Annotated in this window: 217 protein-coding genes, 2 tRNA genes and 1 pseudogene (2 of these 220 running past the window's edge); 102 read left to right on the top strand and 118 right to left on the bottom strand. The window is 43.9% G+C overall.

Annotated features, from left to right (window positions below; genetic code table 11):
• Positions 1-1,868, top strand: the 3' portion of a protein-coding gene (locus AC3WJC_RS17985) for a S9 family peptidase (protein WP_492400500.1). The gene continues 307 nt to the left of window position 1, outside the view; only the last 1,868 of its 2,175 coding nucleotides appear in the window; its start codon lies off the left edge, out of view; it ends in the stop codon at positions 1,866-1,868.
• An 83-nt stretch (positions 1,869-1,951) separates the two neighbouring features.
• On the opposite strand, the gene AC3WJC_RS17980 is transcribed toward AC3WJC_RS17985, so the two are convergent.
• Together AC3WJC_RS17980 and mutY are read right to left on the bottom strand one after the other, a co-directional pair.
• Positions 1,952-2,380 carry a single-stranded DNA-binding protein gene (locus AC3WJC_RS17980; protein WP_492400499.1) on the bottom strand — a complete coding sequence of 143 codons (429 nt, stop codon included), beginning with the start codon at positions 2,378-2,380 and terminating at the stop codon, positions 1,952-1,954.
• A gap of 24 nt (positions 2,381-2,404) precedes the next feature.
• Positions 2,405-3,451 carry an A/G-specific adenine glycosylase gene (gene mutY, locus AC3WJC_RS17975; RefSeq protein ID WP_492400498.1) on the bottom strand — a complete coding sequence of 349 codons (1,047 nt, stop codon included), beginning with the start codon at positions 3,449-3,451 and terminating at the stop codon, positions 2,405-2,407.
• Between the two features lie 164 nt (positions 3,452-3,615).
• Here mutY and AC3WJC_RS17970 point away from each other — a divergent pair, with 164 nt between their 5' ends.
• From AC3WJC_RS17970 to AC3WJC_RS17945, 6 genes are all read left to right on the top strand, one after another.
• Positions 3,616-3,918 carry an HU family DNA-binding protein gene (locus AC3WJC_RS17970; RefSeq protein WP_194101927.1) on the top strand — a complete coding sequence of 101 codons (303 nt, stop codon included), beginning with the start codon at positions 3,616-3,618 and terminating at the stop codon, positions 3,916-3,918.
• A 19-nt stretch (positions 3,919-3,937) separates the two neighbouring features.
• Positions 3,938-4,789 (top strand): tetratricopeptide repeat protein, encoded by an 852-nt coding sequence (locus AC3WJC_RS17965; protein ID WP_492400497.1) that lies wholly within the window; start codon positions 3,938-3,940, stop codon positions 4,787-4,789.
• A 229-nt stretch (positions 4,790-5,018) separates the two neighbouring features.
• A complete protein-coding gene (locus AC3WJC_RS17960; RefSeq protein ID WP_492400496.1) occupies positions 5,019-6,569 on the top strand; it encodes an Rne/Rng family ribonuclease in 1,551 nt (516 codons plus the stop codon).
• Between the two features lie 160 nt (positions 6,570-6,729).
• Entirely contained in the window at positions 6,730-8,172 is a 1,443-nt protein-coding gene (radA, locus tag AC3WJC_RS17955) for a DNA repair protein RadA (protein ID WP_492400495.1), read from the top strand.
• 72 nt (positions 8,173-8,244) lie between these two features.
• Positions 8,245-8,724, top strand: coding sequence for a nuclear transport factor 2 family protein (locus tag AC3WJC_RS17950; protein ID WP_492400494.1), 480 nt, complete (start codon positions 8,245-8,247; stop codon positions 8,722-8,724).
• 31 nt (positions 8,725-8,755) lie between these two features.
• Entirely contained in the window at positions 8,756-9,211 is a 456-nt protein-coding gene (locus AC3WJC_RS17945; RefSeq protein ID WP_492400493.1) for a DUF4920 domain-containing protein, read from the top strand.
• A 22-nt stretch (positions 9,212-9,233) separates the two neighbouring features.
• Here the strand turns inward: AC3WJC_RS17945 and AC3WJC_RS17940 are convergent, their stop codons facing one another.
• Both AC3WJC_RS17940 and lpdA read right to left on the bottom strand, forming a co-directional pair.
• Positions 9,234-9,671, bottom strand: coding sequence for a sterol desaturase family protein (locus AC3WJC_RS17940; RefSeq protein WP_492400492.1), 438 nt, complete (start codon positions 9,669-9,671; stop codon positions 9,234-9,236).
• Between the two features lie 280 nt (positions 9,672-9,951).
• Positions 9,952-11,355 carry a dihydrolipoyl dehydrogenase gene (lpdA, locus tag AC3WJC_RS17935; RefSeq protein ID WP_492400491.1) on the bottom strand — a complete coding sequence of 468 codons (1,404 nt, stop codon included), beginning with the start codon at positions 11,353-11,355 and terminating at the stop codon, positions 9,952-9,954.
• 221 nt (positions 11,356-11,576) lie between these two features.
• On the opposite strand from lpdA, the gene AC3WJC_RS17930 reads away from it, so the two are divergent.
• From AC3WJC_RS17930 to AC3WJC_RS17920, 3 genes are read left to right on the top strand one after another with little or no spacing between them, the layout of a single operon-like run.
• Positions 11,577-13,451, top strand: coding sequence for a CocE/NonD family hydrolase (locus AC3WJC_RS17930; protein WP_492400490.1), 1,875 nt, complete (start codon positions 11,577-11,579; stop codon positions 13,449-13,451).
• Positions 13,452-13,462: 11 nt separating this feature from the next.
• On the top strand, positions 13,463-14,035 hold the full coding sequence (locus tag AC3WJC_RS17925) for a hypothetical protein (RefSeq protein ID WP_492400489.1): 573 nt from the start codon (positions 13,463-13,465) through the stop codon (positions 14,033-14,035).
• Entirely contained in the window at positions 14,035-15,696 is a 1,662-nt protein-coding gene (locus AC3WJC_RS17920; RefSeq protein WP_492400488.1) for a M1 family metallopeptidase, read from the top strand. Before AC3WJC_RS17925 ends, AC3WJC_RS17920 begins: the two co-directional genes overlap by 1 nt.
• Before the next feature lie 22 nt (positions 15,697-15,718).
• Here AC3WJC_RS17920 and trmD read toward each other — a convergent pair whose 3' ends face one another.
• From trmD to AC3WJC_RS17895, 5 genes are all read right to left on the bottom strand, one after another.
• On the bottom strand, positions 15,719-16,396 hold the full coding sequence (gene trmD / locus AC3WJC_RS17915; RefSeq protein WP_492400487.1) for a tRNA (guanosine(37)-N1)-methyltransferase TrmD: 678 nt from the start codon (positions 16,394-16,396) through the stop codon (positions 15,719-15,721).
• Positions 16,397-16,519: 123 nt separating this feature from the next.
• Complete coding sequence (locus AC3WJC_RS17910; protein ID WP_492400486.1) at positions 16,520-16,720, bottom strand: helix-turn-helix transcriptional regulator; 201 nt, start codon at positions 16,718-16,720, stop codon at positions 16,520-16,522.
• A gap of 4 nt (positions 16,721-16,724) precedes the next feature.
• Positions 16,725-17,159 carry a hypothetical protein gene (locus tag AC3WJC_RS17905; RefSeq protein WP_492400485.1) on the bottom strand — a complete coding sequence of 145 codons (435 nt, stop codon included), beginning with the start codon at positions 17,157-17,159 and terminating at the stop codon, positions 16,725-16,727.
• Positions 17,160-17,225: 66 nt separating this feature from the next.
• On the bottom strand, positions 17,226-17,750 hold the full coding sequence (gene rimM, locus AC3WJC_RS17900; RefSeq protein ID WP_492400484.1) for a ribosome maturation factor RimM: 525 nt from the start codon (positions 17,748-17,750) through the stop codon (positions 17,226-17,228).
• A 78-nt stretch (positions 17,751-17,828) separates the two neighbouring features.
• Positions 17,829-18,365, bottom strand: a complete 537-nt coding sequence (locus AC3WJC_RS17895) for a 30S ribosomal protein S16 (RefSeq protein WP_492400483.1) — start codon at positions 18,363-18,365, stop codon at positions 17,829-17,831.
• 149 nt (positions 18,366-18,514) lie between these two features.
• Here AC3WJC_RS17895 and AC3WJC_RS17890 point away from each other — a divergent pair, with 149 nt between their 5' ends.
• Complete coding sequence (locus AC3WJC_RS17890; protein ID WP_492400482.1) at positions 18,515-19,045, top strand: 5' nucleotidase, NT5C type; 531 nt, start codon at positions 18,515-18,517, stop codon at positions 19,043-19,045.
• 61 nt (positions 19,046-19,106) lie between these two features.
• Here AC3WJC_RS17890 and pfkA read toward each other — a convergent pair whose 3' ends face one another.
• Genes pfkA through AC3WJC_RS17870 form a run of 4 tightly spaced genes read right to left on the bottom strand, consistent with a single transcriptional unit; the run spans position 19,107 to position 23,036 of the window.
• Positions 19,107-20,087 carry a 6-phosphofructokinase gene (gene pfkA / locus AC3WJC_RS17885; RefSeq protein WP_492400481.1) on the bottom strand — a complete coding sequence of 327 codons (981 nt, stop codon included), beginning with the start codon at positions 20,085-20,087 and terminating at the stop codon, positions 19,107-19,109.
• A complete protein-coding gene (locus tag AC3WJC_RS17880; protein ID WP_492400480.1) occupies positions 20,084-21,796 on the bottom strand; it encodes a protein-disulfide reductase DsbD family protein in 1,713 nt (570 codons plus the stop codon). The genes pfkA and AC3WJC_RS17880 overlap by 4 nt, the downstream gene beginning before the upstream one ends.
• 17 nt (positions 21,797-21,813) lie before the next feature.
• Positions 21,814-22,263 (bottom strand): protein-disulfide reductase DsbD domain-containing protein, encoded by a 450-nt coding sequence (locus tag AC3WJC_RS17875; RefSeq protein WP_492400479.1) that lies wholly within the window; start codon positions 22,261-22,263, stop codon positions 21,814-21,816.
• Positions 22,260-23,036 carry a biotin--[acetyl-CoA-carboxylase] ligase gene (locus tag AC3WJC_RS17870; RefSeq protein WP_492400478.1) on the bottom strand — a complete coding sequence of 259 codons (777 nt, stop codon included), beginning with the start codon at positions 23,034-23,036 and terminating at the stop codon, positions 22,260-22,262. Before AC3WJC_RS17870 ends, AC3WJC_RS17875 begins: the two co-directional genes overlap by 4 nt.
• A gap of 47 nt (positions 23,037-23,083) precedes the next feature.
• Between AC3WJC_RS17870 and rsfS the strand changes: the two genes are divergently transcribed.
• From rsfS to AC3WJC_RS17855, 3 genes are all read left to right on the top strand, one after another.
• On the top strand, positions 23,084-23,458 hold the full coding sequence (rsfS, locus tag AC3WJC_RS17865) for a ribosome silencing factor (protein ID WP_492400477.1): 375 nt from the start codon (positions 23,084-23,086) through the stop codon (positions 23,456-23,458).
• Between the two features lie 71 nt (positions 23,459-23,529).
• On the top strand, positions 23,530-25,650 hold the full coding sequence (ftsH, locus tag AC3WJC_RS17860; RefSeq protein WP_492400476.1) for an ATP-dependent zinc metalloprotease FtsH: 2,121 nt from the start codon (positions 23,530-23,532) through the stop codon (positions 25,648-25,650).
• 59 nt (positions 25,651-25,709) lie between these two features.
• Positions 25,710-26,348 carry a LutC/YkgG family protein gene (locus tag AC3WJC_RS17855; protein WP_492400475.1) on the top strand — a complete coding sequence of 213 codons (639 nt, stop codon included), beginning with the start codon at positions 25,710-25,712 and terminating at the stop codon, positions 26,346-26,348.
• Between the two features lie 4 nt (positions 26,349-26,352).
• On the opposite strand, the gene AC3WJC_RS17850 is transcribed toward AC3WJC_RS17855, so the two are convergent.
• Genes AC3WJC_RS17850 through AC3WJC_RS17840 form a run of 3 tightly spaced genes read right to left on the bottom strand, consistent with a single transcriptional unit; the run spans position 26,353 to position 29,514 of the window.
• Positions 26,353-27,012: a gluconate 2-dehydrogenase subunit 3 family protein gene (locus AC3WJC_RS17850; RefSeq protein ID WP_492400474.1), complete on the bottom strand. Its 660-nt coding sequence runs from the start codon at positions 27,010-27,012 to the stop codon at positions 26,353-26,355.
• A gap of 11 nt (positions 27,013-27,023) precedes the next feature.
• The gene (locus AC3WJC_RS17845; RefSeq protein ID WP_492400473.1) at positions 27,024-28,757 is read right to left on the bottom strand and encodes a GMC family oxidoreductase; all 1,734 of its coding nucleotides are present in this window, start codon (positions 28,755-28,757) and stop codon (positions 27,024-27,026) included.
• Between the two features lie 46 nt (positions 28,758-28,803).
• The gene (locus AC3WJC_RS17840; protein ID WP_492400472.1) at positions 28,804-29,514 is read right to left on the bottom strand and encodes a 3-keto-disaccharide hydrolase; all 711 of its coding nucleotides are present in this window, start codon (positions 29,512-29,514) and stop codon (positions 28,804-28,806) included.
• Between the two features lie 211 nt (positions 29,515-29,725).
• Between AC3WJC_RS17840 and AC3WJC_RS17835 the strand changes: the two genes are divergently transcribed.
• From AC3WJC_RS17835 to AC3WJC_RS17825, 3 genes are all read left to right on the top strand, one after another.
• Positions 29,726-30,943 (top strand): DEAD/DEAH box helicase, encoded by a 1,218-nt coding sequence (locus tag AC3WJC_RS17835; protein WP_492400471.1) that lies wholly within the window; start codon positions 29,726-29,728, stop codon positions 30,941-30,943.
• Complete coding sequence (locus tag AC3WJC_RS17830) at positions 30,940-31,920, top strand: glycoside hydrolase family 43 protein (protein ID WP_492400470.1); 981 nt, start codon at positions 30,940-30,942, stop codon at positions 31,918-31,920. Before AC3WJC_RS17835 ends, AC3WJC_RS17830 begins: the two co-directional genes overlap by 4 nt.
• 386 nt (positions 31,921-32,306) lie before the next feature.
• Positions 32,307-32,816: a molybdopterin-binding protein gene (locus AC3WJC_RS17825; protein ID WP_492400469.1), complete on the top strand. Its 510-nt coding sequence runs from the start codon at positions 32,307-32,309 to the stop codon at positions 32,814-32,816.
• Positions 32,817-32,820: 4 nt separating this feature from the next.
• Here the strand turns inward: AC3WJC_RS17825 and AC3WJC_RS17820 are convergent, their stop codons facing one another.
• From AC3WJC_RS17820 to mutL, 10 genes are all read right to left on the bottom strand, one after another.
• Positions 32,821-33,441 (bottom strand): ATP-binding cassette domain-containing protein, encoded by a 621-nt coding sequence (locus AC3WJC_RS17820; protein WP_492400848.1) that lies wholly within the window; start codon positions 33,439-33,441, stop codon positions 32,821-32,823.
• Positions 33,441-34,109: a molybdate ABC transporter permease subunit gene (gene modB, locus AC3WJC_RS17815; RefSeq protein WP_492400468.1), complete on the bottom strand. Its 669-nt coding sequence runs from the start codon at positions 34,107-34,109 to the stop codon at positions 33,441-33,443. The genes AC3WJC_RS17820 and modB overlap by 1 nt, the downstream gene beginning before the upstream one ends.
• Positions 34,109-34,861, bottom strand: a complete 753-nt coding sequence (modA, locus tag AC3WJC_RS17810) for a molybdate ABC transporter substrate-binding protein (protein ID WP_492400467.1) — start codon at positions 34,859-34,861, stop codon at positions 34,109-34,111. Before modA ends, modB begins: the two co-directional genes overlap by 1 nt.
• Before the next feature lie 108 nt (positions 34,862-34,969).
• Positions 34,970-36,280 (bottom strand): ammonium transporter, encoded by a 1,311-nt coding sequence (locus AC3WJC_RS17805; protein WP_492400466.1) that lies wholly within the window; start codon positions 36,278-36,280, stop codon positions 34,970-34,972.
• Positions 36,281-36,756: 476 nt separating this feature from the next.
• Positions 36,757-37,638, bottom strand: a complete 882-nt coding sequence (locus AC3WJC_RS17800) for a nuclear transport factor 2 family protein (RefSeq protein WP_492400465.1) — start codon at positions 37,636-37,638, stop codon at positions 36,757-36,759.
• Between the two features lie 79 nt (positions 37,639-37,717).
• Positions 37,718-39,178 (bottom strand): cysteine--tRNA ligase, encoded by a 1,461-nt coding sequence (gene cysS / locus AC3WJC_RS17795; protein ID WP_492400464.1) that lies wholly within the window; start codon positions 39,176-39,178, stop codon positions 37,718-37,720.
• An 82-nt stretch (positions 39,179-39,260) separates the two neighbouring features.
• Positions 39,261-40,367 (bottom strand): endonuclease/exonuclease/phosphatase family protein, encoded by a 1,107-nt coding sequence (locus tag AC3WJC_RS17790; RefSeq protein ID WP_492400463.1) that lies wholly within the window; start codon positions 40,365-40,367, stop codon positions 39,261-39,263.
• Positions 40,357-41,211, bottom strand: a complete 855-nt coding sequence (locus AC3WJC_RS17785; RefSeq protein ID WP_492400462.1) for a rhomboid family intramembrane serine protease — start codon at positions 41,209-41,211, stop codon at positions 40,357-40,359. Before AC3WJC_RS17785 ends, AC3WJC_RS17790 begins: the two co-directional genes overlap by 11 nt.
• Before the next feature lie 25 nt (positions 41,212-41,236).
• Positions 41,237-41,950 carry a rhomboid family intramembrane serine protease gene (locus tag AC3WJC_RS17780; RefSeq protein ID WP_492400461.1) on the bottom strand — a complete coding sequence of 238 codons (714 nt, stop codon included), beginning with the start codon at positions 41,948-41,950 and terminating at the stop codon, positions 41,237-41,239.
• 29 nt (positions 41,951-41,979) lie between these two features.
• Positions 41,980-43,872: a DNA mismatch repair endonuclease MutL gene (mutL, locus tag AC3WJC_RS17775; RefSeq protein ID WP_492400460.1), complete on the bottom strand. Its 1,893-nt coding sequence runs from the start codon at positions 43,870-43,872 to the stop codon at positions 41,980-41,982.
• A 128-nt stretch (positions 43,873-44,000) separates the two neighbouring features.
• Between mutL and AC3WJC_RS17770 the strand changes: the two genes are divergently transcribed.
• The gene (locus AC3WJC_RS17770; protein WP_492400459.1) at positions 44,001-45,818 is read left to right on the top strand and encodes a serine hydrolase domain-containing protein; all 1,818 of its coding nucleotides are present in this window, start codon (positions 44,001-44,003) and stop codon (positions 45,816-45,818) included.
• A gap of 72 nt (positions 45,819-45,890) precedes the next feature.
• Positions 45,891-46,283 carry a hypothetical protein gene (locus AC3WJC_RS17765; protein WP_492400458.1) on the top strand — a complete coding sequence of 131 codons (393 nt, stop codon included), beginning with the start codon at positions 45,891-45,893 and terminating at the stop codon, positions 46,281-46,283.
• A gap of 14 nt (positions 46,284-46,297) precedes the next feature.
• Here AC3WJC_RS17765 and AC3WJC_RS17760 read toward each other — a convergent pair whose 3' ends face one another.
• The 6 genes from AC3WJC_RS17760 to AC3WJC_RS17735 all read right to left on the bottom strand — a co-directional run bounded on the left by AC3WJC_RS17760 (position 46,298) and on the right by AC3WJC_RS17735 (position 51,135).
• Positions 46,298-47,032 (bottom strand): DUF4197 domain-containing protein, encoded by a 735-nt coding sequence (locus tag AC3WJC_RS17760; protein ID WP_492400457.1) that lies wholly within the window; start codon positions 47,030-47,032, stop codon positions 46,298-46,300.
• A gap of 30 nt (positions 47,033-47,062) precedes the next feature.
• Positions 47,063-48,073, bottom strand: a complete 1,011-nt coding sequence (locus tag AC3WJC_RS17755; protein ID WP_492400456.1) for an inorganic phosphate transporter — start codon at positions 48,071-48,073, stop codon at positions 47,063-47,065.
• A 23-nt stretch (positions 48,074-48,096) separates the two neighbouring features.
• The gene (locus tag AC3WJC_RS17750) at positions 48,097-48,747 is read right to left on the bottom strand and encodes a DUF47 domain-containing protein (RefSeq protein ID WP_492400455.1); all 651 of its coding nucleotides are present in this window, start codon (positions 48,745-48,747) and stop codon (positions 48,097-48,099) included.
• A 48-nt stretch (positions 48,748-48,795) separates the two neighbouring features.
• Positions 48,796-49,860 (bottom strand): sensor histidine kinase, encoded by a 1,065-nt coding sequence (locus AC3WJC_RS17745; RefSeq protein ID WP_492400454.1) that lies wholly within the window; start codon positions 49,858-49,860, stop codon positions 48,796-48,798.
• A gap of 37 nt (positions 49,861-49,897) precedes the next feature.
• Positions 49,898-50,446 (bottom strand): YceI family protein, encoded by a 549-nt coding sequence (locus tag AC3WJC_RS17740; RefSeq protein ID WP_492400453.1) that lies wholly within the window; start codon positions 50,444-50,446, stop codon positions 49,898-49,900.
• Between the two features lie 68 nt (positions 50,447-50,514).
• The gene (locus AC3WJC_RS17735) at positions 50,515-51,135 is read right to left on the bottom strand and encodes a LysE family translocator (protein ID WP_492400452.1); all 621 of its coding nucleotides are present in this window, start codon (positions 51,133-51,135) and stop codon (positions 50,515-50,517) included.
• Between the two features lie 113 nt (positions 51,136-51,248).
• Between AC3WJC_RS17735 and AC3WJC_RS17730 the strand changes: the two genes are divergently transcribed.
• Positions 51,249-52,001: a hypothetical protein gene (locus AC3WJC_RS17730; protein WP_492400451.1), complete on the top strand. Its 753-nt coding sequence runs from the start codon at positions 51,249-51,251 to the stop codon at positions 51,999-52,001.
• 2 nt (positions 52,002-52,003) lie between these two features.
• Here the strand turns inward: AC3WJC_RS17730 and AC3WJC_RS17725 are convergent, their stop codons facing one another.
• Complete coding sequence (locus AC3WJC_RS17725; RefSeq protein ID WP_492400450.1) at positions 52,004-52,966, bottom strand: isopenicillin N synthase family dioxygenase; 963 nt, start codon at positions 52,964-52,966, stop codon at positions 52,004-52,006.
• Between the two features lie 167 nt (positions 52,967-53,133).
• Here AC3WJC_RS17725 and AC3WJC_RS17720 point away from each other — a divergent pair, with 167 nt between their 5' ends.
• Positions 53,134-54,813 carry a DUF6600 domain-containing protein gene (locus AC3WJC_RS17720; RefSeq protein WP_492400449.1) on the top strand — a complete coding sequence of 560 codons (1,680 nt, stop codon included), beginning with the start codon at positions 53,134-53,136 and terminating at the stop codon, positions 54,811-54,813.
• A 78-nt stretch (positions 54,814-54,891) separates the two neighbouring features.
• A complete protein-coding gene (locus AC3WJC_RS17715; protein ID WP_492400448.1) occupies positions 54,892-55,344 on the top strand; it encodes a thioredoxin family protein in 453 nt (150 codons plus the stop codon).
• A 239-nt stretch (positions 55,345-55,583) separates the two neighbouring features.
• Here AC3WJC_RS17715 and AC3WJC_RS17710 read toward each other — a convergent pair whose 3' ends face one another.
• The 10 genes from AC3WJC_RS17710 to AC3WJC_RS17665 all read right to left on the bottom strand — a co-directional run bounded on the left by AC3WJC_RS17710 (position 55,584) and on the right by AC3WJC_RS17665 (position 64,405).
• A complete protein-coding gene (locus AC3WJC_RS17710; RefSeq protein WP_492400447.1) occupies positions 55,584-56,093 on the bottom strand; it encodes a phosphoribosyltransferase family protein in 510 nt (169 codons plus the stop codon).
• Positions 56,094-56,134: 41 nt separating this feature from the next.
• Positions 56,135-56,527, bottom strand: coding sequence for a hypothetical protein (locus tag AC3WJC_RS17705; protein ID WP_492400446.1), 393 nt, complete (start codon positions 56,525-56,527; stop codon positions 56,135-56,137).
• A gap of 56 nt (positions 56,528-56,583) precedes the next feature.
• A complete protein-coding gene (gene rlmD, locus AC3WJC_RS17700; RefSeq protein WP_492400445.1) occupies positions 56,584-58,005 on the bottom strand; it encodes a 23S rRNA (uracil(1939)-C(5))-methyltransferase RlmD in 1,422 nt (473 codons plus the stop codon).
• Positions 58,006-58,036: 31 nt separating this feature from the next.
• Positions 58,037-58,489, bottom strand: coding sequence for a hypothetical protein (locus AC3WJC_RS17695; protein WP_492400444.1), 453 nt, complete (start codon positions 58,487-58,489; stop codon positions 58,037-58,039).
• Between the two features lie 28 nt (positions 58,490-58,517).
• A complete protein-coding gene (locus tag AC3WJC_RS17690) occupies positions 58,518-58,937 on the bottom strand; it encodes a hypothetical protein (protein WP_492400443.1) in 420 nt (139 codons plus the stop codon).
• 13 nt (positions 58,938-58,950) lie between these two features.
• On the bottom strand, positions 58,951-59,685 hold the full coding sequence (locus tag AC3WJC_RS17685) for a ferritin-like domain-containing protein (RefSeq protein WP_492400442.1): 735 nt from the start codon (positions 59,683-59,685) through the stop codon (positions 58,951-58,953).
• A gap of 93 nt (positions 59,686-59,778) precedes the next feature.
• Complete coding sequence (gene creD, locus AC3WJC_RS17680) at positions 59,779-61,122, bottom strand: cell envelope integrity protein CreD (protein ID WP_492400441.1); 1,344 nt, start codon at positions 61,120-61,122, stop codon at positions 59,779-59,781.
• A gap of 51 nt (positions 61,123-61,173) precedes the next feature.
• On the bottom strand, positions 61,174-61,485 hold the full coding sequence (locus AC3WJC_RS17675; RefSeq protein WP_194101890.1) for a winged helix-turn-helix domain-containing protein: 312 nt from the start codon (positions 61,483-61,485) through the stop codon (positions 61,174-61,176).
• Positions 61,475-62,107, bottom strand: coding sequence for a hypothetical protein (locus tag AC3WJC_RS17670; RefSeq protein WP_492400440.1), 633 nt, complete (start codon positions 62,105-62,107; stop codon positions 61,475-61,477). The genes AC3WJC_RS17675 and AC3WJC_RS17670 overlap by 11 nt, the downstream gene beginning before the upstream one ends.
• Before the next feature lie 99 nt (positions 62,108-62,206).
• Positions 62,207-64,405 (bottom strand): bifunctional alpha,alpha-trehalose-phosphate synthase (UDP-forming)/trehalose-phosphatase, encoded by a 2,199-nt coding sequence (locus AC3WJC_RS17665; RefSeq protein WP_492400439.1) that lies wholly within the window; start codon positions 64,403-64,405, stop codon positions 62,207-62,209.
• Between the two features lie 114 nt (positions 64,406-64,519).
• Between AC3WJC_RS17665 and AC3WJC_RS17660 the strand changes: the two genes are divergently transcribed.
• Positions 64,520-65,623, top strand: coding sequence for a mechanosensitive ion channel family protein (locus AC3WJC_RS17660; RefSeq protein ID WP_492400438.1), 1,104 nt, complete (start codon positions 64,520-64,522; stop codon positions 65,621-65,623).
• Here the strand turns inward: AC3WJC_RS17660 and AC3WJC_RS17655 are convergent.
• The 3 genes from AC3WJC_RS17655 to AC3WJC_RS17645 form a co-directional block, all read right to left on the bottom strand.
• A complete protein-coding gene (locus AC3WJC_RS17655) occupies positions 65,609-66,097 on the bottom strand; it encodes an SRPBCC family protein (RefSeq protein ID WP_492400437.1) in 489 nt (162 codons plus the stop codon). The genes AC3WJC_RS17660 and AC3WJC_RS17655 overlap by 15 nt on opposite strands.
• A gap of 2 nt (positions 66,098-66,099) precedes the next feature.
• The gene (locus AC3WJC_RS17650) at positions 66,100-68,166 is read right to left on the bottom strand and encodes a TonB-dependent receptor (protein ID WP_492400436.1); all 2,067 of its coding nucleotides are present in this window, start codon (positions 68,164-68,166) and stop codon (positions 66,100-66,102) included.
• 70 nt (positions 68,167-68,236) lie between these two features.
• Positions 68,237-69,556 (bottom strand): PQQ-dependent sugar dehydrogenase, encoded by a 1,320-nt coding sequence (locus AC3WJC_RS17645; RefSeq protein ID WP_492400435.1) that lies wholly within the window; start codon positions 69,554-69,556, stop codon positions 68,237-68,239.
• 194 nt (positions 69,557-69,750) lie between these two features.
• On the opposite strand from AC3WJC_RS17645, the gene AC3WJC_RS17640 reads away from it, so the two are divergent.
• From AC3WJC_RS17640 to AC3WJC_RS17620, 5 genes are all read left to right on the top strand, one after another.
• Positions 69,751-71,637, top strand: a complete 1,887-nt coding sequence (locus AC3WJC_RS17640; protein ID WP_492400434.1) for a gliding motility-associated C-terminal domain-containing protein — start codon at positions 69,751-69,753, stop codon at positions 71,635-71,637.
• A 35-nt stretch (positions 71,638-71,672) separates the two neighbouring features.
• Entirely contained in the window at positions 71,673-72,008 is a 336-nt protein-coding gene (locus AC3WJC_RS17635; RefSeq protein WP_492400433.1) for a tRNA-binding protein, read from the top strand.
• A 7-nt stretch (positions 72,009-72,015) separates the two neighbouring features.
• Positions 72,016-72,390: an SdpI family protein gene (locus AC3WJC_RS17630; RefSeq protein WP_492400432.1), complete on the top strand. Its 375-nt coding sequence runs from the start codon at positions 72,016-72,018 to the stop codon at positions 72,388-72,390.
• Positions 72,390-72,863, top strand: a complete 474-nt coding sequence (locus AC3WJC_RS17625; protein WP_492400431.1) for a nucleoside deaminase — start codon at positions 72,390-72,392, stop codon at positions 72,861-72,863. Before AC3WJC_RS17630 ends, AC3WJC_RS17625 begins: the two co-directional genes overlap by 1 nt.
• Before the next feature lie 235 nt (positions 72,864-73,098).
• A complete protein-coding gene (locus AC3WJC_RS17620) occupies positions 73,099-73,710 on the top strand; it encodes a superoxide dismutase (protein ID WP_492400430.1) in 612 nt (203 codons plus the stop codon).
• Positions 73,711-73,764: 54 nt separating this feature from the next.
• Here the strand turns inward: AC3WJC_RS17620 and AC3WJC_RS17615 are convergent, their stop codons facing one another.
• Complete coding sequence (locus AC3WJC_RS17615) at positions 73,765-74,454, bottom strand: LytR/AlgR family response regulator transcription factor (protein ID WP_492400429.1); 690 nt, start codon at positions 74,452-74,454, stop codon at positions 73,765-73,767.
• Between the two features lie 9 nt (positions 74,455-74,463).
• Complete coding sequence (locus AC3WJC_RS17610; RefSeq protein ID WP_492400428.1) at positions 74,464-75,933, bottom strand: sensor histidine kinase; 1,470 nt, start codon at positions 75,931-75,933, stop codon at positions 74,464-74,466.
• A 173-nt stretch (positions 75,934-76,106) separates the two neighbouring features.
• Between AC3WJC_RS17610 and AC3WJC_RS17605 the strand changes: the two genes are divergently transcribed.
• On the top strand, positions 76,107-77,111 hold the full coding sequence (locus tag AC3WJC_RS17605) for a quinone oxidoreductase family protein (protein ID WP_492400427.1): 1,005 nt from the start codon (positions 76,107-76,109) through the stop codon (positions 77,109-77,111).
• A complete protein-coding gene (locus AC3WJC_RS17600; RefSeq protein WP_492400426.1) occupies positions 77,111-78,121 on the top strand; it encodes a 2Fe-2S iron-sulfur cluster-binding protein in 1,011 nt (336 codons plus the stop codon). Before AC3WJC_RS17605 ends, AC3WJC_RS17600 begins: the two co-directional genes overlap by 1 nt.
• A gap of 102 nt (positions 78,122-78,223) precedes the next feature.
• On the opposite strand, the gene AC3WJC_RS17595 is transcribed toward AC3WJC_RS17600, so the two are convergent.
• The 4 genes from AC3WJC_RS17595 to AC3WJC_RS17580 form a co-directional block, all read right to left on the bottom strand.
• The gene (locus AC3WJC_RS17595; RefSeq protein ID WP_492400425.1) at positions 78,224-79,159 is read right to left on the bottom strand and encodes a hydrogen peroxide-inducible genes activator; all 936 of its coding nucleotides are present in this window, start codon (positions 79,157-79,159) and stop codon (positions 78,224-78,226) included.
• Between the two features lie 128 nt (positions 79,160-79,287).
• Positions 79,288-81,123, bottom strand: coding sequence for a glutamine--fructose-6-phosphate transaminase (isomerizing) (gene glmS, locus AC3WJC_RS17590; RefSeq protein WP_492400424.1), 1,836 nt, complete (start codon positions 81,121-81,123; stop codon positions 79,288-79,290).
• 118 nt (positions 81,124-81,241) lie between these two features.
• Positions 81,242-82,609 (bottom strand): DUF4270 family protein, encoded by a 1,368-nt coding sequence (locus AC3WJC_RS17585; RefSeq protein ID WP_492400423.1) that lies wholly within the window; start codon positions 82,607-82,609, stop codon positions 81,242-81,244.
• Positions 82,610-82,635: 26 nt separating this feature from the next.
• The gene (locus AC3WJC_RS17580) at positions 82,636-83,460 is read right to left on the bottom strand and encodes a glycogen/starch synthase (RefSeq protein ID WP_492400422.1); all 825 of its coding nucleotides are present in this window, start codon (positions 83,458-83,460) and stop codon (positions 82,636-82,638) included.
• Between the two features lie 160 nt (positions 83,461-83,620).
• On the opposite strand from AC3WJC_RS17580, the gene panC reads away from it, so the two are divergent.
• The 6 genes from panC to AC3WJC_RS17550 all read left to right on the top strand — a co-directional run bounded on the left by panC (position 83,621) and on the right by AC3WJC_RS17550 (position 90,836).
• On the top strand, positions 83,621-84,457 hold the full coding sequence (gene panC, locus AC3WJC_RS17575; protein ID WP_492400421.1) for a pantoate--beta-alanine ligase: 837 nt from the start codon (positions 83,621-83,623) through the stop codon (positions 84,455-84,457).
• Between the two features lie 87 nt (positions 84,458-84,544).
• Positions 84,545-84,895 (top strand): aspartate 1-decarboxylase, encoded by a 351-nt coding sequence (panD, locus tag AC3WJC_RS17570; RefSeq protein ID WP_492400420.1) that lies wholly within the window; start codon positions 84,545-84,547, stop codon positions 84,893-84,895.
• Positions 84,896-84,919: 24 nt separating this feature from the next.
• Positions 84,920-85,927 carry an energy transducer TonB gene (locus AC3WJC_RS17565; protein WP_492400419.1) on the top strand — a complete coding sequence of 336 codons (1,008 nt, stop codon included), beginning with the start codon at positions 84,920-84,922 and terminating at the stop codon, positions 85,925-85,927.
• Positions 85,928-86,002: 75 nt separating this feature from the next.
• Positions 86,003-86,980, top strand: coding sequence for a TonB family protein (locus tag AC3WJC_RS17560; protein WP_492400418.1), 978 nt, complete (start codon positions 86,003-86,005; stop codon positions 86,978-86,980).
• A 330-nt stretch (positions 86,981-87,310) separates the two neighbouring features.
• The gene (gene carB / locus AC3WJC_RS17555; RefSeq protein WP_492400417.1) at positions 87,311-90,127 is read left to right on the top strand and encodes a carbamoyl-phosphate synthase large subunit; all 2,817 of its coding nucleotides are present in this window, start codon (positions 87,311-87,313) and stop codon (positions 90,125-90,127) included.
• 40 nt (positions 90,128-90,167) lie between these two features.
• Positions 90,168-90,836: a hypothetical protein gene (locus AC3WJC_RS17550; protein WP_492400416.1), complete on the top strand. Its 669-nt coding sequence runs from the start codon at positions 90,168-90,170 to the stop codon at positions 90,834-90,836.
• A gap of 131 nt (positions 90,837-90,967) precedes the next feature.
• Here the strand turns inward: AC3WJC_RS17550 and AC3WJC_RS17545 are convergent, their stop codons facing one another.
• The 5 genes from AC3WJC_RS17545 to AC3WJC_RS17525 form a co-directional block, all read right to left on the bottom strand.
• On the bottom strand, positions 90,968-91,915 hold the full coding sequence (locus tag AC3WJC_RS17545; RefSeq protein ID WP_492400415.1) for an FKBP-type peptidyl-prolyl cis-trans isomerase: 948 nt from the start codon (positions 91,913-91,915) through the stop codon (positions 90,968-90,970).
• A 5-nt stretch (positions 91,916-91,920) separates the two neighbouring features.
• Positions 91,921-92,424, bottom strand: a complete 504-nt coding sequence (locus AC3WJC_RS17540; protein WP_492400414.1) for an FKBP-type peptidyl-prolyl cis-trans isomerase — start codon at positions 92,422-92,424, stop codon at positions 91,921-91,923.
• 101 nt (positions 92,425-92,525) lie between these two features.
• Positions 92,526-92,978 carry a MarR family winged helix-turn-helix transcriptional regulator gene (locus AC3WJC_RS17535; protein WP_492400413.1) on the bottom strand — a complete coding sequence of 151 codons (453 nt, stop codon included), beginning with the start codon at positions 92,976-92,978 and terminating at the stop codon, positions 92,526-92,528.
• 37 nt (positions 92,979-93,015) lie between these two features.
• Positions 93,016-93,597 (bottom strand): non-canonical purine NTP diphosphatase, encoded by a 582-nt coding sequence (locus tag AC3WJC_RS17530; RefSeq protein ID WP_492400412.1) that lies wholly within the window; start codon positions 93,595-93,597, stop codon positions 93,016-93,018.
• A 5-nt stretch (positions 93,598-93,602) separates the two neighbouring features.
• Complete coding sequence (locus AC3WJC_RS17525; RefSeq protein WP_492400411.1) at positions 93,603-94,157, bottom strand: hypothetical protein; 555 nt, start codon at positions 94,155-94,157, stop codon at positions 93,603-93,605.
• Between the two features lie 167 nt (positions 94,158-94,324).
• Between AC3WJC_RS17525 and AC3WJC_RS17520 the strand changes: the two genes are divergently transcribed.
• The gene (locus tag AC3WJC_RS17520; protein ID WP_492400410.1) at positions 94,325-95,695 is read left to right on the top strand and encodes a peptidylprolyl isomerase; all 1,371 of its coding nucleotides are present in this window, start codon (positions 94,325-94,327) and stop codon (positions 95,693-95,695) included.
• 8 nt (positions 95,696-95,703) lie between these two features.
• Positions 95,704-96,666 carry an AAA family ATPase gene (locus AC3WJC_RS17515; RefSeq protein WP_492400409.1) on the top strand — a complete coding sequence of 321 codons (963 nt, stop codon included), beginning with the start codon at positions 95,704-95,706 and terminating at the stop codon, positions 96,664-96,666.
• Positions 96,667-96,788: 122 nt separating this feature from the next.
• Here the strand turns inward: AC3WJC_RS17515 and AC3WJC_RS17510 are convergent, their stop codons facing one another.
• Positions 96,789-97,898, bottom strand: coding sequence for a DUF6515 family protein (locus AC3WJC_RS17510; protein ID WP_492400408.1), 1,110 nt, complete (start codon positions 97,896-97,898; stop codon positions 96,789-96,791).
• Between the two features lie 196 nt (positions 97,899-98,094).
• Between AC3WJC_RS17510 and AC3WJC_RS17505 the strand changes: the two genes are divergently transcribed.
• Complete coding sequence (locus AC3WJC_RS17505; protein WP_492400407.1) at positions 98,095-98,292, top strand: hypothetical protein; 198 nt, start codon at positions 98,095-98,097, stop codon at positions 98,290-98,292.
• A 1-nt stretch (position 98,293) separates the two neighbouring features.
• On the opposite strand, the gene AC3WJC_RS17500 is transcribed toward AC3WJC_RS17505, so the two are convergent.
• The 7 genes from AC3WJC_RS17500 to aspS form a co-directional block, all read right to left on the bottom strand.
• A complete protein-coding gene (locus AC3WJC_RS17500; protein ID WP_492400406.1) occupies positions 98,294-98,863 on the bottom strand; it encodes a thiamine pyrophosphokinase in 570 nt (189 codons plus the stop codon).
• A 51-nt stretch (positions 98,864-98,914) separates the two neighbouring features.
• The gene (locus AC3WJC_RS17495) at positions 98,915-99,229 is read right to left on the bottom strand and encodes a low molecular weight protein tyrosine phosphatase family protein (protein WP_492400405.1); all 315 of its coding nucleotides are present in this window, start codon (positions 99,227-99,229) and stop codon (positions 98,915-98,917) included.
• A 9-nt stretch (positions 99,230-99,238) separates the two neighbouring features.
• On the bottom strand, positions 99,239-99,595 hold the full coding sequence (locus AC3WJC_RS17490) for a hypothetical protein (protein WP_492400404.1): 357 nt from the start codon (positions 99,593-99,595) through the stop codon (positions 99,239-99,241).
• A gap of 338 nt (positions 99,596-99,933) precedes the next feature.
• Positions 99,934-100,614: a hypothetical protein gene (locus AC3WJC_RS17485; RefSeq protein ID WP_492400403.1), complete on the bottom strand. Its 681-nt coding sequence runs from the start codon at positions 100,612-100,614 to the stop codon at positions 99,934-99,936.
• A 3-nt stretch (positions 100,615-100,617) separates the two neighbouring features.
• Positions 100,618-101,925, bottom strand: coding sequence for an amidohydrolase (locus tag AC3WJC_RS17480; RefSeq protein ID WP_492400402.1), 1,308 nt, complete (start codon positions 101,923-101,925; stop codon positions 100,618-100,620).
• A gap of 38 nt (positions 101,926-101,963) precedes the next feature.
• Entirely contained in the window at positions 101,964-102,455 is a 492-nt protein-coding gene (locus tag AC3WJC_RS17475; protein WP_492400401.1) for an FKBP-type peptidyl-prolyl cis-trans isomerase, read from the bottom strand.
• A 54-nt stretch (positions 102,456-102,509) separates the two neighbouring features.
• Positions 102,510-104,255, bottom strand: coding sequence for an aspartate--tRNA ligase (gene aspS / locus AC3WJC_RS17470; RefSeq protein WP_492400400.1), 1,746 nt, complete (start codon positions 104,253-104,255; stop codon positions 102,510-102,512).
• Between the two features lie 257 nt (positions 104,256-104,512).
• On the opposite strand from aspS, the gene AC3WJC_RS17465 reads away from it, so the two are divergent.
• Positions 104,513-107,407, top strand: a complete 2,895-nt coding sequence (locus AC3WJC_RS17465; protein WP_492400399.1) for a DEAD/DEAH box helicase — start codon at positions 104,513-104,515, stop codon at positions 107,405-107,407.
• Here the strand turns inward: AC3WJC_RS17465 and AC3WJC_RS17460 are convergent, their stop codons facing one another.
• Positions 107,408-108,049, bottom strand: a complete 642-nt coding sequence (locus tag AC3WJC_RS17460; RefSeq protein ID WP_492400398.1) for a phosphatase PAP2 family protein — start codon at positions 108,047-108,049, stop codon at positions 107,408-107,410.
• 370 nt (positions 108,050-108,419) lie between these two features.
• Here AC3WJC_RS17460 and AC3WJC_RS17455 point away from each other — a divergent pair, with 370 nt between their 5' ends.
• A complete protein-coding gene (locus tag AC3WJC_RS17455) occupies positions 108,420-109,790 on the top strand; it encodes a cytochrome ubiquinol oxidase subunit I (RefSeq protein ID WP_492400397.1) in 1,371 nt (456 codons plus the stop codon).
• A gap of 12 nt (positions 109,791-109,802) precedes the next feature.
• Positions 109,803-110,837, top strand: a complete 1,035-nt coding sequence (cydB, locus tag AC3WJC_RS17450) for a cytochrome d ubiquinol oxidase subunit II (protein ID WP_492400396.1) — start codon at positions 109,803-109,805, stop codon at positions 110,835-110,837.
• Positions 110,838-110,879: 42 nt separating this feature from the next.
• Here cydB and AC3WJC_RS17445 read toward each other — a convergent pair whose 3' ends face one another.
• Together AC3WJC_RS17445 and AC3WJC_RS17440 are read right to left on the bottom strand one after the other, a co-directional pair.
• Positions 110,880-111,647, bottom strand: coding sequence for a hypothetical protein (locus AC3WJC_RS17445; RefSeq protein ID WP_492400395.1), 768 nt, complete (start codon positions 111,645-111,647; stop codon positions 110,880-110,882).
• Between the two features lie 3 nt (positions 111,648-111,650).
• Positions 111,651-113,756 carry a hypothetical protein gene (locus tag AC3WJC_RS17440; RefSeq protein WP_492400394.1) on the bottom strand — a complete coding sequence of 702 codons (2,106 nt, stop codon included), beginning with the start codon at positions 113,754-113,756 and terminating at the stop codon, positions 111,651-111,653.
• A 550-nt stretch (positions 113,757-114,306) separates the two neighbouring features.
• Here AC3WJC_RS17440 and AC3WJC_RS17435 point away from each other — a divergent pair.
• The 4 genes from AC3WJC_RS17435 to AC3WJC_RS17420 are packed head-to-tail and all read left to right on the top strand — an operon-like array spanning position 114,307 to position 117,913.
• Positions 114,307-115,035 (top strand): copper homeostasis protein CutC, encoded by a 729-nt coding sequence (locus AC3WJC_RS17435; RefSeq protein ID WP_492400393.1) that lies wholly within the window; start codon positions 114,307-114,309, stop codon positions 115,033-115,035.
• 21 nt (positions 115,036-115,056) lie between these two features.
• Positions 115,057-115,407, top strand: a complete 351-nt coding sequence (locus AC3WJC_RS17430) for a carboxymuconolactone decarboxylase family protein (protein WP_492400392.1) — start codon at positions 115,057-115,059, stop codon at positions 115,405-115,407.
• Between the two features lie 8 nt (positions 115,408-115,415).
• Positions 115,416-116,627 carry an ABC transporter permease gene (locus tag AC3WJC_RS17425; RefSeq protein ID WP_492400391.1) on the top strand — a complete coding sequence of 404 codons (1,212 nt, stop codon included), beginning with the start codon at positions 115,416-115,418 and terminating at the stop codon, positions 116,625-116,627.
• A gap of 47 nt (positions 116,628-116,674) precedes the next feature.
• Positions 116,675-117,913, top strand: coding sequence for a PP2C family protein-serine/threonine phosphatase (locus AC3WJC_RS17420; RefSeq protein WP_492400390.1), 1,239 nt, complete (start codon positions 116,675-116,677; stop codon positions 117,911-117,913).
• Between the two features lie 9 nt (positions 117,914-117,922).
• Here AC3WJC_RS17420 and AC3WJC_RS17415 read toward each other — a convergent pair whose 3' ends face one another.
• The 5 genes from AC3WJC_RS17415 to AC3WJC_RS17395 form a co-directional block, all read right to left on the bottom strand.
• A complete protein-coding gene (locus AC3WJC_RS17415; RefSeq protein ID WP_492400389.1) occupies positions 117,923-119,461 on the bottom strand; it encodes a YifB family Mg chelatase-like AAA ATPase in 1,539 nt (512 codons plus the stop codon).
• A 78-nt stretch (positions 119,462-119,539) separates the two neighbouring features.
• A complete protein-coding gene (locus AC3WJC_RS17410) occupies positions 119,540-121,120 on the bottom strand; it encodes a M1 family metallopeptidase (RefSeq protein WP_492400388.1) in 1,581 nt (526 codons plus the stop codon).
• 60 nt (positions 121,121-121,180) lie between these two features.
• On the bottom strand, positions 121,181-122,548 hold the full coding sequence (locus tag AC3WJC_RS17405; RefSeq protein WP_492400387.1) for a DNA recombination protein RmuC: 1,368 nt from the start codon (positions 122,546-122,548) through the stop codon (positions 121,181-121,183).
• A 486-nt stretch (positions 122,549-123,034) separates the two neighbouring features.
• Entirely contained in the window at positions 123,035-124,231 is a 1,197-nt protein-coding gene (locus AC3WJC_RS17400; protein WP_492400386.1) for a GAF domain-containing sensor histidine kinase, read from the bottom strand.
• A 157-nt stretch (positions 124,232-124,388) separates the two neighbouring features.
• Positions 124,389-124,976, bottom strand: coding sequence for a dihydrofolate reductase family protein (locus AC3WJC_RS17395; RefSeq protein ID WP_492400385.1), 588 nt, complete (start codon positions 124,974-124,976; stop codon positions 124,389-124,391).
• A 423-nt stretch (positions 124,977-125,399) separates the two neighbouring features.
• Between AC3WJC_RS17395 and AC3WJC_RS17390 the strand changes: the two genes are divergently transcribed.
• Entirely contained in the window at positions 125,400-126,635 is a 1,236-nt protein-coding gene (locus AC3WJC_RS17390; RefSeq protein ID WP_492400384.1) for a tyrosine-type recombinase/integrase, read from the top strand.
• Between the two features lie 99 nt (positions 126,636-126,734).
• Here the strand turns inward: AC3WJC_RS17390 and AC3WJC_RS17385 are convergent, their stop codons facing one another.
• Together AC3WJC_RS17385 and AC3WJC_RS17380 are read right to left on the bottom strand one after the other, a co-directional pair.
• Complete coding sequence (locus AC3WJC_RS17385; protein WP_492400383.1) at positions 126,735-128,297, bottom strand: hypothetical protein; 1,563 nt, start codon at positions 128,295-128,297, stop codon at positions 126,735-126,737.
• Positions 128,263-128,415: a hypothetical protein gene (locus AC3WJC_RS17380; protein WP_492400382.1), complete on the bottom strand. Its 153-nt coding sequence runs from the start codon at positions 128,413-128,415 to the stop codon at positions 128,263-128,265. The genes AC3WJC_RS17385 and AC3WJC_RS17380 overlap by 35 nt, the downstream gene beginning before the upstream one ends.
• Before the next feature lie 273 nt (positions 128,416-128,688).
• Between AC3WJC_RS17380 and AC3WJC_RS17375 the strand changes: the two genes are divergently transcribed.
• Entirely contained in the window at positions 128,689-130,104 is a 1,416-nt protein-coding gene (locus AC3WJC_RS17375; protein ID WP_492400381.1) for a Fic family protein, read from the top strand.
• Positions 130,105-130,622: 518 nt separating this feature from the next.
• Here AC3WJC_RS17375 and AC3WJC_RS17370 read toward each other — a convergent pair.
• Positions 130,623-131,444: a DUF4249 domain-containing protein gene (locus tag AC3WJC_RS17370; protein ID WP_492400380.1), complete on the bottom strand. Its 822-nt coding sequence runs from the start codon at positions 131,442-131,444 to the stop codon at positions 130,623-130,625.
• 27 nt (positions 131,445-131,471) lie between these two features.
• Positions 131,472-133,847: a TonB-dependent receptor gene (locus tag AC3WJC_RS17365; protein WP_492400379.1), complete on the bottom strand. Its 2,376-nt coding sequence runs from the start codon at positions 133,845-133,847 to the stop codon at positions 131,472-131,474.
• A gap of 252 nt (positions 133,848-134,099) precedes the next feature.
• Here AC3WJC_RS17365 and AC3WJC_RS17360 point away from each other — a divergent pair, with 252 nt between their 5' ends.
• From AC3WJC_RS17360 to AC3WJC_RS17350, 3 genes are all read left to right on the top strand, one after another.
• Positions 134,100-134,732 (top strand): class I SAM-dependent methyltransferase, encoded by a 633-nt coding sequence (locus AC3WJC_RS17360; protein WP_492400378.1) that lies wholly within the window; start codon positions 134,100-134,102, stop codon positions 134,730-134,732.
• Between the two features lie 554 nt (positions 134,733-135,286).
• On the top strand, positions 135,287-135,943 hold the full coding sequence (locus AC3WJC_RS17355) for a sensor histidine kinase (RefSeq protein ID WP_492400377.1): 657 nt from the start codon (positions 135,287-135,289) through the stop codon (positions 135,941-135,943).
• A gap of 1 nt (position 135,944) precedes the next feature.
• The gene (locus AC3WJC_RS17350; protein ID WP_492400376.1) at positions 135,945-136,667 is read left to right on the top strand and encodes a LytR/AlgR family response regulator transcription factor; all 723 of its coding nucleotides are present in this window, start codon (positions 135,945-135,947) and stop codon (positions 136,665-136,667) included.
• A 611-nt stretch (positions 136,668-137,278) separates the two neighbouring features.
• On the opposite strand, the gene AC3WJC_RS17345 is transcribed toward AC3WJC_RS17350, so the two are convergent.
• The 5 genes from AC3WJC_RS17345 to AC3WJC_RS17325 form a co-directional block, all read right to left on the bottom strand.
• Positions 137,279-138,994 carry a YWFCY domain-containing protein gene (locus tag AC3WJC_RS17345; RefSeq protein WP_492400375.1) on the bottom strand — a complete coding sequence of 572 codons (1,716 nt, stop codon included), beginning with the start codon at positions 138,992-138,994 and terminating at the stop codon, positions 137,279-137,281.
• Between the two features lie 10 nt (positions 138,995-139,004).
• Complete coding sequence (locus AC3WJC_RS17340; RefSeq protein ID WP_492400374.1) at positions 139,005-140,228, bottom strand: relaxase/mobilization nuclease domain-containing protein; 1,224 nt, start codon at positions 140,226-140,228, stop codon at positions 139,005-139,007.
• Positions 140,195-140,599: a plasmid mobilization protein gene (locus AC3WJC_RS17335; RefSeq protein ID WP_492400373.1), complete on the bottom strand. Its 405-nt coding sequence runs from the start codon at positions 140,597-140,599 to the stop codon at positions 140,195-140,197. The genes AC3WJC_RS17340 and AC3WJC_RS17335 overlap by 34 nt, the downstream gene beginning before the upstream one ends.
• A 189-nt stretch (positions 140,600-140,788) precedes the next feature.
• Positions 140,789-141,052 carry a hypothetical protein gene (locus tag AC3WJC_RS17330; protein ID WP_492400372.1) on the bottom strand — a complete coding sequence of 88 codons (264 nt, stop codon included), beginning with the start codon at positions 141,050-141,052 and terminating at the stop codon, positions 140,789-140,791.
• Positions 141,053-141,226: 174 nt separating this feature from the next.
• A complete protein-coding gene (locus AC3WJC_RS17325) occupies positions 141,227-141,832 on the bottom strand; it encodes an AAA family ATPase (RefSeq protein ID WP_492400371.1) in 606 nt (201 codons plus the stop codon).
• A gap of 248 nt (positions 141,833-142,080) precedes the next feature.
• Between AC3WJC_RS17325 and AC3WJC_RS17320 the strand changes: the two genes are divergently transcribed.
• Together AC3WJC_RS17320 and AC3WJC_RS17315 are read left to right on the top strand one after the other, a co-directional pair.
• A complete protein-coding gene (locus tag AC3WJC_RS17320; protein ID WP_492400370.1) occupies positions 142,081-144,408 on the top strand; it encodes a TonB-dependent siderophore receptor in 2,328 nt (775 codons plus the stop codon).
• A gap of 39 nt (positions 144,409-144,447) precedes the next feature.
• Entirely contained in the window at positions 144,448-145,683 is a 1,236-nt protein-coding gene (locus AC3WJC_RS17315; protein WP_492400369.1) for a PepSY-associated TM helix domain-containing protein, read from the top strand.
• A 102-nt stretch (positions 145,684-145,785) separates the two neighbouring features.
• Here the strand turns inward: AC3WJC_RS17315 and AC3WJC_RS17310 are convergent, their stop codons facing one another.
• Positions 145,786-146,109, bottom strand: a complete 324-nt coding sequence (locus AC3WJC_RS17310; protein WP_492400368.1) for a helix-turn-helix domain-containing protein — start codon at positions 146,107-146,109, stop codon at positions 145,786-145,788.
• A gap of 125 nt (positions 146,110-146,234) precedes the next feature.
• Here AC3WJC_RS17310 and AC3WJC_RS17305 point away from each other — a divergent pair, with 125 nt between their 5' ends.
• Positions 146,235-146,666, top strand: a complete 432-nt coding sequence (locus tag AC3WJC_RS17305) for a hypothetical protein (protein ID WP_492400367.1) — start codon at positions 146,235-146,237, stop codon at positions 146,664-146,666.
• A gap of 90 nt (positions 146,667-146,756) precedes the next feature.
• Here the strand turns inward: AC3WJC_RS17305 and AC3WJC_RS17300 are convergent.
• Both AC3WJC_RS17300 and AC3WJC_RS17295 read right to left on the bottom strand, forming a co-directional pair.
• Positions 146,757-146,830 (bottom strand) — tRNA-Ala (locus AC3WJC_RS17300).
• An 86-nt stretch (positions 146,831-146,916) separates the two neighbouring features.
• Complete coding sequence (locus tag AC3WJC_RS17295; protein WP_492400366.1) at positions 146,917-148,209, bottom strand: PAS domain S-box protein; 1,293 nt, start codon at positions 148,207-148,209, stop codon at positions 146,917-146,919.
• Between the two features lie 728 nt (positions 148,210-148,937).
• Here AC3WJC_RS17295 and AC3WJC_RS17290 point away from each other — a divergent pair.
• On the top strand, positions 148,938-149,459 hold the full coding sequence (locus AC3WJC_RS17290) for a DinB family protein (RefSeq protein ID WP_492400365.1): 522 nt from the start codon (positions 148,938-148,940) through the stop codon (positions 149,457-149,459).
• Between the two features lie 71 nt (positions 149,460-149,530).
• Here the strand turns inward: AC3WJC_RS17290 and AC3WJC_RS17285 are convergent, their stop codons facing one another.
• Complete coding sequence (locus tag AC3WJC_RS17285; RefSeq protein ID WP_492400364.1) at positions 149,531-151,057, bottom strand: Do family serine endopeptidase; 1,527 nt, start codon at positions 151,055-151,057, stop codon at positions 149,531-149,533.
• 188 nt (positions 151,058-151,245) lie between these two features.
• Here AC3WJC_RS17285 and dapF point away from each other — a divergent pair, with 188 nt between their 5' ends.
• From dapF to AC3WJC_RS17240, 9 genes are all read left to right on the top strand, one after another.
• Positions 151,246-152,037, top strand: a complete 792-nt coding sequence (gene dapF / locus AC3WJC_RS17280) for a diaminopimelate epimerase (protein WP_492400363.1) — start codon at positions 151,246-151,248, stop codon at positions 152,035-152,037.
• Positions 152,038-152,086: 49 nt separating this feature from the next.
• Positions 152,087-153,154, top strand: coding sequence for a tetratricopeptide repeat protein (locus AC3WJC_RS17275; RefSeq protein WP_492400362.1), 1,068 nt, complete (start codon positions 152,087-152,089; stop codon positions 153,152-153,154).
• Positions 153,155-153,159: 5 nt separating this feature from the next.
• The gene (locus AC3WJC_RS17270) at positions 153,160-153,690 is read left to right on the top strand and encodes a metalloprotease family protein (protein ID WP_492400361.1); all 531 of its coding nucleotides are present in this window, start codon (positions 153,160-153,162) and stop codon (positions 153,688-153,690) included.
• Between the two features lie 224 nt (positions 153,691-153,914).
• Entirely contained in the window at positions 153,915-154,394 is a 480-nt protein-coding gene (locus tag AC3WJC_RS17265; protein WP_492400360.1) for a hypothetical protein, read from the top strand.
• A 24-nt stretch (positions 154,395-154,418) separates the two neighbouring features.
• The gene (locus tag AC3WJC_RS17260; protein ID WP_492400359.1) at positions 154,419-155,345 is read left to right on the top strand and encodes a bestrophin family protein; all 927 of its coding nucleotides are present in this window, start codon (positions 154,419-154,421) and stop codon (positions 155,343-155,345) included.
• A 222-nt stretch (positions 155,346-155,567) separates the two neighbouring features.
• Positions 155,568-156,107: an SRPBCC family protein gene (locus AC3WJC_RS17255; protein WP_492400358.1), complete on the top strand. Its 540-nt coding sequence runs from the start codon at positions 155,568-155,570 to the stop codon at positions 156,105-156,107.
• A gap of 21 nt (positions 156,108-156,128) precedes the next feature.
• Positions 156,129-156,587 (top strand): VOC family protein, encoded by a 459-nt coding sequence (locus AC3WJC_RS17250; RefSeq protein ID WP_492400357.1) that lies wholly within the window; start codon positions 156,129-156,131, stop codon positions 156,585-156,587.
• Between the two features lie 10 nt (positions 156,588-156,597).
• Positions 156,598-157,044, top strand: coding sequence for an SRPBCC family protein (locus AC3WJC_RS17245; RefSeq protein ID WP_492400356.1), 447 nt, complete (start codon positions 156,598-156,600; stop codon positions 157,042-157,044).
• Between the two features lie 248 nt (positions 157,045-157,292).
• Complete coding sequence (locus AC3WJC_RS17240; protein ID WP_492400355.1) at positions 157,293-157,685, top strand: c-type cytochrome; 393 nt, start codon at positions 157,293-157,295, stop codon at positions 157,683-157,685.
• A gap of 60 nt (positions 157,686-157,745) precedes the next feature.
• Here the strand turns inward: AC3WJC_RS17240 and rbp are convergent, their stop codons facing one another.
• Positions 157,746-158,147 (bottom strand): RNA-binding regulator, encoded by a 402-nt coding sequence (rbp, locus tag AC3WJC_RS17235; protein ID WP_492400354.1) that lies wholly within the window; start codon positions 158,145-158,147, stop codon positions 157,746-157,748.
• Between the two features lie 193 nt (positions 158,148-158,340).
• Positions 158,341-160,497 carry a transglycosylase domain-containing protein gene (locus tag AC3WJC_RS17230; protein WP_492400353.1) on the bottom strand — a complete coding sequence of 719 codons (2,157 nt, stop codon included), beginning with the start codon at positions 160,495-160,497 and terminating at the stop codon, positions 158,341-158,343.
• A 122-nt stretch (positions 160,498-160,619) separates the two neighbouring features.
• On the opposite strand from AC3WJC_RS17230, the gene AC3WJC_RS17225 reads away from it, so the two are divergent.
• From AC3WJC_RS17225 to AC3WJC_RS17215, 3 genes are all read left to right on the top strand, one after another.
• The gene (locus AC3WJC_RS17225; protein ID WP_492400352.1) at positions 160,620-161,711 is read left to right on the top strand and encodes an Mrp/NBP35 family ATP-binding protein; all 1,092 of its coding nucleotides are present in this window, start codon (positions 160,620-160,622) and stop codon (positions 161,709-161,711) included.
• A gap of 24 nt (positions 161,712-161,735) precedes the next feature.
• On the top strand, positions 161,736-162,017 hold the full coding sequence (locus AC3WJC_RS17220; protein ID WP_492400351.1) for a NifU family protein: 282 nt from the start codon (positions 161,736-161,738) through the stop codon (positions 162,015-162,017).
• Positions 162,018-162,117: 100 nt separating this feature from the next.
• Positions 162,118-162,750, top strand: coding sequence for a peptidase associated/transthyretin-like domain-containing protein (locus AC3WJC_RS17215; RefSeq protein ID WP_492400350.1), 633 nt, complete (start codon positions 162,118-162,120; stop codon positions 162,748-162,750).
• A 69-nt stretch (positions 162,751-162,819) separates the two neighbouring features.
• On the opposite strand, the pseudogene AC3WJC_RS17210 reads toward AC3WJC_RS17215, so the two are convergent.
• The 4 genes and pseudogenes from AC3WJC_RS17210 to AC3WJC_RS17195 form a co-directional block, all read right to left on the bottom strand.
• A pseudogene (locus tag AC3WJC_RS17210) lies at positions 162,820-163,180 on the bottom strand (putative polyvalent protein kinase domain-containing protein); the annotation flags it as partial.
• Positions 163,181-163,192: 12 nt separating this feature from the next.
• A complete protein-coding gene (locus AC3WJC_RS17205) occupies positions 163,193-163,438 on the bottom strand; it encodes a hypothetical protein (protein ID WP_492400349.1) in 246 nt (81 codons plus the stop codon).
• Between the two features lie 72 nt (positions 163,439-163,510).
• Positions 163,511-164,083: a peptide deformylase gene (gene def, locus AC3WJC_RS17200; protein ID WP_492400348.1), complete on the bottom strand. Its 573-nt coding sequence runs from the start codon at positions 164,081-164,083 to the stop codon at positions 163,511-163,513.
• A gap of 23 nt (positions 164,084-164,106) precedes the next feature.
• A complete protein-coding gene (locus AC3WJC_RS17195; RefSeq protein ID WP_492400347.1) occupies positions 164,107-165,333 on the bottom strand; it encodes a M16 family metallopeptidase in 1,227 nt (408 codons plus the stop codon).
• Between the two features lie 204 nt (positions 165,334-165,537).
• On the opposite strand from AC3WJC_RS17195, the gene hpt reads away from it, so the two are divergent.
• On the top strand, positions 165,538-166,074 hold the full coding sequence (gene hpt / locus AC3WJC_RS17190; protein ID WP_492400346.1) for a hypoxanthine phosphoribosyltransferase: 537 nt from the start codon (positions 165,538-165,540) through the stop codon (positions 166,072-166,074).
• 175 nt (positions 166,075-166,249) lie between these two features.
• Here the strand turns inward: hpt and trhO are convergent, their stop codons facing one another.
• The 3 genes from trhO to AC3WJC_RS17175 all read right to left on the bottom strand — a co-directional run bounded on the left by trhO (position 166,250) and on the right by AC3WJC_RS17175 (position 170,191).
• Positions 166,250-167,212, bottom strand: a complete 963-nt coding sequence (gene trhO / locus AC3WJC_RS17185) for an oxygen-dependent tRNA uridine(34) hydroxylase TrhO (RefSeq protein WP_492400345.1) — start codon at positions 167,210-167,212, stop codon at positions 166,250-166,252.
• Between the two features lie 97 nt (positions 167,213-167,309).
• Positions 167,310-167,654 (bottom strand): hypothetical protein, encoded by a 345-nt coding sequence (locus tag AC3WJC_RS17180; protein WP_492400344.1) that lies wholly within the window; start codon positions 167,652-167,654, stop codon positions 167,310-167,312.
• Positions 167,655-167,701: 47 nt separating this feature from the next.
• On the bottom strand, positions 167,702-170,191 hold the full coding sequence (locus tag AC3WJC_RS17175) for a DUF5686 and carboxypeptidase regulatory-like domain-containing protein (protein ID WP_492400343.1): 2,490 nt from the start codon (positions 170,189-170,191) through the stop codon (positions 167,702-167,704).
• Between the two features lie 132 nt (positions 170,192-170,323).
• Between AC3WJC_RS17175 and kbl the strand changes: the two genes are divergently transcribed.
• From kbl to AC3WJC_RS17145, 6 genes are read left to right on the top strand one after another with little or no spacing between them, the layout of a single operon-like run.
• Positions 170,324-171,514 (top strand): glycine C-acetyltransferase, encoded by a 1,191-nt coding sequence (gene kbl / locus AC3WJC_RS17170; protein ID WP_492400342.1) that lies wholly within the window; start codon positions 170,324-170,326, stop codon positions 171,512-171,514.
• A gap of 45 nt (positions 171,515-171,559) precedes the next feature.
• Positions 171,560-171,838: a DUF6364 family protein gene (locus AC3WJC_RS17165; protein ID WP_492400341.1), complete on the top strand. Its 279-nt coding sequence runs from the start codon at positions 171,560-171,562 to the stop codon at positions 171,836-171,838.
• Complete coding sequence (locus tag AC3WJC_RS17160; protein WP_492400340.1) at positions 171,828-172,244, top strand: type II toxin-antitoxin system VapC family toxin; 417 nt, start codon at positions 171,828-171,830, stop codon at positions 172,242-172,244. Before AC3WJC_RS17165 ends, AC3WJC_RS17160 begins: the two co-directional genes overlap by 11 nt.
• 2 nt (positions 172,245-172,246) lie before the next feature.
• A complete protein-coding gene (gene pheS / locus AC3WJC_RS17155; RefSeq protein ID WP_492400339.1) occupies positions 172,247-173,281 on the top strand; it encodes a phenylalanine--tRNA ligase subunit alpha in 1,035 nt (344 codons plus the stop codon).
• The gene (locus tag AC3WJC_RS17150) at positions 173,282-173,689 is read left to right on the top strand and encodes a Rieske (2Fe-2S) protein (RefSeq protein WP_492400338.1); all 408 of its coding nucleotides are present in this window, start codon (positions 173,282-173,284) and stop codon (positions 173,687-173,689) included.
• Positions 173,689-174,270: a TetR/AcrR family transcriptional regulator gene (locus tag AC3WJC_RS17145; RefSeq protein WP_492400337.1), complete on the top strand. Its 582-nt coding sequence runs from the start codon at positions 173,689-173,691 to the stop codon at positions 174,268-174,270. Before AC3WJC_RS17150 ends, AC3WJC_RS17145 begins: the two co-directional genes overlap by 1 nt.
• Positions 174,271-174,285: 15 nt before the next feature.
• On the opposite strand, the gene AC3WJC_RS17140 is transcribed toward AC3WJC_RS17145, so the two are convergent.
• Positions 174,286-176,073 (bottom strand): glycoside hydrolase family 15 protein, encoded by a 1,788-nt coding sequence (locus AC3WJC_RS17140; protein WP_492400336.1) that lies wholly within the window; start codon positions 176,071-176,073, stop codon positions 174,286-174,288.
• A 199-nt stretch (positions 176,074-176,272) separates the two neighbouring features.
• On the opposite strand from AC3WJC_RS17140, the gene AC3WJC_RS17135 reads away from it, so the two are divergent.
• Positions 176,273-177,010 carry a head GIN domain-containing protein gene (locus AC3WJC_RS17135; RefSeq protein WP_492400335.1) on the top strand — a complete coding sequence of 246 codons (738 nt, stop codon included), beginning with the start codon at positions 176,273-176,275 and terminating at the stop codon, positions 177,008-177,010.
• Between the two features lie 58 nt (positions 177,011-177,068).
• Here the strand turns inward: AC3WJC_RS17135 and AC3WJC_RS17130 are convergent, their stop codons facing one another.
• Genes AC3WJC_RS17130 through AC3WJC_RS17115 form a run of 4 tightly spaced genes read right to left on the bottom strand, consistent with a single transcriptional unit; the run spans position 177,069 to position 181,185 of the window.
• On the bottom strand, positions 177,069-177,668 hold the full coding sequence (locus AC3WJC_RS17130; RefSeq protein WP_492400334.1) for an HI_0983 family protein: 600 nt from the start codon (positions 177,666-177,668) through the stop codon (positions 177,069-177,071).
• Positions 177,669-177,703: 35 nt separating this feature from the next.
• Positions 177,704-178,420 carry a DUF2490 domain-containing protein gene (locus tag AC3WJC_RS17125; RefSeq protein WP_492400333.1) on the bottom strand — a complete coding sequence of 239 codons (717 nt, stop codon included), beginning with the start codon at positions 178,418-178,420 and terminating at the stop codon, positions 177,704-177,706.
• A gap of 18 nt (positions 178,421-178,438) precedes the next feature.
• Positions 178,439-179,461, bottom strand: coding sequence for a lipid A deacylase (locus AC3WJC_RS17120; RefSeq protein ID WP_492400332.1), 1,023 nt, complete (start codon positions 179,459-179,461; stop codon positions 178,439-178,441).
• Between the two features lie 11 nt (positions 179,462-179,472).
• Positions 179,473-181,185 carry an ArnT family glycosyltransferase gene (locus AC3WJC_RS17115; protein ID WP_492400331.1) on the bottom strand — a complete coding sequence of 571 codons (1,713 nt, stop codon included), beginning with the start codon at positions 181,183-181,185 and terminating at the stop codon, positions 179,473-179,475.
• A 113-nt stretch (positions 181,186-181,298) separates the two neighbouring features.
• Between AC3WJC_RS17115 and AC3WJC_RS17110 the strand changes: the two genes are divergently transcribed.
• From AC3WJC_RS17110 to AC3WJC_RS17085, 6 genes are all read left to right on the top strand, one after another.
• The gene (locus AC3WJC_RS17110; RefSeq protein WP_492400330.1) at positions 181,299-181,769 is read left to right on the top strand and encodes a DinB family protein; all 471 of its coding nucleotides are present in this window, start codon (positions 181,299-181,301) and stop codon (positions 181,767-181,769) included.
• Between the two features lie 96 nt (positions 181,770-181,865).
• On the top strand, positions 181,866-183,173 hold the full coding sequence (locus AC3WJC_RS17105) for a DASH family cryptochrome (RefSeq protein WP_492400329.1): 1,308 nt from the start codon (positions 181,866-181,868) through the stop codon (positions 183,171-183,173).
• 71 nt (positions 183,174-183,244) lie between these two features.
• Positions 183,245-184,777 carry a cryptochrome/photolyase family protein gene (locus AC3WJC_RS17100; RefSeq protein ID WP_492400328.1) on the top strand — a complete coding sequence of 511 codons (1,533 nt, stop codon included), beginning with the start codon at positions 183,245-183,247 and terminating at the stop codon, positions 184,775-184,777.
• A 138-nt stretch (positions 184,778-184,915) separates the two neighbouring features.
• Positions 184,916-187,720 (top strand): 2-oxoglutarate dehydrogenase E1 component, encoded by a 2,805-nt coding sequence (locus AC3WJC_RS17095; RefSeq protein ID WP_492400327.1) that lies wholly within the window; start codon positions 184,916-184,918, stop codon positions 187,718-187,720.
• Positions 187,721-187,873: 153 nt separating this feature from the next.
• On the top strand, positions 187,874-189,460 hold the full coding sequence (gene odhB, locus AC3WJC_RS17090) for a 2-oxoglutarate dehydrogenase complex dihydrolipoyllysine-residue succinyltransferase (RefSeq protein WP_492400326.1): 1,587 nt from the start codon (positions 187,874-187,876) through the stop codon (positions 189,458-189,460).
• Positions 189,461-189,622: 162 nt separating this feature from the next.
• Complete coding sequence (locus tag AC3WJC_RS17085) at positions 189,623-191,584, top strand: protein O-GlcNAcase (protein ID WP_492400325.1); 1,962 nt, start codon at positions 189,623-189,625, stop codon at positions 191,582-191,584.
• 28 nt (positions 191,585-191,612) lie between these two features.
• On the opposite strand, the gene AC3WJC_RS17080 is transcribed toward AC3WJC_RS17085, so the two are convergent.
• Complete coding sequence (locus AC3WJC_RS17080; RefSeq protein ID WP_492400324.1) at positions 191,613-192,398, bottom strand: hypothetical protein; 786 nt, start codon at positions 192,396-192,398, stop codon at positions 191,613-191,615.
• Between the two features lie 248 nt (positions 192,399-192,646).
• On the opposite strand from AC3WJC_RS17080, the gene AC3WJC_RS17075 reads away from it, so the two are divergent.
• From AC3WJC_RS17075 to AC3WJC_RS17065, 3 genes are all read left to right on the top strand, one after another.
• Positions 192,647-193,300, top strand: a complete 654-nt coding sequence (locus tag AC3WJC_RS17075; RefSeq protein WP_492400323.1) for a TetR family transcriptional regulator C-terminal domain-containing protein — start codon at positions 192,647-192,649, stop codon at positions 193,298-193,300.
• A gap of 43 nt (positions 193,301-193,343) precedes the next feature.
• Complete coding sequence (locus AC3WJC_RS17070; RefSeq protein ID WP_492400322.1) at positions 193,344-194,666, top strand: ABC1 kinase family protein; 1,323 nt, start codon at positions 193,344-193,346, stop codon at positions 194,664-194,666.
• Positions 194,667-194,737: 71 nt separating this feature from the next.
• Positions 194,738-195,610, top strand: coding sequence for a DMT family transporter (locus AC3WJC_RS17065; protein WP_492400321.1), 873 nt, complete (start codon positions 194,738-194,740; stop codon positions 195,608-195,610).
• On the opposite strand, the gene AC3WJC_RS17060 is transcribed toward AC3WJC_RS17065, so the two are convergent.
• Complete coding sequence (locus AC3WJC_RS17060; protein ID WP_492400320.1) at positions 195,593-195,892, bottom strand: DUF2752 domain-containing protein; 300 nt, start codon at positions 195,890-195,892, stop codon at positions 195,593-195,595. The two genes, AC3WJC_RS17065 and AC3WJC_RS17060, sit on opposite strands and share 18 nt — an antisense overlap.
• Positions 195,885-196,292 (bottom strand): DUF4199 domain-containing protein, encoded by a 408-nt coding sequence (locus AC3WJC_RS17055; protein ID WP_492400319.1) that lies wholly within the window; start codon positions 196,290-196,292, stop codon positions 195,885-195,887. The genes AC3WJC_RS17060 and AC3WJC_RS17055 overlap by 8 nt, the downstream gene beginning before the upstream one ends.
• 156 nt (positions 196,293-196,448) lie before the next feature.
• On the opposite strand from AC3WJC_RS17055, the gene mfd reads away from it, so the two are divergent.
• A complete protein-coding gene (gene mfd / locus AC3WJC_RS17050; protein ID WP_492400318.1) occupies positions 196,449-199,802 on the top strand; it encodes a transcription-repair coupling factor in 3,354 nt (1,117 codons plus the stop codon).
• Between the two features lie 202 nt (positions 199,803-200,004).
• Here mfd and AC3WJC_RS17045 read toward each other — a convergent pair whose 3' ends face one another.
• From AC3WJC_RS17045 to AC3WJC_RS17035, 3 genes are read right to left on the bottom strand one after another with little or no spacing between them, the layout of a single operon-like run.
• Positions 200,005-200,478, bottom strand: coding sequence for a gliding motility lipoprotein GldH (locus AC3WJC_RS17045; RefSeq protein ID WP_492400317.1), 474 nt, complete (start codon positions 200,476-200,478; stop codon positions 200,005-200,007).
• Positions 200,475-201,872 carry a PSP1 domain-containing protein gene (locus tag AC3WJC_RS17040; RefSeq protein ID WP_492400316.1) on the bottom strand — a complete coding sequence of 466 codons (1,398 nt, stop codon included), beginning with the start codon at positions 201,870-201,872 and terminating at the stop codon, positions 200,475-200,477. Before AC3WJC_RS17040 ends, AC3WJC_RS17045 begins: the two co-directional genes overlap by 4 nt.
• A 2-nt stretch (positions 201,873-201,874) precedes the next feature.
• Positions 201,875-203,023 (bottom strand): DNA polymerase III subunit, encoded by a 1,149-nt coding sequence (locus AC3WJC_RS17035; protein ID WP_492400315.1) that lies wholly within the window; start codon positions 203,021-203,023, stop codon positions 201,875-201,877.
• A 96-nt stretch (positions 203,024-203,119) separates the two neighbouring features.
• Between AC3WJC_RS17035 and ruvX the strand changes: the two genes are divergently transcribed.
• From ruvX to AC3WJC_RS16985, 10 genes are all read left to right on the top strand, one after another.
• Positions 203,120-203,530: a Holliday junction resolvase RuvX gene (gene ruvX, locus AC3WJC_RS17030; protein ID WP_492400314.1), complete on the top strand. Its 411-nt coding sequence runs from the start codon at positions 203,120-203,122 to the stop codon at positions 203,528-203,530.
• A 31-nt stretch (positions 203,531-203,561) separates the two neighbouring features.
• A complete protein-coding gene (locus AC3WJC_RS17025; RefSeq protein WP_492400313.1) occupies positions 203,562-203,999 on the top strand; it encodes a GxxExxY protein in 438 nt (145 codons plus the stop codon).
• Positions 204,000-204,009: 10 nt separating this feature from the next.
• Positions 204,010-204,651 (top strand): O-methyltransferase, encoded by a 642-nt coding sequence (locus AC3WJC_RS17020; RefSeq protein WP_492400312.1) that lies wholly within the window; start codon positions 204,010-204,012, stop codon positions 204,649-204,651.
• 2 nt (positions 204,652-204,653) lie between these two features.
• The gene (locus AC3WJC_RS17015; protein WP_492400311.1) at positions 204,654-205,184 is read left to right on the top strand and encodes a glycoside hydrolase family 73 protein; all 531 of its coding nucleotides are present in this window, start codon (positions 204,654-204,656) and stop codon (positions 205,182-205,184) included.
• A gap of 50 nt (positions 205,185-205,234) precedes the next feature.
• On the top strand, positions 205,235-206,068 hold the full coding sequence (locus tag AC3WJC_RS17010; protein WP_492400310.1) for a glucosaminidase domain-containing protein: 834 nt from the start codon (positions 205,235-205,237) through the stop codon (positions 206,066-206,068).
• A gap of 65 nt (positions 206,069-206,133) precedes the next feature.
• On the top strand, positions 206,134-206,877 hold the full coding sequence (locus tag AC3WJC_RS17005) for a peptidase associated/transthyretin-like domain-containing protein (RefSeq protein WP_492400309.1): 744 nt from the start codon (positions 206,134-206,136) through the stop codon (positions 206,875-206,877).
• A complete protein-coding gene (locus tag AC3WJC_RS17000) occupies positions 206,874-207,197 on the top strand; it encodes a hypothetical protein (RefSeq protein ID WP_492400308.1) in 324 nt (107 codons plus the stop codon). The genes AC3WJC_RS17005 and AC3WJC_RS17000 overlap by 4 nt, the downstream gene beginning before the upstream one ends.
• 57 nt (positions 207,198-207,254) lie before the next feature.
• Positions 207,255-208,280, top strand: coding sequence for a DUF3078 domain-containing protein (locus AC3WJC_RS16995; protein ID WP_492400307.1), 1,026 nt, complete (start codon positions 207,255-207,257; stop codon positions 208,278-208,280).
• A 77-nt stretch (positions 208,281-208,357) separates the two neighbouring features.
• A complete protein-coding gene (ffh, locus tag AC3WJC_RS16990) occupies positions 208,358-209,686 on the top strand; it encodes a signal recognition particle protein (RefSeq protein WP_492400306.1) in 1,329 nt (442 codons plus the stop codon).
• A gap of 84 nt (positions 209,687-209,770) precedes the next feature.
• A complete protein-coding gene (locus tag AC3WJC_RS16985) occupies positions 209,771-210,394 on the top strand; it encodes a hypothetical protein (protein ID WP_492400305.1) in 624 nt (207 codons plus the stop codon).
• A gap of 23 nt (positions 210,395-210,417) precedes the next feature.
• Here AC3WJC_RS16985 and thiL read toward each other — a convergent pair whose 3' ends face one another.
• Positions 210,418-211,458 (bottom strand): thiamine-phosphate kinase, encoded by a 1,041-nt coding sequence (gene thiL, locus AC3WJC_RS16980; protein WP_492400304.1) that lies wholly within the window; start codon positions 211,456-211,458, stop codon positions 210,418-210,420.
• An 11-nt stretch (positions 211,459-211,469) separates the two neighbouring features.
• Positions 211,470-212,462, bottom strand: a complete 993-nt coding sequence (gene nadA / locus AC3WJC_RS16975; protein ID WP_492400303.1) for a quinolinate synthase NadA — start codon at positions 212,460-212,462, stop codon at positions 211,470-211,472.
• Between the two features lie 410 nt (positions 212,463-212,872).
• Here nadA and nadB point away from each other — a divergent pair, with 410 nt between their 5' ends.
• Complete coding sequence (gene nadB, locus AC3WJC_RS16970) at positions 212,873-214,465, top strand: L-aspartate oxidase (protein ID WP_492400302.1); 1,593 nt, start codon at positions 212,873-212,875, stop codon at positions 214,463-214,465.
• Between the two features lie 11 nt (positions 214,466-214,476).
• Here nadB and AC3WJC_RS16965 read toward each other — a convergent pair.
• A tRNA-Gly gene (locus tag AC3WJC_RS16965) sits at positions 214,477-214,552 on the bottom strand.
• A 71-nt stretch (positions 214,553-214,623) separates the two neighbouring features.
• On the opposite strand from AC3WJC_RS16965, the gene AC3WJC_RS16960 reads away from it, so the two are divergent.
• A complete protein-coding gene (locus tag AC3WJC_RS16960) occupies positions 214,624-215,136 on the top strand; it encodes a gamma carbonic anhydrase family protein (protein WP_492400301.1) in 513 nt (170 codons plus the stop codon).
• Here the strand turns inward: AC3WJC_RS16960 and AC3WJC_RS16955 are convergent.
• The 4 genes from AC3WJC_RS16955 to AC3WJC_RS16940 form a co-directional block, all read right to left on the bottom strand.
• Positions 215,126-216,685 carry an Ig-like domain-containing domain gene (locus tag AC3WJC_RS16955; RefSeq protein ID WP_492400300.1) on the bottom strand — a complete coding sequence of 520 codons (1,560 nt, stop codon included), beginning with the start codon at positions 216,683-216,685 and terminating at the stop codon, positions 215,126-215,128. The two genes, AC3WJC_RS16960 and AC3WJC_RS16955, sit on opposite strands and share 11 nt — an antisense overlap.
• A 196-nt stretch (positions 216,686-216,881) precedes the next feature.
• Positions 216,882-218,744 carry a tRNA uridine-5-carboxymethylaminomethyl(34) synthesis enzyme MnmG gene (mnmG, locus tag AC3WJC_RS16950; protein WP_492400299.1) on the bottom strand — a complete coding sequence of 621 codons (1,863 nt, stop codon included), beginning with the start codon at positions 218,742-218,744 and terminating at the stop codon, positions 216,882-216,884.
• A 54-nt stretch (positions 218,745-218,798) separates the two neighbouring features.
• Positions 218,799-220,679, bottom strand: coding sequence for an ABC-F family ATP-binding cassette domain-containing protein (locus AC3WJC_RS16945; protein WP_492400298.1), 1,881 nt, complete (start codon positions 220,677-220,679; stop codon positions 218,799-218,801).
• Complete coding sequence (locus tag AC3WJC_RS16940) at positions 220,676-221,332, bottom strand: NAD(P)H-binding protein (RefSeq protein WP_492400297.1); 657 nt, start codon at positions 221,330-221,332, stop codon at positions 220,676-220,678. The genes AC3WJC_RS16945 and AC3WJC_RS16940 overlap by 4 nt, the downstream gene beginning before the upstream one ends.
• Before the next feature lie 85 nt (positions 221,333-221,417).
• On the opposite strand from AC3WJC_RS16940, the gene AC3WJC_RS16935 reads away from it, so the two are divergent.
• The 4 genes from AC3WJC_RS16935 to AC3WJC_RS16920 all read left to right on the top strand — a co-directional run bounded on the left by AC3WJC_RS16935 (position 221,418) and on the right by AC3WJC_RS16920 (position 224,618).
• On the top strand, positions 221,418-222,125 hold the full coding sequence (locus AC3WJC_RS16935) for a pirin family protein (RefSeq protein WP_492400296.1): 708 nt from the start codon (positions 221,418-221,420) through the stop codon (positions 222,123-222,125).
• Positions 222,126-222,230: 105 nt separating this feature from the next.
• Complete coding sequence (locus tag AC3WJC_RS16930) at positions 222,231-223,004, top strand: MlaE family ABC transporter permease (RefSeq protein WP_492400295.1); 774 nt, start codon at positions 222,231-222,233, stop codon at positions 223,002-223,004.
• Positions 223,005-223,008: 4 nt separating this feature from the next.
• A complete protein-coding gene (locus AC3WJC_RS16925; RefSeq protein WP_492400294.1) occupies positions 223,009-223,800 on the top strand; it encodes an ABC transporter ATP-binding protein in 792 nt (263 codons plus the stop codon).
• Positions 223,797-224,618, top strand: a complete 822-nt coding sequence (locus AC3WJC_RS16920) for an MlaD family protein (RefSeq protein WP_492400293.1) — start codon at positions 223,797-223,799, stop codon at positions 224,616-224,618. Before AC3WJC_RS16925 ends, AC3WJC_RS16920 begins: the two co-directional genes overlap by 4 nt.
• A gap of 3 nt (positions 224,619-224,621) precedes the next feature.
• Here the strand turns inward: AC3WJC_RS16920 and AC3WJC_RS16915 are convergent, their stop codons facing one another.
• The 5 genes from AC3WJC_RS16915 to AC3WJC_RS16895 form a co-directional block, all read right to left on the bottom strand.
• Complete coding sequence (locus AC3WJC_RS16915; protein WP_492400292.1) at positions 224,622-225,524, bottom strand: hypothetical protein; 903 nt, start codon at positions 225,522-225,524, stop codon at positions 224,622-224,624.
• Positions 225,525-225,603: 79 nt separating this feature from the next.
• On the bottom strand, positions 225,604-226,116 hold the full coding sequence (locus AC3WJC_RS16910; protein WP_492400291.1) for a glutathione peroxidase: 513 nt from the start codon (positions 226,114-226,116) through the stop codon (positions 225,604-225,606).
• 45 nt (positions 226,117-226,161) lie between these two features.
• Positions 226,162-226,587, bottom strand: coding sequence for an rRNA maturation RNase YbeY (gene ybeY / locus AC3WJC_RS16905; protein WP_492400290.1), 426 nt, complete (start codon positions 226,585-226,587; stop codon positions 226,162-226,164).
• A complete protein-coding gene (locus tag AC3WJC_RS16900) occupies positions 226,587-227,009 on the bottom strand; it encodes an ATP-binding protein (RefSeq protein WP_492400289.1) in 423 nt (140 codons plus the stop codon). Before AC3WJC_RS16900 ends, ybeY begins: the two co-directional genes overlap by 1 nt.
• A gap of 1 nt (position 227,010) precedes the next feature.
• Positions 227,011-230,322, bottom strand: coding sequence for a DUF4175 family protein (locus tag AC3WJC_RS16895; RefSeq protein ID WP_492400288.1), 3,312 nt, complete (start codon positions 230,320-230,322; stop codon positions 227,011-227,013).
• Positions 230,323-230,547: 225 nt separating this feature from the next.
• On the opposite strand from AC3WJC_RS16895, the gene AC3WJC_RS16890 reads away from it, so the two are divergent.
• Positions 230,548-230,686 carry the start of a response regulator transcription factor gene (locus AC3WJC_RS16890; protein ID WP_492400287.1) on the top strand. It continues 560 nt past the right edge of the window, so the window shows 139 of its 699 coding nt (coding positions 1-139); it begins with the start codon at positions 230,548-230,550; its stop codon lies off the right edge, out of view.

The raw sequence follows: 230,686 nt of genomic DNA, 5'->3' as shown, positions 1-230,686 counted from the left end.
ACGATACCCGCGGTGATTACTGGGTGTATGACGTTGCTGCCAAAAGCCTGAAACAATTGGGAAAAGGCAAACCGGAATCATCATTAATGTTTGCCAAACTATCGCCCGATGCAAGCAAGGTAGCTTATGTAAGCGGTCATAATGTTTATGTTGAGGATTTAGCAACCAACGATATTAAAGCCCTTACAACCGATGGTACCGACCGCCTGATCAACGGCACGTTCGACTGGGTTTATGAGGAAGAATTTGGCTGCCGCGATGGTTTCCGCTGGTCGCCTGATGGCAAGAGCATCGCCTACTGGCAGATAGATGCCCGCAAGATCAAGAACTACCTGATGCTGAACACTACCGACAGTATGGTCTACTCCTACGTTATACCGGTAGAGTACCCAACCGCCGGGCAGGACCCAAGCTCATGTAAAATTGGTGTGGTTGACATCGCTACCGCGCAAACCAAATGGCTTAATATCCCGGGTGATAATGTGCAGCATTACATTCCGCGCATGGAGTACACCAGCAACCCCGATGAAATTATTTTGCAGCAGCTTAACCGTGCGCAAAATGAGAGCAAGCTATACGTTGCCAAGGTATCAGGCAACACTACTAAAGTAATTTATACCGAGACGGATAAAGCCTGGATTGATGCCAAGGAAGAAGCTACAGGCTGGGACTGGCTGAACAAAGGCAAAGAATTTCTTTGGGCGAGCGAAAAGGATGGCTGGAATCACCTGTACCGCATAGGGTTAGATGGCAAGCAAAAGCTGATCACCAAGGGCAATTACGATGTAATGAGCGTATCGCTGATTGATGAACCGTCAGGCTATGTCTATTTCATTGCCTCGCCTGACAACCCTAACCAGGCCTATCTGTACCGCATTAAATTAAGCGGTGGCAAGGCCGAGCGTTTAACACCGGCCGATCAATCAGGTACTCATGGTTATACCATATCGCCAAACGGCACTATGGCTATGCATAATTTTTCAAATGCCAACACGCCATACCAAAGCGAAACCATCAGCCTGCCTGCTCATAAACACTTAACAGGCGATGCCATTAAACCGGTAACTGATGCTAAAAACCCGGTGGAGTTTTTCACGGTTAAAACATCTGAGGGGGTTGATATTAAAGGCTGGGTTAAAAAACCGGATAACTTTGATCCGGCTAAAAAATACCCTGTTGTGTTTTATGTATATGGCGAACCGGCTTCGCAAACAGCTAAAGATGTGTATGGTGCCGGCCGTAACGGTATGTACCCTGGTATGGCTGCCGACGGTTATGTATATATCTCCATGGATAACCGTGGCGCACCGGCTCCGCGTGGCCGCGAATGGCGCAAGGCTATCTATAAAAACATTGGTATGCTCAACATCCGCGATCAGGCGCTGGCGGCAAAAGAAATATTAAAATGGAATTACATCGACAGCAGCCGTGTAGCTGTTTGGGGATGGAGCGGCGGCGGTTCATCAACCTTAAACCTGATGTTCCAATATCCTGAGATCTACAAAACAGGCATTGCTATAGCGGCGGTTGGTTACCAACTTACCTATGACAACATTTACCAGGAGCGCTACATGGGCGTACCAACTGATGATGCCGGCCGCGAGCCGTTCATCAAAGGATCGCCGGTTACCAATGCTAAAAACCTGAAAGGCAACTTACTGTACATACATGGCACAGGTGATGACAATGTGCATTACAATAACGCTGAGTTACTGATAAACGAATTGATAAAGTATAACAAACAGTTCGAGCTGATGTCATACCCTAACCGTACGCATTCCATATCTGAAGGGCCGGGTACAAGCCTGCACCTGCGCACTTTGTTCACCAAATATTTAAAAGAGCATTGCCCGCCGGGAGGCAGGTAATAGCTCTCCCTGATTTTAACAATAAAGCCCGGCTGTGTTGAACAGCCGGGCTTTATATTTTTCGTTATTCGGTTTACAGGAGGTTAAAAAGGCAGATCGTCCGTTTCGTTAGCAGGATTGTAATCGCCCGCGCTGTCTGATTTTACAGTGCGGCCATTAGCATGGTTATCATTTTCAAAATCGCTTTTGCGGCCAAGCATGGTAAAATTCTCGGCTACAACTTCGGTAGTGTATTTTTTTATGCCCTCTTTATCTTCAAAAGACCGGGTACGCAGTTTACCCTCAATGTATACCAGCTTCCCTTTTTGCAGGTATTTAGCGGCCACATCGGCAAGGCTGCGCCACATTACAATGTTATGCCACTCGGTTTGTTCAATCTTTTTTCCGTCCTTGTTAAAAGTTTCGGAGGTGGCAAGAGGAAAGCTAACTACTGATACTCCTCCTTCCAAATAACGTATTTCAGGGTCTTTTCCTAAATGCCCTATAAGTATTACTTTGTTTATTCCAGACATGGTTTAAATTAACGCAAAATTCTTCTACAAATTAAAAATATTTTTTAAAAATATAAAAATGATTTTGGGCAAAGCCAAATCTGCTAAATTTTCTACTCCAGTGTAAAACCATTTTTGTTCTAATTTAACATCACAATTATGTAATTTAATTAACCTAACAAACAATTTTTGATGTGTAAGTATGTGTTTAGCGGTCGGGTAAATGTATTCAGCCTCAACGTTTTCGCCAAACGCGGTTTGTACTTCCTTTAAGTTAAGTACAGCCTCAACGGGCAGTAATTCAGCCGTTTCCAGCATAGGCAGATCATACATATTGGCCCAGATATCATTATCTCCGCGTTTATTCATTAATATCTGTTTACCGTCGGTAATTAAAAAATAATTAAAAAAGCGCTCCTTGCTTTTAACGCTTTTAAGCTTTACCGGCAGTGCTGTGGTAGCATTATGTTTAAAAGCGTAACAACCAAGCCGTACCGGGCATATACCGCAAGCCGGGTTTTTAGGCTTACATAATAGGGCTCCAAACTCCATCATGGCTTGGTTGTGCAGCCCGGCCTTTTTCTTATTAATTAAACTATCAGCCAGCTTCTGGAAAACCTTTTTGCCTTTGCCTGAATTGATGGGCTCATCAATACCAAAATAGCGTGCCAGCACACGGTACACGTTGCCATCAACAACGGCATGGGGTTGGTTGGCCGCGAATGATGAGATGGCCGCGGCAGTATATTCGCCTATACCTTTTAGCTTGATGAGGGTATCATAATCCGTAGGGAAAACGCCGTTATACTCCTGCTGTACCTGTAGCGCTGTTTTCAGCATGTTGCGCCCGCGCGAGTAATAGCCCAGGCCCTGCCATAGCCTTAACACCTCGTCCTCGGTAGCGGCGGCAAAGCTTTTAACATCCGGAAATCTTTCTAAAAAACGGTGGAAGTAAGGCATACCCTGCTCTACACGAGTTTGCTGCAAAATTATTTCAGAAAGCCATATAGTATAAGCATCGGTTGTATTGCGCCAGGGCAGGTCGCGTTTGTTATCCAGGTACCAGCTTAATAATTCATCGGCAAAATTCATACCTCAAAAGTAACCACTAATGGGGCTTAATGAGGCTTTTTCATCACTGTTTTGCAACGAACAAAAAAAATACACCATTTATTTTAGAGTTTGCCAATAAAGCGATACTTTTGCAACCCCAAAACAGTTAAGTATTTATAAAAAATTTTAAAGAAAAATAAGATATGACTAAGGCAGAAATCATAGCTGAAATCTCATCTAAGACAGGTATTGAGAAAGTTGATGTACAGGAAACTGTTGAGGCGTTTTTTAAAGTAGTAAAAGGCTCAATGGTTGCCGGCGAAAACGTTTATGTAAGAGGTTTCGGTAGTTTTGTTGTTAAAAAACGTGCTAAAAAAACAGCCCGTAATATTTCAAAAAATACTGCCATCATTATCCCGGAGCACTTTGTGCCAAGTTTTAAACCGGCCAAAACTTTTGTTGAAAAAGTAAAAACAGGTAACAAAACCAGCAAAGCAAGCAAATAATCAAATTAAAACTTAGCTTATGAAAAAGCCGCAAATAGTTGTAATTATAGCAGTACTCGCTGTTGTTGGCTATTTGTACGCGCAGCCCGTTAAGGGCTTGCAAAAGGCTGAAGAGGCAAACCATTCAGACACCAAGGTAGCGGGCCCCGGCCCGCAGGCAGCGGCTGCAACTGTTAGCGTTGAGCAGGTGTCTGAAACGGCGAAAGGTATTATTGGCGCATCGCTTGCAGCCCCGATCACTGATCTGGAAGGCAGGCTGAAAGCAGCAGGCGGCAATGAAAAAACCGCTGTTGAAAAGCAGTTGGCCACCAAGTGGGATGATGTAAATCAACCAGGCCCGGCTGCTTTTTATTTAAAAGCTGTTGCCGAAACTGAAAAAACAGCCGACGCGTGGATAGCGGCCGGCAATCATTTTAACGAAGCTTACAAGCTAACGCAGGATACGTTGGTACAACCAACTTATTTAACCAACGCGGTACAAAGTTTTGAGCAGGCCCGCCAGCTTGCACCTGATAACCTGGATGCAAAAACCGGTTTAGGTATAGCTTATGTTAACGGTGGCGCGCCAAGCCCGATGGCAGGCATCAGCCTATTGCTTGAGGTAGTTAAACAAGATCCAACTAATCGCAGCGCTAACTTGAACCTGGGAGTTTTCTCCATGAAATCAGGTCAGTTTGAAAAAGCGATTGAACGGTTTAAAACCGTTATTGCACAAAAGCCCGAAGTAGAACCTTATTTTTACCTGGCCGAGAGCTATAAACAGCTTGGCCGTAAAAAAGAAGCTATTGAGGCTTACAACAAGTGTAAAACAATGATGCCTGACCCGGCCTTTGGGCAGCGCATTGATGAGTACATAAAGGAATTAAATTAATTAATCATTTTTAAAAACATTGAATTATGCCAAGCGGTAAAAAACGTAAAAGACACAAAATGGCCACCCACAAACGCAAAAAACGTTTAAGAAAAAATAGGCATAAAAAGAAATAAGCTGTTTAACAGTTTATAAGCCCGCCATTGTGCGGGCTGTTTTTATGTGTTGTTTTTACCTTCTTATTAATCCCGCGGTTAAATTTTAGCCGCATTAAAAAATGGAGTAGCAATTGATAAAGGAATTAATTATCGATTCATCCCCCAGCGGAGCTACCATTGCATTATTACAGGATAAACAACTCGTAGAACTTCATAAAGAACAAACCACCAATAATTACACGGTGGGCGACATTTACCTTGGCAAAATTAAAAAGATTATGCCCGGGCTAAATGCTGCATTTGTTGATGTAGGCTACGAGAAGGATGCCTTTTTGCATTACCTTGATTTGGGGCCGCAGGTACAAAGCCTGCTTAAACTAACCAAGCAGGTACGTAGCGGGGGATATCAGTCTAAGCTGTTAGATCAGCTAAAGCTTGAGGCTGACATTAATAAAGGTGGTAAGATATCTGAGGTTTTAACAAAAGGGCAGTTGCTGCCGGTACAAATAGCTAAGGAGCCGATTTCAACAAAAGGCCCCAGGTTAAGTGCCGATTTATCAATTGCCGGGCGTTATGTAGTGCTTGTGCCTTTTTCGGAGGTGATATCCATCTCCAAAAAAATAAAAAGCAATACGGAGCGCCAGCGTTTGCGCAAAATTGTTGAAAGCATTAAACCCAAGCACTTTGGCGTAATTATACGCACCGTGTCTGAAGGTAAGGGTGTAACAGAAATGCAAAAGGACCTGCTTGATTTAATAACCAAGTGGGAAACGCTGATAACCAAACTTCCGTCGGTTGAGCCGTCCAAAAAAATACTGGGCGAGATTGACCGTACCTCAACTATTTTGAGGGATATACTTAGCGCTGATTTTCAGAGCATATACGTGAACGATAACAGCATGTACGAAGAAGTAAAATCGTACATACATGAAATATCTCCCGATCAGGAGGGCATCGTTCGCCTGCACAAACATCGCGACCCGATATTTGAGCATTATGGCATTGAAAAGCAAATTAAAGGGGCATTCGGCAAAACCGTAAATTTGGCCGGTGGCGCTTACCTGGTAATTGAGCATACCGAGGCGCTGCACGTTATTGACGTAAACAGCGGTAACCGTACGGCCAATAAAGAGAACCAGGAAGAGAACGCCTTACAGGTTAACAAAGAGGCCGCCCGCGAGATAGCAAGGCAACTGCGCCTGCGTGATATGGGTGGTATTGTGGTGATCGATTTTATTGACATGCACAAGCCGCTGAACCGCAAGGAGCTGTTTGACTATTTACGTGGGGAAATGGCACATGACAGGGCTAAGCACACCATATTGCCGCCAAGCAAGTTTGGTTTAGTGCAGATAACGCGCCAGCGCGTACGCCCCGAAATGAACATTGTTACCAGCGAGGTATGCCCTACCTGCCACGGCACAGGGGCGATACGCCCAACCATTTTGCTGCTTGATGATATTGAAAACAATTTCAATTACATCCTGATGGAGCAAAATGAGAAAGACATTACGCTTTGCGTGCATCCTTATATTGAAGCCTACATTAAAAAAGGCCTCTACACACGCCAGATGAAATGGTACTTTAAGTACAAGCAATGGATAAAGGTTAAAACCAATCCGGCGTATCAAATTACTGAGTTTCGCTTCTTTTCGTCAAAAGACGAGGAAATTAAATTATAACTGCGTTAGCAGGCAGCTTGTAAAATGCAGATGTTTGAAAAAGCATCTGCATTTTTTTGTTTCCATCCATAATGAAATGCCAAATATTTTAGCATTTCATCTGTCTATCTCAAAACAAATCCGCACATTTGCACATCTGTAATCTGCACATCTAAATCAAATGGCTAAAACCAAGATCGCTTACTTTTGCCAGAGCTGTGGCTACGAATCGCCTAAATGGCTGGGTAAATGTCCATCATGCGGGCAATGGAATACTTTTGCTGAGGAAATACTCGAGAAAGCCAATGCTTCGGTGCCCGACTGGAAGGCAAGCGCATCAACCAGCCTGCAACGCGCTAACAAGCCGGTACCGGTATCTGAGATAACTTTTAGCGAAGAGCACCGCCTGCTGACCCCTGATGCCGAATTTAACCGCGTATTGGGCGGCGGCATAGTAGCCGGCTCATTAGTACTGATCGGCGGGGAGCCGGGCATCGGTAAATCAACGCTGATGCTGCAGCTTGCGTTGAACATGCCTAACCTTAAAGTACTCTATGTATCGGGCGAAGAAAGCGACAGACAGATAAAAATGCGGGCGGAAAGATTGACAGCCCCCCATGATGATAAAAATAAATCCGAAATTGAAAATTCGAAATCCGAAATTAAGGGTGCCTATATATTAACCGAAACTTCTACCCAAAATATTTTTAAGCAAATAGAGCAGTTGCAACCCGAACTGGTGGTGATCGATTCGATACAGACGCTGCATTCGGCACATATTGAGTCGACACCGGGCAGTGTATCGCAGGTGCGTGAGTGTACGGCTGAATTATTGCGTTTCGCTAAGGAAACCTCAACCCCGGTTTTCCTGATCGGCCACATCACCAAGGATGGCATGATAGCAGGACCTAAGATATTGGAACACATGGTTGATACCGTATTGCAGTTTGAGGGTGACAGGCATCACGTTTACCGCATTTTAAGGGCTGTTAAAAATCGTTTTGGTTCAGCATCTGAGTTAGGTATATACGAGATGTTGGGCGAGGGCCTGCGTGAGGTATCCAACCCATCCGAAATATTACTTTCACAGCGCGATGAACCATTGAGCGGTGTAACCATATCGGCCACTTTAGAGGGCATGCGACCTATGCTGATCGAAACGCAGGCTCTAGTAAGCACATCGCCTTACGGTACACCGCAACGTACGGCTACCGGCTTTGATACCAAGCGTATGAATATGCTGCTTGCCGTGCTTGAGAAGCGCTGTGGCTTTAAGTTAGGAGCTAAAGACGTATTCCTGAATATTACAGGCGGCATCCGGGTGGAAGACCCGGCTATTGACCTTGGGCTGGCCGCCGCCATTATTTCCTCACATGAGGATATGCCTATTGGTACCAAGGTGTGTTTTGCGGGTGAGATAGGCCTCTCGGGTGAGATAAGGGCTGTTAACCGCGTAGAGCAGCGTATTGCCGAAGCGCAGAAATTAGGGTTCGAGCAAATTTTCATCTCAAAATACAACCTGCCAAAGGCCGGCGATAAAAAGCGTGTCGATTTTTCGCGTTATACAATTGATGTTAAAACTGTAGGTAATATAGAAGAGGTATTTTCATTATTATTCGGATAAATAATTGTCGCTGTTATAAAGTTGGCAAACAAAATTGCGTTCATCAATATTAAATGCTCATTTACATTAATCATGAAACGTATATTTTTAATCGCCTTTAGCCTGATAATTTTTGCCTGTACGTGCCCTGCTTCGGCACAAACGCCTAAAACACCGGCCGGCAAAACGTTGTACAATACCATCATCGGGTTAGATAAACAGGTATTTGATGCTTACAACAAATGCGATCTGGACAAATTTGAAGACCATTTTGCCAGTGACGTTGAGTTTTTTAATGACCGTACCGGCTACACCTCATCACGGCATGACCTGATGAAAACCATGCGCACCATGTGTGAGAATGGTGGTATGGAGCGTGTGCTGATCAGCGCCCAGGTTTATCCGTTGGATTTTTATGGCGCTGTTGAAACCGGCACAAGCAAGTTTTATAAAGTAACTGGCGGCAGGCGTAAGCTGGTATATACCGCACGCTTTGTACACGTTTGGAAACAGGATGACGATGACGGCTGGAAGATTGTAAGGGTAATTAGTTACGATCATAAATCCAAATAAAACCATACCCGCAGCACATTGTTATTTGAGTATGAAAGCATGGCGATTATCTCTCATAATACTATTTTTAGCAGTAACATCAGCAACATTTGCCCAGAAGGTAGCTTTGCCGCACGGCATGGTTTTCGGCAGTAAAGCGGATACGGCCAATGGCATTGATGCCGACAGGTTAAGGCAGTATATTGGCGAAAAAAAACGGATCACTACCGTTATAAAAGGCACCATAGAACAGGTAACCGAAGAAAAAGGCGGCTGGTTTATACTCAAAACTAAAGGCGAGCCAATCTACGCCCATTTTGAGGATTATAACGTAACCCTGCCCTCCCAAATAAAAGGCCGGGTGGTAATTATAACAGGTGTAGCCAAACGGGAGTTCACGGCCGACGATCATCAGCACTTTGCAGGCGATACGATAACCTATAAAACCAACTCAAAAATGAGCAAGGCCATTACTTTGGAAGTTAAAGGGTTAATGATCTATCAGTAGATAGCCGTAATTTACAGCCTCTCTATTTAAACCATTTCCGGCTGGCTACCAATAACCCAAACTCCTCTGAAGGATTTTTCTCTGTTGATTTATGATGGATCTTATGTGCCCTGCGTATGCCTGACAGGTAACGGTTACGGCTTTTAAAGGCTTTGAAACGGTTATGAATAAACCAGTCGTGAAATATAAAGTAGATGGTGCCGTATACGCTGATGCCGGTGCCTATCCAAAAGCGGTAATCTAAGGTGGTATGCCCCAGCCACATCAGCCATAGAGCTAAAACCGCGAAGCCTATACTAAATACATCATTCAGCTCAAACCAGCCATGCCGCTGCTGATGGTGCGTTTTATGGATAAACCACAGCGGCCCATGAAACAGGTATTTATGTATAAACCACGAGAAAGCCTCCATAAATGCTATGGTGGCTATGGTTATGGCTATGTTGATGAGGATTGGCATGTAAATGAGTTGGAGCAATATGCTCCTATTTTAAGTGTTCTGTTGGCAATTTTGTTTTTTTAAAATTCACCTCCTCTTGTCATTTCAATCGAGGTACGAGGAGAATCTTTCGCTTTGATCACCTCACTCCAGCCCTCTCCTAAAGGAGAGGGAGTTTTAAAGCCCTTGTACATAAACAAACAAATTATCCTGCATCGGAATAACATTATAAAGTAAGAAGCGGTTGCAATAAGCCCAATTAAACTTACTGCAACCGCTACGAATATCTGCCAATTAAAAATTAAATATGTATCGCCCGGTTACCGGTTGCGGCAAGGCAGGCTTCGCGCATGGCTTCGGTATAGGTTGGGTGCGCGTGGCTGGTGCGGGTAACGTCCTCGGCAGATGCACGGTACTCCATAGCTAATACGGCTTCGGCAATCATATCCGCGGCGCGTGGGCCTATCATGTGTACGCCTAATATCTCGTCGGTAGCGGCATCAGCCAATACTTTAACAAAACCATCCAGATCGCCGCTGGCACGTGCACGGCCGCTGGCCTTGAATGGGAATGACCCGGTTTTGTATTTGGTGCCTTTTTCTTTCAATTGCTCTTCGGTAAAGCCAACGCTGGCTACTTCCGGCCACGTGTAAACTACGCCCGGTATCAGGTTATAATTAATGTGTGGTTTTTGCCCTGCAATAATCTCAGCTACAAAAGTACCTTCATCTTCGGCCTTATGGGCCAGCATCGCGCCTTTAATCACGTCGCCAATCGCGTAAACACCTTTAACGCTGGTTTCCAGGTGCTCGTCAACGGTGATCTTGCGGCCACGCTCCTCAACAGTAAGACCAATGTTTTCCAGTCCTAAGCCGTCGGTATAAGCAATACGGCCTACGGCTACCAGGCAGTAATCACCTTTAAGCTCTTTCTTTTCGCCTTTAGGGCTGTCAAAAGTAACGGTAACCTCTTCACCTGCTACGGTAGCGCCGGTAACTTTGTGGCCCAAATAAAACTCCATACCCAGTTTGCTCAGCACTTTTTGCAGCTCTTTGCCCAGGCTTTTATCCATAGTCGGGATGATGCCATCCATAAACTCGATAACCGATACCTTGGCACCTAAGCGTGCATAAACCGAACCCAGCTCTAAGCCGATAACACCACCGCCAATAAGCACCAGATGCTTAGGTACTTCTTTAAGGGTTAAGGCCTCGGTAGAGGTAATGATGCGTTGTTTGTCTATCTTGATAAAAGGCAGTGCCGATGGTTTTGAACCGGTGGCGATTATCACATTTTTGGTGGTCAGCTCCTGCGTGCTTTTATCCTCTTTGGTAACTACAATGGTGTTTTTATTCTTGAATGAGCCCACACCCTGATGAACGTCGATCTTGTTTTTCTTCATCAGGTAAGCAATGCCGCTGGTATTGGCCGTCACCACTTCTTCTTTACGTTTTATCATTTGGCCAAAATCAATGCCCAGATTATCCAGGTTGATGCCGTGCGTTTTAAAGGTATGCGCGGCATTGTGGTAATGCTCAGATGAATCGAGCAGGGCTTTTGACGGGATGCAACCTACGTTTAAGCAGGTGCCGCCAAGCGTGCTGTATTTTTCAATGATAGCGGTTTTTAAACCCAGTTGGGCGCAACGTATAGCAGCCACATAGCCACCCGGCCCCGACCCTATTACGATAACATCATATTGCATAATTCTTGTGTTTTATTACGAGGCAAAGTTAAAACATTAAATGCTGGTATTGAAACTAAACCACCCCTAATGTACCCCTTTTATACCCCTGGTTGACAATAGGACAGCATACCACATAATTTGTTTGTTACAGTTTTGCCCCGTTAGCGCAGCATCTCTCCGCTTTGCTATATTATTACTATTTTAGATGCATTAACTGCACACTCAAATTTATCGACCAAGTGAAAAGAATCACCCTACTGTTTTTAATGGCGGTATCTGTTTGCCATGCTGCCTTCGCACAGCAAGACTATGTTAAGGAGCACTTTACCAAAAAGGATGTTTACATCACCATGCGCGATGGGGTGAAGCTCTTTACCTCTATCTATACGCCAAAGGATGCCACAAAGCAGAACAAGTACCCGATAATGATGCACCGCACCTGTTACAGCATTGGCCCGTACGGTGCTGATAAATATCCCGGACGGCTTGGCCCATCAGCAGAGATCATGAAAGAAGGGTACATTTTTGTTTACCAGGATGTGCGCGGCCGCTACAAAAGCGAAGGCACCTGGACCAATATGACCCCGGTTATCGACAATAAAAAAGGCAAGACCGACGTGGATGAAGGGTCTGACACGTATGACACCATCGACTGGCTGATCAAGAATGTTACCGGCAACAATGGCCGTGTGGGGCAATACGGTATATCGTACCCTGGGTTTTATACCGCGGCGGGCATCCTGTCAAACCACCCGGCGTTGAAAGCCTCGTCACCGGGCGCGCCTATATCTGATTTTTGGTTTGATGATTTTCATCATAACGGAGCCTTTATCGAGAGCTACTTTTTTACCTTCCCTGTATTTGGTGTGCCTAAGGGCAAGGCCGATACTACAGGCGCGTCATGGTTCGCCAATAAAATGATCAATCCCGGTACACGCGATGGCTACCAGTTTTTGCTTGATCTGGGTCCCCTTAAAAATGCCGAAAAATATTATAAAGACAACTTTTTTTGGCAGGAAACCATTGACCACCCCAACTATGATGAATTTTGGCAGAAACGTGGTTTGCTAAAACACTTCGACAATAAATCAAAAGCCGCGGTGATGACGGTTGGCGGCTGGTTTGATGCCGAGGATCTTTCGGGCCCGCTGAATATTTACAAAACCATCGAGAAAAAAAATCCATCAGCGTATAATACCATCGTGATGGGGCCTTTCGGGCACGGCCGCTGGTCGCAGGAAACAGGGCATACGTTGCATAGCAACGTATATTTTGGCGATAGCATAGCTACCTTTTATCAAAAGGAGATAGAGGCTAAATTTTTCAGGCACTTTTTAAAAGGCAAAGGCGATAAAGCTACCGGCCTGCCCGAAGCCTATATGTTTAATACCGGCAAAAAGGAATGGGCTACTTTTGATAAATGGCCTGCCGCCAATGCCGAGCACAAGAAATTCTATTTAGCCGCCGATGGCAAACTGGCCGACACGCAGCCGGCCACACCAGGCTCGGTAAGCTACATCAGCGACCCGATGAAGCCGGTGCCTTACACCGAGGATAACTCCAGCACCGCAGGCTTTACGCCATTTGGTTACATGAGCGAGGATCAGCGTTTTGCAGGCCGCAGGCCGGATGTATTGGTTTACCAAACCGATGTTTTAACGGATGATGTTACCCTGGGCGGCGAAATTATGGCTAACCTTAAAATTGCCACCACCGGTACTGATGCCGACTTTATTGTAAAGCTGATAGACGTTTACCCGCCCGATGAGGCTAACCATGCCTTTATGCCTAACAAGAGCATTATACTAAGCAATTACTGGCAAATGGTACGGTCGGAAGTGATGCCGGCACGTTTCCGCAAGAGCTTTGAAAAACCGGAAGCACTTGTTGCCGGGCAAAAAGCTGATGTGAACTTCCGTTTGCAGGACGTATTGCACACCTTTAAAAAAGGCCACCGTATTATGGTGCAGGTACAAAGCACCTGGTTCCCGATAGTGGCGCGTAACCCGCAAAAATTTGTGGAGAACCCTTACAAAGCCAACGAAAGCGATTACATAAAAGCTACCGAAACCGTATTTAACGATAGCTTTATTGATGTACAGATTATAAAATAACATCGTCAAAAATGGCTCAAAGCAAATCTATATCTGAAAAGTTACTCATCCGAAAGGAAAACAAAGAGCGTGTACAAATTACAAGGAAGGTGGCCAAAGGCACTTTAAAAATAACTAACGGATACATCCTTGATTTTTCTGACAATTTGGTTTTAATACACGAGTCGGATGATTTTAAAATAGATGGTTATGTAATTATTCCGGTTGAACAGATCAAGAAAGTTCGATTTAACAAGGGTGACAAATATTTTGACCTTATGTTAAAAAAGGAATCTATTGCTGATAGCGTAGGCACAAAATATAGTGTGGATCTTGAAGATTGGCCGTCAGCTTTTCAATCGCTGCAAAGCCACAGTAAAAGTGTGATTATACAATGTGAACATCCGGAAGTAGATACATTTAGTATTGGCCCGATTGAAAAAGTAAAGAGGAAACACATCCATATTAAAAACTTTGATGTTGAAGGCTATTTAGACAATGAACCAACCTCTATCGATTACGCATCTATAACCTATGTTGCTTTCGACATGGAATACATCAATATTTTCAGTAAATATTTACGAATAAGAGAAAAAAAGAAATAATGAAACTTAGATCAGGCATTGCCTTGTTATGCGCGTTTATAGGTTTGGGCTCGACAGCTCAGGCTCAGTTAATGCAGAAAAAGAACGATTTTACCCGTGCCGATACGTTGCGCGGTATGCTTACGCCGCTGCGTACCTGTTACGATATTAACTACTATCACCTGGATGTTAAGTTCAATATCGACCAGAAATTTATCAGCGGCAGCAACTTGTTTAAATTTACGGCTACTGATGATTTTACCAAATTACAGTTTGACCTGTACGATAACCTGAAGGTTGAAAAGGTAACTTATAAAGGTAAAGAGGTGCCGTTTACCCGGGAGTTTAACGCAGTGTTCGTTACCTTCCCGAAAGCCATCAAAAAAGGCAGTAAGGATGAGTTTACTGTTTATTATTCAGGCAATCCTACCATCGCCAAAAACGCCCCCTGGGATGGCGGCGTAGTATTTACGGCCGACTCATTAGGTAAACCCTGGGTAGCTACAGCCTGCCAGGGCGCGGGTGCCAGCATCTGGTGGCCAAACAAAGATCACCAGGCCGACGAGGTGGATAGTATGCTCATCAGCATCAGTGTACCAAAAGGTTTAAAGGATGTATCAAACGGTCGTTTACGTAAGGTAACTGAGTTAAAGGATGGCTATACCCGTTTCGACTGGATCGTTAAAAACGCGATCAATAATTATGATGTTGCCGCCAATATTGGCGATTATGCCAACTGGACCGACAGCTATGCTGGCGAAAAAGGCAAGCTCGACCTGAGCTTTTGGGTATTGAGCTATAACCTGGCCAAAGCTAAAGTTCACTTTGCTGAGGATGTAAAACCTATGTTAAAAGCTTTTGAACATTGGTTTGGCCCGTATCCGTTTTACGAGGATAGCTATAAACTGGTTGAAACCCCTCACCTGGGCATGGAGCACCAAAGCGCGGTGGCCTATGGTAACAAATACAAAAAGGGATATTTGGGTATGGATATGTCGGGCACCGGCTATGGCACCAAGTGGGATTACATTATTGTGCACGAGAGCGGGCACGAGTGGTTTGGCAATAACATTACCTCAAAAGATATTGCAGATATGTGGATACACGAGAGCTTTACCACTTATAGCGAAGGCATATATACCGAGAGCCGCTGGGGCAAGCAAGCCGGACAGGAGTATATACACGGGCTGCGTAACGGCATATCAAACGGGAGCCCTATTATAGGTCCTTATGATGTAAATAAGGAAGGATCGGGTGATATGTACCCTAAGGGTGCCAATATGCTGAACATGATACGTACCATTGTTAATGATGATGAAAAATGGCGCGGTATACTGCGTGGCTTGGGCAAAACCTTCTACCACAAAACGGTTACTTATGATGATGTGACCAAATACATCAGCGAGCAAGCCGGTATTGATCTATCTACAGTATTTGAGCAGTATTTGAAACATACCACCTTGCCTATATTGGAGCTGGTTAATATTCGCGGCAAAGTATATGCCCGTTGGATTGCGGAAACACCGCATTTTGCCATTCCGGTACGCATTCGCATAAAAGGCGGAGAATATAAAATGGTGAATGTTAACAGGGGCTTATCGCCGCTCGCGCTTGATGGCGCTACAAAAGATAATGTTGAGGTGGACACCTTTAACTACTATATAGGCGTATTGCAGGAATAATCAGTTTCCTGCAATAACGCTTTTACTCATTCAAAAGGTCGGGACGGCGGGTTTTGGTACGCTCCAAAGCCTGCTCAAACCGCCATTTCTCAATTTCGGGCGTGTTACCGCTCAATAAAATATCGGGTACCTTATGGCCGTTCCAGTCGGCCGGGCGGGTATAAACCGGGGCATCCAGCAGGTCGCCCTGAAAGGAGTCGGACAAGGCAGAGGTTTCGTCGCTCAACACACCCGGTATAAGCCTAACAACCGAATCAACCAATACCGCCGCGGGCAGCTCACCGCCTGATAGTACATAATCGCCAATGCTCATTTCGCGGGTAACATACAGATCGCGTACACGCTGGTCAATCCCCTTATAGTGCCCGCAGAGGATCATGATATTGCCTTTTACCGATAGCTGGTTGGCAATGTTTTGGTTAAGCGTTTCACCGTCAGGGGTCATAAATATCACCTCGTCATACTCGCGTTCAGCTTTTAGTTTTTCGATGCAGGCCGCGAAGGGCTCGATCATCATCACCATACCGCTGCCGCCGCCGTAGGGGTAGTCGTCAACACTTTTATGCTTGTTGGTGGCATAATCGCGCAGGTTGTGTACATGAATTTCGGCTATGCCCTTTTTTTGGGCACGCAACAAAATAGAATGTGCAAAAGGACTCTCGAGCAAACCCGGCAAAACGGTAAGAATATCAAAACGCATAGGGGCAAAGATAGTGATTAGTGGGCAGTGATTAGAGATTGGTGGTTGGTGATCGGTAGTTAGAGATCAGTATAAGTGGGTTTTTCAACTAATCTCTAACCACCATCCACTAATCTCCAAAACTTAATCCTCCTCTTCCAAAATAAAAACAGCCTCCACCGGTTTTTCAAACACTCGGGCAATCTTTAAGGCCAGCACGGTTGAGGGTACATATTTATTACTCTCAATGGTGTTTATAGTTTGGCGCGATACGCCGATCAGTTCGGCCAGTTCGCCCTGGGTCATGTTCTTAATGGCGCGTTCTACGCGCAGGTTATTCTTCATGCGCTTAATCGGTATTTTTTAGTGAACGGTTTAGCTGATAGATAGCCCATTTAAAGCGAACGATAAAGAACAGCAGCGGTGTAAATATAAAATGTGCCGCCACGCCCAGCATAACATGCCATCTGTCAATAAATACAATACACAAAGCCAGTATAGCATAGTTAAAGTAAATAGACCATTGCAACGAGTCGAGGCGGAGCTGCGCTATTTGCTCATCTTCTATGCGCTCTTTTGAAAAAGCTACAAGGAATAAGCCGCCAAGCCATAGCAGTACAGCAACGTCATGCAGTACCTCGTTGATTTGAAAGGTAGTATCGCCCTGCATTACATCTATACTATCTTTATAGTGGTAATTCAGCGCAGCAACTACAAAACCCATAATAAAAAGCAAAGCCCCGATCAGGCTCCACTTGTGCGGAAAAAGAAAACGTGATTTCATATAATGTAAAGTTTGATTTACCAAAAGTAAAACAAACTTTACAAATGTCAAATATTTGACATTTTTTTATTCCATATACACATCCAACAAACCATCCGGCAGTTCAATGTACAATTCACCGTCCTCGGTATTGATGCCTTTAATGGTAGCCTCGTTAAGTGGGAACAGCACCTCGCGGTTATTGTAACGTACGGTTGCGATGATCTGCTGCGGGTATTCCAGCACATCGGTTATTTCGCCCAACTCGCCGTGGTTGTCATCAATAGCGATGAAGCCTTTAACATCCATCAGGGTAAACTCTTCCTTTTTCTTTTTTGGCTTTAGCTTACCGGCCAGGTATACATCCTTTTTTACCAGGATCGATGCCTTTTCAATCGTGTCCACATCCTCCAGGTTAAGGTAACATACGTTTTGCATGGGATATTTTACGGAGGCCACAAAGTAAGGCACCTGCTTACCGGCTATCTCAACAAATAACGAGTTGAACTTAATCGCATCCAAATTATCAAAATCAACATAAAGTTGCATCTCGCCTTTTAGTCCGCGGGTTTTTGATATAGTACCTATCCTGAAGTTTTCCTGCTTGCTCATGGGGTAATTAATGTAAACAACAATGGCGATGACCGTTTAGGGTACATCGCCATCATTTAAAATTTTTGCGAAGAATAATTATTCAGCGTTTTCGCTTGTTTCTTCAGTAGCGGTTTCAGCAGCTTCTTCAGTTGCAGGAGCTTCTTCTTCAGCTACAGGAGCATTTTTAGCAGCGATAGCGGCAGCTCTGTCTTCTTTCTTTTTAGCTTCAGCAGCTAAAGCAGCTTTACGGGCATCATCCTTAGCCGAAGCCAGGTTTGATTTTTTACCTGTGATCTTGCCTTCTTTCTGGTCAACCCACTCAGCAAATTTAGCATCAGCTTGTTCCTGAGTTAAAGCGCCTTTAGTTACACCACCTTTTAAGTGTTTTTTGTACATAACACCTTTGTACGAAAGGATAGCACGGCAGGTATCAGTTGGCTGTGCGCCGTTATCAACCCATTCAAAAGTTTTATCAAAGTTGATGTCAATTGTAGCCGGGTTGGTGTTTGGGTTGTATGAACCTAAACGCTCAATAAAACGGCCATCGCGTGGTGCACGTGAGTCGGCTACCACAATGTAGTAAAAAGGCTTACCTTTTTTACCATGTCTTTGCAATCTGATCTTAGTTGCCATGTTTTAATATAAATTATGTATTCAACATTCCCCCGGAGTTTTCTTTCAGCGGGGACGCAAAGGTACTAAAAAATACAATTCGTAATAGCCTTATTTTCAAATTAAAATAAATGGCAAACAATACCGCCGCAACGTGTATTTTTAACACCATGGAGAGAAAACTACGACTTGCCATTGATATGGACGAGGTACTGGCCGACACCATTGGCAAATTTATAACCGTTTACGAACAGCGACATCAAACCATTGTAAAGCTGGAAGACCTGCCCGGCAGAGAATTTCGCGAGGTATTGCCTGAAGCCCTGCGCGACAGCCTGCGTGTTTATATTAACGAGCCGGGCTTTTTCAGGGACATCCCGGTGATGGAGGGCGCTTATGAGGTGGTTGAAAAACTGCACGAAAAGTATGACCTGTATATTGTATCGGCAGCTATGGAGTTCAAAAACTCGCTGGCTGATAAGCTGGAGTGGCTGAATGAACATTTCCCATTTATCTCATGGACCAACATTGTTTTTTGCGGGCATAAAATTGTGGACGTAGATATTTTGATAGACGACCGTATTAAGAACTTTGTAAACTTTGAAGGCCGCAAACTTTTGTTTACCTCGCCGCATAACCTGGCCATACATGATTATGAGCGGGTGAATAGTTGGAAAGAGGTGGCTGATCTGTTACTGTGATAAAACAATAAAGGCTTTTGCAGTTGATGCAAAAGCCCTTCTTGTTTTATGATTACTCGCTTTACAGCGAAAGTATCTCTACCAGCTTCACCATATTGGCATCCAGCTTGTTCGAATTCTTTTTGCATGCCTGATCAAACGGCGTAAAGGTTATTTCGCCATTGATGATGCCTGCCATTTCACCTTTGCGGCCGGCTTTTAAAGCTTCAACCGCGGCAAAACCAACCTGGCTTGCCAGCACCCTATCCATACAGGTAGGTTTGCCTCCACGTTGTATGTGGCCCAGTATAGATACGCGTGTATCAATCTGCGGAAATTTCTCTTTAACGATATTACCGATCTCGAAAGCGCCGCCCTCGCGGTCACCTTCAGCAACCATTACAATACGTGATGATTTATCCTTGCGGCCATGCTCAAGGCGATAAAGTAGTGAAGGCAGGTCTTCAGAGCTTTCCGGTATAAGCACAACTTCAGCACCAGACGCAACACCGGTACGCAGGGCAATTAATCCTGAATCGCGGCCCATTACCTCTACAATAAACAAACGGTCGTGCGATTCAGCCGTATCGCGAATCTTATCTACCGCGTTAATTACGGTATTAATGGCGGTATCATAGCCGATGGTATAATCAGTACCTATCAGGTCGTTATCAATAGTACCGGGCAAACCAATAACAGGGATGCCGTACTCGTCGCCCAGCAACCTGGCTCCAGTAAAAGTACCATCGCCACCAATAGCCACTAAGGCATCTACCTTATGTTTTTTAAGTTGATAATATGCCAGCTTACGGCCTTCGGGAGTTTTAAATTCCTCACTGCGGGCAGATTTTAGGATGGTACCGCCGCGTTGTATAATGTTTGAAACTGATTTGCGGTTCATGGGCTCATACTCGCCGTTTATCATGCCCTCATAGCCACGGCGAATACCGGTAACCTGAAAATCATAGTATAAAGCTGTACGCACAACCGCCCTGATGGCAGCGTTCATGCCCGGCGCGTCGCCGCCCGACGTAAATACGCCAATGTTTTTTATCTCACTCATTTTTTATTCTTGTAGGCAGCAATTCCGCTGTCCAAAAATTTAATGTAACTCTCAATGTTCCAATTAACCCCGGATGGTTGTATCGGCTGTCCGTTAGCATCATTCAACAAATTGCCATCGCTATCCAGCAATACATAAAATGGCTGCGAATTAGCATTAAAACGAGATGCCTGAAGGTCGCTCCATTTTGCGCCTAATGTAGTTATTTTTTTGCCACTGAAGTCAGATATATATACTTCGTTGGGCTTTAGCGTTGTTTTTTCGTCAACGTATAACTGCAGCAAAACATATTCATCACGCAGGCGCTTAAAAACTTCAGGATCTTCCCACACATCATTTTCCATTTCACGGCAGTTAACGCAGTTCCAGCCGGTAAAATCAATCATGATGGGCTTTTTTAACTGCTTTGAAACCAGCATGGCCTGCTCATAATCATACCAACTGTCAATGCCCCTAACACGTGCACGGGTAAATATGTCATTGTATTTTTTTTCGCCGACGGATACCGTTTGCGTATTGGGTGGCACGGCTGTACCTGCACTGGCCGAAAGGAAAAAGTCCTGCGTGGCAGGGGGCGGTAAAAACGCGCTGATTGATTTAAGCGGCGCACCCCATAAACCCGGTATCATGTAAACTACAAATGCGAATACAACAACGGCAAATAACGTTCGCGGCACAGACAAATAAGCAACATCGCTATCATGCGAAAATTTGATCTTACCGAGCAGATATAATCCCATCAGCAAGAAGATCGCAATCCATAATGAAAGGAACACCTCACGGTCAAACCAATCCCAATGATATGCCAGGTCAACGTTTGATAAAAACTTTAAAGCGAAGGCCAGTTCTAAAAAACCTAACACTACCTTAATGCTATTTAACCAACCGCCTGATTTTGGCAGGCTTTTTAATGATGATGGAAACAATGCAAATAAAGTAAAAGGCAAAGCAAGCGCTATTGAAAAACCAAGCATACCTATCGCCGGGCCTAAACGTGCACCTTTTGATGCAGCCTCAACCAATAATGTACCTATGATAGGGCCGGTACATGAAAACGATACTACAACCAGGGTAGCCGCCATAAAGAATATGCCGGTAAGGCCGCTCTTGTTTGAACTTTCATCAAGCTTATTGGCCAGCGAACTGGGTAAGGTAATTTCGAATGCACCCAAAAAGGAAATGCCAAACACAACCAAAAGCAGGAAAAAGAAAAAGTTAAATATACCGTTGGTGGAGAGCGCATTTAACGCATCGGCACCGAATATTAGGGTAACCAACATGCCCAGCAGCACATAAATTATAATGATGGACAGCCCGTAGATCATGGACTGCGTTATGCCTTTAGCCCTTGAGCCTGCTTTTTTTGTAAAAAAGCTAACCGTAAGCGGTAACATAGGATATATACAAGGCATGCTTACAGCAACCAGGCCTCCTAAAAAACCGGCAATAAATATCTGCCAAAGGGTTTGTTTTGCCTCTTTAGGTGCACTTACCGGTGCTTTAGCAACTTCCGCCTTTTTAACCGTATCTGTTTTTTGTTTAGCCTTAGCAGCGGCCAGGCTATCGGCGGCAGTAGGTATGTCCGTAAATTCCAGTCCATCTGTTGAGGCTGTATCCTGTGCTTTAACGTTCGCCGTAAATGCAAATGAAATGGAGCCAACAATCAGTATAAATAACAGGCGCTTGAGCGACGTTGTGAGCGTAATCATCGTTTTAAGGGGCACTATTATTTAACAGGTATGCTAAAAGCTACTTCTTCCGGTGGCAAGCACTTCATGTCATTACAGGTCATGTATTCCAGTTTGCCTTTAACGGTTGTGGCCTTGGCCGATTTTAGTTTTATTTTTTGCTGAAATATTACCGCCTTTTCAAAATAGGTAACATCCATGCTAAATACTTTTTCATACTTGGTGATGCCTTTTGGCTCGGTAGTTTTACCAACCGGCGTAAAATCCTTTGAGGCGGCAAAGGTGAACGATGTTTTATTAGGGCCGCCTTCTTTTACATTTTGCGAGTAGATGTGCCAGCCCTCTTCCATAGTGGCTTTAAAAAACACAACAGCTTCGGTTTTACTTACCCTTTTGGCGGCATAGCTCCATTTTACGGGGGTTTCTATCTGCGCGAAAGCGCTTGCTGATAGCATAATGGCGGCAAATAATACCAGTAATTTTTTCATGTAGTCGAGTTTAAAAATTCTATTTCCTTGAGGTCAAACGTTAATTCTTCAGTTTCATTTTGCAGTACCAGCAAACCGTTAGGTGTAACCCCGGTTATAGTGGCCTCAAAAATATAATTATTTGACTTGAATTGCCGCTTTTCGTTTAATCCGTACAGATATCCTATGTATTCGTTACGTAACTCCTGCACCTTACCGGCCTTCAATTCCAGGTAAGCAGCCTCAATTCCGCTGCAAAGGTCTGAAAGTAAAGCTTTCAAATCATAATCTGTATGTAAGATTTGTCTTACCGAAGATGCATTGGTAACATCCGGCGGGAAACTATCCTGATTAACGTTTAGCCCTATACCTACTATGGCGTGTTTAATGGCATTTGAAAATAAAATGTTTTCAATTAAAATCCCACCCACCTTATAATCGTCATAGTATATATCATTGGGCCACTTAATTTTTAATGGGTTGCCCAATATTGGTTTAAGTGCACGCTGTATGCCCACGCTAACAGCGCGATTAAGGTCAAATTGTTTATTGATGTCTAAAAAAACGGGATTGAGCAGTATGCTGGCAGTAATATTTTTACCGGGCTGCGCGTACCAGGTGTTTTGCCTTTGGCCGCGGCCGGCAAACTGTTCTTCTGCCATAATGACTGTACCCTCAGTCACTGGCGTGGAATTTGACAGTAAATTCTTTAGGAATGTATTGGTTGAGTCAACTTGTTTAAGAGTTACTAAATTTTGGCCAACAAATAATCCTGAAAATATGTTACTTTGCAATGTATAATATTCTGTATATTAAAATCGTTCAAAACTAATTCTTTTTAATGGTAAAAAATAAAGCGATAAATGAATCCGCTTACATTTCTGAATTAGCCATACACGGCATCCAGGAAAAAAAAGGGAATGATATAGTGAGGTTAGACCTTCGGAACATATTCAGTTCAGTTTCTGATTACTTTGTAATATGCCATGCCGATTCGTCAACACAGGTACGTGCGATAGCCGGAAGTATTGAAGATGAAATATTCAAAGCCACCGGCCAGGAACCATGGCGTAAAGAAGGCTTAGAATATAGCGAATGGATATTGCTTGATTACATTGACGTGGTTGTTCACATATTCAGAACCGATAAACGTGAGTACTATGGCGTTGAAGACCTTTGGGGCGATGCCGAAATTAAAAATTACAAGAGCGCTTAAATTATACAACCATATTAAACCTTTGCCTTTTATTTAAATATTGATTGTAAGTTTGAGCAGGTATAAAACACATGAAAGATAATAAATTGGATAATCCAAAACCTATAAGAAGACTATCGAACAAGAAGATAACGCCAAAGCCCCCTAAGTTTAACCTGATGTGGCTTTACGCGGTTGTTATTATTGCGCTGTTGGTTGTACCAACCATACTCGATAATTCACAAGGCAAGCGTATTGCCTATAAACGCTTTGAAACACAAATGCTTAAACAGCGTGATGTAGAGAAGATAGAAGTTTATAAAAGCGGCGAACTGGTATATGCCGACGTTTACATAAAATCGGGCAGCTTAACCAAGCCTCAGTATGATGATGTAAAAAAAGACAAGCGCTCTATTAGCCTTAGCTCAAACGGGCCGCAGTATACTTTTACTGATGCATCAACAGAGAGCTTAAAGCAATCTATCAATGCTGCTGAAAAGGACTTGCCTGATGAGCAAAAAACACCTATTGTATACGTTCAGCACGAAAACTGGATGTCGAACTCATTATTCCAGTTCATCATCATGGGTGTGCTGCTGGTAGCTATCTGGATGTTCATCATGCGCCGCATGAGTGGCGGCGCGGGCGGTGGCCCCGGCGGCCAGATCTTCAACATCGGTAAATCAAAAGCTACCTTATTTGATAAGGAAGCCCAGGTATCTGTTACCTTTAATGATGTTGCCGGTTTAGAAGAAGCCAAGCAAGAGGTTATGGAGATCGTAGATTTCCTTAAAAACCCTAAAAAATACACTAACCTGGGTGGTAAAATTCCTAAAGGCGCGTTGCTGGTAGGGTCACCGGGTACGGGTAAAACTTTATTGGCCAAAGCCGTTGCCGGTGAGGCGCAGGTGCCTTTCTTCTCGCTATCAGGTTCTGATTTTGTGGAGATGTTCGTTGGTGTGGGTGCATCCCGTGTGCGCGACCTCTTCCGCCAGGCTAAGGATAAAGCGCCATGTATCATATTTATTGATGAGATCGACGCTATCGGCCGTGCCCGTGGAAAAAACAATATTGTAGGCGGTAATGATGAGCGTGAAAATACGCTTAACCAATTACTGGTGGAGATGGATGGTTTCGGTACCGATTCAGGCATCATCATCCTGGCGGCAACTAACCGTCCGGATGTACTGGATTCGGCCTTACTTCGCCCGGGCCGTTTTGACAGGCAGGTGTCTATTGACAAACCCGACCTGGTTGGCCGTGAGCAGATATTTAAAGTGCACTTAAAACCTGTTAAACTGGCCGAGGGTGTCGATGCTAAAAAACTATCAGCCCAAACACCGGGTTTTGCCGGTGCTGAAATTGCCAACGTTTGTAACGAGGCCGCGTTAATAGCCGCCCGTAAAAACAAAGAGGCGGTTGATATGCAGGATTTTCAGGATGCTATTGACCGTGTAATCGGTGGTTTGGAGAAAAAGAACAAGATCATCTCTCCCGAAGAAAAACGCATTGTTGCTTACCATGAGGCAGGGCACGCTATCGCGGGCTGGTTTTTGGAGCATGCTGATCCGCTGGTTAAGGTATCTATCGTACCTCGTGGTGTGGCTGCATTGGGCTATGCCCAATATCTACCCAAAGAACAGTTTTTATACACTACCGAGCAATTGCTTGATGGTATGTGTATGACTTTGGGTGGCCGTGTTGCAGAAGATATTGTTTTCAATAAAATATCAACCGGCGCACAAAACGATTTGGAGCGCATTACCAAGCTGGCTTATGCCATGGTAACCATTTATGGTATGAACCCTAAAGTTGGTAACGTATCTTTTAATGATACACAGGGCGAGTATCAGTTTAACAAGCCATATTCCGAAAAAACATCGGAGCTGATTGATGATGAAGTACGTAGCCTGATTGGCCGCGTATACGATATGACCAAACAATTGCTTATTGATAAGCGCGATGGTTTAGAAAAACTGGCTAACAAGCTGCTGGAAAAAGAAATACTTTTCCAATCAGATTTAGAAGAGATACTGGGTAAACGCCCGTTTGATAACCGTACCACTTATGATGAGTTTGTAAATGGCGTGCAGGAATCAAACCAGGAGCCGGTTGCGCAAAACCTTGTTCATGAGGGCGTAAACGATCACTCAGGTACGTTTAACCGCAATCCGGAAGAAACAGATACCAGCGGTACCAATACCGGTAATTAATATTAATAACCCATAAAAGCCATCCGCGTTAAAAACGGATGGCTTTGTTGTTTATACTGATGAAAGACATTACAACCTCTAAAGAAAAACTGCTAAAAAAAATACGCAAGGCATTGCTTGAAAAGCGGGAAAATCCGTACCCTAACTTTGAGGATCAGCCGCTTTACCCGCCTGCTGATGAAATGCTTGAAGTAATGTTTGCCGAGCAATTTACCGCCGTTGCCGGTCAGTTTGTTTTTTGTGAGGACGAGATCCAATTTATTGAGAACCTGCTTACCCTTGCCGAAGAGCGTAAGTGGCACAAAATATATTGCTGGGAGCCGGCATTGCAGCAAATGCTACAGCAGTATGAATATCCGTATTTTGAAACCGATAAGGACTTTGACCAAGCTCAGGTAGGCTTTACTTTGTGTGAGGCACTTGTGGCGCGCAATGGCAGCGTTCTGCTTTCTAATGCCGGTGCAGCAGGGCGCAGGTTAAGCATATATCCGCCGGTACACATTGTGTTGGCATACACCTCCCAAATGGTGCTCGACCTGAAAGACGGCTTTAAGCAACTGAAGCAAAAATACGGCAATAACCTGCCCAGCATGGTAACAAACGTTACCGGCCCAAGCCGTACAGCGGATATTGAGAAAACACTGGTATTAGGCGCGCATGGCCCTAAAGAGCTATTTGTTTTTCTGCTGGATGGATAGCGGATTACGTATTGCTTGAAAATCCGTATTGCTTTAATACATCAGCCGGTACACCGGCCCATTGCGGGTTAGGGGCATTGCCGGCATAGCCGATATCCTTCATCCCCATTTGTGAGGTAAAAAACCCGGTAGCTACCAGATCGCGCATGCGGTTAAAAAAGGCCACACCCTGGCGCATGGCCGGTTTTGCCTTATTAGGGTAAGCGATCTGATCGATCAGTTCAATACGCTGTTCGGGCTTGCAATCTGCAAATACAGCATTAAAGCGGTTAAGGCACTGTACATCTAACCAGCGCAGGCCGCCACGTAACGGTACCTGATGTTCGGGCTGGTCTTTAACAATAAACTCTATAAAATCGGGCACTTTAGCATCAGAGGCGCTACCTGATACCTCATCCTTCGGGATAATAATATCAGATAAAACAGTGATGGCGGCCATTTCCTGCGTAGTAAAAAAGCGCTGCGATTGTAGCAGTTTGTCACGCTCTATCTCCCAGGCTTGCCTGCCGGGGTTGGTATCTGTAGCTTGCGGTTGAGCCTGTGGTTGTGCTGCCGCAGGTGTTTCAACGGCTTTTTTTTCGGGTTTAGGTTTACATGCATCAAGCAATAAAGTAGTTGATAATGTACCCAAACCAAGGGCTTTTAACGAGTCGCGCCTGTTCATATTCCCACCAATTAAACGTTTAACTTTTTACGTTGCGATAAAATGTACTCGGCTGTACGCATGCTTAAAGCAAGTATGGTCCAAGTAGCATTTTTATCGCCCTGCTGTACAAACGGGGCGGCATCTACCACGAACAAATTCTTACAATCATGCGCCTGGCACCATTTGTTCAAAGCCGATTTTTTAGGATCGTTGCCCATGCGGATAGTACCAACCTCATGGATAATCTTGCCGGGTGCTTCAAGCCCATAGCCGGTATCAGCTCCCTTAAACTCGGCACCTAGGGCACCCATGTTATGCATAATTTCCTTAAAGGTTTCCTGCATGTGTTTGGCCTGCTTGTACTCATCAGGTGCCCACTTATAATGGAAACGCAACACAGGGATGCCATACTTATCTACCACTTCGGGGTCTATCTCACAATAGTTGTCAGCACGGGCAATGGCAGTACCGCGCCCGGCCATATATACTTCGGTGCCAAAAAAGCGGCGATAGTCGTTTTTTAAACTTGCACCGTAGCCACCGGCTTCTTTCATTTTGCCATCGGGCCCGGGTACCAGCCCGTTCTTTAGATGCATGCCCGAGCCAAAGCCGTAAGATGGCATCCGCATGCCGCCGCCATACTCAATGTGGTACCCACGCGGAAAGCCGAGTTTTTTGCTATCAAGCCACCAGGGCGAATAGATGTGAATACTGCCCACACCATCCTCATTATAACGTTTACGATCCAGCAACTGCGGCAAAAAGCCCGATGCGCTTGATCCGGTTGAATCATGCAGGTATTTGCCGACTACATTACTCTCGTTAGCCAGTCCGTTAGGGTGTGCGGTTGATTTGGAATTTAACAGTAACCTTGCCGACTCGCAGGCGCTGGCACCCAGTATTACCAATTTGGCCTTTACCTGGTACTCCAGCATATCGTCTTTACTTACATAAGATACGCCGGTTGCCTGTCCGTTTTTATCCGTCAATACCTCACGTACCATGGCGTTTGATATGACCTGCAGGTTGCCGGTTTTTAGTGCCGGTATCACCAGGCACGATGAGGATGAAAAGTCAGCATATATTTTGCAGCTACGGCCACACTGCCCGCAATAAAAACAAGCGTTTCTATCCTTGTTGCCGGGCAATGCCTCTGTAAGAATAGAACCGCGGCTCGGAATCGTAGTAACACCGGCTTTTATAGCGGCCTTTTTAATAAAAAGCTCATTCAGCCTTGGCTTCGGCGGCGGGAGGAATATGCCGTCGGGTTCGCTTTCAATGTTTTCTTTAGTGCCGAATACCCCTATCAGGCGGTCAACCTTATCATAGTACGGCTTGATCTCGTTATAAGTAATAGGCCACTCTTCGGTTAAGCCATCAGTAGGCTTAAAGTCCTTTGGCCCCATACGTAATGATATACGGCCCCAGTGATTCGTGCGCCCGCCCAGCATCCGCGAACGGAACCATTGAAAGTCTGTGCCGTTTTTGGTAGTGTAGGGTTCGCCATCCAGCTCCCAGCCACCAAAGGCGGCATCAAAATCACCAAAGGGGCGGGTAGTGCCCGCGCCGCGGCGAGGCGATTCCCAACTGAACCTAAGCTGATCGGAGTTTTTAGCCGGATCATAAAAGGGGCCGGCTTCCAGCATTAACACCTTTAAACCGGCATGAGCCAATACATAACCGGCCATGCCGCCCCCTGCACCCGACCCCACAATAACGGCATCGTATACAACGGTCGATTTTTTTATCTGAAATTCACTCATGCCTGTCCTCCCGGCTAAAAAATAATTACCGTAGCTTCAAAAGCTATTATAGTTCTTTTATCTTGATATCGCGGTAGTAAACAGTATTACCATGATCCTGCAAGGCTATATGGCCTTTATGATAGGTGGCAAACGCCGGGTAATCCTTAAACTTACTGCCATCAACAAGCTTTTTCCATTCAGGGCCCCAAAGCTGTACGTTAACCGTTTTGCTGCCATTCATCCAGAATGTAAGTTTGCCATCCTTTTGGCGGATCTTGATCGTATTCCATTCACCGGCAGGTTTTGCCTTTTTTGATGGAGCGATAATATCATATAACGATCCGGCCAGGTGGTTTGGCTGTTTGTTATCTTCGGCCTTAATATCGTCAAGTACCTGCATTTCAATACCTGTTAAAAACGAGTAGCTGTATTTCGGGTCTTCATTTACATCGAATATAATACCGCTGTTGCCACCTTCGGCAATTTTCCATTGCAGGGTAAGCTCATAGTTCTCGTACTCTTTATCGGTAACCAGATCGCCGCGGCCTTCAGCGCCGGGGTTAAGGCTCAAAGCGCCATCGGTAACAGTCCACGCGTCGCCAACTTCCTGGCCTTTATTATAGGTGTGCCAGCCGGTAGTGGTTTTACCGTCAAATAAAGATACCCAGCCGTTTTTATCCTTTGCGGGAGTAGCGGCGGTGGTTGTTGGTGCAGTTTGGGCAAATACTGTGTTGCAAAATAAAAGAGCAGCAATGCCCGGCAATAATTTTTTCATAGTTAATTTAATAAGTTTTTTGTGTGCATGTAAGCGTAGGTGCGGTAAATATATTGCTTTTTTAAATAGATGCTTTACATTTTAAAAGCAGGCATGTAAAAAAACAGATACCTTTTTTAACAACGCTGATATATAAATTCAGGTATAATAAAGCCTTTACAGTATAAAAATTTATTTTGCTATCTTGCAACACTCACCTATAGAAACGACAGTGACATTTCAGGATTTTAATTTTAACAGTGATTTATTAGAAGGCGTTTTAAGCATGGGGTATACCAAGCCAACGCCCATACAGGAAATGGCCATTCCGGTTATTATGGAAGGTAACGACCTGATAGCCTGCGCCCAAACCGGTACCGGCAAAACAGCATCGTTTTTACTGCCTGTATTAAATTTTATTACCGAGGAGCATAAACATTATACTACAGCGCTGATACTGACCCCAACCCGCGAACTGGCACAGCAAATTGACCAGCAGGTTGAAGGGCTGGCCTACTTTACAGGGTTGAGTTCATTAGCCGTATTCGGCGGGGGCGATGGCATTGTGTATGAGCAGCAACGCCGTGGCATACAAAATAACGTAAACATCATCATTGCCACTCCCGGCAGGCTGATAGCGCACCTTACATCGGGCGTATTAAAACTGAACCATATACGTCACCTGATACTTGATGAGGCCGACCGTATGCTGGATATGGGTTTTCAGGATGATATTACGCGCATAATTGGCTATCTGCCTAAAAAAAGGCAAACGCTGCTGTTTTCAGCCACCATGCCGCCACGCATTCGTTCGCTGGCTAAAACGGTACTGAACAATCCGCAGCAAATAAATCTTGCCGTATCGCAACCCGCCGTGGGCATCGACCAGCAGGTGTATTACGTGGCCGACCAGCAAAAGAACGCGCTACTAAAAATGCTGCTTAAAGGCGGCAATTATACCAGCATCATCATCTTTTCGTCTACTAAGGATAAGGTGAAAGAAGTATACAAGGATTTGAACAGGAGTAATCTAAAGATCAGCGCCTTTCACTCAGACCTGGAGCAGGGCGAGCGAGAAAAGATATTGCTGGAATTTAAAAATAAAAGCCTTCCTATTATAATTGGTACCGACGCGCTATCGCGCGGTATTGACGTTGAGGGTATTGACCTGGTAATTAATTACGATGTGCCGCCTGATCCGGAGGATTACATTCACCGTATAGGCCGTACGGCACGCGCGGCAACAACAGGTACCGCTATTACCTTTGTCAACCAGCGCGACCTGCGTCGTTTTAAAAGTATTGAGGCACTGATAGAGCGTGTGATTGAGCAAAAGCCCCTACCGCCCGAACTTGGTGAAGCACCGGTTTTAAAGGAAGAAAAGAAACCTAACTTCAGGCGCAAAAATCAACGCTTTGGCAATAAAAAAAAACCAACAAATAACCAATGAAATTAAAAACTATGCTTTTGATGGGCATGCTTGCAGCATGTACCCACGCAGCAACAGCGCAGGAAAAAAAGGAAACATCAGGCAACCCTATTGTTGAGGGATGGTATGCCGACCCTGAAGCGGCCATATTTGGTAAAACGTTTTGGGTGTATCCAACCTACTCGGCGCCATATAATCAGCAGGTTAAGTTTGATGCTTTTTCATCAACGGATCTGGTGCATTGGACTAAGCACCCCAGCATTGTTGACACCTCGGCCTTAAAATGGGTAAAGCGTGCACTTTGGGCACCGGCCATAACCAAAAAAGACAATAAATACTATTTGTTTTTTGGTGCTAACGATATTCAGAACAATGATGAATACGGCGGTATCGGGGTTGCGGTAAGCGATAGCCCGGCAGGTCCTTTCAAAGATCATTTAGGCAAGCCGCTGATTGATAAGATCATCAATAAAGCACAGCCTATTGACCAGTTTGTGTTTAATGATAATGGTAAATATTACATTATCTACGGCGGCTGGGGCCAATGTAACATTGCCCAGTTAAATAAGGACTTTACAGGTTTAGTTCCGTTTGAAAATGGCGAAACTTATAAATTAATAACGCCTGAAGGTTATGTAGAAGGGCCGGTAATGTTTAAACGCAAGGGTAAATATTACTTTATGTGGAGTGAAGGCGGCTGGACAGGCCCAGATTACCGCGTAGCTTACGCCATTGGCGACTCGCCCGTAGGGCCATTTAAACGGATCAATACTATCCTTAAACAGGATGCCACTATTGCGACCGGCGCAGGCCATCACTCTATGGTTAATATACCCGGTACTGATGAATGGTATATTATTTATCACCGCCGCCCGCTTACCGAAACTGATGGTAACCACCGTGCAACTTGCATAGACCGAATTTACTTTGACGAGAAAGGGGAAATAAAACCCGTTAAAATAACTAACGAAGGTGTAACGGCACGTAAGATAAAATAAGTTGAGTTTGAAGGGGAGTAAAAAAACCCGCTCGGCCTCGCGCCTGGCGGGTAACCAATTAAATTAAACTATACTTTTTATTGAAAAAAAGCCAAATGTATAAGGCCGCGTAAAGCGGCTTTTTTTGTTCTGCACAAATCCTGATAACAGGCAGCAGGTTAGCTCGGCCACAAATCCATCACACGATATCGATTGCCAAAGCCTTGCAAAAGTAACTCAATTTGCGCAATATTATTGTAATAAAAACACTTTATACAGGCATTTTGGTAAAATATTTACCTCGTTAATTAAGCCAATATCATGTAAAACGTTTTACAAAAGCGGGCGTAAATGTTTAAAATCCACATAGATGATTAATGATTTAATTTTATAATAATTTAGATGGCATGAATAGTAGGAAGATCTTGTTTTGCTGCCTTTTTTTGCTGGTATCACTTACCGGTATCGCGCAGCAAACCAAAAGTTTTATGGTTTCCGGAGTGGTAGTTAAGCAACAAACAATCAATATTGACTCCCTGAAGCAATACAAGGTTTATAATATTGACAGTTTGAATGTAACCAGCCATGCCGGTACTTTTAAGCATAAGGATGAAAAGCTGAAGGGTGTATTACTTAAAGATGTGCTGAGTAATACCCGCTTTAAAGTAGCCAGCCCAAAGCTACTAAGTGAGCTTTACCTGGTTTGTGTAGCAAGCGATGGTTATAAGGTGTTATACTCCTGGAATGAGTTGTACAATACCACAGTTGGCGAAAGCGTGTACCTACTGATTGAAAAAAATGGCACCAATATCAATTCCATGCCTGAGAGCATCCAGATGCTATCGGCGAAGGACTATAAAACCGGCCGCCGCTATCTGCATAACCTGAGCAAAATTATCGTGGCGCAAGCACCCTGAAGTTTTATTCGCCGATACTGATCTCGTCACCCATAAAAGGTTCTAACTCCTGTGGATTATGGCTCACGATCAACGCGGTAATGCTTAATTCCTCAAAAAGCGAACTTAACGCATGGGTAAACCTGGCTTTGGTTTTATGATCAAGTGCGGAAAATGGCTCATCCATCAAAATCACTTCCGGCTTAATGGCCAGCGCACGGATTATTGCCAGGCGCTGCTGCTGCCCGCCGGATAGGTGCAATGGCTTGTGTGCTGCAAATGCCGTCATTTCGGCTATGGACAATAATTGATTAGTCCATTGCTTATCATTACCGGCGTATTGCAGGTGCTGTAAAACAGTCATGTTCGGGAACAAGGCATAGTCCTGAAAAACAAAGCCTGTAAGCCTTTTTTGGGGCGAAAGGTTTATTTTTTTGCCGGTATCGAGCCAGGTAGTGCCGCCTACGTTTACATGTCCCCTTTCGGGTGTTATCAGTCCGGCAATAATTTTTAATAGGGTTGTTTTCCCGGCACCGGATGGGCCTGCAATTTTTGTTGTTTTATGTAACGGAAATTTCCCGGCGAACTTTAATGTTTGCTGCCCGCTGTTAATATTCAGCTTTTTTTCAATGTCGATATCTATCATCACAACAGAATCTTAGCTTGTTTCCGATTATAAATAAAAACACCCAACAGCAATAAAAAGGTAATACCAAACAGCAGCAGTGAATAGTTTGCGGCCAGGCCATAATCCATCTGCTCAACAGCATCATACACCGCTACAGATGCTACGCGGGTAACGCCGGGTATATTGCCGCCAATCATCAGCACTACGCCAAATTCGCCCAAAGTATGGGCAAAGGTTAATACCGTAGCGGTTAACAGGGCTGGTTTTACATTGGGTAACAATACATGCCAAAAGGTTTGCCAGCCGGATTTACCCATAGTGTATGATGCCTGCGCCAGCGATAGCGGCAATTGCTGCAATGCCGATTTTACAGGTCCGGCCATAAAAGGTAAGCTGTAAATAACCGATGCCAGCACCAAACCCGGAAAAGAGAATACCAGTTTCACATCAAAAACATCGCTGAGCCACTTGCCTATACCGCATTGCGGACTAAAAGCCAGGAGAAGGTAAAAGCCCAATACGGATGGGGGAAGCACCAAAGGCATGGTAATCATCACCTCGACCAGCATTCGTGTAACTGTTCGCCGCCGATATAGCCACCAGGCCAGCGGCAAGCCAATCAGTAATAACAATAGTGTTGTTACAGCGGCCAGTTGTAATGATAACCATACAGGCGAAAGATCCATTATTGTGTTTTGTAACCGTATTGTTTAAAAATGCGTTTTGCCGCCGGGGTAAGCAAAAACCCGTAAAACTTTTTTGCACCTGATTGATTTTTGCCGCCTTTTAAAACCACCATAGCCTGTTTAATAGGCGCATAGGTTTGGCTGTCCATCGCTATCCAATATAGTTTTAATTTTGATTCAGGGTCTTTCACCAAAGCTTCGGTAGTAAAGCCCGCTGATACCACACCGGTGGTAATATAAGTGTTTACCTGTGCTATACTTTCGCCGTACACCAGCTTTGGCTTTAATGCAGTTAGCAAATGCTCATGCTTTAAAACCCCGGTAGCGGCTTTGCCATAGGGAGCGGTAGCGGGGTTAGCTATCGCGATTTTTTGGGTAGATGTATTACCGAGCAATGCCTTCCATGTTTTGGCAGTAACCGGTTTTTGGCTGCACAGTATCAGGCTGCCGTACGCGTAGATCTCCGGCTTGTTTAAAGCGAAGCCTTTGGTATATAACGTTTGGGCAAAGTCAACATCGGCAGAAAGGAAAATATCATAAGGCGCGCCATTCATGGCCTGGGTAGTTAGCTTGCCCGATGCGCCGCTGATTATGGTTATGCTGATGCCGGTTTGCTTTTTAAACGCCGCAGCAAGCGGCTTGATAACGCTTTGCAGGTTGGCGGCAGCGGCTACCTTAACATCCTGCGCCGGTGCGGATATGCCTGAACCAACAGCAAGGAGCATAAACCACCATTTTAATAATATCCTCATGTAGAGCAAATATAATAGCCCTGATGCAAAAAAGGCTGCACCTAAGGGTGCAGCCGCAAATAAATACAATGGTCAGTTAATATTTATAAAAAGTTCTTATGCTATATATTACAACTCCTCATCATGCTGACTAACGTCAAGGCCAACAAGTTCCTCTTCAGGTGTAACACGCAGTTTTGAGATCATGTCGGTAACTTTAAGCAGGATGAATGAGCCTACAAAGGCGAATATAGAAACGCCAACTAAAGCGATGAGGTGTGTGGTGAAAAGTTTGGTATCTCCATAAAACAAACCATTACCTGTAGTATTGGCGCTGTTAACATTTACATGGGCGAATACACCGGTTAAAAGCATACCTACCATACCGCCAACACCGTGGCAAGGGAATACATCCAGCGTATCATCAATGCTGGTTTTGCTGCGCCAGATCACTACCAGGTTACTAACCACAGCGGCAACTATACCAATAATCAGTGAGTGCGGAATGGTAACAAAACCTGCAGCAGGCGTAACAGCAACTAAACCTACAACCGCACCGATACAAGCACCTACTACTGAAGGTTTTTTACCGCGCAGCATGTCAAAGAAGATCCAGGCAATGGCGGCAGCGGCCGAAGCTGTTGTGGTAGTACCCAAAGCAGTAGCAGCAAGCGCGTTAGCACCTAAAGCAGAACCGGCGTTGAAGCCGAACCAGCCGAACCAAAGTAAGCCGGTACCTAATAACACATAGCTGATACGTGCAGGAGCGTGTGCTTTATCCGTACGTTGCTTTAAATAAATAGCCGAAGCTAATGCCGCCCAACCGGCAGACATGTGTACTACGGTACCACCGGCGAAGTCAAGTACGCCCAATTTAAAAAAGTAGCCATCCGGGTGCCAGGTAGCGTGAGCCAATGGCGCGTAGATGAATATCATGAACAAGCAAAGAAAGATCACATAAGAGTTAAAGCGGATACGCTCGGCAAAGGCCCCGGTAATAAGCGCCGGGGTAATTACCGCAAACTTTAGCTGGAACATGGCGAATAATACCAAAGGAATAGTAGGTGCCAGCGGCCAGGTATCGTTACCCAACATGCCTTTCATCATAAAAAAGGTAGATGGATCGCCCAGGAAACCACCAAACATATCCTTACCAAAAGCCAGGCTAAAGCCAAAAACCACCCAAAGGATAGTAATGATGCCCATACATACAAAGCTTTGCATCATGGTTGAAAGCACGTTTTTTTTGCTCACCATACCACCATAAAAGAAAGCCAGGCCAGGTGTCATGATCAGTACCAGCGCGGTACTTACTAACAGCCATGCGGTATCGCCGCTATCGATCTTGCTGTCGGCAATAGTGGTTACATCAACAGATGGATAGAGCAGCGCGAGCACCACAACTACCACCAGCAGTAAAAAAGGTAAGATTTTTTTCATTTGTGTTTTTTAGTTAGGGTTAATTAATCGGATTATAAAAAAAAAGGTCAATTCTTATTTTTATACAGAAAAATTCAACTTCAGGAACGTTACTATACATCTAAAAATCATTTTTGGACAATTAAGTTATATTGATACTTGTGTGTTTATCATTTATTATGATATTTTATCTAAAAATTAGAATAAAATATTGTTAACTATTGAATCAAGTTGATTTTGTAATGCAATATGAAAATAAAAAATGAAAAATGCAGGCATTATTAACAAATTTTTAAAAAAATTAGCATTATTATTCAATCATTGCGCTAAACAATAGATTTTAATTCGACGTTTTGAATATTAAAGCGACAATAATGAATTAAATAATGCAAGAAACTAAATCCGACCAATGTTCAAATTAAAATATGACGCAAAAGAAAAAGGGGATAAGCAATTTAATTTGCTTATCCCCTTTTAATGCCGTTTAGGCGAATGTATTAATTCTCTACTGCCGAGAATATTTCCAGTAAAATATTCCATTTATGGCTTTTATCCATCTCCCAAACACGTACGTAATTAAAGTTACTTACAATGTTACCCTTTTTTATACGTGCGGTACCATAGCTGTAAGCCAGGTCGCTGCTTGCGGAACGGCCGGCGTTAACGGTTGAAGCGGTAATGTAAACCGCCTGGTTTTGTACAAAACGCATCACTTGGTCCTGCCCGGTCATCGGCTCAAAGCCCGGGAAGTAATAACGGCCTTCCGGACTTAAAAACTCTTTGTAACTACCCGCGGTTGATTTTAAAAGAGCATCATTAAATTGCTTGTCAGTAGCTAAAATAATGTTTTTGCCTTTAAACGGATCTTTGCTTGCCGCTACTTTAACAGCCTCAGGATCTTTAATGTCATCTATGGTTTCTTTGGTTGGCTCAGGATGCTGAATACCCAGGTTAGTTAACAACTTGAGTTTGCCCTGGGCATCGGTACGCCAGATAGAAACATATTCGCCATATATTTTATCATCATCCTTTTTACTGTTTTGATAAATGTACGGGCCGGCTGTAAAGGCCAGATCGCCGCTTGCGGCTATGCGCGCGAATTTAGGCTGCCAGGTTAGCAGGCCCGGTTGTTTGGCAATAGAGCCGTAAAATTCACTTATTTTAACCGCGTTAGGTTTAAATACAACGCCTTCTACATCAGCAACGGCTAAAAAGCCGTCTTTAATGCCTTTACGGGCTATTAGTTTTTCAAAAGCGCTTTCAGCGGCTATAACAGTTTTTACTTCGGCAGGAGCGGCACTTGGCGCAGGTGTGGTTTGCGCATTTACAAGCCCGTTATAGGTTAACAATATACCAGCGGCTAATAATAGTTTTTTCATAAATATGTGTTTGGTGTATGTTGTTGTATTTAAAACGAATAATAGTTGATGTAATTATACCTGCCTGTAATTAAACGATTTAATTTTTAGTCCAGGTGGTACCCTCTTTGCCGTCTTTTAGCTGAAAGCCTATTTGTTGTAAGCCGTTGCGTATCTTGTCTGATGTGGCATAGTCCTTATTAACCTTGGCCTCGTTGCGCAGGTCAACAATAAAGTCCATTATCTTCGGCAGGTCATTATTTTCGGTTTGTTCATCTTTCAAACCTAAAACATCAAACACAAAGGTGTGCATCATGTTTTTAAGCAAGCCGAGATTTTTTTCATCGATCTGCAGTTTATTATCATGCACGGAGTTGATGATGCGCGATGCCTCAAACAATTCAGCAATTAATACAGGGCTGTTAAAATCATCATTCATGGCCTCATAGCAACGGTCAATCAATGGCTGTATTTCTACCCCTGCCACCGGACTGCTCTTTAATCCATCAAGCAAGCTAAGGGCGTTCATCAGGCGTTTAAAACCTTTTTCAGATGCTTCCATGGCTTCGTTGCCAAAGTCAAGCGTGCTGCGGTAATGTGCCTGCAGCATAAAAAAGCGCACCATCATCGGGCTGTACCCTTTGCTCAGGATATGGTTATTGCCGGAAAATAGCTCGTGTGGTAAAAAGCTGTTACCTAATGATTTTGACATTTTTTGCCCGTTTACCGTAAGCATATTGGTATGCACCCAGTAACGCGCGGGGTTTTTACCGCAGCAGGCCATGTTTTGGGCTATCTCATTGGTATGATGGGTAGGCACCAGGTCCAACCCGCCGCCGTGAATATCAAACTGATCGCCCAGGTACTTATGGCTCATGGCCGAGCACTCCAGGTGCCAGCCCGGAAAGCCCACACCCCAGGGCGATGGCCACTTCATCAAATGTTCAGGCTTGGCTTTTATCCAAAGGGCAAAATCAAGTTTGCCGTGCTTTTCATCCTGCCCGCCAAGGGTACGGGTGTTGTTCAGCATATCGTCCAGATTACGGCCGCTTAGTATGCCGTAATCCTGACTGTTATTATATTTCTCAACGTCAAAATATACTGATCCATCAACCTCATAAGCCAGGCCCTTATCCAAAATACCCTTTACCATCTCTATCTGCTCAATAATATGGCCGGTAGCTGTTGGCTCAATGCTTGGCGGCAGGGTATTAAAAGTTTTCATTACTTCCCTAAAGCCAACAGTGTATTGCTGCACCACTTCCATAGGTTCCAGCTTTTCAAGTTTGGCTTTTTTTGAGATCTTGTCTTCTCCCTCGTCGGCATCGCCCTCCAGGTGGCCGGCATCGGTAACATTACGCACATAGCGAACCTTGTAGCCTAAATGCTGCAGGTACCTGAAAATTAAATCGAAAGATATATAAGTACGGCAGTTGCCCATATGTACATCACTGTAAACGGTTGGGCCGCAAACATACATGCCCACATGGGGCGCGTTAAGCGGTTTAAATTCTTCTTTTTTACGTGTTAAAGTATTATAAACAAATAAGTTTTGTTTCATATAAGCGCAAACTTACAAAACCCCCTCTAATTGTATGCTTAACGCTGCCATATTTTATGCAAGTATGATGGTAGGGTGATGCTTAATTCAGCACCACATCGCTGTAGAGAGGATAATGATCTGATAATTTTTTTTCGATGATGTGGTAGCCGGCAATGTTAAATTGCGGACTGGCCAAAATGTAATCTATCTGGTAATTAGGGAAACTGCCGTTATAGGTGCGCCCCATACCTGAGCCTTTTTCGCGGAAAGCGTTTTTAAGCCCCTTTGCCATGCTGTTAACCGCGAAGGATGTTGGCGTATCATTAAAATCGCCCATGATAACATACGGGTGCGGGCAGGCGGATGCATGCTCCTTAACTTTAAATACCTGCTCGCTGCGTTTAATAAAGGCATTCTTCAGCTTTCCGCCAAGGCGGCGGCTGGCCGTCATGCTGGCTTTGCCTTTGGTAGATACCGTATCCAGGTAGCGGTAATCCTCCGGGCCAAAGTTTACCGATTGCAGGTGGACGTTGTATACCCTTATTTTTCGACCTTTAAAATCAAGGTCGGCATATACACACTGGTTATCGGTATTTAGGCTGGTAAAGGTGATGGAACCTGTGTTTAATATCGGGAACTTGCTAAATACCGCCATTCCGATATCCTCCTGCTCGCTGGAGTGGATCGGCTTAAAAAAGTAATGGCTGCTTTTCATTAGCCGGGTTAGCGAATCGGTAAGGGCGTACTTGCCGCGCTTACGGGTAAAAAATTCCTGAAAGGTTATAATGTCTGCCTGTTGTTCTGCCAGCAGCTTTAAAATATTATGCCGTGTGGCCGAGTCGTTCTCCTGCCCGTAGGGCTTAAAGTTGTGCACATTATAGGTAAGCAGCCTGATGCTGTTTGATGCGGGTTTGTTATCGCCCGAAAAGCGAAACCCAATATTGTTGAACAGCACATTATACCCCACGGCAATGGTAATAAATGAAAGCGCGACATAAGCGCTGCGGCGAAAAATCCAGTAAACGATAAAAAGCACGTTGGCCAGCAGGATAAATGGGTAAGCCAAGCCGAAAAAAGCGATGATCCAGCTTTTGGCCGGATTAACTACAGGGGCTAAGTAGCAGATGAGCAACGCGGCGCATAGCAGCAAATTTACCCATAACAGGATGCGGTCAAAAAAATTAAGTTTACCTTTTTTAGTGTTCATCCTTGCTTGCGCGAAACAGTACTTCCTTCTCCTGCCGGGTAAGGTTGTCATATCCCGTTTGTGAAATTTTATCTAATATACGGTCAATTTCGTCCTGCGCGGGATAAGTGGTACTGCTTTTTTCGGGATTTGTTGAAACCACCCGCATTTTGGGTCTCGGGTTAAAAATGTTTTTAACGCTACCCACCCAATCCTTGCCGCGTTGCAGGCGTTTAATGTAGATAAAGCCTAACAGCGCGCCGCCTAAGTGGGCAATACTGCCACCGGCGTTGGTGCCGGCCATACTCAAAAAATCAATCAGTACATAAAATATGGCCAGCCACTTTAATTTTACCTGGCCGAACAATAGTAATTGTATAGCATAATTAGGCAACAGTGTAGCTGTAGCTATTATGATGGCCATTACACCCGCCGAAGCGCCTACAACATGTGCATCAACATTTTTAAAGGCCGGTATGGTGTTAAAAGCGAGTACAAAAAACAAGGCACCTGCCAAGCCACCCATTATATACAGGCCGATGGTGCGCCTGGTGCCTAAAAACTCCTCAAATATCTGCCCCATCCAATACAGCCACAACATGTTAAACAGGATATGAAATATATCGGCATGGATAAACATGTAGGTAAAAGGTGTCCAGAAACGGGTTGCCAGTTGGTTTAAATCAGAAGGTAAACGTAAATACTCTTCGGTGAATATCTTTATGTAATCTGATTTGAGGAATAAGTGCTCAAACGTACCCGGAATATTTATTAATAAAAAAACGGCCACATTAATACCGATCAGCAAGAAGAGCTTGCTTTGCGTGTATTTGATTTTGTAAGTTATATTTTCCCAGAGTGTCATGGTTGATAACTCTTGTTTTTATCTGTTAATAGTAGCGGTCGTTACGGCGTAGTCCCCAAAGTTTTATTAGTCCGAAGCCGATCAACGCACCGCCAAGGTGTGCAAAGTGGGCAACCGAGTCACCCGAGAAACGCGCCACGCCTAAAAATATTTCTATTACAATATACACCGGAATAATGTATTTTGCTTTAACCGGAACCGGAATAAACATGATCATCAATTCGGCATTAGGATAAAGCAGTCCGAAGGCTATTAAAACCCCGAAAATAGCACCCGATGCACCAACCATTTGGCCGTTATAAATATCATACAGCTTTTGCGCGTTTTCGCCATACCGGTAAAAACTTTCCAAAACTTCAGGGTTGGCTATAGTAAAGCCTCCGGTGATGCTGTGTACCTCAATGGCCTGAACCAGCATTTGCAGGGCTACACCACCCAACCCACAAATAAAGTAATAGTTGAAAAAGCGCTTTGACCCCATATTGTATTCTATAACCGAACCAAATGAGAAAAGAGCAAACATGTTAAATATGATATGAGCCCAACCACCGTGAAAGAACATATAGGTAATTGGCTGCCATGGCTTAAATGATGGGGAGTCAAAATAATGAGCAGACACCAGATCATAAATATACTCTACCATTGATTTATTGAATACCAGGGAGGGTATAAAACAAATAACGTTTATGATAAGCAGGTTTTTTATAACCGGCGGCATGTTTGCGAAAGGTGATTGCATTTTTATTATCTTAATTATAAGGCGACAGTTTACTTTTCAAACCGCTCTAAAATTTCATTCATGGTAAAGGTGCTGATCACCGGTTTGCCGCTCAGGGCCACATTAGGCATCTGGCAGGCAAAAAGCTGGTCTATCAGCAGGTTCATCTCTTCAAGCGATAGTTTGGTGCCTGCTTTTATGGCCGCGTTACGGGCAAGCGAACGGGCAAGGTTATCGCGCTTATTTAACTTCAAAACCGCCTGGTTGTTTTTAAAACCTTCCAGCAGATGCTCTAAAAGCTCATGCTCGCTGGCGTTGTTTAAATCGGCGGGTATACCTTCAACAACCACGGTGTTTTTACCAAACTCTCGTATGTCAAACCCTAATGATTTAATATCGGGCAGTAACTCTCTTAATAACTCAAAATCGCTGCTGTTTAGTGTAACCGATTGCGGGAAAAGGCTTTGCTGGCTGGTGCCCGAGTGGCTGTCCAGTTGCTGCAAAAAACGCTCGTACAACACCCGCTCATGCGCGGCCTGCTGATTAATGAGCATAAAGCCCGATTTTATTTGCGATAGTATAAAGCGGTTATGCACCTGGAACAACTGCCGTTCGCTGGCCTTGTTCACCTCCTGCTCGTTAACGGAGATGAGCTGCTCGGTATGCAGATCGTGCTGTACGGCTTGCTCCCGCTTGCTGATCTGGTACAGCGTATCCCAGTTTTGCGGTATGGGTGCCTGGCGGTAATCATTTCTGCCGCTGTTGCTGCCGCCGCCACCGCCGTTATGGCGTAAAAACGGATGGTCTTCATGTACCGGTTGCTTCCTGTCGGTTGCAAAAGGGTTAAAGTCCGGGTTTACGGTTATGGTTGGTTGTACAATTTCGCCCAGGGGCTTTTCGGTTATCAGGTGGCCAATGCTGTTCTCCTGGTCAAAATCAATAGTCGGGGTAATGTTATACTTACCCAGCGCCCTTTTTACTGCCGAGCGGATAATGGCGTAAATAGCCTTTTCATCCTGGTACTTTATTTCGGTTTTCGTGGGATGTACGTTGATGTCGATCTTAGCCGGATCAATATCAATAAACAGCACATACAGCGGAAAGCTGTCTTCGGGCAGCAACTCCTCAAAAGCGGTCAGCACCGCGTGGTTAAGGTAAGCATCGCGGATAAAGCGGTTGTTCACAAAAAAAAACTGCTCGCCCCTTGTTCTACGGGCAAACTCGGGCTTGCCTACAAAGCCATGCAGTTTTATAATGGTGGTATCTTCCTCAACCGGTACCAGGCGTTGGTTGTAATTATTGCCTAATAAATGAATTACGCGTTGCTTTAGTCCGGATGCCGGCAGGTGATAAACCTCCTGCCCATCATGGTGCAGGGTTAAAAATACCTGCGGGTTAGCCAGCGCCACCCGCTGAAACTCATCAATAATATGGCGCATCTCCACCGAATTGCTTTTTAAAAAATTGCGGCGGGCAGGTGTATTATAAAAAAGGTTTTTAACAGAGATAGAGGTGCCTGTAGCGGCAGAGCAAGGTTCCTGGCTAATCACTTCCGAGCCTTCGATGGTGATGCAGGTACCCAGTTCGTCCTCATGGCGGCGGCTTTTTAACTCCACTTGGGCAATGGCCGCTATAGATGCCATGGCCTCGCCCCTGAAACCCATGGTGCGTATGGCGAACAGGTCATCGGCCTTGCGGATTTTGGAGGTGGCGTGGCGCTCAAAGCACATACGCGCGTCCGTCATGCTCATACCGCAGCCATTGTCGATCACCTGGATCAATGATTTTCCGGCATCCTTTAAAATAAGCTGTATTTTATCGGCCCCGGCATCAATAGCATTTTCTATCAGCTCCTTTACGGCCGATGCCGGGCGCTGCACCACCTCGCCTGCGGCAATCTGGTTAGCAACGGAATCAGGTAAAAGCTGTATGATATCGGGCATAAGAGCGAAAAAATTAAATTCAGGGTGCAAAATTAATCAATTGACGGCATAACTTTACGGTTTGTGGATTGTAATAAAACAGGTGCCTGTAAATATCAGGTAAACAAAAACACCGTTACTATTTATATATGAGAAAGAGCCAGTGGGGTGCCATGCCCCTGATGATGTTATTATTTACGTTGTTTAACTCAGCTTGCGCGCAAAACCCACCCGTAAGTGCCGTAACCTACCTGAGCGAAGAAAAGCAAACCGAACAAAATACGGTTTTGCTGAATAACGAAAGCCAACTGGTACCATTTAAAAATCTGGACAGTACTAAAATTGCCAGCGTAAATTTTTCAAACACCTACGCCACGCAGTTTGATAGCCTGCTGAATAAGTATGCAGAAGTAAAATCATTCAACGGAGCTGCTTACCTGGGCCAGAAAACGGTTAATGAACTGGCTCAAGACCTTAAATTCTACAACACGCTGATCATCCAGCTAACCGATATTGACCTGAACAATCCGCAGGTGGTTAATTTTATCAAGCTTAACCGCAAACTAAAAAAGGTGGTGATCGCCCTGTTTGGTAATGGTAACGCGCTCGCTAAACTGAATGACGAGCAAAACCCTGTTATATGGAACAGTAAGATAACGCCAATTTCGGCAGGTTATGTGGCTCAGGCTATCTTTGGCGGTGTGCCGCTATCGCAAAAGCTGCCGCAAACGTTTTCGCCAAAGTATGTGGCTAACAGTGGTTTCGCAACGCTTAAAACACGTTTGCAATATACCATCCCCGAGGCGGTGGGCATCAACTCATCAAATCTTAACGAGATAGATGCCATTGCGCAGGAAGCTATGCGCGAGAAAGCTACCCCGGGTTGTGTAGTATTGGTGGCAAAGGATGGTAAAGTGATTTTTAACAAAGCCTATGGCTACCATACCTACAGCGCCGATGAACCGGACAAGATAACCGACATATTCGACCTGGCATCGGTAACTAAAATTGCCGCCACTACCATGGAGGTGATGCGCCTTACCGAACAAGGCAAACTCAGCCTTGACTCTACTATGGGTAGTTATGTGCCTGCCGCGCGTGCCACTAACAAAAACAACATCCGCGTACGTGAGCTGATGCTGCACCAGGCGGGTTTAGTGCCATACATCCCTTTTCATGACCGTATAAAGCCGACCGACCATAGCGGCGATTCATCAGCGGTATACAATACCAAAGTGGCCGATGGTTATTTTGTACGCAAGGATTTTTATAAGGATTTTATGCTGCCTACCATGCTCAAAACAGGCTTACGTACCCGCGGTCAGTATGAGTATAGTGATCTGAGCATGTATTTTATGAAGGAGATAGTGGAATCAATAACCGCCGAGCCGCTGAATAAGTATGTACAAACCGAGTTTTATAACAAACTGGGTATGCAAACCGCGGGCTTTTTGCCGCGCAATCGGTTTAGTGTTGACCAGATTATACCAACGGAAGATGATACCTACTTCAGGCATACGCTATTAGAGGGCTACGTGCACGATCAGGGAGCGGCATTGGCCGGCGGGGTATCAGGCCATGCCGGTTTATTTGCTGATGCTAATGACCTGGCCATATTGTTCCAGATGATGCTGAACAAAGGCAGCTATGGCGGTGTGCAGTATTTTAAACCCGAAACGGTAGAGCAGTTTACGGCCAAACAGTCGGCGGTTAGTCGCCGGGGTTTGGGTTTTGACCGCTGGGACCCGATCCTGACCCGCCATTACCCGTCCGAACTGGCATCCGATCAAACCTTTGGCCATACCGGCTATACCGGTACCTGTGTATGGGTTGATCCGAAATATAACCTGGTATACATCTTCCTGTCAAATCGGGTACATCCAAAGGTTACCGACAAATTATCGAGCTTGCGCATTCGTCCGCGTATACAGGATGTGGTTTACAAAGCGATTGAAAAGGGACTGTAAATAATCTTATCCCGGTACGGTAAGATTAGCCATGCATCATGTATGTTTGCGGGCTAATCTTCACACCATTTAATGAATACCAAACTCATCATGACGGTTACCGCTATTTTTTTAGCGGCTATGGGCCTTGCGTTAAGTTTTGCTGCCGATGAAGTAATAAAAGCTTTAGGTGGTACACCTACAGCAATCCTGATGTTGTGCTTCCAGCTCTTAGGTGCTATGTATTACGCCTTCGCCCTGCTTAACTGGATGGCAAAGGGCGCTATTATTGGCGGCATATATAACCGCCCTATAGCTATAGGTAACTTTACACACTTTGTAATGGGCAGTATTGTACTAACCAGGGCCGCTTTAACAAACGATATGATGCCTGCGTCAATAGCGGTATTGGCAGGCCTTTATGTTGTAATGGCTGTGCTCTTCGCCTTTATTACATTTCGCCACCCGGGCGCGGCGAATAATTAACAGCTGTCTCCCAATTAACTTTTTGCTTTCCTGGTATCGGCATAACCAAATACCCGTTGCATCAGCGTAGTTGAACGTGCCGAAAGGTTTTGGCGTATGTTCAGCTCTTCTTTGGCTATTTCTACAAACAGGCCCTCAATAGCTTTATTGGTTACGTAATCGCTCAGGTCGGGGTTAAGTTTGGTAACCAGCGGCACTTTATTATAGGCTGTAACCGCGTCGCTATAATAACGGGTAGCGCCAACCTTGCTCAGGCTGCTTTGAATAACTGGCCTGAATTTTTCGGATAGCTGGTTAATGGTAGTACGTTTAAAGTATTGTGTGGCAGCATCCTTATTGCCAAGCAAAATATTGGTGGCATCCTGCAAGGTAAGCTGTTTGATAGAATTAATAAATATTGGCTTTGCTTCTTTCGCGGCATCCTCGGCAGCACGGTTTAACGAAAGTATTACATTATCACAAAGCGAATTAAGGCCGATGGAGCGCAAGGTCTTTTCAGCTTTTTTAGCCTCAGGCGGAAAAGCCAGCTTAATAAGCGCATTACCGAAAAAGCCGTTCTGTGCCGATAGCTCGTTTGAGCTTTTGGTAGTACCCTGCTCAAGTGCCTGCTTTAATGCCGACGCGATCTCGAACGCGGATGGATTGCCGATTGCTTGCCCGGTGGTTTGCGCAACCTGGTTAAGGGTATCGCAGCCGGAAAAAATGGACATGCCGATAAGTACCGGAATAATAAGTAATACCTTTTTCATACAGCTTAAACCTGCAACAAGGCAAATAGTTTAAGCGAACATGCGGATTAGTGAGTATACACCCGCGGCAAGCAGTGCCGAAATAGGGATAGTGATAACCCAGGCCCACATCAGGTTAATGGTTACACCCCAGCGTACGGCCGATACCCTTTTGGTTAAGCCTACACCTATAATTGAACCGGTAATGGTATGCGTGGTTGAAACAGGTATGCCTAAACGCTCGGTAATAGTAAGAGTGATGGCACCCGCGGTTTCCGCGGCTACACCTTCAACAGGGGTAACTTTGGTAATTTTGGTACCCATGGTCTTTACGATCTTCCAACCGCCGGACATGGTGCCTAATGAAATAGCACTGTAGCAGGCTAACGGGATCCAGTCGGGCATGGTTGTGCCGTCCATAATAACTTTTGATGACACCAGCGCTACGTAAATAATACCCATTACTTTTTGCGCGTCATTACCACCGTGGGCAAAGCTCAAAAATGCTGATGATATTAACTGCCCGGCTTTAAACCACCTTTCGGCAGCGGCAGGCCGCGCGTTTTTACAGATGTGCAGTATAATAATAGTAATGGTATAGGCTATAATTAAACCGATGAACGGCGCGAGTACAATGTATGAGGCGATCTCGATAATATAGCTTGACTTAACGGCACGAAAAGCATTATCGCCCATAAATATGGCATTGGTCATGCCGGCACCGGCAAAGCCGCCGATAAGTGTATGCGATGAGCTTGACGGGATACCGAACCACCATGTGATCAAATTCCAGGTGATGGCAGCTACAAGGCCGGCAAGTATCACATTAATGGTTACATAATCCTGAATAACAATTTTGGCAATGGTATTGGCAACCTTATGGTCCTTAATAATAAAAAAGGCTAAAAAGTTAAAGGCTGCAGCCCATATAACCGCCTGGAACGGGGTTAATACCTTGGTTGATACAATGGTAGCAATAGAGTTTGCGGCATCATGAAAACCATTTATAAAATCGAATATTATTGCCAGGCAAATTACAACTACAAGCAGGGTGGTAACCATGTATCGGGATATAAAAAATTTGCTTACGCGTTTTTAACTAAGATAGATTCCATTACGTTGGCAGCATCCTCGCACATATCGGTAGCGGTTTCAAGCGCCGCGTAAATCTCTTTGTATTTTATCAGGTTGATAGCGTCCTTTTCGTATAAAAACAAATCGGCAACGGCACGGTCAAACACATAATCAGCCTGGTTTTCAACGCTGTTAATGCGGATGCACGAGTCGGCAATGTTACGTACGTTTTTAAGGTCGCGCAGTTCTTTCACCGCCTTTTCAAGGTCAATGCTGGCCTGTAATATCAGTTCAGATAGTTTTTTGATCGGCTCGTTAATATTGTCAACATTATAAAGCAGCATACGGTTGGCCGCGCCCTGTATGTAATCGGCAACATCATCAATAGCGGTAGCTAAGGAGTGGATATCTTCACGGTCAAACGGGGTAATAAAGTTCTTGCCCAATTCCAGGTATATCTGGTGGGTAATTTCATCGCCTTTGTTTTCAAGCTTGTCAATTTGCTTAAACAACTCTTCGCGTGTAGCCGGGTTGGCAGAGTTTACGGCTTCAACCAAAACGGTGGCCATGGCAACTACATTGCTTGATGCTTGTTCAAATAAAGGGAAGAAAACTTTTTTATCCTTTGGGACAAAGTACTGGAAGATACTGTTTAATGACATTGCTGATTATGTATGCTGCAAAGTTAACTCGCGTATGTTAAGTTAATGTTAACTTTTTAACACGGGTATGCCGGCGATATTGAGGTGTTGCTTAGCCTTTTGCAGGGTAAAGCCGAAAGTAGAGCCTAAACCCTCGGTACTGCGTACGTTTATTGTTTGATCATGCGCCTCAATAATGTGTTTAACAATGGCCAGGCCCAGTCCTGAACCGCCAATTTGCCTTGAACGGCTGCTATCCGTACGGAAAAAGCGCTCAAACAGGCGGGGCAGGTATTTTTCTTCAATGCCGATGCCATCATCAGTAATTTCAACCAGCACCTGGTCATGCAGTTCAAACAGGCTGATGCCGGTGGTACCACCCTCCTTGCCGTATTTAAGTGAGTTATCGATCAGGTTGGTAAGCACCTGGGTTATCTTCTGCTTATCGGCATTAACCATGATGGATTCATCGTACTTCTCTTTAAAAACCAGTTTGATATGGTGTTTTTTAGCTTTAAGCTCGAGGTTTTCAAGTACTTCTTTAATCAGGTCGTTAATTTTGAATTTGCTGTAATTGATGGCGATCTGCCCGCTTTCAAGTTTTGATATTTCGTCCAGATCCTTGATCAGGAAGCTGAGTCGGTCAACATTACGGGCGGCTTTTTGCAAAAACTCACGGGCCATGTCCTTATCCTCAAAGTCATCATCCTCAATGGCATCAATATAGCCCTGTATGGCAAAAAGCGGTGTTTTAAATTCGTGCGATATGTTGGAAAGAAACTCCCGCCGGAATTTTTCCTGCGCGCGCAGCACTTCGATCTCACCCTTTTTCTGGTTGGCCCATTCTTTCACTTCCTGCTGTACATCGCTTATCGGGTCGGCAGATACATGTTCGCCCAGGGCATCGCGCAGGTCGCGGCCCAGTTTAAGGTTATGGATCTGCTTATAGATCAGTTTTATTTTTGAGTAGATGTACTTTTCTATCAAATAATAAAAAATAATATAGCTGATTATAAACGTGGCCGAAAAGGTTATCAGTACCGCATGCAGGTTATGCTGAAAGTAATAATTGGCGATGGATAAGGTTACCGCCACGGCAAAGGCGTTTATAAAAACCAGAACACGTAATTTCATGTGTTAAAGTTACGGGTTTTACCGGTGGGTGTGCTACTTATTTGGCGGTTTCTAAATCAATATTTATGGTTACCTCATCACTCAGTGTCATGCTGCTGCCGCCCACGTTAAAATCCTTACGGTTAATTTTAAAGCTGCCTTTGTATTGGGTTTTATCGGCTGTAGCTGTGTAGGTAAACGGTACATCAACCGGCTTGGTAGTGCCTTTTATGGTCAGGTTGAATTTGCCCAGGTAGCCGCTCCCTTTTTTTTGTATCGAGGTGGATTTGATATTGATGGTTGGATATTTAGCCGCGTCAAAAAATTTAGCGCCGCGCAGGTGCTCGTCGCGGGTGTCGTTATCAGAATTTACGGTATTTACATCCACCGTTGCCTCTATGCTGCCGCTTGCAGGTTGAGCCGGGTTAAAGCTGATGTTAGCCTTTACGCCGGTAAACTTGCCGGTGGTGTTGATGCCTAAATTTTTAACCTCATAAGTAAGGGCTGCGCGGGTAACTGTTGTTTGGGCTATAGCGGCACTGCTTGCTAAGGCTACTATAAAAAGTATAAGTAATTTTTTAAACGTGCGGGGTTGTAGGGCTTTCATGCTGTTTTGTTTGATGCTAATAACGGCTATTTATTGCTTTGGTATACAGGCGCTTTGTAAAATGATGTTTACTTACCAAAAATGATGTATAACTGCTTAATGATGTGGTAAGCCGCAAAGGCGAAAAAAAGCAAAGCGATGCCAATATTAATTACCCTTGTACTGAGCGCGAAGCGGGTTTGAATATATTGCGCGAACCTCGCGTATAAATACAGGCATATAAACGAGCCTAATGCCGAGCCGATACTGAAAATTACCAAAGCGAAGTTGCCATCCAATATCCAGCCCTGGGTAATAACATAGGTGCCAGTAACCATCCAGAAAGGTATTTGTACCGGGTTTAAAAAGCCCAGCATAATGCCGTATTTTACGCTGGCATGGTCGGAGTGTTTTGTTTTGGGCGGCTTGTTGCGGTTGATCCAGGTGTAGGTACCCAATGTGCTGAACAGTACTACCATCACCCAATCGATCACGGTATCCAGGTGCGCCTGCTGCGATAACCACTTGGCACAATGCATCACCACAAACGTAAAAAAGAACTCAATAACCGAAAATGCCGTAATAAACTGTATGGCATGCTTCATGCCGCGGTTAATGGTGATCTTTACTAAGGTGAGGTTGATGTTACCGGGCGGTAAGTAACCGATAAAGTTGGCTATCAGCCCGATAAAAAAGGTCAGGAATATCATTCGTCCCGTTGGTTTGCTTTAAAAATAACGGCGAAGATAGCAATCAACTGGTTAAACTTGCTGGTAATATTTATCTTTATAGTTACCGCTAACTCAATTAACCTACTACCTCTATGTTTGGTATTTTATTACTGTTGCTGCTATTTATTCCTTACATAGCTAAAGCACAAACTGATTCGGCTCTACTCTATCAGGCTTATCAACAGCAATCACAACTCTTGTTAAAACAGTTTTTTGAAAGGTGGAGTAATAGTGATGGCCTGTTAAATAAAGCTGTTACCAAACAGGAAAGCATCATTCGGCAGGTAATAAGTGCCTTTTACGCGAAGGATAACTTAATTAAAATGGATGAGTATGAATATTTTGACAGGTTATATAAAACGGCATCGTATCTTATACTTCCGGATACTATTGCCGTATATGAAATAAAATATGAAAACAGTATCAGATACGTAAGTAAAAAAGGGAAGCGAATTAATGTTATCAATAACTTCAGGCCTGTTATTCCATCAATCGGCAAAAAAATAATTTATTTGAATGCTGAAAAAAAGAAATTGATTGACGATTTTCTATTAAATAATTACCCATGTAAAGTAACCAGGGAATATATTAAATACGCCATAAACGAATGTGAAAAGCGGCATGAGTTTTTATCTCCTATGGTGACTTTGGTGCCGGGGTCGGCATGGGATTACAATTTAACGGCTGTAGCCTATCCCAACTTTATAAGTATTTATTTAGACAGTAAAAACACCACCGCCATTGTTGATTTTAAATCATTCAAAGGCGGTGGTGCAGAAGCTATCTTTAATAAAATAAATAATAAATGGGTATTTTCATCAGTGCATCCCACCTGGATGGAATAACATTATTTCTTCAACCCGATCTCCCGCAACCTCTCGTCCAGGTACTCGCCTGCGGTAATATCAGTATACAGCTTAGGGTGTTCCGCATCAATGCACGATTCAAGACTGGCTAGATCCATGTCTGATTTTGGGTGTAAAAAGAAGGGTACCGAAAAGCGTGAGGTCTTCATCAGCTCACGCGGCGGGTTAACTACACGATGCGTGGTTGATTTAAGTTTGTTATTGGTGAGCCTTTGCAGCATATCGCCTACGTTTACTACCAGGTCTTCACCATGTGCTTTTACCGGGTACCAGGCACCTTCGCGGGTAAGTACTTCCAGCCCGTCGGCACTGGCACCAATCAGCAAGGTGATCAGGTTAATATCTTCATGCGCGCCGGCGCGTACCGCATCATCAGGTATAGCATCCGGGTCAGCAATGGGGAAGTAGTGCAGCGTGCGTAGTATGCTGTTACCGTTATGTACCTTATCGTCAAAATAGTTTTCGGTCAGGTTAAGGTACACCGCAATGGCACGCAGCAGTTGCTTGCCAATAGCTTCCAGCTTTTTGTAGATCTCGAGGGTTACGGTATTGAATTCGGGCAGTTCTTCCACCTGTACATTGTCCGGGTAAATATCTTTTACAGGGTCGTTATCTTCAACGGTCTGGCCTATCTGCCAAAACTCCTTCAGGTCAGGCTTGGTAAATCCTTTGGCGGTTTCCTTTTGCTTGCCGGTATAGCCGCGCTGGCCTGCAAGCCCGGGTATTTCATACTTGGCCTTAACCTCATCGGGCATGGCAAACAGTGCTTTAACCTGTTGGTATAACTGCTCGATCAATTGCTTGCTAAGGCCATGGTTGGTAATGGTAACAAAGCCGGTTTCATTAAATGCCGTACCAATATCGTCCGAAAAATTTTGACGCTGGGCGGCATCGCCGTTTACATAATTATTCAGGTCAAGCCTTGGTATGTTTACTGTACTCATGTTTTTGCAGGTGATGTTTATTAATTACAGGATAAAGTTACAAAATTCCGCTTAGCCCGATTATTGCGCGGCTATGTTTATAATAAGTGTTAACCATTTAAACGTTTTGAGGTTTGCCTCGTCAATAACAGTACAAAGGCGGTTAGCCGTTTATCAATTATATAGTTATGAAGATGTTTAACAAAATATGGGGCTTGGGTATCATGGTTCTGTTTATAACATTCGCCTCACCAAATAAAAGCTACGCTCAGGGTTACGTTACCGACCAGGAGTTTTACGATGGCCTTGCACCTTACGGTACCTGGGTTGATGACTCCGACTATGGTAACGTTTGGGTGCCTGATGTTGAGGAGGGCTTTCAGCCTTACGCTACACGCGGCCACTGGGCCATGACATCATACGGCAACACCTGGGTGTCCGACTATGAGTGGGGCTGGGCACCTTTCCACTACGGCCGCTGGCGTTTTGATAACTACTATGGCTGGGTATGGATACCTGGTTACGAGTGGGCACCCGCATGGGTAGCCTGGCGCCAGGGTGGCGGTTATTATGGCTGGGCTCCGCTATCACCGGGCATCAATATTAATGTGTCGTTCGGAAATTACAATATTCCGGATAACTATTGGGTGTGCGCGCCTCAGGCTTATATTACCAGCCCGAATATATACGACTATTATGTGCCTTATAACCGCAGGGTAACTATAATTAACCGTACAACTTATATCAACAATACCTATGTGTATAACAACAGGCGGTATTACAGCGGGCCGAGAGCTAATGATGTAGAGCGTATTACAGGCAGGCCGGTAAGGATATATAACATTAATAATAGCCGCCGCCCTGAACGTACCGGCATACGCGATAATAGTGTAAACATCTATCGCCCCAATATTCGCAGGGCTGACAATGCAAGGCCTGCAAGGGTTATAGATGGTGCCGCTTACCAGCGCGAAAACCCTAATCAGCGTATTGCCGACAGGGCATCAGGTGTTAACCGTGGCAATGCCGACCGCCTGGCAAGGGCTGCTCGCACCGATAACCCAGACAACAAAGTTGTTAAAGTAAACGAGAACAGGCCCGAAAGCCGTGCCGCCCGTCGTAACGAACAGATACGTAACCGTGCTGATAATAACAACAATAATAGCGGCATTGATAATAACAGTAACCGTGGTGGCGTAAATCGCCGCGATCAGCAACTGGGTACTCGTGAAGGTAATGACGATAGCCGCCGTGCACAACGCCAGCCCCGCGATCAGCAAAGCCAGCAACAAGCCGCAGAGCAACGCAGGCAACAGGGGGATCAGGTTCGTCAGCAACGCGACCAGCAGCAACAGGTTGACCAAACCCGCCAGCAGGCCGATCAGCAACGAGACCGGGTAAGGCCACAGCGTAACCAGCAACGCGACCAGCAGCAGCAGGTTGATCAAACCCGCCAGCAAACCGACCAGGCGCGCCAGCAACAACGGGACCAAATGAGGCAACAGCGCGATCAGCAAAGTCAGCAACAGGCCGAGCAACGCCGTCAACAAGCTGACCAGGTTCGTCAGCAACAGCAGGAACAACAACGCCAGCAACGCGATCAAGCTCGCCAACAGCAACAAGAGCAGCAACGCCAGCAGCAGGAACAAGCCCGCCAGCAACAGCAGGAGCAACAACGCCAACAGCGGGACCAGGCTCGCCAGCAGCAACAAGAGCAGCAGCGCCAACAGCAGGATCAAGCCCGTCAGCAGCAGCAGGAGCAACAACGCCAACAGCGTGACCAGGCTCGCCAACAGCAACAGGAGCAACGCCAGCAACAAAGCGACCAGCAGCGAGGCAGCCGTGGTGGACGTCCAAGCCGTGATTAAGCGTTTATAACAAAATCGTTATCTTAATATTAGATGGTAAGGACAATTGCGTAAAGTAATTGTCCTTACTTTTATACCATGATTGCTACCTTAAAATATAAACTGCTGGTTTTGCTGATGCTAAGCACATTTGGCTTAGCCGCCAGCGCGCAAAACAAAAAAGCTGCCGATGATGGGGCAGGTATCAACTTTTTGGAGAACTCGTGGAGTGAAGCGCTTAAACAGGCCGCCAGGCAAAACAAATATATTTTTGTAGATGCTTACGCCGTATGGTGCGGGCCATGTAAAATGCTTAAACGTACCACTTTTAAAAACAAGGAAGTAGCCGACTTTTATAACAAGAACTTTATTAATGTGGCCATGGATATGGAAAAAGGCCAGGGTCCGGAGCTTGGTTCGCAATGGGCACTTGAGGGCTATCCAACGCTTATTATTTTTAATTCAAAAGGCAAAAGGGTGCAGCACACTGTTGGTTTTATACAGGCTGATGATCTGTTGAGGTTTGGGAAGCAAGCTTTAGCCGCCCGGTAAAATAAAAAAAGGCCGATAACACTCTCGCAGTATTTCGGCCTTACATCTACCTATGAAAAACAAACCCTCTGAGAAGGGTATTAATACCTATCCAAAAGAAGTGCCAAGTTCACTATAAGCCTGTTTCACTTATAATTAAACTTTTCTCTGCTGAAATTATTTGTTGCGTGCAATTATCACCACAGGTATGTGGTTTAATTTCCCCGATCGGGATTAAGGGATTATTAACTACGATTGAATTATACTAAATACACCGCGTCGGCCTCATTTGTTTCATTTAACCGCACATCAACATGTTCTTTTATAATGGTTGATAGCGCGATTCCCGAGAAATCGGTAGTTACCGGGAAGCTTTTATGGTTACGGTCAATTAAAATTACACTGCGTATTTTCTTTAAAGGCACATTTAAAAATACACCCAGGCCATAAGCAAGTGTTTTGCCGCTGTTAAGTACGTCGTCAACAATAATCACCACTTTGTCGCGGCACTCTTCTACCTCAAAATCAGTAGTCGCTTTAAGGGTTGAGCTTTGCTTATCAATATTGATGGTTAGCAGGCGGCTTTTAAAAGGGGCTTTATCATCCAAAATGGCCTTAATGCGCTCGGCTATAATATTACCACGTGGCAGTATGCCCGCGATCATGATCTCTTCTTCATCAAAATTATCTTCCAGTAGCTGGTAGGCAATTCTGTCAATTTTTTGCTGTATTTGCTGGCTGTTTAATATCAGCAATTCTTTATTGGGCATGGCAGCAGTGTTTAATTGAATTTTAAGGCTAAGATATACGTTTACTCCTTACCATACGGAAAGAATATAAAATTGGCACCCTCGGGCACAATAGCGAAAACGCACATAAAATCGTGCGGGTTTTTATAGCTGTCAATAAAGCGTTGTTTGAGTTCTTTTTTGATCACGCTTTTTTCAATAAATTCTTCAAGAGTCGACGCGTTGATGGTCCACTCTGAATTTAGTTCGTTACGGTCAAGTATCACCTCGCCCAGTTTAACATCATGCTGATGGGCGATAAATATAGGGTAAGCCGACAGGCCTTCAACCATTATTTCAACCGCTATTTCGCGTATGGATTCACTAAAGAATTTCAGGTCTACCTCAAGGCTTACCAGCGGACTTTGCTTTTTCTGCTCCTTGCCATCCTCGTTCAACAGGTCTTCAGGGTTCATATATTTGGGGAATTCTAAAATCTAAATACTAATTTCTAATCACTGACTACCAATCTCTAATCCCTCAACACCAGTAACACCACATTCTCTACATGCTGGGTATGCGGGAACATGTCGACAGGCTGAATTTTCGCCAGGTTGTACTTTTCTTTCAGCACTACCAGGTCGCGGGCTTGGGTGGCGGCATTGCAGCTTACATAAACAATTTTGGGGGCTTCAATCTCCATCAGGCGGGCTACCACGTCCGGGTGCATACCCGCGCGCGGCGGATCGGTTATAATAACTTCCGGCTTGCCATGCTCGGCCACAAACTCGGCAGATAGCACATTCTTCATATCGCCGGCGTAAAATTTGGTGTTGCTGATGTTGTTGATCTGTGAGTTGATCTTAGCATCCTCAATGGCCGATGGTACATACTCAACACCAACCACCTCGCGCACATGGCCCGCCACAAAATTGGCAATGGTTCCTGCGCCGGTATACAAGTCATACACCAGTTCGTCGCCTTTAAATCCGGCAAAATCACGGGTTATTTCGTATAGCTTTAACGCCTGTATGGAGTTGGTTTGGTAGAATGATTTAGGCCCGATACGGAATTTGATCACCCCGTTTGGCGATGGCATCTCCTCGTAAATATATTCAGGGCCTTTAAAGGCAACTACATCCTGGTCAAAAATGGTGTCGTTTTTTTTATGGTTAAGGATGTAGAGCAACGAGGTGATCTGCGGAAACTCAGCCTCAATAAAACCCATCAATTTTTGCACTTCCTCATCGGTAGCGTAAGCAAAAACTACCACCACCATTACCTCTCCGGTTGATGAGGTGCGTACGATCAGGTTGCGCAGCGCGCCGGTATGCTGTTTCAGGTCGTAAAAGCTGTAGCCGTGCTGTTTCACAAAATCGCGGATGCTGTTACGTAAGGCATTTGATGGCTCGGCCTGCAGGTAGCAATGGTCTACATCCAGTATCTTATCAAAGCGGCCGGGGATGTGAAAACCCAGCGCGTTCATATCCAGTTGCTCGTCTTCCCAGTTTTCGCCATCGTACAGCCAGCGTTTGTTCGAGAAGGTGAATTCCAGTTTGTTACGGTAATATTTATCGGCCGGTGAAGCCACAATGGGCATAATACCGCTTGCATCCAGCTTAGCTAAACGACTAATGGCATCGGCTACTGATTTTTGTTTGAAGGTTAGCTGGGCATCATAAGTCATGTGTTGCCATTTGCAACCGCCGCAGGTGCCAAAGTGCTCGCAAAAAGCCTGAACGCGATGTTCAGATGCTTTTTTTAGCTCCGTAATACGGCCCTCGCCAAAGTTTTTTTTGCTTTTAAAAACGGTTACGTCGGCCACATCGCCGGGGATGGCCTTATCCACAAACAACACAAAATCATCGGCTTTGCCAACGCCCTTGCCTTCTTCGGCAATATCAATTATAGCTACGTTCTCAAAGAACTTACTTTTTTTTGGACCTCTGCTCATCAGCCTGCAAAGTTAAGCCAATTATTTAAAATCAGAATAATTCAGACGTTGGCAACTCTTCTTTTGCTATGGTTTGTAACGGCAGCTTAAAATACCATATCGCGGCAATTATTACTGAGCCATAATAAAATGGAATGGAGATCATATCTTTTTCCAAGCTCATTCCGAAAGGGCCACCCCAATAAAAAGGAAGTAATGTCAATATAATTCCGATAATACTTAATAGTGTTTTAATCTTTATGGTATTCCATTTAGTTGCTACTAACATTTTTAAACTATACCACAATATAACAAAGCTTGGCACCGACAAAACACAACCATATATCACAAATAGTAACGTAATTTCCAGTGCTCCTTTTAAGTAAGATTCTTTTACATCAGGCCCGTTCAGATCGATTAAAATGAAAGGTAATATCATTATAAAAGGTGACAGAGCAAACCCAGCAGTCCAAACTTTTAAAGCATAAAGAAATGGTAATCGCATACATTATAAAGGTATTTATTTTAGTTAGTTAGTAATGTCTAATTCTTTGTTCTTTATAAGATTGCTTCAAATGAAAAAGCCATATCGCAGTTGTGATCACCGCTGCATATATAAAAATGATATTTATAAAGGAGTTGTCGTCAAGTATAGAATTATGAGGATCGAACATGTAAAAGGGCAAGCGGACTAATACTATACCCGCTATAGTAAGCCATGATTTTAAGGCATTCGGCCTTAAACGGATTGATGAAAGCAGGCTGGTGCTGATAATTAAAATAAAAAAGCTCGGTATTGACCATAACAGCCCAACGACAGCGCCTATTAAGTAAATGAACATAAAATCAGAAGCTCCTTCTGAAGGGAAGAGGTTAAACAGCAAAATAAATACAGGCGTTAACAGGGCACCGGTAAGCCATATTTTAACAGCATATTTTAAAGTAGGATTCATGACGTTTAAGGAGTTAAGCGAATTGTACAAATCCTGATGAATGGGTAATACTCTTGATGTTTTTAGCGTATTTATATCGCATCTTTTTAGAATAAGCCCTGAAGCCGATGCCACCCGCGTTAAATAATTTTCGGTGCGCCGCCCAAACCGTTAGGGTGGTGGCGTAGTAAAATATTTTATAGGCTACACCACGCCATGCTTTTGAAAATGCGGATTTATTGGCAAATATCATATCCAGCCGCTCGGTTTGAAAGGTGATGTGGTACGCTTCGTCAATCAGTATATCGGTGCAGATCTCTTTTAGCAGCGGGCAGTTGGTGGCATTTTTTAATGCCTGGTAAAATAACTGCGCGGTACTTTCAACGGTGATAACGGCCAGCGTCCACATCTCCATGCTGGTATTAAGGTGCCTCACGTAGCGGAATAGTGAATCGCCCCAGTTTTGCTTGATGCGGGGCAAATCGAGTGCATCCAGGTATTTGCCCAGGTTGTTGCCATGCTTTTGCTCTTCCTTGATAAATAGTTGGATAGCCTGTAAGTAAGCCGCATCATTCGTTTTATTAGCATAGCGTGTTGCCGCGGCTATAAGTTGTTTGCCTTCGGATGTTTCGCCCAACTGCCAGGCCTGTAGCGATGGTAGTATACGATCTATTTCTTCCAGACTTATTAAGGGCAGTTGTTCCCAGTTAATACGGAACTGTGTAGCGTTTGCCCTGAAATGCGCAACCCAATAATTACTTGTGTGCATGTTTATTATGTTTTTGTAAGATGAATGATGCTGTTTGTAAAGCCCGGCGGCCATTGCCGCCGGGCGGGGTGATAAGGTTAGGTTGAAATATGCTTACTGGTTATCCCAGTTTATTTTGCGGGAGAAGTACATGAGTATGGCAATGATGACGAACAGAGTAACGCTACCTACCAGCAGTGCCAGGTCTTCTAACTGGATAATCACGAAAACAAACAAGTAGAATACACTGAGGATAAAGGTGAGCAAAGCTGCTATCTTCCTGTTTTTTAACAGTGATGCCATGAACCACGAGATAAGCCCCACGGTAGCAACAGCAGCTATAGCATACGAGATATTAAAGCCAACCTGCTCGGCAAAGGATAGCAACAGTATGTAAAATACCACCATGGCCGCACCCACCAGCAAATAGTTAAACGTGTGTATAGGTGTACGGGTAATAATTTCAGTAAGAAACAGCGCGACAAACGTTAACAGGATGATAAGGATGGCGTACTTGCTGCTGCGCATGGTTTTTTGATAATCATCCACCGGGATAGTCATTTTTACACCGAATGACGACTCACTTACCTTTTGTTTGTTGCCAAACACATTATCAACATTTACCCATTGCTGCGGAAAGGTTTGCCCCAGGTTTAGGGTGTGCCATTTAGCGATAAATCCGCTGGTATCAACCTTACGGCTATCGGCGGCCACCGAACCATCAAATAAAGGCGAAGCCCAGTTGCCTGATATTTGTGCCGTGGTTGCCTTGCCTAACGGTAAAAAACGAAGTTCATTGCTGCCCTTTATTTGCAGGTTGTAATTAAACTTTCCGCTCTTTTCTAACAACCCGCTGGCGTTAAAGGCCGCCTGCATGGTGTTTTCAAAAAGGGTGTCGTTAAAAGCAGGGCGGGTAATTATCTTTTGTCCGCTGATGTTGATTTCGGGCAGGCTTTTTAGCCCTTTGGTATCGCTGATGCCAAATATCAGGTAAGCGCGTTCGGGTAATAGCTGCGCCGGTGATATTTGCATGCCCGTGAGGTCAATCTTACCAAAATCACCGTTCACATTTACATCGGCATTATATACGGCAGCATAAAATATGCCCTTGTGCAGCTTTTGCGATTTGGCATCCGCCTTATAGTTCAGGTGCTCAGGCAGTATGTACAGCTTGCCGATGGTTTCGCGCACGTTTACTTGCTTAGATGTATCGGTGTATTTTTCGTAAGATCGATAAGGTATGACCAGTACCGGGCCATTAATGAGTTGGCTGCCCGACCATTGATCGGATATTTCATTTAGTACCGTTTGATTTCTTTCCTGCCGTTCATAAATCAAATTTTGAATAAATACAGATGGGATAAGCAGCGCCAGCGTAAGCCCACCTATGATGACGGCCTTGATGGTGCTCGTAAATTTTTGCCACATCGGCGTAGTTTGTTGGTTTTCTGAGTTCATGATTTTATATTTAAAAGTACTTTTATTTTCAAAGTAAATACATAAAAAAATTTATATCCCCTTTTGCAGCCTGATCAATTGTTCGAGCGCGTTTAAATGTTGTTCAAAAGCTTGCTTGCCTTTTTTGGTGGCTTCGTAATTTGTGTTGGGCTTACGGCCAACAAAGGTTTTGTTCACTAAAATATATTCGTCCTTCTCCAGGGCTTTTAAGTGCGATGCCAGGTTACCGTCTGTAATGCCCAGCAGCTCTTTAAGCGAGTTGAAGTCGTAACGTTCGTTAGCCATCAATACGCTCATTATCTGTAGCCTTACGCGGTTCTCAAAAGCCTTGTCAAGTTTCTCGAAAGGATTATTACCCGTCATACTTAAAATACATTATGCTGCCATAAACAATGTGCAGCACGCCAAAACCCACCGCCCAGAATAATAAACCGTAACCAGGCATCAGGGCGGCAATTAAACCTAAAACTATCTCTAATAAGCCCAGGTATTTAACATCGCCAAAAGTATAATTACTTGCGCTAACTAAAGCCAGCCCGTAAAAAATAAGTGTGGCGGGCGCTATGATGCCTAAATAACCGCGTGTAATAAATATTACACATAGTACCCCGCCGGTAACTAAAGGTATAGCCAAATGAACCAGCAGGCTACGGCTGGTTTTACCCCATGCCTGCTGCCCTTTACGTTTGGCCTTACGCTTAGTTAAAATAGCTCCTGTAGCAAGGGATAATATTAAAACAGCGGCTGCAATAAGAACAAGGGTGTATAACACGCCCTGATTGTTATCGATATTGGCGATAACATAATCGCGGGTGTAAAATAAGCCGGTGTCCGTATAAACTATCTGGTAGGCAAAGTATGCTCCTATTAAAGCATATACCCCCGCCATTATACCCGATAGGCCACTTAGCGATATAAATTTGGACGAACGCTCCATCAAGCTCCGTATGGAGGTCAGTTCATCATGTAGTTCCTTTTCTTTCACTGGAAAGTACTTTTATTTTCAAAGTAAATGAATAATTATTTATTCTGCAAATTTTTTTAAAATAATAAAGCCCCGGTTAAGGGGCTCTGTAAAGTATTGTTATTTCTCAGCCGGTATAGCACTTGGCTGTACCAGACTGCGTAGCAAACTTCTTACCTCATGGTGGTTACGCAGGTAAAACCGTGCGGCCGATATATTGCTGCCTACCTTTACGGTAAGTGAATTATCAGGCAAGGCCTTAAATATATCTTCGTCGGTATGGTCATCGCCAAGAGCCATAATAAAATCAAACTCCTTGTTATGCAGCATGGCTGATGTTGCCTTGCCCTTGTTAATTTCCATATTCTTTATCTCCACCACCTTGTTTCCGGGCAGCAGTTGCAGGCCGCGGTCATTAATCAGGTAGCGCAGGTTGTTCATCAGTTCATTGGTGCGCAACTCGCCGAGGCCCTTTTCAACCTTGCGGTAATGCCATACCAGCGAGTAATTCTTTTCCTCGATGAACGCACCGGGTGTACGGTCAACATACATTTCCAGCAGCGGGTATACATCCTGCTTCCACTGGTCGTTAAGGCCGGGTATGCTCTCCCATTCACCTTTCTTTTTCATCCAGGCGCCGTGTTCGGCAATCAGGGTTAATTTGGTGTGGCCAAACCACTCTTCTAAACAGTCATATCCACGGCCGCTTACCAGTACAATGTGGTTGGCAGGATCGGCACTCAGGTCGTCAAGCAGGGCGTAAAGTTCATCATCGGGTTTGGCGGCATTGATGTCTGACTTAAAGCCAACCAGCGTTCCGTCATAATCCAGGAAGATTACCCGGTTTTGTGTTTTGTTATAGATTTTTTTGATGGCCTGCTCGGTAACATCCGTAATATGGCGCGACCGCATGGATTGCTGCATTTGCTTAACCTCTTTAATACTTTCCATAAATATGCGTACCCAATGTTTAATGTTAAACTTTGATACCACCTGGCGCATCAGCTTCATGCGGCGGCGCTGCTCATAAACCGGCATGTTCAACGCCTTAACCATGGCCTTGGCCATTGAGTTGATGTTGCTCGGGTTTACAATAATGGCATCAATCAACTCTTTGGATGCGCCGGCCATTTCGCTTAAAATTAATACGCCTGTTTCCTGTGTGCGGCTGGCAATGTATTCCTTGCTTACCAGGTTCATGCCATCACGCATCGGGGTAACCAGGCAAATATCGGCTGTATGGTATAAGGCCGACAGGGTTTCAATCGGGAAGGCGCGGTAAAAGTAGTTTATCGGGCTCCAGTCAATAGTACGGTGCCGGGCGTTGATGTCGCCTACTTTACGGTCAATATTCTGTTTCAACTCCTTGTATTGGGGTACGCTGTCGCGCGATGGTACTACGATCATGTGCAATACTATCTTCTCCCGGTATTCGGGATGCGTTTCAAGCAATACCTCAAACGCTTGCAAGCGTTGTAGTATGCCTTTGCTATAGTCAAGCCGGTCAATACACAGGATCAGCTTTTTCTCTTTAAAGGTTTCCTTCAGGTGTTCAACTTCCTGCTTTACCTTATCGGTACCGGTAAGCGCGGCATATTTTTCATCATCAATCCCCATCGGGAATGATTCTACAACCACCGGCCGGTCATCAACCGTAATTATGTTTGATGTTGAATTGTAAGGCAGCAACCGGGTAGCGGCATTAATAAAATGACTGGCATCATCAAAGGTATGAAAGCCCACCAGGTCAGCACCCAGCATACCTTCTATCAGTTCGCTGCGCCATGGTATCAGGCGGAACATCTCAAACGAAGGAAACGGTATGTGCAGAAAAAAGCCGATGGAGATATCAGGCATGGCATTACGGATCAGCCCGGGCAATAGCAGCAACTGGTAATCATGTATCCAGATGGTATCACCGGGTTCGGCTACTTCTAACACGGCAGCCATAAATTTTCTGTTTACGGTGCTGTAATAATCCCAATTGCTTTGTTTGTAGTTGGAGTAGGTTGACGCGTAATAGTGAAATATAGGCCAGAGTATCTCGTTAGAGAACCCTTCATAATATCCGGATATTTCATCGGCGGTTAAAAAAACCGGCACCAGGCTAACATCAGCCAGACGCTCTTTTACTTCGTGCTGTTTGCCTTCATCGGCTAATTCAATACCCGGCCATCCCAGCCAAACGTTATCTCCCGAACGGTAAACCGAACCCAGCCCGGTGGCCAGCCCACCCTCACTGGTTACAATATTAAAGCCGCTTTCATCTTCAGAAACCTTTACCGGCAGCCTGTTTGAAACAATGATAGTTTTACTCATAAGTAAAGTGTGTTTTAATATGCGAAACGCATGATCAGCGTTATACGCCGCATTTAAAAATGTAACTAACAAATAACCCGCTGTGCGGTTTATACAATCATTAAAGGAAAAACTATGAAAGAAGTTTTAGAAAATTGGTCTGATAACGTGCCTTCGTGGCTTTGGAATATTTTTATCGCCGTTATATCCATCCTTATTGGCTTGCTGATCAAGTTGATTATAAAGTCGTTACTTAACTTTTATAAAAACCATACCGACTACTCGCTTTTTAAGAGCATAATTACCCACACCGGCCGCCCCATGAACCACTTTGTGCCCCTGCTGGTGTTAAATTTAATGCTGCCGCTGATGGATATGCAGCAGCGTTTTTACCTGCCACTTACCCGCCTTGCGCAAATAGCTCTCATCATTTCCTTCGCGGTACTGCTCATCAGCTCAATTAAGGTTTTTGAGGATTATATGTACCATGTGTACGATCTTAATAAAGAGGACAACTTAAAAGAACGTAAGATACGCACGCAGCTACAGTTTATACGCCGCATTTTGGTAACCTTTATTATCCTGGTAGCCATATCGGTAGTGTTGCTAAGTTTTGATAATGTGCGCAAGATAGGCGCGGGCCTGCTTACAGGTGTAGGTATTGGTGGTATTATAATTGGTTTTGCCGCGCAAAAATCATTAGCTAATTTTTTGGCCGGCTTTCAGATAGCGTTTACCCAACCTATACGGATTGACGATGTGCTGGTAGTAGAAGGTGAATGGGGGCGTGTAGAGGATATTACTTTAACCTATGTAGTGTTAAACATCTGGGATCAGCGCAGGCTGATCCTGCCGATTAACTATTTTATAGAAAAGCCCTTTCAAAACTGGACGCGTACCACATCAGAAATATTGGGTACCGTTTTTCTCTATTTAGATTATAATACACCCATTGATGCCATCAGGACGGAGTTTGACCGTTTGCTTGATGCAACCAAGCTTTGGGACAAACGTGTAAAAGTAATACAGGTAACCGATGCCAAAGAACATACTATTGAGATCCGCGCGTTGATGAGTGCCCGCAATTCATCCCAGGCATTTGACCTGCGTTGCTATATCCGCGAAAACCTGATCACGTTTTTGAGGGATAACTACCCGCAGAGTTTGCCGCTGCAAAGAGTAGTATTTACCCAGGATGAATTGCCCGGTAAAAAAGATCAGCCGTCAATCACCGGATAATACCTGCTGCCACTCACCGCTTTCGGCGGCTTGTTTAATGATGGCGTTGCGCTTGATGAGCAGGTTAGTCATGTAGCGTTTCAATATCAGTTTATTGAATAAACGGCCTACCAAGCCAAAGGGTGTTTCGAATATAAATTCATCCTTCATGGTAGTTTGTCTGCCGGGCTGGCTAAACCAGTGGTTATGCCTGAAACTTTTAAATGCCCCTTTAACCATTTCATCAGTAAAGTGAAGAGGGCGTTCAAAAGCGGTAATTTTTGACGTAAGCGTTTGCCGGATGCCGAAATGCTTAGCCCGCCAGGTAACACTTTCGCCCATGCCGATCAATCCGCTGGTGCGCCCGGCAATAGCCTGCTCGCCGGTATGCCGGGTGGATTGTATGTGCAAATCAATACTGCGTGCCAGGTCAAACACCCTTTCCGCCGGTGCATTAATTACCGTGTGCAATATAATCGTTACCTGCCTTGCCATAATTATAGTGCGACATTGAGGCCCGCGTTATAATTGCGCGGTGGTGCCGGGTTATAGTAACGGTTACCTACGGCGTTCAAATCATTACCCAAACTGTATTTTTGATTAAGCAGGTTATCTGCCGCGGCAAAAACTTCTAAACGGGTTTTACCAATGCGGTGCTGCCACCCCAAACGTGTTTGCAGTAAATGATACTTTGGCGCGTAAACGGTATTGCCATCATTAAGCGGTATACGGTCGGTAAAGTTGTGCTGTACAAATAGCGATAAGGCTTGCGGCAGCAAAACCTGTACATTGCTCACCACTACATTGCGTGGTATGCCGGTTAAATTATTGCCCGAAAAATCGGTATCAACTGTACTGTAACTCCTGAATTTGTATTTGCTGAAAGTATACGAAGTGTTAAACTGAACGCCTTTTACAAAGCCTGTACCTTTACGTAACAGCCAGCTACTAAAATAGAGTTCGGCACCGGGCTGGTTGGTGCCGCCCGCGTTTATGTAATATTCGGTATCATTCTCCAAGCGGCGGGGCACAATGGTGTTTTGCTGGCGGAAATAAAATGCTGAAACATCAAGGTAAGTACTCTCGTCATTATTACGCAGGCGGAAACCGCTTTCATAATTCCAGCCGGTTTGTGCGTTAAGGGTGGTGTTTACTATGTTATTGCTTGGCCTTACTTCCAGGTTAGTGGGCGATGAATAGCCCCGGCTTACTGATGCCCGCCAGCTAAAGTTATTGGTGATCAGATATGATAAGGCCAGCCTTGGCATTAGTTGAGCATCGAAATTACGTTCGCTAAAATCAGCCTCATTAATGGGAGCTATATTTTTAAAGCGGTATTTAAAATAGTTAAGGCTTAGCGCGGCTTCCAAATTAAGCCGGTTAAAAAAGGTAGCGGCATAACGGGTAAATATAAAACGCTGGTTGCTGTTCAGGCGGTCGGTAGCCTGTACATCGCCGCGTGTACCGCCGTTATTATCATAATTGGCAATGGTGGAGTTGGTTTGCTGCCACTCCACACCCAGGTTAAGCTTCCAGTCCAAATTGGTTTTTTTAACGGAGTTAAGTTCAAAATAGGTACGTAAACCATAAGTGCCCTCATTCCTGAATTCGTAATTGGTGATGAACGGGTTGGCGAAATCAACATGGTTGCCAAATACAGTGGCCACATTTTTTATGCGATCATTTATCTGCCAGTTATTCACCAGGCCGCCAAAATACATTTTTTGCCTGATGCCGATTTGCTGCTGCAAAGCACCGGGCAGGGTTGCTGTTGGCTGGCGTGCCGAGCGCGGGTTAGCTTCCAATTGTGCCTGGTTGAGGCCGCCGGGAGTTTGGTAGTTTAAATCCGAGTAAAAGGCAATGGCCTTTATCTCGTTATTCGTGCCATACTTTAACTTATTTGTTGTATTAACAAAATGACGGTACATGTAGCTGTTTTGCCGGTAACCGTCATAACTTTGGTAAGCCTGGTTTACCGATAGGCTATAATTATCCAACTGTTTTTGCAAACCGACGTTTTCAGGGAACAAGCCGTATGAACCGGTATTTATCCCGGCTGAAATTAAATTATCCGGAGTTTGGGGCGATGTGTTTAACAACACTACCCCGCCGGTATTGGCACCAAATAAACTACCATCAGGCCCTTTCTGTATTTCCATACTACGGATGCTGTTAAAATCAAGGGCGTTTAAATAGGTGTTGCCTCCCGCATCGGTAAGCGGTATCTCATCATAATATACCTTAATATTACGTACCCCAAATGGCGAGCGCAGTAAACTACCCCGTACCGAGAGGCGGTAACTGCCCGGCGAACGTTCCTCCGCCCGCACACCCGGAACGGTGTTTAGCGCCGGTACAAATGATACGGAGGGCTGCAACTGTAGTTGCGCCGCGCTTAACACACTTACTGATGCAGGGGTGCTTAATACCGGCTGCTCGGTAAGGCGGCCTTTAACGATTACTTCTTTAAGCGTTCGGGTACTATCACTTATGCGGATATCCTGGGCTTTAGCCAGGCTTAGGGCGCAACTTATATATATTATCAGCAGGAAGGTTTTTTTCACGATGTAAGTTTACAAACAAAAATAGCCCTTTAACTTAATAGAGGGCTATTGGTAATATTTATTACAGATATTATTTAACAGCTACCCGCCATATCGTATTAGCTGAATCATCGCTCACCAGTATCGATCCATCTTTTAAAACAGCTACATCAACCGGTCGGCCATAAACCTCGCCTTTATTAGCATCAGCCATAAAGCCTGTCAAAAAATCCTGCAGTTCGCCGGTTGGTTTGCCATTGGCAAAAGGGGCATACAATACTTTATAGCCCACCAGTTTGGAACTGTTCCACGAGCCGTGCTGCGCGATGAATGCACCGCCCTGGTATTGCTGCGGAAATTTCCTGCCGGTATAAAATGCCAGTCCTAATGATGCGGTGTGCGGCCCCAGAGCCAGGTCGGGCACCAGTGTCTTTTTCACCAGCTCCGGATTTTTTTGCTTAACTGAGGGATCTTCGTGCGGGCCAAAATAAGCGTAAGGCCAGCCATAAAAGCCCCCTTCCTGTACGCCGGTAAGATAATCGGGCACTAGGCCATCGCCCAGTTTATCGCGCTCATTAACTACGGTAAACAGCTTGCCTGTTTTCGGCTCCCAGTCTGTACCTACCGGGTTGCGCAACCCCGCGGCATAAATGCGCTCGCCTGAACCATCCGGATTGATCTCTAAAATGTTCGCACGGCGTATCTCGTTATTTATTCCATGCTCGGCAACATTACTGCCCGAGCCTACTGAGATGAAGATCTTTTTACCATCCTTGCCCGCAATCAGGTTGCGCGTCCAGTGGTTGTTGTAGCCACCGGCAGGCAGGTCAAGTATTTTGGTGCCTTTGGCGGTAATTTCGGTTTGACCGGGCTTATAAGGGTAGCGCCAAAGACCATCGGTATTGGCAACATAAAACCAGTTGCCCAGCACTAATAGACCATAAGGCTGATTCAGTTTGCCTAAAAATATTGTGCGCAGATCATACTTGCCATCGCCATTGGTATCTCTAAACAGGATAACATCGTTAGCACTTTTACCCAGGTTTTGTGATTTATCTTTACCGCTTATAGCTGCTTCGGCTTTCTTTTTAGCACCTTTTGATTCGGTATTAGCCTCAGATACAAAGATATCGCCATTGGGTGCCACATAAATATTGCGTGGGTTGCGCAGGCTGTCGGCAAAACGGCTAACCTCAAAGCCTTCGGGTGCTGTAGGCCTTTTGTCCTTTGGCCAGCCTAAAACCGTGCTGAATTTGGTAGTTGACTCGGTAGCATACGGAGCAGGTAGTTTAACCTGCTGGCTGCTTTTATTGGTAACCGTATCGGCATCGTTAGGATTGGCTTTTTTGCCCCCGCAGCCCGCGGCTAACAGGCTTAACGCTAATAAGTAAGCTGAATAGTTATTTTTCATAAGTAGATGTATTAACAACGGTTATTTAACTACTATGAAAAATATTTGTTTGCCCTGTAAGTGCTATTGTTACGAAAGGAGTAGCATAGTTGGCATATTGCGCATAATACATTACCTTAATCGCCACAAAACCAATATAACTATCTGTTTTAATGCGTCGGCTTGTTCAGGGATTTATGAGTTGCTTGTTGCTTATGCTTTTCATAAGCCATGCATCAGCGCAAACCTGTACCGGCAGCTTTGGTGATCCGGTAGTGTCGGAAAGCTTTGATAATCCGGGTCCGCTACCTGATGAGCAAGTAAAAATTCTTACATATACTACAGGTCCGTGCGCTGAAAACGGGCAATACAAGATTGTAAAATCTTTTCCGAATGATTGCCATACTGATACCTGGCACAATGTTTTTAGTGACCATACCGGCAATGGTGGATATATGATGATGATAAACGCATCCGAGGAAAAAAGTCAGTTTTTTGAAAAACGTGTAAGCGGCCTTTGTGGTAATACAGTTTACAGGTTTTCGATCTACGTGCTTGACCTGATGCGGAAAGAAAACACAAACCCAAATGTTATACACCCGGCGTTGCGCTTTGTTATAGAAGATGCTAACAGAAACGTATTAACCGAAAAAACTGAAAACATAGAACCCACTTACACAGCTGAATTTAAGCCATATAGTATTGATTTTGCAACTACGCTTAATACTGATGAGATAGTATTGAAAATATTTAATGATGCTACAGGCGGCAATGGTAATGACCTGATTATTGATGATATCGCCTTCCGTGCCTGTGGGCCGCAGGTTAACAACACGCTTAATGGCAAGGATGAAGATTTTACACCGGAATGCTCCGGCAGTGGTACACGCATTTTTACGTTTCAAACCACACCGCAATCCGGCTATGAGTACCAGTGGCAAAAATTAGTAAACGGTGATTGGCAGGATATTGCGGGTGCCGATCAAACACAGTACCCGGCGAATATCGATCTTTCTGTAGGGGCCATACATCAATACCGGGTAGCCGCCGCCAAGCCGGGTAATATAGGTTCTGAAAATTGCCGGGTATACTCGCTGCCGCGCAGCATCACTATTTATGCTAAGCCGGTTTTAGCTCCTATTAATAACGTTACTATTTGCCGGGGCGAAGATGTAACCATCAATCTTTCGGGCGGGGCTCGTTACCGGCTACTTGGTCCGGATGGATTTGATGTGCAAACAACCGGTTCGCAATATACTTTTCAAAAGCCAGAGCCGCCAAGCGGGTGGAGTTATACGGCATATGCTATATCGTCCGAGGGTTGCATAAGCGAGCCGCGTACTTTTACCATCACCGTAAAACCACCCTTTACTGCGACTGTTACAGCAGATAAAATTACGGTTTGCCGGGGCGAGGCGGTACAGCTTACTACTGTAACCAATATTGCCGATAATTATACCTACACCTGGTTGCCTGATGCCAGCCTGAGCCAAGCAGATGTTGCCAACCCTGTCGCTACGCCAGATGAAACAACTACTTATACGGTTACGGTAAGTAACGGAGCATGTACGGATGTTAAAACAATTACTATAACCGTTATTGAACCGCCAGCCGTAACCCTTACCCCAAAGCGTGAAATGTATGAAGGTACGGCTATCAAACTCGACCCTGCTTATTCCGGTGCTATTGATACCTACCGATGGTTACCCGAGGAAGGGCTTGATGACCCCACGAAGGATAATCCGCTTGTTTCGGCAACGGAAGATGTAACTTATACGGTAACGGTTACCGGTCCATGTGGTGTTAAAACAGCCAGCGTTTTTGTGCGGGTATATCAAAAAATAAATATCCCCAACACTTTTACGCCAAACGGCGATGGTATTAATGATGTATGGAATATTGAAGATCTGGTTACTTATCCTGCCAGCGAAACGCTGATCTATAACCGTAACGGGCAGCAGGTTTTTCGCAGCGTTGGGTACGCTATCCCCTGGGATGGGCGTTTTAACGGTGCTATATTACCGGCAGGCACCTATTACTACGTTATCGACCTGAAAAACAATACGCCCAAGGTTGCCGGTTATGTTACCCTTTTACGATAGGGCGCATATTCACAGCAAACCCTACCTTTGCGTTTATGGATACCATATCATGGAATGATTTTGAAAAGGTAGAGCTGCGGGCAGGCACCATACTGGAAGCCGTTGATTATCCCGAGGCACGGAAACCGGCCTACAAGGTACGTGTTGATTTTGGCGAATTCGGCATCAAATGGTCGAGCGCGCAAATTACCAAGCATTATACTAAGGAAGCATTGGTGGGCAGGCAGATCATCGGCGTAACCAACTTCCCGAAAAAACAGATCGGTAAATTCATGTCAGAATTTTTGGTGACCGGTTTTGCCGATGAAAATGGCGATATTGTATTGGCCGCGCTTGAAAGGCCGGTGCCTAATGGGCATAAATTAATTTAATATAATCATGAATATAGGGCAATGGCTGATCGGGCCGCAATTGATAGGCACAATCTTTATTATAACAGGCTATATTCAAAAGCGCTTTCCGCCAAAAAAAATTAATGCCCTTTACGGTTACCGTATGCCCAGCGCTACAAAAAACCAGGCAACCTGGGATGAAGGCAACCAGTATTCGGCCCGGTATATGATGCGGCTGGGAATAATGCTTGTAGTTTGCGGTATGATATCCACGGTTATTTTAAGTGTGATAAAAATGGATCAGGAAACCCGTATGATGGCAAGCGCCATGTTGCTTATCCCGTCGGCGATAGCTTCATGCGTAATGCTCATCGTAGCAACCGAAAAACATTTGTCACGTACATTTGATAATAAACCATAATGCGATACATCAACTTTGAAGGCGAATCAACCATTTCGCCGGATGACTTTTTTATGAACGAGGCGCTCAACGAGGCTAAACAGGCATTGGCAGAGGATGAAATACCTATTGGAGCCATAGTGGTGTGCAAAGGCAAGATCATCGGTCGGGGGCATAACCTTACCGAGCGGCTTAACGATGTATCAGCCCATGCCGAGATGCAGGCACTAACCGCCGCCGCCAACTATATGGGCGGTAAATATTTAAAGGAATGTACACTTTACGTTACGCTGGAACCCTGCGTAATGTGTGCAGGCGCATCATACTGGTTCCAGTTAGCTCGCATCGTATTCGGCGCTTACGATCAGCGTATGGGTTTCGGGCGGTTGAATCAAAAAATAACACATCCCAAAACAGAAATACTCGGCGGTATACGTGAAAATGAATGCGCCGAGCTAGTGCGGAATTTTTTTAAGGGGAAGCGGAAGGCCTGAACCGGAAATTTATTCTGAACCGGAATTTTCAGAATTTGAGAATATACAGAATTAAGAAAGATATTCTAATTCTGCTCATTCATTAATCTGAAAATTCTGGTTCGAAACAACATCCGGAAAATTCTGGTTCAAAACAATACAGACCAACAAATGACATTTTATTTAGAACAATTTAACAGTTGGGAACTTATATTTGCTAACACAACTAAGTTTTAAACTTTAAAACACAAATATCATGGCTTTTACACTACCTGCGTTACCATACGCACCAGAGGCATTAGAACCGCACATTGATAAAGCTACCATGGAAATTCACCATGGCAAGCATCACCAGGCTTATGTTACCAACCTGAACAAAGCATTGGAAGGCAAGCCTGAGGCTGATGCCAGCATCGAGGAGATCGTTACCAATATATCAAAATACCCTGCAGCAGTACGCAACAATGGCGGTGGCCACTACAACCACTCCCTGTTCTGGACTTTGCTTGCACCAAATGCAGGCGGTACACCAACAGGTGCTTTAGCCGAGGCTATCAACAGCACATTTGGTTCATTTGATGAATTGAAAACCAAACTTGCTGAGGCAGGTGCTACCCGTTTCGGTTCGGGTTGGGCCTGGTTAATTGTTACTGCCGATAAAAAGCTGGCGGTAACCTCAACCCCTAACCAGGATAACCCGTTAATGGATATCGCCGAAGTTAAAGGTACCCCGGTTTTAGGTATCGACGTTTGGGAGCATGCTTACTACCTGAAATACCAAAACCGTCGCCCGGATTATTTGGCGGCTATCTGGAATGTAGTTAACTGGGAAAAAGTAGCTGAGCTTTATACCAAAGCTATCGCTTAATCTCAAAAACGACTTTATAAAAAGGCGGCAGGGTGTTATATCCTGCCGCCTTTTTTATGATTGTATATCCTGCATGCATTGCGCGTAAGTGGCCCCTATGGGTACCGTATGCTTATCAATATAAACCTGGTAGCGGTCAAACCGGTTTATTTTATTGCGGGCTACCACATAAGCCCGGTGTGTACGGATGAAGGATTTTGAGGGCAGCATCAGCAGCATATCGCCAATGGTTACGCGTGTGCTTAACGAGGTATCATCACTTAAATATATCTTCACGTAGTTGCCGGATGCTTCTAAAAACAGGATGTCATTTATCGCTACTTTTACCTGCTCGTAGCCATCCTTTATAAATATACTTTCGGGCACACCTGTTACGTGCTGGTTGTTTCTGAGCACATATAACTCAAGGGCTTTGTTACAGGCCTTTAAAAATCGCGCCAACGAAAATGGTTTTAACAGATAGTCTACCGCATTAAGCTCAAAGCTTTTTACCGCATGTTCTGAATAAGCCGTAGTAAACACCACCATGGGCGGGTTGGTTAGGCTGTTCATAAAATCTATCCCGCTGATATCGGGCATTTTAATATCTAAAAATATCAGGTCGACCTTATTGCGCTGCAAATGGCTAAGTGCCTCAAAAGCATTTGTAAAGTAACCCTCCATTTGTATAAAGGGTACTTTTTGGGCATGCGCGCGCACAATATCTAACGCTATAGGTTCATCATCAATGGCAATGGCAATCATGCGGTAAAGTTAAACGGCATCTTCTAACTGCAAGGTAAGGTGTACAAAAAAGTCTTTCGCGGTTTCCCGGATAATTAATTCGTGCTTGTTGTTGTAAAGCAGGTTCAGGCGCTGCTTCACATTTTCGAGCCCGATACCGCTTTGGCCTTTTTCCGGGTCATTATCGCTTTTCAGATGAATGCTGTTGTGCACATCAAAGTACAGCGTGTTGCCGCTGGTTACCAACTTCATTTTTATAAAGGATGGATTAATAAGGCTGATGCCATGCTTAAAGGCATTCTCAACAAAAGGTATAAGCAGCATGGGCGCGATGAGCAGCTCCGGACTATCATCATTGATCTCGGCCTCAATAATAACATTTGCGGATGTAGCGGTGCGTAGTTTTTGCAACAGAATGTAATTATTTAAATAGTCAATATCTTTTGATATCGATATTTTATCCTTCATGTTTTCCTGGAGCATCAGGCGCATCATGTCCCCGAGTTTTTGTATGCCTTCGCCGGTGCGTTCCGCGTTTTCCTGCAAGGCGGTACCATATAAAGTGTTTAAGGCATTGAATAAAAAGTGCGGGTTGATCTGCGACTTTAAAAAGTTAAGGTTAGCATCGGTTTGCCCAAGTTCAGTTTTAAGTTCATGTATTTGCTGGTCTAATTTCCTGTTACGGCTTTTAAAATTACTCCAGGCAAAAGGAATTACAATTAGTAATTGTGTTACTATACATATTGCAAGTAATACTGTAACGTCATGTTCCTCAACTTTAAAGTTTAATAAATCAGGTCCTAATATCTCTGCAACACCGTATAGGTATGAGTGCTCTTTCAATTGAGTTACAACAAGGGTTACTAACAGCATTGAAAGAATAATCGCCCCTAACGTTCTTATAAAAAAATTAAAAAATAACCATTTTTTATGCTGTATAAGCGGCAGTATGCGATATATTGAATATAAATAAATAGTTATACAAGCTGGTATAACCAGTAATATATAAGTTCTTAATACATCATGTATATCAACAAATACTGATGCGACGGTCAAAAAAATCCAGCTTGCGGTAAGTAACCCGCTTTCGTAATTTAAGGCATTTACAGCGGATCTGTTGTTTCTTGTAAATAGAATGATCCATATTCTTAATGCCAGGAGCGCACCAAAGTAAATGCTGATCAGATTAAGCAGAAGCGACACTGCAATCAGCGCATATACTAAAACTACTGGCCTGGCAGGTTGGCCTTCAGGTTTTTTAAACTCAGGTGCTACAAATAAACATAGCAGGGTGTAGCACAAATAGGTTACAGCATATTTAAATACTGCTGTTGCAAGTAAAGAGCTGTAGGTAATGGATATGCCGATTGAACGATTGCTTTTCACAACATCTACAGCATCAAACAGGTAAACTATAAACGTAGCTAAGATAACGAGTGCAACCAATAAAAGCTCAATGAGCGTTTCGGTTTTTAATTTAGTTTGGAGAGATTTAAGCATAATGTGATTTGTTTAGGGCAATAGTACGCAGCACTGTTATACAAAAATAAAAAATGTGATAAACGCCCCGATAAATGTGACAAACATGGTTTTTTTATAGTTTTACCTTATTCCTGCTCCGTTTAGGTTTTCGGAACAGTGATTGCTGCCGGTAAATGTAAAGCGAATTATTTATGAAAGCGATTGTATTAGAAGGGCTGAACCAGCCACTAACCATAAAAGATATTGATAAACCTGTACCGCAACCGGGCGAGGTGCTGGTGCAGTTAAAAGCGGCATCATTAAACCGCCGCGACTGGTGGATAACGCAGGGCAAATACGATGGGATATCCTATCCCTCTGTAATCGGATCTGACGGTGCTGGCGTAGTTGTGGAAGCGGGCAGCGATGCCGGTAGCGGCTGGATAGGTAAAGAGGTGGTCATTTACCCGGCGCATGGCTGGGGAGACAACACCGCGCATCAATCAAAGGATTTTAACATCATCGGTTTGCCACCCAACCAGGGTACTTTTGCGGAATACGTTACCGTGCCCTTAGCTAACCTGCAACCCAAGCCGGTACATTTAAACTGGGAACAAACCGCTACGCTACCGGTTGCCGGCTTAACCACCTTCAGGGCTTTATTTACCAAAGGGCAGGCAAAAAGGGGCGACAAAGTTTTAATAACCGGCGTTGGAGGTGGTACCGGGGCTTTTGCCCTGCAATACGCCGTAGCCGCGGGCTGCCAGGTATTTGTTACCTCCGGCTCGGCCGAAAAGATAGAACGTGCAAGGCAGTTGGGTGCTTCGGCAGGGGTAAATTACAAGGCACAGGATTGGCCCGGACAATTGCAGCAACTATCGGGCGGCGGGTTTGATGTGATCATTGATAGTGCCTTGGGCAAAGGCTTTGAAAAGCTGATAGATATCTGCAAACCGGGTGGCCGCATTGTCTTTTTTGGCGGTACTGCCGGCAATATTCCCGAATTAGCCGGCCGGAAAATATTCTGGAACCACATCAGCATATTAGGTACCACGTTGGGCTCGCCTGCTGAATTTGAGCAGATGCTGCAATTTATCAGTGGCCATAAAATTGAACCGGTTATTGATGAGGTATTTCCCTTAGCTGAGGCTGAGAAAGCGATCAGGAGGATGGATGATTCAAGTCAGTTTGGTAAGTTGGTGTTAAGAATAGGCTAATGCTGCAGTTAAGGGTTGAAAAGATAGAACAAGAAACGGCTGATACGTCCACGTTTTACCTGAGCAATGTAACAGGCGAAAAGGTAAGCTATAAGGCGGGACAGTTTATTACGCTGGTGTTTGATCATCATCATGAAGAAATACGCAGATCGTATTCGCTCAGTTCATCACCAGATGAAAAATTAATGGCCATTACCATAAAGCGCATCCCAAACGGCGAAATTTCGCGCTTTATGTTTACTAAGATAAAAGTGGGTGATCTTTTAAACGCTGTTGAACCCACAGGTCGTTTCTTAATAACTCATCCCGAAGAGAAGAAAGATATTATCATATTCGCGGCGGGCAGCGGTATTACACCGGTATTTTCTCAGCTTAAATATATTTTGAAGCAGCCCGGAAAGAGTAATATAGTTATTATCTATAGCAACCTTAATAAAGCATCAATAATATTTAAGAAGCAACTTAGCGAATTAGCAGATACCCATGCTGATAGGTTAAAAGTTATACACCTGCTTAGCAGCGAAGCCAATCGGCTGAATAATTTTATGGCCGAAAAGCTGGTAAAGCAGCATACGCCCAACGGTTTGGCTAACGCCGATTTTTATTTGTGCGGGCCCTTCGCTTACATGCGTATGCTCAGGCTTACCTTATTATATATGGGTGTTGAGCCACAACGCATCCGTAAGGAAAATTTTGTGATCGATACTGTCGCGGTAACACCGCCTGCGCTTAATTACCCGCCGCAAAAAGTGGGCATTGCTTACAAGGGTGAGCATTATAATATCATAGCGGGAGAAAATCAATCTATTTTACAGGCCGCCTTGCAAAATGGCATCAGGCTATCATACAGTTGCCGGGCGGGTGTATGCTCCGCTTGCGCAGTTATATGTACCAGCGGCAAGGTTGAAATGGCTCGAAATGATGTACTCACTCCCGAAGATATAGCCGCAGGCTGGATACTTACGTGCACCGGGCATCCGGTAACAGAGGTGGAGATTGTTGGTGATTAGTGGTTAGTAATGGGTGGTCAGAGATTGGTTTTTGAAACAAGTCGCTTATTGTATTACTAACTAACTACTAACCCTCAATCACTGACCACTAATCTCTACCACCTATATGTCCACTATCTCTTTCTTCTTCTTGGTTTTTAATCTTTTAGGGATAAATTCAAGGATCTCGTTTTTAAGCGCTTCTATCATACGTCGTTTTAAAAAATTACGGGGTATTACAATGCTTACCTCACGTGCCGGTTCCGGCGATTTAAAGTAACGCACCCTGTCCAGTTGTTTTTCGGTCAGGTCGGCAATGGCCAGCTCGGGCAAAATGGTAGCACCGTTATTTTGGTCAACCATGCGTTTAAGTGTTTCAACGCTACCCGTGTTATACTCAAAATGCTGAAAGCCCCGGGTGCTTTTGCGGCGCTGGCAAATATTCAGCACCTGTTCGCGCATGCAGTGCCCCTCGTTAAGTACCCATATTTCTTCCACATCAATATCATCCGGCTGTATGCTTTTCTTTTTAAACAGGTTGCTGTTGCGCGATACGTAGGCCACAAAGTTTTCGTAAAAAACCGGGATCTCCATCAGGTTGCTCTCATGCAGCGGGGTAGACAGGATGCCACAATCAAGTATACCCATTTTTAACTGCTGGATAATCTGCTCCGTTGTTTGCTCCCACACCACCAGTTTTACCTGCGGATATTTTTCAATGAAACTCGTAATAATTTTAGGTAATATATAAGGCGATATAGTTGGTATAATGCCTATCTTCAACTCTCCCGATAGTTCCTTCTGTCGGTCGCTTATAATTTCTTTGATCTTCTCACTCTCGGCAAGCAATACACGTGCCTGGGCTACTACCTCAATGCCAATTTCTGTTGGTATAACAGGCTGCTTGCTGCGGTCAAACAGTTTAACGCCTAAGGTGTCTTCCAGCTTTTGCACCTGCATGCTGAGGGTGGGTTGTGTAACAAAACACTTTTCGGCGGCAGTGCCAAAGCTGCGGTAAGTATCTACGGCTACAATATATTCTAACTGTGTAATGGTCATGATATAGATTTTATCGATGTAAAATTAATATAATGATTGATTTTAGCAATAGAATTTATCGACTTGATCCAAATAAAAACGGCTCGCAGCAAATGCTGCGAGCCGTTCAATTAATTATAATTTAGAGCTTATTCAACCGTAACGGATTTAGCCAGGTTACGCGGCTGATCTACATTGCATCCCCGCATAACCGCAATGTGGTATGAAAGCAATTGCAGCGGAATAGTAGCCAGCAGCGGTACAAAGGCTTCGCCGGTTTGCGGAATTTCTATTATGTAGTCGGCCATGTCCCTAACATCGGTATCTCCCTCGGTAACAATAGCAATTACACGGCCGCCACGGGCTTTAACCTCCTGTATGTTGCTGATCACCTTTTCGTAAGATGAATGTTTGGTGGCTATAAATACCACCGGCATCTCGGCATCGATCAGCGCGATCGGCCCGTGTTTCATTTCGGCAGCCGGATAGCCTTCGGCATGTATGTATGATATTTCTTTTAGCTTCAACGCACCCTCGAGCGCTACCGGGAAAGAGCTGCCCCTACCCAGGAAAAGGCAGTTGCGGCTATCCTTAAATTTCTCGGCTATCTCCTTTACCCGGTCATTGGTTTTCAGCGTCTTTTCTATCAGGCCCGGTATCTGGTCAAGCCCGGTCAGGTATTCTATCAGCTTACTTTGGGTAATGGCTCCGCGCTGCTGCGCGATATAAAAAGCGATAAGCGTAAGCACTGTAACCTGCGAGGTAAAGGCCTTGGTTGATGCTACGCCAATTTCAGGCCCGGCATGGGTATAAACCCCGGCATGGGTAATGCGCGGAATAGAAGCGCCAACTACATTACAAACCCCAAAAATAGTGGCTCCTTTTTCTTTAGCCAGTTCAAGCGCCGCCATGGTATCAGCCGTCTCGCCGGATTGTGATATGGCGATCACCAGGTCTTTTTCGGTAATGATGGGGTTGCGGTACCTGAACTCTGAGGCATACTCCACCTCTACCGGTACACGGGCGTATTCTTCAATTAAATATTCACCCACCAAGCCGGCATGCCACGAGGTGCCGCAAGCTACAATAATAATACGGTCAAGGTTCTTTAATTTCTCCGCATACTCTTTAATTCCCCCAAGTTGTACCTTGCCCTCCTGCGGGTAAATGCGCCCGCGCAGGCAATCACGTATCGACCGCGGCTGCTCGTATATTTCCTTTAGCATAAAGTGGTCGTATCCGCCTTTTTCGAGCATTTCCAACTTCAGGTCGAGCTCCTGTATGTAGGGTGTTTGTATGGTGTTGTCAATGTTTTTGATCAGCAGGTCTTCGCGGGTAATGTAGGCGATCTCATTATCGTTAAGGTAGATCACGTTTTTGGTATACTCTACAATCGGCGTAGCGTCCGAAGCGATGAAGTATTCACCCTCACCTACGCCGATCACCATCGGGCTGCCCTTGCGTGCGGCTATCAGCAGGTTTGGGTCATCCTCGCTCATAATAACAATCGCATAAGCGCCTATCACCTTGTTTAAGGCGATACGTACAGCTTCTTTCAGGTCGATGCCGGTAGCCGTGGCAATATCTTCCACCAGGTGTATCAATACTTCGGTATCTGTATCGCTTTTAAAAACGTGCCCCTTGGCCAGCAGGGTTTCCTTAATAGTGGCATAATTCTCAATAATGCCATTGTGTATAATGGTAAGCTTTCGGTTGTTTGAGGCGTGGGGGTGCGAGTTGCGGTCGCTTGGTGCACCATGCGTAGCCCAACGGGTGTGGCCCATACCTATGGTGCTTGTTACCGGCAGGTCTTTAGCAAAATCCTCAAGGGCGCTTACCTTGCCGGCTTTTTTATATACTTTAAGCCCATCGTTATATATTGATATACCGGCACTATCGTAACCGCGATACTCCAGGCGGTGCAGGCCTTTAATAATGATAGGGAATGCATCCCGGTGGCCTATATATCCAACTATTCCGCACATTTGTTTTCAGGTTTTTGTTTATAAAAAGATTGCTGCAAATGTAATCAGCTTTAATACAAACAACGCAATGCCCCCCAATTAATTGCAATAAAAAAGCCCGCTTGTGGCGGGCTCTATACTATTTAATTTTAGTGTATATTATTTTGAGTTGCACCCTGTAAGGCGAGTTTTTGCCTAACAGCACCGTTCGTGCTGTTGGGTAGGCTGTTGCCCCTATATTAGGAGCTGCACCTGTACCGGTGCTTTGTGCCTCATTATCGGCAGCTATATAAGTGCCATAATCCTGATCCTTACCGGTTACCAGGTTTTGCAGGTAAGTGGTAAGCAAAAAGCGGTATTCGTTTTTTACAGGAATAGAATAGTATCCGCCAAACAGCAAGCCAAAGTTGGCCGATCCATTCACCATGTCCTCAATGTAGGTACGCTGCTTTGCCAGATCAGATTTGTACATCACCAACCTTGGCAACGGCGCATAAGGCGTTAGTGTGCCTGCCTTAGGTATAATCACCATTTCGGCACGGTTAATAATAACATCCTTAGGCAGCAGTTCTGTTAACTTATCAAAATTTACTTTTACACGTAAGCCACCCATGCCTTGTAAGTAGGCCGTTTGATTGGTGGTAGTAGTATTGGCAAGCGCGGCCTTAACCTGGTCGCTATAAGTATGCTTAACTTCGTTAATATAACGGCTGATAGGCAAACCAACTACGGTGGTGTCCTTGGTTGATCCGGATGTAACCGTGGTATAAACAGCTATGGAGTCGCCGGTTGATAAGGCGATAATACCGCCTGAGCCTGTTGTGCCTGTAGGGTCTATTTTTACATATAGCCCTTTAGCCAGATTTTGAAAAGCCAGGTTTGACTGCGCCGCATCTGTTGAGTTTAGCCAACCCCTGATCAACTCCGTGCTCAACCTAACCCGTATTTGAGGCACAACACGAATAGCGGTATCAGCAGCGCCGTCAACAATTGAAGTAACCCGGATAGTATCATGCGGGCGGGCAATAAAAGTTTTAGTACCGATAACGGTGCTAAGTGGAGTCCATTTTTTACTGTTATAATAAACCACGTTTTGTGGCTTTTCACTAAGCTGATAAACGTTTAATTTGTAGGTAGAGGCCAATGAGTCGCCATAAAAACCGGTTGGCGCGTATTTAAGCATCAACACAGCCGAGTCAACTACCATATCGCCGGTTGGCTTGGTGTAAGCGGTACCACCCGGTAAATTAATATCAGTAATCAGTGCTGATTCTGTTAAGCCGAGCTCGGCATCATTAAAATAAGCAAGTGTTGAACGCCCGAGGTCCGACACGACGACAGAATCTTCGGGCACCGTGTTAAGCGTAATGTTGGTATCAACCAACAGGGAGCCGCTTACCTGATTGTTTTCGTCAATATCCAGGCCTACACCATCCGGGTTTTTGCAACTATTTAAAATAAAAAGACTTATCAACAGGGTTAATAAGTCTAATCTGAAAAATCTCATATGTTAAAAAAATATCTTATTCAACTTTATACAACCTGTGCCAGCTCTTCAGTGGCAATTTCGTCGTAAAAATTGTAATAATTTTCCACATCCGAAGTAGAATTGTAATCTAAAACAGGTTTATTGCTGTTTTTAACATTATTTAACACATCCTCGTCTATGTTCTCAGCCGCTAATATCACACCATCTGAATAGTGGATAGCACCGGCGTAAAGTGCCGAACTGGTGGCCGGTTTGTACACTTCAGTGTGCGCCTCGGTCATGCCATTCATTACCGCTTTTTGCGCGAAATCATCATTCAGTTGCCCTGCAAAATCATTCTCGTAAATAGAGTAAACCAGCTTGGAGTTTTTAAAGGTCGGATCGTCCTTATAGGTGGTTTTCAGGTACGCGGGTACCAGCGCGCTCATCCAGCCGTGGCAGTGGATCATGTCTGGCGCCCAGCCTAATTTTTTAACGGTTTCAAGTGCTCCTTTGCAAAAGAAGATCATGCGCTCATCGTTATCGGCGTAAAATTTGCCATCCTTATCGGTAAACACGTGCTTGCGTTGAAAGTACTCTTCGTTATCAAGAAAATATACCTGCATACGTGCTGAAGGTATTGAAGCCACTTTAATGATCAGCGGATTGTCGTTGTCATTAATAATGATGTTCATGCCTGATAAACGGATCACTTCATGTAGTCGGTTCCTGCGCTCATTGATATTGCCGAAACGGGGCATCAGGATACGGATCTCGTAACCTTTATCCTGCATTGCCTGGGGCAAATTGCGTACTATTTCAGAAATTTTTGTGAGTTCAAGGAAAGGTGACATTTCATGAGCTATAAACAAAAGCTTAGATTTACCCATCTCTATAAATTTGTATTTAGTAAGTATAAGACGTCAAAATAAATTTTGAGAGTACAAATATAGGGATATTATATGAACTATCAATTAATTGCACAACATAAGTTTGGATATTTTTAATTAATTACTCATTTTCGCCGAATTTTTTAAGCACTTTAAGGCATTGAAAATTATAACCACCAAACAACAGCTAAGGCAGCATTTGCAACCTTTGCAAACCGGCGGAGCTACCATTGGCTTTGTGCCTACCATGGGGGCCTTGCACCGCGGCCATATTACCTTAATTGAGCGGGCAAAGCAGGAGTGCGATATTGTGGTATGCAGCATTTTTGTAAATCCAACGCAGTTTAATGATCCTAAAGACCTTGAAAAATATCCCCGCCCGATCGAGGCTGATATAGAAAAACTGGAGCAGGCCGGATGCGATGCGCTGTTTAACCCGCCCGTTAGCGAAATGTATGCCAGCAATGAGCAATGGCATTTAAACATTGGCGAACTGGAGCACTTGCTTGAAGGCGCATTCAGGCCCGGACATTACCAGGGCGTAACACAGGTGGTGTTTAAGCTTTTTGATATGGTTAAGCCCGATAAAGCGTATTTCGGGCAAAAAGATTATCAGCAATTTATGGTAGTGAACCGTATGGTGGAGTTGCTTGCATTGCCCGTTAAACTGGTAATGTGCCCCATTGAGCGCGATGCCGATGGTTTGGCCATGAGCTCACGCAACGTGCACCTTACGGCTGATGACCGCTTGCACGCGCTTGTGCTTTCTAAAACCTTAAATAACCTAAAAAGTCAATTTAACAGCACGAACATAGCGGCATTGAAGCAACAGGCAGAAGCCGCAATTGGTAGCGAGCCTGGTGTAGCGCTTGATTATTTTGAAATAGTTGATGGGGATAACTTGCACCCGGCCAATCAAAATACAACGCATATTGTTGCTTTAGTAGCGGCCAAAGTGGGCAATACCCGGCTGATTGATAATATGATAATTAAATAGAAGGCGGCACAAATCAACCTATTGTAATAATATAGCAGCACCCTAACTATTAAAAATTACTCCAATTCAAATTACTAACTTTGCGCCATGATAATTGAGGTGTTAAAATCCAAAATTCACCGGGTAAAGGTCACCCAGGCCGAACTGAACTATGTGGGCAGTATTACCATTGATGAGGATTTGATGGATGCGGCAAACATTATTGCCAACGAGAAAGTACAGATAGTAAATAACAATAACGGTGCGCGTTTTGAAACCTACGTTATACGTGGCGAGCGCGGTTCCGGTACCATCTGCCTTAACGGCGCAACAGCACGTTTAGCCCAGGTGGGTGATATTGTGATCATCATGAGCTATGCCTACATGGAGCGCGAAGAAGCCAAAGTTTACGAACCGGTTTTGGTTTTTCCGGATACGGATAATAAGCTGATTAAGTAAAGTAAACAATACCTATTCCATCACATGCTTAAAAAATTTGCTTTCAGCATAGCATGCTCTGTATTGCTATCAACTGTGGCGATTGCTCAAAACGCATGGTTTGTAAGGAATGATGGCAAAATTGTAAACACCAGGGATAGCGCTGATTTTATAAGAATAATCAGCAAACCAGACTCCGGCGATGTACTATACAATGTTGTAGAGGTATATCCTAACAACAAGATAAAACTGGCGGGTAAATCAATTACTCCTAATTTTTATACACTCCATGGAAAAATAGTTACTTATTATCCCAACGGAAGGGTCGAGAGCATTACCGATTACGTAAGGGGGAGTATATGGGGTGATCGTTATGAGTATTTTCCCAATGGCAAATTATATCTTTTACGTAATTACTATAAGGCTACTTCGTTAGAAGCCCATAACACCGACGAAGCGATGAATAAGTACGAGGTTATAACATGCAATTATCTCAATGGAGATATACTGACCAAAGAAAAAAACGGATACTACAAAGTATACAATGATAATTTCAGATCAGTTATACAAGAGGGCTATATAAAAAACGGGAAAAGAAATGGCGGGTGGAAAGGAATCGATACTTTACTAAAGGTCAGCTTTAATGAGATATATGAGAGCGGGGTTGTAATATCGGGCCTATCCGTTGATAGCTCAGGCATAAAGCATCATTATAACAGCCTTGAACCAACCCTCCCTACTTATAAAGGTGGATTAGAGGTTTTTAAAACATATGTGGAAAAAAATCTTGTTTACCCAATGCAATCACGGGCTAATAATATTCAGGGAAGAGTGTTTATCTCTTTTATAATAGGCCCGGACGGTACAATCGTTTCAAGCAAAATTTTAAGATCGCTTGATCAGTATACCTCAGCAGAAGCCGAACGGGTAATCATGAGTTCAACCGGATGGATTCCTGCATTGAAGAGAGGGGTATACTGCAAAGCCGCATCAGTAGCTACGCTGCCAATACAGTTTGGGCTTACAGATCCGAATAAAAAGCCGGGCAAATAACTTAACCCATTCCCAGTATACTGTAACATACATTGAACTACAGTTATTATATTTATACCAACCTTACACACCACTATGCAACGTTTCATATACGCGCTATTGGCGCTATTATTATTCGCATTAAGCGCATATTCACAAGCTCAGAACGTGTATTTTATCAAAAATGACGGCAGTTATGTTTCCACAAAAGACAGCGCTGACTACATCAGGGTTATAACCGAGTCTGATCCGACAAGCACGCTCTACTCTGTTACAGAATATTACAAAAATGGCAGTAAAAAAGCCGTGGGGTATTCAACATCGGCTGAGTTGTTTCGCCCTGATGGCTCGTTGATAAACTATTACAGCAATGGCAAAAAAAAGAGCATTGAAAATTATGTAAACGGGCAACCAATGGGTTTGCAATACGCCTATTATCCAAATGGCAAATTACATGATGTTGTAAAAATCATAAAATCAGACGAAAAAGCAAGCAACATTTTTCTTCAAGAAGTAGAAACAGAGATTGTTACCAGCCTTGATTCTACTGGTAAGGAATTGGTTACCGAAGGTAATGGGCATTATATTGAATATACATCCGATTTTAAATCGGTTATATTAGAAGGCGATTTAAAAAACGGTAAGCGGGTTGGTAAATGGACTGGGCGCAACCGTTGGCTTAAAGCAACATATACCGAGCAGTATGACGAAAACGGTATGCTGATATCAGGCGAATCAATAGACGCTGCCGGCCAAAAGCATAGCTATACCACACGCGTGGAACCTCCTGAATATCCCGGTGGTATGCCAGGTATTCGCAAATATTTAGAAGCGCATATACGCTACCCTGCATCTGCCCGAAATAACGGCATAGAAGGGACGGTTTTAATATTTATTACTGTAAAAGTTAATGGTACAGTGGGTAATGTAAGAGTGCTTAAGCCGGTAAGCAATGATATTGATAGAGAAGCAATTAGGGTAGTTTCCCGCATGAAGGGTTGGATACCCGGAAAACGCTATGGAATAATTGCAGATACCGACTATAAGTGGCCGATAGCTTTTGGCATTCGTTAAAACCTTTAATATTATTGACTGGCTCGCTATAATCATGTATAGTAAACAGGTTGCTTATTAAACTTTGAGATGCGATTGATAATAGTTTAAAGCTTAATTAGTATCATTAAAACTTGAAACTTTATAGCTAAAATCTCTGCCTATTGCTGTGCAAGATCGAAGACCTTAAAAAATTATAAAAATCCCCGCAATTTAATTCAATAAGTTCTATCTTTGCACCCCGACGCTGAAGTCGGTTTTATCCTCGCTTTCAGCGCATAGGTAACAGTCCGTAAATCCAGCTAAATGGATGGCGGCTATAACTTTAACTTTTTGAATTAAAAAAGCCCTATGCCCAAAAACTCTTCCATCAAATCGGTATTAATTATTGGTTCAGGCCCTATCATTATAGGCCAGGCCTGCGAGTTTGATTACTCAGGCTCACAAGCCGCGCTTTCGTTAAAAGAGGAAGGTATCTCCGTAACCATTATCAACAGCAACCCCGCCACTATCATGACGGATAAGGTTATTGCTGATAACGTTTACCTGCTGCCTTTGAACTGCGAAAGCATTGAACAAATTTTACAGGAGCAGCAAATTGATGCTGTACTGCCTACCATGGGCGGCCAAACCGCGCTAAACCTTTGCATCAGCGCGGATGAGCAGGGCATCTGGGAAAAATACGGCGTTAAGATTATCGGTGTTGATATTGCCGCTATCGAAAAAACTGAGAACCGCGAAGCCTTCCGCCAGTTAATGGTTGACATTGGTGTTGGCGTGGCCACCTCAAAAATCGCTAACTCGTTTTTAGAGGGTAAAGAGGCTGCGCAAACTATCGGGTTCCCGCTGGTAATACGCCCAAGCTATACGCTGGGTGGTAAAGGCGCAGGCTTTGTGCATAAAAAAGAAGAGTTTGACGCGGCCCTGAGCCGTGGCTTGCAGGCATCACCTACACACGAGGTACTGGTGGAGCAGGCGGTATTAGGCTGGAAAGAATATGAGCTGGAGCTGCTTCGCGACAGCAGAGATAATGTGATCATCATCTGCTCTATCGAGAACTTTGACCCGATGGGCATCCACACCGGCGACTCGATCACCGTGGCTCCTGCCATGACGCTGAGCGACCGCTGCTACCAGGATATGCGTAACCAGGCCATCAAAATGATGCGTGCCATTGGTAACTTTGCCGGTGGCTGTAACGTACAGTTCTCGGTAAACCCGGCTAATGAGGAGATCATCGCTATCGAGATCAACCCACGGGTATCACGCTCATCAGCACTGGCATCAAAAGCTACCGGTTATCCTATCGCTAAAATAGCCGCCAAACTGGCTATCGGTTATAACCTGGATGAAATAGAAAACCAGATCACCAAAACCACTTCGGCTTACTTTGAGCCAACGCTGGATTACGTGATCGTGAAGATCCCTCGCTGGAATTTTGATAAATTCAAGGGCGCCAACCGCGAACTGGGCCTGCAAATGAAATCAGTAGGTGAGGTAATGGGCATAGGCCGTACCTTTATCGAAGCCTTGCAGAAAGCCTGCCAGAGTTTGGAGATAGGCCGCGCCGGTTTAGGTGCCGACGGCCGCCAGAGCCGCAACCTTGATGAAATTATGCACAGCCTTGAACACCCAAGCTGGGACAGGCTGTTCCATATATATGATGCCCTGAGCCTTGGCGTGCCGATTGAATCAGTACGCAAGGCTACCAAAATTGACCGCTGGTTTTTGAACCAGATACAGGAAGTGGTTAACATGGAGAACGAACTTCGCCGGTATTCACTCAATAATATTCCTGAAGACTTCTTATTCACCCTGAAACAAAAAGGTTTCTCTGACGCGCAGATCGCTTACGTACTGACAAACACGACCGAAGAGGATGTTTACCAGCGCCGTAAGCAATTAGGTATACGCCGCGTGTATAAAATGGTTGATACCTGCGCCGCGGAGTTCCCGGCAAAAACACCGTACTACTACTCAACCTACGAGGGCGAGAATGAGTCGGTAGTGTCTGACAAGAAAAAGATCATTGTATTAGGCTCAGGCCCTAACCGTATTGGCCAAGGTATTGAGTTTGATTATAGCTGCGTGCATGGCCTGCTGGCAGCAAAAGAAGCCGGTTTTGAAGCCATCATGGTTAACTGTAACCCTGAAACCGTATCAACCGACTTTAACATGGCCGATAAGCTGTACTTTGAGCCCGTATTTTGGGAGCACGTACGCGAGATCATCGAATTAGAAAAGCCTTATGGCGTAGTAGTTCAGTTAGGTGGCCAAACAGCCCTTAAAATGGCTGAAAAGATGCATGAGCACGGGATCCGCATTATCGGCACCTCGTTTACCGATATGGATATCGCCGAAGACCGCGGCCGTTTCTCTGACCTGCTGAAAGAGCTTAACATTCCTTACCCTAAATATGGTGTTGCCGAGAGTGCTGAAGAAGCCCTTGAAGTAGCGCACGAAGTAGGTTACCCGGTATTGGTTCGCCCAAGTTATGTATTAGGCGGCCAGGGTATGAGCATCGTAATTAATGATGAAGACCTGGAAAAAGCGGTAGTTGGCTTACTGAAAAATCTGCCCGGCAACCGTGTGCTGATTGACCATTTCCTTGACCGTGCATCCGAAGCCGAGTCTGATTCGATCAGTGATGGTGATGATGTGCACATCGTAGGTTTAATGGAGCACATTGAGCCTGCCGGTATTCACTCAGGCGACTCCTACGCGGTGCTGCCTCCGTTTGACCTGTCAGACAACGTGATCGAGCAGATGGAAACTTATACCAAAAAGATAGCTACTGCACTTAACGTGCGTGGTTTGCTGAACATACAGTTCGCTATAAAAGAGGAAAAGGTATATGTAATTGAGGCTAACCCCCGCGCATCACGTACCGTACCGTTTATTGCCAAGGCGTATGATGTGCCTTACATCAATATAGCTGCTAAAATAATGCTGGGTACGCATAAACTAAAGGATTTTAGTATTGTACGTAAACTAAAAGGCTATGCTATTAAGGAGCCGGTATTCTCATACGATAAATTCCCTGAAGTAGCCAAGGAGCTTGGCCCTGAAATGAAGTCGACAGGTGAGGCGATACGCTTTATCCCTAACCTGCAGGACCCATACTTCAGGCATTTGTATAAAGAGAAATCAATGTATTTAAGTAAATAACAACCGGTTTTCTCTGATTGTGAAACTTGTTCTTTAATTAATGGATCATAAATTATTACTGCTGGATAAAATTGATCTGGCAGATGCTGTCATAGAAAAAGTTGAAAGGTCATTTGGCGTACACCTTACGCCGAATGATCTTCAGCAAATACACACCATTGGCGATTTGTGCAACGTTGTTCACAGCCGGCTAAAGCTCGAAAACCATGATGCCTGTACTACACAGCATGCATTTTACATGTTACGTAACGCCATTACCGCCTCCACTATTATTGACAGGTGCGCCATTAATACCAATACCTGCCTTAAAGATGTTTTCCCCGAAGAGGAAAGATTACAGCTTGTAGCGGATATTGAGGGTGAAATGGGCCTGCGTTTAAATGTATTGCAGCCTAAGCAAAGTATTATAACAGGCTTGGCCATATTATTCGTGCTGTCGTTAACAACCGTTTACTTTAACTGGCAGGTTGGCTGTATAGGGCTTACGCTGTTCGCGGCAGGCTCATTAATGGCCAAAAAACGCGGCAGGCAGTTAGCTGTTAAAACCGTAGGCCAACTGGCTGAAAAAATAGCCCGTGAGCATCATTTAAAATGCCGCCGCAATGCGGCTATGGTTAGCCGTAAGGAAGTTAATCAGAAGATACATGAGCTTTTTAGAAATGAGTTCGATGTAAATCCAAAACTTAATCAAAATACTTCTTTTTATTAATTCAAAATTAGCGACCCGATAATTAGTTACCGGGTTAAAAGAATTTGATACATAACTACTGCTCCTATAAATATAAATGCCTGGTAATTTGAAATTACCAGGCATTTATATTTATAGGAGTCTAAAATATTTTAATCCTCCGGGGTAATTACTCCACCGCCATTGCTGGTTACACTGGTGATAGAAAAGTCCCACTTTAAGCAGCTAAATGCTGGAATAGAAGTACTACCCGCAAAGCCATACATTAAATGAGATGGTGCTATAATCGACACTGTTTGCCCGTTCCTTGCTTTTTGCATTGCTTCCTGAATCCCTAATTCTCTGTCTTCAACAACAAGACTGGTACTTGTGGTTACTTCATCAAGCTTCGTGTTATTCATGTTGTATAATGAATAGGTAACTCCAACGGTTGATGTTTTGGTTATTACTTTTCCAGTATCTGATCCGGAAAGTTTATAATATAGGCCTGACGCGGTTTTTGTGTAACCGGTTATGCCGATGCCATAAGCATTGGCATATTTGTTAATGCTCAGATCATCATAAGCTTTTTGATCGCCTATAATGCGTACCCAATAATCTAAACACTGATTGCCTGCTATACGGTTGCCTGAACTGCTGCTGCCTGTGCCAAAACCCGAAACGCCATAAGCTAAACGCGACGGAATAAGCAAACGCATGCTGCCTCCTTTGTATTTAAGCACATTATAAATAGCGTTTTGTAAGCCTTTTGGTAAGCTTGAGCGGCTAAACTGGCCTAAAAAACCATAGTAGTGGTTAATTATGGTATCCGTAGCAATATACTTTCCATCAAAACTGCGGATGGTATAAACCATGGCCACACGGTCAGAATATTGGATGCGCGGGCTATCAACCATGCCTTTGTCAATTAGCTGGTAATATAAACCCGAGGTATCGCCATCGGTAGTGTCGCGCACCATGCTGTTAAGGGCATTGGCACTTATATAGTTTTTTATCTGCTGGTCATCATACTCCTTAATATCCGGATAAACCTTATCCTTATTGCATGATGCGAATATTACGGTTGAGAAAAGTAAAAGCGTAAATAGTTTTTGTTTCATTTATATTAGTTCGTTACGTCGTATAGCGTTATGTCAAAATCGAGCAGTGAGTTGGCGGGTATACCATAAGTAAGCTGATCATACGGCCCGTAAGCATAGCGCGATGGCGATAGTATACGTACCCTACCGCCTTTTTGAACCTGCGGTATGCCCAACTGCCATGCCCTGATAATACCGCTGCCCAGCGTATATGACGGATGGAAATCACCGGTAGAATCAACGCCCTGGCCTGTTAACAGTAATTTAGCTTTGTAGCCTACCGTTACCCTGGTTGCGTTTGTAAATACACTGTTACCGCTGCCCGCGTTAAGTACAATGTAATAAACGCCGGTGGTATCAATCCGCTTTGCTACATCCTGCAGGTTATTATCAGCAATATAGCGCTGCATTATTTCATCATCAATACGGGCCTGCTCACGGTATTTTTCGGCACCAACTAATGATTTTTTGCAGCCCTCGGCCATAGCCACCGCCACAAAACATAATATAACCAACAGTATCCTGTTCATCTTACTTCTCAACCGGCAAAGTTATTCTTTTATAATTCAAAAACAGCAGCTTAACACTTTTTAACGTTTAACGCTGCGGCGGGTGCTTTATTTTGGCAGGTTTAATGTTTATCCGGATCATAATTAAGGGTAAGGGTATTGATCTTTTTAAGCAGGCTGCTCAGGTAATCACGTTCCTTCTCGTTAATACGGCTGTTCAGGTAATTATTAAACTGTTTAACCACCTGGCGTGCCAGGTGGCGTTTTTCAATACCCGCAGGGGTGAGGTATATTTTAACGGAGCGCTTATCGCCCGCGTTCATTTCACGGTATATCAAACCGGTTGTTTCCAAGTGGTTAAGCATCCGCGAAAGGCTGGTTGATTTTAAGCCCAGCAACTGCGCCGCCTGCGATACGGTAGTACCCTCCGTTTCATCAATATTAATAAGCAGGTAACCTATTTTTTGAGTAATACCATGCTCAATAACAATCTGGTTATAGCGGTTGGCCATATTTTGCCAAACTATTTTAAGCAGATAGTCGATAGTTTCCTGATGCTTTAACGGGTTACGCATAATTAACAAACATATAAATTCCTCGGCATCCTAAAAATCAGGCAATATTTTCTAAAAAATTGATCAAGCCTTTAAGCGCCCTCGCACGATGGCTTATGGCGTTCTTTTCGTCCATGCTCATTTCGGCAAAAGTTACGCTATGCCCGGCTGGTTCAAATATCGGGTCGTACCCGAAACCGCCGTTGCCCGCCCGCTGTTCACGGATGGTTCCCTCAACCGTTCCTTCAAAAAAATGCTCCTGCCCTTCCCACATCAATGATATTACCGTACGGAAACGGGCTGCCCGGTTAGCTTCACCCTGCAGGCTGTTAAGCACCTTATCCATATTAGCCTCATGATTGCCATGCGCGCCTGCGTACCGCGCCGAATAAACGCCCGGTTCGCCATTAAGGGCATCAACTTCCAGCCCGCTATCATCGGCAAAGCAGTTCATATTATAACGGTTAAAAATATAGCGGCTTTTAATAGATGCGTTTTCGGCGAAGGTGGTGCCGGTTTCGTCAATATCTCCGGTAAAGCCAATATCGGCAAGGGTGAGCAGCGTTATCTTATCACCGATCATCTGCGCCACTTCCTCTAACTTATGGCGGTTGTTGGTGGCTAATACAAGTTTGTGCATGTTGTTTAAAAGTTTTTTACCTGCTCCCAAAAAGCTTTTTTATTCTCGTTGCTGCTCATCATCTCCCCAAAAGCGAAAGTGATCAATACCGGTAAATTATTAAACACCGCTGCCTGGTTAAACGCCGTTGCCAAAAGCTCTTTCGGCGCGGTGGCCTTGCCTAATACCATTATTTTTTGCGGGGCAAGCTGCTTTAGCAGATCCGCCATAGTAGCATCCGGATGTTTATCAAGGTTAACGATGGCTATATCATCTATGGTATAATCCTTCCGTTTTAAAGTTGCCTCAAGGGCGGCCTGATGATCCGGCGCAATAAAAACGGCATCGGCATAACCGGTTAAAACCAACAAACCTTTTTTATTTTGCCCAAGGTACTGCACCTGCGTTGGTACCGCCGCTTCAATCGGCATGGTTACTTCGGGCGTTGTTTCGGCTTGTTGTGTTTCGGCCGGCTCATTAACAGTGGTTAACCCATCGTTAAAAAGGTGCTTTTCTGTATTGAGCAAGAAAACATCATCATCAAACAAATACTTATACGCGGCCGGATCTTCTACTCTCACTTTAACAAATTTTAACAAAAGTAATTAAACGCTTTGAAGCTTTATGGGCATATTAGCACATTAATAGAGTGCATATTTATTTTAACGCGGTAATTAACAATTTTTTACCGAAATTCGTGTTTTTTTAAAGGATAGCTATCCGATACAGAATGAGCAAATTAACATATATGAAAAAGATCGCGAAGGTGGCGTTAGGATTGATGCTGATGGCAGGTACTGCATTCGCGCAAAAAAAACAAATGCTTGATAAGGTTGCGGCCGTGGTAGGCAACAGCCCTATACTACAATCAGACATAGAACTGCAATACGCGCGCTACCAGGCCGAGGGCGGTACGCCTAATCCTGACATTAAATGCCAGATAATGCAAACTCTGGTAAGCCAGAAATTGCTTGGCCAGCAAGCCGTTATTGATAGCGTGCAGGTAAAGGATGAAGAGGTTGATAACGAGGTTGACCGTCGTATGCGCGGCATGATACAGCGTGCCGGCGGGCAGGAAAGGCTTGAAGGCTTTTTAGGCCGCTCGGTAATTCAATACAAAGATGAAATACGCGATGACCTGCACGAACAGTTGGTTGCCCAGCGCATGCGCGAAAAGATCATCGAAAAGCTGAATGTTACCCCGCAGGAGGTTAAGGAGTTTTTTGAAAAGATACCTAAGGACAGCCTGCCTACTATTAACAAAGAGGTTGAGGTTGGCGAGATCGTTTTTCAGCCTAAGCTAACTAAGGAAGAAAAAGCGGTTTACAAGCAGAAAGCCGAAGACCTGCGTGCCCGTGTAAAAAAAGGTGAGGATTTTGCCTCGCTTGCCCGCCTGTATTCACAGGATGGATCGGCTGCCGAAGGTGGTGACCTGGGTTTTGCCGACCGTAACAGCTACGTAAAGGAATTTGCCGCTTACGCGTTTAAGCTAAAGGCGGGTGAAATTTCGCCTGTATTTGAAACCGATTACGGTTTTCACTTTTTACAGGTGATTGAACGCCGCGGCGAGCAGGTACACGTACGCCATATATTAATTATACCGGTAACTACCGAGCCAAGCCTTGCACGAGCAAGCCACATGGCCGATAGTATTTATACCATGATGAAAAAGAATAAAGCTATCGATTTTTCGAGCGCGGCCTCTTTTTACTCAGATAATAAAGACACCAAGTACAATGGTGGCATGATGCTGAACCTCGAGGATGTACAATCACGCAGTACGCTGATACCAACCGATAAACTTGACCCGCAGGTAGCCCTGGTGATTGACACCATGAAGGTTGGCGAATTTTCAAAACCACAGCTATTAACTGAAAAGGATGGCAAAAAGAGCTACAAGATACTCTACCTGAAATCAGTAACTGACGCGCACAAGGCCAGCCTTGAGAAGGATTTTCCTAAACTGAAGGAACAGGCTTACAACGCTAAAATGAGCCGTATGATTAGCGAATGGTTTGAGCGCAAACGTAAGGAAACTTACATCCGTATTGATGAGCAAAGCGCTGCCTGCCCGCAATTAAAGGGATGGTCTACCGTTACAACCGCGCAAGTTAACTAACCCTATCTATGCAATACGGATCAGACGTTGAGGCTGCCGATGCACTAAGCCAGGCCTATAAAAACCTGCGTGCCGAAATAGGCAAGGTAATTATAGGGCAGGACGAGGTGATCAAATATGTGCTGGTATCCATATTCAGCAACGGGCATTGCCTGTTGGTTGGAGTACCAGGCCTTGCCAAAACGTTGCTGGTACAAACCGTAGCACAGGCCTTACAGCTTGATTTTAAGCGCATACAATTTACGCCCGACCTAATGCCGTCGGACATTATCGGCGCGGAGATTTTAGGTGAGGACCGTAACTTTAAGTTTATTCACGGGCCTGTGTTTTCAAACATTATTTTGGCTGATGAAATAAACCGCACGCCACCCAAAACCCAGGCGGCATTGCTCGAGGCCATGCAGGAAAAATCGGTTACCGCCGCGGGTATCACCCATAAGCTGGCGCAGCCATTTTTTGTGTTAGCTACGCAGAACCCGATTGAGCAGGAGGGCACCTACCCGCTGCCCGAGGCGCAACTGGATAGGTTTATGTTTAACGTTACCCTGAATTACCCAACCTTTGCCGAGGAACTCCAGGTGGTTAAAAATACTACCGGTACATTTAAAAGCGATGTTAACCCCATACTTAACGCGCAACAGATCGTTTACTTTCAGCAACTGGTACGCAATATACCGGTAGCTGATAATGTGCTGGAATATTCTGTTAAGCTGGTTACCAAAACACGCCCTAACGGCGAGTTTGCCACACCGCAAGTAAAACGTTTACTAAACTGGGGGGCTGGCCCACGCGCTTCGCAGTTTTTGATATTGGGGGCCAAGTGCCACGCGGTTATTAACGGTAAATATTCGCCGGATATTGAGGATGTGCAGGCTATAGCCAAACCTATATTAAGCCACCGTATAGTACGTAGCTACCATGCCGAAGCCGAGGGGCTTACTAATGACGATATTATTCAGCAGCTTTTTTAATATAAACTGATATAAAACACAAACAGGCGGTACCCATAAGTACCGCCTGTTTTTTTTATAAAAAAGCGGATGGATACCTCAAAGCACCCATCCGCCAAACTATATAATCACTATTTAAATACTTATTGCTGATCGTCGTCGTCGTTATCGGCGGGTTGATCTTTATCTTTATTATCATCGGGCACACCAACTACCTTGTAAACTTTTTTGTCGTTAGCGTCGCGGTCTTCCTTATAATACACCCCCATCTGGTCTATATAAAGTTTTTCACCGTTCAGGGTAACCTTACGGGTGTCAGCAGGCAGTTCAACCACAATATCGCCCACCAAAGGCAGTTGTTCGTTATAACCTTCGTCGGTATTCAGTTCACCGTCCTTACCGGCTATCTGGTAAGTGGTGGTACCGTCATCCTTGGTTACCGGCTGATAATATATGCCATTCAGCTCATAGTACTGATTGCCGTTTATAACGATGGATTGCGCTTTTTCAGGAACTTCTTTTATTTCAGCACCTACCGGTGGCTCAACTACGGTATACTGGTCGTCAGTACTTTGTTGATAGTATAAGCCATCACTATAATAATATTGTGCATTGTTCCAGTAAAACGGATAGTAGCCAAACGGCAGCACTCCTATGCTAAAGCCAATATGCGGCATGTAATACGATGAATAATAGCCACGATAAGGATAATAGAAGCCACGGCCACCATAATATCCACGGCCATAATAACCCCGGTTACCGTAGTAACGGCTGCCATAATAGCGGTTGTTACCATAGTAACGGTTGCTATAATAGCCACGGCCGTTATATGGCGGGCGACCGTAAACCCGGTTGCCATTATTATTAAACCTGCCGCTTTGATTACCATAACGGCTGCTTGACGGCATATTACCCCTGCTGATGCCAGCCTGGTTATCAAACCTGCCTGAACCACCCGGCCTTGTACCCGGCGACGACATGCGCGGACCCTGGTTTGAACTACCGAATGACGGCCTTGAGCCACCGCCGCCAAATGACGGGCGAGAGCCGCCGGAACTCATTGACGGGCGAGACATACCGCCACCGCCACCAAAGGAAGGACGGGAAACGCCTACGCTGCCACCACCACCACGAGAACCTCCGCCACCGCCGCCTCCGCGAGAACCGCGTTGCGCATCGGCGCTAAATACTGTAAACGAGCAAAGCAGCCCGCTTAAAGCAACATAAAGCAAATTTCTATATGACCTTTTCATCCTTTTAAGATATTGTTGACTAACAGCTTCGCTGTTATTATATAATACAGACTATTAAATAATCAAACGGTTTAACGGTGCTTAAATTATTTGAAGTGTTTTACCGTACTGCCTTATGCAATTATAACGCCCTGGCAGGCAAAACTTTATATAGCAAACGGATGTTTACAGTATAATTATAAACCATTTTAAAATTATGAATGCTAACATTAATGATTTGAATGACCGGGATGGGCATTTGAATGAGGGCAATGAGAATGCGGCCAGGTTTAACAGCGACGCACAAAAGCATGCTATTGAAGCTATGGAAGAGGACGAAGCCGCAAGGGCAGAACATCAATCTGCCGGTAAGAAAAAGGGCGATGAAGACCCGATGGATTCCTACGGATTGTAACTCACATCTCCTCGGCAATAAACAGTTGCGGCAGATCGAACTGAAGGCTTATAAAGCCATCGTGTGTGGTTTTAAAACTGCCGCCGCCTGTTGCCTCAAGCCCGGCGGTATGCAGCTCATTGGGGTGCGATAGTATCCTGATCACCTGCCCGGCGGGTTTCCATTTGCTAAAACCGCTTGTTATGGCGTAAATGCGCTGGTTGCCATTTAGTAATACCAGGTTTATCTTATCCGCAAAGAACATAAAATCCTTTAGCTGCAGGTCATCTGTTACAATATTTACGGCGGGGTAGCCATGCGTAACTAAAAATTTGAGGGCAGCCACGGCGGCATCGTCCGCACCGGCAGGCATCAGTTTTACGTCTGATTGCAGGTCAGCATCCGCGTCATCCGTTATCAGCCAATCCATCTTGATGCCAAAGGCATGTAATTGTTCGGCAGTATCGGGCGTGGCTATTACGGTCGGGCTCCACTCCAGCAGTTGCCCCAAAAGCTCGTCCGAAAAGTTGTTCAACCCCAGCACCAGCAAGGCCGGTTCCTGTTTTTCACGTACTACATGGTGTGATGACATGTTTGCTTCTTTATTTATACAACCGCCATAAACAAAAGCGGTTTGGCCGGTTTAAAGATAAGCAGAGAGTGAACTATTAAAAATACCGATCAGTTCCAGATCGCCAAACTGGTATTCATCTGCAATATCAAGCACGATGAGTTGCTTATCATTTAAACTGTACCGCTGGGTAAGCAACGCCCGGTGTTTACGCTCCATTACAAATATAACATCAGCCCAATCAATCATTTTTTGATTGACACGGACGCGTGCCTTATCGCTCGTGCCTGCAGAGCGGGCCGAATGCACGGGATGGTTTTTAAATAATAGTTCGGCCGTGGGGCTGCGCCACTGGTTTTTGCTACAAATAAATAACAGGTTTGCCAAATGAAAGTATTAACAAGGCATATGATATGAAACGCGGACTAACTTACCCGTTTTTTTATCAAAAAATAGCAAGAGTGAATCATCGCTTATTTTTTCGGTGGGTGCTAACCTTACTGTATCGAACGTACCTTCTGCCATTTTAATTTCTGAAACTTCAGTTCCTGAAACAGGGAACAGTTTTTTAATAACATCCAGGGTAGTTGTTTTATCAAGTTTGATTTTACCAAACGATAAATATACCGCAGAGCCCTTACTGTAATCCACATCCGTAAATACTACCGTATCGTTATATTTTTCAAAGGTCATGCCTTTTACATAATAGTAGTCAAACTTTTTATCGTAGTATGATGTACAAATATCATTCATATCAGGGGTAACAATACTATCGGGCTTACCAAATACAGCTTTCAGGTTTTTAAATTGCTTTCCATTGGCAGTTTGCCGCTGATACGCATTTCGCTTAATCGTAAAAATTCTTTGTTTAAACTGTCTGCTTGTGGCTTTATTAAACAGGATACATTGATTCGCTTAGCCGCGCTTTGCTGGTAGCAGGCAAATACAAGCGGTAAAAATATTATTAAAAATGCTTTAGTGAATATTAATGTGCGGGTTTTCATAGGTTTGGTTTTTTGCCAAATTAACTAATGTCTGTTAATAAAACAATAAGTATTGCCTGTACAGATTACTTAAACTCACTGATGTAATCAGTTGTATTTTGCTTTGTATATCCGTAAAGCCAAAATTATTACCCCGATTAAAATAGAAAATATGAATATCGCTATGCCATGTTTTCTGTCGGCATCTTTATACATGTAAACCCGCTCTCCATTAGGCAAGGTTTTTTTAGAAAAGTGGAGCAGCCAGCCAATAAAAACACCGACTATACTAAACAACACAATTGTAACATAACCCGAAATTATAAGCGGCGTAGTATTTCGTTCAGGCTTTTTTAATATTTGAATGTACGATTGCCTTGCGTCATTAACCTGCTCATCACTAACATTAACACCACGATCATGTAATATCTTTTTGGCCAGTTGCTGGTCGAAGTTACTCCACTCGTCGGTCTTAGTAATCACATCCATTAACTCATCGTCAGAGAAGGCAAACAAATAATGATCGCTGTTTACCTGGGCCAGATTTTCTGCTTCAGCTTCATCCAATATTCTATTAGCCCGGTCAAAATCGGCCGGACTTATGTTAATCAAATACTCCCTGTCAAGCTCATCGTTATTGTTAAAATAGGGCTTAAACGACAAGGCATCTTCTTCAACCCGGTAAGCGATATCATTCTCTTTTAATAAAACCACCAGATCCTCGGCCAGTGCCTGGTCATTAAATTTTTTAAAGGTTACAAATTCTTCCATGTGCTGGTCGGGCTTCATTTATTACTTACTTTTAGCCGCCATATAATCCAGCGTTAAGTTGCACAGGGCTTTTACGCCGAGGGTAAAACCGCTTTCGTCAATAAAAAAATCGGGCGTATGGTGCGGCGGCGCGGTGAGTGGGTTGCCGCCTTTGGGCATTCCGCCTAAAAAAAAGAAGATGCCGGGCACCTTTTCCTGGTAAAAGCTAAAATCTTCGGCACCGGTAACGGGTGGTACCTGCAGCACATTATCTTTCCCAGCCGTAGCCTGTAAGGTGGGCAGCATTTTGGCGGTAAGCGCTGGGTCGTTATAGGTTACCGGGTAATGGTTGCTGTAGGGTATTTTTACGTCGGCGGTAGCATTGTAGGCCTCAGCGGTTTTTTCGGCGATCTGCTTTACACGGCTGGTGATCAGCTTTTCATCCGCATCAGTAAAAAAGCGCAGGGTGCCCTGCATTTCCACAGCTTCCGGAATGATATTGAACCTTGTACCACCCTTAATAGCGCCAATGGTTACCACGGCCGGGTTTTGCGTTACGTTTACATTACGGCTAACAATGGTTTGCAGGCTGCTGATGATCTGCGCCGATACCACCACCGGGTCAACACTCTGCCATGGATAAGCACCGTGCGATGATTTACCTTTTACGGTGATCATCATATCGTTAACGCCAGCCATGGTGCCGCCGGGGCGACAGGTAATAGTGCCCACCTCTAAGCTGGAATTAATATGCAGCCCGAATATAGCATCTACATTAGGGTTGGTAAGTACGCCCTGCTTCACCATCTCTTCGGCACCGCCCTTTTCGCCGTAAGGCGCGCCCTCTTCCGCAGGTTGAAAAATGAATTTTACCGTTCCGGCCAGATCCTTTTTCATGCCCGACAATACCTCGGCCACGGCCATCAATATCGCCATGTGCGAATCATGTCCGCAGGCATGCATGGTGCCTACATCCTGCCCGTTATAGGTGGTTTTTATTTTTGAGGCGAACGGGAGATTAACACGCTCGCTTACCGGCAAGCCATCCATATCGGCACGCAGGGCTACTACCGGGCCTGGTTTACCGCCTTTTAATATACCTACTACACCGGTTGTGGCTATACCCGTTTTAACCTCAATACCCAGGCTTTGCAGGTGTTTGGCTATGATGCCCGATGTGCGTACCTCACGGTTACCCAGTTCGGGGTTTTGATGAAAATCACGCCGCCAGGCAACCAGTTTGGCTTGCAAGGCATCGGCTTTAGCGGCGGCGGTTGCTTTAAGTTTGGTGTTTTGAGCCGATGCGGCTAACGAAAACAGAGAGAAAGCAATAAGGCAAAACTTTTTCATAGATGAAGGTTTTGCCTTAAAGATAATATTTATACGTACTATTTGAAACTTAACAGATCAACCGTAAAAATGAGGGGTGTATTTGGAGGAATAGTACCTCTGCCACCGGGGCCATAAGCTAAACCTGATGGAATGATAAGGTACAAACGGCCTCCGGTATTAATACGCGGAATACCTAATTGCCATCCGCGTATATAGCTGGTTAACGGCAGATCGGTATTTCCGGAATCAAATATTTTACCATCAAAAAACTTACCTGTATAATTAATATTAATGGTTGAATTTACTGTTGGATAACTACCTGTACCAGGTGTGAGTATCTGGTAAAAAATACCGTTCTCATCTCGGGTAGCGTTAATTTTAGCTTTAGTGGTAGTATCATTATACGTTTTAATATATGCCTGGATAGCCGCGCTATCTATTTTGGCTTGTTTCGCGGCATCAAACTTATCACCACTATCCTTTTTGCAAGCAGCAAAAGCAACCATTATAATGGCTAAAGCGCTAAATACGTATTTTAATCTGCTCATATTTTCTTTTTCTACCCTAACGTAAGTTAGCGGCAAAGCGCTACAGGCTTTATGTTAAATGGTGGTGGTAATGCTTAATTCCTTCATTTGTTCGGGCGCGATGGTTGACGGCGAATCGATCATCACGTCACGGCCTGAGTTGTTTTTAGGGAAGGCGATCACATCGCGGATAGAATCCAACCCGGCGAAGATGGAGCACAACCTGTCAAACCCAAACGCTATACCGCCATGCGGCGGAGCACCAAATTCAAAGGCATCCAGCAAAAAGCCAAATTGCTTTTGCGCTTCTTCCGCCGAAAAGCCCAGGTGCTTGAACATCAGCGATTGTAATGTTTTTTCGTGGATACGGATAGAACCGCCGCCTATCTCAGTACCATTGATCACCAAGTCATACGCGTTGGCGCGTACGCTGCCCGGTTCGGTATCTAACAAAGCTATATCTTCCGGTTTTGGCGAGGTGAACGGGTGGTGCATGGCGTGGTAACGACCATTTTCTTCGTCCCATTCCAGCAGCGGGAAGTCAACCACCCACAGCGGCGCGAATTTATCCTTATCGCGTAAGCCTAAGCGGCCGCCCATCTCCAGGCGAAGCTCGTTCAATTGCTTACGTACCTTATCGGCAGGGCCGGCGAGTATCAGCATTAAATCGCCCAGTTCAGCCTCAAACGCCGCTGCCCAGTTTGTGAGCGCGTCCTCATTATAAAATTTATCAACCGATGATTTAAGCGTGCCATCGGTATTGTAACGGCAATATACCAACCCGGTAGCGCCAATTTGCGGGCGTTTTAACCAGTCGGTCAGCTCATCAACCTGTTTACGGGTATAGCCCGCACAGCCTTTGGCATTAATACCAACCACCAGCTCGGCATTATCGAAAATAGCGAAGTTGCTGCCTTTAACCACGTCGTTCAATTCAACGAATTGCATGCCGAAGCGAAGGTCGGGCTTATCTGAGCCGTACAAACGCATCGCATCTGAGTATTGCATACGTGGGAAAGTATCTAACGAGACACCTTTAACCACGCTGAATAAATGGCGGGTAAGGCCTTCAAAAATGTTCAATATATCTTCCTGCTCCACAAACGAAAGCTCGCAGTCTATCTGTGTAAACTCAGGCTGACGGTCAGCACGCAGATCCTCATCGCGGAAACATTTTACGATCTGGAAATAACGGTCGAACCCGCTCACCATCAGCAACTGCTTAAAGGTTTGCGGCGATTGCGGCAGGGCGTAAAACTCACCTGGGTTCATGCGGCTTGGCACCACAAAATCACGTGCGCCTTCAGGTGTAGACTTAATCAGAACCGGTGTTTCTACTTCCATAAAGCCTTGCGCGTCCAGGTATTTACGCACTTCCTGGCCCATGCGGTGGCGCAGCATCAGGTTTTGGCGTATCGGGTTACGGCGCAGGTCGAGGTAACGGTATTTGGCACGCAGTTCCTCGCCGCCATCCGTTTCATCCTCAATTAAAAAGGGCGGTATTTTGGCCGCGTTAAGTATTTCCAGTTCCTCAACACCAATTTCAATATCACCCGTGGCTATTTTAGGGTTTTTGCTGGTACGCTCAAGCACCTTGCCGCTTACTTTGATCACAAACTCGCGGCCCAGGCTACGTGCTCTTTCACGCAGGTCGGCATCGGTATCAACATTCAGCACCAGTTGGGTTAAACCAAAACGGTCGCGTACATCAATAAAGGTGGTACCGCCCAAATCGCGCGATTTTTGCACCCATCCGCAAAGGGTTACTGTTTGGCCTAAATAATTGATATTTAATTCGCCGCAAGTATGTGTTCTTAGCATAGCCCGTGTTTATTTAAAGTGAGCAAAAGTACATTTTTGACCCGAAAGCCAAAAGGTTTTTCAGTATGTGTGCAATACCATACCAGTGCCGCCGCAGCAAATGCAATCAGATGGTATTATGCGCGCGGCTTTATTTACCATGTTGAAAAAGAATATCCGTAAATAATAAGCTTAAAACTTCGTAATGAGCGAAATTCTGATTACGTTTGAATTTTTTGTTGTTGTAGCTTACATTAATTTTTTACCCTGAAAGATCAATGTTACGCGTAGACAGCACCAAGCCCTGCAAAATTATTTATGCCATTGCCCGGCATGAATACCTGGGCTATGTTATTGAGCCGCACATTGTTCAGCTTAACCCTAACGGCGAATTTTCGCTTACTCACCAGCGCCTTTTTAGCAATACCGCGCAGGAATTTGCGAATTGTATTGATGATACCGACCTGAAGCTGATCAAGCTTTTGGAAGAGATGGAGCAGGGTAACATTATTAAACGCTACCATAAAAAACCGATACGCCCGTTTGAATTTTTTGCTAAGGTATTTAACGAGCAGCTTTTTGACTTGATTCGCCCCAAGATTGAGAAACGGATGGCCGAAGCGCTTGCCCTGCTGCGCAGCAAAAACATTTACCTGATGAGCAAGGAAGGCTACCCCGCTGAAAAGGAGCTGCATATTGCCGGTGAGCCGGCATCGGTACTATTCCATTTCAGGCGTGATGATACGGAGATACGCTATTTCCCCACCATCAAATTCCAGGGGATGCGTATTGAGTTCATGTTCAAGAATGCCGAGATCATTTGTAACCACCCGGCCTGGATGCTGCTGGATGATACGTTGTATTATTTTGATAAGGATATTGAGGGCAAAAAACTACAGCCGTTTTTAAACAAGCGCTACATTGCCATTCCGAAGAGTTCAGAGCAATCGTACTTTGAGCGTTTTGTGGCCCCGCTTATTGAAAAGCAAAATGTATACGCCGAGGGCTTTACCATCAACACCGAAAAGTATGATGCCCGGCCGGTGCTTAAACCTATTTATGTAGAGGGTGGCACCTCGCAACTGCAACTATACTTTAAGTATGCCGGTTATGTTTTCCCTTACGGGGATGGCAGGCACGTATCGGTACGTATCGAAAAAAATGGCGATGATTATATTTTTCACCGTATAAAAAGATCAACCACCTGGGAGCGGAATAAGATGGCGTTGCTTGAGGCCAAGGGGTTAAAAACGGCATCATCATTATTTCAAAACTTAGAGGTAGCGCACGGCGAGGATGATGCCGATCAATCGTTCTCAGTATTTGAGTGGCTGAACCAGCACCACGACGCGTTGGTAAGCGAGGGCTTTGAGATAGAGCAGCCCGAAGGGCAAAAACGCTACATCTTCGGCAATACCAAGATAGACCTGGAGATCAAAGAGAATAACGACTGGTTTGATATTAACGCCGTGGTATACTTTGGCCCGTACCGTATTCCGTTCATCGAACTCAAAAACCATATACTTAACCATAAGCGCGAATTTGTACTGCCATCAGGCGAGATTGCCGTGATACCCGAAAAATGGTTTTCGCAATACGGCAACCTGCTGCACTTTAGCGAGGGCGGCGAGGATTTAAAGTTGCGCCGCCACCACCTTGGCCTGGTAAGCGAACTGGCCGATGGCGAAATTGCAGGCCTGGCCATGACCCGTAAACTGCAACGCCTTAATGATTTTGAAGCACTTGAGGATATACCTATGCCGGCTGATTTTGCAGGCGTATTACGCCCGTACCAAAAGGCGGGTTACAACTGGTTCCATTTTTTAAAGGATTTTCACTTTGGCGGATGTTTAGCTGATGACATGGGTTTGGGTAAAACCATACAGACCCTAGCCCTGCTGCAAAAACATAAAGAAGATACGGAGGCCGAAGGCGGGCATAGCACATCGTTGCTGATTATGCCAACCTCGCTGGTGTATAATTGGCTTAACGAGGCGCGCAAATTCGCGCCACGGTTAAGGCTGATGGTACACACGGGCACCTTCCGTTATAAATCGCCGGAGGTATTTAAAAATTACGATGTAATTGTGACCACCTATGGCATTAGTCGTATAGATATTGAGCTGTTCAAAAATTACTTTTTTGACTACATTATATTAGATGAAAGCCAGAACATCAAAAATCCGTCATCCAAATCGTACCAGGCTGTAAAGCAGCTTAAATCACGCTTCAGGCTGATATTGAGCGGTACCCCGGTAGAAAATTCGGTGAATGATTTGTGGACACAAATGTCGTTCATCAACCCCGGCTTATTGGGCACCCAACAGTTTTTTCAAAATGAGTTTGTTACGCCAATAGAAAAGAAGAAGGACGAGGAAAAGGCCCGCCGCCTGCAAGCGCTGATCAAGCCCTTTGTAATGCGCCGAACCAAAGAGCAGGTAGCCACCGAGCTACCGCCAAAAACAGAAAACCTGTTTTATTGCCAGATGAGCGAGGAGCAGGCCGAGGTTTACGAAAAAATAAAATCAGAATACCGCAACGAGTTGCTCAAAAGTATTGAAGATGGTACTTATGCCAAGCAGCAGATACAGGTATTGCAAGGGCTGATCAAGTTAAGGCAGATCGCTAATCACCCGGTCATGATCGACCAGGATTACGAGGGCGATTCGGGCAAGTTCGAGAACGTGGTACACACGCTGGCCAGCGTGCTGGATGGCGGGCATAAGGTGCTCATCTTTTCGCAATTTGTTAAACAGTTAGCCTTATACCGCGAGCATTTAGAAAAACAAGGCGTGCCGCATGTATACCTTGATGGCAGTACCCAAAACCGTGGCGATGTAGTTAAACGTTTCCAGGAAGATGAAAAAACACGGGTTTTCCTGATCTCCATAAAAGCGGGCGGCGTGGGCCTTAACTTAACCCAGGCCGACTATGTATTTATCCTCGACCCATGGTGGAACCCCGCTGTTGAGCAGCAGGCTATTGACCGTACGCACCGCATCGGCCAAACTAAAAATGTGTTCATCTACAAATTCATCACCAAGGATACGGTTGAAGAAAAAATACTCGCCCTGCAAAACCGCAAGCTGAGTGTTGCCCGGTCGCTTATTACTACCGAAGAGAGCTTTATTAAATCCTTATCGGCAGATGATATTAAGGAGATACTGGGTTAATTAAACGGCATCGCCGCGTTTGCGCAGGTAAAACCAGGCCAATACCCAAAGGCATATCAGGCCGGATAGAAATCCACCTAAAACATCAGTAAACCAATGCGCTCCTAAATAAACGCGCGAAAAGGGTATGATAAATATCAGGAATAATGAAATGGCGATGGTAACTAACCGCAGCGCCTTTGGCAGAGAGCGCCTGGTAAACATCACAATCACCATAAAGCCAAAAAACACCACATAAAACTGCGTATGCCCGCTGGGGAAACTTTGTTGCACGGTTTTTTCGATCACGCTCACAATATCTGTTGATGGCCTGGCCCGGTTAACCACTGCTTTTATAATGGTACTTACCAGGCCGGATAGCAGGGTAAGCATGGTAAACAGCGCTTCCTTTTTATATTTAACAGCCATAAAAGCTACAGCTATAATGGCAGCCATGGTAACTGACACCCACACGTAACCCGGATAGCTTACCAGCTTCATCAGCACATCAAGCATTGGCATACGGTGCTCCTGCACCTCTTCAGAAAATTTAAGGTCGATAGCGCTTTCAGGAAAAAAGGACACGAAAAAGGATAGCAGAATAAAACCGGCGATAAGGCCGATAAGTGTAAAAGTGAGTATGCGTTGGCGACGTTCGAGCATAAAATGGTTTGGGTAAAGTGCAAAAAAAATGTCAGATACCTCGCGTATCTGACATTTTCTAATTAACTATTAACTGACCTCAATATTTAACGATATTGAGTAAACAAATCTAAATTGATAAAAGCGAGCTGATCGGGACGTAAACATCCGGATGGCTCCGTTTTATCAACTGTATCAATAACGCTGTATCGGGTGTTTTGTTGTTTTCGAGCTAATATTATAGTGAATTTTTATGGCATTTTCAATTTTTAATTCGCCGGATTATTAATTCAAATACTTTCTAAATAGTATTTTGCGGTTGCAAAGGTGTTAAAGCACGGTTTTCAGTAACGACATTTGTTTGCAGCACCACCCTCAAACTAAACACATTATGAATGTTGAAATATTAGCCCGCATTCAATTTGCTTTTACCATAGCATTCCATTACATCTATCCGCCGCTCAGCATCGGCCTGGGCCTGATCATGACGATCATGGAGGGCCTATACCTTAAAACCGGGCGGAAGATATATGAACAGATGGCCCGTTTTTATGTACGCATATTCGCGCTCATATTTGGTATTGGGGTAGCTACCGGTATTGTAATGGAGTTTGAGTTTGGCACCAACTGGGCGGTTTACTCCAAATATGTAGGCGATGTTTTTGGCAGTGCCCTGGCAGCCGAAGGTATTTTCGCTTTCGCGCTGGAATCAGGCTTTTTAGGTGTGCTGCTGTTTGGGTGGAACAAAGTACGCCCGGGCGTTCACTTTTTTTCGACCGTAATGGTTACGCTGGGCTCCATGTTTTCGGCTGTGTGGATAGTGGTTGCCAACTCCTGGCAGCAAACCCCGGCAGGCTACCACATTGTAGGTAACGGCCTGAATGCCCGTGCCGAGATCACCGATTTTTGGGCGATGGTGTTCAACCCATCCTCAGTAACCCGGCTTACCCATGTTTGGATAGGCTCATTTTTAGCAGGAGCTTTCCTCGTGTTAAGTATCAGCGCTTTTTACCTGCTGCGTAACCGCCATGCGCATTTTGCACGCATATCATTTAAAATAGCTTTGGCTGTAGCCACCTTTTTTTCATTAGCGCAGCTTGTGGTAGGCCATAGCTCTGCCGAGGTTGTGGCCGAGTACCAGCCCGCCAAACTGGCCGCGCTTGAAGGCCATTACGATGGCACTAAAGCTGCCGATATGTACCTGATTGGCTATGTGGATCAAAAGCATAATCAAACCAAGGGCATCGCCATTCCCGGCGGACTGAGCTTTTTAACCAAAGGCGATTTTAAAACCCCGGTAACCGGCCTTAACAACTTTAAACCGGAGGACAGGCCCGGCGCGGTGAACTTTGTTTTTCAAACTTATCACCTGATGGTAGCTATCGGTATGTTTTTAATAGCGCTTACGTTATATGCCTCCTTTTTGTGGTGGCGGGGCACTTTATTTCAAAACCGGTGGCTGCTGTATATCTTCTCCTTTTCGGTATTATTGCCGCAAATAGCTAACCAGGTGGGCTGGTACAGTGCCGAAGTAGGCAGGCAGCCCTGGGTAGTATATGGATTGCTGCGAACCTCTAAAGCACTGTCGCAGGCGGTAAGCGCGGGGCAGATCATGTTCTCCTTAATCTTGTTCACGGTGGTTTACGTGATCCTGTTCATCCTGTTCATCTACCTGTTAAATAAAAAAATAAAGCACGGGCCGTATGATAACCATAACATTGACCATAGTCCGCGGCACATTGAAATGGCAGATTCCCTTTAAACCTTAAACAACATGGCGACATTTATAGGCATTGATTATCAAACCTGGTGGTTCCTGCTCATCGGGGCGGTATTTACCGGCTATATTATACTGGATGGGTTCGACCTTGGCGCGGGAGCACTGCACCTCTTTTTTAACAAAGAGGAAAGCCGCCGCATTGCCCTTAACGCCATCGGTCCTGTTTGGGATGGCAACGAGGTATGGATAGTCATCGGCGGCGGGGCACTGTTTGCCGGCTTCCCCGAAGTATATGCCACTATGTTGTCGGCATTTTATATCCCTTTTATGCTGTTTTTGGTGGCGATAATTTTCAGGGCGATATCCATTGAGTTCCGCAGCAAGGAGCCGATGGCCTGGTGGCGCAAGATGTGGGATGTGAGCTATTCCATATCCAGCGCGCTGATTGCCTTTCTGTTAGGCGTAGTTTTGGGTAACGTAACCCAGGGCATCAACATGGGTGCCGACCATGTTTTTCGCGGCAGCTTTACCGAGTTTTTAAATCCTTATGCCCTGCTCACCGGCGTTACCACGCTGGCGCTATTAATGATGCACGGTTCCATTTACCTGGTAATGAAAACCGAGAACCGCCTGTATGCCAAACTTACCGTAATGGTGCGCAATACTACCATCTTCTTCGTGATCATGATACTGCTCACCTCATTCTACACACTGCTTTACTTGCCGCACATGGCTGCCGTTATACGCCGCTACCCCGAGTTGTTTTTTGTACCGGTATTAATGGTTTTGGCTATAGCCAATATTACCCGGCAGATCAGTAAGCGGAAGTACATGTTCGCCTTTATATCATCAGCAGTAACCATTAGTTTGCTCATGGTGCTCGTAGCTATGGAGCTTTATCCCAACATGCTGCTCTCCAAGCAAAGCGCAGCCTACCACTTGACCGTATACAATGCCGCCTCGTCACAAAAGACGTTAGGTATTATGCTTACCGTAGCCGCCATTGGCGTACCACTGGTAGTAGGTTACACCACCTTTGTGTTCATGACGTTTAAAGGCAAGGTGGAGTTGGATGAGATGAGTTATTGAGGTGCCTCAATAACTCATCGTACTAATTTTGTTATATTGGTATCAATCTGACTGCGGAACCCTCAACGGCTTATCCCATAGCTCATCTAAAAAATCGTACCCTTCATATTTTTCGAGGGGCTGTACAGACATCAGCTCAACCGGAACCAGCGAACTTCTCAAATCTATCTCCATGCCACGCATCCAGGCCAGTTTGTTTAATCCGGCGGCATGCCTTGAAAAAAAGCGGGGTATCAATGGATCATCATCCATCTTTTTGGGTTTGGCGATAAGTTTTTTTAAACCCTGCTCAATTAAATCTTTATCATGGTGTTTAAAACCCATAATAGCATCATGGAAGCCCTCTAAATGCATCATTTTGGGGTGTTTGATAATGCGGCCGATGCAATGTATATTCCAGTCAACTTTGTCCCAGTCTTCAAGTAAAATATTCTGTATTGCATTTGGTAACTGGTAGCCAATCCCAGTTTCATGGTTAACTTTATTCTTTAAATGACTATAACTATTTACTAGTTCTTTATTGTCTGATAGCAGAGCATAGCTAATCTGAAATAAACCTGAATCCATAACACGGGTATCAAACTTCTTTGACATAAATTCAGGTATAAGAGCCGCTCGATAGAAAAATTGCTTGCTTATATAAATGTTTTGATGTATATATATATGATACATCGCATAAATTAAACTTGAATACTCTAAAAAGGGAATATAGAAATAAGCACCGTAAGGCTCTTTTAATTTTTCTCTTACAGTGTTTTCATCATTTGATAAGCGGCTATATCCCAATTTTAAATGCTCAAACTTTTCCATTCTTTAATAATCTAAAAGCTTTAAAATTACTATTTCTCCTGTTCCCTTATCTACAGCTGAAACAGTTTTAACAATTTTCGTAGAGTTATTAAAAAGTATATTTCCCAAATTTGCGATTGCCGGATCAGAATTGATCCTCATTTGTTGAATTGTTTGATTAATCCACGTTTTGCTCATTTGTGCAGCCTTGCCTTCACTTGCTTTATTTAACTTAACAGTACCCACATTACTCATTTGCTTGGCCTCATTAATAATAATCTCAGTGGGGTTGGAAAGGTCACCCTTTATATAAACCGCATCAAAGCCGTTGTTGCTGCCAATTTTTGAATTAAATTTTTGGTACCCGTTGGTGGCAAAAATATCATCTGCCAGTTTCTCCATTTTAGTGCCCGCCTGGTCGCCGTACTTAATAATGTCGTTTATAGCGTTCTTTAGCGTGGTGCTTGTTGGTGATATCCTTAATCCAAAAGTGTTAATTAAATATGCGTTTAAATTAGTAAGGGTTGCATCAGCGGGTTTAATAGCTTTTAAAGTTTTTAAGGAAGCATGATTAAAAGCGGTCACTGCCACTTTTATAAGCCTTGCCTCTTTACCTATTTTAATAGCTCTGTATGCGTTCTTTCCGATACTGTTGGCTATCGGAACAGCGTAAACTGCCCTTTTAACCCATTTACCGCCAGTAGCAACCCAACCTGCAACAGGTATTGCTGCGGCTGTACTGAGGGCACAATTAATCTTATCTCCTTCTAAAAAGTATATTCCTCCATTAAAAAGATCAACCGCTTCGCCATATACAGGTACCATTCCCCCCACATCGAGCAAGAAATGAACGTCGTTCCTAAATATATTCCAAAAAGCAACCGAAGCTAATTTGTAAGATGGCCAGGCCGGATTATTTAATTTTAATATTTCATATTCAAGATAAAAGGCTGGGCCTTTACCAATCGGGCCAATAATAACTGAAATAGATGGCCATGTAGTCACCTCTTCACCGGCTTCTATCTGCGCTAATGCCGAACTGTTTTTAAAACCATTTTCAACATCTGCATATTTTAAAGTTGTTCCAGTTGCCGGATCGGTATAAACCTCATTGTTTCCCGGTGCTGTAGTAGCAACAGGGCCACTTACGTCGCCGATAGGCAAAAAGGCTATTGGCCATTCTGTATTTGGCACATGTGGCATTGCCTGCGATGTGCTAAAATTAGGTATCGCTGGCAATCCTTGACTGAAATTATCACCATTGTTACCACCGTTATAAGTACCATACCCTACTGCGTATTGAATTCCTGTTTGAAGCAAACTTGAACTTTCATCCGGTGTAAAATAACATAACACATATTTACCATCTGCGTCATATATTTCGGTTACCATTCCATCCTGATAAACATCATTAACCTGGAAGTTTTTTTCGTGGTATGGCAACTTAACTTTATACCCTTCATTTTGCAAAAACTTTATAAAATCCATGAAATTTGTGCTGGGTACTCTGCAGTTCATGCAGTCCTTATCCAAGCCGAAATTTATTCTCCCCCCATCTGTTGGGGTGTTACATGGCCCCGGGTCAGTAGGTGACGGAAATTTATCATCTATATACTCATAAATATTAACCTTCAGCCCACCTTTTGTGATTGCTGCAGGTGTTGGGGTGCATGGCGATTGTACAGGTGTGGTTGATCCAGCTCCACCACTGCCTGTGCCACCACCCCCTCCAGATCCTCCGCCACCGCTTCCTCCTGAGGTTACACATTCAGTAACACTGCCGGTATAGTATTCGTTACAACCTTTAAATGTTCGGTAGGGGTCGTCTGCTGTGCCGCCCCATTCGCACCACACATCATATAGCTGGTAGGTTGTACAAACTTCTGAAAGGTTGTTTTTTACATCCTGTACCACTTTTTTACGCCCCGCGACATTTGTCTGTGCTTTGTTTTGTGGGGTCATTTTACGCAGCAGTTTGCCATCCTGATATATCCATCCGCTCACAAAATCACCTTTAGGAGTTGAGTAAATTAATACGCCGCTAAAACTGGTATCGCGCTTACTGTATTTATTTTGCTGAAGTTTGGACAGATCGTTATTTATATAAGCTGAATCAGCAACCACTGTCATTACATAAGCCTCAATTTGCTCACCGTTTTTTAACAGCAAGAAGGAGCTGTGGCTAAACTTAGGGTTGTAAACTTCACCGGCAGGGCTTTTAAGGCCAATCAGGTAGTCTCCTGACTCAGCCGGTAATTCTATTACATCATTTCCGTCACGGTTATAAACATAGGCCGCATCCCAATCCGGTTGGATGATCTGGCTAATGTCATCGCGCCCGCCTGGTGTAGTCGTATTGGTTTGCTTGCCCGATACCGGATACTTACCTTGGTACCATGTTTTCAGCTTAGCTACATCAACATTTGCCGATGGCGTGGTGCCGTTTGGTAAAATATCTTTACGGCAACTGTAAATAAAAATGCTGGTTAATAGCAGCAGCAAGGCAATGCTCCCGCCCAGAAAAGGTTTAGTTGTTTTCATGAAAGGCTATAGGTTAATTTATCCGAAATATAAAAACAATAAACCATTATTGCAAAGTAACTTTAACGAAAATTACAACTTTGCTTTTTGACAATCCGACAATCTCAAAACCGCTATATTTAGTCACTTGAAAAACAACATGACTAAAAGAATACTGGAGGTTTGCGCGTTCAACGTACAATCGTGCATTATTGCTGAGCGTGCCGGAGCCACGCGTGTTGAGCTTTGCGATAACCCTGTTGAGGGCGGCACAACGCCCAGTTATGGTACTATCAGGCAGGCGCGTGAAAGTGTGGATATTGATATTTATCCTATTATCCGGCCACGTTCGGGCAATTACTATTATAGTGAGGATGAATACGCCATCATTAAAAAAGATATTGAGCTTTGCCGCGAGTTGGGCTGTAACGGTATATCAGTAGGCACGCAAACCATCGAGGCCGAAATTGATACGGAATGGCTGAAGCGTATTGTTGACTGGGCAGGCCCCATGGGCGTTACCTGCAATCGCGCGTTTGATGGCACGCCCGACCCATTCAAGGCGCTTGAAGATATCATTGCCTGCGGCTGTGAGCGTGTTCTCACCTCAGGACAAGCCAGTGCCGCGCCTGATGCGGGGGAACTGCTGGGCAAACTGGTTGAGCAGGCGGCTGGACGTATCATTATAATGCCGGGTGCTGGCGTTAAATCAACCAACCTGCAAAAACTGATTGAACAAAGCAACGCCATGCAATACCATTCATCGGCACGTATGGTGGCCCAAAATCCGCTCACCTATATCAACACACAGGTTAGCGATTATGGTAATGTATATATTGCCAACGAAAAGGAAGTTGCCGCAATGGTGGCTATTTTGAATCACAATTAATTTATTGATCGATATACAATAATGGGAAAGCTGATTGACGATTTTAACGACTATCGTACCAAAATGAACGACCGTATTATGGATACGGCCAACACCAATATTAAACGCTTTTTCGCGCTTGATACTACTACTTATTCTGATGGTGCGCTTAATGTAAAGACCAAGGAAATGCTGGGCCTGGTAGCCTCCATGGTTTTGCGTTGCGACGATTGCATTAAATACCACCTGGGTAAATGCCATGAGGCAGGCGTAAAGCATGATGAAATGAACGAAATTTTTATGATAGCCAACCTGGTGGGCGGCTCTATTGTAATACCACACTACCGCCGCGCGGTGGAGTATTGGGACGAGCTTAATGAAACCGCTGTTTAATTAATATAGTGGCGGGCAGCAAAACTACATCCCGTTTAGGGGCAATGTTCAGGCAAAATAAGCTTGCCGCGGGTGGCCTTGCTTTTATTTTGCTAAGCATTATTGCCGCCACCTTAGGGTATTTAATAATGCCCGATGATACGCCGCTGGCCAACAACATGTCGGTACAGTTGAGTGTAAAGCATCCGGGAGCGTGCTTTATGTTTTTGCGTATTAAAAAAGCAGACAGGGTTGATACTGTAAATGTATTCAGCAAGATGCTGTTCGGCCAACCCGATGCCTACCGCGAAATACCGATAACCGCTTATCATTTTAAAGCCGACTCTATTTATGTGGCTGAATACATTGGCGACGAAGATGCTCCCGAAAAACATGCCTACAATATTTTCGAGGTTTTCACCGGCAAAAAACCGCTCTATAAAAGTGGTATGGTAAGCTTTGTAAAACCCGGTGGCGGGTATATGCAGGCAATAGCTGGCGAAGCTGTTTTTACAAGGATAAGAGGAGAGATAAAGAATAAGCAGATCACCCGGCATACCTATTACTTAGGCAGCGATATTTATGGCCGCGATGTGCTGAGCCGGGTAATACTTGGGGCTAGGGTATCGCTGGCGGTAGGCTTTTTAGCAGTAATGATCAGCCTGGTTATAGGTGTATGCATTGGCGCGGTTGCAGGCTACTTCGATGGCTGGGTTGACGCTGCTTTAAGTTGGCTGATGAACATATTATGGTCGTTACCGGCACTGTTGCTCGTTATTGCCATATCATTCGCGTTAGGTAAGGGCCTTTGGCAAATATTTGTGGCGGTTGGCCTGTCCATGTGGGTTGAAGTGGCACGTTTGGTAAGGGGGCAGGTGCTGGCTGTTAAAAAAGCAGAATATATTGAGGCCGCTCGCGACCTGGGTTTTTCACACCTGCGTATTATAACAAGGCATATTTTGCCCAACATATCGGGCCCGGTGTTGGTTATCGCTGCATCAAATTTCGCTTCAGCTATATTATTGGAGTCAGGCCTGAGTTTTTTGGGCTTTGGGGCACAGCCGCCTATGCCAACCTGGGGCGGCATGATCAAGGAGCATTATGGCTATATTGTGATGGATGCCGCTTACCTGGCTATTATCCCCGGCATGGCTATTATGCTTACGGTGTTCGCTTTTAATTTACTTACCACGGGCTTGCGCGATGCTTTTGATATTAAATCTCAAAGTATACGCATATAACACATATATTTTTCTATTTTAGCCCTGTACCCCCTCGTGATACTGACATGCCGCCACACGAAAATAATTCCGGCGAAGACGAACTCATCCGCCTGCTGCTTAAAAGGCAGTCGGAGCTAAACTCGTTACTGGAGCTTACCAGGGCAATAAATAAAAATATTGCCACCCCGGTTCTGATACAGATGCTGGAGGTTATTTGCCGTAATTACCTGCAAATAGGCAAGCTGCGCTTTTTAATTGCCGAAGGCAGCAACTACATCTGCATATCAAAATACGGCGGTAACATTGAACCTACCGGCGAATTATTTAAAGCCTGCAAACAGCTCAAAAAAATAAAGGAACCGGCCTCGCTCGCGGGTTCAGAACATCCGGTATTATCCCGTTACGATTACTTTTTACCTATCTATCAAAAAAATAAGGCTATCGCTTACGCCCTCATCGGCGATTTTAACTCGCCTGACGACATGGTGAGCAATGACCTCAACTTTATGCAAACCATCATTAACGTGGTGCTGGTGGCTTTAGAGAATAAGAAATTATTTAAGGAAAGGTTAGAATCCGAAAGGCTTTTACGCGAGATGGAGCTTGCCGCCGAGGTGCAAAACATGCTGATCCCGGTACAATCATACAACGATGAGCATATTGACCTGAGCGCACGCTACTTGCCCCACCAAAATGTTGGCGGCGATTACTTTGATTTTGTGCAGGTTAATGACCATGAATATTTATGGTGCATTGCCGATGTATCGGGCAAAGGTATATCCGCCGCCTTGCTGATGGCTAACTTTCAGGCCAGCCTGCGTGCCTGGGTATCGGTAGAGGACGACCTGGCGACTATCGTTGAGCGGCTGAATAAAATAGTATTGCGCAACACCAAAGGCGAAAAATTTATTACGCTTTTCATAGCCATCTATAATCATACTACCCGTAAGCTAACCTACGTTAACGCCGGGCATAACCCTGCTATACTATATGCGAATGGCGAGGCTACGCAGCTTAAAATGGGCACAACTATTATTGGCGCTTTTGATGAATTGCCCTTTATAAATCCCGGTGAATTACAACTTGAACCCGGCTCGCTGATATTTAATTATACCGATGGCCTGCTTGACCGGGAAATAGATACCGCGAAAATATGGAATGAGGAACGCCTGATGACCTGCGTGAAAAAGAATGGCAAACTATCTGCTGAAAAGTTTAACCAGGCCATACTTCATCATGTTGACCATAATGTTAAGGCCAAGCCGATAGATGATATTACCGTACTGACTTTAAAGTTTAAGTAACCCCAGTCCTTACCCTGCCCAGCCTTCCCTGTCCAAACTTCTGAAGTGTATTGCCTCGGCTAAATGTTCTAATTGTATTTCTTCACTGTCAGCCAGATCGGCAATGGTGCGTGCAACTTTCAGTATACGGTCATACGCCCGTGCGGAAAGGCCCAGTTTTTCCATTGCTTTTTTGAGCAATGTTTGCCCGGCGGCGTTTATTTTACAAATATCGCGTACCATTTGCGGGCTCATCTGCGCGTTTGCATGTAGCTCCGGTTTGCCGCCAAAACGCTCTATCTGCCTGTCGCGGGCTTTGATCACGCGCTCACGTATATTTTCGCTTTTTTCAGCCAAACGGTCTGATGCCAGTTCGCTAAAATTCACCGGGGTAACTTCTACATGCAGGTCTATCCTGTCCAGCAACGGGCCCGATATTTTGCTCATATATTTTTGCACCGTCCCCGGCGGGCAAACACATTCCTTTTCGGGGTGATTGTAATAACCGCAGGGACAAGGGTTCATGCTCGCTATCAGCATAAAGCTTGATGGGTAATCAACTGTGAACTTGGCGCGCGATATGGTGATACGTCGTTCCTCCAAAGGCTGGCGCATTACTTCAAGCACGCTGCGCTTAAACTCGGGCAATTCATCCAGAAACAAAACACCGTTATGCGCTAATGATATTTCTCCCGGTTGCGGATTACCGCCTCCGCCAACCAAAGCCACATCGCTCACCGTATGGTGCGGCGAGCGGAACGGCCTGCTGGTTATCAGCGCGTCAGCAGCCGAAAGCTTGCCCGCTACAGAGTGGATCTTGGTGGTTTCGAGCGACTCGTGCAGGGTTAAGGGCGGCAATATGGATGGCAGCCTTTTAGCCAGCATGGTTTTACCCGCTCCCGGCGGGCCGATCAGTATTACATTATGCCCGCCTGCGGCGGCTATCTCCAAGGCGCGCTTGATGTTCTCCTGGCCGCGCACATCACTAAAATCACTATCGTAATTGCTCAGGCTGTCATAAAATTCTTCTCGGGTATTCACCACCTGGCGGGTCAGTTTTTCATCACCATTAAAAAACCCGGCTACTTCGCGTATGTTTTCTACACCATACACCTCAAGCTCGTTAACTATGGCTGCTTCACGTGCATTTTGTTTGGGCAGGATAAATCCTTTAAAACCTTCCTTACGTGCCTGTATGGCTATGGGCAGAGCACCTTTAATAGGCTGCAAGCCACCATCAAGCGACAGCTCTCCCATAATCAGGTATTTTTCCAGCTCCTCTGTTTCTATCTGACCGGATGCTGCCAATACTGCCGTGGCGATAGTAAGGTCATAAGCTGAGCCTTCCTTACGGATATCGGCCGGGGCCATATTAACCACCACCTGCTGGCGGGGCATTTTGTAACCGCAGTTTTTCAACGCCGATTCTATGCGGTAATAGCTTTCCTTCACCGCGTTATCGGGCAAGCCCACAATAAAATATTTTGTACCCGGCGCTATATTTACCTCTACGGTGATGGTAATGGCCTGAATGCCATATACCGAGCTGCCAAAAGTTTTAACCAACACGTGTTATTAAGATTATAGGTATGCAAATTATTGATCAAAGGTAGCGTGATTATCCCTCACCTTTGTATATGTTGTCTATTATTTATCCTTATTGATCACCTCATACTCGGCCAGCAAATTCACATCAGGGTCAGCCAAAAGCGCCCCTGGTTCTGTTGGCGCGGCAATATTCAGGTCAAGCACCCTGTCCTTTAACTCAACCGGTAAAAGCGTGCTGCCAATTTTCAGATCAACGGTAAGTTGGTAAACCTCATTCTGCATCTGTTCCACATGCAAGTGAATACCATGGTTGGTTTTATCCGTTTCGTAACTGATACGCAGTTTGGGGTGGCCGGCAGTATAAAGCCACTGTTTAAAAAATTGCTCCAGTTGCTGCCCGCTCGATTTTTCCATTACCGCCCTGAAGTTTTGGGTGCCGGCATTACCGTTTTTATACGTGCTGTAGTAGGTACGTATCCCTTTTATAAACGCGTCATCGCCTATTTTGCGACGAAGCATGTACAGCACCCAGCTTGCTTTTTGATAGCTGTTGGTATTAAGCAGGGTAATATCTTCCTTCTCCCTGGTGGTATCAACTACGGGTGTCATACGTTCCTTTTCAAACGCGAATATGCCAGCCCGGTCAATCAACATGCGTTTTCTCAAACTATCAGCCCCGTATTTATGCTCATGGTAATAATGGGTAAAGTAAGTAGCGAAGCCCTCGCTCAACCAAACATCGGCAATGCCGTTTTCGGTAGCGGCATCACCAAACCATTGGTGGGCTATTTCATGTGCAACCAGCGCTTCAATGGCTTTATCGTTTACCGAGTTCTCGTAGTAAAATATATTGCTGGCATTCTCCATGCCGCCAAAAACTGTTTTTGATTGTACGTTAGCCAGCTTTTTATAAGCATAAGCGCCTATTTGCTGATTGTAAAAGTTCAGTACCTCCGGGGCACAGGCATAAGCCTTAAAGCCTTTTGTTTTATCCTGCTTAAAAGTATAAGCATTAACCGGCACCTGGTTTACAAACTCGGGCGTACTGATGGCAAAATCGGCCACGCCAATAACCATTACTTTGGTTGATACAGGCACATCCTCATGCCAGTGCGTGGTTTTATGATCGCCGACTTGCTTTTCGCTTAATTTTAGTCCGTTGGCTAGAACGCTGTAATGGGCCGGAGCTGTTACTATAAAATCTACCCCGGCCTTGTCGGCCACATCATCTACACAGGGCAGCCACTTACGTGCCCGGCGCAGCCAGTTGTCACCAAAAAAGGTGCGGTCGCCATATTTGTTTTTGGAGATGATCAACCCATCAGCGGGTACACCGCTGTAAGCGATGCGGTAGGTATGGTTTGTGCCTGATTTTACTGTGGTATTAATAATCAACTTACCATCCTGGTGCGTATAGTCAAGTTTTTTACCACCCTCGGTAACAGCAAGCACCTGCATGCCTTTGCCTGTAGATGCTTTGTTATCCAGATCGAACCCGACCGACTTTACATCACGGCACAGGGATAGCTGCACATCGGCCATGCCTTTTATCTCGTCGGTTTGGTCGCTAAGCGTTAGGTTAAAGGTATAATGCTGCACATCAAAAGCCGAGCCCGGCACCTGGGCCTTGAGCTGTATACTACCGGCAAGCAGGGTAATGGAGAGGATATATTTATACATGGTCAATTATCAATAGTAATAATAAACAGATTAATTGACATTCTATAAAAGCAATATTAACTATTCCTCGCCTATGTATTTCTGATCGATCTGCTTATTGGCCTTAGCGCCCAGTTTTTTGATCTTTTCGGCTGTGATGGTGAGATTGCCGCGGCCATCGGCCAGCTTGTTAAGGGCTTTGTCATAAGCGTCCTGGCTTTGTTTAATGTTTTTGCCGATGCTTTCCATATCGGTAACAAAACCCACAAACTTATCGTACATCTCGCCGCTCAGGCGGGCTATCTCCAGCACGTTGCGGTTCTGGCGTTCCTGTTTCCACATACTGGCAATAGTGCGCAGGGTGGCCAGCAGGGTTGAGGGGCTAACAATTACCACCCGTTTATCCCAGGCATCACTAAACAGTTCGGCATCTATCTGCACCGCTATACTGAATGATGATTCGATAGGGATGAACAGCAGCACAAAATCGGGTGAGTTGATCTGGTACAGATCGTGGTAGTTTTTCGATGACAGGTTATGCACGTGGCTCCTGATCGACTCGATATGCGCCTTTGAATACAGCTTGCGTTCTTCCTCGCTCTCGCTGTTTACTAAACGCTCGTACGCTACTAATGATACCTTGGAGTCGATGATCAAATGCTTTTCATCAGGCAGGTCTATCACCACATCGGGTTGCAAACGCATATTCTCATTGGTGGTCATGCTGGCCTGTATGCGGTATTCCTGGTCTTTTACCAGGCCCGAGCGTTCCAGCACACGCTCCAGTATCACTTCACCCCAATTACCCTGGCGCTTATTATCGCCTTTCAGGGCTTTGGTGAGGTTCTGTGCCTCGTCGCTTATCTGACGGTTTAGCTCCATGAGTTGGGTAATAACACCTTTAAGGGTATTACGCTCGGCGGCTTCCATGTTGTACACCTTGTCCACCTTTTCCTCAAAAACCTTCAGGTTTTCCTTTAGCGGGGCAAGTATGTGGTCGAGGTTGGTTTTATTTACGTCGATAAACTCTTTTGATTTTTCTTTCAACAGCTTTTCTGCTACATTTTCAAACTCGCGCTGAAAATGCTGACGGGTTTGCTCAATGTCCGACTTTTGTTCCTGCAGTTTTTCCTGTTGTGCTTTAAAGTAAGAGCGGGCGCTCTCTAACGATTGATTGGCTTGACCCAATTTTTCTCGCTCCTGCACCAATTCAGCAACCAGCCGGTCTTTTTCTTCCTTTAAAAACCTGGTAATATTTTCTTTTTCGGCTGATAAGCCATTGGCCTTCTCTTCGGCCTTAGCCAATGCTACGCGCAACGTGTCTACTTCGTTTTTCAGGCGTACCAGTTCATCGGTATCAATGATATTGGCTTTGGGTTTTTTAACAAACAACAGTACCGCTATAAGCAGTATAACAACAGCAATAACAACTAAAACAACAGGCATCATTTTGATAAAAATATTAGCAAAACGAAGGTAGCATTTTTTAAAAAGATATTCTTTAAATTGAGTGCAATTTAAACTGAACTAAATATATGAAGGTAATAATGTTAGGGTTGATTTTACTTTCCTTGTTTTTGCAGAGCGAGACATCCTCTCCACGCAAATTAATAATTATACCTGATGAGATACCTAAAACCGCATTTAAGTTTCATAAATATTGGATCAATGTTGATAGGATTAATAGCCATAGAAACAGAGCCCATATAACATTTTACAGTGTGGCAACAGGTAAGCTTTTAAAATCACAAGACTTCTCTATGACATGTCAAGTTGATAAAAAATCACCTGTATTTATAACCAATTTGGCTAAACAGATTAAATTATATGATGGAAAAAACATATATATCAGAATCCCGGCATATTGCAGTAATTGCTGGCTAATGCCTGTTGGAATATAGCGTAACATAACTAATAATATATTTGCTAAAGCTCTTACACCTTTGGGATGCGTAGATGCAATTTTGTATACTCCCCCAATACGGATTCTGCCATGATAGTACCGCTTAATGTTTTTACCAGGGCCCTTACGGTATGCAAGCCAATGCCCGTACCCTGCTGCTGAAAGCGATCTATAGAGCCGCCGGTAAAGCGTTCTTCAAAAATACGCTCCAGGTGATCGGGCGAAATACCTATTCCGTTATCGCTTACCTTCAGCTCATAAAAACCTTCCATATCCCGGTACTGTACCTTTATCCTTACCTGGGGTTTATCATTATAACGTATGGAGTTGCTCAGCAGGTTTAAGAAGATCTGCTCCATAGCTACCGCCGAGGTTTTTATGATGCATGGCTCGGCCGGGAGATCAAAAAATACATTAGCCGGCACATTTAACAGGCAAATCACTTTGTCCAGCAAGCCGTTCAGTGAAATCTCGTCCTGCTGCATCAGGGCCATGGCCGGAGATTTGGCATAAGCAAGCATATCCTCTATCAGCCCGATCAGTTGCTTGCATGCCTGCACATTTTTTGAGGCCAGTTCGCGCTGTTTGGCATCCTGCAAAATGCGTTCGAGCAATTGCGAGGTGAGCATAATGCTGCTTATCGGGTTTTTAATATCATGAGCCGCCGTACGGGCAAACTGCTGTATCAATAAGTTTGATTCGAGCAGGGCGGTATTAAGGCGCTCCAGTTCGGTTACCTTTCGCCTTATTTCGAGCTTGGCCATTACCTGCTTGGTCAAAATCTCTAATGCCTCTAACTGGCCCTCGGTTAATACCCGCTCTTCCCGGTCTATTACACATAGCGAGCCTAAGGCATAGCCATCCTCATTGATCAGGGGCACACCGGCATAAAATACGATGTTCGGGTCGCCGGTTACCAGCGGGTTATCCGCGAAGCGGTAATCTAACCGGGCATTTTGAACAATCAGGGTTTCTGATGGATTAAGAATAGCGTGCGCGCAAAACGACTGATCGCGGGGAGTTTCGGGCGCATCAATCCCAACCTTTGATTTGAACCACTGCCTGTTTTTATCAACCAAACTTACCAGGGCTACAGGTGTACCGCAAATTTGTGAGGCCAGTTTAGTTAGCTCATCAAACTCCGCTTCGGCAAGGGTATCAAGAATATTGTATGAATTTAAGGCTTCAATCCGCTTTAACTCATTAGGGGGAACAGGCGCTTCACTCATTAAAAAATCAACGCTATAGCGTGGTGCAATATACACTTATTAAATATGAACAATCAAAAAAACCAATCTCATTTTATTTGAAACCGGTCATTTTATTGAGAAATATCAGCATCAAGCAGATGAGTTGTAAAACATTAGAAAGCATGATATAAAACCGCTATCCTATATCACTTCGCTCTGACCCGGCGTTTCCGGTTTCAACCACTCCCGCACGGCGGTAATTGGCCAGTATCACACCTTTTGATGTAATAGTGCTATCTGTTAGCGTAAATGTGCGCGGAAAAGCATTTCTTCCAAAAAGCTTTTTGCCTTTGCCCAGCAGCAAGGGGTGTATTTTAAGCCAAAGTTCATCCACCAGGTCATGGCGTAACAGCAACTGAACGAGTTCGGAACTACCCCAAATCTTGATATCGGTCCCTGCTGTATCTTTTACAGCTTTAACAGCATTTAAATCCTTCAAAAAAACCACATGCTGCCAATCCGAATGCGTGCGGGTGCCGGACAGTACATATTTGGTCACCTTATTTATGCCAGGCCATTGGTCGGAACGGCCAGGCCAGTAGGGTTCCCATATGTCAAACGTCTTGCGTCCAAGCAGCAAATCCGCAGGTTTCATTTGTTGTAGAATGGCCTGTCCATATTCTTCGTCTCCAAAAGGAGACACCCAACCGCCGTATTCAAATTCGCCGGAGGAATCTTCCTGTGGCCCGCCGGGTGCCTGTATAACACCGTCCAAAGAGATCATACGATCACGATCAATTTTCTCATACAATTACTTTTACAATGTAAAGATCAACATATACAAGCTAACAACTAGGGGGCGGATGCGACAAATAAGATGGTTGATCGGGCTGTGATTCACTAAATAAAATAAAAAAAGGCCTTACGTTTACTGTAGGCCTTTAATTTAAGTGGAGAATATCGGAGTCGAACCGATGACCTCTTGCATGCCATAAAGTATTTAGGTAAATTCAATAATATTCAAATACATTCAATTGGTTCATTATCAATATTTTAATCAAATTTATTTTTCATTAAATTTCATTAAATAATCAATTTTCCCGACTTTAGTAATCCCATAGTAACCCCATATTCACGCACGGGAATGCGGTTTTGGCTTTTTAGTAATCCCACATTAAGGAAAATTAGTGATTTTAAAGGTAAAGTGATGGAAGTTTTAAAAAAAGTGACGCTTAGAGCTGATCGCATAGATGCTAATGGCGAGCGGGAGATCAGGATCAGGTTGACCCTTTACAAGGAACAAAAAATTTTTTCTGTAGGATATAAATCCAAACCGGAAGATTGGGATTTTGAAAAAGAAATGCCAGCACCTACTCACCCGCAATTCAGAAAAGCATCAAGGCAGATCGAGGATTATCTGGATGAGATCGATTTTGAGGTTAAGCTGCTAAAAAAGAACGGGCATGAATTCATTTCCCTACCCGACCTCATCGCTAAGGTTAAAAAGAAAGACCGGGTGGTTGTACCTGCAAAACTCTATGCTTTTACGGATAATATCATACACGAACTTAACGGCGAAGACAGGGTCGGTTATGCCAATACATTTAGGGATGTAAAAGAATACGTCCTCAAGCATGTCTTCGGCAAGTCGGACCGCTCATTTGTCAGTTTTGCTAAAGCAGATTTTGTTGCCCTCGAAGATTACATGATAGCGCAAGACCTTAAAGAAACTTCAATTAGTGCCTATCTCCGGACATTTTACAGGATATGGAATCTTGCTATCAAAGCTGGTATGTGTCCAAAAGAACACCATCCAAGTAAAACAATTAAATTCAAACCGTACAAAAGATACAAAACCAGTAAAAGGGCTATTTCAGCCGCCGAGATTAAACTCATTGAAGGTTATGAGGCAGAATATCTATCAAGAGAGTATCGCTATCAGCAGATATTCCTATTCAGCTATTATTGTCGTGGGATTAACTTTAACGATATAGCCAAACTAAAAGATACCAATTTGAATTGCGATATCCTGCGTTATAAAAGGAGCAAAAACAAGCGTCTTTATGACTTTAAGTTACACACTAAAGCTATGGCGATCATAAATATTTTTAGAACCTATCCAATTCAAAGTGGTGGTGGCTATATTTTCCCCATTCTAAAACCAGAGCATGATACCGCGGCTAAGATCGATGCCCGAATCGATAGTGCACTAAAAGACTTAAATGAGGTTCTGAAAACCATAAAAGAAAATAAAGGTATTGCCCGCGATGTGACCTCTTATGTTGCAAGGCATTCCTTTGCCACAAACTTAAAACATAAAAAAGTTGAGGTAAGTATTATACAGGAGGCAATGGGTCACGAGACAGAAGAGATGACGCGTGTTTATCTTGAAGAGTATGATGATGAGTTAGTTGCCAGCAGCATTGAAGAAGCGCTGGATTAATGTTTGAAATTGAAAGTTAGTTATCCTTCGATATTAATACAGCCGCTTAGAAATCTAAGCGGCTGTTATTTTTTTCAAAATTCAACTTCCAGCAAGGGCTTATTCTATTAAACGGTCTTGCAGATCCAGACCGATAGGGTTTTGAATAGCTACCAGGTGAATGACGATGTCTTTAAACGAAAGGAAAGTCATGCCATCATCTCTTATCGCTTGTTTATGGTTTGACCATAGATAGCTGCAGGTATTTGCCACACTATCGTAATGATCAAAAGGAACCCTTACGAATCCAGACGGCGTCTCTTCTTTATCAACCGCATCTTGATATTTGAGATGGGCAGATATCAGTAAGACTCCGGGGATAATGAAATTTGCTGCACCAGGACTCCTTAGTAGAATGGCCAGTTTATTAATTGCCTCTTTATTCGAGTAGGACCTAATTATATAAGACATCGTTTTAGGGCTGAATTTCAATAAAAGCTTCTGATATCCCGCTTTCCAAACCTCCATCTGAACCCTTGAAATTCCCAAAACACCCTGCCACAGATCCCAATGATTATGGTAAAATCTATGGTCATATTTCCATGTTGGCTGAGCCAGCGCATAATCGATCATTTCGTTCCAAATCGCGCCTAGTGCGTCGTAATTTTCTGGCTTTTGATAGTTATAGACCAGGAGATTATCAAAAAAAGAAATCAGCCATTTCGCGCTACGATTACCGTATGCCAGCAATGGCTTCCATAGTGAATCAGCTTCAGCAGCATTAACTTTAGGCAGGATAAAAGAGAGTTTCAAGATAACCCAATGGTCAAAATCATGAAGAGAAATATCTAATGGTAGTTCATCCTCATCCACCGGCCCCCAAATATTAGTTTGAAGCTGAATAAGTTTTTGATACCAAGCCATGATGAACGCTCTTTCTTTTTCATCCGTAATGACTTCAATTTCGGGAAATTGGAGGGATGGGTACAATAAACTAATTTCTATACCTGGATCTCTAAGCTCCTTGACCTTTATCCCTCTCCGAGGGAATCTGCGTGTTTCATCAGGTTCGTTTTCTTCAGAGTCATTTTCTTGAAAACTGCAAATATCGATCAGCGTATCCTGCGTATCTCCATTGACAAAAGCTTCCAGTATTTCTTTGAATATATCCTTCCAATCCACTTCCTCATCCCAGTGATGGGGTGCATGCTGACTTACCAAATTACAGCGCTGGATCATCAGGTTCTGGAGTTGAATAAAGATCTTGTCCGAAAATTTAAAATATCCCGCGATTGTTTTAAACAGACGTCCTACTGCCTCATTATTGAAGTTTAGTGCCAGGATTGCTATCCAACGACGCCTTACCTTATCGTGGGGATCTCCGGCGAACAAATGAGGAACAAAAATAGCTGCGAACCCTTCCCAGCCACTGGGTCCTATCACCATGGTCGAGTCACGCAGGTTAAATATAAATTTCTCCAAAACATCGGATACCACCTGATTGATCCATTCAAAATATTCAGGATGAACGTCCCTTATTATTTTCTTGTTGTCTACTAAGATGGCTATGCCAGCGAATATATTTGACAAGCGCTGATTGAGATGCGCGAACAGATCACCTTCTGGCTTTTCATAAAAACCTTGGATCTTAGACCAGACAGATTCCAGTTCCGGCAGATCCAAGTTCCATCTGCAATGGAAATTTAGCCATAAGTAGGTAACCTAAAAAATAGGCAGTCACCTTATCTTCGAAATCAAATCCTCCGCCGCCGGTCTGTTTTGCTGATGCTATTTTAGCCATTAGTTTTATTATTTATCAGTAAATTTTACCTTAAGTGAAGGCATTTTTAATTTATAAACGACAGACCTTCACGTGTCCACTTATATCAATGTCACAATAAGTTTTTCCGAAAAAAACACCTTACAAAGGTCGCAAATCGAAGTATCGCGACAAAATTACCCCAAAAACTGTCGTGATACTATATCGCGACAAAAATATGGTTATATATACAATTTATATTATCGCGACAAAATCTTAACCAAACTGTCGCGATACTGCATATCGCGACAATAAATGACTAAATTTATCGCCATAAATTATTTTCGTCGCGATACTATGAAGGTAGAAAAAAAAATACCGGCGTATGAAAACCTATTAAAGGCTTTAGCCCATTTTCCTGAAGGAACGGGCATCGATGAGCTAGGATTAGCTTATAACCCAGGTATTTCAAAACGCACGCTCCAGCGAAGATTAGCTGTATTATCAGAACAAGGTACGGTGCAGATCAGTGGAAACGCACGTGCTACGATCTACAGGCTTATTCAGAAGGCTCCCGCGGCGGAAGCTGCTGTTGCGACCAACCAGGTTCCTATACCGATCAGCGAAGAAAGCGCCAACCTTCGCGACCGGGTCACTGCTCCAATACAACAACGGGAGCCGGTCAGTTATGAAAGGCAATTTCTTGAGTCTTACAGGCCGAACATCGACAGCTATCTCACACAAACGGAAAAGGCGAGGCTGGCGGCTATCGGCGGAAATCGATCGGAGCAGCCTGCGGGAACCTACGCTCAGCAGATCCTTAACCGCCTCCTGATCGACCTGTCATGGAACTCCAGCAGACTGGAAGGAAATACCTATAGCTTATTAGATACTACAAGGCTGATTGACCAGGGTATGGCAGATGATACGAAGTCTGCCAAGGACGCGCAAATGATCCTCAATCATAAAGATGCCATTGAGTTCATTGTGCAAGCAGCGGCTGATATAGGCTTTAACCGGTACACCGTGTTGAATATACACGCGATGCTTGCCAATAACTTACTGCCCGATCCACAAGCACCGGGCAGATTAAGGTCCATGGCTGTGGGCATAGGAGGTTCCGCCTATACACCAACGGCAATACCTCAATTGATAAATGAGCATTTCGATCTGATCTTAGAAAAAGCCGAACAAATCGACGACCCCTTTGAACAGTCTTTTTTCATGATGGTCCATTTGCCATACCTGCAGCCATTCGATGATGTCAACAAGCGTGTTTCCCGCCTGGCAGCCAATATTTCCTTTGTTAAAAAAAATCTTTCCCCGCTATCATTTATCGATGTACCCGATGATCTTTATACCCAAGGTATGTTGGGCGTTTATGAGCAAAACAATGTCAGCCTACTGAAAGATGTTTTCCTTTGGGCCTATGAAAGGTCGGCTGCGCGTTATGCCGTAATCCGGCAATCCCTAGGTGAACCGGATCCATTCAAACTGCAATACCGAAACCAAATACGGGAGTTGATCGGAAGGATCATACTGGAAGGCCTGAATTCATCAGGCGCCAGCGCACTCATTAAAGGCCAGGCCGGCGAATTACCCGAAGCGGATCAGGATCAATTTATCGAAGCTGTAGAAACAGAGATACTGGCCATTCATGATGGCAACTTCGCGAGGTATCGGGTCAGTCCCAAAGAGTATGAACGCTGGAAGGCAAACTGGGAAAAATAAAAGGTCAAAACCAATCCACATACAGAAATGTCAGGTCATAAAAAATTTAATAATTCTCTGGCCTTTAAAGCATTAGATGAATGCATATGAATCAATTAATACGATTTCAATTTGTGGATCATGTGGAATCAAAGTGTTTAAATTTGGAGGTCTTAATTGTTATTTACACCATGCTAAAACCCGCTGTTTTTAGTTTCAGCCGGTCAGCACCTGCCCCGGTAGTGGATTTTCACATTCACAACTAAAATTATCTACCCGAGAACACTTTTAAGACAGCTGAAGATCAAGACCTATTGAGCTGTCATTAGCGGATATAAGATATCCGAATCCATTTAGCCATTGGTAATGTTTTATTCCTATCAAACCTGTTAACAATATAATTGTTATTGAACGGTGAATACGAAAGGATTTTTTGCAGTTGGCATTGGCGCTTCCGGTGGTGGGATAATAGCCGGGAATCCCTGAACTGGTAAACAATAGAATGAGCGGAGTTTTTCCTCTCCGCTCATCAGATCGGGTTATTTGATTGTATAACTTTTAGTGGCTACTTCCGCCAGTCTGAAGTACCCGAAAGCATAATTCTGGCTATTGGTCTGGTTAACAATGTTTCCCCGGACGGCACTTGGTATGGTAGGGAAAGGGTTCCCGTCATTGCCGGAAGCCACGATCAGTTTGAACATATAGTTATAATAGTTTTTAGAGATCCCGTACAATTTGATGTCTACGCGATCCCCGGCTTTCAACTTTTCATGCGAATAGGATTCCGAATTTAAATTACCGTTGGTGTGTTCGTCATCTTCAACTTCGAGTTCAGGAAATACGGAATGCGGCTGGGTAATGCTGTTCAGGTAGTAATTTATCTGATTAGGATCATCCTGGTAGAAAAAGGTGATCTCCATTTCATCACCGGCTTCGCCACCCTTGTCATTCTGATCGATCTTGTCCTCGATCTTAGAGACTGGCGTAAAAGTTTCTGATGCCGTGTAGGTCTCGCCGTTCAAAACGATCTTTAAGCTATACGTCTCGCCGATCACAGGAAGAAAATTGCTACAGATGTATTGCCCTGTCCCGGGTTTTTCTACGAAATTGAAGACTATATTCGCAGCATTGGTGATCGTAATCACGGCTCCGGAAACACCCGGAAAATCCGAGCTGTAGTAGCCTGTGGTGGTTGACAATACGATCTTTTGTTCATTGCCGGCTGTATTTTTCACCCAATCAATAGAGGCATCTACAACAAGTCTTGGTGCTGCTGTTTTCAGATCTTCTTGTATTGCCTTTTCGCATCCGGTTATCAGCAGTGCAATAAACGGTAAGAGTATTATTTTAAGTGATTTCATTGTTTGTCGTATTTTGATGAGCATTTGTTAGAATTTTACGTTGTAAGCTACGCTTGGGACAATGCCGAAAATGGATATCCTTCTCGTCTCATTCCGTCCCGTTTCTTCATTTTGCCTGAAAGAATAGGATGCTGCATTGTTCCTGTTATAGAGATTGTAGATGCTAAAGTTCCACTCACCCTGCCAGCCTTTTTTCTTGTTTGGTTTTGGCGTATAGGTCGCAGATACATCTAAACGGTGGTACGCAGATAATGAATTCGCATTTCTTGCGCCGTAACTCGCAACAGTTACGCCCTGGTACAGATATTTGCCATCAGGAAATGTTGCTGCTTTTCCGGTTTGGAAAGTGAGAATCGCGCCAAAAGACCATTTTGGACTGACCGAATAGGCACCGGTGACGGATAGATTATGCAATTTATCGTAATTCGCCCGGTACCATTCTCCGTTGTTAATACCCGGCTCATCCGAAGTTCTGCCGGGTGTCCTTTGCTGCGCTTTAGAAAGTGTATAGGAAACCCAGCCGGTCAGCTTACCTGTATTTTTTTTTAGCATCATTTCCAGGCCATACGCCCTTGCTTCACCGTTCAAAAGCACTCGCTCTATTGCGTCAATACCCAACAGATCTGCGCCGTCGATATAATCTGCCTTGTTCTTTATTTTCTTATAAAATGTCTCCGCTTCCAGGGAATACTTGTCGTCTTTGAAATTATGAAAGTAACCCAATGCTACCTGGTCCAGAATTTCCGGTTTAAGGTATTTGTCAGAAGGGGCCCAAATATCCAGCGGGGTCGCAGATGCGGTATTGGAGATCAAATGAATATACTGGCTCATTCTGTTATAGCTGGCCTTGATCGAATTATCATTGTTCAGCGAGTAAGCCAGTGCTACCCTTGGTTCCAGATTCCCGAAACTGGCTATTTTCTGGTTTTTCTTATAGTTGATCGTTCCTGTGGCTTCAGCCTCCTCATAGACATGGAAATTCCTATTGTAAATGACTGGCCGGTCATTGGCATACGTGTAGACCTCCTGCGCACCTACGCGCTGAAAGTTACTGTAGCGAAGCCCATAATTCAGGGATAATTTATCGGAAAGGCGTTGGTCGGCACTGAAGTAGGCTGCATTTTCATAAGCATACTTCTTCGCTATCTGATCCGGATTGATCGCTGATGTGGCTCCGTATGGCTTGATCGTTCCGGGATTAAAATCGTAGTAGATCGAATTGATACCGTAGTTCAATGTGAGGTTATTGGAAACATAATGTTTAAAATCATACTTGAAATTATAGTTCTTCACGTCTGCTTTCCAGTCCATCCCAATGGTTTTGATCTTGATCCGGTAGTCATAATCACTATAAATGGCTGATGCATTTGAAAAGATCTTATTGGAGAAGATATGGTTCCATCTGACATTTAAAAGTTTGTTGCCATAGGTATTTATAAAACTGTTATTCAGGTTGAGGTCGTCATTGCCAAAGTAGCCTGAAACGAATACGTTGTTCTTTTCACTGAATTTGTAATTGAACTTGGTGTTCAGATCATAGAAAGAGGCTGAATTGGGTTCACCCGCCGCCTTTAATAAAAGATGGGCGTACGATCCCCTTCCCGCGACCACGAAAGAACTTTTACCTTTGGCAATAGGCCCTTCTACAAGCAATCGGCTGGACACCAATCCAATCCCGCCATTGACATGAAACTCCTGGTTGTTCCCTTCTTTTTGATAAATATCCAGTACCGACGATACCCGTCCGCCGAAATTAGCTGGTATCCCGCCTTTATAAAGTTTCAGGTCTTTGATCACATCCGCATTGAAAACCGAAAAGAAGCCTAATACATGCGAAGTATTGTATACCACCGCTTCGTCAAGCAATACCAGGTTACCATCTACAGAACCTCCTCTGACATTAAATCCCGTTGCTCCTTCCTGGGCATTGGTTACACCGGGAAGCTGTAAGATCGATTTGAGGACATCTACTTCGCCCAGTACAGCCGGCATCTTTTTGATCGTGGCAATGGAGAGTTTATTGGTGCTCATTTCAGGTTTTCGGATGTTCGTTTGCGGCGTACTGGATTTGACCAAAACTTCATCCAGCGTCCTGGCACTCTCCGTCATCGCGAAGTTTTTTCTGATGTTTTCGGTCAGCCTGATACTATCTTGCAGTCGATCATAACCTACATAGCTGATGACAATGGTGTAAGTTCCTCTTGGCAACGTTGTAGAATAAAATCCGTAAGAATTGGTGGTCAAGCCAACTTTTGCCTCCGGGATATAAATACTCACGCCAATAAGTGTTTCTGTATTGGACTTGTTGGTGATCGTGCCGCTTAGCGTTGCTTTCTCCTGCGAATAGGCATGAGATGCCCATGCAAAAAGGAATATCAGGACGGACAGGGTTCTGCTTTTCATTAATAAAAGTTTAGCGTTAAATATTACATTTTCGGCTAAACTAAATTTTAAAGGAACCCGCAATTTTTATATATACCAAACGTGATTGAATATATATTAAAGCAGCTATTCCATATAGGAAAACAATTCCTTCTCGTTGCTTCGCTACCAAAACTGGAGTATTTAAAATGAAATACATCTGAATATTGGTTCTTGATACAATGAATATAAATTTGAAGTTTTGAAAGAATAAGATCGAGGCATAGCATCAACATGGCAGAATTTTGGGAAAATAGTTTTCAGAACAAACAGGAAATGTGGGGATGGGAACCAGCTGATTCGGTGGCTGAAACTGTAGAATTATTTAAGGCGCATGGGTTAAAAAATATACTGATACCCGGATTCGGTTACGGTAGAAATGCTAAAATATTCTATGATCATGGGTTTAGGATCGCAGGAATTGAAATATCTGCAACGGCGATCGACTTGGCAAAGAAGCAATTTGGACAAAACCTCAAAATCCACCACGGATCTGTTAGTTCAATGCCTTATGACAAGGACTTGTATAATGGTATATTCTGTTATTCTTTAATTCATTTGTTAGGACCAGCAGAACGATCAAAGTTGATAGCCGATTGTTATGATCAACTTGAAACCAATGGCTATATGGTTTTCGTTACCATTTCGAAAAATGACTTTAGATATCGCGAAGGCGAAGAGATTAGCAAAGACACATTTAAGAAGAACTATGGGGTCACTTTGTATTTCTACGATCCCGAATCGATTCAAGCCGATTTTGGTAATTACGGATTGGTTGAATACAGAGAAGTTACCGAACCCAAAAAGAACCTGTCAAATCAACCGACACAAAGGTTTTGGTATATTGTCTGCAAAAAGTGTCGCTAACAATATCTTAAGGCCTCACTATCTCTGTTGACGCCGGATCGCTGGCGTGTATCATACCTGCAAAAAAGATCAGCGATCTTATTTGGTATATATTTCATGGGCTTTGGTATAGTAACTTATTTTTATTACTGCCATATTACTTGATTTGCCAAAAATTTAGGCTTATGAGTATATGTTTACAAAAAGATCATATGGATACTAATTGGATGCTTCAATTGATCATTTCAGATAAATACCGGTTCCAGCGGCATATATTACTGATCATCTTTTGTATCGTTGTTTTATATTACAGTCCCGCGGACTATGTAGAACCCTTAGAGACGTACAACCGACTGGTTGTTTTTCTTCAGATCATTCTGATCGCCTACAGTAATATGTATTTTTTCGTTCCAAAATTCTTATTCAGGAACAAATACCTGCATTATGGTCTTTTCGTGCTTTCGGGTATGGTTCTTTCGTATTATATACACGAAATTTTTGCTGAGTCGTTTAAGCGGTATCTGCTACCAAACGAAGATGACACTATTAACTTTTTTACCTTTTCTTTTATGACGATGGTGCTCATCATCGCATCCGCAGCGATCAAGTTATTTCAGCAATGGATAGCAGACGCGCGACTGATCAATGATCTGGAACTAGCGAATACGAATAGTGAACTAGAACAACTCAAAAATCAGATCAATCCGCACTTTCTATTTAACATGCTTAATAACGCCAATGTATTAATTGAAGATGACCCTAAAAAAGCTTCGCAGGTCTTGGTAAAACTGAGTGATCTCCTTCGTTATCAGCTTTATGACAGTTCAAGAGAGAAGGTTTTGCTGACTTCTGAGATCCATTTCTTAGAAGATTTTCTGAATCTGGAAAAGGTCAGACGGGACAATTTTAATTTTTTAATATCCAAAGAAGGCGAATTAAGCGGTGTTCAGGTGCCCCCCTTATTATTTATATCGTTTGTTGAAAATGCTGTAAAGCATAATAATGACGCCGCAAAATTATCTTATTTGAATCTTTATTTTGACGTGCGCCATAACGAGATCTTTTTTAAATGCGTAAACTCGAAACCAGCAGTGAAGGCAGTTAATAAATCCGGAGGATTAGGTTTGGCAAACATCAAAAGGCGATTAGAACTGCTGTTCCCTTCTTCACATACCTTACAGATAGAAGACCATCCTGAAACCTATTGCGTTGCCTTAACTTTAAAACAATAAAATGAATTGCATTATAGTAGACGATGAGCCATTAGCAAGAAAGGCGATCCATAAGTTGGTTCAACAGACAGAAGGTGTGGATGTCATCGCTTCTTTTAACGGGGCAGAAGCTACCAAAGCTTTTCTATCCACAAATTCCGTAGACCTGGTATTCCTTGATATTCAAATGCCTGGGGTGAACGGAATCGAATTTGCCCGAACAATCCCTAAAAACACTTTGGTGGTGTTTACCACCGCTTATCATGAATTCGCTTCTGAGAGTTATGATGTTGACGCTATTGACTATCTGATCAAACCAGTCAAACTCGAGCGCTTTCAAAAAGCTGTTGAAAAAGCCAACACGTACTGCAAATTATTCCATACTGAACATACCAATAGCAATATTGAGAACATCACTACGGATTATATTTTCGTGAGATCCGAACGCAGGATATTTAAAGTGCATTTCAGTGATATACTATATATTGAAGGCTTAAAAGATTATGTGATCATATATTTAGAAGCTCAGAAAGTGATCACACTCATGAATATCAAAACTATTCATGAATTGCTTCCAAAAAGCTCTTTTGTCAGGGTCAGCAAATCCTACATCATCAACGTAAATAACATAGATTCTGTAGATAACAACACCGTTTATATAAGGGAAAACGAAATACCGATCGGCAACATTTACAGGGATCACTTCTTTAATGAGTTTGTAACCAAGAAAATTTTAAGTAAGTAGTAAGTGGGCTTACTCGGATGATGCCAGACATTCATTTGCGACGAATTTAAAACATTAGAAGGTAGATGTAAGCATTGTCCGGGAAGCCATGGGCAATGAAACAGAGGAGATAAATCGGACCTGTTTGAAAGAATATGACGACGAATTGGTGGCTAGCAGTAGTGAGGAGGCATTAAGCTGAATATGGAGTTGTTGCTGTTGTAACTAAAGAACTGTGTGATGGAGTAACTAAAGGAGTAAAACCAGAACTTGACAGCGTAGTGAAAGTCATACTTAATAATCCGAAGTAAATTCAAGCAAAATAACAGCAATCATAGAAAGGTTAAACCAACAACAAAAAGATATATCAGCATTCCCATGCAGGTAGGAACGATTGAAAGACAGGGTATATCCAGAACATCGGGATATTGCCTCAGTAAAAGAACTAAAGAAAAACTGGAAGTAGAGTAAGAAGTAAACTGCAGTATTGCAAAAGGTTAATGAAAGGTCAGTTGTGCCCATCAGTCTATTACCTGACATACCTTCCTTATGATACCAACAAACCTCTGCTGGCAGGAGGCAATGGCGGCGATGGAAGAACACTGATCTATCATAGCTTATTATCCTCCTTCCTAGAGGGTGTACAGGGCGGCCTGCTGATCGCACCACCGGACAGTAACGGGAGCAGGCGGATCACGTTGCGCAATGCGGAACCTATCCGCTTTTTCCAAGTCTCTTACCGGGACAAAGGGATATTTGGCGACAACCGTACGGTGCTGGAAGGTATGGATACCACTGTATTCCAGTACCAAAAAAAGGAAAATGAAAAGGATTGGTTCCGCCGACACGCGATCTGCTACGATTTGAAGGTGCCGAAAGACCGGGCATCCAAGATATTTGACTATGTCCGGGACGATGCCAAAAGGTATTATCCGAACCTGGTAAATCGTCGGGAACTCATCAAAGATCAGGTTGCACTTTAACTTATCCTTCTGGTTCACGACCTTGATCATCCTGGAAACATACAGGCTGAGCACGGCTCCATAAACCTGCTGTTTCAACGGGTTGTTACCCATGCAAATAATTTTAGGTGCTTTAGGATTATTGAGGTCTAAGGAGAAATCGTTGCCGGACAAAACATAATACAAGGCAGGTGATACCAGGCGGGCAACGCTGATCTTGGCACTGGCGATCTGGCCTTCCAGTTGCTCAAAAGCTTCGTTTTGCCATGCAGAGATGAAGGGATTGATCAAAACCTCGATCTCCGGTTCCGTCCGCAGAAGCGCGAACAAAGCTTTGTAATCCGTTTGGGCCAGTTCGATCACGTGCGGGAGTGTACAGTAAATGCCATCCCGGTATTTGCGCAGGAACCAGATAAGCGCAGTAATGAAATTGATCGGCGATTCGACAAAAAAATCTCCCTGCTTCTTGATCCACTCCCGGTTGAGACCCAGCATAAATGTCCTGGCCGATTCCATCGCATCTGTGATGTCCAGCATATTGGCTGGTTCTAAAGGATTGCAACGGTGAGTCTTTGCGAGGTCATCGAAGTTAATGACATAAAATTGGGGTTTTACGGCATAACCTTCCTGATGCAGGCGCAGGGTATTATAGGCGATCCGGGACAGGTCATCGAACTTGAAATCGTACAAGAACATACTGAAACCTTTTTTAATATGCTGGGTGATGATATGGCGTATTACAAAATAAGATTTACCTGCACCAGGCGTCCCGGTCACGAGCGTACTCCGAAACGGATTGATAATATTAAGCCAACTGTTGCGGGTTTTTCCTTTTAATCGGTAACATGCGGGCAGGTTGACAGAATACTCATTTTGCAGCAGCCGTTCTTCCTGAGGAAAAGTCTCGTTCTCATCATTGAACACACTGTTATTCAGGTTTACTTTAAGGATCCGGAATAGCCGGCTTGCACCATTAAGAAACAGAAGGTACCCCAATAAGCTGATGGTTATATAAAGCCATTGAAAGCCCGTCCAAATCTCCCACGCTGCTGGGCACAAATGAATGCCTAAATATAAAGCCAGTCCGAACACCAATCGGCTGATCGCATCTTTACGGCTGATATGCTCCGCCTTTTTACCTTTGGTACCCACAATCGAAATGATGAGTAAGACAAGGGCGATACATTTGGTTATTAAAGATCCTGTAAAAACCGGCAGTACTACAATTTTGGAAAGCATCAGGTTCATCCATTTGCCCGTTAGATTCATACGTTCGAATAAAGGATAGCATTTAAAGTAGAAATGCAGTAGTAATAAGATGACCGACAAGAACCTGGTGTAATCGATCACTTTTCTTAGCGCTTGCTCATTTTCTCCAGTTTGCATAATTATATGGTTAAAGATGTAAACGTCTTTTCTTTTTCCTTTTTTTCTTCATTTGCTCCTGCGGAATGTTATCTGCTTGTTGACCAATTCCGAAAAGCGTCTCCAGCATGGCATTATGTTCATATACCCCGGAATCCCTCTGTTTAATTCCTTGCTGGTTTTTATTATGAATTGTTTCTACCGGTGCAACACCCGACCACGCTTTTTGAATATTAGTGGCCGAGTATTCCTTCCCAAGGTCGCTGCCTTTAACGACCAGTTTTTCCTGGTGATCAATATAGGTGACACCAAAACACCGTCCGGTTTCATTTTTATGAAGGATACAATCTACCCCCAAGTGTTGCAGGTCCGTCAAAAACGCATGCTCATTTTTTGCGGTGGAAAGGACAGCATCCAGCTTGTGCTTCAGTTTGGGGAGGTCCGCCTTACGCAAAAAGACATTGAGATGAAACCTCTTTTCCAATAACTTCAATGTCGGCTTACCGGCAATGCTGCTTGCTTTAATAGGGACACCTATCCGCTTACGATTGGCATCCAGAGCCCAGTACCTGAGCCCACCATGTTTAAACATCACCGAATGGCCTGAACCCCGGTCAGCCTGAATATGATAGCGTTCCAAAAGCGTATTTAATTCCCGAAGTGTTGCAAACCTGTAATTTCGAACCACTTCGTTAACGACGGCGGCCATAGCTCTTTTAGTCTCTGTTTTGCCGTACACTAATACCTGTAGTGGTTTTATATTGGTAGGTTCAATCGCATCCTGTTGATTCCCGGCCTTTTGCAGACCAAAAGCATTTTCGATTTCCTTACGGACAGGTTCTGACTTCTCTCTTCCCAGGTTGTGCAGGCTGATCCGCTGTCCCGTACGTGAGATATTAGTGGTCACAATATGAATATGTGGATGGCCAGCATCAAAATGCTGGTAAACCAGGTACGGCTGCTCACCGAATCCGATTCCCTGCATGTAACGCCGGGAAATGTCTTCCAACGTTTCTTCATCCAATTTTTCACCTACTGCAAAATTGAGTGATATATGGACAGCATTAGTCTTGGTCCGCTGGTTGCGGTCAGCCAGATCTGCTAACCTGCCTATCTTTTCTGGAAGTGACAAGTCTTTGACATCTTTTAGGTAACCGGAGGCCATGAGATTTTTTGCTTGCTCTTTGGCCACCTTCTTTTCGTTGTAAAAGACCAGTCCTGTCAGGCTTTTTCCGCTTTTAATTTTTGCGACCATATGACTGCATATTCAGAGATCCGTTCTTTAATAGAGGTCATGGCTGGTTCCAACTTACCGTTGATGACCAACATCATCTGCATCCAAAGCCGGTTGTCTGCACGCCCGTGCTCCCTATTAATGTTTTTCACAGCCTGGTTAAGGTTGTTTCCAATGGCATTTAATTCCGTTCGTAACAAGGCCAGTTCTTCCAGGATCTCGTCCGCCGATCTGTCCCTGTAAATTACCGTTAAGGGTTTGCCAAGAAGTATAGACCTGCAAAATTCACTCAGGGTTTGAAAGCTGGTTTTCTTAAACCTTCCTTCGATATCCTCGTATTCGTCCGGCTTAAAACGGGTAACCAAACGACGTGTGCGATTCTCTTTCTTCATATCAAAATCTTTTTAAATTCGACTTGGGAGAAATTTAAACCGGTTCCCGGCCGACATGGGAGGCAACGGGCAAGATTCGTTTGTCTGACAAACGTACATCTTGCGAATTGCACGAAGACAGTAATTCACACCAAAAACAACTTTTTTAACACTATCTTCTTGTCATTGAAGTATTGCTTCATCAAATTCTTAAGGCCCTTCATTATTCGTGCGATTCTTCAAATATTCTTCCAGCGCCTTGATATTGATATTCTTCAATGAAATGTCATTTTCTACAGCATAAGCTTTGATCTTTTTCTTCAATGTCTTTGGGATCCAGTTATTAAATCTTGATTCACCTTCCGTTTCTTTCTTACCGGTTTTGACTGGATTTACCTCTTGAATTGGAGTGGCTGGTTGCTCATTCTTTATTTTATCGGCAAGCGCACCCAACCTGTTTTTGAAATCTGTCATATGCGAAATATTGAATAATTGAATAATGAACGGAAGCAACGTAGAAAAGCAGAAATGAACACTTGAACAAATGAATATTTCAAGAATTGAACAAATGGATAATTATTAAATTCTACAAATGAATAATTATCCATTTTTAGAAATCTTCATTTGAATAGTTGCAGATTTCTGTAATTATTCACTGATCGCCAAAATAATTTCCTCCGCTAAAAACGTTATCTCATCGATCGCTTTTTGGTCGGAACTTTTTAAGATCCCTGCCGTCATAGAAGACCTTGCCAGGCTTACTCTATCAAATATCTTTGTATTGAGCAACGGTGTGCCAAGTGTGATCAGCAGGTCAGTCACCTCAGCTGTTATGCCTGATCGCGGCTTTAGCATGTTAAGCACTATCCCTGCTTTTAACTTATGATTTTTAGCTTCAGAGAACTTGATCAGGGCAAGCGTTGAACGTATCGCCATGACATCAAAAAAACCAGCTTTGGTAGGAACCAATACAAAGTCGGATTGGTTGAAAAGTTCATTCAATCTGCTGGATAAATATGGTGGTGTATCAATAATAATCAGATCAAAATCGAGAGTAGAGATTTCCGCTATCTGTTCAATGCCAATTACTGATATACCAGGAAATTCCTCTTTGATATGGTGAATGCTTCCCTGTAAGTCTGAATCTACTAAAGCAACTTTTAATTGTTCCTGGAAGCATAGAGCAAGATTGAGCGCAAGTGTGCTCTTTCCAACTCCGCCCTTTTGATGGGCTACTGTGATGATTTTCGTCATAGCTTTATATTTAAAGAAGTTTGTAAAATTTTACCTATGCATTTGCATAATCTATAAATGCAAAATTCTCTTTTACTTATGGTTAAATCATCCGATGTTATCCGAGTCGGATAACAACAATTTTAAATTTCTATTTGATTATGACTATTTATTCCGTTTACACAGTACTTAGGCTTAACCTCAACCTCTGTTTTTATTTAGTTTAATTCTAAATAATTATATATTTGCCGCTTCAAACTATATCCACAATGAAGCAACCTCTATTTTTTAAGCTGTTCAGCATTATTTTAACAGCACTTTCGCTGTTCACTTTTTCAGCCCAGGCACAAAACAACGCATCTGTAAGCGGAACGGTTAAAACCGCCGATGGTAAGCCATTAGAAGGCGTTACCGTATCTGTAACTGAACTAAAGTTATCCACCTCAACTAATGATCGTGGAGAGTTTCGCATCAAGCGCCTCCCAGCTGGTACCCATAAGATCACGGCCAAATACTTGAGTTTGCAAAGTGAAGCAAAGCAGGTTATTGTAACGGCCGGACAAAATACCCAGGTGGATTTTGTGATGGTGGAGACTTTGCAACAGTTAGAGGAAGTAAGTATCTCTTCGGGCAGATCAAAAACGATAGCCAGTAAGAGGAGCGATTACATTGCACGTATGCCCTTGAAAAACCTTGAGAACCCGCAGGTTTATACGGTAATCAGCAAAGAACTTTTAAAAGAGCAGGTATCGATTGATATTGTCAACGCAGTGCAGAACACCCCCGGTGCTGTAGCTTATACGTTTCCCGCTGGTGGTGTCGGTATCGTTTTCAGAGGTTTTGTAAGCGGTGTTAACGCCAGAAATGGTATGGAAACCTCGGCCAGCCGTTCATCGCTGGATATTTCAAATGTAGAACGTATAGAAGTGTTAAAGGGGCCTTCAGGTACCTTATTCGGTGCTGCGGTTTCCTCATTTGGGGGTGTGGTCAACCTCGTTACCAAAAAGCCCTTTGATACCACAAGCGTGGAGGTGTCTTACACCGCAGGCAGCTATAATCTGAACAGACTTACCGCTGACGTGAATACGCCGCTTAATAAAGATAAGACGGTTTTGTTCAGGGTAAATTTAGCCGCCAATAAAGAAGCCAGCTTTTTAAGCTATGGTTTCAACAATACCTATACCATTGCCCCAAGCCTCATCTATAAGTCCTCTGATAAGCTCACCTTTCATTTTGACGCGGAACTTTATAATGCCAAAGGCACACGTCGTACCTATAATACGTATGCCGCCGCTTCGGGATTAAAGACTCCGGCCGAACTTCAGTTGGATTATACCACATCCATGTTCCACGATGATAATAATGGTAAAACCTCCGCTTCCAAATTCTTCGCGCAGGCAGAATATGTTATCTCCGATAGTTGGAAATCAACAACCCTGTTTTCATTTGTTGGTGAAGATGTCGATTACAGTTATCAATCTTATGCCAACTGGCTTTCGCCAACCCGGGCTATCAGGCAGGTGGGCATGTGGGGGCCGATTTCCAACAATTTCACCAATTTACAGCAAAACTTTAATGGTAAGTTTTCAACAGGTGGCATCAAACATAACTTCCTGGGTGGTTTGAATTACCGATACTACGATGGCAGCCGCCGGGCAGGTGGAAATGTCGTTACCCTTGACACGATCAACGTCACCTCAACCTTTGCACCAATCAGACGGAAAGCCGTTGACGCCATCATGCCGCTTTATACAACAGCCATAGCAGATCAGCAAACGTTGAGCGCCTACGCGTCTGATGTCATTAGCTTTACCGACAGGATTTCAGCCATGTTAAGCTTACGTGTAGAACGGTTCGAGCGCAAAAAAGTGGGTAATACCGAAGGTTATAAGCAAACGGCCCTCTCCCCCAAATTAGGCTTAGTGTATCAGGTTGTGAAAGATAAGGTTTCCCTATTTGCCAATTACATGAACGGGTTTCAGAACCTGGCACCCGTAACACAACCGGATGGCAGCGTTTTGGTTCTTGACCCGGTTTTTGCAAAGCAGTATGAAGGTGGTGTGAAAGCTGAACTGATTGATAAAAGGTTGAGCATGACTGCCAGCTATTACAATATAGATATCGACAATGCCACCCGTACTGAGGCAAATTTCACTGTGCAGGACGGTAAGCAAAGAAGCAAGGGAGTTGATATTGAGCTGATCGGTAGCCCTGTTGCCGGCTTAAGCTTGGTAGCTGGCTATGCCTATAATGATAACCGCATTATTAAATCATCTAACCCGGCCATCGAGGGTAACAAAGCCACGACGTCTCCTGAAAATGTCGCTAATTTCTGGGCCACTTATACCCTGCAAAACCGATTAAAAGGTTTGGGTTTTGGTTATGGGGTTAACTACGCTGACAAGAACTTCTTTACGGCTGATAACACCTTTTATATGCCATCTTACACCATTTACAGCGGGACTGTATTCTACGATCAAAGCAAGTGGAGACTGGGGGTTAAACTCAACAATATTTCCAGTAAGAAGTATTGGGACATTGGCGGTAACTCACAGGCGCCAAGAAATGTAATGGCAAGTTTATCATTCAGATTTTAACGAACAAGGGGAGGGTTTACCTCTCCCCTTATCCTAAATATGCTTACCGCGACAAAAAGAAGAGATTCCAAAGCAAAAAAATCCGGCTTTCGAAAAGTATCCGAATGGCTTCATCTCTGGCTGGGTTTACTATCGGGCATTATTGTGTTCATCGTTTGTTTTACCGGTGGCATATGGGTATGGCGTTACGAGGTATGGCGATTTACCGAAAAGCACTGGTACGTCCAGGCGCAGCAGAAACCATACTTGCCCCCGTCGGAACTATTAGCCCGGTCCAGAGTATACTTTAAAAGCCAAAATATCACCAACGATACGCTAACCAGCATCAAATACTGGAAGCCCGGTCGCTCGGCCATGCTTAATTTTACTTTGCCAGAAAGGCAACAAGCAGCGTTATATTTAAATCCATATAACGGTAATATTTTAAAAGACCAGCGCGAGCAGAGTAGGGCTGATAACTTTTTCATATTTATCCGGGCGGGCCACCGGTTTCTATGGCTTCCGAAAAACATTGGAAGCCCGATTGTCGGTTCCGCTTGTATAATTTTTGTTATCACCATAATAACCGGCTTAATATGGTGGTATCCCAAAAGGTGGACTAAGAAAACCGTTCAGGACTCATTTACTGTAAAATGGCGGGCGAAATGGAAAAGGCTGAATATTGACATTCACAATGTGATCGGCTTCTATTCAGTACTGTTTGTTTTAGCTTTAACCTTATCCGGGATATTCTTTACGTTCGAGTGGTTTCAGCAAGGCACTTACAAGGTATTGACCTGGAAGACCCTGGGGGAAGAACACCTGGATCCAAGATCGGATACGACGGCGACCATTGCTAAATTTATCCATCACGAAGACATTATATGGAAGAAGCTGAGCCGGAAACATGATGGTACATTTGGAAGTATATCCATAAATATACCTGATAAACCATCTGCAGCTTATGAAGCGACCGTTTACTTTGGTGACGGAACATTGCTGTACAATAGAGCAGTTCATTTCTTTGACCAAAAAAACCTAAAGGAATTACCTCCACTTGGGCAACATGATCAACCTTATGCCAATTTATCAACCGGTGAAAAGTTGTTCAGGATGAACTTTGATATACATACCGGACAGATATTAGGTATGCCTACGAAGATCTTAGCCTTCTTGGCCTGTATAATAGGCGCGAGTATGCCGGTAACGGGATCTATTATCTGGTATAACCGTAGATGGAGGCGTAAGAGTCGGAGGGGAAAAACCGATATATCCGGTCCAAACAAAGCGCTTTGATACTGGCAAGATATATACAGTCACGACTAATGTAGCCTACTATATAATTGCTTTTTACGTTAAAACTCGGCTTAAACCAGCGCCCCTAAATGAAAGCTGCTTTCATGCTTTATTAAATTTAGTGTGTTGTTCTAAAATATTTTCTACAGCTAACCTGTCATAAAAAACTACGCCGCCAATTTTCGTAAATGGGATCTTGCCGTTTGTTCTAAGATTATGAAGAGTACCGGTAGAAATATGAAGTAATTGCTTTACCTCAAATGATTTAAGCCATCGTTTAACCGGTTGTGTTGTGAGTGTTGAAATAAGTTGTTTTATCTCTAAAAGTAAATCTCTTTTGAAATTGATCAAATCTTCAACAGTAGTGAGCTGATTAGCAAATACCGGAGATTGACGATTCTCTTTTTTTCCGCCTTTTGTTTCCATGACCATCATCGTTTTGACAAAGGTTCAAACATATCGAATTTAAATACTCCGATATACTCCGACTCGGACAGCGTTTTTTTTTAATAACCTTTATAAATAATCACATGTAGTTTATTTTTAAAATAATGAAAAAGATTAAATTAAATGATGAGAAAGGTAATCCATTGGAATACGAATATGAAGTGACAAAAGGTAGTTATAACCAACATAATGTAGATGAATTCAAAATTAAAGCATTGGGTAGTGAAGGACAACCGTATATTATACAATTAATTGAAGAGGAATATGAGGTGCGAGTTATGTATCAGGATAGAAATGGAAATGCGCTACTTGAGAAAAAGAACATATTTGGTTCCATGTTACCTCTTCTGTATAAACATTATAAAAAGGATATAATATCAAGTTCTTTGAGGTTTCCAAGATATCCTGACGAAACGAGGGTTCCAGAAACAGCAGGAAAAATGTATAAAAAACTTTATGTTGCTGGTGTTATTTTCTTCAATCCCAGCCGTGATGTTTACTATTACAGGGATTTAGAAGCTAATAACGTTCAATAAAACTCAACAAATTTGCATTTTTAGTAATCCCATGGTAATCCCAAAATGAAAAAAGGCTTTACGAATGATCGTAAAGCCTTGATTATCAGGTGGAGAATATCGGAGTCGAACCGATGACCTCTTGCATGCCATGCAAGCGCTCTAGCCAGCTGAGCTAATCCCCCGTTACTTGGGCTGCAAATATAGGCGTTCCGTTTCAACTTAAAAAGAAAAATAAAAATTCATCAGTAATCTTTTTTTGAAGCTTGTGTTATTCGCTTTTATCGGGTAAAACTTCCTCCGCGTGCCTTACTATCTGTTTAATTACCTGGTCTAACTGATTTACTGAGCGGGCCAGGTGTTCATAGAGTTCATGCTCCTCGGCGGTTTTGGTTTGCTGCGTTATCAAATCGGTAATACCTATTATATTAGCCAACGGAACCCGCACCACGTGCGATTGCATATAAGCGATTTCCTGCAGTTTCTTATTTTTCAATTCAATAGCCCGGGTATGTTTAATTTGCTCAGTTATATCTGTAGCAATAATCAGCCGCGCCTTTTTACCCTGAAAAATAATGTCGCTTCGCCTCACCTCAACATAAATATTCTGCCCATCCTTACGTACATGTTTTGTGCTATACAATAAATGATCGGCAGAGGGTGTTTCAACTGCCCGCAGCAATTCAGGCATTTGATCGGCATGGTGTATATCGGGCAGCGTCATATTCAAAAACTCCTGCTTTGTATAGCCATAACTTTCTACAGCGGCATTGTTAACCTGCAAGAACCGCAGGGTTTGAACATCAAATATCCATTTAGGCAGCGGACTTTTAAAAAACAGGGCACGGTAATGCTCTTCCGACTCCTTGAGCTGCTCATTTATAGTTATTTTTTCCTGAAGCTCCCTTTGTAATTCCTTATGCAGATACATCTCTTTTACCATGGTGCGGTCAAGCCCGGTCAGCAGCATCCGGATCAGCATTACCACTACCAGATCCATAAACAAAAAGTTAACAGAGTAGATGAGCCAGTGATTTAAGGGCAGGGTATGAAACAGCTCGGGCAGGTTAAATGGTTTTAGCCAGATGATCAAAGCAAACGCGGTACATATCAAAAAGTTCAACCCCACAAACAGGTAGGCTATCCGGTTAGAAAATTGCAGCGCGGCAAAAATACTGAGCGGAAACAGATAGATGCACCCCATGGCAAAGGAGCCCATTAAAGCGATCAGAATAACAGCGAACAAGGCCACCATGCAGGCAATCAATATTTTACGTAGCTGTAATGACAGTTTGTTGTTTATAGCAATAAAAGCAACAGCCGCCAACGATACGATATTTAAAATAACAATGTGTGTACGCCCCTCACGTAATTCTAAAATAATACTCGGAATCAATGCGAGTAAACTTACCGGCAATGCATAAAATATGGCCGTTGCAAATAGCTTATTTTGCCAGTAAACAAGCCCCTGTTCACTGTTTTTTGTTTCTTGTATCCTGAGATTGTTTAAATAGGAGCCGTATAAGTTTTGTAACTGAGATAACAGAGTTGTTAAAATTTGCATAGTAGCTTCAGAATAAAAATAATAAGGGTGGTATTTTAATTTAATGCCGGTTACTTAAAATATACAGTTGTAATATAAACGGTTTGAATTTAGGTTTTTTAATGCAATCATTTTCGGTTCAGAATAACGACAGTACTTATGAAGAAAACATCAGGCAAACTTCCTAAAAAAAGTAAAGCCTCCTGATGGGCAGGAGGCCTTTACTAACCAATTATAAACCTAAATTATGAGAAGACTATTTTGTGTTGTTGTTTCAACGGTGTAAAGATAACACTAAGTTTAATTTGCTGCAAATATTTTTTAAAATAATTTCAAATAAATTTTCTATCAATTACACATATCGCACCATATGTCGCCAGACATTATAAATGTCATAATATTTATTGTTTTTTATGATTTTTTTTCAATATTGTATGTTATACACTATTAAACATTCACTTTTATCCCTTTTTAAGTTGCTAAAATGTTTTTGTTGTTTTATATGTCTTAAAAACAGTTAAAACGCATAAAAATTGTGTTTAACTCCGCTTTTTTTCAAAAAAACTACTGTTTTGATGTTGGTGTGACATCTGTTTTATCACGGCCGTTTATTGCTTTTATTGTATTTCTGAATCATAAACCGACGAATTGAGTTCCTGCTAACTTTTTTATTTTAAAAAAAGCTGCTGACATAGGGCTGTCATTACCGGGAAGTTACTTTGTATCATCAAACCAAATAAATGATCATCATGAAAATTATCCCAATGTTAGTAAAGGAGATGGCCGAGGAAGCTGTTACCACCCGAAAAATGTTAAGACTAATTCCGGCCGATAAACTTGACTGGAGGCCACATCCTAAAAGTATGAGTTTGCGCCAGTTGGCCAGCCACATCGGCGAGTTACCCGGTTGGATCACGATGGTACTTAACACTACCGAACTGGATTTTGCACAAAACGGATATACTGAACATAATTGCCCAAGCGTAAACGCCGCTGTAGAATTATTTGAACGAAATTTGGCCGGGGCGCATGAGCGGCTTGAACAAGCGACCGAAGATAAGCTTCTACCTGAATGGACCCTACGCAACGGCGAAGTTATTTTTGTTACCTGCACACGTGCCGAAATGATACGCACTACCTTTTGCCAGTTAGTACACCACCGTGCACAGTTGGGTGTGTTTTTGCGCCTGCTTGATATACCTATACCGGGCAGCTATGGCCCAAGTGCCGATGAGCTGCAGGAGTACGGCATGGAAGAAAATGCTCATTAATTAACCGCCTAAAAACGAAACGCCCGGCATTACTGCCGGGCGTTTACGCAAACTAATTAATCAACTTTAATTTATTGTACCTGGAACATGTTGTTAAAGGTTGTTCCATCCGGATAGATACCTGATATGATCAGGTTACCATTACGCAGGTTGGTTATCGCCTTATCAATATCAGCAATACTGTTAATTGGCTGTTTATTGATGTTGGTGATGATGGAGCCTACCGGAATTTCAGTTTCGTAGAACAAACGGCCCGGACGAACCTGAGTTACCACCACACCGTTGTTTACATGGAACTTAGCTTTTTGCTCTTTTGACAGCGGCTGGAAGCTCGCGCCCAGTTTATTGAACAACTCTTCGGCTGATTTTGATACCGCTGCTGTTTTAGGGCTTGCGGGTTCACCTTTAAGCGTGATCGCGAAATTCTTTTCGCTGCCATCACGCAATACGGTAATGTTTATTTTATCACCGGGTTGCAAACGGCCTACGCGTTCCTGCAGGTCTGATGATTCGTAAACCGGATTACCCTCAACCTTGGTAATGATATCGCCTTTGCGAATGCCGGCAGCTTGTGCGCCACCACCTTCAACCAGTTCGCTTACATATAAGCCGGTATTACGGGCAATGCCCAGATCTTTTGCTGCATCATCATTAAGCTCCCTGAAGCTTACACCAATGTAACCGCGTTTAACTGAACCGAATTGCTTAATATCATTCAGTACCTTTTTAGCCAGGTTGATCGGGATGGCAAAGCCATAACCTTCGTACGAGCCGGTGTGCGAAGCAATAGCGGCGTTAATGCCGATCAGCTCACCTTTGGTATTTACCAACGCGCCGCCGCTGTTACCCGGGTTGATGGCCGCATCTGTCTGGATAAATGATTCGATAGCCTTGTTCAGCTTTGGCGCTGATTGACGCTGGCGCATACCGAACGGATTGCTATTGCCATCATTATCCTCGCTGCCAATAATGCCGATGTTACGGCCTTTAGCGCTTACAATACCCGCGGTTACGGTTGAGTTAAGGTTGAAGGGGTTGCCAACGGCCAATACCCATTCGCCAACCTTGGCATCATCAGAATTACCCAGTTTTACTATAGGCAGATCATTACCGCTTATCTTGATCAGAGCCAGGTCAGTACTTGGGTCAGTACCCACAACCTTGGCCTGGAAGGTGCGGTGGTCGTTCAGGTTAACCGTGATCTTGTCTGCCTTTTCAACCACGTGGTTATTGGTTACAATATAACCATCGGGCGAAATAATAACACCCGAGCCTGAAGCCTGCTGCGGGCCCCGCGGACGCATACGCTGGCCGAAGAAATCGCCGAACATATCATCCAACTGGCTGCCGCCATTATCCTGCGATGCCGAGTAAGTGGTACGTATGTACACCACTGCCGGGGTTACCGCGGCCGCGGCCTGTGTAAAATCAACTGATCCGGCGGAAGACACCGTCATGGGGTTGTTTGTAAAATATACTTTCTGGCGTTCTTCAAAGGTCATATTATCCGAGTACTTTTTCTCGAATATTTTATATGTGCCTAACGCCATTGCTCCGCCCACAAAGGCGGTTAATAATGTTAAACCAACTTTTTTCATTTTATTTAGATATTATTCTTTTAACTGGGTTTAAATACAATGTTCAAATATAATACCATATAGACGGTAAGAACAACGAGATGTTATAACGTTTTTTGTTAAAATATGTTAAACCCGAATTAACCGCTAAATGACAGGTTTTAGATTATTATATAGTAATATTACCTTTTTAATAAATACCATTTGCTGTGAAATTGCATTTTTATAAATACCAGGGTGCCGGTAACGATTTTATATTGATCGATAATCGCCGGGATGCTGTTAATCACCATGATCCTGAACTACTTGCACGCCTTTGCGACCGCCGTTTTGGTATTGGCGGCGATGGCATTATGTTTTTACAGAATGCCGAAGGCTATGATTTTGAGATGGTTTATTATAACGCCGATGGCAACCCAAGCAGCATGTGCGGTAATGGCGGCCGGTGCATTGTTGCCTTTGCTAAATTTTTAGGCGTAATTGATAACGAGACGGAATTTGTGGCAGTTGACGGGCCGCATTATGCCAAAATTTCAGATGAAGGCACCTGGGTAAGCCTGCAAATGATAGATGTGGAACACATAGACCGCGATGGCGAAGCTTACGTGCTCAATACTGGCTCGCCGCATTATGTTACCCTTGCACAGGAGTTAAAAGAGAAAGATGTTTATACAGAAGGTGCTGCCATACGCAATAACCCCACCTATTGTGCTAATGGCATCAACGTAAATTTTGTTGAACCGCTTACCGGCGGCAACGGCTATTTTGTACGCACTTTTGAGCGCGGCGTTGAAGATGAAACCTTTGCCTGCGGCACCGGGGTAACCGCCGTGGCACTGGCCATGGCTACACACCATAAACAAACCGGCCATATTACCACGCCTGTAAAAGTTTTAGGTGGCGACCTGAACATCCGTTTTAATTATGATGGGCAGCGTTATACCGAGATATTTTTAGAAGGCCCCGCCATTCAGGTTTTTGAGGGGGATATAGTGCTGTAATATTTTGGCTGGTAATTAATAGTTTATATATTTAGGGGCCCTAAGCTTTATGGAACCTCTAACTGACAATACCCCGAACCCGCCTGAACAGCAGACAACCGAACAGGAAGATGCAACGCTTTGTGTACAATGCAAAGCCAAACCGTTTATAGCAGGCTACCCCATAAATTTGTGTACCGAGTGCCGTACCTCATTAATTAATTTCCCGATACCTAACTGGCTTAAATATTTCGCGGCGGGTATTCTGCTAATTATGGTGCTGAGTATATTTCGTACACAAAAATATATAACTACCGCGCTACACCTTAGCCGGGCCGAAAAAGCCATCGACCTGAAAAATTACGTTACGGCTGAGAACGAACTGAAAAAAGTACTTGCCGATGCTCCCGACGGTTTAATTGCCAATGCGAATATGGTAATAGCATCCATTTACAATTTAGATCTTCAGGAAACAGGCCCGGCATATACAAAAATTGAGAAAAAAGACTTTGATGATGAAAAGGATCTGCTTGCAAGGGTAGAAACAGCCTTAACCTTTTTGAATGAGAACATAGTTAATGACACTACCATTAGCGCCAGGGTAGCCGCTACACCAAAAAACAAAGCGGCATTATTGAACCTGGTTAATAATAATGATTCTCTTGGCACTCAATTAAAGGCGCTTGTAGCAAATGCCCTTTATGAGCTGAAAGATTATAAAGCTGCCGATTCGCTTGCGCTTGATGCCATAAAAGCAAACCCGGAATCGCAGATAACCCTGCGTTTACTATCCGCAACCAAGCGGGAGTTAAGGCAATTTGATAAGGCGCTGGCCTATTGCGATCAAATGCTAAAAGTTAACCATCAGGATGTTTATGTAATATCACAAAAGGCGCGCATTGAGTTAAAGCGTAAAAACGATACCCGCGCGAAGCAGTATGCAGAGGAGGCCATGGCACTTAGCCCCGAAAATGATAATGCCATTGAGGCAAAAGCCATGACCGATTATTTTACAGGCCATAAAAAGGAAGCGTTGGCCGGGCTGCAGAAAATAAACAAGCATGCCAGCCAAACAGGCGACAATACAATAAAAGACAGGCTAACCCCTATCATTAATGGTTCAACCCAATACAGATAATTAACATGTTCATTCCAGGCATCGTCATCAGCATAGTAACCTTTCCGGGTGTAATTGTTCACGAACTTGCTCACCAGCTTTTTTGCCGCTGGTTTAAAATACCGGTATTTGAGGTGTGCTACTTTAGGGTGCAAAACCCGGTTGGCTATGTTTTGCACGAAGCCGCTCCAAAAACCTATCAAACCGTTTTTATATCGGTCGGGCCTTTTATTATTAATACGCTGATCTGCCTGATACTCGGGTTATCGGCATCGCTACAGTTTAAATTCGATTCGGCCAATATTTTAGATTACCTGTTAATGTACCTGGCAATATCCATAGGTATGCATGCCTTCCCAAGCACCGGCGATGCTTCATCCTTATGGTACGCGGTAATGAAATCGCAGGAAAGCTCCTGGTTTTCAAAGGCTGTTGTTGCGCCAATTGTAGGTTTTATATATTTAGGCGCCTTGGGGTCATTCTTTTGGCTTGATGTAATTTATGCCCTTGCCGTATCTATGGGTTTACCTTATCTTATCATAAAACTCATCGCTTAACTACGTTTTAATTCTATCGGCTTCTAATTCCTTTCTAATAACAATCCATCCCAAAGCAGTATTTATTAGAAATAGAACTCCTTTCAGGCATTTTTATTAATGCCCGGCTGTTTAATGCCTTAATTATCTAACTAAATTCTAATTTCCTTCTTATCGCCCTCTAATACCCTCTTTGTAAAATTGTATAGGTAATTAATTAAGGTTTAATTTTAAACATTACACCTATGCAAACCATACTGATAGCGACGGATTTTAACATGGAGGCCTTAAAAGCCATACCGCTTGTTTGTAGCGAAATGAAGGAGCAAAAGCTCAGCTTTATTTTTATACACATGTTCAAGCTATCCGACTCGGTTACCGACTTGTTGATGTTATCAAGGAGAAGCCGGGAGTATGAGCAGGTAAGCGATGAATTTTATCAGGGCTGTACCGCGTTAAAGCAGCAGTACCCGCAAATAGGTAGTATTAAAGTGGAGTTTTTGTATGGCAGCACATTAAGCATGTTCAAAAACTTTTTGGAAGACAACGAGGTGAACCAGGTGCTTGATAGTAAACACTGCCCTGCAGGCAAAATAAACAAGGCAAGTATTGACCCGGCCGTGCTGATACAGAAAAGCGGCTTGCCGCTATTAACACTTAAACCACAACCTGTCGCCGCTAAATTAATTATCCCAACAAGCGAACCGGCTTTTGCCGACGCTTAATTGTTCACTAATAATTGCTGAGCCATGTTGTTGAAAGAAAATATCCCTGTTAAATATATATTTGGTAAGATACGTGCCGAGGTAATTATGGTAACCCTGTATGCGGTGCTGATAGCATTGCTGTATAAAAATTTCCATTTTACCCGCATCTCTATACCAATCGCGGTGCCTACGCTTTTAGGTACGGTTATATCATTGCTGCTGGCCTTTAAATCAAACCAGGCTTATGACCGCTGGTGGGAGGCACGAACACTGTGGGGGGCCATCGTTAATGATTCACGCTCACTTACCCGCCAGTTATTTACCTACGTTGATACGCAATACGGTACCGCCGAAGGGCGAGCCTTTTGTGAGCGTATGGCTAAACGCCAGATAGCCTGGTGTTATGTACTAAGCAGGCAACTGCGCGGGCATGACCCAATGCCCGGCCTTGAAAAGTGGTTGTGCAATGAGGATTACGAGTACATCAAAAATTATAGCAACAAAGCTGTTGCCTTACTTGAGTTACACGGCGCGGATTTGAGGAACGCTTACAAGCTTGGCTGGATCAACCAGTTTCAGCAGGTAGAAATGGATGCCACTTTAACCCGTTTTTCAAACCACATGGGCGGCTGTGAGCGTATCAAGAATACGGTGTTCCCATCTACCTACAGTGTTTATATACACTTTTCGCTGGTGTTGTTTGTGGCGTTGCTGCCATTTGGGTTAATCGAGTTTTTCGGGTTGGTTGAAGTACCTATGGTAATCGCCATTGCCAGTTCCTTCTTTTTAATTGAGAAGATGGCCATACACCTGCAGGATCCATTTGAGAACAAACCTACTGATACGCCAACAACAGCCATATCGCGCACTATCGAACGTGATATTATGCAGATGCTGAAACAATATTATAAAGAAGAAGCAAAGCCTGAGGATCAGGCTCCAAAGAACAAGGTGTTCTATATTTTGTAGAAAGTGCGGTGGTGTGGCCTTTCTAACCAAAATTCACCTTCGGGCATCGTTTAAATACGATGCCCTTTTTTATGTCGCGCATACCCCCTTATATTGCCCTTTTCACCCCTCAAAGGCAATCACAATTCCATGTATTTTTGGTAAATCACTCCGTATCTAATTGATATTATAAAGCCTTATTTTTATAATAACCAATTACTTAGAGTTAATTAAACCAAACCCATGAGAATTTTAAAGATCATTTTGCTTGTAGTTGTGGCTATTGTTGCCCTTGTACTTATTACCGCGCTATTTATCAATGGCGATTATTCCATCAAGCGGTCTATCGTGATTAACAAACCTAAAACCGAGGTATTCAATTATATCAAATACCTCAAAAACCAAAATGATTACAGCAAATGGGCAAGCATGGATCCGGGCATGAAAAAGGAATTTCGTGGTACCGATGGCCGGCCCGGTTTTATTTCGGCCTGGGATAGCGAGCGCGACAGCGTGGGCAAGGGAGAGCAGGAAATTAAAAAGATTGAGGAAGGTAAACGTATTGATTACGAGATCCGCTTTATAAAACCCATGGAAGCCGTAGCACCGGCCTACATGATAACCGACAGCATTGCTCCGGCAGAAACCAAAGTAACCTGGGGCTTTGAGGAACATGTGCCCTATCCTTTCAACATTATGTGCCTGTTTTTTGATGTTGAGAAAATGATAGGGAATGATCTGCAAACCGGCCTTAAAAACCTGAAAGGCAAACTTGAACACTAACCACTATTTAAACATACTGCTATGAAAACAGCAAACCCTTATTTAAATTTTAACGGTACTACCGAAGAAGCATTTAACTTTTACAGATCAGTTTTTGGCGGCGAGTTTATCACCGTAATGCGCTTTGGCGATATGTCTGACCCCGGTAGCGGATGTGCCGACATGTCTGGAGAGGCTCAGAGCCCGCCGGCGGCGAATACCAAAAATATGATTATGCACATTGCCTTGCCATTAGGCAGTAATATACTGATGGGAACCGACGCGCCCGAAGCGATGGGCTTTAAATTGGTTACCGGCAATAACACTTACATCTCTATCAGTACGGATAGCGAGGCAGAAACTGATAGCATTTTTGAAAAACTATCCGAAGGCGGTACAGTGCAAATGCAACCCGAGCAAATGTTTTGGGGCGACTATTATTGCTCATTTACCGACAAGTTTGGCATACAGTGGATGCTAAGTTATACGCCTGATAAATAAAAAAACAGCCATGAAGATTGTAAAAATAGTTAAGCAGATCATCATTAGCGCCCCTGCCAAAAATGTTTGGACTGCTCTTTTTGATAACCAATTGAACAAAGAGTGGTTAGGTTGTTTTTCGGAAGGCTGCTATGCGCAAACTGACTGGCAGCTTGGCAGCAAAGCTGTTTTTGGTGATAAGGATGGTAATGGAATTGTAGGTAAAATTACCGCAAATGATTATCCTAAACAGTTAACCATTACTTACCACGGTTTTATAACCAATAACCAGGAGGATACCGAAAGCGAAATGGCCAGATTATATAACGGAGCTATTGAAAGCTACAAGCTTACCGAAAGCGACAAAGGTACGGTGTTAGATATATCGTCGGACATGGGTGAGGACTATTACGAACCAATGTTAACCGCGTGGGATGAATCACTGGCGAAAATCAAATCAATAGCCGAAGCTCAATAATAAATCAGTTATATATTAAACTAATCGGGGCATAAATAGTCTATAGTGTGTAGCTGTATGTGCATCAACTAAAAAGGCGATCATCATAGCCGATGACCGCCTTTTTTATGTACAATATAATAAGTGTACTGATAACACCATGCCCTATTTAGAATGTTTAAAAATTAGATTATTTTAATGTCACAGAACAATCAAAACCTTATTATTGAGTTTATTAAATTGTAAAAAACAAAGCTGATTATAACCCAATGAAAAAACTATTAGTAATACCGGGAATGATGCTGGCGCTTTTGCTTGCTACTCCGGCTATAAATAACGTACACGCGCAAAGCAAAGCTAAAAAGGCGGCTAAAAAACCGGCTGCAGGCAAAGCTACCGCTGCTGAAATTGCTGCGGGTAAAGCCTTAATAACAAAATCTGATTGTTTGGCATGCCATAAGGTTGATACCAAACTGGTAGGCCCGGCTTATCTTGATGTAGCCAAAAAATATCCGGCAACGCCTGCTAACTATGCCATGCTTGCCAAAAAGGTAATTGATGGTGGTTCAGGCAACTGGGGCCAGGTGCCAATGTCGCCACACGCAACACTTGCGGTAGCTGATGCTGATAAAATGGTTAAATACATTTTATCGCTTAAATAATACAAACTGTAAAAAGCATAAAAAAGGCTTTGAGCAAATGCTCAAAGCCTTTTTTATATATTATTGCCAGCGATCGCCGCCTTTATCGCGATTGTAACCACCGCCGCTATCGCCGCCACGGCTATAGCCGCCGCCACCGCCACGGTTGTAGCCACCGCCGCCGCCGCCACGGTTAAAACCACCGCCGCCGCCTCTGCGTTCGCCGCCACCGCTGCTTGGTTTTTTGTTTTCAGCCTGGCTAACGGCTATTGAACGGCCTTTAACTTCGCTTTTGTTAAGCGCGTCAATAGCTGCTTGTGCGCTTTCATCCTCAGGCATTTCAACAAAACCAAAGCCCTTGCTACGGCCTGTTTCTCTGTCCATAATTAATTTTGCAGAGCTTACTTCGCCAAATGGTTCAAAAAGGGCCCTTAAATCTTCTTCCTGTAATTGGTAAGGAAGGCTTCCTACGAAAATGTTCATTAAATTTTTCTTGTAAAGTGAGTAGTTGAGTTTGCCTGATTCTGTTTTTAATATTACTTATACCTACATCTCAATCCGGCTGTAATATAGGCATTTTTCTTTTTTAGAAAATGAATGCTTTATTATTTCTGTAAAAAAATATTTTTTAATGGTTATCAGTTAATGTGTTACAAATTTATTTGTTTACAGGCACTTAAAAAAGCCCTCTTTCCCTAAGTTCATCACGGCGCTGTTTTTCGCGCCTTTTGCGCTCTTTCTTTTCTTCCTTTTCGCGCTGCTTGCGTACCTCTGCCGAGTCTATCTTTTCATCGTCTTTATCTGTGCTGTCCTTTTTGCCGCCGCCAAATAACCGCTGGAAGAAATTTAATTTCTTTTCGGGCTCATCAACAGGCATGGCATCCGGGTTTTGCTCCAGTATGGTACTGTCAATAGCCGCAGTGGTATCAACCGGGGCGGCACGGCGCAAACCTTCGCGCAACCTTACATTATAAAAGCCATAAGCATTGGTATCACGCGCTACCAAACCTTTGCTGGCCATAAGCCTGCCTATCAGGTTAAAATAGCCATGCAAACCGCGGCGCAGAGTACCATCAGGATTAAAGGCATATAAACCGGCCTTAGGGTTAGGGACAATGCTGGCCAGGTAAATACTTTCGCCTAAAGTAAGGTCTGACGGGTTTTTGCCAAAGTAAAAATGCGAAGCCTCGTGTATGCCGTAAATGTTGCGCCCCCACTCAATAATATTAAAATATACTTCAAGCATCCGGTTCTTACTTATCAGCCGGTTGTTCTCAATCAGCCAAACAATCAGTATCTCCTCTATTTTTCGTGACAGGGTTTTGTTACGGCTCAAAAAGGCGTTTTTAACCAATTGCATTGATATGGTGCTACCGCCACGTACAAACTTCTTCTCCTTAAAATCAGTAACTATGGAGCTGCGGATAGATTGCTCCACAAAACCATTATGCCGGTAAAATGATGGATCTTCGGCCGTCATTATAGCGTTACGCATATCTGCCGGTATGCGGCTCAGCGGGGTAAATTCCGGATTTTCAGGCCCTACAAGGTGCGGCCCCATAGGCTTACCTTTTTCATAAGGCACATACACAAAGGGCTTGTTCAGCTTGGTCAGGTCGGCTTTGCCAAATTTCAATATCTTAAAGTCTTCCTTATCTAACCGAGAATCAAATTTCAGGCTATCCACCTGGTTTTTGTTCATATAAAAATTAAGCGCGTAGTTCAACTTGCCCGACACCTTCATGCCATCCAGCGACTCGAACATCCCAACCGGGAACGAATCAAAAACATCCTGTGCGTTTAGCCAGCCGGTGTTTACCTTCAGCTCATAGATCTTAACCGGGTTAAGCGTATACTTTATAAAAGGGTGAGCGGTTATCTTTTTAAAATGGATGGTTGAGGTACTATCTAACGATAAGTAATTCTGTCCGATAAATACATTCGCCTCAATAGCGCCATTGGGTATTATGATATCCTGGGTGGATAGCCCTGCATGGTTTACCAATAAGTTGTGCGCACCCCAATAGCTATAGATCCGGGTTTCATCACCGTCCTTCTCCACCTTGGTAAGGCGGGTGGTAATGGTATCGGCATTCAGTTTCGCTTTAAACTTTTTCTCAATTATTGGCAGTTGTATCTTTTTACCATCGGCATACAGTTTAACATCGATGTCCTTATCAGATGCATGCATCTTGCCCATCAGGTGCCAGGTAGACTCGCCGTTATTTACGTTGATGGTTGATTTAAGGTCGCCATCATCAATTACAGCGGTTTTTGCCAGCAGGCTTACACGGGTAGTATCTTCCTGGTAAGAGATGTTAAAGTTTCTCAGGTCGAGGTTTTCAGGAACCTTATAAAGCACCTGGTTAATGAGGTTGTATGAAAGGTCAGCCAGGTCAACCTTGCCTTTACTCTCAGTGTTCTGCTTTTTTTTACGGAAAAGAAAATCGAAATTTTTAATACCCTTTTTGTTGGTAAGGCTTAAAAAACCATCCAGAAGGGTTACGTTAGCCAGCTTTACATTGCCAAAAACCAGCGGCATCAACTTAACATCTACAATAAGTTTGTTGATACGAAGCAGGCTGTCCCGGTTATCAGGTACTATGGAAACATCATCAAAAGCAACCTCGCTAAGCCCGGTAAAATGTGCCGAACCTATTTTTACATCTAAATTATAATCGTTCCTAGCTTTGGCTTTAGCTTTGTAAATAACTTTTTGAAGCAATGCTTCGCGTTTTGAGTAAGCTACAAAGCCGCTTATTACAATAACAATCAGTATACAGGCAAGTACAATTCCGGCTATCCGGATATATCTCGGGTTAAGGCGACGCATCAGTAAATTTTATCCAAAACTAATTAATTCTTATCCGCTTTAAACGTTAAAGTTCAGTAAATTATTTCGGTAACAAAACCAAACACAAGGTGTTTTCATATTTTTGCGATTAAGATAGATAAATGACAATTACAAAAGAACAAGTTTTACAAGCCCTTAGCCATGTTGAGGAGCCTGACCTGAAAAAGGACCTGGTTACCCTGAACATGATTCAGGATATACATATCGATGGCAACCGCCTCAGTTTTTCGGTGATATTAACCACTCCGGCCTGCCCCTTAAAGGGCCTGATCGAAAATGCCTGCCGAAATGCTATAGGGCATTTTATCAGTAAAGAGATAGAAGTTAGCATTAACATGACCTCGCGCGTAACCTCACAAAAGGACACCGGCGTACCAGGTGTTAAAAACATCATCGCGGTAGCATCAGGCAAAGGCGGGGTAGGTAAATCAACCGTGGCAGTTAACCTGGCTTTAGGCTTAGCCAAATCAGGCGCTAAGGTAGGTTTGATCGATGCCGATATTTATGGCCCGTCACTCCCTATTATGTTCGGCTTAGAGGGTGCAAGGCCAAATGCTACCCAGCAAAACGGTAAAACACGTATTGAGCCTATCGAAAAATTCGGCTTAAAATTATTATCTATCGGCTTTTTTACCGACCCCAACCAACCTGTGCCCTGGCGCGGGCCAATGGTATCAACAGCGGTAAAGCAGTTGTTTAATGATGCCGATTGGGGCGAGCTGGATTACCTGGTGGTTGATCTGCCTCCCGGTACGGGCGATATACATATCACCATAACGCAAACCTTCCCGGTAACGGGTGCCGTTATTGTTACCACACCACAAAACGTAGCCCTTGCTGATGCTAAAAAGGGTATAGGCATGTTTATGATGGATGCCATTAACGTACCTATTTTAGGTGTGGTTGAAAATATGGCTTACTTTACACCAGCCGAATTGCCCGACAACAGGTACTATATTTTTGGACAGGACGGCGGCAAGAAACTGGCTAACCAGCTTGATGTACCCTTTTTAGGAGAAATACCGCTGGTAAAAAGCATCAGCGAATCGGGCGATGCGGGGGTACCTGTTATTTTGCAGGAAAATAGTGTTATGGCCAACGCGTTTACTGATATGGCTAAACTGGTAGCGCAACAGGTATCCATCTACAACGCAAGGGGTGTGGTAGATAAGAATGTTGTAAATAATTATTAACTTTACAGTAATAATAGAATAAAAATGAGTGATTTAGTTAACCAGGTTGAGAAAGCTTTAGATACCATTCGTCCGTATCTGGAAGCTGACGGCGGGAATGTATCAATAGAGGAAATTACTCCTGAAAATGTAGTAAGGCTTAAACTACTTGGCTCATGCGGATCATGCCCAATGAGTATCATGACTTTAAAGGCCGGGATTGAGCAGGCTATCAAAAAATCAGTGCCTGAGATTACCGGCGTTGAAGCAGTAAACCTTACTGATATTGACGACCCTAACGCCGTGCTGCCTGAAAACCTGCGTTAAGTGTTAAGTATTGTTAAAACATAGCTGCTTTTAAAAAAACAGAATATTTTTGACATCAATTAAACCTTTTGGCATCAAACTGGTAGAATAATAAGTGCAGATGAAGTATTTGATCGGGATATTATTTTTAATGTTTACCACTGCCGCTTTAGCGCAGCAGCAGGAAAGGCCATTGGTGCAGTTTTCTGGCATTACCTTTAACTCAGACAGTACAAGCATTGCCGTACCTTATGTAACCGTAACCAATCTTTCAAACGGTAAATCGGCCAGTTCATCAAATTATAAAGGTTACTTCTCCTTTGTAGCGCACGAGGGGGATAGCCTTCGCTTTACCTCGGTAGGTTATGCGCCTATAGTTGTAGTGATACCTGCAAATACCAATAAGAGCTTTACAACCAAAGTACCTTTAAAGCCACAAATTATTAACCTGCCGACCTTCAGGGTATTTCCCTGGGCAACTACGGATGAATTCAGGAAAGATTTTTTGGCTATGAAGATAGCTGATGACGATTTGGAAGTGGCGAAGAAGAATGTTAGCCGGTCATCATTAATGGCATTGCAAAGCACCCTTGCCCGCGATGGCCGCGAAATACAAACCGCCAATGCCGGTGCAATGCATACACGCATACTCAATCAAAACTCGCTGCAGCCAAACCCGCTGCTTAACCCACTGGCCTGGGGTAGTTTGATCAAACAAATATCCGACGGTGATAAGAGCCGCACAAGTAACTAAAAAATTATTGTACTTCGCTCGTATCTGTGTTTACGCTTGCAGTGTAGCCTAAATAAATAAATTTTAATTTTATTGGTAAAATGCTGGGGTAAGGTAGAAAATGGTATCAATAAAATAGAGTACCCCGTTAAAGGATAGCACATTTTCATCATGCAGGTCTTCAAATATCAAACTTGTTTCAGCATTAAAATAATCATTGTTACGTTTATGCTTAAATCCATTATAACCTAAAAATTCCTTTACAGATATTAGATCAGTATGTTCATTGTTTAACTACAGCGTTTAAGCTCCCATCTATGATCTGAAAACCAATAAAATCATACAATGTAGCCTGGAAAAAGAAGTTATGGATCAATAAACTATTGAAATAGTCAAGCCAGGTTTCATAGAAAATGCTTTGGTTGGTTTTTATAACGTAAGTATCATCAAATCTATATACCTTCTATTCTGCTCCTTCACTTATAAAGTTATCTTCGGAGATAGGATAATCAACGAATATCTTCTCTTTTTTAGCAAAATCTATGAGTGATGCTGTTTCTTCATTTTTGAAACGCTGCTGTTTTTTATTTGAGATGCTTGCTTCCTCATATCCTCTAAGGAAAGTTTGGACTTTTTTGAGCCGGCGGTTTGGGCCAGTTTGTTCATCTCCGAGAATGATATTTTGTAATTCATCTTTGATGTGGTTCATTTACAATACTCAAATATACAAATTTAAAGACTTATAATAAACTCGCTGCTCACCATTCACAACTTACAAAAACTATCTCCCTTTTTTAGCTGCAGGGAATTTCATTCTGTAATCAACCTTAATGGCACCTTTTGAAATATCACCCAGGCGTTTTTCGATCAGGCGTTTGCGCAGCGGGCTTAGCTTGTCGGTAAACAGCTTGCCTTCTATATGGTCGTATTCGTGTTGAATGATGCGTGCTGCCATGCCCGAAAAACTTTCTTCGTGGTGTTTCCAGTTTTCGTCATAGTATGATATTTTGATGGTTGGTTTGCGGTACACATCCTCCCTGATATCGGGGATGCTTAAACAACCCTCGTTAAAGGCCCATTCTTCGCCGGTTTCTTCTAATATCTGCGCGTTGATAAATGCCTTTTTAAAATTTACCAGTTCCGGTTCCTCATCATCAAACGGCGTAGCATCAATTACAAACAAACGCATGGAAAGCCCTATCTGCGGCGCGGCCAAACCCACACCGCGTGCGCTGTACATGGTTTCAAACATATCATCAACCAGTTGTTTTATATGGGGATATTCGTCGGGCTCAATAGCGGTAGCTTTTTTGCGTAAAACAGGATCGCCATAAGCGATGATAGGATACTTCATGCTGCAAAAATACGTGAAAAATTTTATTTAGGTTCAAATACCAATGTCATCAACCGGTTATTATCAAACACCTCGTTGCATATTTCAAGCACCTGGCCGGCAGTTACGGCGTTTACTTTGGCAAACACTTCGTCTAAACTATCGGCATGCCCAAAATCGAGCAGGCTTTTTGCCATGCTGATGATGAGGCTCATCCGGCTTTCCTCGGCAAGGGCTATCTGCCCGATGAATTTTTGTTTTGCCTGATGAAACTGCAAGGTGCCAAGTTTGGCATCACTCAGTTTTTTAAGTTCACGGTGGATGAGTTTGGTAGCCTTAGCCGCCTTTTCGGTATCGGTACCAAAGTAGATGGAAAAGATGCCGGTATCTGTAAGCGAGGTATAATTTGATTCGATAGTATAAGCGATGCCATGCTTTTCGCGTATCTCCAGGTTAAGCCTGCTGCTCATGCCCATGCCCCCCAGCAGGTTATTGGCCAGCAGCAGCCCGTATTTATGCGGATGCACCGATGGATAGGCCTGCGTACCAATAATACAATGGGTTTGTGTAATAGGTTTATGTTCTACAACATGTGCTGAGATATTGCCACCCGGTGCTTGCCTTTGCTTTTTATTTAGGTTAGCCGTTACCGGTGCAAAATACTTTTCGGCAAGCTTTATCACTTTCTTAAAATCGTAATTACCAAATACACCGAAAACCATTTCGTCAGTAGCGTAATTGGCTTTGATAAACTGCCGGATGTCATCAGCCGTTAATCCGTCAACAGATTCGGCTGTTCCTAAAATGTTGTTACCTAACGCGTGCCCTTTAAAAAGCAGGCCTTCAAAATCATCCTGTATAGCTTCTTCGGGCTGATCGAGATAGGAGGCGATCTCATCCTGAATTACACCGCGCTCCTTCTCCAACTCCTCCTGCGGAAAAGTGGAATGAAACAGGATATCCTCAAACAGGTCAATACTACGTTCCAGGTGCTCCTGTAAAAAAGAGGCATGTATGCAGGTATACTCCTTGGTGGTATAAGCGTTCAGGTCGGCACCCACCAGTTCAAGGCGGTTTAATATTTGCGAGGTATTGCGCCTTTCTGTTTCCTTAAAAACCAGGTGTTCTATAAAATGGGCTAACCCATCCTTACCCAGTGATTCATCGCGCGAGCCCGCGTTGATCAGAAAGCAGCAATGTGTAACAGCAAACGGCGCGTGCTTAAATATTACCCTGATACCATTGGGCAGTGTGTGAAGCTGATAATCCATATTCAAGGCGCAAAGATAGCTTTTAAATAACGCAAAGAGCCGCAAGCATTTTCCCGGCAAAAATTACCTTTAAGTTAACCTGTGTTTATACATCAATTTTAAATGGTAGTGTTTTTTGTTTGATTTATGCTACTTTAGTCCTGTAAATACATCAGTACTAAAAGCAACTGCTGTTAGTGCTTAAACACCCACATAATCAACTATATGAATATTAAGATAGCCGACCTGGAATTTGAGCCTTTTATAGCCGCCGATGAAATTGAAAAACGTGTAAGGGTGATAGGGGCGCAGCTTAATGTTGATTTTAAACACACCACACCGGTTATTGTAGGTGTGCTTAACGGCAGCTTTATTTTTATTGCCGACCTGATGAAACAGATCACCATACCTTGCCAGGTTACTTTTACCAAGCTGGCATCATACTATGGTGGCTTATCAAGCACTAAAAAAATACGTGAGGATATTGATTTGAGCGTTGACATTGAAGGCCGGGATGTGATACTGATAGAAGATATTGTTGAAAGCGGCAACACCCTGCATTACCTGCTGGATAAACTGTCTGTACGCAAACCCAAAACTGTAACCGTAGTTTCGCTGCTGCTTAAACCCGCGGCTATCGATCAAAAAATTGAAGAACTTAAATACGTAGGCTTTGAAATAGAAAACGATTACGTGATTGGCTACGGATTGGATTACCAGGAATTAGGCCGCAATTTGAAAGAGATCTACAGGAAGGTATAAAGCACCCCACCTGAACCCTTGCCTTAGGAAATACTTTAAAAAAAATGTCATTTCGATCGAGGTACGAGGAGAAATCTGCCGCCCGGCAATGACCACGTGCAGATTCCTCACTAACGTTCGGAATGACAGGAAACATTATAAAAAGAAGAAGCCTGTAAATGCAGGCTTCTTCTTTTTATACTTCCGTAGCTGGTTGCAGCTTTGTTTTTTTTACGTTTACCGGTTGCGGTACTTTTACGTAGTAGCCGGTACCATCATAAACACGTTTACGCGGGTGGCTCATACAAGCGTCGCTGCAACAGCCATCCATTTTGGTGCCGCAGGCATCGCATTGCGTAAAGTGTTCGTTGCACTCGGGGTTAGCGCAGTTTATCATTTTATCAGTAATAGTACCGCAGTTGTAGCATTTTGAGATAACCTCCGGGTTCACGCTGTTCACATCAACCGACAGGCGGTTATCGAAAACATAGCATTTACCTTCAAAATCTTTACCGCCGGCTTCTTTACCATACTTAATAATACCGCCATGTAACTGGTATACATCGGTAAAACCTTCGTGCAGTAACAAGGCTGATGCCTTTTCGCATTTTATGCCGCCGGTGCAGTAGGTGAGTATCTTTTTATCCTTGTATTGGGCCAACTCATTGATCATGGCCGGGAAATCGCGGAAATTGTCGATATCCAGCGTAACGGCATTCTTGAATTTGCCTAAAGAATGCTCATAGTTTGAGCGTACATCCAGTATTACCACATCGTCCCGGTCCTTCATCTCCATAAACTCAACCGGCTCCAGGTGTTTGCCGGTTTGTTGCTGCGGGTTGATGATATGCGGATCGCGCAGGCCGGAGTGTACAATCTCTGACTTGTAACGAACATGCATCTTCACAAACGAAGGCTCATCAACATCATCAATTTTAAACTCCAGCGAATCAAAACGGCTATCAGCCTTAACCGCTTCCATATAGGCACGGCAAGACTCCACAGTACCTGATACGGTACCATTCAAGCCTTCTTCGGCCACAATAATGCGCCCGGTTAAGTTATGCTGTTTACAAAATTCAAGATGATCGGCAGCAAATTGCTCCGCGTTAACTATTGTAGTGTAACAATAGTACAGTAGTGTGTTATACTTTGCCATAAATACATCGATACCGCTGCAAACGGTGTTAAATGAGGTGCAAAGATAATTAATTTAAGATAAACTTAAATAACCTGAACAAGCTGCCGTTTTGAAACTATTTGGCCTCTTCGGCTTTTTTACTTTCCTGCTGCTTAGCCAAGGCTTTAATAGCCAGATCGAACAGTTTAATATCATCCGCATCGGTAAGTTTCGATACCTTTTCGCCGTCAACTTCATAAGCCATCGGGGAATTGTTCATGGTTGATACCGCTATCTTATCGCCATCCAGCTCATACGATACAAAGCTGTCAGGCTCCATGTGTACTATTTTAGTCTTTGTGTTATCTAACACAATTTTACCGGAGGTGCTCAAAGTTTCGGTATGTGTTTCGCTGCCTGCGTGGCATGATGCCAATGCAATGCTGATGCCTATGGCTAAAGCAGGTATTAATTTTTTCATGCTGGTATAGTTTAATTTATAGTTAGACGCGCAGCACCGGCCAAATGTTACCTGATACCGTAATAAAGCCTGATGCCCTGCACGTATTTATTATTTCCGGCAAAGGAAATACCATAATCCACCCTGAAAAATAGTTTTTTGATGCCCGCATATAACTCATAATAATTGCGGCGATTGTTGGCATTTAAATAATTGGCACCTACAACCTCTTCGAGTTTCAGGCTTCGTAAAAACCCGATCTTATTGAATAACACGCCCGAAAAGTTGTGGAAGTAATGTGCCTCCAGAAATGACCTGTCGGTACTAAACTCATAGAACGGCAAAAAGTGAAAACTACCCACATAAGTTGGGTCAAACGTGGTACCTACGTTACCCAAAAAGTGGTTGTAATCCATAAAATAAATGGTATTACGGTTAAAGAATGTACTTGCGGTAATTTTGTACGATGAACGGCCGTAAAGCCCCATGGCTATTTCATCCTGCGAAATATCAAGAGACGCGAAATCATAGTCGACATCCGAACCCAAAAGGTTGTTAACGCCCTTACGGTAATTAAATATCAGCGTAGGGAATTTTGATTTTACATAGTATTTTCCGTCAGGCCGGTTTAAATACCTCGGGTTAAACGTAAACTCAACCGATGTTTTAAAGGTTAGCGCGTTATGGTCAGGGAAAAGGAATGACCTGTCGTCAGCAGGTGCGGTAACCGGGGCCAAGGGGTTGTTGGAGGTATACTCCTTGTTCTTTGAATTGAAAATATGGTTGTATGAGGTATTGTACAACTGCCTGCGGTTGGAGTAGCCTAAACTTACATTCCATAGTATACCGGCGGCTAATTCGCGCTGGTACCCCGCCTCGCCAAACCTGGAGCGGTAGTATTTTACATAGTTATTCTCGTAAATTAATGAGCTTACGGTGTTGAAGAAAAGCGAGCGCGTGCCTACGTTATTCAGATCGAGTACATCCGAACCAAAGCTGGTGTAGAATTTGGCATTGTTAAACTGATCGTACAAGTAACTGGCCTGAACATTCGCGCTGAGCATTTTGCTTGAAAAACCATAATGCAATGCAGGCTGTACCGTAACATTGCTCAGGTTATTAAACTGCCTGCTAAACGTTGGCCTGAAATCAATACCCCAGCCCTCAACCGTATTGTAAAAAATAGTTTTATGGAAGGGCTCTATCCGCACCGAACGCTTGGTGCGCCAATCCGCGGCGATGTATGGAAATATCGTCCACGATACGGGATTGAACTTGTTATGTGCCTTTTGTGCCGAATCGAGATAAGCGGCAGAATGGGTGAGCTGAAACACACTGTCCTTGCGTACATAGTCCCGCTTTTCCTGAAAGGTAAGCGGTATTGGCCGGGCAGCCTCCCAGTATCTGGCGCTTTTTGTATTGGCCGCGGTATCAACCCTTAATATTTCACCATTAAAAAATCCGGGCTCAAACTTAGGGTTTAAGCCGTAGTTATTATAAACGGCTACGTAATAACCCGAAAACTGAAAACCGAACACATTGCCGCCAAAATCAAAGTGGGCCGATACAGGCATCCAGATATCGTCCTTAACCGGCACAAACTGCTGGCTGATCTGCAAGGTATCAATCAGGTTGATCATGTTGGTTTTGCTGGTCAGCATCAGGTCGGCACCATAAATGCGCCAGTCGCCATGTACAATGTAAATGTTACCCTGAAAAGCCTGGCTGTATTTACGTTTCGGGATGATCTGTATCTTATCAATAGTTTCTCCGTTGGATACGGTTGTACCGATTAGCCTGAAGCGGTAAAAATCAAACGCGTTATCTGCCACCGGGGTAACAAAACCCCTGGTGCTTAATCCGTTTATGGTAAAAATGTTCTCGTACAGATTAAATTGAAGGTCAGATGCCTTGTTATAACTAAAGGCGGTATTTTGCCCCGCTACTTTTGATGATATGGTGACCTCGTGAACCTTATGAGGCCGCTCATAATTAAACTGGGATAATGATTCGGACTGATAAAGTATGCCTCTGCCGTTCGAGTCGAGATCAAGGGCGCGGGTAACCTCTTTGCTCATTAAATTCTTTGGTGATCTTATCAGCTTTTGTACCCCCTTAATGTATACCGCGCACGAATATCCTTTTACCTCGTTCAAATAATATTCGCGTTTTTTTACCACCTCGCGCATAATGGCCATACCCGGGTCGGCATCAGCAGATCGTTTACCGGTTATGTTTACTTGATTGAGCAGAAATATCTCGTCCTGTAGTTGAACGTTGTTTTCAATATCCTTGTTGGTAATGGTTACTTTAACTATTTTTTCCTTAAAGCCTACAAAACGGTAAACCACGTTATACTCGCCGGGGCTTAATTTGAGCCCATAACGGCCATACTCATTGGCGGTAGTACCATAAGTAGAATTGCGTATGTAAACCGAGGTAAACGGTATTATTTTATTATCGGCATCCGTTATTTTGCCCGACAATATAAATTGCTGCTGCGCATATACCGATAAGGTACTTAAAGCACTAATAATCAATAGTAAGAGTCTTTTCATATTTTATTAATCACATAATGCAGGCTCGGTTAAAAATGTTTTATTGGTTGTAGATATTTTTAACAGGGTTGATTTTGTAGGCACTAATAAATTTTCAATGTGTAATTTTACGCCGTAAATTAAACTGACTTTATGTACAATACACTGCAACCTGTATTACAACAGGAACTTACCGAGATAGAGAACGCCGGCTTATATAAAAAGGAACGTATCATCACGTCGCCTCAAGGTGCTGATATTACCGTACAGGGCGGCCAGGAAGTAATTAACTTTTGCGCTAATAACTACCTGGGCCTGTCATCACACCCCAAGGTTATTGAGGCTGCAAAGGCCGCGATGGACGGGCACGGTTACGGCCTTTCGTCGGTACGTTTTATTTGCGGTACGCAGGATATACATAAACGGCTTGAACAAAAAATATCGGAATTTTTGGGCACTGAGGATACTATTTTATACGCCGCAGCCTTTGATGCCAATGGTGGTGTTTTCGAGCCCTTGTTTAATGATAAGGATGCCATTATATCTGACGAGCTGAACCATGCTTCAATCATAGATGGCGTGCGTTTATGCAAAGCGCAACGTCATCGCTACAAACATGATGATATGGCCGACCTGGAAGAGAAACTAAAAGCCACGCAGGATCTTCGTCACCGTATAATCGTAACTGATGGGGCTTTCAGTATGGATGGCACCATTGCTCAGTTAGACAAGGTTTGCGAACTGGCAGAAAAATACAACGCCCTGGTAATGATTGATGAAAGCCATTGCTCCGGCTTTATGGGTAAAACCGGCCGCGGCACTCATGAGCATCATAACGTAATGGGTAAAATTGATATTATTACCGGTACATTAGGCAAGGCACTTGGTGGCGCGTCTGGTGGTTTTACATCAGGCCGTAAGGAAATTATTGATATGCTACGCCAGCGTTCACGCCCATACCTGTTCAGCAATACCCTGGCTCCGGCCATTACCGGCGCGTCAATAGCCGTGTTGGACATGCTGAGCCAAACTACCGATCTTCGCGATAAGCTGGAAAACAACACCCAATACTTCCGCGAAAAAATGACCGCCGCGGGTTTTGATATTAAACCCGGTGTACACCCTATTGTACCCGTAATGCTGTACGATGCAAAACTGGCGCAGGAGTTTGCCGCCAAAATGCTGGAAGAGGGTATCTACGTTATTGGCTTTTACTACCCTGTAGTACCACAGGGCAAGGCGCGTATCCGTGTGCAATTATCAGCCGCGCATGAGCAGGAGCACCTGGATAAAGCCATAGCCGCATTTACCAAAGTAGGTAAAGAGCTGGGTGTGATCAAATAAATTATACGTATACTTTATTTATATTTGTACGTATAATTAAATGCTATGGCAAAACTAACATTAAGTATTGAGCCTGATGTAATAGAAAACGCCAAACGGTATGCCCGTGGCAAGCATAAAAGCCTATCGGCCCTGGTGCAGGACTATTTGAAGAAGATAAGTGACGATAACGGCAAAGAAGACGAATTGGTTAAGCGCCTTAAATCAATGACGATTCCGGATGATTTGCAAGCGCTAACGGGCATTTTAAAGGGCAAGTACCCTGATGATGTTAATTATAAGGAGATAAAGGGCGATTACCTGAAGGAGAAATATGGTTTATAATCATATTTTTTTAGATAGCGATATTATTTTAGATATGTTCTTTGAACGGTACCCGTTTTCAGAGTATACCAAATTATTGTTACTTGAGTGTAAAAGCCGAAAGATAAAGGTTAGTACCTCAGCAATAGTGATCGCTAATTTAAATTATATACTTTCGAAAAAATTAGGTAAAACCGATACAAGAGAGAAATTAAAAGAGCTGATGAAGTGGCTTAACATACTTTCGGTTGAAGGTATGGCGATAGAAAAAGGATTGAACAGTAATTTTTCTGACCTGGAAGATGCTTTTCAATACTTTACCGCTGAACGATTTGAATGCGATGCCATCATCACCCGTAACATTAAAGATTATAAGCATGCCACATTGCCGGTGTTAAGCGCCGAGCAGTTTTTAAGATCGATATAGTAATGCAACAACAAATAGATAAATACACGCAGGAGATCAACAACTTTGTTAAAGCCACCGGCGATGAACTGGAGAATTTCCGCATCAAATTTTTAGGCACCAAGGGCATTGTGAAAGACCTTTTTGAGCAGTTTAAAACCGTAGGTGCCGAAGAAAAACGCACCTTTGGAAAAGTGCTTAACCAGTTTAAACAACTGGCCGAGGCCAAATACAATGAGCTTAAAGAAAGTGCCGGTACCGGTGCTGAAAGCAGCAAAACCGAAGCGGACCTTACCCTGCCGGGTGATGGCTTTGCATTAGGCTCACGCCATCCGCTATCATTAGTGCGTAACGAGATCATTGATATTTTTAAGTGCCTGGGCTTTGTTGTGGCCGAAGGGCCGGAGATCGAGGACGACTGGCATAACTTTTCGGCGCTAAACTTCCCTGAAGAGCATCCGGCGCGTGATATGCAGGATACCTTCTTTATTAAAAAGAACCACGGTCAGGATGATATCGCTCTGCGTACGCACACCTCATCGGTACAGGTACGTATGATGGAGAATGGCAAACCGCCGTTCCGCGCCATTATGCCGGGGCGTGTTTACCGTAACGAGGCCATCTCGGCACGGGCGCATTGCTTTTTTCACCAGGTAGAGGGTTTGTATGTTGACGAGAACGTATCATTTGCCGACCTGAAGCAAACGCTGTTTCACTTTGTGCAGGAGCTGTATGGCGAGGGTACTAAGGTACGTTTCCGCCCGTCGTACTTCCCGTTCACGGAGCCATCCGCCGAGATGGATATTTCATGTACCATTTGTAAAGGCGATGGCTGTAATATGTGTAAGTACACCGGCTGGGTTGAAATTTTAGGCTGCGGCATGGTTGACCCTAACGTGCTGGAGAACTGCGGTATCGATAGTAAAAAATATACCGGCTTTGCCTTCGGTATGGGTATTGAGCGTATTACCAACCTTAAATATGTTATCCGTGATCTGCGTTTGTTCTCAGAGAACGACGTGCGCTTTTTAAAACAATTTAAAACCGAGATCATCTAAATGAGGGTATGGCTGTGCGCATTGTTAGGTATAATATTGGTTAGCTGCGGTAAACAGAACGATGCAGTACCCTATGTGCCGGTTAATGTTACTATACAACGGGCAGACCCAAGATATAACAGCATCAGCAGCGCCGGAAGTGTGATAACGTTAGGTGGTGGCGTAGCCGGAATTGTGGTTTATAACACAGGTAGCAGCATTGTAGCTTTTGACCGTTGCAGCAGCTACCAGCCTGAAAAGGCTTGCGCGGTTACTGTTGATGAAGGGCTTTTTACAGTGACCGACCCATGCAGCCAATCCAAGTTTTTACTGTTGGATGGGTCGCCGGTCAAAGCCCCTGCTACGCGCTCACTGCGATCGTACACGGTAATTATAACTCAATTTGAGATCAGAATAGTAAACAGTTAATGGAGGCCGATAAAATAAAAGACAGTATAAAGCGGGCAGCACAGGATCTGTTCCGCAAATTTGGCTACCATAAAACCAGCGTTAATGAGATAGCTAAAAAGGCAAAAATTGCCAAGGCTACCATCTATAAATATTTTGAAAGCAAGGAGGCCATTCTACATTCTTTGCTCATGGATTACATACGCGTTAGCGTCGACGACCTGATCCACATCAACACGCCCGAAAAAAGCGAGGAGGAGCACCTCACTAACCTCATCATGAAAACCTGCCGACTTTCTTATACCGTGTGTAACGAGTTCATCGGCTGGGAATTTATTCGTGAGTCGGCCAATTCACAGGAGTTTTTGAAGAACCTGTCTAACGAACTGGAAGATCTGCTGGTACTATCTTTTACCCAGTTAACGGGTATGCGGAAGCACGATACCTTTCAGCAGCGCCTACGCTTCCTGATCAAGAGCAGCAAAAGCATTGTATTCAGCTTCGCGTTTACCTCGGTAAGTGATTCTGACGTACGTAAGAATTTCGTATCTTTTCAAAAAGAGATACTGCCTTACTTAGTTAAGGCAGCACTCATTGTTTAAAATATCATCTTCTGTTTATAAAAATACCGGCCTGTCCAGCTTGATCGCGATCCGGTAGGCCGCGTTCATCAAGCCTACATGGCTGTATGCCTGCGGAAAGTTGCCCCACATGCTGCCTGTTTCTTCATCCACATCCTCACTAAATAACAGCAGGTGGTTACAGTATTTCATCAGGTTCTCAAACTCGCGCATGGCGTCATCCAATCGCCCTACACAGGCCAATGCTTCTACATACCAGAACGCGCAGATCAGGAAGGTGGTTTTCGGCTTGCCAAAATCATCAGCGTGCAGGTAACGGTAAAATAAGCCGTTAGGTGTTTTTAATTCCTTTTCCAGCGCGGCCAAATGATCTTTTGCCCGTTGCGATGCCGGGTCGAGGTAGTTCATCATAATGAGTTGCAGCGTGCTGGCATCCAGGTGCGGACTGCCCGCTGCGTTGGTGTACACTTTGCGTACCGGGTCGTAACAGCTTTCAATATGCGCGGCGGCGCGTTCTTTCAACGCGATCGCCTTCTCCTCTAAATCTTTGTTGCCAATAGTTAAGGCCATCTTTTCGGCAGCGTTACAACCCGCCCATTGGAAAAGATTACTGTAGCAATGTATGTTGGCCATGTTACGGAACTCCCATATACCGGCATCCTTTTCGTCAATGGTTCGCTCTATTTTATTGAGCAGCGATTCTATCCATCGTACCGAATCCTTACGCTCGCTGAAAACAAAGCGATGGTCGGTATATAATGGCAAAAGGGATATCAACACTTGCCCGTAAATATCATTTTGTATGTGTTCATAAGCCTGGTTACCCACACGTACCGGCTTATCGCCCATGTAGCCGTCCAGGTGATCCATTATTTCTTCAACCAGTTGCTTTTTACCGGTGATGCCATATAAGGGCTGGTAACGGAACTCGTCGCCCTCGGAGATCGATATGTCTGATACGTAATTAAAATACCGCTCCATCTCTTCAAAGTGGCCGATGTGGTTGAGCGAGGTAAGCACATAATAGGTATCGCGCAGCCAGCAATAGCGGTAATCCCAGTTACGGGTACTGCCCGGATGCTCGGGCAAGCTGGTGGTACTGGCGGCTATAATAGCCCCGGTATCTTCAAACTGGTGAATTTTTAAAACCAACGCCGAACGAATTACATACGGCTGAAAATACCCGGCTATGGAGGAGTGTTTGATCCACAAGCGCCAGTATTCGGTTGTGTTGCGTAAAAATGTTTCGGCCGTACTTACCAACGGTGCTTCCAGCGGATCACCGTATGACATCAGCAGGTATTTAGTTTCATTAAGTTGAAAATATTGCTGGTCGATAATGTAACTGATCGGGATGTTTGTAGTAAGGCGCATGGTTTCATCGCACCCGGCATAATCAATATGATTACTGCCGATACGCGCCTTTTGCTTACGGCGGCCATAATCACACACGGGCTCACATTTTACCCTGATCTTAGGCAAACCCTCAATCGGCTCAATTTTACGGATCAGCATCAGCGGCTTAAAAAAGCGGTCGTACTGATGAAAGCGGGGGGCAAAATCAGTAATGCGGTACTTGCCCTCTTCGCTGGTAACTACGGTACAAAGCACATTGGTATTTTCAAGGTAGTATTGCTCCGTTTCAATATCACCCTCCGGCAGTATAGAAAACTCGCCCCCCTTCTCCTTATCCAGCAGGCTGCCAAAAACAAAAGTACTATCAAACCGGGGCCAGCAAAGCCACGTAATATTGGTGTTTTTATTGATATGGGCCAGGTAGGCGCAGTTGCCAACCAAGCCTGCATTATACATGTGTTTCTCCATATTATAATAAACGGAACAAATGGGTTAATGATGCCCGTAAGTACATTAAATCAAATAAGATGCTGATTTTGTTTGCCTTTTTCGCTCATTAAAGCAATAAACATGAACACCGGTAAATATTTTTAAGGTTGAGGTGCAACTTATAGGGGGCTACCTGCGTCTAATACTCAAACACAATTGACCCACAATTACAATAATTATGAAAATCATCAACAAAATAATGCTTGCCGCTCTACTTGTTACCGGCAGCGGTGCGGCCGTTTCGGCAGCAAATGTTGCTTATAAAGCCATTAATAGACCGTCGCAAAACACAGAGGACCGTCACCTGTCGGGTTTTAGCGCTGTTACGGTATCAGGCTCATGGGACATTTATATTACCCAGGGATCAACCGAATCAGTTAAGGTTGAAGCACCTTCAGACATTATTGGCAAGATCGTTACCGAGGTAAATGGCGGCACCCTTAAAATTTACAGCAAGAATACCAACTGGGGCTGGAGCACAAGCAATAAAAAGATCGCGATATACATCACCGCGAAAAACCTTAACAGCATCGGCATGTCGGGCTCGGGCGATATATTTTTTAAAGACGGCATTAAAGGCGACAAGCTTGCCCTGCATTTAAGCGGCTCGGGCGATATTTCAGGCCGTGTAACGGTGAACGAGTTGGAAAGCAGCATATCAGGCTCAGGCGATATTAAGGTAAGCGGTACCGCCAAAACCTCGACCGTTAAGGTAGTAGGCAGCGGTGATTTTACTGGTGGCGACCTGGTTACCCAAAACACCATGGTTAAGGTAGCCGGCAGCGGCGATGCGCGTGTGAACGCCAGCCAAAAGGTTGATGCATCCGTAGTAGGCAGTGGCGATATATACTACACCGGCGGCGCCACCAATGTATCATCGTCAAGCGCGGGCAGCGGCGATATACATAAGTTTTAATTCCCTTTCCCCTGTTAATAAAAAAGCGATGAGGTTATTCTCGTCGCTTTTTTTTGAGCTATTTGAGTTGTATTTCAGGCATTGGATGCGAGACAAAAGTATTCAATAATTTATGTCGGTATTGTGCCAGATTCTGTATCAATTCTTCCGCTGCCGAATCGTATGCCCTATGGCTAAAACCAAACATTAGTATCCCTTTATTGCCGGCCTTATCTGTATATGTTTTATAGTGATAAGCATTCCATTCCAGCAGCTTTAAATTGTATTCATTGCCTTCGCTCATCAAAAAATCAAGGATGTACTCATTGCCTTTTTTATTGAGTTGGTAATTGCAAACAGCGTCTGACTGTTTACGAATTTTCAGCATGTTGACCTGTGCATCAACAGCTTCTTCTAAAGATTTATCCGTTTGAAGAAAGTCGATCAATATCATGTTATGGAATTTCTCAACCTTTTCACCAGCCGGTAAATATTCCTGTATATAATATTGCGGAGACGGATGTGAGCTCCAGGCTAACTTATAGCTTCGGTTATTAAATGATACTTCCTTGATGCCAAAATAATCTTTTTCTGTGTAGCTTGTTATAGCGGATAAATTTAACGCGGCAACTATGATACTTAAAATTGCGATCAACTTTAGTTTGATAAATTTATTCATGGTTTAGATTTTAATATCTAATATGATCGCCAAACTTACAACCTCGTATAAACAGCTAACTGCACCACATTATTAGATGTGCCGCTGATAACCGCTTTGGTATACTGATTCATATAGCCCAGTTCCATGTCAAACTTTTTGCTGAAGCGGTAGCCGAAACCCACGTAGGCGCGGTTTTGGTCAAAAAAGTGTGTGTTCACCTTGTTCTTGTTCTGCACATTTAAAAACACCTCGTTTTGAAGGCCAATGTAGGTGCCTTTGCTAAAATTACTATCACGTTTGAAGGGGATTACCGCACGTATAAAATACCGGAAACGCTGGGCAAAATAATTATCGTCACGATCGTCGGCAGAGTCGCCCAAATAGCGTTGCTCTAAACGGAAACGATGCGACACCTGTGTGCTTTGGCCGATCTTGTGTACCTGGGTAAACTGCTCAAATATGCGGCTTTCGGGTCGGAAGGTTTTATCGCCATCGGCTGTACGCCCATTAGTGGTTATATAAGCGTAACCTAAATTAACAGACTGGTTTTTATTGAAGTGGTAAGCTACTGATGGCCGCAGCAGAATATTGCGCAGGTAATCAACCTTATCCGCCGAGCGGAATTGCCCGTCGAAGGCATAACCCCAATGTTCTGAGAGTTTCTGCGTGTGAAACCAGGCACCCCAAAGGGTAAACTGTGCGTTTTGCGCAAACAGCTTACTGCCGCTAAGGCACAATATAATCAGTAAAATAATGTGCTTGTTCCTCATTCTTCAGGTGGTGGTTGATTAGTTAAAGTTCAGCAGCTTTTTGCGCCCCAGGTCAACCACTATACGGAAAGCCTGCTGATTATCATTCAGGTGCGCGGGCGACTGGTGAAAACTGAACACAAACTGCCCCTTAATGTTTTTAAAGAGGAACGGCGTATAGATCACATCCAAACGGTTGTACAGCTTTTTAAGGTAGTAGGAATCACCAAAATTTACGTGCTGGCCCTGTCCCGCGTAAAATTCATCAAACAAGGCAATGCGTTTGTAGCTAAAATAGGCGGCCGCCACAAAACCCGCGTGGTTTTGAAAGCCGATATCCCGGTTCATGCGCTCAAGCGATAGCATGCCACCTGCTTCAACGCTTAATGAATCAAGCCCGGTTAGCTTAGTCAGGTTCAATCCCAGCTTGATCTGCACCGCGCCATTATCACCCAGCGGATGGGTTGGGTCAGCTATCTCGGCACCGGCATCATGCAGCATCATAAAGTAGTGCGACAGGTAGAACATGCCGTTTACCGATGGTTTATACTTACCTGAGAAACCGAATAAAAATTGTTCACGGTCGGTAGCGGTTTGGCGGCTCACCCAATCCAACCATACCGTTTCAGTAAAATTCTCGTTGGTGTATCGCGTTAGCAAACCCTCTACATTGGGGCGGTAGTAACGCAGGGTATCATTCAGTATCGAGCGTGGGTAATCAGACAGCAGCTCTTCGCGCGGAAACATACCGGCATTAAACAACCAGTTTTTACCATGATATTCGTAGTATGCAACCGGGTTAACCTTTAAAAAATAGGGCTTGGCACCAAACTCATGTATGCCGTTCATACCCACCACAAAGCGGTTAACGCTATCCACATTCCAACCTATATCCAGGGCTAAACGGGTGCCCGAATAAGTACGCGAGCGGGGAATGAACGCCTTGTACTCGCGGTTATCTAAAAAGCCAAGCGCGTTAAAGTGTATATCAAGATTCTGTTGTGCCCAGGCAGCAGAATTAATTGCGATAAATAAAAGTAACAGGTAAAGTTTTTTCAACATGCGCAAATGTACTATTCCACCGTGAAAGTTATAAAGCCGCTGTTACGGTTTCCGTTGAAAGGGGTTGTACGTAAGGAAAAAAGCATATCATATTTACCTTTTTTTGACGGAGCTCTTACCGTAAAGCTATATTGCGCATTACGCCCCGGTGCTATTTGCAGCCTATTAAAGCCGCTATCCGCCGCCTGAACACCTGCTTCCTGCTTACCATCAAAAAAACAGGCCTCTAAAGTTACCTTTTGTTTGATGCCGGCATTGCTGAAGTTGATGGGATATTGATAAGGGTTTGTGATAGTTAATTGAAACGTATGCTGTTGCCCCGGCGCAAGGGTGATCTTCTTTTCATTCGTGGTGATGCTTACGCGCTGATAGGTGCGCAGGCTATCGATCCAGCCCGTATACCATTTGCCGGTGGCGGTCGTAATGGTATCGGTAGTGGTTATATCCGGATCGCGGGCTACGTAGAACACTCGCTTGTTTTGCACGCTGTCCTCCATTGGCCATATCTCAAATTGGGTAAGGCGGTAATAACGCGAATCATACGAGAAGCATTTGAGCGTGTTATTATAATAGCAATACTTGGCGGGTAACTGAAAGCCATCATTCATTACCACCCAGCTATCGCCTGCCTTTTGCCTGATGGTATGCGACCAATCCTTATAATGAAAGAACTTTTTAATGGCCTGCACCTGCTGTATAACCGGTGGCTGCGCTATTACCAGCAGCCGAATTAGAACGATGATGATAATATTGGCAACGGCCAGGTGTTGCAGCCATTTAGGGGTAGCGGTGTTGCTTAGTTGCGCACTTAGCCAGATCAGCAAGGCGGCAAAGGCGATGATGGTCCATTGCGGCTGCACCTCTCCGCGCAGCGAGGTGAACAGAAAAAACACCAGGATGCCGATAAAATTCACCTTGAGCACACGGATAAAAACATCTGAAGCAGGTGTAGCAAAACCCTTGTAAAAAAGCAGCCAGCCCGTAAACACACCCGCCATCAGCATTTGCGAAAGGATGTAGAAAAAGGTATAATCGAACCGGTAAGTTTTCTCCGACCGGTCGGCCAGGTGGTAGGCTACTGATGGGTAATTATGGTTTACCTGCCAAACTATATGCGGCATATACAAGGCTAATGCAACCGCGGCTATGAGCCAGAAGGTGCCGCGCTTTAATATTTTAACATCAGCTAACAGGGTAAAGCCAACCAGCAATATGCCGTGGTATTTGCTGTATAGCAATCCGGCTAAAATAATGCCGAGCAGCAATGCCTGTAACCAGGTGTTTTGTAGTAAATAGCGTTGATATATGTAAAAGAACAAGGCCGTAAAAAGCAGCAGCGGCCCATCGGGCGTGGTAATAAACCCGTAAATATGCAGGGTGAACATACCGCTTGCCAGCAGGATGAACCACCGGGCGCTTGCTCCGTATTGCCTGGCCGTCTTCCATAGTAAAATCAAGGATAAGGTGCTCGACAGGATATTCACCAACCGCAACCCTAAGGGGTTATGCATAAACACATCTCCGGCACGGATAAATAAGGCCACCATGGGCGGGTGGTCAAAATATCCCCAATCCAAAAAACGGGAGTACAGCCAGTAATAAGCTTCATCGCTATGCAACTCCAGCGTACAGGCCTGGATGATGTTGAACAACGTCCATACGGCCAGGAAGCCGCCGATGTACTTTTCGTCGTTTTTACGCTGTATATTTTGTGTGTATAACATTAAACGCTGTAAAGGTAAACTTAATAAGGTTAAGTTTATTTTATGACAGGATAAACAGATTTCGGTTCGGCTTAAGTGATAAATTAGCCACTTTAACCACCAACCCTACAATCATGATTAAAGCGATAGAAATATTGCAGCAGCCGCGCCTGCATCTTTTGCAACTGATAGACAGTATTGATATACATTTACTGAACGAGGTACCCGCCGGCTTCAGTAATAATATAGCCTGGAACCTTGGGCATATAGTAGCCGCGCAGCAAGGCGTATGTTATTTGCGCGCGGGCTTGCAAACCCGCATCAGTGCCGCAATGTACGAACTGTACAAACCCGGCACCAGGCCCGAAAGCTTTATTAGCCAGGCCGAAGTGGATGATTTTAAAGGCTTATTTAGTTCAACGCTTGACCAGTTAGCGCAGGATTATCAGGATGGCATTTTTAATAATTATGTGCCATGGACCACCCGTTACGGCGTAGCTATTAATAATATTGATGACGCGATAGCCTTCCTTCCGTTTCATGATGGTTTGCATCATGGCTACATATTAGCTTTGCGGCGTGCTTTAATCGGCAAGCAGCTTTAATGTTGATGGGGTGTCAAATATTACCGGCGCAATAAAAAACCAGGTAAATATTTTGCATTTTTGTAGAACTGCGGTAGGTTATTATCCTCAATAACTATGAGTGAACGGATTATACTTGTTTGGTTTAGAAATGATTTGCGTTTGCACGATAACGAGATATTGTTAGAGGCTACACGTAAAGCCGATAAGATATTACCCGTTTACTGTTTCGATCCGCAGTATTTTAAAAATGCCGAAACCGGCCAGTCAACAACCGGAAACTTCAGGGCCCGCTTTTTACTGCAATCTGTTGCCAACCTGCGCGATAACCTGCGTAAACTGGGTGGCGAATTGATTATACATACAGGTAACCCGGCGGAGATCATTCCGCAACTGGCTACCGAGTACCAGGTGAATGAGGTATACCACCACCGCGAAGTAGCCTCGCAGGAAACGGCCATGTCTGAAGAGGTAGAGGCTGCTTTATGGAAACAGAAGCTGAACCTCAAGCACTTTATCGGGCATACCCTGTACCATAAAGAGGATCTTCCTTTCCCTATAAAAGATATTCCCGACAGTTTTTCGGTATTTAAAAAAAAGGTGGAGCGCGATAGCAGCGTCCGGCCGGAAACCGATACGCCCGAAAGCATCATTACCCCTGATATTACAGACGCAGGCGAGTTACCAACCCTTACCGGCCTTGGCCTGGATGAGCCGGTTGATGACCCACGCGCCACCCTTAAGTTTAACGGCGGCGAATGTGCCGGTATAGCCGCGCTTGAGGAATACTTAACCCATAACACGCCTGTTAAGGCCAAAACAGCACGCAACCCGCAAGCCGCTGCCGATAACACATCCAAACTATCGCCATGGCTGGCTTTTGGCTGCCTGTCGCCGCGCAGGGTTTACTTTGAGGTAGCCCGGCATGAGCAGGGGCACAGCAACAATAACCCGCTTATACTGGAATTGCTTTGGCGCGATTACTTTCGCTTTATGTTTAAAAAGCACGGTAAAAAGTTTTTTAATCCCGAAGGCTTTAAGAATGCCGCTCCCGAAACAGCGGCAGATCAGGATATGCTTTTTGAGCAATGGTCAACCGGTAATACCGGCGTACCTTACGTTGATGCCGTTATGCATCAGTTCAATGCTACCGGCTACATTAACAATTACGCCCGGCAAATAGTAGCCGGTTACCTGGTGCGCGACCTGAAGGTTGACTGGACCCGCGGCGCGCGTTACTTTGAAGAAAAACTGATCGATTACTCGCCCGCCAGTAACTGGGGCAACTGGGCCTTTGTGGCCGGCGTAGGTAACGATCCACGGGAGAATAAGAACTTTATTACCCGCCAGCCTGCGCAGCTTGAAACTAAAAGCCCGTTTATTGACACCTGGCTGTCGGCACACGAGGCTGAGCAGGCGGTTTAATGCCATCTGTTTAAAATAAATCTTCATAACATTTTTTCAAAACCCTCTTTTGTGTGCCCTGTTAAATCTGCATGGGCAAAACGCTGCGTTTAATTCTTGGCGATCAGTTAAACAGTAACCATAGCTGGCTTAAAACCGCAGACCCAAACGTGGTTTACGTAATGATGGAGGTAATGCAGGAGCAAGAGTATGTAATGCATCATGTGCAAAAAATACTCGCCTTTTTCGCGGCCATGCGCAACTTCGCCCATCAGCTTACTAAAAAGGGGCACACTGTTGTTTACATTAAATTGGATGATCAGAATAATGCCCAAACCATTGGGGGCAATATTGAACGCCTTATTAAGCAACAGGTTATTAAGCGTTTTGAGTACCAGCTACCTGATGAATATCGACTGGATGAACAGCTAAAACAGATTTGTAATAAGCTTAAAATAGAAACCGGAACAGCCGATACGGAGCATTTTTTTACCACAAGGTATGAGGTAAAAGAATTTTTTGGTGGCAAGAACTTTTTAATGGAGAACTTTTACCGGCACATGCGAGTAAAGCACCAGGTACTGATGCAGGGCAGCAAACCATCAGGCAATAAATGGAATTTTGATCACGAAAACCGAAAGAAGTATGATGGAAAATCGCCTTTGGTGCCGCCCATTGAATTTAATCATGATGTATCGGCTCTAAAGCAAATGATCGACCTTAAAAAAGTGAAATACTTTGGCGAGGTGGATGAAAAGCATTTTCCGTGGCCGCTTAGCCGTAACGAAGCGCTTAAACTGCTCGATTATTTTTGTGAACACCTGCTGCCTCACTTTGGCACCTATGAGGATGCCATGTTGCAACAACATATCAGCCTGTTCCACTCCCGCATATCTTTCGCGCAAAATTCAAAGATGATAGCCCCGCAGGAGATTGTTGCCAAGGTGCTCTCACACTACAACAAGCATCAGCACCAAATAACCCTGGCGCAGGTTGAAGGTTACATACGGCAGGTGATGGGCTGGCGCGAATTTATGCGCGGCGTTTACTGGGCCAAAATGCCGGAGTTTGCTTCACTTAACTTTTTTGGCCACCGCGGCGAACTGCCCGAATGGTTTTGGACCGGCAATACTAAAATGAATTGCCTGAGCAAATGCATCGGCCAATCCTTAAATAACGCCTGGGCGCACCACATACAACGCCTGATGGTTATCGGCAACTTCGCGCTGCTGGCCGGCCTACATCCCGATGGAGTGGATGCCTGGTACCTGGGTGTTTATATTGACGCGATTGAATGGGTGGAGATTACCAACACCCGTGGCATGAGCCAGTTTGCCGACGGCGGCTTTATCGCTTCAAAGCCTTATGTATCCTCAGCGGCATACATCAACAAAATGAGCGACTATTGCGGTAGCTGCCATTATGATTATAAAAAGAAAACAGGTGAAAGGGCTTGCCCGTATAACAGCCTGTACTGGAACTTTTTTTACCGCAATGCCGATAAGCTGGAAGGCAACCACCGTATAGGCATGATGTATAACATCCTTAAAAAAATGCACCCTGATGAAATAGACGAAATAAATAAACAAGCCGGTATATACCTCGGCACTATTAATGAGTTATAATTATAAACATTACGCTGTTAGTAACCGTTAGATCATATTTTAAGAATAAGGTTTTGTTAAGCGTAGTATTTACAAATAAAATTTAAGGTTTGTAATACGTTATGTTTACTTTTGCACTGATTTTACATACAATTCACCATGAGTGACCTCAATTATATAAACAGCGGGAACGCTGCATACATTGATTCTTTATACGAAAGTTATAAACAAGACCCGGAATCAGTCGATTTTGGATGGCAAAAATTTTTTGAAGGCTTTGATTTTGGGAAGGATGCACCGGCACAGCAAACCGTTGCTGATGATACGCCGGAGCATTTTCTGAAAGAGATCAACGTGCTGAACATGATCAACGGGTACCGTACGCGCGGGCACCTGTTCTCTAAAACCAACCCGGTGCGTGAGCGCCGTAAATACTTTCCGGGTAAAGAGCTTGATACCTTCGGGCTAAATGAGGCCGACCTTGACACCGTTTTTAACGCCGGTGTTGAAGTAGGTTTAGGCCCCGCCAAACTGCGAGACATTCACCAACTGCTTGAAGATACTTATTGCGGCCCTATCGGTGCCGAGTACCGCTACATCCGTAATCCTATAAAGATCAACTGGTTTGAGCAGCGAATGGAGAAAATCCGTAACAAGCCGGCTTTTACCATTGATGATAAAAAGCACATGCTGAACAAGCTGAGCGAAGCGGTAATTTTTGAAAACTTTTTAGGAACCAAATTCCTGGGGCAAAAACGCTTTTCGCTTGAAGGTGCCGAGGCGCTGATACCCGCGCTTGATTCGGTGATTCAAAAAGGCGCGCAGATCGGTATCGAGGAATTTATTCTGGGTATGGCTCACCGCGGCCGTTTGAACGTACTGGCCAACATTATGGAGAAAACCTATAAGGAGATATTCTCGGAATTTGAAGGCAAGAACTACGATTCGGACTCTCCGTTTGGCGGCGACGTTAAATATCACCTGGGTTTTTCAACCGATGTTGAGGCGGCCAACGGTAAAAAGGTTCACCTGAGCCTTTGCCCTAACCCATCGCACCTGGAAGCGGTTGACCCGGTTGTTGAAGGGATAACCCGCTCAAAAATCGACTTTAAATATAATGGCGACTTTACCAAGATCGCCCCGATACTGATCCATGGCGATGCATCCATAGCAGGCCAGGGTATTGTGTACGAGGTATTGCAAATGGAAAAGCTGGAAGGTTACCGCACCGGTGGTACCATTCACCTGGTGATAAATAACCAGATTGGCTTCACCACCAACTTTAAGGATGCCCGTTCAAGCACCTACTGTACCGATGTGGCTAAAACCGTGCTTTCGCCGGTGTTCCACGTAAACGGTGATGATGTAGAGGCTTTGGCTTATGTGATCAATATGGCTATGGAATACCGCCAGGTTTTTCATGACGATGTGTTTATTGACATATTGTGCTACCGCCGTTACGGCCATAACGAGAGCGATGAGCCTAAGTTCACCCAACCGGTGTTATACAAAGCTATCGACGCGCACCCTAACCCGCGCGAGGTATACCTGAAAAAACTGATTGCCGAAGGCAGCGTTACCGAGCAATACGTTAAGGATACCGAAAAGGCATTCCGCGGCATACTGCAAAAAGAACTTGATGAAGTAAAAGCACAGGACCGTTTTACCGATCAGTTACCGATGTTTAACGGCGCATGGCAAGGTTTGCACTTGCCAACCGATAAGGAGCTGATGACATCAACAGATACCGCTGTGCCTGAAGCTGAACTGCTGGAGATCGGCCGCCAGTTGACCGAATTGCCAAAGGACAAACAATTCTTTAAAAAGATAGAGAAGCTGTTTGAAGACCGCAATAAAATGGTAACCGAAACGCGTGTGTTCGATTGGGCAATGGGTGAGTTACTGGCTTACGGATCGTTATTGAAAGACGGCCACCCGGTTAGGTTGAGCGGCGAAGACGTTAAACGCGGTACCTTTTCACACAGGCACGCGGTACTTACCCTTGCTGAAAGTGAGAACGAATACACGCCACTTGAAACGGTAGCCGGTGATACGCCATTCTATATTTATAACTCCCTGCTATCTGAGTATGGTGTTTTAGGTTTTGAGTATGGCTATGCCTTGGCTAACCCTAATGCGCTTACTATTTGGGAAGCACAATTTGGCGACTTTTTTAACGGCGCGCAAATTATTGTTGACCAGTACATTGCCAGTGCCGAAACTAAATGGCAGCGTGGCAATGGCTTGGTAATGCTGTTGCCGCACGGTTACGAAGGCCAGGGCCCGGAACACTCATCAGCACGTATAGAGCGCTTTTTAGAGCTTTGTGCTGATAACAATATCCAGGTGGCTAACTGTACTACCCCGGCCAACTTCTTCCACATCTTACGCCGTCAGTTAAAACGCAACTTCCGTAAACCGCTGGTTATTTTTACCCCGAAGAGTTTGCTGCGTAGTCCTAAATGTGTATCGCCTATTGAGGAGTTCACCAATGGCCGTTTCCACGAGCTATATGAGGATGATTGGGCTGATCCGAAAAAAGTAAAACGCGTACTGCTTTGTACCGGTAAAATATATTACGAATTGCTTGAAAAACAGCAAACCGATAACCGCAAGGATGTAGCCATTATTCGTGTAGAGCAATTATACCCTACACCGGTTCATCATATCCTCAAGATCAAACAAAAATACGAGAAGGCGAAGGAGTTTATCTGGGTACAGGAAGAACCGGAGAACATGGGTGGCTGGCCTTATATCTGTCGTAAATTCCATAACGATAGTGTGTTTAACCTGCATGTGATCTCTCGTAATGAGGGCAGCAGTACCGCTACCGGCTACGCGAAACAGCACGCCGCACAGCAATTATACATCATTAACAAAGCGTTTGAAACGCCGGGCGAAAAAGATGTTAAGGGTACGATAGATAAAACAACCAAAAAAATGGCTGAAACAGGAGCCGATTGATCTTTTAGTCAATAGTCTATGGACGACAGTCAATAGTAAACGCTATTTTCTACAGTCCATGGACTATTAACTTACACACTACTAAGAAAAGCAAAAATCGCTATGGACTATGATCCATGGACTATCGACAAATAAACAAGTATAACTACCATCATGAGTTTAGAAATAAAAGTTCCGCCGGTAGGCGAATCAATTACCGAAGTAACCCTGTCGAGCTGGATAAAAAAAGACGGCGACCAGGTAGCCATGGATGAAGTGATCGCCGAGTTAGAATCAGATAAAGCTACATTTGAGCTGACTGCCGAAAAAGCGGGTACTTTAAAAACCATTGCCGCCGAAGGTGATACCTTAGCCATAGGCGCAGTAGTTGCCAGCATTGAAGATGGCGGAGCAGCAAGCGCAACTCCGGCAGATGATCTTGCGAAAGCTGATGAGTCAGCACCGTCGGCACCGGCACAACAATCGGCTGCTCCTGCCGCCGAGCCAGCCGCTGCCGCACCTGCACAGGGCGATAGCACGCTTGAAATTAAAGTGCCACCGGTAGGTGAATCAATTACCGAGGTAACCCTATCACGCTGGTTGAAAAAAGATGGCGAGGCCGTTGAAATGGACGAGGCTATTGCAGAGCTGGAATCAGACAAGGCGACTTTTGAGCTGACTGCCGAAAAAGCGGGTACCTTAAAAACACTTGCCGCCGAAGGCGATACTTTGCCAATTGGTACCGTAGTGGCAAGCATATCAGGCGGTGGTGCCGCCGCGGCCCCTGCTCCTAAAGCAGATGCCGCTCCTGCTGCGACCCCGGCACCTGCGGCTTCAGCATCAACAGAAAAAACTTATGCATCAGGCACCCCATCGCCTGCTGCTGCAAAAATATTAGGCGAAAAAGGTGTTGATCCGCAATCAGTAAGCGGCACCGGCGTTGCCGGCCGTATTACTAAAGAGGATGCTGTAAATGCTCAAAGCGGAAAGCCAAAAGCAGAAAGCACTCCTGCTCAAAAGGCTGCTGCTGCACCTGCCGCCGCCCCTGTGGTATCAGGCGAACGTAATGAACGCCGCGAAAAAATGTCATCGCTTCGCAAAACGGTTGCGAAACGTTTGGTTGCCGTTAAAAATGAAACCGCGATGCTGACCACCTTTAACGAGGTTGACATGTCACCGATCATGGAGATCCGCAGCAAGTACAAGGATAAATTCAAAGAGAAACATGGTGTAGGCTTAGGCTTTATGTCATTCTTCACCAAAGCGGTTACCGAAGCGTTGAAAGACTGGCCTTCGGTTGGCGCGCGTATTGATGGCGAGGAGATAATTTACAGCAATTATGCTGATGTGTCTATCGCTGTATCAGCCCCTAAAGGTTTGGTGGTTCCGGTTATCCGTAACGCGGACAAACTGAGCCTTGCTGAGATTGAAAAAGAGGTGATCCGTTTAGCCGGTAAAGCCCGCGAAAACAAGCTGGGTATTGATGAAATGACCGGCGGTACCTTTACCATCACCAATGGTGGTGTGTTTGGTTCCATGATGTCGACCCCGATCATCAATTCACCTCAATCAGCCATTTTAGGTATGCACAACATTGTGGAGCGCCCAGTGGCAGTAAACGGCCAAGTGGTGATCCGCCCAATGATGTACTTAGCCTTATCATACGATCACCGTATCATTGACGGCCGCGAGTCAGTAAGCTTCCTGGTAAGGGTTAAGCAATTGCTTGAGGATCCGGCAAGATTACTGTTAGGCGTTTAATAAAATTCATCAATAGATATTTGGAAGCCCGGTTATGCCGGGCTTTTTTTGTGCCTGCAAAGCGGTTTTGAGTTAAATAACCGATGCTTCGCTAAAAAAACATTATTATAGCGATATATAATTACTGCTAAGTGTGCTTTGAAATTTATCAAATTAAAATTCATGAATAAATTATTCACTTGTGCGGCAACTTTGATGCTGTTTGCCAGCACTGTTTTCGCCCAAACAAGTCAACCTGCTCTGCCAATCACCAATCGCGCATCCGGATCACTGGTAACCATGCCTTTGATTTATCCCGCACCGCAATCGATTGAGCCTGGCAAGGGTGCTCTATCATTAGACAATACAGTAACCCTGGTTGCAGCTACGGGTACTGATGCTGAAACCGTTGCGCAGGTATGCGATATATTAGCTAAGGCAGGAGTGAACAATATGGTAACGGCGCAGCGGCTGCCCGCAATTCCGAATCATACTTATATTGTGATCGGCACCGGCAAAGCAAGCCTGGTGAGCCAGGCTTTAAAACAAAGCGGCACTGCTGTTGATACCCATGCCGAAGGTTATACCATTACCAGCGTCGCCAGGGGCAATGGCGGCATCATAACGCTTGCCGGCCATGATGCTGCCGGCCTTTTCCATGCGGTACAAACCTTCAGGCAATTGGCGCAACGGGAGGTTATTCCGGCATTAGTGATACAGGATTACCCGGCCATGCCTATACGTGGCACTATTGAGGGCTTTTACGGTGCGCCATGGTCAATGGAAAACCGTACCAAACACCTCAACTTTTTGGCAAGCGTTAAGGCGAATACGTATGTATACAGCCCCAAGGATGACCCTTATGCCCGTGATCGCTGGCGCGAGGATTATCCGAAAACTACGTTAGCCGAATTGAGCAAGCTGGTGGCGACAGCCCGACGCAACCACATCAACTTTGTTTACGCGATATCCCCGGGCCCAACGGTTTGTTTTTCTGACCCGGCCGAACTGAAACAGATCGAGCGTAAATTTGATGCCTTGCGATCAATAGGGGTACATAACTTTTATGTCGCCCTTGATGATATTGAATATACCAAGTGGAACTGCGAACTGGATAAAAAAACTTTTGGCGCGCCAGGTCCGGAAGCGGCAGGGGTGGCGCAGTCTAAATTCCTAAACGCGGTACAGGCAAGCCTTAACGCGCACGATCCGGAAGCGCGGCCGCTCATCATGGTTCCAACCGAATATTACGATGCTAAGGAAAGCCCATACAAGGCCGCTTTACGCAAAAACCTCGACCCCCAAATTGTAATACAATGGACGGGTACTGATGTAGTACCACCGGCTATTGCCACTACAGATGCGCAGGCGGCCACAAAAGCATTCGGGCGCAAAACATTATTGTGGGATAACTACCCGGTAAATGATTATGCGCAAACCACCGGACGGTTGCTGCTTGCACCCTATACACGCCGCGAAGCAGGATTAGCGGAAGGATTAAGCGGCATCCTATCTAACCCGATGAACCAGGAAGCTGCCAGTCGCCCTGCGGTAACCGGGGTTGCCGCCTTTGCTTGGAATGATAAGGCTTATGATGCCAACCGCACCTGGCATTTTTCGGCACGTGAGCTGGCCGGTGGCGATGCACACACAACGGCGGCTTTACTAACATTTTTTGACACACAGCATATCGCGCCAACCTTTGGCAACCAGCCCTGGCAGGAACAAGCCCCTCGCCTGAAGGCTACCCTTGATAGGGTTCGCGAAGCCTTAGCCGACGGTGATGCAACCAGCCGCCAACAGGCTGTTGCCAGCCTGTTTACTTGCGCCGATGAACTGGCCGCAGCTTCGGATATTATCCGTTCGGGTACTATTGATCCGGCATTTGCCCAAGAGGCCCGCCCTTGGCTTGATGCCTTGCAATTATGGGGCAGGGCACTGCAGTTAACCGCGGCGGGGCTGGATGCCGCCAATCAGAAAAGCACCGCGGCTATCCGTTATTTTGCCAACGCCAAAAAGCTGGCCGCCGATGCCGCAGCGATCCAATCCATCAAAGGAGCAACCCGTTTTGATGGCCCGATCAAAATTGCCGACGGGGTATTGGATAGCTTTATAGCGGATGCGCCAAAGCTGATCGCTTTTTAATAATATATATAGAGTTGATATAATACTATCACTCAATTATCTTTAGTTCGTGAATAGTTTTCTCAACTCTTCTTAGAATAAAGACTCTACTGAACGTTGATTTTATTATAGGAATATCTTGGTCTTCGAAATGAAAATAAGAGGTTAAATCCATACTATCTTCTACAATTAACAACCATAATTCATCATAAATACTTTTGTAGTTTTTGGGTTTTTTATTCTTCTTTTCTAAAAGAGTTTTTAACTCTTCACTTTGATAAACTCCGGGAATGGTGCCTCCTTGATTAGCAGACCAGCAAGAATGTTTAAAATTCCGTGTGTTGGTAATTCTGATATGGTCAATCTTCTCAGGAAGTAATCTTTGCCCCGTACTCCATTCATACGTTTCGAAAGCAAATGATGCGTAAGGTTCTGTCGCTTCAAGTAATGGTAGTTGAAGTGTCACAAATTCAGCTATAAATCGGCTCAATTCTTCAATATCATTATTATATAATTGGGTAAGATTATTTGACGATAGTCCATAACTGCAATTAAAGCTAACATGTACCATTAGACACATGTTTTGATGTATTGCATATAGTGCTTCTGCCGCCAACATTATTTTATCAGCAATTTTACTATGAGCCATAACGTTTACTCCATTTTCATCTGGTAATCGAATTAAGCAGCAATGCTCGATACCTATTATTTTGCCATTTATTAGTATTCTGAAGTCAGGCTCTGGGGGAGGGAGAGCTTCCCAATGTATTTCATTTTTAAAAAATAACTTGATAAACTGTTTTAAATGGATTTGTTCAAGTTTTAAGTTGGGCATAACAAAGGTTAAATTTTTTTGAATTACCAGAATAATTCATACACAAAAATGGCGTAACGCGACTAAGATTATTTTTAAAGTACTGAAAATAAATAATAATATCTTAACTCCACTCATGCACATCTTAGTAAGAAAATTTGTTACACATTATTTTTGTCTGATAGCATTTTTGTCATCATGCCTTAATTATATGTTTTTCTGACAATAACCTGCTGTTTACTACGTATCTTTATATAAAACCAATTGCCATGGCAACAACAGAAAGTATACAAAACGCTTATATAGATTATGTATTGACGGAGGGATCGCAACCTAAGTCGGTTTACATATTCGCCAAACAGAACGAAACCACAGAAGAGGAATTTTACCGCTACTTTGGCTCGTTCGAGGGAGTTGAACAAAGCATCTGGGCTGATTTTGCCCGCAAAACCCTTACGGAAATTGAGGCGCAGGAAGTGTGGGCACAATACACATCGCGCGAGAAAGCCCTTTCATTTTTTTATGCCTTTTTTGAATTACTTAAGGGCCGTCGCAGTTTCGCGGTTTACAGCCTGAACAGTCACGGCCGTACGCTGGGCACACCCGTAGTGCTGGAGCAGTTAAAAACTGTATTTGAAACCTTTGCCGACAGTATACTGAAACAAGGTTTGGAAAGCGGTGAACTGTCTGACCGTAAATTCTTTGCCAAACGGTACAAGGATGGCCTTTGGATGCAGTTTGGCTTTGTACTTAATTTTTGGATAAAGGATAACTCTGCCGGGTTTGAAAAAACTGATGAGGCTATCGAGAAAGGTATCAACGTAACATTTGACCTATTTGAACGTACCCCGATAGATAACCTGATCGACTATGGAAAATTCCTGTATCACAACAGCGGATTTAAGGAAAAGGCAGGGCGTTAATTAATTAGTGAGACAAGATAAAGCCAGGACAGCGAGATAGTTTATGAGCGAAACGCCAAAAGAACAAAACAGCATACCCACCAGCAAAGTACAACGCTCGGCCAAGTTTGTAAAAACCGGGCTTAAAATAGGCGGCAATTATGTTAAGCATTATTCAAAAAAGCTGTTTAATCCGGATATGGATAAAACGGAGCTTGATCAGGATAATGCTGCCGACATCTATCAATCCCTGAGTGAATTAAAGGGCAGCGCCTTAAAGGTGGCGCAGATGCTGAGCATGGATAAAAACCTGCTGCCGCAGGCTTATGTCGATAAGTTCTCGCAATCGCAATATAACGCGCCCCCGCTTTCGGGTCCGCTCATTGTGCAAACGTTCCGTAAATATTTTGGCAAAACGCCCGATCAGATCTACGATAAATTCAATCCGCGGTCAAGCAACGCGGCATCCATAGGCCAGGTACACCAGGCTGAATTGGATGGTAAGATACTGGCGGTTAAAATACAATATCCAGGTGTTGGCAACAGCATATCGTCTGACCTGAAACTGGTAAAGCCATTCGCTTTCCGATTATTAGGGATGAACGAGCGCGAACTGGATATATACATGCATGAAGTGGAAGAACGCCTGCTTGAAGAAACCGACTATGAGCTGGAAGTACGTCGTTCCATCGAGTTTTCCAGCGCGTGTTCTATCCTGAACAATGTGGTGTTCCCGCAATATTATCCCGAGCTTTCGAGTAAGCGCATTATCACCATGGATTGGCTGGAGGGCAAACACCTGCGCGAGTTTTTGGCTACCAACCCCTCACAGGAATTACGTAACCAGATAGGCCAGGCTCTGTGGGATTTTTATAATTTTCAGCAGCACGAGCTGCGCGCGGTACACGCCGATCCGCATCCGGGCAATTTTATGATCACACCCGAAGGTAAACTGGGGGTAATTGATTTTGGTTGCATTAAAGAGATGCCGGATGATTTTTATACGCCGTTCTTCTCCCTCACCTCAACTGACTTGCTGGATAATAAAGAGGAAACCATCAAAGCTTTCCGCCTGCTGGATATGATTCGTGCTAATGATACGCCTGCACAGGTTGAATTTTACTACAATGCCTATAAGGAGATGATCAGCCTGTTTGCTATGCCTTACATCAACAGCACATTTGATTTTGGGCAAACCCACTTTTTTGACAGCTTGTACCGCTTTGGCGAAAAACTATCAAAAATGCCCGAGTTTAAGCAGCCGCGCGGGGTTAAGCATTTTATTTATGTAAACCGTACCAACTTTGGCCTGTATAATATTTTACACGAGCTAAAAGCCGAAGTACGTACTGATACATACAAACCACACGTGGTATTGGCTTATTAAATATTGCGTAATTTTATCGTATTATCGTATTTTACCCTGCCGATAATAAAGATGTGCCCGGTAATACTGCTATGTTTAAAAATCTTCTGCCCGGCTTACTGTTTTCTGTCCTGTGGTCAACCGGCGCAATAGCGGTTAAGTTCGGCCTCCCATCTGCCGACGGGCTTTTGCTGGCAAGCATTCGTTTTATAGGTACGGGCATTGTGTTCGCCCCGGTTTTTCTCTCCTTAAAAAAGTACCGGTTTTGGCCGCAACGTAATGAGTGGAAAAGTATCGTGATCTATGGGTTTCTAAACACTACCCTATGCCTGGGTTCTTTCTTTGCTGCGCAACGGTATGCTTCAGCAGGTATCAGTACATTGTTTATCGCCGTTACCCCGCTGCTTATCGCTCTATTTTCAACGTTGATATTAAAACGGAGGCTGGGCCGGTTTGAAATTATTGGCATGCTGATCGGCCTAGTTGGTCTTTCCGTTTCATCATCCGGGGCATTCCTCAAAGCTTCCATTCAGCCGTTGGGTGTTGCGATGCTGGTTATTTATATCGTGGCTTACTCATTAAGCAGCGTTTACTTTTCTACGGTTAACATATCGCTGTCAAACGCGGTATTTAATGTTTGGCAGGTGTTTATTGGTGGGTTGCTGTTGTTGCCTTTTTGCCCTTTGTTTGATGCCGATCACATCAGGCATGTTGATGGCCGTTTATTCATAGCATTGCTGTGGATGATCGTTATACTCTCCTTTGTAGCTAATCAGCTTTGGCTATACCTGGTTAAACGCGATACCGTTTCGGCAGCTACCTGGCTTTACCTAACGCCCGTATTCGGTTATGTATTGGGTTATATTATATTGGGCGAGGGTATAACGGTTTATGAAATAGCCGGGGCCATACTGGTGATCATTGGTTTGGCCGTATCAAAAAAGCAACTAAACAAAGCGGTTTGAGTTGGTTAGCCTATCGCGGGTAAGCATAAATATCCGCCATAAAATAATACCTAACGCAGGTATACCAAACCAATGCGCGTGAAATGAATTACCGATGTTACCCCTGAAAAGCCATGAAATAGAATGGCCCAGGCCGCAGCCCGGGCACCAGGTTATCCCCGCCATTTTTAACGGGCATAAGCTAAAATGTGTTTCGGCAGCGGGGTTGGTTATTGCAAGCGCAATAATGGCCACCACCCAAAATATTAATTCAAAGTATTTAGCGAATAATGTTTTAATCAATTTTTTCGGACCTGGTTGCGTATAGTAAAGATACACCAAATGCACTTATTACACCAACCAGTAAAGCACCGAACATACGGCCCGAAAATTCCTCGAAATTATTGCCGCTTGATATATAATTAATGAAAACAATAGCAGCAAACACGGCTAAAACACCACCAAAAATTAATATTTTAAAGCTTTGCACCAGGGCTTCTAAAAAACCCATATTGCCGTTAAGGTAATTATCGCGGTAATCCTTAATGGCTATAAGCAGACCAATGATCGGTATCAATGCCGAAATATATTCAAAAGGGGATGCCTTTGAATCTTCAAGGTTATAACCGGTTTTGTACATAATAAACAACCAAAGGCCGCTAAAAATACCAATAACCACTCCGGATAGTAATGCGTTTTTCATGTTATAATTTATAAAAGTTAGGTTAAATGTTTAATTAATGCTTTTTGGCATAGTGCATTTAATAAAGCGCGTTTAACTGTGTTTTGTTTGAACTTTATGTTAGTTTTTGGGTTATGATAAATAAAAGAGGCAGTTTTAAGTATATTTGCGGCAGTTTTGGATATTCGTGATATTTTAGAGCGTTACAAGGCTGATAAGCGGGTAACGGCATTGGCTTCGGCAATTAATGCTAAAAAAAATCCACGCGTACAATTGCGTGGTTTGGTTGGCTCGGGCGATGCCGCCATTGCGGTAGCTTTGTATTTTTTACAGCACAGGCACATGATATTTGTGCTGCCTGAACGTGAGGATGCCGCTTATTTTCAGGCTGACCTGGAAAGCCTAACCGGTAAAGAAGTACTGCTTTTTCCATCATCATACCGCAAACCATTTGAGTTTACCCAGCCCGACAGCAGCAATGTACTGGCACGTGCCGAGGTGCTGAATGAGTTAAACCATTCGTCAGAATATGGCAGGCTGATCGTTACCTATCCCGAGGCCCTGGCTGAAAAAGTGATAGACCGTTCCGCACTCGAAAAAAATACGCTTGAAATGAGCGTGGGCAGCAGCCTCAGCATTGATTTTATTACCGAGTTTTTAGTAGAGTATGATTTTGAACGGGTTGAGTTTGTTTACGAGCCGGGCCAGTTTTCGGTACGCGGCGGTATAGTTGATATTTTCTCCTTCTCGCATAACCTGCCTTACCGGGTGGAGTTTTTTGGCGATTATGTAGAGTCAATCCGCACGTTCGAGATAGAGAGCCAGCTTTCGGCAGAACAGGTTAAAAGCATTACCATTGTACCTAACGTACAATCAAAGTTCCTGACGGAGAACAATATTTCGCTGCTGGAGTATGTTGAACCCAATTCGCAGATCTGGATAAAGGATGTACAGTTTACCCTGGATATTATAAAAACTGGGCACAAAAAAGCAACTGAGCTTTGGAAAGCGCTATCATTTGAAGATAAACAGCAAAATCCGGATTGGATAGACCCCAAATTCAGCTTTACAGATGAAAAGATGATCGGCGATCAGATGCGTGATTTTGCCGTGATCGAGTTTGGGAAGCAGTTTTTTTACGAGGCTGATGAGCAGTTGCATTTTGAAATGCGCCCGCAGCCATCATTCAATAAGGATTTTAGCTTACTCATCCATAATCTTAAAAACAACGAGGCCGATAAGATAGAGAACTTTATTGTTACCGACTCGCCTAAGCAGATAGAGCGCTTATATGCCATACTGGATGACCTGGACAAGACCATTAAGTTCACGCCCATCAACACCGCGTTACGCGAAGGATTTGTTGACCATGAGCAAAAGATAGCCTGCTATACCGATCACCAGATATTTGACCGTTATTACAAATACAAACTCAAAAAAAGCTACCAGCGCTCGCAAGCTATAACACTAAAAGACCTGCGCGAACTCAAGCCGGGCGATTATGTAACCCATATTGACCACGGTATAGGCAAATACGCCGGGCTCGAAAAGGTAGAGGTTAATGGCAAAACACAAGAGATGATCAGGCTGATTTATGCCGACAACGATCTGCTTTATGTGAATATCAACTCGCTTAACCGTATCTCTAAATACAGCGGCAAAGAGGGGCATCAGCCTAAAATGAATAAACTGGGTACCGATACCTGGGAACGGCTGAAGAAAACAACAAAAAAAAAAGTTAAGGACATAGCCCGCGACCTGATCAAGCTTTACGCGGTACGTAAGGCGCAAACGGGTAATGCCTTCTCACCCGATAGCTACCTGCAAACCGAGTTGGAAGCTTCCTTTTTATACGAAGATACTCCTGACCAGGAAAAAGCCACGCTCGATTTCAAAAAGGACATGGAATCGCCGCACCCGATGGACCGCCTGATTTGCGGTGATGTGGGTTTTGGTAAAACTGAGGTGGCCGTCCGTGCTGCGTTTAAGGCTGTTGCCGATAGCAAGCAGGTAGCCATATTGGTACCCACGACCATTTTAGCGGCGCAGCATTATAAAACCTTTAGCGACCGCTTAAAAGGCTTCCCATGCAATATTGATTATGTTAACCGCTTTAAAAGCAGTAAACAGATCAAAGACACCCTGGAAAAGCTAAAGGATGGTAAGGTTGACATCATCATCGGCACGCACCGTTTAGTAAGCAAGGATGTTAAGTTTAAGGATCTGGGCCTGATGATCATTGATGAGGAGCAGAAGTTCGGCGTATCAACCAAAGAGAAGCTGAAACAAATGCGCGCCAATGTAGATACGCTTACCTTAACGGCTACGCCTATACCGCGTACGCTGCACTTCTCGCTGATGGGCGCTCGCGATTTGTCTATCATATCAACCCCGCCGCCAAACCGCCAGCCGGTAGTTACCGAACTGCATGTGTTTAATGATAAGCTGATAAAAGAAGCCGTAGAATTTGAGCTGGAACGCGGCGGACAGGTGTTTTTTATACATAACCGCGTAAATGATCTGCCGCAATTGGGCGGCCTGATACGTAAACTGGTTCCTCATGCCCGCATAGGTATTGCTCATGGGCAGTTGGATGGCGACGCGCTGGAAGATGTAATGATGAAGTTTGTTAGCGCCGAGTATGATGTGCTGGTAGCAACCACCATTATTGAGGCCGGTTTGGATATCCCGAACGCCAATACCATCATTATTAACCATGCCCACATGTTTGGCCTGAGCGATTTGCACCAGATGCGCGGCCGCGTAGGGCGAAGCAACAAAAAGGCGTATTGCTATTTGCTGAGTCCGCCACTGTCAACTCTCACAAGCGAGGCCCGTAAGCGCCTAAGTGCTATTGAGGAGTTCAGCGACCTGGGCAGCGGCTTTAACGTAGCTATGCGTGATTTAGATATACGCGGTAGCGGTAACCTGCTGGGTGCAGAGCAAAGCGGTTTTATTGCCGAGATTGGTTTTGAAATGTACCATAAGATATTGGACGAAGCCATACAGGAACTTAAAGACGATGAATTTAAGGAAGTATTCCCTGAAGAAAAGCCCCGCGCCTTTATATCATTTACCCAGATAGATACTGACCAGGAGATATTGATCCCGAATGAGTACGTAACCAATCTGTCTGAAAGGTATAACCTGTATACGGAGCTCTCTAAACTTGAGAATGAAACGGAGCTGATGGCCTTTGAACAACAGCTTACCGACCGTTTTGGACCTGTACCGCCACAGGTTAATGATCTGCTGAATACCATGCGCCTGCAATGGCTGGGTAAAGCCATTGGTTTTGAAAAGATTTCGCTTAAAAAGAATATCCTGCGTGGTTACTTCATTACCAATCAGCAATCGGCCTACTTTGAAACAGATGCCTTTAGGAGGGTGCTTACCTTTGTACAGGGCAACCCGCGCCGTACCAATCTTAAAGAAGTGAAAAATACGCTGCGTTTAAGCATTGACAGCGTAAGCACGATTGACGAGGCGGTTGAGTTATTGAGTGAGATTGCTGGAGTAATAGAGGTATAAGCGTCATTGCGAGGTACGAAGCAAACTCTTTAAGATATTCCATAAGATACGTCGCTTTAGAGATTGCTTCGTACCTCGCAATGACGAGTTCTTTTATTTGTCAACTCCGAACGTTAGTGAAGAGATCTGTACGCGTTCATAACGAAGCGGCGTACGCTCCTCGTGAATCATTTGGAATGACAATCTTTTAACTGATTAAAATCTACTTCGCTTTCTCCACACAAAGCCCCGCATCACTTACTTCACGTAGCGGGTTATCGCGCATATTTTGTTCTATTTCGATATGATAAACGCCCTTTTCGGGGAATTTGTAGCCTTTGCGTAGCACAAAGCGGTAACTATACAGGTTGCCTGAACCGGCACCCAGCCACTCGCCGTCGGGCTTGGCCAGTTTAAACTCATACCGGGTGGACTGCGCTTTTTTACCATGCCCTGCCCGGCGGAATATGATGAATATATTGGAGTACTTATAATCGCCGGTAACACGTAGGTTTAAGTATATATTATACAAAGGTGTGGCATCATCTATGTTTAAATCATACTTTAACGGGTCGGTGTAAGCCCAGTTATGGTTTGGTATAGCCTTGTTTTCGTCAAGTATGGTACCCGGATCGGCACACGCCGAAACAACCGAGGCTATAACTGTAAGTAATATAAAAGCTCTCAGGTTTTTCACTGCTCTCTGCCCGGTTGTTGATTGTTTTGGTTGCCACTAGGGCGATGCCTGTGCCGCCTGTTGTTATTACCGCTTCTGCCGCTGCCGCCTTCAGTTTTAGCAGGCGGGTTATTGCCTTGGCCTTGCTGCTGGTTGTTTGGCTGCTGTTGCGGCCTGCCGTTTTGCGGTTTATTTTGTTGCGCCCGCTGCTGGCCTTGCTGTTGAGGCTTTGCTTGCTGTGGCTGGGCATCATTACTTGCTCCGGCGGATTTGCCCTTGCTGCGGTTTCTGCTATTTTTATTGTTGTTATTGTTCTTTCTTTTAGCACGCTCGTCAAGGCGGGTCAGGCTATCCTGCCCAACCACATTATCGTAATCAAGCGCTTTTTCAGGCTGAGTTTCTATCGCTGCCTTTTCAGCAATATCATCAGGATAAATTCCCTCTTTATTCAATTTTTGGATCTCTTTAACAAGGGCTATGTCCAGCGGGATCCATGATTCGGCATTGGGATAGCTAAACCACATCAGCTTTTTAAAAATATCTGTTTTTTGCAAACGGGCATCGCCTACTTTGGTCTTTAAAATATATACGTCATCAGGTATATGCTTTAAAGCATCCATATAAGTATCCAGCTCGTAGTTAAGGCAGCACTTAAGCTTACCGCACTGCCCGGCCAGTTTAAGGGTGTTAAGTGATAGGTTTTGATAACGCGCCGCCGCGGTTGATACCGTTTTAAAATCAGTAAGCCAGGTTGAGCAGCACAATTCGCGCCCGCACGAGCCGATGCCGCCTAAACGGCTGGCTTCCTGCCGCATACCTATCTGCCTCATCTCAATACGTATGCGGAATGACTCGGCCATCTTTTTGATCAGTTCCCTAAAGTCAACCCGGCCATCGGCAGTATAATAAAACGTAGCCTTGGTTTTATCCCCCTGATAATCTACATCGCTTATTTTCATGTTCAGGTTCAGATCCAGCGCCAGTTTGCGCGAGCGGTGCATGGTTTCCCACTCCATATCCTTGGCGGCCTTCCATTTGTCCACATCGGCAATGGTTGCTTTGCGGTATATCTTTTTAACCACATCGGCTTCCTTAACATGGCGCTTTACCATTTGCATGCGCACCAGTTCGCCGGTTAGCGATACGTGGCCAATATCATAGCCCCCGGTGGTGGTTTCAACCGCTACCAGTTCACCCGCTTCCAGGTAAATGTTATCCGCATTTTTGTAGAATTCCTTTCGCGATCCCTTGAATTTTACTTCGATGATAGGAAAAGGCTTATAATTTGCCGGCATGCCCATGTGCGACAGCCAGTCGTAAACATCTAATTTGCTGCAACCATTAGTAAGGCATGAGCCGTTACTTTTGCAGCCCGCAGGTGTACAACCACCTGATGAGCAACTTCCGCATCCCATAATTATTTCGGTATATATTGTGTTCGCCCCTGGCGAATCGTTTTGTAATGTAATATTGTTATAATCTGCAAAGATACATCTAAAAATAAAATTTTAGGATTGGCATTCCGTTCCACATGGTAATGTGCCGTTTCCAGCTCATTGCTTATGGCTTCGGTTGCCTCAATGCTCATCACTTTAATCATTTTTTGCGCCGTGTCCAGTTCGCTTTCCGGTAAATGCACCAGGTTTGGCGCACCGGCCAGCAGCAGGCAACACTCGCGTATAAAGTTAATGCCGTAACGTAAAAAGTTCTTTTGGTTTTCACGCCCCAGTTTTGCCAACTGGTCAACAAAGGCTACGGCCTCGATCCCCTTATTGCTGTAACACATACGCAGCCACTGTATAAACTGGTGATGGTAATTACTGCTATCGTGTTGTAGCATAGCCAGTGCTTCGGCCATATTGCCGTTACTCAGGTAAGCTATTTCGGCAGCCGTACGCTCGGGCTGGCCACGCTCATTCAGCAGGTAGGTCTTTATATCATTATACTCCAGCGGTGGTACTTTTACCAGTTGCGTTCGCGAGAGTATGGTATTCAGTATCTGATCCTGATTTTGAGCCACCAGCAAAAACAGGGTATTGGGCTGCGGCTCCTCTATTATTTTCAGCAAGGCGTTACCTTCTTTATCCAGATACTCAGGCAACCATAGTATCAGTATCTTATACTCGGACTCAAAAGGTTTTAAGCTGAGTTTTTTAATGATCTGGTGGCACTCGGCTATATTGATGTTGGCTTGTTTGTTATCCGCATCAAGATAACCACGCCAGGCATCCAAACTTAAATAAGGCTGATTGCCAAATGCCTCGCGCCATTGCTCAATAAAGGTAATGGCGGTATCATCCTTATGCTTGGCAAAAAACGGATAGGAGAAATGCAGATCCGGATGCATCAGCTTTTGATACTTTCGGCATGAGGCGCAAACGCCGCACGAGTCGCCGGCCTGTTTATCTTCGCAACAAAGGTATTGCGCGTAAGCAACGGCAAGCGCCAAACTGCCCGACCCTTCCGGGCCTAAAAATAATTGCGCATGGCTTACCCGGTTCTCGTTCACCGAGTTAATTAAACGCTGCTTTATAGCATGCTGCCCTACAATTTCACTGAACCGCATTGGTGCAAGATAGTGAATTGATATGAGTATTGATACAGCCGATTTTTGACAAGGAGTTATATAACTTACCTTTGGCCAAACTTATTTAACAACAGCATGAGGTTAATGGCATTTGATTATGGTACCAAGCGTATAGGCATAGCGGTTACTGATCCATTACAGATCATAGCAACCGGGCTGGAAACCATACACCCCATGCACATTATCGATTACCTTAAAAAATACCTCCAAACCGAACAGGTGGAACGTTTTATTGTAGGCGAACCCAAGCAGATGGATAACACCCCATCACAATCGGCCATACATGTAAAAGGCTTTGTTAACCTGCTGAAAAAAACATTTCCTGAAATACCTATCGAAATGCTCGACGAGCGCTTTACCTCAAAAATGGCTTCAGCCGTAATAGCCCAAAGCGGCATGGGCAAAAAAGCCCGGCAAAATAAAGAATTGGTGGATACGGTGTCGGCGGTGATACTGTTGCAAAGTTGGTTAGACCGTAGATTTTAGTGTGATTTTTTAATTTAGTTGATTTTTGATAATGAGTGATATTACTAAAAGCGCTTACAAACATTCGGAGATAACCGGGAAAATTATTGGCTGTGCAATGAAAGTGCATAGTACTTTGGGTAACGGCTTTCAGGAGGTTATATACCAAAGATGCCTGGCTATTGAGATGAATAAACAAAATATTGTTTTTGCCCGTGAAATGGAGATGCCTATATATTATGATAACATTGAAGTGGGTACACGCCGCGTAGATTTTTTTGTGGAAGAAAAGATAATGGTTGAGCTTAAAGCTGTAAGCAAACTGGATGATGTGCATTTAGCTCAAGCCATAAATTACCTTGAAGCCTACAATATGGAAACCGGCTTACTAATAAATTTTGGCTCGCGCAGCCTTGAATTTAAACGCGTTACCAACGAATATAAAATTGCGAAGAAGCAAGGCATCAACGAAATCAAAAAGTCACACTAAATCAACCGTTATGGACATTTTAGATAAAGACCTGCAAACCTACCTCGAAACCCACACCGACCCGGAGCCGGAGGCTTTGAAAAAAATAAACCGCAACACACATTTAAGGGTGTTAAAACCCAATATGCTGAGCGGGCATTATCAGGGCAGGCTATTAAGTATGCTGAGCAAAATGATGCAGCCAAAGCTGATTATTGAGATAGGTACCTACACCGGCTATTCGGCTATTTGTTTGGCAGAGGGGCTTGCTGATGACGGCGTTTTGCATACCATTGAGGTAAACCGGGAAATGGAGGAATTAATAAATTCACATCTGAAACTCACAAATGTGGAGAAAAAAATCAATGTCCATTTTGGGGCTGCAGAGCTTATAATAGCCGATTCGGATTGGCAAAACATTGATATTGTGTTTATTGATGCCGATAAGAAAAATAATTTTACTTACTTTGAGTTATTAATTGATAAAGTTAAATCCGGAGGATTGCTAATTATTGATAACGTTTTGTGGAAAGGAAAGGTGTATGATGAGCATCAAACTGATGCCGACACACAAGCGTTCCGCAAACTAAATGAGCAGATAGCTGTTGATACGAGGGTTGAAAAATTAATTCTGCCTGTACGTGATGGCCTTTTGCTCATCAGAAAAAAGTAATTATGAAGAAACTCTTATTTGTTACACTGTTCTCAATTTTCTCAATTGCGTCATTCGCGCAAAACACTTCACAATCTTACATAGAACAGTTCAAAGATAATGCCATAAGCATTATGCACGAAACAGGCATACCTGCCAGTATAATTATGGCCGTAGCCATGCACGAATCAGGTAATGGTAACTCCACCATCGCTAAAAAACTGAACAATCAGTTCGGAATAAAGGGCAGTACCCGTACTGTTTATTATAAAAAGAAACGTAAAGTACGCACCAGCTATAAAAAGTACGATTCTGTTCTTGAATCATTTAATGATTTTGCCCGCGTGCTTACCCAACGCAAACAATTCAGCCACCTGGGCGACAAATTTACCCAGTACGATTACAAAGGCTGGGCAAAAGGCATACAACGCAGCGGTTATTGCAGCAGCAAAAAATGGTCGTCGCAAGTTGTAGGCATCATTAAAAGATATGGCCTGCACGAGCTTGACAGCATACCTGAGCCTAAACAATTGGCCCAAATCACCGAAAAATAAAAAATACTTTAATTTTGGCGCTATCGTTTAGCCATTACTAAAGTACCCGTATGCGTAAATTCCTTCTTTTACTTATAGTTGCCGTTGTGGCATTGTCCTCATGCTCGTCTCGTAAAAAAGGCATCAGCAACAGGCAGGCCCGTAAAAACAATAAAAGCATCCAAAAGGCTAATAAGGATGCCATAGCTAATTACAGCAGCTACACGCCACAGCAATATATAGAAAGGTTTAAAGCCATCGCCATTGCCGAAATGAACTTATATGGCATACCGGCAAGCGTTACCCTGGCACAGGGCATGTTTGAATCGGGCAATGGTAACGGCGAATTGGCTAAGATAGCTAACAATCACTTCGGCATAAAATGTACGGGCGACTGGCCCGGCAAGAGTTATTACAAGGATGATGATAACTCGAATGATTGCTTCAGGGTATACAACAATCCTGAAGATTCCTTTCGCGATCACTCTGAATTTCTGAAAAAGAAACGTTACGCCAAATTATTCGAACTTGAAAAAAACGATTATGAGGGCTGGGCGTATGGTTTAAAGGCGGCAGGTTATGCCACAAACCCACGTTATCCGCAATTGCTTATCAGCGTAATTAAACGTTACAATCTCGATCAGTTTGACCGCCCGGAAACCGACTTACAGAAAATTAAGCGCGAGGACAGGGTATTGGCCGATATTAATAACAATATAAACCAAAGCACAACAGATTCTGTAGCTAAAGACACCCCGGTTGATAAAACCTACGTGGTTAAACAGGGCGATACGCTGTTTAACATTTCCAAACGTTTTTCGCTAACTGTCGACCAGCTTAAAACATTGAACAACATTACAGATGATGGCATAAAAATTGGCCAGAAACTTATAGTTATTCCGTAACTTACTGTTAATATCTGTTAAAAATGCGTGCTCATGCTTTACAAATGGTTAGTTTTAAAACTATAATGAAATTATGGTTTTTAATACTGCCTTTGTTTGTGGCCATGAATGTTTGCGCGCAGGATAAAAAGGTAGAAGGTATTGTGTACGATAAGGGAATAAATGACCGTATTGCCAGGGTGAACATTCGTAACCTTAGTAGTGGGCAAGCTATATTTAATAATCTTAAAGGTGAATTTAGTATAGATGTAGCTATTGGCGACCGTTTGGTTTTTTCAAAGGAAGGCTACTTTAATGATACCGTTAAAATTACCGACAAAAAATCGTTAGCTGTAAACTTAAAAACCACGGGCATACAGCTAAAAGAGGTAAGCATTAATGGTAAAATGATTAGTCCGGAAAAATGGATGGCGGCCACCAGGCGCGATTATACTCGCTTGTATGGCCCCTCAGCTAATCCTGACCTGCTGACTACGTCTCCGTATGGCGGCGGGGCAGGCATTGGTATTGATGCCTTGTACAATGCCCTTAGCCGCAGCGGGCGCAATGCCGAACGGCTCAGGGACGTTATTGAGCGCGATTATCAGCAAAACGTGATAGACTACCGGTTTAACCCTACTTATGTTGGCAATGTAACCGGGTTAAAAGATGATCAGCTTACTGATTTTATGCAGAAATACCGCCCCGGCTATTACCTGGTTACCACCGCGAGTGATTATGAATTTGCCAAGTATGTTCGTACCAGTTTTAAACGATACATGCGTAATCCCGGTAATTTTACCATTACGCCTCTTGAACCGGCTAAATGAAATACCCGGTAATAGTTATCCGTTCCATGCGTGTGGCGGGCATGGCTTTGTACCCCTTTATATTGGTTAACCGTAAGGATGCTGTTGATGATAGTGTACTGCTTAACCATGAGCGTATACACCTTAAACAGCAGCAGGAAATGCTCATCATCTTCTTTTACATCGCTTACCTGTTTAATTATTTTTTTAATTTGATCAGGTACAAAAATCATCATAAAGCCTATTTAAATATTGTATTTGAACGTGAGGCGTATAAAAACGAGCGAAACTCCGTTTACTTAAAAACCCGCCGTTTATGGCAGTGGCGTTTCTATTTATAAACAAATAACTAAATTTGGCCCAAACTGCATTTTTGCGGTCCAATTAAATAGCGATCTATGATAAAAAAAGTACCTGCACTTATTATCATCTGTTTGTGCTTATGCCTTTCAACGGCTGTGTTTGCACAAACCGATAGTATAAAAACTGATAGCGCTAAAGTTGATACGTTTAAGGTTGATACCAACCTGCTGAATAAATACCGTATTGAGCCGCGTAAAAATGCATTACCCTTACGCATCAGGCCAATACAACTCCAGGCTGAATACATTGATGTAAAAATGCCCGACTATGAAATCAGGCGCTGGCGTAAATGGCTTACCGTTGCTATTAACTTTAATCAATCAGCCTTTAGTAGTAACTGGAGCGCCGGGGGTGTAAGTGCTGTAGCCGTAGGTACCAATATTATTTATCGTACTGAATACAATAAATCGCCTTTTCTTTACACGGCTGAAGTCAACTTTTTATACGGCCGTTCAAAAAATAAGGGGCAGGGTGCACGTAAAACCAATGACCGTATTTTTATTGATAACAAGCTATCAACCAAATTATCGCAAAACTGGTATTTATTCGGATCATTAAGTTTTGAATCGCAGATAGATAAAGGCTTTCAATATCCTGACCCTAATCCGCCTGTTTTGATCTCCAAATTCCTGTCGCCGGGTTATATAACCGAATCCTTTGGTTTGGAGTATAAGCCATCGCGGTTTTTTGACCTGCGGATAGGTACCGGTACAGCCCGTCAAACTTTAGTACTCGATACAACCATTTATCGCACACAACCCGGCAACTACGGCGTGCCTATAGGCAAAACTATACGTAATGAACTCGCTTTTCAGGCTATAGCCATGTTTGATAAGGATATTATGCAAAACCTGCACCTTAACTGGCGTTATGCTTTGTTTATACCTTATGGCAGGCCAATAGCATATACCAACCATAGGTTAGATTTAACTTTACTGGCACGGGTTAATAAGCTTATCAACGTAACTATAAATGGTACAGCTTTGTATAATAAAGATACCTCGCCGGATGTACAGGCGACAGAGGGCCTTGCGCTGGGTATTTTGTACAAATTCCCGTAACTACAGGCTAATATTAAGCCACACATAACTCATAACTAATTGTTAACTTTGCATCCTCAAAAACAGAGGTATACACAATGTTTGAAAATCTTTCGGATAAATTAGACAGGGCATTCAAAGTCCTTAAGGGACAGGGATCGATAACTGAGATAAACGTGGCCGAAACCATGAAGGAAATTCGCAAAGCCCTTCTGGATGCCGACGTAAATTATAAAACAGCCAAAGCCTTTACTGATGATGTAAGGCAAAAAGCATTGGGCGAAAATGTATTAACCAGTATTTCGCCGGGCCAGTTGCTTACCAAGATCATGAATGATGAGCTTACCTCCTTAATGGGTGGTACAGCTACCGAGATCAGCTTTCCGGCTACGCCAACCATTATACTGATAGCTGGCTTGAACGGTGCGGGTAAAACTACCTTTACCGGTAAGCTGGCTAACTTTCTTAAAACGCAAAAAAACAAAAAACCATTACTGGTTGCCGGTGACGTTTACCGCCCCGCGGCTATTGACCAGTTACAGGTTTTAGGCGGGCAAATAGGTGTGCCTGTTTATGCTAACCTGGAATCAAAAGATCCGATTGGTATTGCTAAAGAGGGTATAGCCCTGGCCAAACAGCAAGGCAACAACGTGGTAATTATTGATACCGCCGGCCGTTTAGCTATTGATGAGGCCATGATGGTAGAGATAGAGCAGGTTAAAGCCGCTACTAATCCGCATGAAATATTGTTCGTGGTTGATTCCATGACCGGCCAGGATGCGGTGAATACAGCCAAAACCTTTAATGACAGGCTTGACTTTACCGGGGTTGTTTTAACTAAATTAGATGGTGATACCCGTGGTGGTGCAGCGCTATCTATCAAGTCGGTAGTAAATAAGCCAATCAAATTTATAGGTACAGGCGAAAAGATGGAAGCGCTGGACGTTTTCCACCCTGACCGTATGGCCTCGCGTATTTTGGGCATGGGCGATGTGGTATCCCTGGTTGAACGCGCGCAACAGCAGTTTGACGAAAAGCAGGCTGCCGAACTACAGAAAAAGATACGTAAGAACAAATTCGATTTTAACGATTTTTACAGCCAGATACAGCAGATCAAGAAAATGGGTAACATGAAGGATCTGATGGGTATGATACCGGGTGTAGGCAAAATGATGAAGGACGTAGAGGTTGATGATAATGCCTTTAAAGGTGTTGAAGCCATCATTCAATCCATGACACCATTTGAAAAAGAAAACCCCGACAGCATTAATCAAAGCCGCCGTACACGTATAGCCAAAGGCTCGGGCACTGATATTGGCGAGGTAAACCGGCTGATTAAACAGTTTGAAGATATGCGTAAGGTGATGAAACAAATGAGCAACCCGGCAGCCATGGCCAACATGATGCGCCGGATGCCTAAAATGTAATATTTTAAAATTACTTATAAAAATAGCCGCTTAAATTAAGCGGCTATTTTTATTTTAGCAGGTAATTAAAGCCTGTCACATAATATGCTTAATATTCTAATCGTAATTGCACTTAGTATTATAATTTTTTTTATACTTAAATACTTTCTTCCACAAAAAACGTCTAATCAAAACTATAAACGGACTGACACTGCTAAAAAACCAACAGTTTATAAAGAAAATGATAAAATCATTATTATAAACAACTCTTCTATAGATGATGTACGGAAGGTAATTATTGCTTTTTGCAATACATACAATGACGAATCATATACTTCCATCTTACGCCTGACCCAAATAAGCAATAATAAATTTGCAGTCACTTTTCCTTATGACATTGATTTTGCCACATTTTGTTATGCTGTAAATTACTTAGAATATCCAACAGATATCAAATGGAATGCAAATGTTCGGGCGTGGGCTACAACGAAAAGTAATGACGAATGGATAACTGAAAAAAGCGCCAATAAAAAGGTGATGCTTTATATATCTGTTTTTGATAAAGAGTATGATAACGTTTTTTTAACTACCCAGGATAATATCGGCTATAAATTAGGCTTCGCTGCAGGAGAAGAAATACAATTACTAAACGTGCCTGAAAAACGTTATGAAGATCCGGCTATCGAAATTTATGAAGTAAGTAAGTTAAAGTTTGAAGATTTCGACTAATCGCTTCAAACTTTAATTTCTATTTAACTCTTAAATGCGTTCCATCCCTGCGCGGTTAGCGCGTGTACATTACCGGTTTTGCTAATCAAATTACAGCCTGCTGAAGCCTCGGTAATATGGCCAATGATGGTGAAGTCCATTTTGAACTTAATTTTGTCGTAGTCGGCTTGTTTAACGGTAAACAACAGCTCATAGTCTTCGCCGCCACTCAGGGCACACACAGTAGGGTCAAGGTTGAACTCACGGGCTGTTTCATAGGTCATCGGGTCAAGCGGTATCTTTTCCTCGTAAATATTGCAGCCTTTATCGCTCTGTTTGCAAATGTGTAATACTTCAGATGCTAACCCATCAGATACATCGATCATGGCTGTCGGCTTAACGCCTATTTCTTTCAATAACTCCACAATATCACGGCGTGCTTCGGGTTTTAACTGCCGTTCAACAATGTAATCCTTACCCTCCAGGTCAGGCTGAATGTTGGGGTTTTCCAGGTAAACCAGTTTTTCACGCTCCAGCAATTGCAGACCCATATAAGCACCACCCAAATCGCCGGATACGCAGATCAGGTCGCCATCTTCGGCTGTATTACGGTAAACAATATCCTTTTCATCCGCATAACCAATAGAGGTTACACTAATAACCAGGCCTTGTTTAGATGAGGTGGTATCGCCGCCAACAATATCAACATTGTATTTTTCGCAGGCGATGTACATGCCTTCATACAATTCCTCAATAGCCTCCAAAGGGAATTTGCTTGACAACCCTAATGAAACGGTTACCTGTGCAGCCATACCATTCATGGCATAAATATCGCTCAGGTTTACCTGTATGGCTTTATAGCCTAAGTGTTTTAATGGCGTATAAGCCAAATCAAAATGTATACCTTCCAGCAACATATCGGTTGATACCAATACCTTTTTACCAGCCGGATCAAGCACCGCGGCATCATCGCCCACACCCTTTAAACTTGATGGCTGTTTAAGCTTTATATTTTGAGTAAGGCGCTTTATCAGCCCGAATTCGCCTAACTCCTGTATGTTGGTACGCTCTATATTATCAAACATATTCAATTCTATTATAATCCCAGTTTAGCCGATATTTCCAGCATACGCTCTATGGGTTTTACCGCGTCTTTAATTATATGCTCAGGTACGGTTACCTCGGGCATTTCATTTTTTAAGCACAGGTAAAGCTTTTCAAGCGTATTACGTTTCATGTGCGGACAATCATTACAAGCGCAATTGTTATTTGGTGGTGCCGGAATAAATGTTTTATCCGGATTTTCCTTTTGCATCTGGTGTAATATGCCCGATTCTGTCGCTACTATAAACTCCTTATCAGGCGAATTGGTAGCGTATTTTAGTATGCCTGTTGTTGAGCCTATATAGTCGGACATCTCCAGTATCACTTCCTCGCATTCAGGGTGAGCCAATAGCTTTACACCCGGATGCCTTTCCTTTAAACGGGTAATTTTCTCTCTCGAAAAAATCTCGTGCACCATACAGGCACCGTTCCATAACACCAGGTCGCGGCCGGTTTTTTTAGCTACCCAGGCACCTAAATTTTTATCAGGCCCGAAAATGATCTTCTGCTCTTTCGGTAGGCTTTCCACTATTTGCACCGCATTGCTCGAGGTGCAAACAATATCGCTTAATGCCTTCAGCTCAGCAGTACAGTTCACATAGGTAATCACCAGATGATCAGGATATTGCTCCTTAAATTTTTTAAATAAGTGCGGCGGGCAGCTATCAGCCAGTGAGCAGCCTGCCTTTACATCGGGCAATAATACCTTTTTGTTTGGCGAGAGTATCTTGGCTGTTTCGGCCATAAAGTGTACCCCGGCGAATACGATAATATCGGCATCAGTTTTGGCTGCCTGCTGCGAAAGGCCGAGGCTATCGCCAATATAGTCGGCAATATCCTGTATATCGCCGTCCTGGTAGTAATGGGCAAGTATAACTGCATTTTTCTTCTTTTTAAGTTTTTCAATTTCGGCAAAAAGGTCAAGCGTTGGATCGATGTACTCATCCACAAAACCTTTCACATTTATTTCTTCGAAGGTATCCATTTCAACAAATCAATAAAAACAACATTATTTAATATAAGAAAGAAACTATAATTTATTAAGGTGTTAGTTTTGTTAGAAACTAATGTTACAAAAGTGGCTAAAAGTTGTTTCTACATAGTTACTAACAATTTATTCTAATTATATTTTATATACGTAATTGAATATTAGATGGCTATGATAAACAAGATTTAGTTTATAAACTTTTATGTTAATATTTTCGCTGTGTTAAAAATGTTGATTTCGATGTTTGTAATGCTTATAAATACCTTACAAATTCTGCTCCAACAGCGTAAAACTACGGGTTATCCACGTGTTTATATTTTATTATTTATTTACTTACATAAAATTAACATGTTTTACCCCGCTTACTAACACAAGTATTACTTTTACACAACTATACCTATATATATATGACCCGAAATGTTGATTTCCTGGTAATTGGTTCAGGCATCGCCGGACTGAGTTTTGCACTAAAGGCCGCAAAGCACGGTAAGGTACTGATAGTTACAAAGGCAAATGAGGATGAATCAAACACTAAGTATGCCCAGGGCGGTGTCGCGGTAGTTGTGGATAAAAAGGAAGACTCCTTTGAAAAGCATATAAAAGATACCTTAATTGCCGGTGATGGACTGTGCGACCCTGAAGTTGTGGAAATAGTTGTGGAAGAAGGGCCGGAGCGGATAAATGAAATTATTGATTACGGAACCAACTTTGACAAGACCAATGATGGTATTTATGATTTGGCAAAAGAGGGCGGACACTCTGAATTCCGGGTATTGCATTACAAGGATATTACCGGTTTTGAGATAGAGCGAGCTTTGTTGGAACAGATCCATCAAAATCCTAATATTGAAATACTTACACATTATTTTGCTGTAGATCTGATCACGCAGCACCATTTGGGCAAGTTTGTTGATAAGTCATCAACAGATATTACCTGTTATGGTATCTACGCCTTTAATACCGAAACTAATGAGGTGGAGAAGATACTTTCAAAGGTTACGGTAATGGCTTCCGGTGGTGCCGGGCATATTTATTCGGTAACTACTAACCCTACCATTGCTACCGGCGACGGTGTGGCTATGGTTTACCGGGCTAAGGGTAAGGTGCGTAATATGGAATTTATACAGTTCCATCCAACGGCTTTATATAATCCGGGAGAGTACCCTTCGTTCTTAATATCTGAGGCCGTGCGTGGTTTTGGCGGTATATTAAAGCGTACCAACGGCGAAGAATTTATGCAGGAATATGATGAGCGAAAATCATTAGCGCCACGTGATGTGGTGGCCCGTGCTATCGATTCCGAGATCAAAAAATCAGGGGAGGATTATGTTTACCTGGATATCAGGCATCGCAGCAAAGCTGACATCATCCAGCATTTCCCTAACATATACGCCAAGTGTTTGGATATTGGTTTGGATATGACAAGGGATATGATCCCGGTGGCACCGGCATGCCATTATATGTGCGGTGGTGTATTGGTAGATCATTCCGGCCGCTCATCAATTAACCGCTTATACGCTTGCGGCGAATGTTCATCAACCGGTTTGCACGGTGCTAACAGGTTGGCATCTAATTCGTTATTAGAGGCATTGGTATTTGCCCACCGTATCTATGAAGATGCGGCCAAAGCCTTTGACAATGCCGAAATACCTGAAAACATACCCGACTGGGATGAAAAAGGCGTACAGTTATTGAACGAGGATATTTTGGTAACGCATAACGTGCGTGAAATGCAAAAGGTGATGAATGATTATGTTGGCATCGTCCGTTCGGATTTCAGGCTGGAAAGGGCTATGCGCCGGTTGGGTTTATTATATGAAGAAACGGAAGAGTTTTACAAACGTACTAAGCTGTCGGTAAAATTATGTGAGCTGCGTAATTTGATACAGGTATCATACCTGGTAGTAAAATCGGCCATGAAGCGTAAAGAGAGCAGGGGGCTGCATTATACTACCGACTATCCGGATCATGCGAAGGAATTACAGGATACCGTTTTTTAGTAGCAAAAATATGGAGCGAAAAACGGGATTCGAACCCGCGGCCTTCAGTTTGGGAAACTGATGCTCTACCAACTGAGCTATTTTCGCTTGATAGTATCAAACATATAAAATTAATCAATCAATCAGTAATGCATTAATTCAATAACTCAAAATAATATATGCCTGTTATACTACCGGTAAAAGATAAGTCGCCAGGTTGGGGAAGTGATTGTTTTATAGCCGAGAACTGTACCATTGTTGGTGATGTAACCATGGGCGATAATTGTTCGGTATGGTTTAACGCGGTTATAAGGGGCGATGTGCATTACATTAAAATAGGTAATAATACCAATATTCAGGATGGGGCGGTTATACATGCCACCTACCAAAAAGCTCCCACTAATATCGGTAACAATGTATCAATAGGGCATAACGCTATTGTACACGGCTGTACCTTGCACGATCATGTTTTAGTAGGTATGGGTGCGATTGTAATGGATGATGCCGTGGTTGAACCCTTTGTTATCATCGGGGCGGGGTCTGTTGTATTAGAAAATACCATTTGCGAAAGTGGCTACCTTTACGCAGGTACACCCGCCAAAAAAATTAAGCCATTAACTGATGAGCAGCGGGAGCTACTTACCCGCCTACCTAATAACTATATAATGTATTCCGGCTGGTTTAAGGCGTAACCGGCTCTTTAGGTATAGTTATCGCCTCCTCAGCATCCCAATTCGGGCGAAGGGTTATTTCTTTATCATACAGCCAAATATTCTCAGGCTGCCGGCCTTCTAAAACGTTACCGCTATCCCAACGGCCGTTTTTGTTGGCATCATATACCACCTTTACATGGTATTTGCCATTAATGTAGTTGTTATATACTACTGATGAACTTTTGGTAATTACATCGGTACGTAATATCGTTTTTTCATCACGATAAAGTTGTATCAGGTAGTTTTTATTAGGTTCTGATACGGTTAGTTTTAAGGTTAAAATGCTATAATTTTCCGGTTTATCAATGGTGAATTTTTTAACAACTGCTTTATTTTTATTCTCAAATAAATCGGTTAAGGCATCATCCGCGATAGCGAGCTGATAGGTTACATTCTGCTTCCACCTATATTTTAAAGTTAACCGGCGGGACGTGCTGTCCTTGGTTATGGTGAAGCCGCTAACTGTTGCCGAATCTTCTTTTAAAGAGATCAGTGGAGCATTGATCGTTTCAACAGGCAAGTTAGCTGTGATCAGCAGATCGGTACCTGGTTTAAGCTTATTATCGCTGCCGGTATTAAAGTTAAGTTTAACCCCTTTCTGAAAGCTCTCTTTACGGTTTTTGCGGAGCGTAACGGTATCTAATGGCTTATTGTTATCGGCCACCTGTATGTTAACCGAATCAAAGTCCATGGTACGCATGTACATGAGCGCGGTATCACGCTTGCTGCTGAACTCCAGTATCTTTTGGTTATCCAAGTTAGCCGGATTAATTATTTTGACGGTAGGCCTTTGTAAGGGCTTATTAAAAGCAAGGAGTATCTTGCCATCAACATCAAAACGCCTGTCCACAAAACGAAAATTAGTCGGCTCTTGCTGAAACAGCCGTAGTTGAATGTTAGAAGTATCTTTTGTAAGATTGATCGTATCCTTAATAAATCCGACCAATTCCGCCTCATTATCATAAACTTTATTGGGCGATGCTTCCTTTAAGGCATAAATGCGGTAGCGGTCTTCTTTCAGGTTATTTAAACTAAAGTTACCTGATGAATCCGTCAGTGCAAATATGGCCGGTTTTTTCTTTTTATAGAATGCGGTATCTCTGCTCAGCGGAAAGAGGAGCACAGAAATATCTTTCTCCTTTAGCTGTGTTTGCGTATTGGTAACCGATCCACTGATGCTTAACGAATCGATATGCGGCCCTGTTGAAAATACATAGGTAAAATTTTTAAGCGCGTTTGATTCATTTACGTCTGCAATGGATTTGCCAAAGTTTACTACGTAGGTTGTATTTTTTTGCAAGGTATCCTGAAAGTTGATCACCAGGCTTTGGCCACGGATATTATACTCCGGCAATTTCTCCTGTGCCGGACTTATGCTGATTTCCTGGTACTGATTACTAAGCTTAAAAAATTCGTCAAATTCTAACGTTATGCTTTTCGCGTTAAAGTTACGTGTCATGTTAGCTGGTGTCGCCTTTAAAAGTTTTGGCGGGGTTAGGTCACGCGGGCCACCTTCCGGCCTTTTCATATTAGCGCATCCCAATAATAAAAATATAGAGATCGCAACAGGCAAATATTTACTAAAAACAGCTACTTTTTTATTTGACAGCATTTTTAAGGCTTATAAGCGATTTTTTGTTTCTTATGAATACTGATATTAAAAAATAAAAATAGCGCCTTAAAAACGATATTTTATAATATATTGAATATCAGTATATTATGTACTATTTTGTTATATGAACCATTAAAACTGAAATATCCGATGGCGAAACGCCCGAAATACGTGAAGCCTGGCCTAAGGTGCGTGGTTTTATCTTCATTAATTTTTCTCGGGCTTCTTTTGAAACAGATACCAATTGATGATAGTTAAATTCAGGATTGATCTCTTTGTCCTCCATCTTTTTCATACGGGTAACAATGTCGAGTTCCTTTTCAAAATAACTCTCATATTTAATTTTTATTTCAGCCTGTTCAATAGTTTCTTTATCATAAGCTGATAATAATTCATTTAAGGCATCATCCGTTGTTCTCAGATCGTTTATGGAAACCTGTGGCCTGCTGATTAAATTAAATAGCTTAACATTTTGTGATATGGGTGCTGTGCCAAGCTCATCCAATAAATTATTAACCTTAACCGGCTCTACTGATTTGGTTTTAGTATACGCCACAATATTATCAGAGTTCCTGATTTTATCATTTACCTTTTGTAAACGCTCATCACTAATTAAGCCCAATTGATGACCGATAGGAGACAGCCTGATATCCGCATTATCCTGGCGTAATAATAAACGATGCTCGGCACGTGAGGTAAACATGCGGTAAGGTTCTTCCGTGCCCTTAGTTACCAGGTCGTCAATCAACACGCCTATGTATGACTCCGAACGCTTCATGATAAGTTCATGCTGGTTATGCACTTTTTGATGCGCGTTGATACCGGCAATAAACCCTTGGGATGCCGCTTCTTCATAGCCGGTAGTACCATTAATTTGTCCGGCAAAGAAAAGATTGCTGATCAGTTTAGTCTCCAGCGTTAAGCCTAATTGCGTAGGCGGGAAGTAATCGTATTCAATGGCATAACCAGGACGGAACATTTTGGCATTCTCGAAACCTGGTATTTTAGTGAGTGCCTTATACTGTACGTCTTCCGGTAACGACGTAGAGAAACCATTTACATAGATCTCTACCGTATTTAATCCTTCTGGTTCAACAAAAATCTGGTGACGTTCGCGTTCCGCAAAGCGATTGATCTTGTCTTCAATAGATGGGCAATAGCGAGGGCCTAAACCTTTAATGCGCCCGGTAAACATAGGAGATTTTTCAAACCCCTCTTTCAGCTTTTCATGTACCGCACTGTTGGTATAGGTGATCCAGCAGCAACGTTGTTGTTCAATTTGTTTAACATCAGTATATGAAAAACGGCCACGTTCGGCATCACCCCACTGTTCCTCCATTAAGGAGTAATTGAGGCTACGCCCATCAACACGAGGGGGAGTACCGGTCTTCATCCGGCCTGCTTCAAAACCTAATCCAGTTAATTGCTCCGTTAATCCGGTAGCTGATTTTTCACCGGTACGGCCTCCACCAAAGCGTTTCTCTCCTATATGAATAATACCATTTAAAAACGTTCCATTAGTTAATACTACAGAACTGGCTTCAATCTCGACACCTATTGATGTACGGACACCATATACAGTATTACCCTTAACGAGTAGAGAGCTTACCATATCCTGCCAAAAATCAACATTAGGTGTATTTTCTAATGCCATGCGCCATTCTTCAGCAAAGCGCATACGGTCGCTTTGCGCACGAGGGCTCCACATGGCGGGGCCTTTTGAAAGGTTCAGCATCCTAAACTGAATGGATGTTTTATCAGTTATTATACCTGAATAACCACCCATCGCATCAATCTCGCGCACTATTTGCCCTTTAGCAACACCACCCATAGCGGGGTTGCAGCTCATTTGGGCAATCGTATTCATGTTCATAGTAATCAGCAGAACAGACGAGCCCATGTTAGCTGCCGCTGCTGCCGCCTCGCAACCTGCGTGGCCAGCACCTACTACTATTACATCATATTTCTTAAACATATGTCCTCCTGTTCCACGTGGAACATTTAATATTCACATGTTCCACGTGGAACGTTATCCTTCAATCAATTCCGTTAGCTCAATCCAACGCATACTTTTTTCATCTAACTGACTATTTAAGGCAGCTAACTCAGCCAATATTTTTGTTAATTCATCGCTGCCCAAGTCCGAAGCGTTTAACTTTTCATTGGTCTGTTTGATTTGCTCCTCAAGCTTTGCTATATCGCCATCTAAGCTCTCGTACTCGCGTTGGTCTTTATAACTTAGTTTATTTTTTTTAGGAGTTTCAACCAGCATAGGAGCAGCTTGGACAGGCTTTACATCAGCTTTTTGCTTGGCTATCTGCTTTTCCTCTTCTAACTCGTTACGATATTCGGAGTAATTGCCATTGAATATACGCACATCGCCACTGCCTTCCATGATAAAAAGCTGTTCGGTAAGTTTATCCAGCAGGTACCTATCGTGCGAAACCAACATTAAAACACCGCCATAACCGGTTAAAAACTCTTCCAATACATTCAGCGTATCAATATCCAAATCATTAGTAGGCTCATCCAGTATCAGGAAGTTAGGGTTTTTCATCAGGATGCTCATCAGTTGCAAGCGCTTCTTTTCACCACCACTCAGATTACCTATAAAACCATGCTGTTTTTTGGGCGGAAACAGAAATAAAGTGAGCAATTGAGAGGCTGAGATCATTTTTCCATCAGCCATGGTAATATATTCAGCAACGTTTTTTACCACATCAATTACCCGCTCATCAGCTTTAAAAGTAATGCCTGATTGATGGAAATAACCCAATACAGTAGTTTCGCCCTTAATTACTTCGCCGCCATCAGGTAATAAACTACCGGTGATCAAATTCAGTAGGGTAGACTTACCACTACCGTTTTTGCCGGCTAAACCAATGCGATCACCCTTTTTGAATACATAGTTAAAGTCTTCAATAATGGTTTGTCCGTTAAAGCCTTTATTAACGTGCTCAAGCTCCATTATCTTATTGCCTTGCCTTGCGGTTTTTACGCTTAGTTCAACCTTGGCCTTCGCACCTGCACCTTTGGTTTTTTCTTCCAACTCATAGTAGGAATTGATACGAGCCTGAGATTTTGTACCGCGTGCCTGGGGCTGCCTACGCATCCACTCTAATTCTTTTTTAAGTAAGTTGCTGTTCTTTTGAAACTGAACTTCATCATTTGCTTCACGTTCGGCCTTCTTCTCTAAAAAGTATCCGTAGTTACCAGCATATGTAAATATTCGGCCTTTATCAATCTCTATGATCTCGTTACATACATTATCCAAAAAATAACGGTCGTGCGTTACCATCAGGATGGTTTTATTGCCTTCAGTAAGTAATTTCTCCAGCCATTCAATCGTATCAATATCCAGGTGGTTGGTTGGCTCATCGAGTATGTACAGATCTGGATCCTCGATAAGTAAACGGGCCAAAGCCAAACGTTTCTTTTGTCCGCCGGATAGGGAGGCTATATTTTGATTGAGATGATGAATATCTAATCGGCCTAAAATAGTTTTGATCTTGTACTCGTATTCCCAGGCATCCACCTCGCTCAGCTCTTCCATTATTTTTTCAATAGCTTTACTGTTATCCGGGTCATTCTCCAGCAATTCCTCATAGCGCTTTATCAATTGCTGTTGAATGTTATCCTCACTAAAAATATAATCGCTAATAGTAACAGCACTTTTAAAGTCAGGATCCTGCTCCAGGTAACCAACCCGCAAATCGCGCGCGCGTACAGCTTTACCTTCAGTTGGGTTTAACTGGCCCGAAAGTATTTTTAATAAAGTTGATTTGCCCGCGCCATTAACGCCTACCAATGCTACCCTACGACCACGGTTTATGCCGAGGGTCATGTTTTTAAATAGCCAGTGGTCATGAAATGAATGGCCTAAATTTTCTCCTGAAATGTACGTACTCACGCTAATTGTTTTATTTTATCGGTAGTGTAAACAAACACACCTTTATTATTGGATAATGATTGGTTAAGCATCGCGACAGCAACAGTTTTTGCCTTAATACTCTTGTATTTTTTTAAACCGCCAACAAGCAGGGTGTTGATTACGGTAAAAACTACATTCGCTATTTTTTCGCCTAAACGAGGCTTATCACGCTTGCCCTCTAAAAAAGAAGGCTGGTATATATGCAGACTTTCAACCCCGGCAGCCTTAATGTCATTTTCTGCATCACCTTTAGTTTTCAAATAAAAATTTGATGACGAAGCATTAGCACCTATAGCCGAAACCAAATGATATTGATTAACACCGTTTGTAGCAGCTAATTGTGCCAGTTTTACCGGATAATCATGATCTATCTGCCTGTATTGTTTGCGGTCGGGTGTTTGCTTTTGCGTAGTGCCCAGGCAGCAAAATACCGCATGCCCTTTTATCAGGTCGGCATACCTATCAAGCTCAGCAAAATTGATAATTGCCTGCGTAAGCTTTGTGTGCTGAACAGGTAATTGCCGGCGGTTAAGCAGCAATACCTCATCATATTCCGGGTGCTGCAAAAGCATGGTCAGTAAATTACTGCCAATAAGTCCGCTTGCGCCGGCTATAATTGCTTTGTATGCCATATTGCTTAAAAATTAAGCAAAAATACGCATAAATTATTTGTGGAATAAACATTGAGTGTTTGAACATGTATTAAATAACATTAACATGAAAAAGTTATTACATCCTGCAGATCAGCGAGGTTACAATGATATTGGTTGGTTAAAGGCCAACTTCTCGTTCAGCTTTGGCCCTTACTATGATCCTGATAAAATTCAGTTTGGCGCTTTAAGGGTACTTAATGATGATATAATAGGCCGCGGTCGTGGATTCGGCGCGCATCCGCATGATAATATGGAGATCATCACCATAGTGCTTGATGGTGCTTTGGAGCATAAGGACAGCATGGGCAACACCGGTATTATTAAAGCGGGAGAGGTGCAGGTAATGTCTGCCGGTACAGGTATCACGCATTCTGAATATAACCCTTTGCATGACAAGGATACCAATAGTTTGCAGATTTGGGTTTTCCCAAAGGAGCGCAATATCAAGCCGAGGTATGACCAAAAGAGCTTTACGGATGCCCTTAAACTTAACGAACTGATTACACTTGTATCGCCTGATAAGGGTTCCGGTGCTTTATGGATCAACCAGGAGGCTACTTTTAGCATGGGTGATTTTGAAGCAGGAAAGAGCATTCAGTATGATATTAAAACACCCGGTAACGGAGCGTATATTTTCTTGTTGGAAGGAGCTGTAAAAATTGACGGCGCTGAATTAAACAAAAGGGACGCGCTTGGTGTTTATGATACCAGTTCTGTAACCATTGAAACCGTTGCGCACTCGCGTTTACTGATACTTGAAGTACCGATGTAATGCTACCCCGCCTGCGCATATTATCCATGTGTTTATCACTGAACAATGTTACTTAAAACAAACAGGAATGTTTGTGTGTAGTTGCTGATTATAATTTTGATGTATATGGCAGAGCAGGTAATACCAGCATGGAAAAAATGGCTGGAAGGGATCGGTGAGCAGGGCGTGTTTTTTACGCGCTTTGTCCGCAATATTTTTGCCGGTGGCTTTGAATGGTCGGAGTTTGTGCGCCAGTGTTACGAGATAGGCTATAAATCATTAACCTTGGTGGGGATCACCTCGTTTATTATGGGCTTGGTGCTGATACTGCAATTGCGACCTACCATGGTTGAGTTTGGTGCCGAAAGCATGCTGCCGCGCACCCTATCCATAGCCCTGATACGGGAGATAGGCCCGGTTATTACAGCTATTATTTGCGCGGGTAAAATAGCGTCCAGCATAGGTGCAGAGCTGGGCAGTATGAAAGTTACCGAGCAGATTGATGCCATGGAAGTATCGGGCGCTAACCCGGTGCAGTACCTGGTGGTTACCCGTATCATTGCTACCGCCATCATGGTGCCCTTGCTCACTTTGGTTGGCGATGTGATCGGTTTATTTGGGGGCTACATCGCCATTAATCTAACTGATGATACCAGCTTTTACCTCTACTTTCATAAATGTATCGCTTCTATCGAGTTTATTGATTTTATACCGGCATTCATTAAAACTATATTTTTTGGCTTCGCGATAGGTTTTGTGGGATGTTATAAGGGCTATAACTCCAACAAAGGGACGGAAAGCGTGGGCATTGCAGCCAATTCTGCCGTGGTAACCGCCTCGCTTTGGATATTTGTGATTGACGCTATTGCTGTTCAGGTAACCAACGTATTATACTATTGATACCATGGCGCAAAAAAACGACATAGCAACAGAGCGGCAACCAAACAAGGTTGATAATAACGAGGTAGTAATCCACATTAAAGGTCTTAAAAAATCCTTCGGTGATAAAGAGGTGCTGCGCGATATTAACCTCGACCTTAAACGCGGAGAGAATGTGGTAGTATTAGGCCGCTCGGGCCAGGGAAAATCAGTAACCATACAATGTATAGCCGGATTGCTTACACCTGATGAAGGCGAACTTGATGTTTTTGGCGAACCGGTTGCGGAAATGAATGAGGATGAGCTGAAAGAATTGCGCATCAAGCTCGGTTTCCTGTTTCAAAGTGGTGCTTTGTATGATTCCATGACGGTACGTGAAAACCTTGAATTTCCGCTTACACGCGTTTTAAAGCTTAAAGACCATCAAGAGATCGACCAGCGGATAGAAGAGGTGCTGGAGGGCGTAGGATTGGCTGATGCGGCGGATAAAATGCCGTCTGATCTTTCGGGGGGTATGCGTAAGCGCATCGGCCTGGCGCGAACGCTTATTGTAAAGCCGGAGATTATGCTGTATGATGAACCCACCACCGGGCTCGACCCCATCACCTCGCGAGAGATCAGTGAGCTGATCCTGAACATGCAGAAAAAGTATAAAACATCATCCATCATCATAACCCACGACCTGGAATGCGCCAAAATTACCGCTGACCGTGTTGTGGTGATGAATGATGGCGAATATATAGCCGAAGGCACATACGAAGAGCTGCAGGCCTCTGATAACGAATTTGTACGATCCTTTTTTAACGAACAGAAATGAAAGCAACCCCATCCCAAAAAATAAGAATAGGTTTATTTACCGTGCTTGGCATTGCCGTACTTGTTGCCGCCATATTTTTAATAGGCAGCCAGAAAAGCATGTTTAATTCCACCTTTAATGTTTACGGTGAATTTAAAAATGTAAGCGGCTTACAGGTGGGTAATAATGTGCGCTTTGCCGGTATAAACGTAGGGGTGGTTGAAAACATAACCATTGTTACAGACAGCATGGTTCGGGTTGACCTTACGCTGAACAGCAACGTGAATAAATTCATCAAAAAGGACTCTAAATTGAGCATTAGCAGCGATGGCTTAATGGGGGATAAGCTGGTGGCCATAGCACCCGGCGGTGTAAAAACTCAGGAAGTGGTACAAAACGGCGATAAACTGACGGCCGTTAACCCGCTGGATGTGGATAAGATGATTAACAAACTAACCAAAGTAGCCGATAACGCCGAGAAATTATCAGCGAACTTGTCTGATGTGGTTTATAAAATCAATCATGGTAAGGGCAGTATAGGCCGGTTGCTAAACGACGATAAGATAGCTGAGGATCTGCGTGGTACGGTTAAGCAGGCCAAATCAACCATGAAAACGGTTGATGCCGCGACTGTTACCCTGCACGAAGACCTGAAGGCCGCACAAAACAACTTTCTGCTGCGTGGTTTCTTTAAAAAGAAGGAAAAGGCCGCCAAAGCCAAACAAGATTCTATCCGCAAAGCCAATGAAAAGGCTGAAAAGGAAAAGAAGAAAGCCCAGGAAAAAGCGGATGACGAACGTAAAAAACAGGAAGAAGAGGCTAAGAAAAAAGATAATTGATGATCACATGCCTTCTTTCAAATTCATCAAGCGTTTTACAAAAGTTCTGATTAAGTGTTTAGGGTGATCATTGCCTATCAACCTTTCTACAGCTAATGTATCGCCTGAAAGGGTATAATTACAAACGAAGCTTGAATTATCGTATTGGTATGTGAATTTGATGGTATGTTTCTTTGGATCGAGTGCATATTGATAAGGTGGTACGGCTATACCGCCGGTTTCATTATATGAACCAAACTGGCCAAAATAGGCTTTTAAATTTTTGCCGGATGTTACGCTGTCATTTAAACGCTCTTCAATTTGTACCCATTCAATGGGATGATTATTAAGCCAATCACCCATCAATTCGTTGGTTGTGTTCCGGTAATTAAGTAAGGGCGATATCAACCGCCACGAAACCACGGCGAGAATGACAATATTTATTGTCCATTCAATATGTGAGAATTTAAGCTTAGACGTTTTCGATAGGATAAGCATAATGATAGCGTTTACCCTACGCCATTCTATTGCAAATATCAGCAGGTTTAACAGCAGCAATACCGCGGCAATTAACTTAGTCGCATCCCATAACTCCAACGCATAATTAATCAGGAATACATTTAGCGTAACGGGTAACATCAATATTGCGCCTAAAAAAGCAGTCCTTCTGAAAAGCAGTAGTAATGCGGATATCAGCTCAAAAAAACCTAACAACACCTCAAACCACGGTGAATGACCTAAAAATGCCCATGCTAAAACTGTCCCAGGCGTTTGCTCAAGCGGCAATAATAAGGAGTTGGGTGTTAATATGAATTGAGTACGGAGTATTTTGGTAAACGCGTAGGGCAGCATGGTAATTGCCAAAGGGTATCGCACCAGCAAAAGGTATAGCCCTGGTTTTTTTAAAAATCGCAAAAGGTTTTTCATTAGGCCTTTAACGCTCGCTTAATAAGCGTATTACATAATTCAATCAAATAAAAAAGGCGCCTGTCAGGCGCCATATCAATTATAATGCATTTGTTATCTCCGGAGATAGCGGAGTTGTTTTTGAGCGATAGCGGTGGATTAGCTTGCCGTTTTCATCGATCAGGAATTTTTCAAAGTTCCATTTGATCTCGCCCGTGAAGTCGGGGTTTTCGGCAGTGGTAAGGTAAGCGAACAGCGGACTGATATCATCGCCCTTAACACTTACTTTTTCGCTAAGCGGAAAGGTTACGCCGTAATTTTTCTGGCAAAATGATTTGATCTCCAGGTTAGCGCCGGGTTCCTGTCCGCCAAAGTTATTTGCCGGGAAACCGATTACCACCAGCTTATCTTTATACTTATCAGCCAGTTTTTGCAGTTCGGCGTATTGCGGGGTAAAACCACACTCCGAAGCAGTATTAACGATCAGTACCTTTTTACCCTTGTATTTAGCCAGCGAAAATTCTTTGCCTTCGATTGATTTCACCTTAAAATCGTACACGCTTTTTGCCGGTGTAACAAAAAGCAGCGCCAGTAATATGGTTAATGTTTTCATATTTTCAATAAATTGATAAAGAGATTTATAACGTAAAATTAAGCATTAAAATGAGCGTTTGCTCAAATAAAAATCCTCTTTTTGTGTCATGATTTTTTTATCCACCGATTTTTTATCACCATAGCCCACTAAGTGTAAGGCTCCGTGAATAATTACGCGATGCAGTTCATCTGTCGCGGTTACGGCAAATTTGGCGGCGTTTTCGCGCGTGCGCTCAACAGAGATAAATATGTCGCCGATAATGGTGTTTTCAATCTCGCTATTGTCAAACGTTACAATATCGGTATAGGTATCGTGGTTCAGGTACTGTTTATTGATCTCGATCAGGTAAGCATCTGAGCAAAAAATATAATTAAGTTCCTTTAATTTATATCCCTCTGCTTCAATGGCATCTTTTAACCATTGCCTTACTTGTGTTTTGTGCTTCAGCTTAAAATGTATGTCCTCTTCAAAAAATTGTATAGCCGGCATTATATCTTAAAGTGTAGTTCAATTTCGTTACCGCGGCTGTTAAATATGCATTGGTCTGCCAGTTGCTTTAAAATAAATACGCCGCGGCCGGTAAGGTTTTCCAGGTTCTCAGGCGCTGTAGGGTCAGGCAGATGGTTATAATCAAAACCCTCGCCTTCGTCAGTTACCGTCCAGATAATACGTTTCGCATCGGCTTCGGCATTTACAATTACAATTTTGCTTTCATTTTGCTTGTTACCATGTAAAATGGCATTCATAACGGCTTCATTAAGGCAGGTCATCATGTTAGCGAAAACATCATCGCTGATATGATATCTATCGGCCAACTCCTCTATCAAAAGTTCAAGCTGGTTAATGCTCTCGAGTTTTGACGGAAGCTGCAACGTATATAGTTCACTGGTGTGAACATTATCTTGTTCCATTTTACTTTCCATTAATTTGTTCAAAGTAGGCTTGTATCTTGCTTTTATAATATAAATTGAACGCCGGCGACACGGTGCGCAGTTGCTCAGTTTGCTTGGTTTTTTTTTGTTGGTAGTTTTGTAAGGCCTTTATATAACCCGGCGGCAAATTTTTGCCCGCGGCACTCTGGCGCTTATTATCCTGTTCTCGTTGCTGCTCCGCCTTTTCGGCATCAAGCAAACGTGTTTGTATTTGCTGCTGCCTTTTAACGGTTTCCTCGGTTATTTTTCTGTTTACGATATCGTTTTCCGTTTGTTCCATTTCTTTTGAAATTTTATCCAGATCGCCCGGTGCGCCGCGCCCGTCTTTGTGCTGTTCACGGTTGATCTGCTCAAGCGCCTGGCGAATTTGCTGCTGCTGCCTTGCCATGCGTGCAAGTTGTTCGCTTACACCACTTTGCCCCTGGCCGCTTTTGCCCTGGTTGCCCTGCTGCTGCATTTGCTGCCGGGCCTGCTGCATGTTTTTGTTAAGCTGCTGTTGCATTTTTGCCAGTTGCGATATCGATTGTTGCTTTTTGCCTTTGCCGCCACCCTGGCGGTTTTGCATATTCTGCAATTGTTCAAGGGCTTCACTCAATAGTAATGCCAAATTGTTCATGGAGGTCATGGCGTATTGCTGGCTCCGGTTAGCTTCGGCGCTCCTTCTTTCGCCCATCAGGTTAAGGGCCTGATCAATCTGCTCATTAATGGCTAAAACCTCCTTGTTTACGGCCGATTGTATTTGCGGCACGCGCTTACTTAACGCGTACAGGCTATCTTCAGCCGTTTTAAGGTTATCCTTAATATCCTTTTGCCCCTGCGCCAGGCCGGGATAACCAGGATCAGTAGGGTTAATACCCCGTAAGGCAAGCATCAGTTTTTCCTGGGTAAATGAGCTGTTTACCAGGCTTTTTAACAGTTCGCGTAGCTGTTCGGCATTAACGTTGTTCTCGCTTTCTTCGCCATCCTGCTGCTGTTGCTGCATTTTCGAGGCCATTTGCTGCATTTGCTTTGCTGCCTGCTGCTGTGCTTTGGCCGCTTTTTGCTTAGCGTTTTTTTGCAGGTTTTGCTTGCTGTCATCCATTTGTTGATCAACGGCATCGCTCTCCTTTTGCTGATCTTTCAGATCCATTTTTTCGCTCAGCGCCTCATTGTCTTTTTTGAGCTCATCAAGCGATTTTTTGATCTCCTTAAACTCTTCCTTCAGCTTTTGCTGCTGTTGCAGCAATGTGTTTTTATCAGTTTTTTGTTGCTGTGTTTGTTCTGCAAGCTTTTGCTGATCCTGAGCTAACTTGTTGATTTGATTAATATTCTGCTCAACTTTTTGATCAAAGGCCAGTTTTTTATACAGTTCAAGCACGCGGTCGAGTTCCTTTTTCAGGGAGCGGTTGTCCTGCTGCATTTTTTTCAACTCATCACGCGTATCGTCCTTAGCGCCTTTATCCATTAATTCCTGCAGATTTTTCAGTAGCTCCTGCGTTTTAGGATCAAGCACATTGTTGAACAAGTCGGCAATTTGTTGCTGTTTTTGTTGCAATTCGGTACTCTGCTGCTGGTTTTCCTGCCGGTTGAACTGGTTTTTTCGGTTCTCGTCCTGTATCTCTTTTACCAGGTTATTCAGTTCGGCCCTTTTTTGCATCAATTGTTCTACCTGCTTCTTTTCTTCAAAGCTTAAATTATCCTTATCCAGCAATTGCTGATTTAGTTTTTGCGATTCGCGCTCTATTTGCGCGGCCAGCTTAATGGCCGATTGTGTTTTGTCGGCAACAGCCTGCGATCCGGCTTCCAGTTGCTCAGCAAGCTGCCTGGCATCGGGGATATTCAGGGTTTGTTCCAGGGTACGTACACGCTTTGGCCCTGATACAGCATCATTATCCGCCACCTCAAAATAATAGGATACTTGAGCGCCTTCAGCGAGTTTAAGTTCTTTTAGATCCCAGAAAAAGAAAAACCCGGTTTGGGTTCGCGACAGATCCGCCTTTACCGGTAAACGGTAGACTTTACCGGCAACACGGTAGTTAAACGTTAGTGATGAAAAACCATGATCGTCCTGTATCGCCCCGTTAAAATAAAAGGCCTTACTGCTTACCGAATCCTGTTTTTGCTCAGCGGATATGGACGGAACCAGGTCAGCCACTACATTAATATTGTAAGCCGATGAATCAGTATTACGCTTAACCGCCTGGTTTGACGCGCTTATTTTGTATGATATGTTCTTAATTATTTTTTGCCGGTAAGTAAACAACCCATCAGCCACCGGGCTAAGATGGTGTTGTGCTTGCCCCACAGTAAACGCCAGTGCCGAAGCATGTTGGGTTTTTATCCGCCAATTCACTATAGTACCCGCGGGAATGCTGAGATCTCCGGCATTGGCTATACTTTCCGGCTGCTTATGTAAGTAGGCGGGATATTGCAGCTCGGCATCAAAACTTACCAGCGTAGGCTTATAACTTACATTGACCACATAAGGCACTGATTGGTACCCGTTGGCCGATAGCTTGAACGGAACGTTACGCTGCAGGTTTTTAAAGGTGTAAGTAAAACGGCTTACCGATTGCTTTTCGAGCTTAAATGTATTGCCATTGTTTTCGATATACACCTCGGCCGGCAGGTTGTTGCCTTCCAGTTTAAGCTCAAGGGTAAGGTCATCACCCTGTACGGCGGTTAACGATTGGTTTTGCAACACGAACCGGAATGGCGCTACGGGCGCGAAATATTTATTATGCTTTAACAGCCGTTCGGTACTATCTGTAAGTATGGATGGCGCGGCCAACGCGATGATGCAGATAGCCCCTAAGGGTATCAGCACCCATTTAAGATACCGTTTATTCTCCTTTAAATTAATAGCCGATGGAAAACTCACCGGGTTAAGCTCATTGATTTTCTGATCAATACCAGCCTCAAGTAGTTGCCGGTGAGCTGGGTCTGCCAGGGCTTGCTTTTTTAGCTGGAGGGTGTTCAGCAGTTTATCATTCACATTGCCAAAATGCCGGCCTATGATAACCGCGGCCTCATCATAGGTAAGTGTTTTGCCTATACGCAGCCAGGCCAGCAGGGAGGGTATCACCAGCCAGACTAATAAAGCAATGTTTATCAGTATAAAAAGGTAAAAAATAACCGAACGGAGGATAACATTAAAGTTGCCAAAATACTCGGCCAACGCAACCACAAGGTATAACGAAAATAAGCCCGCGCCCAAAAAAATAATGCCCCGCAGCAAATTGTTAAAGTAATACTTCCGTATAAAAGTATTTACCTTAACTATGAGCAGGTCAAAGTTATCGGGCGCGTTCATTAATGGTGTTTCCGCAGGTTAATTGTATGTTAAAAACGAAAGTCTGAAAATAAATTGTATTGATGTTACGTATCAAAAAATAAAATGATGTTTAGCCGGATTATTTTAACTTGATTAACCCCTTGACGGCTGTTAAGCAACTTTTTAACTTCAAACCGTATTGCTCCGAACTTAATTACTTATAATTGGTTTAATAAATACCACAATTGCCGTTAAAGCCGCAGCATGATATTAAAAGATAAGAAAGTTTTAGTAGTTGAAGATGAGCCGGGGCTCGCTTCGGTTATCAGCAGAGGCCTTGCCGCGGCGGGTATGGAAGTAAGTATTGCCGCTGATGGCAACACCGGGCTGCAAATGGCCACTA

The sequence above is a fragment of the Mucilaginibacter sp. FW306-07-L genome, from assembly GCF_058782065.1.
The sequence above is the reverse complement of the archived record's forward strand: the minus strand, read 5'-3'. Positions and strand labels throughout refer to the sequence as shown.

Coding starts and splice junctions, on each gene's coding strand:
- AC3WJC_RS17875 (WP_492400479.1), bottom strand. CDS start 22,263: ATGAAAAAATTACTGGTATTATTTGCCGCCATTATGCTATCAGCAAGC.
- AC3WJC_RS17220 (WP_492400351.1), top strand. CDS start 161,736: ATGAGTGATTTAGTTAACCAGGTTGAGAAAGCTTTAGATACCATTCGT.
- AC3WJC_RS17595 (WP_492400425.1), bottom strand. CDS start 79,159: ATGACCATTACACAGTTAGAATATATTGTAGCCGTAGATACTTACCGC.
- AC3WJC_RS17360 (WP_492400378.1), top strand. CDS start 134,100: ATGGCAGAATTTTGGGAAAATAGTTTTCAGAACAAACAGGAAATGTGG.
- AC3WJC_RS17070 (WP_492400322.1), top strand. CDS start 193,344: ATGAGCGAAACGCCAAAAGAACAAAACAGCATACCCACCAGCAAAGTA.
- AC3WJC_RS17710 (WP_492400447.1), bottom strand. CDS start 56,093: ATGCCCAATAAAGAATTGCTGATATTAAACAGCCAGCAAATACAGCAA.
- AC3WJC_RS17120 (WP_492400332.1), bottom strand. CDS start 179,461: ATGTTGAAAAAACTTTACCTGTTACTTTTATTTATCGCAATTAATTCT.
- AC3WJC_RS17240 (WP_492400355.1), top strand. CDS start 157,293: ATGAAAAAACTATTAGTAATACCGGGAATGATGCTGGCGCTTTTGCTT.
- AC3WJC_RS17105 (WP_492400329.1), top strand. CDS start 181,866: ATGAGTGAACGGATTATACTTGTTTGGTTTAGAAATGATTTGCGTTTG.
- pfkA (WP_492400481.1), bottom strand. CDS start 20,087: ATGAGTGAGATAAAAAACATTGGCGTATTTACGTCGGGCGGCGACGCG.
- AC3WJC_RS17440 (WP_492400394.1), bottom strand. CDS start 113,756: ATGACAGTGGTTGCTGATTCAGCTTATATAAATAACGATCTGTCCAAA.
- rbp (WP_492400354.1), bottom strand. CDS start 158,147: ATGAACATTTTCGTAGGAAGCCTTCCTTACCAATTACAGGAAGAAGAT.
- trhO (WP_492400345.1), bottom strand. CDS start 167,212: ATGGCAAAGTATAACACACTACTGTACTATTGTTACACTACAATAGTT.
- AC3WJC_RS17510 (WP_492400408.1), bottom strand. CDS start 97,898: ATGAAAAGGTCATATAGAAATTTGCTTTATGTTGCTTTAAGCGGGCTG.
- AC3WJC_RS17325 (WP_492400371.1), bottom strand. CDS start 141,832: ATGACGAAAATCATCACAGTAGCCCATCAAAAGGGCGGAGTTGGAAAG.
- AC3WJC_RS16925 (WP_492400294.1), top strand. CDS start 223,009: ATGGCGCAAAAAAACGACATAGCAACAGAGCGGCAACCAAACAAGGTT.
- AC3WJC_RS17245 (WP_492400356.1), top strand. CDS start 156,598: ATGAAGATTGTAAAAATAGTTAAGCAGATCATCATTAGCGCCCCTGCC.
- AC3WJC_RS17125 (WP_492400333.1), bottom strand. CDS start 178,420: ATGAGGAACAAGCACATTATTTTACTGATTATATTGTGCCTTAGCGGC.
- kbl (WP_492400342.1), top strand. CDS start 170,324: ATGTACAATACACTGCAACCTGTATTACAACAGGAACTTACCGAGATA.
- AC3WJC_RS17115 (WP_492400331.1), bottom strand. CDS start 181,185: ATGTTATACACACAAAATATACAGCGTAAAAACGACGAAAAGTACATC.
- AC3WJC_RS17405 (WP_492400387.1), bottom strand. CDS start 122,548: ATGATGCCTGTTGTTTTAGTTGTTATTGCTGTTGTTATACTGCTTATA.
- AC3WJC_RS17260 (WP_492400359.1), top strand. CDS start 154,419: ATGTTGTTGAAAGAAAATATCCCTGTTAAATATATATTTGGTAAGATA.
- AC3WJC_RS17500 (WP_492400406.1), bottom strand. CDS start 98,863: ATGTCATCACACCATGTAGTACGTGAAAAACAGGAACCGGCCTTGCTG.
- AC3WJC_RS17695 (WP_492400444.1), bottom strand. CDS start 58,489: ATGCGATTACCATTTCTTTATGCTTTAAAAGTTTGGACTGCTGGGTTT.
- AC3WJC_RS17095 (WP_492400327.1), top strand. CDS start 184,916: ATGAGTGACCTCAATTATATAAACAGCGGGAACGCTGCATACATTGAT.
- AC3WJC_RS17345 (WP_492400375.1), bottom strand. CDS start 138,994: ATGCAAACTGGAGAAAATGAGCAAGCGCTAAGAAAAGTGATCGATTAC.
- nadA (WP_492400303.1), bottom strand. CDS start 212,462: ATGGATACCTTCGAAGAAATAAATGTGAAAGGTTTTGTGGATGAGTAC.
- AC3WJC_RS17730 (WP_492400451.1), top strand. CDS start 51,249: ATGTTTGGTATTTTATTACTGTTGCTGCTATTTATTCCTTACATAGCT.
- radA (WP_492400495.1), top strand. CDS start 6,730: ATGGCTAAAACCAAGATCGCTTACTTTTGCCAGAGCTGTGGCTACGAA.
- AC3WJC_RS17620 (WP_492400430.1), top strand. CDS start 73,099: ATGGCTTTTACACTACCTGCGTTACCATACGCACCAGAGGCATTAGAA.
- AC3WJC_RS16900 (WP_492400289.1), bottom strand. CDS start 227,009: ATGGAACAAGATAATGTTCACACCAGTGAACTATATACGTTGCAGCTT.
- AC3WJC_RS17055 (WP_492400319.1), bottom strand. CDS start 196,292: ATGAAAAACGCATTACTATCCGGAGTGGTTATTGGTATTTTTAGCGGC.
- AC3WJC_RS17040 (WP_492400316.1), bottom strand. CDS start 201,872: ATGGGATGCGGAAGTTGCTCATCAGGTGGTTGTACACCTGCGGGCTGC.
- AC3WJC_RS16915 (WP_492400292.1), bottom strand. CDS start 225,524: ATGAAAAACCTTTTGCGATTTTTAAAAAAACCAGGGCTATACCTTTTG.
- AC3WJC_RS16985 (WP_492400305.1), top strand. CDS start 209,771: ATGCTTAATATTCTAATCGTAATTGCACTTAGTATTATAATTTTTTTT.
- AC3WJC_RS17970 (WP_194101927.1), top strand. CDS start 3,616: ATGACTAAGGCAGAAATCATAGCTGAAATCTCATCTAAGACAGGTATT.
- AC3WJC_RS17665 (WP_492400439.1), bottom strand. CDS start 64,405: ATGAGTAAAACTATCATTGTTTCAAACAGGCTGCCGGTAAAGGTTTCT.
- ftsH (WP_492400476.1), top strand. CDS start 23,530: ATGAAAGATAATAAATTGGATAATCCAAAACCTATAAGAAGACTATCG.
- AC3WJC_RS17675 (WP_194101890.1), bottom strand. CDS start 61,485: ATGACGGGTAATAATCCTTTCGAGAAACTTGACAAGGCTTTTGAGAAC.
- AC3WJC_RS17160 (WP_492400340.1), top strand. CDS start 171,828: ATGGTTTATAATCATATTTTTTTAGATAGCGATATTATTTTAGATATG.
- AC3WJC_RS17640 (WP_492400434.1), top strand. CDS start 69,751: ATGCTTTTCATAAGCCATGCATCAGCGCAAACCTGTACCGGCAGCTTT.
- AC3WJC_RS17230 (WP_492400353.1), bottom strand. CDS start 160,497: ATGCGTCGCCTTAACCCGAGATATATCCGGATAGCCGGAATTGTACTT.
- AC3WJC_RS17065 (WP_492400321.1), top strand. CDS start 194,738: ATGTTTAAAAATCTTCTGCCCGGCTTACTGTTTTCTGTCCTGTGGTCA.
- AC3WJC_RS17880 (WP_492400480.1), bottom strand. CDS start 21,796: ATGATTACGCTCACAACGTCGCTCAAGCGCCTGTTATTTATACTGATT.
- AC3WJC_RS17320 (WP_492400370.1), top strand. CDS start 142,081: ATGAAGCAACCTCTATTTTTTAAGCTGTTCAGCATTATTTTAACAGCA.
- AC3WJC_RS17335 (WP_492400373.1), bottom strand. CDS start 140,599: ATGAAGAAAGAGAATCGCACACGTCGTTTGGTTACCCGTTTTAAGCCG.
- AC3WJC_RS17845 (WP_492400473.1), bottom strand. CDS start 28,757: ATGAGTGAATTTCAGATAAAAAAATCGACCGTTGTATACGATGCCGTT.
- AC3WJC_RS17625 (WP_492400431.1), top strand. CDS start 72,390: ATGCGATACATCAACTTTGAAGGCGAATCAACCATTTCGCCGGATGAC.
- AC3WJC_RS17780 (WP_492400461.1), bottom strand. CDS start 41,950: ATGCAATCACCTTTCGCAAACATGCCGCCGGTTATAAAAAACCTGCTT.
- modB (WP_492400468.1), bottom strand. CDS start 34,109: ATGGATCTTTCGCCTGTATGGTTATCATTACAACTGGCCGCTGTAACA.
- AC3WJC_RS17965 (WP_492400497.1), top strand. CDS start 3,938: ATGAAAAAGCCGCAAATAGTTGTAATTATAGCAGTACTCGCTGTTGTT.
- mutL (WP_492400460.1), bottom strand. CDS start 43,872: ATGCCCGATATCATACAGCTTTTACCTGATTCCGTTGCTAACCAGATT.
- AC3WJC_RS17350 (WP_492400376.1), top strand. CDS start 135,945: ATGAATTGCATTATAGTAGACGATGAGCCATTAGCAAGAAAGGCGATC.
- AC3WJC_RS16895 (WP_492400288.1), bottom strand. CDS start 230,322: ATGAACGCGCCCGATAACTTTGACCTGCTCATAGTTAAGGTAAATACT.
- AC3WJC_RS17485 (WP_492400403.1), bottom strand. CDS start 100,614: ATGAAGCCCGACCAGCACATGGAAGAATTTGTAACCTTTAAAAAATTT.
- thiL (WP_492400304.1), bottom strand. CDS start 211,458: ATGTTTGATAATATAGAGCGTACCAACATACAGGAGTTAGGCGAATTC.
- AC3WJC_RS17365 (WP_492400379.1), bottom strand. CDS start 133,847: ATGAAAAGCAGAACCCTGTCCGTCCTGATATTCCTTTTTGCATGGGCA.
- AC3WJC_RS17980 (WP_492400499.1), bottom strand. CDS start 2,380: ATGTCTGGAATAAACAAAGTAATACTTATAGGGCATTTAGGAAAAGAC.
- rimM (WP_492400484.1), bottom strand. CDS start 17,750: ATGAGCAAGCAGGAAAACTTCAGGATAGGTACTATATCAAAAACCCGC.
- AC3WJC_RS17370 (WP_492400380.1), bottom strand. CDS start 131,444: ATGAAATCACTTAAAATAATACTCTTACCGTTTATTGCACTGCTGATA.
- AC3WJC_RS17760 (WP_492400457.1), bottom strand. CDS start 47,032: ATGAAAAAGGTATTACTTATTATTCCGGTACTTATCGGCATGTCCATT.
- AC3WJC_RS17250 (WP_492400357.1), top strand. CDS start 156,129: ATGAAAACAGCAAACCCTTATTTAAATTTTAACGGTACTACCGAAGAA.
- ybeY (WP_492400290.1), bottom strand. CDS start 226,587: ATGCCGGCTATACAATTTTTTGAAGAGGACATACATTTTAAGCTGAAG.
- AC3WJC_RS17715 (WP_492400448.1), top strand. CDS start 54,892: ATGATTGCTACCTTAAAATATAAACTGCTGGTTTTGCTGATGCTAAGC.
- hpt (WP_492400346.1), top strand. CDS start 165,538: ATGAATATTAAGATAGCCGACCTGGAATTTGAGCCTTTTATAGCCGCC.
- AC3WJC_RS17630 (WP_492400432.1), top strand. CDS start 72,016: ATGAATATAGGGCAATGGCTGATCGGGCCGCAATTGATAGGCACAATC.
- AC3WJC_RS17215 (WP_492400350.1), top strand. CDS start 162,118: ATGAAGTATTTGATCGGGATATTATTTTTAATGTTTACCACTGCCGCT.
- AC3WJC_RS17735 (WP_492400452.1), bottom strand. CDS start 51,135: ATGATATTCCTGACCTTTTTTATCGGGCTGATAGCCAACTTTATCGGT.
- AC3WJC_RS16935 (WP_492400296.1), top strand. CDS start 221,418: ATGAAAAAGTTATTACATCCTGCAGATCAGCGAGGTTACAATGATATT.
- modA (WP_492400467.1), bottom strand. CDS start 34,861: ATGAGGATATTATTAAAATGGTGGTTTATGCTCCTTGCTGTTGGTTCA.
- AC3WJC_RS17465 (WP_492400399.1), top strand. CDS start 104,513: ATGTTACGCGTAGACAGCACCAAGCCCTGCAAAATTATTTATGCCATT.
- AC3WJC_RS17545 (WP_492400415.1), bottom strand. CDS start 91,915: ATGAAACAAAAACTATTTACGCTTTTACTTTTCTCAACCGTAATATTC.
- ruvX (WP_492400314.1), top strand. CDS start 203,120: ATGAGGTTAATGGCATTTGATTATGGTACCAAGCGTATAGGCATAGCG.
- AC3WJC_RS17290 (WP_492400365.1), top strand. CDS start 148,938: ATGAAAATTATCCCAATGTTAGTAAAGGAGATGGCCGAGGAAGCTGTT.
- AC3WJC_RS17275 (WP_492400362.1), top strand. CDS start 152,087: ATGGAACCTCTAACTGACAATACCCCGAACCCGCCTGAACAGCAGACA.
- def (WP_492400348.1), bottom strand. CDS start 164,083: ATGAAGTATCCTATCATCGCTTATGGCGATCCTGTTTTACGCAAAAAA.
- AC3WJC_RS17035 (WP_492400315.1), bottom strand. CDS start 203,023: ATGCGGTTCAGTGAAATTGTAGGGCAGCATGCTATAAAGCAGCGTTTA.
- AC3WJC_RS17950 (WP_492400494.1), top strand. CDS start 8,245: ATGAAACGTATATTTTTAATCGCCTTTAGCCTGATAATTTTTGCCTGT.
- AC3WJC_RS17565 (WP_492400419.1), top strand. CDS start 84,920: ATGCTTAAAAAATTTGCTTTCAGCATAGCATGCTCTGTATTGCTATCA.
- AC3WJC_RS17390 (WP_492400384.1), top strand. CDS start 125,400: ATGGAAGTTTTAAAAAAAGTGACGCTTAGAGCTGATCGCATAGATGCT.
- AC3WJC_RS17830 (WP_492400470.1), top strand. CDS start 30,940: ATGAAATTAAAAACTATGCTTTTGATGGGCATGCTTGCAGCATGTACC.
- glmS (WP_492400424.1), bottom strand. CDS start 81,123: ATGTGCGGAATAGTTGGATATATAGGCCACCGGGATGCATTCCCTATC.
- AC3WJC_RS17840 (WP_492400472.1), bottom strand. CDS start 29,514: ATGAAAAAATTATTGCCGGGCATTGCTGCTCTTTTATTTTGCAACACA.
- AC3WJC_RS17895 (WP_492400483.1), bottom strand. CDS start 18,365: ATGGCAACTAAGATCAGATTGCAAAGACATGGTAAAAAAGGTAAGCCT.
- AC3WJC_RS17550 (WP_492400416.1), top strand. CDS start 90,168: ATGGATCATAAATTATTACTGCTGGATAAAATTGATCTGGCAGATGCT.
- AC3WJC_RS17145 (WP_492400337.1), top strand. CDS start 173,689: ATGGAGGCCGATAAAATAAAAGACAGTATAAAGCGGGCAGCACAGGAT.
- AC3WJC_RS17255 (WP_492400358.1), top strand. CDS start 155,568: ATGAGAATTTTAAAGATCATTTTGCTTGTAGTTGTGGCTATTGTTGCC.
- AC3WJC_RS16995 (WP_492400307.1), top strand. CDS start 207,255: ATGATAAAAAAAGTACCTGCACTTATTATCATCTGTTTGTGCTTATGC.
- AC3WJC_RS17480 (WP_492400402.1), bottom strand. CDS start 101,925: ATGAAAAAGTTTTGCCTTATTGCTTTCTCTCTGTTTTCGTTAGCCGCA.
- AC3WJC_RS17515 (WP_492400409.1), top strand. CDS start 95,704: ATGCAATACGGATCAGACGTTGAGGCTGCCGATGCACTAAGCCAGGCC.
- AC3WJC_RS17000 (WP_492400308.1), top strand. CDS start 206,874: ATGAAATACCCGGTAATAGTTATCCGTTCCATGCGTGTGGCGGGCATG.
- AC3WJC_RS17305 (WP_492400367.1), top strand. CDS start 146,235: ATGAAAAAGATTAAATTAAATGATGAGAAAGGTAATCCATTGGAATAC.
- AC3WJC_RS17790 (WP_492400463.1), bottom strand. CDS start 40,367: ATGAACACTAAAAAAGGTAAACTTAATTTTTTTGACCGCATCCTGTTA.
- AC3WJC_RS17655 (WP_492400437.1), bottom strand. CDS start 66,097: ATGGCAAGGCAGGTAACGATTATATTGCACACGGTAATTAATGCACCG.
- AC3WJC_RS17100 (WP_492400328.1), top strand. CDS start 183,245: ATGGGCAAAACGCTGCGTTTAATTCTTGGCGATCAGTTAAACAGTAAC.
- AC3WJC_RS17455 (WP_492400397.1), top strand. CDS start 108,420: ATGAATGTTGAAATATTAGCCCGCATTCAATTTGCTTTTACCATAGCA.
- AC3WJC_RS17610 (WP_492400428.1), bottom strand. CDS start 75,933: ATGCTTAAATCTCTCCAAACTAAATTAAAAACCGAAACGCTCATTGAG.
- lpdA (WP_492400491.1), bottom strand. CDS start 11,355: ATGCAATATGATGTTATCGTAATAGGGTCGGGGCCGGGTGGCTATGTG.
- AC3WJC_RS17685 (WP_492400442.1), bottom strand. CDS start 59,685: ATGCACACAAGTAATTATTGGGTTGCGCATTTCAGGGCAAACGCTACA.
- AC3WJC_RS17770 (WP_492400459.1), top strand. CDS start 44,001: ATGAGAAAGAGCCAGTGGGGTGCCATGCCCCTGATGATGTTATTATTT.
- AC3WJC_RS16910 (WP_492400291.1), bottom strand. CDS start 226,116: ATGAAAACATTAACCATATTACTGGCGCTGCTTTTTGTTACACCGGCA.
- AC3WJC_RS17535 (WP_492400413.1), bottom strand. CDS start 92,978: ATGCGTAACCCGTTAAAGCATCAGGAAACTATCGACTATCTGCTTAAA.
- AC3WJC_RS16930 (WP_492400295.1), top strand. CDS start 222,231: ATGGCAGAGCAGGTAATACCAGCATGGAAAAAATGGCTGGAAGGGATC.
- AC3WJC_RS17205 (WP_492400349.1), bottom strand. CDS start 163,438: ATGAACCACATCAAAGATGAATTACAAAATATCATTCTCGGAGATGAA.
- AC3WJC_RS17605 (WP_492400427.1), top strand. CDS start 76,107: ATGAAAGCGATTGTATTAGAAGGGCTGAACCAGCCACTAACCATAAAA.
- AC3WJC_RS17025 (WP_492400313.1), top strand. CDS start 203,562: ATGAGTGATATTACTAAAAGCGCTTACAAACATTCGGAGATAACCGGG.
- AC3WJC_RS17165 (WP_492400341.1), top strand. CDS start 171,560: ATGGCAAAACTAACATTAAGTATTGAGCCTGATGTAATAGAAAACGCC.
- AC3WJC_RS17085 (WP_492400325.1), top strand. CDS start 189,623: ATGAATAAATTATTCACTTGTGCGGCAACTTTGATGCTGTTTGCCAGC.
- AC3WJC_RS17540 (WP_492400414.1), bottom strand. CDS start 92,424: ATGAACAGGATACTGTTGGTTATATTATGTTTTGTGGCGGTGGCTATG.
- nadB (WP_492400302.1), top strand. CDS start 212,873: ATGACCCGAAATGTTGATTTCCTGGTAATTGGTTCAGGCATCGCCGGA.
- AC3WJC_RS17430 (WP_492400392.1), top strand. CDS start 115,057: ATGGGAAAGCTGATTGACGATTTTAACGACTATCGTACCAAAATGAAC.
- AC3WJC_RS17135 (WP_492400335.1), top strand. CDS start 176,273: ATGAAAATCATCAACAAAATAATGCTTGCCGCTCTACTTGTTACCGGC.
- AC3WJC_RS17520 (WP_492400410.1), top strand. CDS start 94,325: ATGAAAAAGATCGCGAAGGTGGCGTTAGGATTGATGCTGATGGCAGGT.
- AC3WJC_RS17800 (WP_492400465.1), bottom strand. CDS start 37,638: ATGAAAAAACTATTATTAGCCGCTGGTATATTGTTAACCTATAACGGG.
- AC3WJC_RS17490 (WP_492400404.1), bottom strand. CDS start 99,595: ATGAATGATATTTGTACATCATACTACGATAAAAAGTTTGACTACTAT.
- AC3WJC_RS17945 (WP_492400493.1), top strand. CDS start 8,756: ATGAAAGCATGGCGATTATCTCTCATAATACTATTTTTAGCAGTAACA.
- AC3WJC_RS17380 (WP_492400382.1), bottom strand. CDS start 128,415: ATGGCTAAAATAGCATCAGCAAAACAGACCGGCGGCGGAGGATTTGAT.
- AC3WJC_RS17580 (WP_492400422.1), bottom strand. CDS start 83,460: ATGGGTAAATCTAAGCTTTTGTTTATAGCTCATGAAATGTCACCTTTC.
- pheS (WP_492400339.1), top strand. CDS start 172,247: ATGCAACAACAAATAGATAAATACACGCAGGAGATCAACAACTTTGTT.
- AC3WJC_RS17940 (WP_492400492.1), bottom strand. CDS start 9,671: ATGCCAATCCTCATCAACATAGCCATAACCATAGCCACCATAGCATTT.
- AC3WJC_RS17395 (WP_492400385.1), bottom strand. CDS start 124,976: ATGATCTCTTTGGACGGTGTTATACAGGCACCCGGCGGGCCACAGGAA.
- AC3WJC_RS17445 (WP_492400395.1), bottom strand. CDS start 111,647: ATGGAAAAGTTTGAGCATTTAAAATTGGGATATAGCCGCTTATCAAAT.
- AC3WJC_RS17295 (WP_492400366.1), bottom strand. CDS start 148,209: ATGCAAATTTTAACAACTCTGTTATCTCAGTTACAAAACTTATACGGC.
- AC3WJC_RS17270 (WP_492400361.1), top strand. CDS start 153,160: ATGTTCATTCCAGGCATCGTCATCAGCATAGTAACCTTTCCGGGTGTA.
- AC3WJC_RS17585 (WP_492400423.1), bottom strand. CDS start 82,609: ATGAGATTTTTCAGATTAGACTTATTAACCCTGTTGATAAGTCTTTTT.
- AC3WJC_RS17475 (WP_492400401.1), bottom strand. CDS start 102,455: ATGAGCAGATTAAAATACGTATTTAGCGCTTTAGCCATTATAATGGTT.
- AC3WJC_RS17310 (WP_492400368.1), bottom strand. CDS start 146,109: ATGGAAACAAAAGGCGGAAAAAAAGAGAATCGTCAATCTCCGGTATTT.
- AC3WJC_RS17460 (WP_492400398.1), bottom strand. CDS start 108,049: ATGCTCGAACGTCGCCAACGCATACTCACTTTTACACTTATCGGCCTT.
- AC3WJC_RS17925 (WP_492400489.1), top strand. CDS start 13,463: ATGGCTCAAAGCAAATCTATATCTGAAAAGTTACTCATCCGAAAGGAA.
- AC3WJC_RS17140 (WP_492400336.1), bottom strand. CDS start 176,073: ATGGAGAAACACATGTATAATGCAGGCTTGGTTGGCAACTGCGCCTAC.
- AC3WJC_RS17745 (WP_492400454.1), bottom strand. CDS start 49,860: ATGAAATTACGTGTTCTGGTTTTTATAAACGCCTTTGCCGTGGCGGTA.
- AC3WJC_RS17755 (WP_492400456.1), bottom strand. CDS start 48,073: ATGGTTACCACCCTGCTTGTAGTTGTAATTTGCCTGGCAATAATATTC.
- AC3WJC_RS17635 (WP_492400433.1), top strand. CDS start 71,673: ATGGATACCATATCATGGAATGATTTTGAAAAGGTAGAGCTGCGGGCA.
- AC3WJC_RS17330 (WP_492400372.1), bottom strand. CDS start 141,052: ATGACAGATTTCAAAAACAGGTTGGGTGCGCTTGCCGATAAAATAAAG.
- aspS (WP_492400400.1), bottom strand. CDS start 104,255: ATGCTAAGAACACATACTTGCGGCGAATTAAATATCAATTATTTAGGC.
- AC3WJC_RS17785 (WP_492400462.1), bottom strand. CDS start 41,211: ATGACACTCTGGGAAAATATAACTTACAAAATCAAATACACGCAAAGC.
- cydB (WP_492400396.1), top strand. CDS start 109,803: ATGGCGACATTTATAGGCATTGATTATCAAACCTGGTGGTTCCTGCTC.
- AC3WJC_RS17920 (WP_492400488.1), top strand. CDS start 14,035: ATGAAACTTAGATCAGGCATTGCCTTGTTATGCGCGTTTATAGGTTTG.
- creD (WP_492400441.1), bottom strand. CDS start 61,122: ATGAACTCAGAAAACCAACAAACTACGCCGATGTGGCAAAAATTTACG.
- AC3WJC_RS17890 (WP_492400482.1), top strand. CDS start 18,515: ATGGAGAGAAAACTACGACTTGCCATTGATATGGACGAGGTACTGGCC.
- AC3WJC_RS16940 (WP_492400297.1), bottom strand. CDS start 221,332: ATGGCATACAAAGCAATTATAGCCGGCGCAAGCGGACTTATTGGCAGT.
- AC3WJC_RS17530 (WP_492400412.1), bottom strand. CDS start 93,597: ATGCACAAACTTGTATTAGCCACCAACAACCGCCATAAGTTAGAGGAA.
- AC3WJC_RS17195 (WP_492400347.1), bottom strand. CDS start 165,333: ATGGATTATCAGCTTCACACACTGCCCAATGGTATCAGGGTAATATTT.
- AC3WJC_RS17020 (WP_492400312.1), top strand. CDS start 204,010: ATGGACATTTTAGATAAAGACCTGCAAACCTACCTCGAAACCCACACC.
- AC3WJC_RS17075 (WP_492400323.1), top strand. CDS start 192,647: ATGGCAACAACAGAAAGTATACAAAACGCTTATATAGATTATGTATTG.
- AC3WJC_RS17225 (WP_492400352.1), top strand. CDS start 160,620: ATGACAATTACAAAAGAACAAGTTTTACAAGCCCTTAGCCATGTTGAG.
- ffh (WP_492400306.1), top strand. CDS start 208,358: ATGTTTGAAAATCTTTCGGATAAATTAGACAGGGCATTCAAAGTCCTT.
- AC3WJC_RS17015 (WP_492400311.1), top strand. CDS start 204,654: ATGAAGAAACTCTTATTTGTTACACTGTTCTCAATTTTCTCAATTGCG.
- AC3WJC_RS17825 (WP_492400469.1), top strand. CDS start 32,307: ATGAATAGTAGGAAGATCTTGTTTTGCTGCCTTTTTTTGCTGGTATCA.
- AC3WJC_RS16920 (WP_492400293.1), top strand. CDS start 223,797: ATGAAAGCAACCCCATCCCAAAAAATAAGAATAGGTTTATTTACCGTG.
- AC3WJC_RS17375 (WP_492400381.1), top strand. CDS start 128,689: ATGACTAAATTTATCGCCATAAATTATTTTCGTCGCGATACTATGAAG.
- AC3WJC_RS17435 (WP_492400393.1), top strand. CDS start 114,307: ATGACTAAAAGAATACTGGAGGTTTGCGCGTTCAACGTACAATCGTGC.
- AC3WJC_RS17005 (WP_492400309.1), top strand. CDS start 206,134: ATGAAATTATGGTTTTTAATACTGCCTTTGTTTGTGGCCATGAATGTT.
- cysS (WP_492400464.1), bottom strand. CDS start 39,178: ATGAAACAAAACTTATTTGTTTATAATACTTTAACACGTAAAAAAGAA.
- AC3WJC_RS17820 (WP_492400848.1), bottom strand. CDS start 33,441: ATGATAGATATCGACATTGAAAAAAAGCTGAATATTAACAGCGGGCAG.
- AC3WJC_RS17615 (WP_492400429.1), bottom strand. CDS start 74,454: ATGATTGCCATTGCCATTGATGATGAACCTATAGCGTTAGATATTGTG.
- AC3WJC_RS17560 (WP_492400418.1), top strand. CDS start 86,003: ATGCAACGTTTCATATACGCGCTATTGGCGCTATTATTATTCGCATTA.
- AC3WJC_RS17850 (WP_492400474.1), bottom strand. CDS start 27,012: ATGAACAGGCGCGACTCGTTAAAAGCCCTTGGTTTGGGTACATTATCA.
- trmD (WP_492400487.1), bottom strand. CDS start 16,396: ATGCGTTTTGATATTCTTACCGTTTTGCCGGGTTTGCTCGAGAGTCCT.
- AC3WJC_RS17805 (WP_492400466.1), bottom strand. CDS start 36,280: ATGAAAAAAATCTTACCTTTTTTACTGCTGGTGGTAGTTGTGGTGCTC.
- rsfS (WP_492400477.1), top strand. CDS start 23,084: ATGGTAAAAAATAAAGCGATAAATGAATCCGCTTACATTTCTGAATTA.
- AC3WJC_RS17080 (WP_492400324.1), bottom strand. CDS start 192,398: ATGCCCAACTTAAAACTTGAACAAATCCATTTAAAACAGTTTATCAAG.
- carB (WP_492400417.1), top strand. CDS start 87,311: ATGCCCAAAAACTCTTCCATCAAATCGGTATTAATTATTGGTTCAGGC.
- AC3WJC_RS17765 (WP_492400458.1), top strand. CDS start 45,891: ATGAATACCAAACTCATCATGACGGTTACCGCTATTTTTTTAGCGGCT.
- AC3WJC_RS17905 (WP_492400485.1), bottom strand. CDS start 17,159: ATGAAATCACGTTTTCTTTTTCCGCACAAGTGGAGCCTGATCGGGGCT.
- AC3WJC_RS17505 (WP_492400407.1), top strand. CDS start 98,095: ATGAATGCTAACATTAATGATTTGAATGACCGGGATGGGCATTTGAAT.
- AC3WJC_RS17420 (WP_492400390.1), top strand. CDS start 116,675: ATGCCGCCACACGAAAATAATTCCGGCGAAGACGAACTCATCCGCCTG.
- odhB (WP_492400326.1), top strand. CDS start 187,874: ATGAGTTTAGAAATAAAAGTTCCGCCGGTAGGCGAATCAATTACCGAA.
- AC3WJC_RS17180 (WP_492400344.1), bottom strand. CDS start 167,654: ATGAAAAAATTAATACCTGCTTTAGCCATAGGCATCAGCATTGCATTG.
- AC3WJC_RS17660 (WP_492400438.1), top strand. CDS start 64,520: ATGAAAGAAGTTTTAGAAAATTGGTCTGATAACGTGCCTTCGTGGCTT.
- AC3WJC_RS17130 (WP_492400334.1), bottom strand. CDS start 177,668: ATGAATAAATTTATCAAACTAAAGTTGATCGCAATTTTAAGTATCATA.
- AC3WJC_RS17740 (WP_492400453.1), bottom strand. CDS start 50,446: ATGAAAGCCCTACAACCCCGCACGTTTAAAAAATTACTTATACTTTTT.
- AC3WJC_RS17855 (WP_492400475.1), top strand. CDS start 25,710: ATGAAAGACATTACAACCTCTAAAGAAAAACTGCTAAAAAAAATACGC.
- AC3WJC_RS17110 (WP_492400330.1), top strand. CDS start 181,299: ATGATTAAAGCGATAGAAATATTGCAGCAGCCGCGCCTGCATCTTTTG.
- AC3WJC_RS17690 (WP_492400443.1), bottom strand. CDS start 58,937: ATGAATCCTACTTTAAAATATGCTGTTAAAATATGGCTTACCGGTGCC.
- AC3WJC_RS17910 (WP_492400486.1), bottom strand. CDS start 16,720: ATGAAGAATAACCTGCGCGTAGAACGCGCCATTAAGAACATGACCCAG.
- AC3WJC_RS17355 (WP_492400377.1), top strand. CDS start 135,287: ATGGTGCTCATCATCGCATCCGCAGCGATCAAGTTATTTCAGCAATGG.
- AC3WJC_RS17725 (WP_492400450.1), bottom strand. CDS start 52,966: ATGAGTACAGTAAACATACCAAGGCTTGACCTGAATAATTATGTAAAC.
- AC3WJC_RS17010 (WP_492400310.1), top strand. CDS start 205,235: ATGCGTAAATTCCTTCTTTTACTTATAGTTGCCGTTGTGGCATTGTCC.
- AC3WJC_RS17175 (WP_492400343.1), bottom strand. CDS start 170,191: ATGAAAAGACTCTTACTATTGATTATTAGTGCTTTAAGTACCTTATCG.
- AC3WJC_RS17600 (WP_492400426.1), top strand. CDS start 77,111: ATGCTGCAGTTAAGGGTTGAAAAGATAGAACAAGAAACGGCTGATACG.
- AC3WJC_RS16955 (WP_492400300.1), bottom strand. CDS start 216,685: ATGAAAAGGCCGGAAGGTGGCCCGCGTGACCTAACCCCGCCAAAACTT.
- rlmD (WP_492400445.1), bottom strand. CDS start 58,005: ATGAGCAGAGGTCCAAAAAAAAGTAAGTTCTTTGAGAACGTAGCTATA.
- mutY (WP_492400498.1), bottom strand. CDS start 3,451: ATGAATTTTGCCGATGAATTATTAAGCTGGTACCTGGATAACAAACGC.
- AC3WJC_RS17705 (WP_492400446.1), bottom strand. CDS start 56,527: ATGAACCCTGAAGACCTGTTGAACGAGGATGGCAAGGAGCAGAAAAAG.
- panD (WP_492400420.1), top strand. CDS start 84,545: ATGATAATTGAGGTGTTAAAATCCAAAATTCACCGGGTAAAGGTCACC.
- AC3WJC_RS17750 (WP_492400455.1), bottom strand. CDS start 48,747: ATGTCATTAAACAGTATCTTCCAGTACTTTGTCCCAAAGGATAAAAAA.
- AC3WJC_RS17150 (WP_492400338.1), top strand. CDS start 173,282: ATGAGGGTATGGCTGTGCGCATTGTTAGGTATAATATTGGTTAGCTGC.
- mnmG (WP_492400299.1), bottom strand. CDS start 218,744: ATGTTTAAGAAATATGATGTAATAGTAGTAGGTGCTGGCCACGCAGGT.
- AC3WJC_RS17265 (WP_492400360.1), top strand. CDS start 153,915: ATGCAAACCATACTGATAGCGACGGATTTTAACATGGAGGCCTTAAAA.
- AC3WJC_RS17340 (WP_492400374.1), bottom strand. CDS start 140,228: ATGGTCGCAAAAATTAAAAGCGGAAAAAGCCTGACAGGACTGGTCTTT.
- AC3WJC_RS17720 (WP_492400449.1), top strand. CDS start 53,134: ATGAAGATGTTTAACAAAATATGGGGCTTGGGTATCATGGTTCTGTTT.
- AC3WJC_RS17400 (WP_492400386.1), bottom strand. CDS start 124,231: ATGAGTGAAGCGCCTGTTCCCCCTAATGAGTTAAAGCGGATTGAAGCC.
- AC3WJC_RS17645 (WP_492400435.1), bottom strand. CDS start 69,556: ATGAAAAATAACTATTCAGCTTACTTATTAGCGTTAAGCCTGTTAGCC.
- AC3WJC_RS17315 (WP_492400369.1), top strand. CDS start 144,448: ATGCTTACCGCGACAAAAAGAAGAGATTCCAAAGCAAAAAAATCCGGC.
- AC3WJC_RS17410 (WP_492400388.1), bottom strand. CDS start 121,120: ATGTATAAATATATCCTCTCCATTACCCTGCTTGCCGGTAGTATACAG.
- AC3WJC_RS17285 (WP_492400364.1), bottom strand. CDS start 151,057: ATGAAAAAAGTTGGTTTAACATTATTAACCGCCTTTGTGGGCGGAGCA.
- AC3WJC_RS16960 (WP_492400301.1), top strand. CDS start 214,624: ATGCCTGTTATACTACCGGTAAAAGATAAGTCGCCAGGTTGGGGAAGT.